At 60.4% G+C, this 230,686-nt stretch carries 200 protein-coding genes, 2 tRNA genes and 17 pseudogenes (2 of these 219 running past the window's edge); 97 read left to right on the forward strand and 122 right to left on the reverse strand.

Annotated features, from left to right (window positions below; translation table 11 throughout):
- Positions 1–943, forward strand: partial view of a DUF262 domain-containing protein gene (locus V5B59_RS12280; RefSeq protein WP_288129585.1) — the 3' portion only. The gene continues 1,046 nt to the left of window position 1, outside the view; only the last 943 of its 1,989 coding nucleotides appear in the window; its start codon lies off the left edge, out of view; its stop codon occupies positions 941–943.
- 408 nt (positions 944–1,351) lie between these two features.
- Here V5B59_RS12280 and V5B59_RS12285 read toward each other — a convergent pair whose 3' ends face one another.
- From V5B59_RS12285 to V5B59_RS12360, 16 genes and pseudogenes are all read right to left on the reverse strand, one after another.
- Complete coding sequence (locus tag V5B59_RS12285; protein WP_169069216.1) at positions 1,352–1,993, reverse strand: glutathione S-transferase family protein; 642 nt, start codon at positions 1,991–1,993, stop codon at positions 1,352–1,354.
- Positions 1,994–2,100: 107 nt separating this feature from the next.
- Positions 2,101–3,012 (reverse strand): hypothetical protein, encoded by a 912-nt coding sequence (locus V5B59_RS12290; protein WP_288129583.1) that lies wholly within the window; start codon positions 3,010–3,012, stop codon positions 2,101–2,103.
- A gap of 133 nt (positions 3,013–3,145) precedes the next feature.
- On the reverse strand, positions 3,146–4,870 hold the full coding sequence (locus V5B59_RS12295) for an ABC transporter transmembrane domain-containing protein (RefSeq protein WP_288129581.1): 1,725 nt from the start codon (positions 4,868–4,870) through the stop codon (positions 3,146–3,148).
- A gap of 95 nt (positions 4,871–4,965) precedes the next feature.
- Entirely contained in the window at positions 4,966–5,361 is a 396-nt protein-coding gene (locus V5B59_RS12300; protein ID WP_034919897.1) for an MAPEG family protein, read from the reverse strand.
- Between the two features lie 55 nt (positions 5,362–5,416).
- Positions 5,417–6,133 carry an RDD family protein gene (locus V5B59_RS12305; protein ID WP_034919899.1) on the reverse strand — a complete coding sequence of 239 codons (717 nt, stop codon included), beginning with the start codon at positions 6,131–6,133 and terminating at the stop codon, positions 5,417–5,419.
- Entirely contained in the window at positions 6,130–6,918 is a 789-nt protein-coding gene (locus V5B59_RS12310) for a BPSS1780 family membrane protein (RefSeq protein WP_034919901.1), read from the reverse strand. The genes V5B59_RS12305 and V5B59_RS12310 overlap by 4 nt, the downstream gene beginning before the upstream one ends.
- A gap of 96 nt (positions 6,919–7,014) precedes the next feature.
- Complete coding sequence (locus tag V5B59_RS12315) at positions 7,015–8,328, reverse strand: DUF58 domain-containing protein (RefSeq protein ID WP_034919903.1); 1,314 nt, start codon at positions 8,326–8,328, stop codon at positions 7,015–7,017.
- Between the two features lie 7 nt (positions 8,329–8,335).
- Positions 8,336–9,325, reverse strand: a complete 990-nt coding sequence (locus tag V5B59_RS12320; RefSeq protein ID WP_169069222.1) for an AAA family ATPase — start codon at positions 9,323–9,325, stop codon at positions 8,336–8,338.
- Positions 9,326–9,335: 10 nt separating this feature from the next.
- Complete coding sequence (locus V5B59_RS12325; protein WP_034919907.1) at positions 9,336–10,484, reverse strand: DUF4350 domain-containing protein; 1,149 nt, start codon at positions 10,482–10,484, stop codon at positions 9,336–9,338.
- The gene (locus V5B59_RS12330; protein WP_169069225.1) at positions 10,481–11,956 is read right to left on the reverse strand and encodes a hypothetical protein; all 1,476 of its coding nucleotides are present in this window, start codon (positions 11,954–11,956) and stop codon (positions 10,481–10,483) included. The genes V5B59_RS12325 and V5B59_RS12330 overlap by 4 nt, the downstream gene beginning before the upstream one ends.
- 67 nt (positions 11,957–12,023) lie before the next feature.
- Entirely contained in the window at positions 12,024–13,559 is a 1,536-nt protein-coding gene (locus tag V5B59_RS12335) for a DUF6399 domain-containing protein (protein WP_332351228.1), read from the reverse strand.
- Positions 13,560–13,719: 160 nt separating this feature from the next.
- On the reverse strand, positions 13,720–14,685 hold the full coding sequence (locus tag V5B59_RS12340; protein WP_332351921.1) for a stage II sporulation protein M: 966 nt from the start codon (positions 14,683–14,685) through the stop codon (positions 13,720–13,722).
- Positions 14,686–14,699: 14 nt separating this feature from the next.
- Positions 14,700–15,431, reverse strand: coding sequence for a S1 family peptidase (locus V5B59_RS12345; RefSeq protein WP_332351922.1), 732 nt, complete (start codon positions 15,429–15,431; stop codon positions 14,700–14,702).
- Between the two features lie 214 nt (positions 15,432–15,645).
- Complete coding sequence (locus V5B59_RS12350) at positions 15,646–16,410, reverse strand: amino acid ABC transporter ATP-binding protein (RefSeq protein ID WP_332352193.1); 765 nt, start codon at positions 16,408–16,410, stop codon at positions 15,646–15,648.
- A 20-nt stretch (positions 16,411–16,430) separates the two neighbouring features.
- Positions 16,431–17,086, reverse strand: a pseudogene (locus V5B59_RS12355) (amino acid ABC transporter permease).
- Positions 17,087–17,224: 138 nt separating this feature from the next.
- Positions 17,225–18,015 (reverse strand): annotated as a pseudogene (locus tag V5B59_RS12360) (amino acid ABC transporter substrate-binding protein).
- Between the two features lie 176 nt (positions 18,016–18,191).
- Between V5B59_RS12360 and V5B59_RS26215 the strand changes: the two are divergent.
- Both V5B59_RS26215 and V5B59_RS26220 read left to right on the forward strand, forming a co-directional pair.
- Positions 18,192–18,395 (forward strand): annotated as a pseudogene (locus V5B59_RS26215) (CoA transferase); the annotation flags it as partial.
- Positions 18,396–18,404: 9 nt separating this feature from the next.
- Positions 18,405–18,674 (forward strand): annotated as a pseudogene (locus V5B59_RS26220) (CoA transferase); the annotation flags it as partial.
- 12 nt (positions 18,675–18,686) lie between these two features.
- Here the strand turns inward: V5B59_RS26220 and V5B59_RS12370 are convergent.
- The 5 genes and pseudogenes from V5B59_RS12370 to V5B59_RS12385 all read right to left on the reverse strand — a co-directional run bounded on the left by V5B59_RS12370 (position 18,687) and on the right by V5B59_RS12385 (position 24,051).
- Positions 18,687–19,334: a hypothetical protein gene (locus V5B59_RS12370; RefSeq protein WP_332351924.1), complete on the reverse strand. Its 648-nt coding sequence runs from the start codon at positions 19,332–19,334 to the stop codon at positions 18,687–18,689.
- Positions 19,335–19,351: 17 nt separating this feature from the next.
- Positions 19,352–19,567: pseudogene (locus V5B59_RS26480) on the reverse strand (IS1634 family transposase); the annotation flags it as partial.
- 51 nt (positions 19,568–19,618) lie between these two features.
- A pseudogene (locus tag V5B59_RS12375) lies at positions 19,619–21,448 on the reverse strand (polymorphic toxin-type HINT domain-containing protein); the annotation flags it as partial.
- A gap of 458 nt (positions 21,449–21,906) precedes the next feature.
- The gene (locus V5B59_RS12380) at positions 21,907–23,016 is read right to left on the reverse strand and encodes an NF038122 family metalloprotease (protein ID WP_332351926.1); all 1,110 of its coding nucleotides are present in this window, start codon (positions 23,014–23,016) and stop codon (positions 21,907–21,909) included.
- Between the two features lie 429 nt (positions 23,017–23,445).
- The gene (locus V5B59_RS12385) at positions 23,446–24,051 is read right to left on the reverse strand and encodes a glycine-rich domain-containing protein (protein ID WP_332351927.1); all 606 of its coding nucleotides are present in this window, start codon (positions 24,049–24,051) and stop codon (positions 23,446–23,448) included.
- A gap of 612 nt (positions 24,052–24,663) precedes the next feature.
- Here V5B59_RS12385 and V5B59_RS12390 point away from each other — a divergent pair.
- Both V5B59_RS12390 and V5B59_RS12395 read left to right on the forward strand, forming a co-directional pair.
- A complete protein-coding gene (locus tag V5B59_RS12390) occupies positions 24,664–25,179 on the forward strand; it encodes a hypothetical protein (RefSeq protein ID WP_332351643.1) in 516 nt (171 codons plus the stop codon).
- An 89-nt stretch (positions 25,180–25,268) separates the two neighbouring features.
- Entirely contained in the window at positions 25,269–25,706 is a 438-nt protein-coding gene (locus V5B59_RS12395; RefSeq protein ID WP_332352194.1) for a DUF6399 domain-containing protein, read from the forward strand.
- A 12-nt stretch (positions 25,707–25,718) separates the two neighbouring features.
- Here the strand turns inward: V5B59_RS12395 and V5B59_RS12400 are convergent.
- From V5B59_RS12400 to V5B59_RS12420, 5 genes and pseudogenes are all read right to left on the reverse strand, one after another.
- Positions 25,719–26,729, reverse strand: a pseudogene (locus tag V5B59_RS12400) (ABC transporter ATP-binding protein); the annotation flags it as partial.
- Positions 26,730–26,737: 8 nt separating this feature from the next.
- Positions 26,738–28,426 (reverse strand): ABC transporter permease, encoded by a 1,689-nt coding sequence (locus V5B59_RS12405; RefSeq protein ID WP_332351928.1) that lies wholly within the window; start codon positions 28,424–28,426, stop codon positions 26,738–26,740.
- A gap of 111 nt (positions 28,427–28,537) precedes the next feature.
- A complete protein-coding gene (locus tag V5B59_RS12410) occupies positions 28,538–29,635 on the reverse strand; it encodes an ABC transporter ATP-binding protein (RefSeq protein WP_332351929.1) in 1,098 nt (365 codons plus the stop codon).
- A 14-nt stretch (positions 29,636–29,649) separates the two neighbouring features.
- Entirely contained in the window at positions 29,650–30,648 is a 999-nt protein-coding gene (locus tag V5B59_RS12415; protein ID WP_332351930.1) for an ABC transporter substrate-binding protein, read from the reverse strand.
- A 72-nt stretch (positions 30,649–30,720) separates the two neighbouring features.
- The gene (locus V5B59_RS12420; protein WP_332351931.1) at positions 30,721–30,954 is read right to left on the reverse strand and encodes a hypothetical protein; all 234 of its coding nucleotides are present in this window, start codon (positions 30,952–30,954) and stop codon (positions 30,721–30,723) included.
- 321 nt (positions 30,955–31,275) lie between these two features.
- Between V5B59_RS12420 and V5B59_RS12425 the strand changes: the two genes are divergently transcribed.
- Together V5B59_RS12425 and V5B59_RS12430 are read left to right on the forward strand one after the other, a co-directional pair.
- Positions 31,276–32,580, forward strand: a complete 1,305-nt coding sequence (locus V5B59_RS12425) for an IS701 family transposase (RefSeq protein ID WP_246149239.1) — start codon at positions 31,276–31,278, stop codon at positions 32,578–32,580.
- A 453-nt stretch (positions 32,581–33,033) separates the two neighbouring features.
- Positions 33,034–34,362: an IS4 family transposase gene (locus V5B59_RS12430; RefSeq protein ID WP_169072214.1), complete on the forward strand. Its 1,329-nt coding sequence runs from the start codon at positions 33,034–33,036 to the stop codon at positions 34,360–34,362.
- A 177-nt stretch (positions 34,363–34,539) separates the two neighbouring features.
- On the opposite strand, the gene V5B59_RS12435 is transcribed toward V5B59_RS12430, so the two are convergent.
- The 8 genes from V5B59_RS12435 to V5B59_RS12470 all read right to left on the reverse strand — a co-directional run bounded on the left by V5B59_RS12435 (position 34,540) and on the right by V5B59_RS12470 (position 44,475).
- Positions 34,540–36,417, reverse strand: a complete 1,878-nt coding sequence (locus V5B59_RS12435; RefSeq protein ID WP_332351932.1) for a serine/threonine protein kinase — start codon at positions 36,415–36,417, stop codon at positions 34,540–34,542.
- Positions 36,414–38,324, reverse strand: coding sequence for a serine/threonine-protein kinase (locus tag V5B59_RS12440; RefSeq protein WP_332351933.1), 1,911 nt, complete (start codon positions 38,322–38,324; stop codon positions 36,414–36,416). Before V5B59_RS12440 ends, V5B59_RS12435 begins: the two co-directional genes overlap by 4 nt.
- A gap of 28 nt (positions 38,325–38,352) precedes the next feature.
- On the reverse strand, positions 38,353–39,108 hold the full coding sequence (locus V5B59_RS12445) for a PspA/IM30 family protein (protein ID WP_332351934.1): 756 nt from the start codon (positions 39,106–39,108) through the stop codon (positions 38,353–38,355).
- Positions 39,109–39,221: 113 nt separating this feature from the next.
- Complete coding sequence (locus tag V5B59_RS12450; RefSeq protein WP_332351935.1) at positions 39,222–39,461, reverse strand: hypothetical protein; 240 nt, start codon at positions 39,459–39,461, stop codon at positions 39,222–39,224.
- Positions 39,462–39,813: 352 nt separating this feature from the next.
- Entirely contained in the window at positions 39,814–41,151 is a 1,338-nt protein-coding gene (gene ltrA, locus V5B59_RS12455) for a group II intron reverse transcriptase/maturase (RefSeq protein ID WP_332351545.1), read from the reverse strand.
- A 560-nt stretch (positions 41,152–41,711) separates the two neighbouring features.
- Entirely contained in the window at positions 41,712–43,145 is a 1,434-nt protein-coding gene (locus V5B59_RS12460; RefSeq protein ID WP_332351936.1) for a sensor histidine kinase, read from the reverse strand.
- Positions 43,146–43,185: 40 nt separating this feature from the next.
- Complete coding sequence (locus tag V5B59_RS12465; protein ID WP_169069266.1) at positions 43,186–43,851, reverse strand: response regulator; 666 nt, start codon at positions 43,849–43,851, stop codon at positions 43,186–43,188.
- Positions 43,852–44,307: 456 nt separating this feature from the next.
- Positions 44,308–44,475, reverse strand: a complete 168-nt coding sequence (locus V5B59_RS12470; RefSeq protein ID WP_332351937.1) for a hypothetical protein — start codon at positions 44,473–44,475, stop codon at positions 44,308–44,310.
- 252 nt (positions 44,476–44,727) lie between these two features.
- Here V5B59_RS12470 and V5B59_RS12475 point away from each other — a divergent pair, with 252 nt between their 5' ends.
- The 10 genes and pseudogenes from V5B59_RS12475 (at position 44,728) to V5B59_RS12520 (ending at position 55,729) form a co-directional block, all read left to right on the forward strand.
- The gene (locus tag V5B59_RS12475) at positions 44,728–44,997 is read left to right on the forward strand and encodes a hypothetical protein (protein ID WP_169069267.1); all 270 of its coding nucleotides are present in this window, start codon (positions 44,728–44,730) and stop codon (positions 44,995–44,997) included.
- 401 nt (positions 44,998–45,398) lie between these two features.
- On the forward strand, positions 45,399–46,166 hold the full coding sequence (locus V5B59_RS12480; RefSeq protein ID WP_169069268.1) for a hypothetical protein: 768 nt from the start codon (positions 45,399–45,401) through the stop codon (positions 46,164–46,166).
- Positions 46,147–46,275, forward strand: coding sequence for a hypothetical protein (locus V5B59_RS12485; RefSeq protein WP_256435942.1), 129 nt, complete (start codon positions 46,147–46,149; stop codon positions 46,273–46,275). The genes V5B59_RS12480 and V5B59_RS12485 overlap by 20 nt, the downstream gene beginning before the upstream one ends.
- A 12-nt stretch (positions 46,276–46,287) precedes the next feature.
- Entirely contained in the window at positions 46,288–47,226 is a 939-nt protein-coding gene (locus V5B59_RS12490) for a TAXI family TRAP transporter solute-binding subunit (RefSeq protein WP_169069269.1), read from the forward strand.
- Positions 47,227–47,318: 92 nt separating this feature from the next.
- Positions 47,319–48,713, forward strand: a complete 1,395-nt coding sequence (locus tag V5B59_RS12495) for a TIGR04222 domain-containing membrane protein (protein ID WP_169069270.1) — start codon at positions 47,319–47,321, stop codon at positions 48,711–48,713.
- A 307-nt stretch (positions 48,714–49,020) separates the two neighbouring features.
- Positions 49,021–50,904 (forward strand): sensor histidine kinase, encoded by a 1,884-nt coding sequence (locus V5B59_RS12500; protein ID WP_169069271.1) that lies wholly within the window; start codon positions 49,021–49,023, stop codon positions 50,902–50,904.
- A gap of 26 nt (positions 50,905–50,930) precedes the next feature.
- Positions 50,931–52,262, forward strand: coding sequence for a sigma-54-dependent transcriptional regulator (locus V5B59_RS12505; protein ID WP_169069272.1), 1,332 nt, complete (start codon positions 50,931–50,933; stop codon positions 52,260–52,262).
- A gap of 310 nt (positions 52,263–52,572) precedes the next feature.
- A pseudogene (locus tag V5B59_RS12510) lies at positions 52,573–52,851 on the forward strand (transposase); the annotation flags it as partial.
- A gap of 35 nt (positions 52,852–52,886) precedes the next feature.
- Positions 52,887–53,951: a PEP-CTERM sorting domain-containing protein gene (locus V5B59_RS12515; RefSeq protein WP_332351938.1), complete on the forward strand. Its 1,065-nt coding sequence runs from the start codon at positions 52,887–52,889 to the stop codon at positions 53,949–53,951.
- Between the two features lie 614 nt (positions 53,952–54,565).
- Complete coding sequence (locus tag V5B59_RS12520; protein ID WP_169069275.1) at positions 54,566–55,729, forward strand: CaiB/BaiF CoA transferase family protein; 1,164 nt, start codon at positions 54,566–54,568, stop codon at positions 55,727–55,729.
- Between the two features lie 63 nt (positions 55,730–55,792).
- Here V5B59_RS12520 and V5B59_RS12525 read toward each other — a convergent pair whose 3' ends face one another.
- Complete coding sequence (locus tag V5B59_RS12525; RefSeq protein WP_169069276.1) at positions 55,793–56,992, reverse strand: eCIS core domain-containing protein; 1,200 nt, start codon at positions 56,990–56,992, stop codon at positions 55,793–55,795.
- A gap of 847 nt (positions 56,993–57,839) precedes the next feature.
- Between V5B59_RS12525 and V5B59_RS12530 the strand changes: the two genes are divergently transcribed.
- Positions 57,840–58,436, forward strand: coding sequence for a hypothetical protein (locus V5B59_RS12530; RefSeq protein ID WP_169069277.1), 597 nt, complete (start codon positions 57,840–57,842; stop codon positions 58,434–58,436).
- Between the two features lie 142 nt (positions 58,437–58,578).
- On the opposite strand, the gene mobA is transcribed toward V5B59_RS12530, so the two are convergent.
- From mobA to V5B59_RS12555, 5 genes are read right to left on the reverse strand one after another with little or no spacing between them, the layout of a single operon-like run.
- Positions 58,579–59,190 carry a molybdenum cofactor guanylyltransferase MobA gene (gene mobA / locus V5B59_RS12535; RefSeq protein WP_169069278.1) on the reverse strand — a complete coding sequence of 204 codons (612 nt, stop codon included), beginning with the start codon at positions 59,188–59,190 and terminating at the stop codon, positions 58,579–58,581.
- On the reverse strand, positions 59,187–62,579 hold the full coding sequence (locus V5B59_RS12540; protein WP_169069325.1) for an EAL domain-containing protein: 3,393 nt from the start codon (positions 62,577–62,579) through the stop codon (positions 59,187–59,189). The genes mobA and V5B59_RS12540 overlap by 4 nt, the downstream gene beginning before the upstream one ends.
- Before the next feature lie 5 nt (positions 62,580–62,584).
- On the reverse strand, positions 62,585–63,016 hold the full coding sequence (locus V5B59_RS12545) for a response regulator (protein ID WP_169069326.1): 432 nt from the start codon (positions 63,014–63,016) through the stop codon (positions 62,585–62,587).
- A 55-nt stretch (positions 63,017–63,071) separates the two neighbouring features.
- A complete protein-coding gene (locus V5B59_RS12550) occupies positions 63,072–64,841 on the reverse strand; it encodes a sensor histidine kinase (protein WP_211203282.1) in 1,770 nt (589 codons plus the stop codon).
- Positions 64,838–65,698 (reverse strand): transporter substrate-binding domain-containing protein, encoded by an 861-nt coding sequence (locus V5B59_RS12555; RefSeq protein ID WP_169069280.1) that lies wholly within the window; start codon positions 65,696–65,698, stop codon positions 64,838–64,840. The genes V5B59_RS12550 and V5B59_RS12555 overlap by 4 nt, the downstream gene beginning before the upstream one ends.
- Positions 65,699–65,910: 212 nt before the next feature.
- Between V5B59_RS12555 and rfbF the strand changes: the two genes are divergently transcribed.
- The 13 genes and pseudogenes from rfbF to V5B59_RS26225 form a co-directional block, all read left to right on the forward strand.
- A complete protein-coding gene (rfbF, locus tag V5B59_RS12560; protein WP_169069281.1) occupies positions 65,911–66,681 on the forward strand; it encodes a glucose-1-phosphate cytidylyltransferase in 771 nt (256 codons plus the stop codon).
- Positions 66,666–67,784 (forward strand): CDP-glucose 4,6-dehydratase, encoded by a 1,119-nt coding sequence (gene rfbG, locus V5B59_RS12565; RefSeq protein ID WP_211203283.1) that lies wholly within the window; start codon positions 66,666–66,668, stop codon positions 67,782–67,784. The genes rfbF and rfbG overlap by 16 nt, the downstream gene beginning before the upstream one ends.
- Positions 67,781–69,094, forward strand: coding sequence for a lipopolysaccharide biosynthesis protein RfbH (rfbH, locus tag V5B59_RS12570; protein WP_034908743.1), 1,314 nt, complete (start codon positions 67,781–67,783; stop codon positions 69,092–69,094). The genes rfbG and rfbH overlap by 4 nt, the downstream gene beginning before the upstream one ends.
- On the forward strand, positions 69,091–70,167 hold the full coding sequence (locus V5B59_RS12575; RefSeq protein WP_308240042.1) for an NAD-dependent epimerase/dehydratase family protein: 1,077 nt from the start codon (positions 69,091–69,093) through the stop codon (positions 70,165–70,167). Before rfbH ends, V5B59_RS12575 begins: the two co-directional genes overlap by 4 nt.
- Positions 70,168–70,310: 143 nt before the next feature.
- Entirely contained in the window at positions 70,311–71,138 is an 828-nt protein-coding gene (locus V5B59_RS12580; RefSeq protein WP_034908783.1) for an ABC transporter permease, read from the forward strand.
- Complete coding sequence (locus tag V5B59_RS12585; RefSeq protein WP_308240043.1) at positions 71,128–72,363, forward strand: ABC transporter ATP-binding protein; 1,236 nt, start codon at positions 71,128–71,130, stop codon at positions 72,361–72,363. The genes V5B59_RS12580 and V5B59_RS12585 overlap by 11 nt, the downstream gene beginning before the upstream one ends.
- Before the next feature lie 18 nt (positions 72,364–72,381).
- On the forward strand, positions 72,382–73,998 hold the full coding sequence (aepX, locus tag V5B59_RS12590) for a phosphoenolpyruvate mutase (protein ID WP_169069282.1): 1,617 nt from the start codon (positions 72,382–72,384) through the stop codon (positions 73,996–73,998).
- Positions 73,999–75,147, forward strand: a complete 1,149-nt coding sequence (gene aepY / locus V5B59_RS12595; protein WP_034908746.1) for a phosphonopyruvate decarboxylase — start codon at positions 73,999–74,001, stop codon at positions 75,145–75,147.
- Complete coding sequence (locus V5B59_RS12600) at positions 75,144–76,235, forward strand: 2-aminoethylphosphonate aminotransferase (protein ID WP_034908748.1); 1,092 nt, start codon at positions 75,144–75,146, stop codon at positions 76,233–76,235. Before aepY ends, V5B59_RS12600 begins: the two co-directional genes overlap by 4 nt.
- Positions 76,232–76,981, forward strand: a complete 750-nt coding sequence (locus V5B59_RS12605; RefSeq protein ID WP_034908750.1) for an NTP transferase domain-containing protein — start codon at positions 76,232–76,234, stop codon at positions 76,979–76,981. Before V5B59_RS12600 ends, V5B59_RS12605 begins: the two co-directional genes overlap by 4 nt.
- 311 nt (positions 76,982–77,292) lie before the next feature.
- Positions 77,293–78,426: a CDP-glycerol glycerophosphotransferase family protein gene (locus V5B59_RS12610; protein ID WP_169069283.1), complete on the forward strand. Its 1,134-nt coding sequence runs from the start codon at positions 77,293–77,295 to the stop codon at positions 78,424–78,426.
- Complete coding sequence (locus tag V5B59_RS12615; protein WP_324595221.1) at positions 78,423–80,207, forward strand: class I SAM-dependent methyltransferase; 1,785 nt, start codon at positions 78,423–78,425, stop codon at positions 80,205–80,207. The genes V5B59_RS12610 and V5B59_RS12615 overlap by 4 nt, the downstream gene beginning before the upstream one ends.
- Before the next feature lie 26 nt (positions 80,208–80,233).
- Positions 80,234–80,773: pseudogene (locus tag V5B59_RS26225) on the forward strand (class I SAM-dependent methyltransferase); the annotation flags it as partial.
- Positions 80,774–80,969: 196 nt separating this feature from the next.
- On the opposite strand, the gene V5B59_RS12625 reads toward V5B59_RS26225, so the two are convergent.
- Entirely contained in the window at positions 80,970–82,184 is a 1,215-nt protein-coding gene (locus V5B59_RS12625; protein ID WP_332351424.1) for an ISAzo13 family transposase, read from the reverse strand.
- Positions 82,185–82,348: 164 nt separating this feature from the next.
- On the opposite strand from V5B59_RS12625, the gene V5B59_RS12630 reads away from it, so the two are divergent.
- Together V5B59_RS12630 and V5B59_RS12635 are read left to right on the forward strand one after the other, a co-directional pair.
- The gene (locus V5B59_RS12630) at positions 82,349–83,629 is read left to right on the forward strand and encodes a glycosyltransferase WbsX family protein (protein WP_169069287.1); all 1,281 of its coding nucleotides are present in this window, start codon (positions 82,349–82,351) and stop codon (positions 83,627–83,629) included.
- A gap of 7 nt (positions 83,630–83,636) precedes the next feature.
- Complete coding sequence (locus V5B59_RS12635; protein WP_169069288.1) at positions 83,637–84,644, forward strand: glycosyltransferase; 1,008 nt, start codon at positions 83,637–83,639, stop codon at positions 84,642–84,644.
- A gap of 127 nt (positions 84,645–84,771) precedes the next feature.
- On the opposite strand, the gene V5B59_RS12640 is transcribed toward V5B59_RS12635, so the two are convergent.
- Positions 84,772–85,128: a hypothetical protein gene (locus V5B59_RS12640; protein ID WP_034908756.1), complete on the reverse strand. Its 357-nt coding sequence runs from the start codon at positions 85,126–85,128 to the stop codon at positions 84,772–84,774.
- A gap of 5 nt (positions 85,129–85,133) precedes the next feature.
- Between V5B59_RS12640 and V5B59_RS12645 the strand changes: the two genes are divergently transcribed.
- The 7 genes from V5B59_RS12645 (at position 85,134) to V5B59_RS12675 (ending at position 91,990) form a co-directional block, all read left to right on the forward strand.
- Positions 85,134–85,724, forward strand: a complete 591-nt coding sequence (locus V5B59_RS12645; RefSeq protein ID WP_324595219.1) for a hypothetical protein — start codon at positions 85,134–85,136, stop codon at positions 85,722–85,724.
- Entirely contained in the window at positions 85,712–87,520 is a 1,809-nt protein-coding gene (locus V5B59_RS12650; RefSeq protein WP_169069289.1) for a thiamine pyrophosphate-binding protein, read from the forward strand. Before V5B59_RS12645 ends, V5B59_RS12650 begins: the two co-directional genes overlap by 13 nt.
- A gap of 59 nt (positions 87,521–87,579) precedes the next feature.
- Positions 87,580–87,843 (forward strand): type II toxin-antitoxin system Phd/YefM family antitoxin, encoded by a 264-nt coding sequence (locus tag V5B59_RS12655; protein WP_248594649.1) that lies wholly within the window; start codon positions 87,580–87,582, stop codon positions 87,841–87,843.
- On the forward strand, positions 87,840–88,121 hold the full coding sequence (locus tag V5B59_RS12660) for a type II toxin-antitoxin system VapC family toxin (RefSeq protein ID WP_169069290.1): 282 nt from the start codon (positions 87,840–87,842) through the stop codon (positions 88,119–88,121). Before V5B59_RS12655 ends, V5B59_RS12660 begins: the two co-directional genes overlap by 4 nt.
- A 209-nt stretch (positions 88,122–88,330) precedes the next feature.
- A complete protein-coding gene (locus tag V5B59_RS12665) occupies positions 88,331–89,458 on the forward strand; it encodes an N-acetylneuraminate synthase family protein (protein WP_248594650.1) in 1,128 nt (375 codons plus the stop codon).
- Positions 89,459–89,493: 35 nt separating this feature from the next.
- On the forward strand, positions 89,494–90,444 hold the full coding sequence (locus V5B59_RS12670) for a glycosyltransferase family 2 protein (RefSeq protein WP_169069291.1): 951 nt from the start codon (positions 89,494–89,496) through the stop codon (positions 90,442–90,444).
- Between the two features lie 28 nt (positions 90,445–90,472).
- Positions 90,473–91,990: a hypothetical protein gene (locus V5B59_RS12675; protein ID WP_288130316.1), complete on the forward strand. Its 1,518-nt coding sequence runs from the start codon at positions 90,473–90,475 to the stop codon at positions 91,988–91,990.
- 36 nt (positions 91,991–92,026) lie between these two features.
- Here V5B59_RS12675 and V5B59_RS12680 read toward each other — a convergent pair whose 3' ends face one another.
- The 6 genes from V5B59_RS12680 to V5B59_RS12705 form a co-directional block, all read right to left on the reverse strand.
- A complete protein-coding gene (locus tag V5B59_RS12680; RefSeq protein ID WP_169069293.1) occupies positions 92,027–93,559 on the reverse strand; it encodes a mechanosensitive ion channel family protein in 1,533 nt (510 codons plus the stop codon).
- 121 nt (positions 93,560–93,680) lie between these two features.
- Complete coding sequence (moeA, locus tag V5B59_RS12685) at positions 93,681–94,970, reverse strand: molybdopterin molybdotransferase MoeA (RefSeq protein ID WP_169069294.1); 1,290 nt, start codon at positions 94,968–94,970, stop codon at positions 93,681–93,683.
- Between the two features lie 84 nt (positions 94,971–95,054).
- Entirely contained in the window at positions 95,055–96,128 is a 1,074-nt protein-coding gene (gene moaA / locus V5B59_RS12690; RefSeq protein WP_169069295.1) for a GTP 3',8-cyclase MoaA, read from the reverse strand.
- Between the two features lie 181 nt (positions 96,129–96,309).
- Positions 96,310–98,103 (reverse strand): GspE/PulE family protein, encoded by a 1,794-nt coding sequence (locus V5B59_RS12695; protein ID WP_169069296.1) that lies wholly within the window; start codon positions 98,101–98,103, stop codon positions 96,310–96,312.
- 164 nt (positions 98,104–98,267) lie between these two features.
- Positions 98,268–101,642, reverse strand: coding sequence for an ATP-binding protein (locus tag V5B59_RS12700; RefSeq protein WP_169069297.1), 3,375 nt, complete (start codon positions 101,640–101,642; stop codon positions 98,268–98,270).
- Complete coding sequence (locus V5B59_RS12705) at positions 101,635–102,288, reverse strand: DUF4194 domain-containing protein (RefSeq protein ID WP_211203293.1); 654 nt, start codon at positions 102,286–102,288, stop codon at positions 101,635–101,637. The genes V5B59_RS12700 and V5B59_RS12705 overlap by 8 nt, the downstream gene beginning before the upstream one ends.
- 250 nt (positions 102,289–102,538) lie before the next feature.
- Between V5B59_RS12705 and V5B59_RS12710 the strand changes: the two genes are divergently transcribed.
- Both V5B59_RS12710 and V5B59_RS12715 read left to right on the forward strand, forming a co-directional pair.
- Positions 102,539–104,452 carry a pyruvate kinase gene (locus tag V5B59_RS12710; protein ID WP_332351941.1) on the forward strand — a complete coding sequence of 638 codons (1,914 nt, stop codon included), beginning with the start codon at positions 102,539–102,541 and terminating at the stop codon, positions 104,450–104,452.
- Positions 104,453–104,691: 239 nt separating this feature from the next.
- Positions 104,692–105,135, forward strand: a complete 444-nt coding sequence (locus V5B59_RS12715) for a glycine zipper 2TM domain-containing protein (protein WP_034917794.1) — start codon at positions 104,692–104,694, stop codon at positions 105,133–105,135.
- A gap of 115 nt (positions 105,136–105,250) precedes the next feature.
- On the opposite strand, the gene V5B59_RS12720 is transcribed toward V5B59_RS12715, so the two are convergent.
- The gene (locus tag V5B59_RS12720) at positions 105,251–106,090 is read right to left on the reverse strand and encodes a cytochrome C assembly family protein (RefSeq protein WP_169069300.1); all 840 of its coding nucleotides are present in this window, start codon (positions 106,088–106,090) and stop codon (positions 105,251–105,253) included.
- 30 nt (positions 106,091–106,120) lie between these two features.
- On the opposite strand from V5B59_RS12720, the gene ffh reads away from it, so the two are divergent.
- Positions 106,121–107,476 (forward strand): signal recognition particle protein, encoded by a 1,356-nt coding sequence (gene ffh, locus V5B59_RS12725; RefSeq protein WP_169069301.1) that lies wholly within the window; start codon positions 106,121–106,123, stop codon positions 107,474–107,476.
- 27 nt (positions 107,477–107,503) lie between these two features.
- On the opposite strand, the gene V5B59_RS12730 is transcribed toward ffh, so the two are convergent.
- Both V5B59_RS12730 and V5B59_RS12735 read right to left on the reverse strand, forming a co-directional pair.
- Entirely contained in the window at positions 107,504–108,106 is a 603-nt protein-coding gene (locus V5B59_RS12730; RefSeq protein WP_034913497.1) for a lytic transglycosylase domain-containing protein, read from the reverse strand.
- Positions 108,094–109,818, reverse strand: coding sequence for a proline--tRNA ligase (locus V5B59_RS12735; RefSeq protein WP_169069302.1), 1,725 nt, complete (start codon positions 109,816–109,818; stop codon positions 108,094–108,096). The genes V5B59_RS12730 and V5B59_RS12735 overlap by 13 nt, the downstream gene beginning before the upstream one ends.
- Positions 109,819–110,034: 216 nt before the next feature.
- On the opposite strand from V5B59_RS12735, the gene V5B59_RS12740 reads away from it, so the two are divergent.
- From V5B59_RS12740 to coq7, 3 genes are read left to right on the forward strand one after another with little or no spacing between them, the layout of a single operon-like run.
- Entirely contained in the window at positions 110,035–110,580 is a 546-nt protein-coding gene (locus tag V5B59_RS12740) for an RNA pyrophosphohydrolase (protein ID WP_169069303.1), read from the forward strand.
- On the forward strand, positions 110,577–111,152 hold the full coding sequence (locus V5B59_RS12745) for a CNP1-like family protein (protein ID WP_169069304.1): 576 nt from the start codon (positions 110,577–110,579) through the stop codon (positions 111,150–111,152). Before V5B59_RS12740 ends, V5B59_RS12745 begins: the two co-directional genes overlap by 4 nt.
- Positions 111,153–111,199: 47 nt before the next feature.
- A complete protein-coding gene (gene coq7 / locus V5B59_RS12750) occupies positions 111,200–111,820 on the forward strand; it encodes a 2-polyprenyl-3-methyl-6-methoxy-1,4-benzoquinone monooxygenase (RefSeq protein ID WP_034919136.1) in 621 nt (206 codons plus the stop codon).
- Here coq7 and V5B59_RS12755 read toward each other — a convergent pair.
- The 6 genes from V5B59_RS12755 to V5B59_RS12780 form a co-directional block, all read right to left on the reverse strand.
- Positions 111,817–112,236, reverse strand: a complete 420-nt coding sequence (locus tag V5B59_RS12755; RefSeq protein ID WP_034919130.1) for an OsmC family protein — start codon at positions 112,234–112,236, stop codon at positions 111,817–111,819. The genes coq7 and V5B59_RS12755 overlap by 4 nt on opposite strands.
- 620 nt (positions 112,237–112,856) lie before the next feature.
- Entirely contained in the window at positions 112,857–113,318 is a 462-nt protein-coding gene (gene dut / locus V5B59_RS12760) for a dUTP diphosphatase (protein WP_034911247.1), read from the reverse strand.
- Positions 113,315–114,511, reverse strand: coding sequence for a bifunctional phosphopantothenoylcysteine decarboxylase/phosphopantothenate--cysteine ligase CoaBC (coaBC, locus tag V5B59_RS12765; protein WP_169069305.1), 1,197 nt, complete (start codon positions 114,509–114,511; stop codon positions 113,315–113,317). The genes dut and coaBC overlap by 4 nt, the downstream gene beginning before the upstream one ends.
- Before the next feature lie 23 nt (positions 114,512–114,534).
- Positions 114,535–116,166 carry a methyl-accepting chemotaxis protein gene (locus V5B59_RS12770; RefSeq protein WP_169069306.1) on the reverse strand — a complete coding sequence of 544 codons (1,632 nt, stop codon included), beginning with the start codon at positions 116,164–116,166 and terminating at the stop codon, positions 114,535–114,537.
- Positions 116,167–116,205: 39 nt separating this feature from the next.
- Positions 116,206–116,847 carry a hypothetical protein gene (locus tag V5B59_RS12775; protein WP_034911242.1) on the reverse strand — a complete coding sequence of 214 codons (642 nt, stop codon included), beginning with the start codon at positions 116,845–116,847 and terminating at the stop codon, positions 116,206–116,208.
- Complete coding sequence (locus tag V5B59_RS12780) at positions 116,840–117,895, reverse strand: DUF3592 domain-containing protein (RefSeq protein WP_332351943.1); 1,056 nt, start codon at positions 117,893–117,895, stop codon at positions 116,840–116,842. The genes V5B59_RS12775 and V5B59_RS12780 overlap by 8 nt, the downstream gene beginning before the upstream one ends.
- Before the next feature lie 241 nt (positions 117,896–118,136).
- Here V5B59_RS12780 and V5B59_RS12785 point away from each other — a divergent pair.
- The 3 genes and pseudogenes from V5B59_RS12785 to V5B59_RS12795 form a co-directional block, all read left to right on the forward strand.
- Positions 118,137–118,592 (forward strand): annotated as a pseudogene (locus V5B59_RS12785) (UPF0758 domain-containing protein); the annotation flags it as partial.
- 435 nt (positions 118,593–119,027) lie between these two features.
- Positions 119,028–120,164 carry an AlbA family DNA-binding domain-containing protein gene (locus V5B59_RS12790; RefSeq protein WP_332351944.1) on the forward strand — a complete coding sequence of 379 codons (1,137 nt, stop codon included), beginning with the start codon at positions 119,028–119,030 and terminating at the stop codon, positions 120,162–120,164.
- A gap of 137 nt (positions 120,165–120,301) precedes the next feature.
- A pseudogene (locus tag V5B59_RS12795) lies at positions 120,302–121,620 on the forward strand (IS4 family transposase).
- 583 nt (positions 121,621–122,203) lie between these two features.
- Here V5B59_RS12795 and V5B59_RS12800 read toward each other — a convergent pair.
- The gene (locus V5B59_RS12800) at positions 122,204–123,508 is read right to left on the reverse strand and encodes an IS701 family transposase (RefSeq protein ID WP_332351419.1); all 1,305 of its coding nucleotides are present in this window, start codon (positions 123,506–123,508) and stop codon (positions 122,204–122,206) included.
- A 603-nt stretch (positions 123,509–124,111) separates the two neighbouring features.
- On the opposite strand from V5B59_RS12800, the gene V5B59_RS12805 reads away from it, so the two are divergent.
- The 9 genes and pseudogenes from V5B59_RS12805 to V5B59_RS12845 all read left to right on the forward strand — a co-directional run bounded on the left by V5B59_RS12805 (position 124,112) and on the right by V5B59_RS12845 (position 128,467).
- A complete protein-coding gene (locus V5B59_RS12805) occupies positions 124,112–124,345 on the forward strand; it encodes a hypothetical protein (RefSeq protein WP_169072177.1) in 234 nt (77 codons plus the stop codon).
- Between the two features lie 53 nt (positions 124,346–124,398).
- On the forward strand, positions 124,399–125,076 hold the full coding sequence (radC, locus tag V5B59_RS12810) for a RadC family protein (RefSeq protein ID WP_169072176.1): 678 nt from the start codon (positions 124,399–124,401) through the stop codon (positions 125,074–125,076).
- A gap of 169 nt (positions 125,077–125,245) precedes the next feature.
- Entirely contained in the window at positions 125,246–126,121 is an 876-nt protein-coding gene (locus tag V5B59_RS12815) for a hypothetical protein (RefSeq protein WP_248595123.1), read from the forward strand.
- Positions 126,025–126,561: an IS66 family transposase gene (locus V5B59_RS12820; protein ID WP_248595122.1), complete on the forward strand. Its 537-nt coding sequence runs from the start codon at positions 126,025–126,027 to the stop codon at positions 126,559–126,561. Before V5B59_RS12815 ends, V5B59_RS12820 begins: the two co-directional genes overlap by 97 nt.
- 96 nt (positions 126,562–126,657) lie before the next feature.
- Positions 126,658–126,825, forward strand: coding sequence for a DUF6399 domain-containing protein (locus tag V5B59_RS12825; protein ID WP_248594999.1), 168 nt, complete (start codon positions 126,658–126,660; stop codon positions 126,823–126,825).
- 21 nt (positions 126,826–126,846) lie between these two features.
- Positions 126,847–127,055 (forward strand): annotated as a pseudogene (locus V5B59_RS12830) (hypothetical protein); the annotation flags it as partial.
- 285 nt (positions 127,056–127,340) lie between these two features.
- Positions 127,341–127,619: a DUF2281 domain-containing protein gene (locus V5B59_RS12835; RefSeq protein WP_332351945.1), complete on the forward strand. Its 279-nt coding sequence runs from the start codon at positions 127,341–127,343 to the stop codon at positions 127,617–127,619.
- Positions 127,603–128,028 carry a putative toxin-antitoxin system toxin component, PIN family gene (locus V5B59_RS12840; RefSeq protein WP_169071455.1) on the forward strand — a complete coding sequence of 142 codons (426 nt, stop codon included), beginning with the start codon at positions 127,603–127,605 and terminating at the stop codon, positions 128,026–128,028. Before V5B59_RS12835 ends, V5B59_RS12840 begins: the two co-directional genes overlap by 17 nt.
- Positions 128,029–128,062: 34 nt before the next feature.
- Entirely contained in the window at positions 128,063–128,467 is a 405-nt protein-coding gene (locus V5B59_RS12845) for a hypothetical protein (RefSeq protein WP_248595001.1), read from the forward strand.
- Positions 128,468–128,499: 32 nt separating this feature from the next.
- Here V5B59_RS12845 and V5B59_RS12850 read toward each other — a convergent pair whose 3' ends face one another.
- The 12 genes and pseudogenes from V5B59_RS12850 to V5B59_RS12905 all read right to left on the reverse strand — a co-directional run bounded on the left by V5B59_RS12850 (position 128,500) and on the right by V5B59_RS12905 (position 139,614).
- Positions 128,500–129,393 carry a type II toxin-antitoxin system HipA family toxin gene (locus tag V5B59_RS12850; RefSeq protein WP_332351946.1) on the reverse strand — a complete coding sequence of 298 codons (894 nt, stop codon included), beginning with the start codon at positions 129,391–129,393 and terminating at the stop codon, positions 128,500–128,502.
- A gap of 3 nt (positions 129,394–129,396) precedes the next feature.
- Complete coding sequence (locus V5B59_RS12855) at positions 129,397–129,900, reverse strand: hypothetical protein (RefSeq protein ID WP_248595108.1); 504 nt, start codon at positions 129,898–129,900, stop codon at positions 129,397–129,399.
- A gap of 95 nt (positions 129,901–129,995) precedes the next feature.
- Complete coding sequence (locus tag V5B59_RS12860) at positions 129,996–130,481, reverse strand: DUF262 domain-containing protein (RefSeq protein ID WP_308240208.1); 486 nt, start codon at positions 130,479–130,481, stop codon at positions 129,996–129,998.
- Positions 130,478–131,188: an RES family NAD+ phosphorylase gene (locus tag V5B59_RS12865; protein ID WP_332351947.1), complete on the reverse strand. Its 711-nt coding sequence runs from the start codon at positions 131,186–131,188 to the stop codon at positions 130,478–130,480. Before V5B59_RS12865 ends, V5B59_RS12860 begins: the two co-directional genes overlap by 4 nt.
- Entirely contained in the window at positions 131,185–131,622 is a 438-nt protein-coding gene (locus tag V5B59_RS12870; protein ID WP_169072123.1) for an antitoxin Xre-like helix-turn-helix domain-containing protein, read from the reverse strand. Before V5B59_RS12870 ends, V5B59_RS12865 begins: the two co-directional genes overlap by 4 nt.
- Before the next feature lie 213 nt (positions 131,623–131,835).
- Entirely contained in the window at positions 131,836–132,711 is an 876-nt protein-coding gene (locus V5B59_RS12875; protein ID WP_332351948.1) for a maltoporin, read from the reverse strand.
- 70 nt (positions 132,712–132,781) lie between these two features.
- Positions 132,782–133,138 carry a carbohydrate porin gene (locus V5B59_RS12880; protein WP_332351949.1) on the reverse strand — a complete coding sequence of 119 codons (357 nt, stop codon included), beginning with the start codon at positions 133,136–133,138 and terminating at the stop codon, positions 132,782–132,784.
- A 237-nt stretch (positions 133,139–133,375) separates the two neighbouring features.
- Positions 133,376–135,140: pseudogene (locus tag V5B59_RS26485) on the reverse strand (PTS fructose-like transporter subunit IIB).
- A gap of 19 nt (positions 135,141–135,159) precedes the next feature.
- Positions 135,160–135,951 (reverse strand): 1-phosphofructokinase family hexose kinase, encoded by a 792-nt coding sequence (locus V5B59_RS12890; RefSeq protein WP_332352195.1) that lies wholly within the window; start codon positions 135,949–135,951, stop codon positions 135,160–135,162.
- A complete protein-coding gene (locus tag V5B59_RS12895) occupies positions 135,894–136,136 on the reverse strand; it encodes a hypothetical protein (RefSeq protein ID WP_332351950.1) in 243 nt (80 codons plus the stop codon). The genes V5B59_RS12890 and V5B59_RS12895 overlap by 58 nt, the downstream gene beginning before the upstream one ends.
- 136 nt (positions 136,137–136,272) lie before the next feature.
- The gene (gene ptsP / locus V5B59_RS12900; RefSeq protein ID WP_169072117.1) at positions 136,273–138,735 is read right to left on the reverse strand and encodes a phosphoenolpyruvate--protein phosphotransferase; all 2,463 of its coding nucleotides are present in this window, start codon (positions 138,733–138,735) and stop codon (positions 136,273–136,275) included.
- A gap of 90 nt (positions 138,736–138,825) precedes the next feature.
- Positions 138,826–139,614 (reverse strand): DeoR/GlpR family DNA-binding transcription regulator, encoded by a 789-nt coding sequence (locus V5B59_RS12905; protein WP_034909069.1) that lies wholly within the window; start codon positions 139,612–139,614, stop codon positions 138,826–138,828.
- Between the two features lie 555 nt (positions 139,615–140,169).
- Between V5B59_RS12905 and V5B59_RS12910 the strand changes: the two genes are divergently transcribed.
- From V5B59_RS12910 to V5B59_RS12920, 3 genes are all read left to right on the forward strand, one after another.
- Positions 140,170–143,706 carry an indolepyruvate ferredoxin oxidoreductase family protein gene (locus V5B59_RS12910; protein ID WP_169072116.1) on the forward strand — a complete coding sequence of 1,179 codons (3,537 nt, stop codon included), beginning with the start codon at positions 140,170–140,172 and terminating at the stop codon, positions 143,704–143,706.
- A gap of 40 nt (positions 143,707–143,746) precedes the next feature.
- A complete protein-coding gene (locus tag V5B59_RS12915) occupies positions 143,747–144,550 on the forward strand; it encodes a class I SAM-dependent methyltransferase (RefSeq protein ID WP_332351951.1) in 804 nt (267 codons plus the stop codon).
- An 80-nt stretch (positions 144,551–144,630) separates the two neighbouring features.
- On the forward strand, positions 144,631–145,077 hold the full coding sequence (locus tag V5B59_RS12920; protein ID WP_169072114.1) for a PhaM family polyhydroxyalkanoate granule multifunctional regulatory protein: 447 nt from the start codon (positions 144,631–144,633) through the stop codon (positions 145,075–145,077).
- 167 nt (positions 145,078–145,244) lie between these two features.
- Here the strand turns inward: V5B59_RS12920 and V5B59_RS12925 are convergent, their stop codons facing one another.
- From V5B59_RS12925 to V5B59_RS12955, 7 genes are all read right to left on the reverse strand, one after another.
- Positions 145,245–146,411 carry a CaiB/BaiF CoA transferase family protein gene (locus tag V5B59_RS12925; RefSeq protein WP_169072113.1) on the reverse strand — a complete coding sequence of 389 codons (1,167 nt, stop codon included), beginning with the start codon at positions 146,409–146,411 and terminating at the stop codon, positions 145,245–145,247.
- A 29-nt stretch (positions 146,412–146,440) separates the two neighbouring features.
- The gene (locus tag V5B59_RS12930) at positions 146,441–147,256 is read right to left on the reverse strand and encodes an ABC transporter ATP-binding protein (RefSeq protein ID WP_169072112.1); all 816 of its coding nucleotides are present in this window, start codon (positions 147,254–147,256) and stop codon (positions 146,441–146,443) included.
- A gap of 46 nt (positions 147,257–147,302) precedes the next feature.
- Positions 147,303–148,640, reverse strand: a complete 1,338-nt coding sequence (locus V5B59_RS12935; protein WP_169072111.1) for an ABC transporter substrate-binding protein — start codon at positions 148,638–148,640, stop codon at positions 147,303–147,305.
- An 81-nt stretch (positions 148,641–148,721) separates the two neighbouring features.
- Positions 148,722–149,798: a branched-chain amino acid ABC transporter permease gene (locus V5B59_RS12940; RefSeq protein ID WP_169072110.1), complete on the reverse strand. Its 1,077-nt coding sequence runs from the start codon at positions 149,796–149,798 to the stop codon at positions 148,722–148,724.
- A 137-nt stretch (positions 149,799–149,935) separates the two neighbouring features.
- Positions 149,936–150,865: a branched-chain amino acid ABC transporter permease gene (locus tag V5B59_RS12945; protein ID WP_169072109.1), complete on the reverse strand. Its 930-nt coding sequence runs from the start codon at positions 150,863–150,865 to the stop codon at positions 149,936–149,938.
- A gap of 12 nt (positions 150,866–150,877) precedes the next feature.
- Positions 150,878–151,660 carry an ABC transporter ATP-binding protein gene (locus V5B59_RS12950; RefSeq protein WP_332351952.1) on the reverse strand — a complete coding sequence of 261 codons (783 nt, stop codon included), beginning with the start codon at positions 151,658–151,660 and terminating at the stop codon, positions 150,878–150,880.
- Positions 151,657–153,618 carry an AMP-dependent synthetase/ligase gene (locus tag V5B59_RS12955; protein WP_169072108.1) on the reverse strand — a complete coding sequence of 654 codons (1,962 nt, stop codon included), beginning with the start codon at positions 153,616–153,618 and terminating at the stop codon, positions 151,657–151,659. Before V5B59_RS12955 ends, V5B59_RS12950 begins: the two co-directional genes overlap by 4 nt.
- Positions 153,619–154,094: 476 nt before the next feature.
- Between V5B59_RS12955 and V5B59_RS12960 the strand changes: the two genes are divergently transcribed.
- The 7 genes and pseudogenes from V5B59_RS12960 (at position 154,095) to V5B59_RS12990 (ending at position 162,051) form a co-directional block, all read left to right on the forward strand.
- Positions 154,095–154,415, forward strand: a complete 321-nt coding sequence (locus V5B59_RS12960) for a DUF485 domain-containing protein (RefSeq protein WP_211203543.1) — start codon at positions 154,095–154,097, stop codon at positions 154,413–154,415.
- Complete coding sequence (locus V5B59_RS12965; RefSeq protein ID WP_332351953.1) at positions 154,412–156,076, forward strand: cation acetate symporter; 1,665 nt, start codon at positions 154,412–154,414, stop codon at positions 156,074–156,076. Before V5B59_RS12960 ends, V5B59_RS12965 begins: the two co-directional genes overlap by 4 nt.
- A 160-nt stretch (positions 156,077–156,236) precedes the next feature.
- A complete protein-coding gene (locus V5B59_RS12970) occupies positions 156,237–157,607 on the forward strand; it encodes a carbonic anhydrase (RefSeq protein WP_248595106.1) in 1,371 nt (456 codons plus the stop codon).
- Positions 157,608–157,907: 300 nt separating this feature from the next.
- Entirely contained in the window at positions 157,908–159,542 is a 1,635-nt protein-coding gene (locus V5B59_RS12975; protein WP_169072106.1) for a peptide chain release factor 3, read from the forward strand.
- Positions 159,523–159,690: pseudogene (locus tag V5B59_RS12980) on the forward strand (DUF480 domain-containing protein); the annotation flags it as partial. The gene V5B59_RS12975 and the pseudogene V5B59_RS12980, both read left to right, overlap by 20 nt.
- A gap of 129 nt (positions 159,691–159,819) precedes the next feature.
- Positions 159,820–161,436, forward strand: coding sequence for an IS1634 family transposase (locus tag V5B59_RS12985; RefSeq protein WP_332351692.1), 1,617 nt, complete (start codon positions 159,820–159,822; stop codon positions 161,434–161,436).
- 57 nt (positions 161,437–161,493) lie between these two features.
- Positions 161,494–162,051 carry a YceH family protein gene (locus V5B59_RS12990; protein ID WP_372703592.1) on the forward strand — a complete coding sequence of 186 codons (558 nt, stop codon included), beginning with the start codon at positions 161,494–161,496 and terminating at the stop codon, positions 162,049–162,051.
- 7 nt (positions 162,052–162,058) lie between these two features.
- On the opposite strand, the gene V5B59_RS12995 is transcribed toward V5B59_RS12990, so the two are convergent.
- The 17 genes from V5B59_RS12995 to secG all read right to left on the reverse strand — a co-directional run bounded on the left by V5B59_RS12995 (position 162,059) and on the right by secG (position 177,914).
- Complete coding sequence (locus V5B59_RS12995) at positions 162,059–162,619, reverse strand: NUDIX domain-containing protein (protein WP_169070154.1); 561 nt, start codon at positions 162,617–162,619, stop codon at positions 162,059–162,061.
- Positions 162,620–162,818: 199 nt separating this feature from the next.
- A complete protein-coding gene (gene nuoN, locus V5B59_RS13000) occupies positions 162,819–164,291 on the reverse strand; it encodes an NADH-quinone oxidoreductase subunit NuoN (RefSeq protein ID WP_034918150.1) in 1,473 nt (490 codons plus the stop codon).
- Positions 164,292–164,318: 27 nt separating this feature from the next.
- Positions 164,319–165,803, reverse strand: coding sequence for an NADH-quinone oxidoreductase subunit M (locus tag V5B59_RS13005; protein ID WP_169070155.1), 1,485 nt, complete (start codon positions 165,801–165,803; stop codon positions 164,319–164,321).
- A 23-nt stretch (positions 165,804–165,826) separates the two neighbouring features.
- Entirely contained in the window at positions 165,827–167,914 is a 2,088-nt protein-coding gene (gene nuoL / locus V5B59_RS13010) for an NADH-quinone oxidoreductase subunit L (protein ID WP_169070156.1), read from the reverse strand.
- 1 nt (position 167,915) lies between these two features.
- On the reverse strand, positions 167,916–168,221 hold the full coding sequence (nuoK, locus tag V5B59_RS13015; RefSeq protein ID WP_015768187.1) for an NADH-quinone oxidoreductase subunit NuoK: 306 nt from the start codon (positions 168,219–168,221) through the stop codon (positions 167,916–167,918).
- 79 nt (positions 168,222–168,300) lie between these two features.
- Positions 168,301–168,903 carry an NADH-quinone oxidoreductase subunit J gene (locus tag V5B59_RS13020; RefSeq protein ID WP_034910216.1) on the reverse strand — a complete coding sequence of 201 codons (603 nt, stop codon included), beginning with the start codon at positions 168,901–168,903 and terminating at the stop codon, positions 168,301–168,303.
- A 12-nt stretch (positions 168,904–168,915) separates the two neighbouring features.
- Entirely contained in the window at positions 168,916–169,404 is a 489-nt protein-coding gene (nuoI, locus tag V5B59_RS13025) for an NADH-quinone oxidoreductase subunit NuoI (protein WP_034910218.1), read from the reverse strand.
- A 10-nt stretch (positions 169,405–169,414) separates the two neighbouring features.
- Positions 169,415–170,464 (reverse strand): NADH-quinone oxidoreductase subunit NuoH, encoded by a 1,050-nt coding sequence (gene nuoH, locus V5B59_RS13030; RefSeq protein ID WP_169070175.1) that lies wholly within the window; start codon positions 170,462–170,464, stop codon positions 169,415–169,417.
- Entirely contained in the window at positions 170,464–172,791 is a 2,328-nt protein-coding gene (nuoG, locus tag V5B59_RS13035; RefSeq protein ID WP_169070157.1) for an NADH-quinone oxidoreductase subunit NuoG, read from the reverse strand. The genes nuoH and nuoG overlap by 1 nt, the downstream gene beginning before the upstream one ends.
- An 11-nt stretch (positions 172,792–172,802) precedes the next feature.
- Positions 172,803–174,104, reverse strand: a complete 1,302-nt coding sequence (nuoF, locus tag V5B59_RS13040; protein ID WP_169070176.1) for an NADH-quinone oxidoreductase subunit NuoF — start codon at positions 174,102–174,104, stop codon at positions 172,803–172,805.
- 26 nt (positions 174,105–174,130) lie between these two features.
- Complete coding sequence (gene nuoE, locus V5B59_RS13045) at positions 174,131–174,604, reverse strand: NADH-quinone oxidoreductase subunit NuoE (protein WP_169070158.1); 474 nt, start codon at positions 174,602–174,604, stop codon at positions 174,131–174,133.
- The gene (locus V5B59_RS13050; RefSeq protein WP_034914535.1) at positions 174,604–175,857 is read right to left on the reverse strand and encodes an NADH-quinone oxidoreductase subunit D; all 1,254 of its coding nucleotides are present in this window, start codon (positions 175,855–175,857) and stop codon (positions 174,604–174,606) included. The genes nuoE and V5B59_RS13050 overlap by 1 nt, the downstream gene beginning before the upstream one ends.
- Positions 175,850–176,455: an NADH-quinone oxidoreductase subunit C gene (locus V5B59_RS13055; protein ID WP_169070159.1), complete on the reverse strand. Its 606-nt coding sequence runs from the start codon at positions 176,453–176,455 to the stop codon at positions 175,850–175,852. Before V5B59_RS13055 ends, V5B59_RS13050 begins: the two co-directional genes overlap by 8 nt.
- A gap of 23 nt (positions 176,456–176,478) precedes the next feature.
- Positions 176,479–176,955, reverse strand: coding sequence for a NuoB/complex I 20 kDa subunit family protein (locus V5B59_RS13060; protein ID WP_169070160.1), 477 nt, complete (start codon positions 176,953–176,955; stop codon positions 176,479–176,481).
- 3 nt (positions 176,956–176,958) lie between these two features.
- The gene (locus tag V5B59_RS13065) at positions 176,959–177,333 is read right to left on the reverse strand and encodes an NADH-quinone oxidoreductase subunit A (RefSeq protein ID WP_034914540.1); all 375 of its coding nucleotides are present in this window, start codon (positions 177,331–177,333) and stop codon (positions 176,959–176,961) included.
- 57 nt (positions 177,334–177,390) lie between these two features.
- Positions 177,391–177,475 (reverse strand) — tRNA-Leu (locus V5B59_RS13070).
- 67 nt (positions 177,476–177,542) lie between these two features.
- Positions 177,543–177,914, reverse strand: coding sequence for a preprotein translocase subunit SecG (gene secG / locus V5B59_RS13075; protein WP_034914542.1), 372 nt, complete (start codon positions 177,912–177,914; stop codon positions 177,543–177,545).
- Between the two features lie 116 nt (positions 177,915–178,030).
- Here secG and V5B59_RS13080 point away from each other — a divergent pair, with 116 nt between their 5' ends.
- Both V5B59_RS13080 and V5B59_RS13085 read left to right on the forward strand, forming a co-directional pair.
- Positions 178,031–179,071 (forward strand): Druantia anti-phage system protein DruA, encoded by a 1,041-nt coding sequence (locus V5B59_RS13080; RefSeq protein ID WP_332351954.1) that lies wholly within the window; start codon positions 178,031–178,033, stop codon positions 179,069–179,071.
- Positions 179,072–179,109: 38 nt separating this feature from the next.
- Positions 179,110–179,571: an ISAs1 family transposase gene (locus V5B59_RS13085; RefSeq protein ID WP_332351955.1), complete on the forward strand. Its 462-nt coding sequence runs from the start codon at positions 179,110–179,112 to the stop codon at positions 179,569–179,571.
- Positions 179,572–179,933: 362 nt separating this feature from the next.
- Here the strand turns inward: V5B59_RS13085 and V5B59_RS13090 are convergent, their stop codons facing one another.
- Positions 179,934–180,620, reverse strand: coding sequence for a PEP-CTERM sorting domain-containing protein (locus V5B59_RS13090; protein WP_332351956.1), 687 nt, complete (start codon positions 180,618–180,620; stop codon positions 179,934–179,936).
- Between the two features lie 241 nt (positions 180,621–180,861).
- Between V5B59_RS13090 and V5B59_RS13095 the strand changes: the two genes are divergently transcribed.
- The 6 genes from V5B59_RS13095 to erpA all read left to right on the forward strand — a co-directional run bounded on the left by V5B59_RS13095 (position 180,862) and on the right by erpA (position 185,293).
- Positions 180,862–181,908 carry a Druantia anti-phage system protein DruA gene (locus tag V5B59_RS13095; RefSeq protein ID WP_332351957.1) on the forward strand — a complete coding sequence of 349 codons (1,047 nt, stop codon included), beginning with the start codon at positions 180,862–180,864 and terminating at the stop codon, positions 181,906–181,908.
- A 38-nt stretch (positions 181,909–181,946) separates the two neighbouring features.
- On the forward strand, positions 181,947–182,408 hold the full coding sequence (locus V5B59_RS13100) for an ISAs1 family transposase (RefSeq protein WP_332351958.1): 462 nt from the start codon (positions 181,947–181,949) through the stop codon (positions 182,406–182,408).
- Positions 182,409–182,728: 320 nt separating this feature from the next.
- Positions 182,729–183,157, forward strand: a complete 429-nt coding sequence (rplM, locus tag V5B59_RS13105) for a 50S ribosomal protein L13 (protein WP_332351959.1) — start codon at positions 182,729–182,731, stop codon at positions 183,155–183,157.
- 9 nt (positions 183,158–183,166) lie between these two features.
- A complete protein-coding gene (gene rpsI / locus V5B59_RS13110) occupies positions 183,167–183,559 on the forward strand; it encodes a 30S ribosomal protein S9 (RefSeq protein ID WP_034917147.1) in 393 nt (130 codons plus the stop codon).
- A gap of 92 nt (positions 183,560–183,651) precedes the next feature.
- Positions 183,652–184,680, forward strand: a complete 1,029-nt coding sequence (argC, locus tag V5B59_RS13115) for an N-acetyl-gamma-glutamyl-phosphate reductase (RefSeq protein WP_169070162.1) — start codon at positions 183,652–183,654, stop codon at positions 184,678–184,680.
- 262 nt (positions 184,681–184,942) lie between these two features.
- Entirely contained in the window at positions 184,943–185,293 is a 351-nt protein-coding gene (erpA, locus tag V5B59_RS13120; protein WP_034917153.1) for an iron-sulfur cluster insertion protein ErpA, read from the forward strand.
- A gap of 79 nt (positions 185,294–185,372) precedes the next feature.
- Here the strand turns inward: erpA and V5B59_RS13125 are convergent, their stop codons facing one another.
- The gene (locus V5B59_RS13125) at positions 185,373–186,422 is read right to left on the reverse strand and encodes a COX15/CtaA family protein (RefSeq protein ID WP_169070163.1); all 1,050 of its coding nucleotides are present in this window, start codon (positions 186,420–186,422) and stop codon (positions 185,373–185,375) included.
- A 289-nt stretch (positions 186,423–186,711) separates the two neighbouring features.
- On the opposite strand from V5B59_RS13125, the gene V5B59_RS13130 reads away from it, so the two are divergent.
- The 10 genes from V5B59_RS13130 to V5B59_RS13175 all read left to right on the forward strand — a co-directional run bounded on the left by V5B59_RS13130 (position 186,712) and on the right by V5B59_RS13175 (position 196,760).
- Positions 186,712–186,861 carry a hypothetical protein gene (locus tag V5B59_RS13130; RefSeq protein WP_169070164.1) on the forward strand — a complete coding sequence of 50 codons (150 nt, stop codon included), beginning with the start codon at positions 186,712–186,714 and terminating at the stop codon, positions 186,859–186,861.
- A gap of 30 nt (positions 186,862–186,891) precedes the next feature.
- Positions 186,892–187,431, forward strand: a complete 540-nt coding sequence (locus V5B59_RS13135; RefSeq protein ID WP_169070165.1) for a cytochrome C oxidase subunit II — start codon at positions 186,892–186,894, stop codon at positions 187,429–187,431.
- Between the two features lie 16 nt (positions 187,432–187,447).
- A complete protein-coding gene (locus V5B59_RS13140; protein ID WP_169070166.1) occupies positions 187,448–189,142 on the forward strand; it encodes a cbb3-type cytochrome c oxidase subunit I in 1,695 nt (564 codons plus the stop codon).
- A gap of 131 nt (positions 189,143–189,273) precedes the next feature.
- Positions 189,274–190,164, forward strand: coding sequence for a heme o synthase (gene cyoE / locus V5B59_RS13145; RefSeq protein WP_169070167.1), 891 nt, complete (start codon positions 189,274–189,276; stop codon positions 190,162–190,164).
- A 20-nt stretch (positions 190,165–190,184) separates the two neighbouring features.
- Positions 190,185–191,066: an SCO family protein gene (locus V5B59_RS13150; RefSeq protein WP_332351961.1), complete on the forward strand. Its 882-nt coding sequence runs from the start codon at positions 190,185–190,187 to the stop codon at positions 191,064–191,066.
- 155 nt (positions 191,067–191,221) lie between these two features.
- On the forward strand, positions 191,222–192,457 hold the full coding sequence (locus V5B59_RS13155; RefSeq protein WP_169070168.1) for a tetratricopeptide repeat protein: 1,236 nt from the start codon (positions 191,222–191,224) through the stop codon (positions 192,455–192,457).
- Between the two features lie 26 nt (positions 192,458–192,483).
- Entirely contained in the window at positions 192,484–193,617 is a 1,134-nt protein-coding gene (locus tag V5B59_RS13160; protein ID WP_169070169.1) for an efflux RND transporter periplasmic adaptor subunit, read from the forward strand.
- Positions 193,618–193,626: 9 nt separating this feature from the next.
- Positions 193,627–194,346 carry an ABC transporter ATP-binding protein gene (locus tag V5B59_RS13165; RefSeq protein ID WP_169070178.1) on the forward strand — a complete coding sequence of 240 codons (720 nt, stop codon included), beginning with the start codon at positions 193,627–193,629 and terminating at the stop codon, positions 194,344–194,346.
- On the forward strand, positions 194,328–195,536 hold the full coding sequence (locus tag V5B59_RS13170) for an ABC transporter permease (RefSeq protein ID WP_169070170.1): 1,209 nt from the start codon (positions 194,328–194,330) through the stop codon (positions 195,534–195,536). Before V5B59_RS13165 ends, V5B59_RS13170 begins: the two co-directional genes overlap by 19 nt.
- An 18-nt stretch (positions 195,537–195,554) precedes the next feature.
- Positions 195,555–196,760, forward strand: a complete 1,206-nt coding sequence (locus V5B59_RS13175) for an ABC transporter permease (protein WP_211203372.1) — start codon at positions 195,555–195,557, stop codon at positions 196,758–196,760.
- Between the two features lie 55 nt (positions 196,761–196,815).
- Here V5B59_RS13175 and V5B59_RS13180 read toward each other — a convergent pair whose 3' ends face one another.
- The 6 genes and pseudogenes from V5B59_RS13180 to V5B59_RS26245 all read right to left on the reverse strand — a co-directional run bounded on the left by V5B59_RS13180 (position 196,816) and on the right by V5B59_RS26245 (position 201,193).
- Positions 196,816–198,237: an AarF/UbiB family protein gene (locus V5B59_RS13180; RefSeq protein WP_332351962.1), complete on the reverse strand. Its 1,422-nt coding sequence runs from the start codon at positions 198,235–198,237 to the stop codon at positions 196,816–196,818.
- A 233-nt stretch (positions 198,238–198,470) separates the two neighbouring features.
- Positions 198,471–198,842: a hypothetical protein gene (locus V5B59_RS13185; RefSeq protein WP_332351963.1), complete on the reverse strand. Its 372-nt coding sequence runs from the start codon at positions 198,840–198,842 to the stop codon at positions 198,471–198,473.
- 312 nt (positions 198,843–199,154) lie between these two features.
- Positions 199,155–199,358 (reverse strand): hypothetical protein, encoded by a 204-nt coding sequence (locus V5B59_RS13190; protein ID WP_034910040.1) that lies wholly within the window; start codon positions 199,356–199,358, stop codon positions 199,155–199,157.
- 56 nt (positions 199,359–199,414) lie between these two features.
- Entirely contained in the window at positions 199,415–199,897 is a 483-nt protein-coding gene (locus V5B59_RS13195; protein WP_169070173.1) for a GNAT family N-acetyltransferase, read from the reverse strand.
- Positions 199,866–200,177 (reverse strand): DUF1778 domain-containing protein, encoded by a 312-nt coding sequence (locus V5B59_RS13200; RefSeq protein ID WP_034910043.1) that lies wholly within the window; start codon positions 200,175–200,177, stop codon positions 199,866–199,868. Before V5B59_RS13200 ends, V5B59_RS13195 begins: the two co-directional genes overlap by 32 nt.
- A 546-nt stretch (positions 200,178–200,723) precedes the next feature.
- Positions 200,724–201,193 (reverse strand): annotated as a pseudogene (locus tag V5B59_RS26245) (DUF6988 family protein).
- Positions 201,194–201,302: 109 nt separating this feature from the next.
- Between V5B59_RS26245 and V5B59_RS13205 the strand changes: the two are divergent.
- Positions 201,303–202,607, forward strand: coding sequence for an IS701 family transposase (locus V5B59_RS13205; protein WP_246149239.1), 1,305 nt, complete (start codon positions 201,303–201,305; stop codon positions 202,605–202,607).
- A 1,280-nt stretch (positions 202,608–203,887) separates the two neighbouring features.
- On the opposite strand, the gene V5B59_RS13210 is transcribed toward V5B59_RS13205, so the two are convergent.
- The 4 genes from V5B59_RS13210 to V5B59_RS13225 all read right to left on the reverse strand — a co-directional run bounded on the left by V5B59_RS13210 (position 203,888) and on the right by V5B59_RS13225 (position 206,365).
- Positions 203,888–204,298, reverse strand: a complete 411-nt coding sequence (locus V5B59_RS13210; protein WP_169069142.1) for a type II toxin-antitoxin system VapC family toxin — start codon at positions 204,296–204,298, stop codon at positions 203,888–203,890.
- Complete coding sequence (locus tag V5B59_RS13215) at positions 204,298–204,537, reverse strand: AbrB/MazE/SpoVT family DNA-binding domain-containing protein (RefSeq protein ID WP_169069143.1); 240 nt, start codon at positions 204,535–204,537, stop codon at positions 204,298–204,300. Before V5B59_RS13215 ends, V5B59_RS13210 begins: the two co-directional genes overlap by 1 nt.
- A gap of 454 nt (positions 204,538–204,991) precedes the next feature.
- Positions 204,992–205,085: transfer RNA gene (locus V5B59_RS13220), tRNA-Ser, on the reverse strand.
- A complete protein-coding gene (locus tag V5B59_RS13225; RefSeq protein ID WP_169069144.1) occupies positions 205,085–206,365 on the reverse strand; it encodes an aspartate kinase in 1,281 nt (426 codons plus the stop codon). The genes V5B59_RS13220 and V5B59_RS13225 overlap by 1 nt, the downstream gene beginning before the upstream one ends.
- A gap of 241 nt (positions 206,366–206,606) precedes the next feature.
- Here V5B59_RS13225 and V5B59_RS13230 point away from each other — a divergent pair, with 241 nt between their 5' ends.
- A complete protein-coding gene (locus V5B59_RS13230; protein WP_169069145.1) occupies positions 206,607–206,912 on the forward strand; it encodes a helix-turn-helix domain-containing protein in 306 nt (101 codons plus the stop codon).
- Positions 206,913–207,019: 107 nt separating this feature from the next.
- On the opposite strand, the gene recN is transcribed toward V5B59_RS13230, so the two are convergent.
- Both recN and V5B59_RS13240 read right to left on the reverse strand, forming a co-directional pair.
- Positions 207,020–208,675 carry a DNA repair protein RecN gene (gene recN, locus V5B59_RS13235; protein ID WP_169069146.1) on the reverse strand — a complete coding sequence of 552 codons (1,656 nt, stop codon included), beginning with the start codon at positions 208,673–208,675 and terminating at the stop codon, positions 207,020–207,022.
- Between the two features lie 35 nt (positions 208,676–208,710).
- Positions 208,711–209,637, reverse strand: a complete 927-nt coding sequence (locus V5B59_RS13240; protein ID WP_169069147.1) for an NAD kinase — start codon at positions 209,635–209,637, stop codon at positions 208,711–208,713.
- 74 nt (positions 209,638–209,711) lie between these two features.
- On the opposite strand from V5B59_RS13240, the gene hrcA reads away from it, so the two are divergent.
- Positions 209,712–210,740 (forward strand): heat-inducible transcriptional repressor HrcA, encoded by a 1,029-nt coding sequence (gene hrcA / locus V5B59_RS13245; protein ID WP_169069148.1) that lies wholly within the window; start codon positions 209,712–209,714, stop codon positions 210,738–210,740.
- On the forward strand, positions 210,740–211,843 hold the full coding sequence (gene hemH, locus V5B59_RS13250; protein WP_169069149.1) for a ferrochelatase: 1,104 nt from the start codon (positions 210,740–210,742) through the stop codon (positions 211,841–211,843). Before hrcA ends, hemH begins: the two co-directional genes overlap by 1 nt.
- Before the next feature lie 4 nt (positions 211,844–211,847).
- On the opposite strand, the gene aceB is transcribed toward hemH, so the two are convergent.
- Positions 211,848–213,446, reverse strand: coding sequence for a malate synthase A (gene aceB, locus V5B59_RS13255; protein WP_169069150.1), 1,599 nt, complete (start codon positions 213,444–213,446; stop codon positions 211,848–211,850).
- 116 nt (positions 213,447–213,562) lie between these two features.
- Here aceB and V5B59_RS13260 point away from each other — a divergent pair, with 116 nt between their 5' ends.
- Entirely contained in the window at positions 213,563–214,468 is a 906-nt protein-coding gene (locus V5B59_RS13260) for a LysR family transcriptional regulator (protein WP_169069151.1), read from the forward strand.
- A 301-nt stretch (positions 214,469–214,769) separates the two neighbouring features.
- On the opposite strand, the gene V5B59_RS13265 is transcribed toward V5B59_RS13260, so the two are convergent.
- The 3 genes from V5B59_RS13265 to V5B59_RS13275 form a co-directional block, all read right to left on the reverse strand.
- On the reverse strand, positions 214,770–215,693 hold the full coding sequence (locus V5B59_RS13265) for a hypothetical protein (protein WP_332351391.1): 924 nt from the start codon (positions 215,691–215,693) through the stop codon (positions 214,770–214,772).
- Positions 215,690–216,112: a hypothetical protein gene (locus V5B59_RS13270; protein WP_034931510.1), complete on the reverse strand. Its 423-nt coding sequence runs from the start codon at positions 216,110–216,112 to the stop codon at positions 215,690–215,692. The genes V5B59_RS13265 and V5B59_RS13270 overlap by 4 nt, the downstream gene beginning before the upstream one ends.
- 616 nt (positions 216,113–216,728) lie before the next feature.
- Positions 216,729–219,662, reverse strand: a complete 2,934-nt coding sequence (locus V5B59_RS13275) for an HD domain-containing phosphohydrolase (protein WP_332351964.1) — start codon at positions 219,660–219,662, stop codon at positions 216,729–216,731.
- Positions 219,663–219,947: 285 nt separating this feature from the next.
- On the opposite strand from V5B59_RS13275, the pseudogene V5B59_RS13280 reads away from it, so the two are divergent.
- The 3 genes and pseudogenes from V5B59_RS13280 to V5B59_RS13290 form a co-directional block, all read left to right on the forward strand.
- Positions 219,948–220,060 (forward strand): annotated as a pseudogene (locus V5B59_RS13280) (IS5/IS1182 family transposase); the annotation flags it as partial.
- 183 nt (positions 220,061–220,243) lie between these two features.
- Positions 220,244–220,864, forward strand: a complete 621-nt coding sequence (locus V5B59_RS13285; RefSeq protein WP_248594637.1) for a PEP-CTERM sorting domain-containing protein — start codon at positions 220,244–220,246, stop codon at positions 220,862–220,864.
- 215 nt (positions 220,865–221,079) lie between these two features.
- Positions 221,080–221,589, forward strand: coding sequence for an adenylyltransferase/cytidyltransferase family protein (locus V5B59_RS13290; protein ID WP_169069152.1), 510 nt, complete (start codon positions 221,080–221,082; stop codon positions 221,587–221,589).
- A gap of 58 nt (positions 221,590–221,647) precedes the next feature.
- Here V5B59_RS13290 and V5B59_RS13295 read toward each other — a convergent pair whose 3' ends face one another.
- The 3 genes from V5B59_RS13295 to V5B59_RS13305 all read right to left on the reverse strand — a co-directional run bounded on the left by V5B59_RS13295 (position 221,648) and on the right by V5B59_RS13305 (position 224,307).
- A complete protein-coding gene (locus tag V5B59_RS13295; RefSeq protein WP_169069153.1) occupies positions 221,648–222,496 on the reverse strand; it encodes an HDOD domain-containing protein in 849 nt (282 codons plus the stop codon).
- A 180-nt stretch (positions 222,497–222,676) separates the two neighbouring features.
- Positions 222,677–223,060 carry a YajD family HNH nuclease gene (locus V5B59_RS13300; protein ID WP_034916172.1) on the reverse strand — a complete coding sequence of 128 codons (384 nt, stop codon included), beginning with the start codon at positions 223,058–223,060 and terminating at the stop codon, positions 222,677–222,679.
- A gap of 80 nt (positions 223,061–223,140) precedes the next feature.
- Positions 223,141–224,307, reverse strand: a complete 1,167-nt coding sequence (locus V5B59_RS13305) for an alkaline phosphatase family protein (protein WP_034916175.1) — start codon at positions 224,305–224,307, stop codon at positions 223,141–223,143.
- A 50-nt stretch (positions 224,308–224,357) separates the two neighbouring features.
- On the opposite strand from V5B59_RS13305, the gene V5B59_RS13310 reads away from it, so the two are divergent.
- From V5B59_RS13310 to V5B59_RS13320, 3 genes are all read left to right on the forward strand, one after another.
- Positions 224,358–224,609 (forward strand): hypothetical protein, encoded by a 252-nt coding sequence (locus V5B59_RS13310; RefSeq protein ID WP_034916177.1) that lies wholly within the window; start codon positions 224,358–224,360, stop codon positions 224,607–224,609.
- Positions 224,610–224,777: 168 nt separating this feature from the next.
- The gene (locus tag V5B59_RS13315; protein WP_169069154.1) at positions 224,778–225,302 is read left to right on the forward strand and encodes a hypothetical protein; all 525 of its coding nucleotides are present in this window, start codon (positions 224,778–224,780) and stop codon (positions 225,300–225,302) included.
- On the forward strand, positions 225,299–226,750 hold the full coding sequence (locus V5B59_RS13320) for a diguanylate cyclase (RefSeq protein ID WP_169069155.1): 1,452 nt from the start codon (positions 225,299–225,301) through the stop codon (positions 226,748–226,750). The genes V5B59_RS13315 and V5B59_RS13320 overlap by 4 nt, the downstream gene beginning before the upstream one ends.
- A 157-nt stretch (positions 226,751–226,907) precedes the next feature.
- Here the strand turns inward: V5B59_RS13320 and V5B59_RS13325 are convergent, their stop codons facing one another.
- From V5B59_RS13325 to V5B59_RS13355, 7 genes and pseudogenes are all read right to left on the reverse strand, one after another.
- Complete coding sequence (locus V5B59_RS13325; protein WP_034916182.1) at positions 226,908–227,282, reverse strand: hypothetical protein; 375 nt, start codon at positions 227,280–227,282, stop codon at positions 226,908–226,910.
- A 603-nt stretch (positions 227,283–227,885) separates the two neighbouring features.
- A complete protein-coding gene (locus V5B59_RS13330) occupies positions 227,886–228,353 on the reverse strand; it encodes a nuclear transport factor 2 family protein (RefSeq protein WP_169069156.1) in 468 nt (155 codons plus the stop codon).
- Positions 228,310–228,534, reverse strand: a pseudogene (locus V5B59_RS13335) (SDR family NAD(P)-dependent oxidoreductase); the annotation flags it as partial. The gene V5B59_RS13330 and the pseudogene V5B59_RS13335, both read right to left, overlap by 44 nt.
- Before the next feature lie 70 nt (positions 228,535–228,604).
- Positions 228,605–229,138: a DUF3833 domain-containing protein gene (locus V5B59_RS13340; RefSeq protein ID WP_169069157.1), complete on the reverse strand. Its 534-nt coding sequence runs from the start codon at positions 229,136–229,138 to the stop codon at positions 228,605–228,607.
- Entirely contained in the window at positions 229,135–230,364 is a 1,230-nt protein-coding gene (locus V5B59_RS13345; protein WP_034916191.1) for an MFS transporter, read from the reverse strand. The genes V5B59_RS13340 and V5B59_RS13345 overlap by 4 nt, the downstream gene beginning before the upstream one ends.
- Complete coding sequence (locus tag V5B59_RS13350) at positions 230,364–230,645, reverse strand: hypothetical protein (RefSeq protein ID WP_211203280.1); 282 nt, start codon at positions 230,643–230,645, stop codon at positions 230,364–230,366. Before V5B59_RS13350 ends, V5B59_RS13345 begins: the two co-directional genes overlap by 1 nt.
- A protein-coding gene (locus tag V5B59_RS13355; protein WP_034916193.1) for an SAM-dependent methyltransferase crosses the window boundary here: on the reverse strand, positions 230,614–230,686 show its 3' portion. Its footprint extends 1,109 nt past the window's final position; 73 of the gene's 1,182 nt are visible here — the last part of the coding sequence; its start codon lies off the right edge, out of view; the stop codon is at positions 230,614–230,616. Before V5B59_RS13355 ends, V5B59_RS13350 begins: the two co-directional genes overlap by 32 nt.

Raw genomic sequence — 230,686 nt, forward strand, 5'->3', positions numbered from 1 at the left:
GCATCATTCAAATGAAGATGACACTATTGAGAATAACCCCTGGAAGCTTCAGTACTGGCAAAAAGACGGAAAAAACGAGTATTTGAAAAATCGTGTTGACGATATCAATATTCAGCATAAACTAGTGCAGTCACTTTCGATGTTCGAGGTCTCATTTACAGCAAGGCAACGCAAGAATTATCTTTTCTATTGCTTGTTGCATCTATTCCGCCAAGGTACAGATATCAGCCCGTATTGTAATTTCGTAGCGGGGTTGGCGGACAAATTTTTCAAAGATGTGTATTTGGTGAACGACAACCTTAACGAAATTAATACTCCTAAACCCGGCAGTTTCGATAACACAATCTTTCAAAACAATCAATTTGATATAACGCCACGCAATGACATATTTAATTTTACTGCAATCTATGGAGATGGCACTGCAAAATCAAAGGGGATTCCTTTGTTCGTTTTCAACTATCTTGACTATAAACTGTGGGAAGAATATGCCAATACGCTTCGCGGCGAAAAAACAAAAGAAGGCAGTAAAGAACGAACTGACTATTTTGCAGCACTTGGATGTGGTGATTTTGGCCTGAAAGTATTCGAACAGTTTTATTTTTCAAGAACGCGCAGGAGTCTGGAGCATTACTTCCCAACTGCCAATGCAACTGGAAAGAATGGTACGCCTAATGAAGAGCAAATAAACTGCTTTGGTAACTACGCCATGATTGGTAGCGAAGCGAATAGTTCCGGTTCTAATTGGAGCCCGAAAACCAAACTTGATCATTACCTAGATGCTTCAGGAAAAATTAGGCAGGTCAGTGTGGCATCAATCAAGTTCATGATTATGATGCAAAAATGCAAAGACAATCAAAGCGCTTCTCGGGGAGCGGGGCAGGAATGGAATTTTTTTGACATAAAAGCTCATCAAGAAAAAATGCTAGACGTATTGCTTAAATAAAAGCGAACCGCTAGATCGGTTTCAATGTTCAATGGTCAATAGGTTAAAAGAATCTCTCGCGATGCAGCGGCGATACATTCGTGAGCTACTCTCCTCCTGGCGTCAGCCTGGCGCTCGCGCCCTGACCCACTACCCAGGGCCTCGCCACTCGGAACGTATACTCCAAAGCACCGTATATACTATATTGTCATGCACTTGGCAGATTTCTGGGTGGCTCACACCTCGTCTGCCCAAGCATGACCGAATGGTCCGAAAAGGATGGCGACCTACAGAAGCTCAACCGAATGAAACATAAGCCTATAAGAATCATATGGTTGATAAATTTTGGCCATATGCTGTCCGAGTGGCAAGGCCCTGGGTAGTGGGTGACTTCTGTAGTGTTGGATCATAGCCATTACTCCAGACAAATCACTCCTCGATCGGCACCGCCTGGAACGCTTCGCTCGCTTCGAGCCGCTCTGCCAGGCGTTCGAGCGCCGGGCACTCACCGCTCGGCCATTCGTGGGGCAGGACGTAACGGATGAAGCCGATTCCGGCAACGCTGCTGATGTCGGCCTGCGTCAGGCGGCCACCGAACAGAAAATCGCCGTCCAGCCGCTCTTCGAGCATCGCCAGGGCCTGACGCATCTGGCCGCGCAGGCGGTTCGTCCAGTCAGGCCATTGCAGCTCGGCCGGGCGCTTGCGCTCGTATTCGATGGCCACGGCCTTTTCCGTAGCCACCATGGCCAGGGCCATCAGTTGCTGCACCTGCCGATGTTCGCTCCCGCTGCGCGGCGTCAACGGTGTCATGCCACGTTCGGCAGCGAGTTCGTCGAGGTAGTCGAGCAGATAGGCACTTTCGTAGATTTTCTCACCGTCGGGCAGTGTCAACATCGGCACTTTGAACAGCGGATTGAGTGGACGCATGGCGTCCATCTGCCTGAACACTGACAGCGAAACATGCTCATAGGGGATCGCATAGCACTGCATGGTCACCGCAACGCGGCGCACGAAAGGTGAATCATAGAGTCCGAGAAGCTGGTGCTTCATGCTGCTTGTCATGTCCGTCATGTCTTTTTCTCCTAAAGGTTGAGGTCAAGCAAAGCCGGTTGGAACGGTGGCGACGCACGGCAGCAGCACCCTGGTCCGGATACGCCGTTCCCGGAAGGATCGGGGGTTCATCTGGAGGCTGCAGGCAAACGCTCGACTTCGAGAATACGGCCGCGGCCTTGCTCGGCAAGCAGCAGCCGGCCCGGGGCCAGCGGCAGAACGGTTTGCCCGGAGCGCAGACCGCGCAGTATGGTCTGCAACGATCCTGTTCGGTCGAGCAGCAGCAGGCGTGCCCGATGCGTGGCGTCTTCGGTGATCCACAGCCCTTCCTCGTTGCACATCAGAAAACCCGGCGCGTTGAGCTGTTCGAGGACCAGCACATCGGCACCGTCGGCCTGCCAGCGCTTGACCCAGCGTTTTCCCTTTTCGGTATAGAACAAGCGCCCATCGGGACAAACCGCGACGCCCTCACCCTCGCTGAGGCCGCTGCGCAAGACGGTCAACACCCTGGTGAGCGGGTCGAAGCGCAGCAGACGCCCATCGCCCGGTCGATCTTCGATGGCGTACAGATACCGGCCATCGCTGGCGAGACCTTCGACACTTCGCCCCTGGAATAGGGCTTCCGTTTGACCGTCATGCAGCCAAAGCACCGGCAGGTCGCCCCCTTCCTGAGCAATCGCGATGCCGTCGTGAAACGCCACCAGTCCATCGGGCTTGGAGAGCCCGACCACGGCCTGGGACAGGCTGCCACTCGCCGCACGCCTGAACAGGAGGCCACGCTCGTTGCCGAGTTCCTTGCTGATGTACAAGGCGCCATCACGGTCTTTCGCCAGGGCGCTGACCTGCGGAATGCCATCGAGGTAGACCCGGTATGTCCAGCCATCCGCTGCCGTCACCGGGTAAAAATGCTGCCAGGCAAGGAAGCCACCGAGCAGCACGACCCCCAGCGCTGCCAGCCACAGTCCCTGCGCCCTGCGTGACCACAGCGCGCTGGGAGTGTCGTTGTTGATCCTGCGGCGATCGTCGACGTCTGCTTGCATGCCTATTCCTCTCTGAGCATGAGCCCCGAAATGGATCGGGGCGAATTCTTGCCATCTTTGCACCTTGGGCACAGCAAAGCCACGCTGTTCGCCAGCTTCCCGGCAACGCTGGCGTGCGCCGCAGCGGGTCTCTTCAGGCACCAAACTGCAGCGCCGCCAGGCGAGCGTACAAGCCGCCACGCTCGACCAGCGCCGTGTGCGTGCCAACGTCGATGACCCGTCCGTGGTCGAGAACGATGATCCGGTCGGCGCGTTGCACGGTGGCCAGGCGGTGCGCAATGACGATCGTCGTCCGCCCGGCCATCGCGGCTTCGAGCGCCGCCTGCACGACGCGCTCGCTTTCGGCGTCGAGGCTGCTGGTCGCTTCGTCGAGCAGCAACAGCGGAGCGTTCTTCAAGATCGCACGTGCAATGGCGATGCGCTGGCGCTGGCCGCCAGACAGGCGGACACCGCGTTCGCCGACGAAAGTGGCGTAGCCGTCGGGCAGTCGCTGCACGAATTCATCGACGAAGGCCGCGCGTGCGGCAGCACGGGTTTCCTCGTCGGAGGCCTCGGCTTTGCCGTAACGGATGTTGTCGGCGATGCTGCCCGAGAAGATCACCGCCTCCTGTGGCACCACCGCTATGCGTGCGCGCAACTCGGTCAGGCGCGCGCACCGCAGGTCGATGCCATCGATCCGGATGACCCCCTCGCTGACGTCGTAAAAGCGCTGCAGTAACTGGAAGACGGTCGTCTTGCCGGCCCCCGACGGCCCGACCAGCGCCACCGTCTGCCCGGCATCGATGGTGAAATCGAGCCCCTGCAGCACCGGCTGCAGCGGGCGCGACGGATAGGCGAAGCGCACCTCGCTGAAGCGCACCTGCAAGCCGGCCGCCGCTGCCGGCAGGGCAACGGGCAGCGCCGGCTCGGTGATCGGCGAACGCTCGCCGAGCAGTTCCATCAACCTTTCGGTGGCCCCCGAAGCGCGCAGCAGGTCGCCCCAGACCTCGGCAAGTACGGCCACGCTGCCGGCGACAAGCATCACATAGAGCGCCGTCTGGCTCAACTGGCCGGCGCTGATCTCGCCGGCGAGCACCGCCTGAACGCCGCCGTACAGGCCGTAGAGCAGCGAAGCAAAGACGCCGATGATGACGAAGGCGGTGAGCGCCGAGCGTGTGCCGCTGCGGCGGATCGAGGTGGAAAAAGCCTGCTCGTTGGCGATAGCGAAGCGTGCCGTTTCGGCACTCTCCTGGGTATAACTCTGAACCACCGGAATGGCATTGAGGATCTCGCCGGCGATGCCACTGGTATCGGCAATGCGGTCCTGGCTGGCGCGCGAGAGTTTGCGTACGCGGCGAGCGATGAGTGCTGCCGGCAGCACCACCAGCACGATGATCCCCGCCACCGTCAGCATCAACCGCGGCGTCGTGGTGAGCAGCATGGTCAGCCCGCCGACCAGCAACACCAGGTTGCGCAGGCCCATGCTGATGCTCGAACCGACGGCGTTGTGAATCACCGTCGTGTCGGTGGTCAGCCGCGACAGCACTTCGCCGGTTTTGAGGGTCTCGAAGAACTGCGGACTCTGTTGCAGCACATGCGCGTAGACCGCCTGCCGCAAATCGGTGGTCACTCGCTCGCCGATCCAGCTCACCATGTAGAAACGTGCGGCGGTCGCCAGCCCGAGTAGCACCGCGACGAGGAACAACCAGAGGAAATGGCCGCGGATCGCCGGCAGTCGATCGTCGAGCACGTCGCCGGCCGACGCTGCGAGACCACCGTCGACCAGCAGTTTCACGGCGTAGGGCAACGCCAGCGTCGCGCTGGCGGCGAGCAGCAGGAACAGCAAGGCCAGAGCGATCTGCCCGCGGTAGCGGGCCACGTAAGGCAGCAGCGCGCGCAGCGGCCGCAGCTTGCGTGCCGGCAGCGCTCTCTGCGCGCTGCCGTCGCCTAGCGTTGTCCGGGAAGTTTCGCGATTCAGGCGAGCAGTCCGCGCAGCACGCCCCAGGCGCCGCCGAGGGCAAGGGCGCCGAAAGCGAGCATCGAGACCAGGAAGCCCTTGCCGCGTGTCTTCGGATCACGCGCATAGGCCAAGGCGTACCAGACCCGGCCCAGCAGCCAGGCGCCTCCGAGCGCCGTCGCCCAGAGGCTCGACAGGTAGAACGCGCACACCCACAGCACCGGCAGGAAAGCGACCGTGTTCTCGAGGGTGTTCATCTGGATCCGATAAGCGATCTCGAATTGCGGGTGACCACTGGTTGCCGGCGCCTGGATGCCGAACTTGATGCGGCAGCGGCCGACATAGGCCGCACAGGCGAACAACAGCAGCGCCGTGGCGAGGGTGACCAGAGCCGGTCCTGGGTAAGCATTCATGAGGTCGATCCGTATCAGGGCAGAGCAGGCAAGGACAGCAGGAAACCGGGAAGATTCAGGATAGCTGACTCCCGAGCAGGAAGTTGCCGATGCGCAGCAGGCGTCGCCGCGCTGCCTCACCGTCGAGACCGGCGCTCAGCGGCGCGGCGGCGATGGCCAGCTCGGCTGCCCGCTCGGGTGTCAGCAGCGCGGCACGCTGGCTGTACTCGATGATTGCCAGCTGTTCATCGCGCGTCAGGACAAAGGGTGGTGCTTCGCTGCCGAGCCCGCTGCCCGCACTGGCTGGACGGCGCGCAGCGCCATCGACATGCACCACCAGCGTACCGGCAGCCAGGTCGCCCAGGCGTTTACCCTCGCCATTGAGCAGGCTGGTGACGAAACCGGCGGCGTAGAGCAGCGGCAGGAAATCGACGCTGCGCAGCGTGTTGCGGATGAACGCGGCACTCCAGCCGACGGGGCGACCGTCGTCATGGACGACCGCCAGGCCGCAGGCTTTCTTGCCTGGAGTCTGGCCGTGGCGATACACCTCGAATACGATCGGATACCCCCACTCGAGCAGAAATGCGCCGAGCAACAGCAGGCCGGCGCCGAAATCGCCGATTTTCGCGGCGGCAAACACCAGCAGCAGCCAGAGCCCCAGGCGAAGCAGGAAATCGAGAAACCAGGCACGTGCCCGCGCGACCGGCCCGGCCACCCGCAGCTCGATCTCGCAGCCTTCGGGTGTGGCGATGCGGCGGAGGCTGTCCAGCGGGGCGGCAAGCGCAACGGTCATCGATGTTCGGCGAAGAACAGATCCCGGTAAGCCGCGTACAGTGAAGCGTAGAGCACCGGCAGCAGTACCAGCCAGCCGAGCAGCAGCGGCAGGCTGGCCAGCACCGCGGCAACCAGCACCAGCAGGCCATAGACCAGGAAGGGCAGCAAATTCCGTAGCGCGACGAGAATCCCGGTCCTGATCGCCTGATACGCCGACAGTTCATGAAAGAGCAACAGTGGTGGCGCCAGCCAGACCGCCATCGCCAGTGGCGCAAAGACCAGGATCATGACCAGAAAGGCAAGCACGATGGCCCACGCGGCGGTATTTCCGGCGCTGTCGTGAGCAATCGTCGCCAGTGCGGCGACACCGGTGACGGTGGCCACGATGCCGAGTACCACGGCCATCACCAGCAGCATCAGCAGGTAGAGCAGCCCCACCATCAACAGACCTCCCGGTTGGCGCGAAAAGCCGGCAAACAGGTGCTCGAAGCGGATCCCCTCGCCTTCTTCGATGGCCCGGCAACCGATACTGATGCCTCCGATGAACACCGGAATCAACAGGTTGGCGGCGACATTCAGGAAAGGGATCATGCCGACGATCAGCATCACCAGCATGAAGGCGACCGCGATGCCGATCCAGGTGCCCGGCGCCGTGCGGAACATCTCCCAGCCGCGCAACAGCCACTGATAGCCGCACCCGGCCGGCACCAGCCGGCCCTCGGGAAGAAACGTTCCGAAAGAGCTATCGCTGTAGTCATACAGCCGCGCCGAAGGTGCCTTGTATGGGTTTTCGTCGATCTGCATTGCAGCCCCTGCCGTCAAAATGATGGAAACACGTCTCGTCGCTCCAGTGACCAGACATTTCGTTGCCCCCCTGCGGCAACGAGCACGCGGCGCATACTATAACGCGCCGGCGCGCTTTCTGGCCCAGTAGTGATTAATCAGCGCCACCGGCAGTTCGCGCGCAGCGACATCGAGAATCTCGACGCCGGCGTGGCGCAACAGCGCCACCTGCCGCCGCCGCGCCTGCAGGTATTCGAGGCCGGCAGCGCGCGTCAGCGCCGCGTCGAAATCACTGACCGGTGCTTCGAGCAAGTCGTCGAGTACTGCTTCGCGCAGGCTGGCGATGCTCACCGCGTGGCGCCGCCGCAACTGTTCGACTGCCGGCAGCAAGGTATCGTCGTCCTCGTCGCGCAGGTTGGTGACCAGAATCACCAGTGCCCGTTTGCGCAGGCGCTGGCTGAGGGATGCACAGGCGCGCAGGTAATCGGGCACCTGCAGCGACGGTTGCAGGTCGTAGACCGCATTCATCATCGCCTGCAGGGTCGCCAGAGACTTGCGTGGTGGCAGCACGCGCGGCGCAGCGTGGCCAAAAGTCGCCAGTCCGACGGCGTCGCCCTGGCGCAGGGCGACCCAGGCGAGCAACAGCAAGGAGTTGAGGGTGTGGTCGAAATGCGAAAGCTCGCCATCGCGAGCACGCATCCGGCCACCGCAATCGAGCAGGAAGACGATCTGCTGGTCGCGATCATCGGCGTATGCCCGCGAGATCAAGCGACCGACACGGGAGCTGGCTTTCCAGTCGATCTGCCGCGGCGAGTCGTCCTGATGGTAGTCGCGCAACTGCTGGAATTCCATGCCCTCGCCACGTCGCCGGCGTTGCAGGATACCGATCTGCGACAGGCGGTGATCGGTCGCCAGCAGCGTGTAGTGCGCGATGCGTGCGAAATTCGGAAAGACGCGCACCACGTCCTGCAGCGCGATGCTCTCGTGCAGCAACCACAGGCGCAGCGGCGACGAGCAGCGCAGGTTGACGCCGTCGAACACCTGCCGACCGCGCTCGCTTACCGAAACCCGGTAGGCGACGCGCAGGTAGCGGTCGGCGGCGATCGTGAAGCGCAGTGGCAAGCCCTCGCTGAGGAAAGCTGCCGGGTGCCTGTCGATCAGCCAGCCGCTAGCCTGCTGCCCTGAATCGCAGCGAAGGTAGAGGCCGATGTTCTGCCAGGTTCCTACCGGCATGGCATGCGACAGATCGCGCTGCACGGTGATGCGGCCGCGACGGCGCCAGGCGCTCAGCGCGTCGGCAGCGGCCAGGCCGAACAGCGTTGCCGCAGTCGCCTGCCAGAGTGCCAGCAGGCTCGGCACGACGGCGACCGCCAGACCCAGCAACAGCCACAGCCCGGCAGCGAGCAGCAGTCTGTGGTCGGGAAGCAGCATTTGACCGTCAGGCCCGCGGCGCCGGCACGCGTTCGAGCAGCGCGCGCAGCAGATCGTCGGCGCTGAGCCCTTCGATCTCGGCCTCGGCGGCCGGCGCCACGCGGTGGCGCAGCGCCGGCAGCGCCACCGCCTTGATGTCGTCGGGCGTGGCGAAACCCCGCCCGGCCATCAGCGCCCGCGCCCGCGCTGCCCGCACCAGCGCGATCGGGCCACGCGGACCAGCGCCGCTGGCCAGCCCCGGCGTTTCACGACTGGCGCGAACAATGGCTACGGCATAAGCGACGACGCGTTCGTCGACGACGACATGCGCCGTCCATTGCTGCAGCCCGACCACCGTTGCCGGCTGGATCAGCGTGGCCACCGCCTCGACATCGAGGTCACCGCCGGTCTTCGCTCTCGTCACCTGCCGGGTCAATGCCACTTCCTCTTCTTCGCTCGGGTAATCGATGCGAATCTTGAACAGAAAACGGTCGAGCTGCGCTTCCGGCAGCGGGTAAGTGCCTTCCTGTTCGATCGGGTTCTGGGTCGCCAGGACCATGAACGGGCGCGGCAAGGGAGAGCTGTTCCCTTCCAGCGTCACCTGTTTTTCCTGCATCGCTTCGAGCAGCGCCGACTGCGTCTTGGCGGGCGCCCGGTTGATCTCGTCGGCGAGCAAGAGATGCGTAAACACCGGCCCCTGGCGAGTGACGAAATTGGCCGTGGCTGCGTCGAACAGCGTGTGACCGACGACATCGGAAGGCATCAGGTCAGGGGTGAACTGGATGCGCCGGGTCTGGCCGCCGAAGGTTCTGGCCAGGACTTTTACCAGCAGCGTCTTGCCGAGACCGGGAACGCCCTCGATGAGCACGTGTGCATCGGCCAGCAGACCGATCAGCACTTCGTCGATCACTGCCTGCTGGCCGATCACCGCCTTGGCCATTTCAGCGCGCAGCGCGCTTAGCAGTTGCCTTGCCTGTTGCAGTTTTTCTGCCGGCAGGACCGGCGCGGGGGTATTCATGGCGAGGATCTCAGAGTTCACGTTCCAGGTCGCGCAGGGTGCGCAACGCGTCGGTAAAAGCGTGCGGGGTATCGGCCCGGCCATCGAGGGCAGCGGCGATGCGCGCCGCCGGCAAACCGGAACGTGCTGCCAGAGCGATCGCCTGCGCCGCAGGCGGGCGTGCAGCGATGCCTGGCTGGCGCAGCGCGAGGCGGCTGCGAAAATGCTCGCGCGCAGGTGCCAGCAGCGCCGCCAGCGCACCCGACCGCCACAGGTAGCGAGCAATGGCCGCCAGGTGTTCACGCAGTTCACGGCGCGCCGGCGGTGCCTCCGGCTGTACCCCCCCGAAGCGCGGAATGATGCGCCATAGCCAGAGGACGAGCAACATTGCCGCAGCGATGCACGCGGCCCCGGCGTTCTCCAGCAGCCAGTCCAGCAGGCTCGGCATCTGCAGGCGCGACAGCAACAGAACCTGCGGTGGTGACGAGCGGTCATGCTCGCTGAGCAGCGTCCAGTAGAATTCGGCATGGTCCATCACGCCGATGCGCCGATTGCTCAACATCTGGTCGAGCCCGCTGGCGATCGTCAGATGCCCATGGCCGATGTGGAAATGCAGGATCTGTTCACCGCCACCATTTGCACCCTCGCCAGCCGACCAGTCCGGCTGTCGCCCGCCGGCCTCGAGTCGCGGCCCTCTGGCGTCGATCCGCAGCGGCCGGAGCATGCCAGGCAGCGTCACTTCCAGCACCTCCGGCCACTCGCGTGGCGCCTGCGGTGACGGCTCGAAGTACCGCACCCCGAGGTGGTCGAGCAGCGGATCGGCGACGTCACGATATTCGGCGACGGCGATCAGGTATCCGCCGTCCTCGACCCAGGCGAGCAGGCGACGCAGTCGCTCGGGGGGCAAGTGATGCGCGCGCTGGCGGTCGAGAAACAGCGTGCCACCGGCCGGCAGCCGGTCGAGGATGCGCGCGTCCGATTGCCGCGTCAGCTTGCCGCCCATGCGCGCGGTGAAACGTTCGAGTGCCAGGTAGGGATTGCGCCGGGCCTCGGCCTGCGGCGCTTCGCGGCGATGTTGCGGGACATATTCGAGATGGGTGACCAGCCAGCCAGCCAGCAGCGTCAGCCCGACGAGGGCGAAGAGTACGAGGAGCGAGGCCTTGTTGTGGCGGCGCGTCATGGCCGTGCCTGCGGCTTGCCGAACAGGAGATCCCAGCCTGCCAGCAGTTCCTCGACGCGCTCGACCGGGATCGACAGGCGACCATAGGCCGCCAGCCGCCAGGTCTCGACGAGCACGTTGAAACGGCGATCGAGCGCCTCGGGGACTCGCCCGGCGATGCGGCTCAGGCAGTCGTTTTCGGTGTCACCGGCGGCAAAGTCGATCTGGCGCTGATGCATCAGAGCGACCAATGCACCGCGATAGAGCAGGCTCAAGGCCTCGACGCTGTCACCCCGGTCCAGCGCCGCATGCGCTGCCGCCGCCACATCTGCCGGCAGGGACGCCGGACGCAGGTCGAGACCGAACAGGAACTCCGGTGCCGCTGGCGCCACGCGTGCGCGCGATCCGGCCTGCCGGTAGCGCAGCACCAGGAAAATGGCCGCCGCCAGACCGAGACCGGCGAAGACCCAGAGCAGGCCCCTGAGCATCTCGGAGAACCATTCGATTGCTTTGAACAAGACCTTGATCCAGTCGCCCCCAGGCTCGTCGACGGGCGAGTCCGACTGCCGCCAGCGCCAACTCCAGTCTTCCCGGTCCTGCCCGAACACCGGGTCGGTGAGCACCGCATCGATCGCCTGCCTGGCCACGCTCGGCGGTTGCGGTGCTTCTTCGGCTTGTACGGGCTTGAGCAGCGGCAGCCACACGGCCAGCACCAGGAGAACCAGCAAGGACGACGCCAGAGGAGTCGCAGACTGCCGCGCGGCGAGGCGGCGAAAAGCCAGTTCGATATCCCAGGCTTCGAGTTCGCTGCGCCGGTTCAGGTAGAGGGAAAACCCCGAAGCCACGTAAAGCGGCTCGACCACCGTTTCGGCAAGCATGAACACCAGATTACCGGCGAAATACCCGGCAGTCGAGCGATCGCCGCCAAACCACTGCCAGAGCGACAGGTCCTGGCCATCCCCCGGCACCAGCGCCAGCAGGGTGATCACGATCGAGACCAGGAGAATCGTCGACATATTGGCGCAAAAGAAGGTCAGCCAGACGGCGTGGCCCCGGCAGCGCCGCGACAACAGCCGGAAACGCGCCCGCGCGTCGGCGCCGGTCTGCCCCTCGAGCTGCCACACCGGCAGCAGCAGCGAGCGTGCCAGGCTGCAGCGGCGCAGCGTCAGGCCGGAGAGCACGCCCGGCCCGCGCAACACACGCGGCAACTCGCGCAGCAGGTCGCGCACGCGGCACTCGTCGCCAAAGACCGAACGGCTGAAGACGAACAGCAGCACCCGGTCGAACAGCGGCTTCAGCCACCACAGGACGAGTATCGCGTATTCTGGCCACGGCCACATGACCAACAGAATGACGATGCCGGCCGGCCAGTAGGTCGCAAACCAGGCACGGTAGACCGGCGCGGCCCAGTTGCGCAGCAGCGCCGGCCCGAGATCCAGCGCCTCCCAGGGGCTGCGCCGGCGCAGCCTGACGGTGATCTGCTCAAGCTGCACGGGATCGACGTCCGGCCAGCAACAGATAGGCGCTGGTGAGCAGCCAGAAAGTGCTGCGGCTTCCCACTTAAGCCGGGACAATCTCTAACTTCAATGGGTTATGCACAACCCGGTGGCGGGACTTCCTCGGTAAGGGAAGTTCCCCCATCTGGTTGAGCAGCCAATCGAAAAGATCAGGGAAAGAGGTGCTAAACAGACGTTCGGCTGCGATAGTGCCGTCACTACGTCTCACCCCATAGTTGTGGATAACCGTTAGCGCAGCCAGGCGGCATTTCGTCAGACCTCGCCCGTTATGATACAACTGGGACAAGCGGCCATTGCGCCCTTCGACGGCGGAGGAGCTGCGATGGAACTGTCGCACCATCCATTCCCCCCATTCTAGCCAGCGCTGCAACTCACTCTCGGAGAATCCCGAATGGAACGGGTCTGCTTTCCAGGCCTCTAATGCTCGCTGCCAAGCCTCCTGATACCGTTTCCGGTGAACCCTGTTTTGCGTTTTCCGCATTTGGTAGTGCCAATAGAGTACGGGCAACAGCTTGCTCGTCAGCCATTGCCGAGTCGCTTCATCCAGAGACCAGCCCAGCAGGATTTCTTCTACCCAAAGCCACCAAAAGCTGACGTGACTCGATAAGGCGCCGATCTGGGCACGGAACTTCTTCAGGGCGGAACGGGTATCCTGGATCCCTTGTTGCGCCGCCAGAGTTTCCAGGGCCTGTGCTCGCGTTTCCAGTCCTGCCACTACGCTCTCCGCCGTCGTGCGAGTATTCTCCTCCAGGGAGAAGGGATGGATTTCCTCGGCGATTCCCAGCAACTGCTTCTGGTACTCTTGCTGCGCCTGTTCCACTTGCGCGCGGGCTTCCCAGGCACAGGCCTGTTGTGCCGCCAAAGCCGCCTTTTCCTCGGTACTGGCTCCGCGCGACGGCTGATCAAGGGCCTTCTGGGCCAGTTCGCAGCACTGATCCGCCTTGGCTTTTCGACGTCCCAAGGCCGGTGACAACCAGCGACTGAGGCCATATTGCTCGTGGAACGTATCCGCGCCCGAGGTACACTCAAAGCCTGTGACCGCTAATTTGATCAGGGCCTTCGCCCGGTCACTGATGGCGTGGTTGACTTCGATACCCAGTGCTTCCAGGCGCGGGGTCACCTGGGCAAACCAGGTATCGAAACCCCGGTCCTTCTGAATCGACTCCAGCAATAGGTAGCCCGAGGACAAATCCATCAGCACCAAGATCAGAATCTCCCCAAAGAACGTCTCATCCGCGGCCACCACCGCTTGGCGTGTCCGCGTCGGTACCGAGGCTTCACACTGTTGCTGAAACAGGGGCAACAGCGCTTCCATCCGGCTGAGTTGGGTCTGCAAGGCGCTGGGAGACACCCCCACATGGGTATGAAGGCGGATCAATTGGAAGAAATCCGACAAGGCACCCGCCCCCACATGATGTTGCAGCCCGAACGTGTACAGCACAGCAAATACCAGCAATCTCAGCCATGCCTCCCCCTCTTCGGTTTCCCAAAACCCCGATTCAGGATGTCGGTTCCTACGGGCTTGCGCTTGCAGGTGGCGATGAACACTGCTTTTCGGGCGATGAATTAATTCCCCCACTGCACGCAGGCTTCGTTTTCCCTGGTCTGTAAGTGCGGCAAAAATGACGCGGCTGGTTGTCCGTATGGCTTGAGTCGTAGAGTTTTTTTGTCATAAAACTGATGATACAGGAGATGCGGCAACCAGTTCCCATCTCCTCAGCTCCCTTCATCCTCAGACTCTATCGGTAGCATGACTGTCCCGCTTTAAGTGGGAAGCCAGTGCTGCCGACCGCGATCTTGATCTCCAGCGGAACGCCACGCAGAGGCGACCAGAAAGCCTCGATGAAGGCGGCGAAGAAGGTCAGCGCCGCGGCCCCATAAAGCAGCTTCACCGCGACGCGGCCGTTCTCCTGCAAAGCCGCCAGGCGTGACCGCTGGCCTGGTGCCAGCAGCGCCATCCCGAGCTTCAGTCCGGCAGCACCGGCGAGCACCGCGCCGATCAATTCGAAAGCGCTGTGGCCGGCGACAAAGCCCCAGAAAGTCTCCCCCAGGCCGACCTGCGTCAGGTGACCGGCAATCGCCCCGATGTAGAGACCGTTGTAGAGCAGGTAGAACACCGAGCCGAGACCAAATGCGATGCCGCCGGCGAAGGCCTGGAAATCGATGCGCACATTGTTGGCAATGTAGAAAGCCCACATCGCCCACTCGCTCGACGCCGCACGCGGCCGGCCCAGATGTGCTGCCGCTGGCGAGTACATCTCCTCGATCTCGCTGACGGTATCCGGTGAGAGCAGCAGGAAAGCGGCGTCAGGCCAGACCTGAATGGCCATCAGCATCGCCAGTAGCGGCCCCAGCAGGAGCAGCATGGCGGCGACAACGACTCGCCACTCGCCGCGCACCAGCGCCGGCAAGTCAGCGGCGACGAAGCGCCGCAGCGCGCCACCCTCGGGCCTGGCGGCGCCATAGATGCGCTGGTGGACAGCCAGCACACGCCGCTGCAGATCCTCGGTCAGCGCCGCCGAGTAATTCCGGTCGCGCACCAGCGCCAGGTCATGGCACAGGCGGCGGAAGCGCTGCGGCAAGCCGACAGCGTCGATCGCCAGCACCTCCGGCGCGGCAGCGACAGGCCTCTGCGCCGACGCCAGCCAGCGGTCCCAGGCTTGCCATTCCGCCTGCCGGCGAGCGATGTATTGGCGTTCCTTCACGAGGCAGCGCGCAATCAGTGTGCAGTCAGAGTCATCAGGATGTCGGCGTACCAGGCGCAATTGAGGCCCAGCGCTTCATCGAGCTTGCGGTCGCGGCCGCCGACGTCGAGCCGTGCCGAATGGATGCCGAGCAGCAGCCACGGCAGATCGCCACGCATCGGATCCTGGCCGTAGGTACGCATGACCACCGGTGCGCCACTGCTGCCGCGGTGGGTGCGCGCATCGGTCAGGAAGTACCCTTCGCCCTTGAAGCGCAGGCCGAATGACGACGACAGCACCGCTTGCCGCACCACCGGCATGTGGTGCAGGGTGTCGTGGAAGCCGAGCGGAAAACCGACCACCAGCAGCGAGCTGCCGACCTCGACGGCGTCGACACCGCCGGGTAGATGCGCAGGGGTGAAAGCACGATAGAGCGTCGCTGCCGGCAGGGCGCTGCGGTCGATTTCGATCACCGCCACGTCGATGTCCCCAGCCGTGTCCAACCCCTGCCGCCAGAGGCTTTTTCCCCCGTTGTACAGCGGAATCGAAAACCTCGTCGACTCGGCCAGGTTGTCCGGGTCGATGTGCAACTCGATCTCGATGCGGTTGGGAAAATGCCGGCTCGGCTTGTCGAGCAGCACATGCCTGCTGGTCACCAGAAACAGCCGCTGGCCGCGCGCGAAGAAAAAACCACTCGCGTTGGTCAGTGGCCGCTGCTGTTCGAAAGTGCAGATGCGCGCGGCAGAGAGAAGAATGCTGTCAAGCATGGCACATGAAATCGTGAGTCGCATACGCGACTTTCACATTAACCCGAGCGGCACGCCTATGCACCTTCGGCGAAGCCTACTTCTTGTTCTCGCCTTGCGGACTGACCGGCGCGGCATCCTGCTTCGGAGCATCGCCGAGCACCGTTTTCAGCGGGCAGATCGAAAACGCCGGGCATTTCTTGCAACCGGCGACAATGGCGATTGGGCACAAAGTCTACAGCATGTGCTCAAGAAAGGCCTGCGTACGCGGATGCGCGGGGCTGGAAAACATTTCGGCTGGCGCGGGGGCGCGCTTCGACAATGCGCTCGCCCGCGTCCATGAACACCACGCTGCGTAACCCGACACCTCGCGGGCAAAAGCCATTTCGTGAGTGACCACGAGCATGGTCATGTGCTCGTCGGCCAGCTGGCGCATGCTGCGCAACACTTCGCCGGTGAGTTCGGGGTCGAGCGCCGAGGTCGGCTCGTCGAAGAGCATGATGTCGGGTTCCATGGCCAGCGCGCGGGCGATGGCGACGCGCTGCTTCTGCCCGCCGGAAAGGCGCGCCGGATAGCTGTCGCACTTGTCGAGCAGACCGACCTTGCGCAGCAATTCTTCGGCCTGGGGGATGATCGCGTCGCGCGCCAGACCCTTGACCGTGATCGGCGCTTCGATGATGTTCTGCAGCACGGTGAGGTGCGGAAACAGGTTGAACTGCTGGAACACCATGCCCATCTTGCGGCAAATGCGGCGCAGCTCGGCATCCGGCGCGTAGCGGCAGACGCCGGCGGCGTCGGTGCTCACCAGCGTTTCGCCGGCGATCGCGACGGCGCCGGAATCGATGGTTTCGAGGTGGTTGAGGCAGCGCAGAAAGGTGCTTTGCCCGGAACCTGACGGGCCGATCACCGCGACCACGTCGCCCTTGGCGATTTCCAGCGAGACGCCCTTCAACACCTCGACAACGCCAAAACGCTTGCGGATGTCGCGGGCCACGATCATCGGCGCGACGTTCGGGCAGCTCATTCGTCGTAGACGGCATGTCGCTTCTCCAGGTAATGGAAGCCCCAGGTGAGGACCAGCGTCATCAGCAGATAGAAGGCCGCGGCGACGACGAAGGGCATGGTCGTGAAATCGCGCTGCACGATCCCCCGCGCGGCGCGCAGCAGGTCGTTCATCGCCAGGACGTAGATCAGCGAGGTGTCCTTGACCAGGGTGATGGTCTCGTTGCTCATCGGCGGCAGAATGCGCTTGACCACCTGCGGCAGGACGATGCGGCGCATGGTCTGGCCGTAGCTCAGGCCGAGGACGCTGGCGGCCTCGTATTGCCCGCGCTCGATCGACTGGATGCCGGCGCGAAAGATCTCGGCAAAATAGGCGGCGTAATTGAGCACGAAAGGCGACGATCGCCGCCGGAAAATCGGGCAGCCGCACGCCGATCACCGGCACGAACGGCAAGGCGAAGTAGATGAACAGCATCTGCAGCATCAGCGGCGTGCCGCGCATCAGCCAGATGTAGCCATTGACCATGCCGCTCGCAAGGCGAAAGCGCGAGACGCGCACCAGCGCCAGGACCAGCCCGAGCGGCACGGACAGCAGCAAGGTCAGCAGGAAGACCTGCAGCGTCACCGCCGTGCCCCGCGAGCAGCGGGCCGAGAATTTCGATTATGTAGTCCATGCCATCCTTGTCAGCCAGGGTCAGCCGGAAGCGCACTGGCGCTTGCCGCGCAAGCTGGGAAGAGGGAGGAATCGACAGGGCGGCGCACGCCCTGTCGCCCGCCGAGCGCGACTGCCGGTCGGCAAGAAACAGGCCAACTTACTTGATGATGTCCTTGCCGAACCACTCGTGGAGATGCGGGCGGCGGAACCGTCCTTCTTCATCTCGTCCATGGTCTTCTGCAGTTTGGCGAGCAACTCGGTATCGTCCTTGCGGACACCGACGCCGTACTCCTCGGTGCCGAAATGGTCTTCGAGCACGAGGTATTCGCCGGGCTTCTTGGCCAGGTAGTAGCGGCCCACGACTTCGTCCACCACCAGCGCGTCGAGGCGGCCGGTGGAGAGGTCCATCAGCGCCGTGACGTTGTCACCGTACTTCCTGACTTCCTTGATCGATTTGGCGACGCCATCCTTCTCGACCGCTTCGACCGCGCTGCTGCCTTCCTGCAGTCCGACGACCTTGCCGGCCAGGTCAGCCTTGTTCTTGACCGGCGACTTGGCGGTGACCACGACGATCTGCCGGTTTTCCAGGTAAGGCGTGGTAAAGGCGATCTTTTCCTTGCGCTGCTCGGTGATCGTCAGACCGTTCCACAGGGCATCGACGCGCTTGCCGTTGAGTTCGGCCTCCTTGGCGTTCCAGTCGATCGGCTTGAACTCGACCTCGGCACCGAGGCGCCTGGCTGCTTCACGCGCGAGGTCGATGTCGAAACCGACCAGCTTGTTCTCCTTGTCGCGGAAACCCATCGGCGGGAAGTTGTCGTCGAGGCCGACGACGATTCTGGTGACCGCAACCGGCTGGGCCGCCGCCTGCGACTTCGGTGCCTCCTGCTTGCCACAGCCAATGAGCAGGACGCTGGTAGCCAGCGCGCCGAGCAGCAATGAAATTTTCATACGATTTACCCTGATTGAATGAACATGAAGAAACACGAGAACGCCTGTTGTCCGGCAGTCGACCGACTTTTTTTGCGCGTGGCGAGAACAAATATCGAACAGGCCGCGATTATCCCGGAAAATGAGCCCCTCAAGCCTTTTTCCCCCGCAAAACACTTTCCCGAAAGCCCATTCCCATGCGTTCTCCCCCTCTCGCCGGCCTGCGTGTACTCGACCTGACACGACTCTTGCCGGGGCCTCTGGCCAGCATGCACCTCGCCGACCTCGGCGCCGACGTGATCAAGATCGAAGATACCGGCGCCGGTGACTACGCGCGCAGCGCCGGTGCAGTGCACGGCGACATCAGCTACTTTCAGCTTGTGAACCGCAACAAGCGCAGCTTCGCCGCATGGACGGCGCTATTCGAGCGCGTCGATTGCTGCGTCACGCCGGTGCTGCGTTTCGAGGAGAGCCTGCAGAACGAACAGTTCCAGGCGCGCGGAATGATCGTCGAGGTCGCCGGCTTCAAGCAGTTCGCACCGCCGTACCAGATCAGCGAACTGCCTTTTGAAGCCCGTCTGCCACCACCTGCTGCCGGCGAGCACAGCGAGGAGATTCTGCGCGAGAACGGTTTCAGCGCCGACGAGATCGCCGGCTTGCGCGCGCAGAAGGTGATCTGAGAGGCATCCCTTTCAAGGTGTTTTGACTTTGGCGTCGCGGAGGACGCGGGCGGTGGAGAGGTGTTTGCGAACTACAGCGGCATCGACATCAGGCTTGGACTGATCCTTCTTGGGGCCGCGCTTGCAGGTGGCCACACGGCGCGGGGAGACTTGGCTGGCCAGAGGCAGGAGATACTGGGCGACGCGCTCTGGCGTGGCCTCGGACCAGAGGTGCCACTCAGGCGCGGGCAAGGCGATCAGCATGCCTGGGTAATCACGGGCGACCTGGACGAGCAGGGTCTGGGTACAGAAATGGCGATCTGCAATCCACCACTCACCTGGGCGAGCGCCCGCCACCCAAGTGGCCGCGGCCGTGCGCTCGCTCTCGTGCGCGTCCTCGCAGGCGATGATGTCCATCACCAGTCCGCTGTCGGGATCGAAAACCATCCGCGTGTGGCCCAGCAGGGCCGCTCGGCGCGCAGTGGCGCCAGACGCTTCTCGCTGGCCGGAAGGGGGTTGCCGTCCACAATCCGCCGCGATCACCGGCCGCAGACGAGTGGCGCTGCCTTGCACCAGCGCGCGCAGCATCGGCGGCGCGGTGTGATTCACCTGCGCGTACAGCGCGGCGAGTGACAGCGGCGGATCTTCCTCCAGCCAGAAGACGAGACTACGCTTTAGCAATCGGTTTTTGTTAAACAGGCGGCCAGGCCTGCCGCCGCGCTGGCGCGCCTGGAGTTCTGGAGGAAGGCGTTACGTTCGGCGACCTTCGCTTGCCACTGCGCCAGCTTGTCCTCTCGACGCCGCCCCTCGCGCACCCGCACGGTTTCGTTCCGGCGCACGATCAGGCGCTTGTCGTTGTGCTCCACCTCGCACAGAGGCGCATCGAAGAGATCCGTCTGCAGCACGCCCTCCTGGGGAAGCAATTCCCATGCCTTGGCACCACTGGTGCCGCAGTTATGTACCCACACGCCCCTCTCAGCCAGGAAGAAGGTGTTGAATCCTTCTACTTCCAGGTTGAAAACACAACCATCGTACTGGTAGAGCTTGACACTCTCGACAAGAACTTCAACGTTATGGCAGCTCTCCAGAGCATCGTCCGGTTGCAGTTCGCTCAGCGGGATCCAGCCTTTGCCCTTCACCCAGAATGGATGCTCCGCCGTGGCGACGATCGGCCCAGAAGTATAGTGGCGGCCGTCTTCGTTATGTCCATGTACCCACATCTCGTAGATCGGAACATCTTCCCGATAGATGTTCCGAATCACTTTGCGGTAGGCCATCTCGCCGGTCTTTTCGCAACGGGAGAGCACCATCTGACCCACGGAAATGTATTGGATCTCCTCGTATTCGCCGTTTTCGACGATAATTTTTGTCTCGCCATCAAAACACGCCTGCTGTATGTCAGGTCGCTCAATCACCTTGAAGCCGTCCTCCCGCATAAAGACGCGTTCAACATCGTCCAGGGCTGTGATCTTCTTTAGCAGTTCCTGGTTGAGTTTTTTGCCGGAGAACTTTTCACTCAACTCGCTCCGGAGACGTTCCAGCGGCTGCGTCGGGTGCCAGCTTTCGAACAGAGCAGCGTCATCCGTGTACTTCAAGGCCACTTTCGCGCCCGCGAGCAGATGCTCCTTGAGCATATACGCTTCCTCGACTTGCAATTTCAAGGACAGATTGGCGTCGACCATCGTGCTCAGCTTGGCCATTTCAGCCTGGAACCACCGTTCCACTTCCTTGGCGCCATTGGTGCTGCAGTTATGCACCCACACGCCCATATCAGCCAGGAAAAAGGTGTTAAATCCTTCCACTTCCATGTTGAAAACACAGCCATCGCCATGGAAGAGTTTGATCTCTTTGACAAGAACTTCATAGTTATAGCAGCTCTCCAGGGCATCACCCGCTTGCAGTTCGCTCAACGGGACCCAGCCCTTGCCCTTCACCCAGAAGGGATGCTCCGCCGTGGCCATGGTCGGTCCGGAGCTGTAGTAGTCGCCCTCTTCGTTATGTCCATGTACCCACATCTCGTAGATCGGAACCGATTCCCGATAGATGTTCCGAATCACTTTGCGGTAGGCCATCTCGCCGGTCTTTTCGCAACGGGAGAGCACCATCCGACCCTCGTCAATGTATTCGATATCCTCGTGTTCGCCGTTTTCGACGATGATTTTTGTAGCGCCTTCAAAACCCACCGCCTGCAAGTCAGTTCGCTCAATCACCTTGAGGCCGTCCTCCCGTATCACGATGCGTTCAACATCGTCCAGGGCCGTGATCTTCTTTAGCAGCTCCTGGTTGAGTCTTTTGCCGGAGAACTTTTCACTCAACTCGCTCTGGAGACGCTCCAGCGGCGTCGTCGGATGCCAGCTTTCGAACAGAGCAATGTCTTCCGGGTACTTCAAGGCCACTTTCGCGCCCGCGAGCAGATGCTCCTTGAGCATATACGCTTCCTCGACTTGCAATTTCAAGGACAGCTCGGCATCGAGCATTGTGCCCAGCTCGGCCATTTTGCCCTGGAACCACCGTTCCACTTCCTCAAGCGTCATGGAGCGCGCAGAGGGTGTGGTGAACTTGAGCAACTTGCCCACGAGGACCTCGGATTTGGCGAGGATCTCGGTGAGATTGTCGTGACCTAGATTACTGCTTCTCGCTTCCGCCGCCCGCGCCGCCATCCTCGCCAGCACCTTGTTCGCCATAGAGATGAGTAGCGGGTAAGTAATCAGCGCCGTAAGGATCTGAGTACGGTCACTGATGGCTGCGATTGTTCTAACCCAAAACCCTGCGTACTCGTCGTCTTGTTCTTTCATTCCATTTCCTCCGTGTGTTTATGAGCCTAACGAATAGCGTTTATCTGCCGCGCCGACAGCGCCCGCACCGGGGGCAGTCAATGAAAGCATGATGCTCCCTTACTTCAGCACGTACCGTGCCAACGGAGATAACTTTTCCGAGAAACGCAAGTGCTTGCTTCATTAATGTGAAAGTCGCGTATGCGACTCACGAATCTTGCCCTGAGCCTTGTCGAAGGGCTCCTCCCCCTCGCGGGGGCGAAGACGGGGTTTCGCGGAGCACTGCGCCGCGGCAGCCGGCCCGCGATGCAGCGCGGGCCGTGGGAGGGGTCGGGGGCGAGATGGGGAATTCGCGGAGCATGGTATGCTCTGCGCCCATCGAACGATTCCGGCGTACCAGCCGGAATGCGCCCTGCAGGGGAGGGAAACGGTCATGACTTTCATGATCGGGGGGGCCTGGAAAAGTCATGACCGTTAGATTATTTACCAGGCAGACAGAGGCGTCTTCTGTCGGCACCGAGTCCCACCAGGGCAATTCCGAAAAGGAAGAGTGTCCCAGGTTCCGGGACGACTTGTCGCAGATTCCAGCCAATCGCATCAAGAGCGCGGATGTCGTTGGCCGATACTGCCAGAAGCTCACCTCTTCCCGCCGTCGGGTCCATCATGCCAAGGCCCAGGTTGTCCTTCCAGTGGCTTGCCTGCCTCCCGTCGCCGAAATTCACGCCAGTCGAGAACAGGGGCCCAACCGTCGTTCCGCCGTCGAGCGAAAAATACTTGGCTCGGTTGTCTGCCGTCCAGTCGATAACGTTGCTCAGGTCGCTCAAGGCCGAATAGCGGAACAGGTCCAGGCCCGACACGTAGGTGAATTGATGGTCGGAAAACGGCCCGCGGACCGGTGGGGAGTTAATGTCGAGAACGTCGACACCGCTGATGAAGCCGAGCGCATGCCCGATTTCATGCGTTGCAACACCAACGAAATCGATTGCGCCGGCGCTGATTCCGTCGGTCGGGTCAAAATCAAAAGTGAAAGCCCCGGTGTTGAAGCGAATACTGGCGTCACAGATGGTTGCGCAGTCACCAACGACTGCGCCGGTCGGCGTGAGGCCAAGTGCCTTGGCTTCGGCGTTGGTGATGCGAATCGCCCTATTGTTGGCGTCACCGTCGTTGTCGACATAGGGTGTGGCGCTGCCCGAGCCATTCGGATTGTTCGACGTCCGATTGAGGAGCATGCCGAAGCTGCTACCAGCCGGGAGATTCGCAACCGCCGTGGCATCGTCGGCGGATGTTGCGTCGGCGGACAGGGCGACCTTGAACGAATTCACTCCGTCAAAGCTGAAAATCGATTGCGCCGAACTGGTCGAGCCGAGGATTCCGGCGCCCAAACTGGCTGATCCTACTGTCATATCCAGGATGACATTGTCGCTGAATATCGACGACCAGCGGGTGGCGGCGGCCTGAAATCCCTGTTGAACCTGGAGCGATGTGCCCACTGTGTAGGTAAAATTGAAGATCGGTCCCGCAACCCCCGGCGCTGTAGCAACCGAAAAAGCAACCCCAGAAATCAATTGATAAATCACGGTTTTTCGCATCGGTCTTCTCCCAAAAAGGAAATTGAAAAATCAGAATTGGGAGACACTCCTGTGCCTCCCGCTTAACGCATAGCCAGTCCGCACCTCTTACGAGTCCAGCTTCAGCGGACAGTACTTGCCAATTCTCCTGCTCCCCTATCTCGTCGTCCGACCGCTGGTCGGGAGATGGATAGCGGTACGCCCCGAAAGCACGTGTACAGCCAATGATCGACGCTCCCTTACTCAGCACGTACCGTGCCAGAGAAGATGACTTTTCCGAGAAACGCAAGTGCTTGCTTCATTGGATGATTCACCAGGCAGACAGAGCACAGGCGCCGGATTTCCGACACCGCTCGTCTTACAACCATCGGATCTTCGATGACGGAGGGGAGCGAACAGAAGGCGGGCCGAACCGACCTCGACTGTATACGCGGCCTCCGCCGACGGACTTCAGCCACAGTCGCAGCCGCCGCAGCCGCCGCAGCTCCCATCGCCCCCATCGCCCCCATCGTCGCTACCGTCGGAGTCGCCTCCCAAGGAGGAAATGAGCCAGGCCATAACGGCGATGACGGTGATGACGGTAATAGCGATGCCGATGAAGTTGATGGCAGCGCTGCCGATGAAGTGGAACATGGCGGCGCCGAGCACCAGGATAGTCCCGGTCAGGGCGATGGACGGGAGCGCGGCGGCTGTTCCTGTGGCCAAGGCGCCGACGAGCAGGCCACTTACCAGCAGCAACCCACGTCGACCTGGCAGAAGCGGACGTGGCAGCACCAGATGCCGGCGCAGATCGACTCGCCGAATTCGCCCCGGGTTCGCGAAGCGCTCGCGACTCGCAGGCCAGAAGACGAGCGGCGGCGGACCGAACCAGCGTTCGTAAGCGGCCAGGGTGCGCGCGTACTGCTCGCGGTAACGCCGCTTCTCGGCCTGCCCGCCGCGGGTCGGCCCATGATGCAGGGCGATGCCGAGCACTTGTGGGCAAAACTGCTGCCAGTAGTCGCGCGTATGGATGAGGTGCTGGTGCCAGACTTCGTCGACCTCCTGGCTCGGCGTCAAGGGGCCGGCGGCGAGTCAGGTCGATACCGTCTTCCGGGTTTTCGAGGGAATGGGCGGACAGCCGCTGCCAAAGGGCTATCGCCTCCACGGACCAGTCAGTAGATTCAGTCATCGTCGCTCCTTTCGTGAAGATATGTGCAGCGGCCATTTCTTGCGTGGCGTGAGCTGCCGCGGAGGGAACCCTTGTTTTGCTATTCACTGGCGTCGGACATCGGATACCAGGGCTACCCACTTAAGCCGGGACAGTGATGTTGCCGTATTCAGAGGAAGGAGGCGGTAGAAACTGGTTGCTGTATCCCTGTATCCTTCCGACCATGACAAAAAAACGCCACCACTCAAGCCATACGGGCGGCCAGCCGCGCGATTGTTGCTGGGATCGCTGCCAAGCAAAGCCTGCGCGCATTGGGGAAGGTGGTTGGCCACACGAAAAGCAGCGTCCACCGACACCTGAAGGCACAGTTTCGCAGGAACCGGCCCCCTGAATCGGGATTGTGGGAAACCGAGGCTGGAGTTGCCTGGCAGAGATTGCTGGTGTTTGCCGTGCTGTACTCGTTCGGGTTGCGGCCCCATGTGGGGGCGGATGCCTGATCGGATTTTTTCAGGCTGATCCGCATGGATACCCACGTGGGCGTATCTCCCGGAGCTTTGCGGACGCAACTCCGTCAGATGGAAGAGCTATTGCCCGCCTTCCCGCAGATCTGCGAAGCCTCTGCCCCTGCGCCGACACAAAAAGCTGTATTGGCGGCGGATGAGACTTTCTTTGGGGAGATGCTGATCCTGATCTTGATGGATTTGTCCTCCGGCTATCTGCTGCTGGAAACTCTACAGGACAACCGCAGCTTTGATACGTGGTTTGCTCAAGCGGCCCCCCGGTTGGAAGCGCGGGGGATTCAGGTGGGCCATGCGATCAGTGATCGGGCCAAGGCGCTGATCAAACTGGCGGTCGTAGGCTTTGAGTGTGCTTCGGGCGCGGATACGTTTCATGAACAATATGGCCTCAGCCGGTGGTTGTCTCCGGCTTTTGGTCGGCGCAACAGGGCATCTTGGACCCCCGTTCTGCCCTGCGGAAGTTTCGCGCCCAGATGGATGGCTTATCCAGCCACATCCGTTTTTGGTGGCTTTGGGTAGCGGAAATCCTGACCCAATGGGCAGTGGACCCAGCCACCCAGCAGTGGCTGACGGACCCCCTGTTACCCGTGCTGTATTGGCATCATCAGATGGACAAGACCCCAAACCAAGTTCACCGGAAACGTTACCGGCAGACATGGCAGAAGGCAGTGCAGGCCTGGGAAGCCAACCCATTCCACGTCGCGTTGTCCGATCGTGAGCTGCAACGCTGGCTTACTTGGGGAGAATGGATGGTGCGCCAATTCCATCGTAGTTCATCCGCCGTTGAGGGGCGCAATGGTTGCCTTTCCCAGATGTACCATAACGGGCGTGGGTGGACGGAAAGGCGTCTGAAGGCTTTGACGGTCATCCACCACTATGGGTTGAGACGCCATGACGGAACTACGGCGGCCGCACGCTTGTTTGGTACATCGTTCCCTGATCTTTTCGACTGGCTGGTCAGCCAGATGGGGGAACTTCCCATGCCTCGGAAAGCCCGCCAACGGGTCGTGCGTAACCCATTGAAATTGCAATCTGTCCCGGCTTAAGTGGGTAGCCTTTTCGCCGACCTGCGGGCCGGTTTCGTGCCGCAACTTCTGCACGCGTAGTACCTGAGCGCCAATGGCAATTTGATAATCGGCGATCTCGCCGAGGAAGGCACGGCGGCGTGCGACGCCACGCAGACCATCTTCGGAAACGAAATCCACATCCGTTGGGCGCACCGCCAGCACGGCTTCACCGGCGCCGACCAGTTCCGCCGGGGCGTCTCCCGCCACAGCCAGCGGCATCGGCACATCGCCAACCCAGATGCTGCCGCCGGAAAAACCCACGCGCAGAAAGCTCGATAGCCCGATGAAGCCGAATACGAAGCGATTGGCCGGATGGTAATAGACCTCCATCGGGCTGCCGACCTGCTGCAGCACGCCGTTTTTCATGACCAGTATGCGATCCGACAAGGCCATCGCCTCGGACTGATCGTGCGTGACGTAGAGCATGGAAAACCCCAGCCGACGCTGGATATCCTTGATCTCGAAGCGCATCTCTTCGCGAAAATGCGGATCAAGGCTGGAGAGCGGTTCGTCGAGCAGCATTACCGCCGGCTCGATGACCAGCGCACGCGCCAACGCCACGCGCTGTTTGCCGCCACCGGAAAGCTCGTCGGGGCGGGAGGCGGCGACATCGAGAAGATGGGTATGCGTCAGCGCCGCACGCACGCGGCGCTCGATTTCGGCGGCGGGCAGCTTCCTGACGCGCAAGGGGAAGGCGACGTTTTCATGAACGGACAGGTGCGGCCAGACGGCAAACGCCTGGAAGACCATACCGAAATCGCGTTTTTCCGGTGGCAGATAGTAATTGCGTTTTTTTGACGAAAGTAACCTGTCGCCGGCCTCGATTTCGCCCTCGTCAATATCCTCGAAGCCGGCCACCATGCGCAAGGTCGTGGTCTTGCCGCACCCTGACGGCCCCAGCAAGGCGACACACTCGCCAGGCGCGACTTCGAGGTCAAGACTGGAGACGGCGACCACATGGCCGAAACGCTTGCCGATCTGGCGTAGTTGGAGAGATGACATGGGGCTCCCTACTGGCTGACTTTGAAGAAGCGCTTGACCACTACTTCGGCGGTGACGATGATGATCAGCGCGATACCGGCCATGGCGGCCGAGTACACCGTTTCTCCGTCCTCGTTCAAGGTATAGATCGCGACACCGATGGTGCGACTGGTCGGGCCGTAGAGCAGCACCGAGACGGTCAGTTCGCGCAAGGCGGGTAAGAATATGAGGAAGAACGCGGCCACCATGCCGGGGCGCACGAGGGGGATGACGATATCCCGCAGTGCCTGCCACAGGGTGGCGCCAGAGGCACGCGCGGCTTCCACGAGTGAATCGTGCACCTGCTCCAGCGCCGCCGAGTTGGCCTTGAGCGAAAAAGCCATGTAACGGGCGATATAGGCCACCAGAATGATCCACAGCGTGTTGTAGATATTCACGCCGAAGCGACCGCTCCAGGCGAGGATCACGCCCAGTGCAATCACCGAGCCGGGCACCGAAAAGGGCAGCATGCCGAGGAATTCGAGCAGCCCCTTGCCACGCACCTTCATCTTGACGATCACATAGGAGATGATGACGCCGGCGAACATGGTGATCAGGGCGGCGGCCAGCCCGAGGCTGATGCTGTTCCAGATCGCGTCGCGCGTGAGGTCCCACTCGAAGAGGATGTGGCGATAGTTGTTCAGCGTCATGTTCTCGAGCGTGAAGGGCAGGCCATAGGTGTTCAAGCCGCCGACCATGAAGATGGTGACCGTGGGCAACACGATGGTGAGGCCGACATAAGCGATGCAGAAGCAGAGCAGCGGGATGCGTAGCCCGCGCAGCTTCAATTCCGCCGGACGAAAACTCTTGCCGGCGATGATCTGGTAGCGCCCGCGTGCGAGCACTTGGTGCTGCAGCCAGATGATCAACGCGGCGGTGATCACCAGTACCGTGGACAGCACCGTGCCGGTGCGGATGGCGGCGAAACTGCCACCGCTTTGATGGATCCGTTCGTAGATCAAGGTGGGAATGTTGTAGATGCCGGCTTCGCTGCCCAGTACGGCGACGGTGCCGAAATGCGCCATTGAATACAGCATGATCAGGAGCGACCCGGAAAGAATCGACGGCAGCACGAGCGGAAGGGTGATCTTGCGGGTAATGGTGAAGAGGTCGGCACCAGAGATGCGTGCCGACTCTTCCAGGGTCGGGTCCATGCGCTCCAGCGCGCCGCTGACCTGGATGAAGACGAAGGGGAAGAGATACATGGTCTCGACCGCGATGATGCCGAGGTAGGAATAGATGTTGAAGATCGGCGCATCGAAGCCCAGCTCATCCATGAAGAAGCGGTTGATGTAGCCGGCGCGGGGCGAAAGCAGCATCTTCCAGGCGAGCGCGCCAATGAATGAGGGCAGCATGAAGGGCACCAGAAACAGTAGCTTCATGCTGCCCTTGCAAGGAAGGTCGGTGCGCGTCACCAACCAGGCGAAAAAGGTGCCGACGAAGGTGCCGGTGACGGTGACGCCCGAGGCAAGAAGCAGCGAATTGAGCAGTGCTTTGTAGGTATCCGGTTCGCTCAGGACATTGACCAGATCGACGACATTCAGACCCCCATCCACCCACAGCGCATTGACAAAGATCAACAGCACCGGCACGGCGACAAAAATGACCAGAATGCCAACCGCCAGGCCAAAAAGGATCTGCGGCGTGCCAAAACGTGACACGGCTTTGCTAACGGTCATGACTTTTCCAGACACCCCCGATCATGAAATTCATGACCGTTTCCCTCTCCCCCGACCCCTCCCCCACGAGTGGGAAGGGGAGATTCGTGAGTCGCTGACGCGACTTTCACATTAAGCATGTGCTGCTCCTATTGCATTGCCTTCCGGCCAGACCTCATCGAACCATTGCAGGGTGTGAAAGCCCAGACGACAGGCTTCGCCGTCGCGAAACATCTGTCCGTCGCCCTGGGCATGGCGGCTGTCGGTCGCTGCGCGCAAAGTCATGCCACCGACCTCGATCAGATAATCGACCTGCGAGCCGAGAAAACTCGCCCGGCGCACGATACCAGGCAGGCCTTCGCCAGCGCGGCAGAGAAGCACATCGTGCGGGCGAAAACCGGCCGTGATGTGATCGCCGCCGCGCTCCGGCGGCCGGCCGACCCATTCGGTGGAACCGTCGGGCAAGCGCCAGGCGCGGGCGACTTTCCGCAGCGGAATGAAGTTCGCCACGCCGAGAAAACGGTAGAGATAGGCATCAACGGGGTGATCGAACAATTCGCTCGGCGCGCCGATTTGCCGCAGGCATCCTGTTTCGTCCATCACGGCCAGACGGTCGGAGATGGCCAGCGCGATCTCCTGGTCGTGCGTCACATAGATGACGGTAATACCCAGTCGCTGCTGGAGTTCGCGAATCTCGAAGCACATTTCCTCGCGCAGATTGGCGTCGAGGTTGTTGAGCGGTTCATCCAGCAGCAGCAGCGCAGGCTTGGAGACCAGCGCGCGCGCCAACGCGACGCGTTGCTGCTGGCCGCCGGAAAGCTGCGCGGGCAGACGTTGCTCAAGTCCGGCAAGCCCCACCTGTGCGATCGCGGCCTGCGTACGCTCCTGTCGCTCAGCAGCCGAGAATCTGGCGATTTTCAAGGGATAGGCGACGTTGTCGCGCACCGTCATGTGCGGCCAGACCGCGTAGTCCTGAAACACCATGCCAATGCCACGCCTATCGGGCGGGACATGGACGCCAGCGTCCGCGACTACCGTGTCGTCGATGACGATGCGACCCGCGTCCGGGGTGTCAAAGCCGGCCAAAAGTCGCATCAAGACCGTCTTGCCGCAACTGGAAGGCCCCAGCAGCGTGAAGCACTCGCCTGCCGCGACCGTCAGGTCAAGTCCGACCAGCACGCGGCGACTGCCATAGGACTTGGTGAGTCCCTCGATCCGAATAGCGCTCATGATGACCCCGCTGCCTAATTCTGCATGATGGCGGTGAACTTCTTGATGGTCGCTTCCTTCTCCGCCATCAACTGCTTGTAGTCAATCTTGATGGCACGCTTCAGCGCGTCGCTCACTGGGGGCAGATGGAAACGATCCGGCACCTTGACATCGGTGCGCACCGGCAGCGCGCCCTCGTTGGCGACGATCGTCTGGCCTTCCCTGGACAGCACGAAGTCGACAAATTTCCTCGCCGCCACGGTATTCTGGCTGCCCTTGAAAATGGCGATTGGACTGGGAATGACCAGCATTTCCGGCGGATAGGCCAGGGCCAGGGTGGCCCCTTTATCCATTTTGTCGAGCGTGATGTAATCCACGGCCAGGCAGGCGAGCAGGTCGCCGGAGGCGGTATCGTCAATCACCTGCCCCGAACCCTTGCCCATCCTGGCGCCGTTGGCGCGCAAGCCCTCGATGTACGGCCAGCCGAAGGTCTTGACCAACAGCGAAATGCTCATATAGGCGGTGCCGGAAAGCGCCGGATTGGCAATGCCGAAGGCACCTTTGAAGAGCGGTTTCTGGACATCGGCCCAGGTTTTCGGCGCTTCCTTGACGAGACGCGTGTTGTAGGCGATGCCCAGCGTACCCAGTCGCACCGCAGTGAAGGACCCGTCGTAATCCGGCAGTGGATTCTCCAGCGCTTTGATCTCCTTCGGCACATAGGGCTGCAATACCCCTTGCGCCTTGATCTGATAAAAGTCCGGCACTTCGCTGGTCCACAAGATATCGGCGAGGAGTTTGCCGGACTCGAGTTCAGCGGCGATCTTGGCCATCAACTTGCCGGCGCCAGCGGTGTGGTAATCCATCTTGACTTCGGGATGCTTGGCGGCAAAGGCCTTTTTTAACTCCCCGATCAGCGATTCCTTCATCGAGGTATAGACGTAGAGCTTCTCTTCTGCCTGAACGGCGAACCCCACCAGACTGGCGAGCGCGAAACAGGAAAGTTGCAACAGGCGATGGATTCGATAGCCTTTCATGGCAGGTCTCCGGTGGTTGGCTAGTGGGGTACCACGACCGTGATTGAAAACCACCTGCCTTTCAATAGCCTTTCATTGCTTGTTCAATGGCACGCTCAATGACCTTCCGAACGGACGGAAAAAGAAGCCGCTCAGCAACTGATCGCCGCATGGTCTGGCCTTTCCTTTCCGTTGGCGATGGCGTGGCACGCGCTCGCAACAGTTGCTGCCTTTCGGGCACTCGTAGACGATGACTTCGATCGGAATCTCGACGACTTCGATGTCGGTCTCCCAGACGCTGCGTTCAACCGTCGGGGCCGTTTCCACAGGCTCGCCGGCTTCGAACCGGGCAGAATCGACACCTCCTCTGCCAGAAAAAGTTCCTCCACACCGATCCCACGTCCGTGCGTGCCAACAGTGTTGCCTTGGCCTGCAATGCCGGCAGATCGTCGTCGGAGCACATACAGTAGCCAAACAATTTGGCAATTTTATTGCGCTGCACATAGTATTCGCTGGTGTGTAGTTCTACTTTGCCACATTTCTAAAATGGTTGAAATACAGGCTATTGAGCTACATATCTAATGCTCTACCACATAAGGAGTATGACGATGAAATCGCCAAATTTATTTATTTGGGATCGGGCGTGCGGTGGCCAGCTGCTGCGAGAATCTGACCAGCCATTTTCAGTCGTTCCGGGAGTGTTTCCGCAGTAAAACGCGAAGCACGGCCGAGCAAGCTGAACAGTACTTGCGGGGCCTTTTTCAAAGCCCTCGTGCGAACCTGGAACAGATGAGCGAGACGGTGGCGGAGACCGAGTATTACAGCCTCCACCACCTGTTGAGCGATGCTGCATGGGACTTTGAGAATGTGCGTCGGGAGACGGCGCGACAAGCGGACGAGTGGATCGGTGGGCCAGAGACGGGACTGTTGCTCGATGAGTCTGGGGTCCAAAAGAAGGGCGACCATTCAGCGGGCGTCGCCAGGCAGTACAACGGTCGCCTGGGTAAGGTCGAGAACTCGCAGGTTGGAGTGTATGCCGCCTTGGCACGAGGGTCGCAGGCGGCGATCATCGACTTCGAATTGTTCCTTCCAGAGCGTTGGGTTGAAGACGCCAAGCGTTGCCAGGAAGCGGGGATTCCGGAATCGGCACGGGTCTTTCGGACTAAGCCGCAGATGGCTGCCGAGATGGTCAAGCGGGCACGAGCCGCCGGGGTGCGCTTTGGCTTCATCGGTGCCGACGGCCTCTATGGCCACGCGACTTGGCTGCTGTTTGATTGGGACGATGCAGGTGAGGTATTCGCCACCGAGGTGCACAGCGACCAGCAGTTTTACTTTACCGATCCGGGAAAGGCGTGGGTACCGGCCTGGGAAGCCCGCGAATGGGCCGCGCGCCTGAAACGAAAGGAGTGGCACCCGGTGATCCTGCGCGACGGGGAGAAGGGTGAAGTGCGCGCGATGTTTGCCCATACCCGCGTGTGGATCAGTCATCCGAACAGCGCACAGGCCCGCCAATGGCATCTCCTGGCACGCCGCGATGGCAAGGAGGTGAAGTTCATGCTCTCCAACGCGGCGCCCGACACGCCACTTCGCGAGCTGGCACGCATGCAGGCACAGCGCCACTTCATCGAGCGCGCCTTCGAGAATGCGAAAGGTTGCTGTGGGATGGCCGACTACCAGGTACGCAAGTGGCGGGCTTGGTACAACCACATGGCGCTCGTCTGCGTTGCACTACTCTTTCTCGTCAAGGAGCGGCGGCAACACTCACCCTACGCCGAGTTACTGTCCTGTGCCGATGTCGTCGACATGCTCGTGGCGCAGCTCCCGGTGAAGATTCACGGTCGCGAAGACCTCGTGCGAATCATCGCCGAGCGTCATGCACGGCGACAAAGCGCCCGCGACAGCGCCTACCGAAGGCAGCCGCCAGCACCCAAAAATGCCATTAGAATCTGTTAATGTAGAAGTAGCAACGCATTAACAAGCGTCTGACCCGGGAAATATCGCTGCAAAAGGAAATCCACGTCCTCATGTTGCACGTCGAATGGATGGTTGAAGATGTCTCAGGGCACCCGATTACCCACAACTCACTTGACATAGGAGCGCGCGGCGTGGCTTGACTCCAACGCGATAGCAAACGCTGTTGCATTTCCGCTTACCCACCCCATATATGCAAACGGCAACAGTTTTCAAGCTGTTGTTAAAACGTATATGTAACTACTCAGGTCAAATTGTTATGTAAAAACAATTGGTTAGAAACATGAGAACAATGGCATAAACTTGCAACCACTTGATTCTAAATCAGTCCCATTCGTCATTATGCTATTTCAATATTCGCAACGTGTTGATTTTTAACAAGATGCAGTACCTGAGTAGTTACACGTATATTTCGTAATCTTGCGGAGGTATGGCATGGGTTGGGCAGCGGAGGAGTTCAAGGATCTGGATTTGGGGGATGCGCGGCGGACGCGGCGCTTGATCAAGCTGGTGGATGATCTGTCGGCACAACCGACCGGAAGCATCCCGGTGGCTTGCGGGGGTTGGGCGGAAACCAAAGCGGCCTACCGGCTGCTGGACAATCCCGCGACGGACTGGCGTGAAATCCTGGAGGTTCATACCCAGCAAACGATAAAGCGGATGCAGGGCCAGCCGGTTGTCTTGTGTGTTCAGGATACCACCGAAGCGGATTTTACCTCGCAGCCGGGGATTGCCGGGCTGGGACGGTTGAGCTACGACGCCCAGCATGGGATGTTTGCGCATCCGACCCTGGCGATGACGCCGAGCGGGTTGGTGTTGGGCGCGACCGACTGCTGGATGTGGGCGCGAAAGCCAAAAGGTCAGCCCGACATCAAGGAAAGTATCCGCTGGGTGGAAGGCTATACCATCGTGGCCGATCTGGCCGAGACCGTGCCTGGTAGCCGGCTGGTATACATAACGGATAGGGAAGGCGACATTCGAGCGGTGATGAACACGGCCGCCGAGCGGGACTATCCGGCGGACTACCTGATCCGGTCCAAGCATAACCGCAAGACGAGCATGGGCGACAAGCTGTGGGACCGTGTGGGCGGTGGCGAAGCGGAAGGAGAACTGGAATTCACCATGCCCGCAGCGCCAGACCGCCCGGCCCGACTGGTGCGGCAAACGCTTTACCGGGAGCGGGTCACCTTGCCCGTACGCAAGGGTGCGCCGGTCGTGACCGTGACCGCGATCCTGGCGCGAGAAGAAAACCCGCCGGTTGGGGAGGAGCCCATTGAATGGAAATTGCTGACCAATCGGACGGCGGAAACGCTCGAAGACATCGTACAACTCATTGATTGGTATCGCCGCCGCTGGCTGATAGAAATTCTTTTCCGCATTTGGAAATCAGGCTGCAAGATAGAATCCCTGCAGTTGGGCAGCATGGAGCGACTGGAACGCGCCTTGGTCATTTACCTGATTATCGCCTGGCGCATCCTGTCCTTGGTTACCTGGGGCCGGGACTGCCCCGATTTGCCCTGTGACGTGGTGTTTGATATCGAGGAATGGCAAGCCGCCTGGATCGTCGCCCATCGCTCACCACCGCCGGATGCTCCCCCGCCCCTGGGTCAGATGGTGCGGCTGATTGCCGGCTTTGGCGGCTTTCTCGGGCGAAAACACGACGGGCATCCCGGCCCCAAGGCGATCTGGGAAGGGATGCAGAAGGTCAGGGCATTTGCCATTGCCCTGGAGGCTGGCCGTGCCGCCTATTTCAATGACGGATGAGTTGTGGGTAATCGGGTGGTCTCAGGGTATGACGTACACCTATCCGAGTTCCCTGTTCCATTGCTACCAAGACCCCAGTTTCCTTAGGTGACGCAAGATTCTGGGCCGCGTCAACGACCCCGATTGGCCGCTTTGAGCGGCTCACATAATAAAAGCCCCGGCTCTGCCGGGGGATGGTTACTTCAACTTCCCGACGTCATTCTCATCGGCTAAGTCAGGGATCATAAACAGCAGCTCTTCCGGAGATAGCTCTAGGCTAGCATCAAGCTTGTTCAGCGCGACTCGTAAATCAAGAAGACACCTGTGAAGCTTTGCATGTTTTTCCTGAATTTCATAATAGCGCGCAAAGTCTGCATCTAGCTTGCTTTTTTCATCGAGTAACGTAGCCAGCAACCTTGCCTCGCCAGTTTTGCCAAGTCTTATTTGAACTTTATCGATATTTGCCTTAATGGAATTAAGACTCATACTGTCAAGAAAATTCTCATACTTTTCCAATAGCGCCACCAGATCAAAAGCAGACCAAACTAATTTAGTCAGCATGTGGGGATCGACCGTCATGGCGCTTCCCTTTGAATTTGATGATATGTTTAAATACTTTTGCACGATGTTGCCCATCATGCTTCTGAGTCCAATGTGAGAAATGTTACGAAACCGGGCCGCCATTTTTGTGATTTGCGTCATTTGACTGCTGGCCGCTTTTCGCCCGGAAGCGCCCAGAGTAATGATGGAGCGGACGCGCTGCCGGTATAGAAATATAATAAACAATTCCCCTAAAATAACAGATTTTCCTATCAGAATAAAAGTGATGGGAGAATTGGCGACTAGTATTAATATAAGCGGGAGCAGTCCCACTATAAAATAGTAATATGGCAATTGAAAATGTTTGGGAAGGCTCTCGACAATACTCAGATCAAGCGACAGATTAGCCAATTCATTGACAATGCTGTGAGCCATATTTTTACTAATATTTTTGAATAACAAGGTGGGAAGTCGTTTGAATCGTTTGGTGAGATTGATTTTTTTGGAGTCTGGAAATGCCTTCAACAAATAGGCACTTAAGGCATTCGGATTGTCGCACCTATGCAAGACAATGGCACAGACGCCTTTCTCGAAAATATCGTGGCTGAATTTTCCGCAGTTGTGGCAGAAAATTAGCCCGGGGATAAGTTCCATCTTGCAACCCCAACATTCGCTGACAGCCATTTCATTACCGACAAGCGCCCTCTCCCCTTTTTCAATATCCAACAAAAGCTCGCCACAACTTTGGTATCTCTTGTTCGAATCGGTACGCAAACATTTCAAAATTACTTTCTCCAGCCACGGCGGAACATCCTGTCGAAATGCTGAAAAGTTAGTTATTTCCTGCTTGATTTGCTGCGAAATGACGGATGAAAGTGACTCACCAGAATATGGGGGTCGTTTTGTCAGGAACTCAAAAAAAACACAGCCAAGCGAATAAATGTCCGATCTGGTATCGGATCGGCCCGTAATAAAAAGCTCCGGGGGCATATACTCCGGCGTGCCAAGTATAGTGCCGGTTTTAGTAAGGTTTGACATTGTGTTGACCCTGGAAATGCCAAAATCAACCACTTTTATGTCCTTATTTTGACTAATCAACACGTTTTGAGGTTTTATATCTCGGTGAAGAACGCTAACCTTGTGGCAGCTTTCGATAGCGGAAACAATTTTCTTTGCAACATCCAGGAAATCTGCCACTGGCATGGCACCGTAGCGATCAAGATACGCAATACCATTTCTGCTTTCAAAGTACTCCATGACGATAACGTAAAATTCCCGGAATTTGAGAAAGTCATAGACCTTGACGATGCCGGGATGGCTGAGTGAACGGATAATGCTAACCTCACGACGAAATCTTTCGAGATAGACAGGATCCTGTGACAAGAACGGATCGAGTATTTTAAGACTGACCTGAGTCGACGTTTCTGCATCAAAAGCGCGATAGACCGCCGAACTGCGCCCTTTACCCAGAAGTCCTTCAACCCAGTAGCGATTGTCGATAGTAAAACCGTGCGGGAGAGCATCGTAACTAATCATAATGCCCTTCTTGGAAGATGCGCCAGATCGGCTTTGATCCGCTTCCAGATATCGACCTCTTGCCGCAGTTCGCCGATTCCTTCACGAATAACTTCTAGCTCTGCCTCCTCTATTTGTCTATCAAAAACCAAAGCCATTCCAATGAGGCGATTGAATAGTGCCATGGCCATGGAAAAACGATTCACCAATGCCGCATAATTCTCTTCTTTGGTGAAAAGGCGCTGCATTGCACTTTCAAGATAACTAGTATCCTGATCGTTGCGCATTTTAAAATAATATTCGCGCATAAGTTTTGCCAGTTTAACATTCTGCTGTGCCAATTCAACGTGGGAAATATGATTGGCAATGGGCAACATTGTTACTACGAGTTCACGCATTTGCACTCTTACCCTGTTGCTGGTGCTTTTTGCATGTTTCTCAAAAATCCACAAACGTTCCAGCGTTTGCGAGATGAGTTTTTGCATGTCTTCATTTCTCTTTACTTTGAGAAGCGGAGAAATACTGCCAAACCACCTCATTTCCGATAATTTGCCACGTTCAAAATCCTTACTGACCAGTACTGGCTTTGGGAAAATGGCGATATAAATTTTTTTTACCCACCAACCCAATAGAAATAAAACAAACACTAGTAAAATTAATGAACCCCAAGTGGGGGAAGAGATACCCAAAGAAAAAGAAATAATAATGAAAGCCAAATATATAGTAATAATACAGGCTATTGGCAGCCTGAAAAGAAGGCTGACCACCCTGCCAAGATTTCGGGTAACGCTACCTTGGCTGACGACGTGAATACCATATTGTTGCATGGCCTTTTTAATGGTATTGACAAATACCTCATCAACATTCGCCGCAATGACGGTACCCCGCTTGCCTGGGCAGACAATGTCTTTCCCAGTATAATCCATAAAAAAACATCGCAATTTTTCAGGGTCTTGTGGCGAGTCACAGATGATGTAATAGTCACCCTCACTGTAACGCTCGGAGCCGTTATCCCCGCAGGAGAAACATACAAAAGCATCAGCAGGCATTTGCTCTCCACAGGCAAAGCATGGTCTGGTTTTAAATACGGGAATCTCGCTGGAAATTACCTTTTTTGCGTTGAGGTCGATCCTGACATCATTGGCGCTTTGATATCGTTGATATGATTTCTTTGCCAGCAACTTGAAAATTATTTGTTCGAGCCATTGAGGAATATCCTTGCGATAATTGGACAGCGCGGGAATCTGATCATTAAAATGCTTGTTAAAAATTACTGCAAGCGTATCCCCTTGAAAAGGAATTACTCCGCTTAATAACTCGAAGGCAATAATGCCGATCGCGTAAAGGTCGCTGCGCGGTTCATACGCACTGGCAGCAAAAAGTTCCGGTGCCATATATTCCGGTGAGCCAAGCGAGGTTCCAACTTGCGTCAGGTCGCTAAGGGCTGTCATTCGCGCAATACCGAAATCGAGAATTTTAATGTTCCCATCTGCGGTAATCATAATATTTTGCGGTTTAAGATCGCGGTGAATGACGCTTTTAGAATGACACAAGGAAAGCGCATCCAATAGTTGCGTGATGACCGAGACTACCGTTTGAATGGAAAGTGGCGAGTGGAGCTTGATGTAATCCTTGAGACTCATGCCATCGATGAACTCCATTACTAGGTAATTCAGATCACCCCTGACCGCAAGATCATAGATGGAAATGACATTCGGATGATGGATGGCACGGGTAATTTGAATCTCCCGTTTGAATCGTTCAAGGCTAATTTTATCTGTTTTAAGATGTGGATTTAATACTTTAATTGCGACGGTTGTGCCGGTTTTCTTATCCAATGCCTTAAAGACTTTTGAGGTCATCCCTTCGCCAATGAGTTCAATCTCGGCAAAATGAGATGTCAACGCGCTCGTCAGATCAGAATTCACAGGTTTTTGCTCGACGATGTGAGGCAATTTATTCCCAATCGGATTGATTTACATATGGCTTGTGCTCCAATTGAGAAATTTGGGATAACTTCTCATCTGGTTTAATAACTTTCTGCGCAAGTTTTTCTTTTAGCTGCTGAATAGCCTGATCACCACGATCTTTTCTTTCTAACTGAATAAATCGTGCTTCGAGGTCAGAGTTATTCGTATCGCTCATTAGCTCCATATTTTCTTCAGCCTCTGATTCGATCATAAGAATACGATTATTCAATTTGTCCATTATTTCAAACGGAGAATTATCCATGCCAGGCGAAAGCGTTTTCGAGATTTTTTGATTAGTTTCCGCTGCCTTGTATCGCGCCACAAGTAACGTATATTTTCTTTTTGCTTCATCCACTCTCTCCTTTGCAATAGATAAAGAGTGCTTAAGCTTTAAGGTGGCTTCTTTTTGTACTTCCCACGTTTTGTAAATAACGGGAATTTGATTTTCATTTTTTTCTTTTTTAAGCAAGGCTTCACGGGCAAGATTTTCTTCTTCGGCTTTTAATGCCATTATGGCTTTCCGCTCCCATTGTTGTGCATTTGCGTAAAGATCATCCATCTGCATTTTAAGGCGCTTTTCATCAGCCATGGCGGCAGCAACCGCTTTACGAAGACCAACCATTTGGGTGTTGAGATCATCAATAAACACAAAGAGTTGTTCTTCGGGCTTTTCAAGTTTTTCCAACATTAAATTGCTCTTGCCGCGTAAGATATTTAAGACACGATTGATGAATTTTTTCATAATAAAATTCCCTCCCAGAAAATATATGCGATTGGGCCTTGATCATCGTTTCGGCTCCCTGCTACGTCGCCAGCGGCATCAGAGCGTGTTAAAAAACCATTCTTGATTATGTTTCATAGTTTAATATTGAAGACCTGTCGTCGTGTGGATTCGCTGTTGATATAGGGGTTCAGGGAGTAACGGAACCCGTAGCGCATCAGGTCGGAGTCGGGATCTCCTGCGAACTGGTGGGTGATGTCCAGTAGATCGCTGCTATTCATGATGCCGTTCTCCAGGGGACAGGCAATCGAGAAGATGCGAGCGGCGAGCATCTCGCCTTGCCATGCAAGATGCCGTGAGGTGATACTACGCAAGTGCCGTGCCAGCACAGATGGCCTTCATGGAATATGTAATAAATTAATTTAATGTAATTTTTTACAATAACACAAAGCACGAGTGCCGGATTTCCGATACCGCCCGTTTTGCAGACATCGTATTTCCGACGCCCGGACGCCAACGGATCAACACTGAAGAGCGGGACCAGGAATGACCAGCATGTAGAGCGTCTCTTCTGCCCGTGCGGCGAAACCCAGCAGACTGGTGAGCGCAAAACAGGAAAGTTGAACAGGCGATGGCTTTTCATGTAGAGTAGAGGACAGGCTTTCGCCTGCCCTCCCTCATCAAACCGTGCATGCGATTTTCCCGCACACGGCTTTCCGATGCTCTTCACGCCACGGCATGCGCCGAGTTCCAGCCCGCCTTCGTAGGAACTTTGTATAGCCCGTAGCGCCCGTAGAGATGAGCACTTGGAAACCGGCGGAAACCAGTTCCTCGGTCCTTCACCTGATGACGCTTCATCAAATGGGTTCGCAACCGGTCTTCCGCGTGGTATCTGACTTTGCTCATCGCCAGACTTGAGTTTCGATAGTGGAAGTAGTTTGCCCAGCCTCGCAGGCTGCGGTTGACGTTTCCCACGATATCTCTCAAGGGGATGGGGGTCAGTTTCCGGCCCGTGAGTTCCGTCAGCCTCGCCTTGATTTTCTTCAGCGATTTGTCTGCTGGCCGGACATTCGGGTACGGTTTTCCAGTCTTGGCCCCTCGACTCATCTGAATCGTGAAACCCAGGAAGTTGAAGCTTGCTTGGGTGGCGTCCACGATGTGGGTCTTCGTCTCGTTGAGGCTGAGGTCCAGACGGTCCAGGACATGACGCACCACTTTCAGCGGTTCCTCTACCTCTTTTCGGCACAGGATGACAAAGTCGTCCGCGTAACGCACGAGATGTGCGGATAGCTTGCCCTTCAGGTGCTGCCGTTGCCATATTCGGTCGAGAATATGCAGGTAGCAGTTGGCCAAGAGCGGGGAGATCACGCCGCCCTGCGGCGTGCCTTTGCGATTGGCTTTTCCACCACCTACGGTCTTCTTCACTCCGTTGTCGTCTTCGCCGATGACCGGGGCTTTGAGCCATTGCTTGATGAGGTGCAGAATCCCCCCATCGACAACACGCTCGGCCACCACGGCCAGTAGCTTGGCATGCGGAATGCTATCGAAGTACTTTGATAGATCGGCGTCTATGACTTGAGTGTAGCCGGCCCATAACGTGTGGGCGATGTCATCCACGGCATCGTGGGCCGACCTCCTGGGCCGGAATCCGTACGAGTGCTCACAGAAGTCGGCTTCAAAGATCGGTTCGATGATGAGTTTCACCGCCATTTGTGCGACCCGATCGCGGAGCGTCGGTATCCCAAGCGGGCGCTGACTGCCATCCGCTTTGGGAATCATGACGCGCCTTACCGGCTGGGCGCGGTAGGTCTTGTCTTTCAGATCACGGGCCAGGTCCCGCAGAAACGTCTCTACCCCGATTCCGCTCTCGATGGCCTCGAAGCTGATCCCATCCATACCGGGACTGCCTCGGTTCGACCGGACAAGCCGCCAGGCATGACTGAGGATGTCTTCCCGGTAGAGCTTGTCGTAAAGCGCGTAAAAGCGATAGGCTGGTTCTTGCTTGGCCTTGGCATACAGCTTCCTCTGTAGCGTCCTGATCGTGTCCGGGGTGGTTAGCGACATGGCAATCCCTCGATCCTCCGCTCTTCGGTTGCACGAACAAAGTAGGGTCCCTTCCCTCGTCCGGGGTTATGTTGTCCCACGAACTCAGACGGTACTATGAACCCCTCCGACTCCCGCCTGCAGCCGCTGCGCTTTCGTTGCCTTATACGCAGCAGTCGGTGGTCTCCCCACCTCCGCAGACGGGCCTCCAGCACTGGGCAGTAAGTCTTCAAGAACATGCCATCCCTGCTACCCCGGGAGTCGATTGACGCCACTTCCGTTATTCCAGCGCCCATCCAACGGCCTTCCCCTTCTGACCACAGGGTCGGCTCCTCCACATAATTTACGAGGCTACTCATAGGTTCACTTGCGTTACGGCCTGCTCTCTTGCTGTTGGAAACTCACGACCCCGTGTCGCCACGGCGCCGCTTCCTCATGCTACCGGGGCGTACGGACAACTCCCCAGACGGGACTTAAACCCGCTAGACTTGCTGCTGTTACTGCGAACGGTCAGGTCTTCGGTTGTGGGCCAGTGGGGTCCCGCGACCGTGATTGAAAACCGCCCGCCTTTCAATAGCCTTTCATTGTCCTGCGGCCGGATCGGACGAAACGGGCAGGCGCACATTCACCGATAGCCCTTGTCCATCGGCACCGTCGCCCAGTTTGACCACGCCGCCGTGCGCCAGGCAAATCTGGTGCACGATGGCCAGACCCAGACCCGATCCTTCCGCTCCGCTCCGGTCGAACTGCCGGTGAAAGCGCTTGAACAGTGTCGCGCGTGCGGCGGGGGCGATGCCGGGACCCGTGTCGGTGATGGTCACCCGCGCCATTTCACCCTCGATGTCGGCGGCAATGCCGACCCGCCCGCCGTTGGGCGTGTAGCGCAGGGCGTTGTCGATCAGGTTGGAGAAAAGTTCGCGCAGCATGACTTCGTTGCCGATGACCGGCACCGCTCGGCCGGTATCCGTGTAGGTCAGGTCAATATGCTTTTCGAGCGCCAGCACGCCCAGGTCCAATGCGGTTTCGCGCAACAAGGCGGCGAGATCGAGACGGACGCCGCCATTCATCAATCCCTTCGCCGCCTCGATGCGCGATAGCGACAGCATCTGGTTGCACAGGCGCTGGGCGCTTCGCGACGCAGCGACGATGCCTTCGATGATGCGGCGCATTTCCTCAGTGTCCTTCTGGCGCAATCCGTACTGCGCCTGGGCGCCGAGCAGGGTGAGTGGCGTGCGCAACTGATGGGCGACATCGGCAGCAAAGCGCCGGCTGGTCTCCAGGAGATCGGCGAGTCGCGCCAGATGGCGGTTGATCGCCTCGATCAGCGGATGGACTTCCGTCGGCATGTCGTCAGTCGCCAGCGGCGCCAGATCCTCGGCTTCGCGCCTGGCGAGATCTTCGCTCAGGCGACGCAGAGAGCGCAAGGTCGCGGCAAGCCCCAGCCACGCGAGCGCCACGCTGAACACCGCCAAAGCGAGTTGCCGACGCAAGTCGGCATAGAACACCTGCTGTGCGAGCGCCACCCGTGCTCCTGCGTCTTCCACCAACACTACCTCCAGGAGCAAGCCAGCACCGTCCACCGCCGTCAGGTGCTTCGATCGAATGTCTATCGACGCGACGCGCACCGCCTTCCCGCGATAACGGGCGTCGGCGAATCGGATCGTACCGTCGGCATTCGGCTTCGGCTTCGGCAAGTCGTTTTCGCCAGCGAGGCTACGCCCATCCGAAGCGATCACCGCGAAGAAAACGCGCTCGCCATCCGCCCCGGCGCCTTCCCCTCCGGCACTTTCCCCCAACACCTCGCGGATGGAGCGCGGCAGATCCCCGGTCGCCGCCACCTCTCCAGATGTCGTAAGCCGCTCGCCAAGGAACATGAGTGCCATATGGAGTGAGCGGTCGTAAGCGAGATCGGCTGCTTCACGTGCGCCACGATAGGACAACACGGCGTTCGCCGCCAGAAGCAAGATGAGCGGCGGCAACAGCCAGAGCGCCACGCTGCCCTTGAGGCTCGTCATGGCTTGATCGACGGAGACTGGCCCGAGTCGCGCGGAAATATCATGGCTCGACCGACAAGGCATAGCCCAGACCGCGCAAGGTGGTGATCGCTGCGCCCGAGCCTTCGAGTTTCTTGCGCAGGCGATGGACATAGATTTCGATGCTCTCGATACGTGCTTCGGAGTCGAATTCGAACACCCGGTTGAATACCGCTTCGCGTGCCACAGGACGGCCTAGGCGCGCTGCCAGGACCTCCAAGAGCGCCAGTTCGCGCGGCGTAAGAACCAGGGGCTTGCCGGCCAGCGAGACCTCGCGGGTCAGCGTATCCAGCGTCAACTTGCCAATCTTCATCTGCGGCGTCTGCCCATTGGCGCGACGCAAGAGTGCCTTGATGCGCGCTTCGAGTTCGTCCAGTTCGAAAGGTTTGGGCAAATAGTCGTCGGCACCCAGATTGAGGCCGAGTACGCGATCATCCTTGGTTCCGCGTGCGGTCAGGACCAATACCGGTGTCGTGTCGCCACGTCCGCGCAGACGCTGCAACACATCGATCCCGTCCAGTTTGGGCAGCGACAGGTCGAGAATGACCAGGTCGTAGCGGTGGGTTGCCAGCGCAAGATCGGCTTGGTCACCACGATCGAGGTGCTCGACGACATAGCCCGAGTGGGTCAGCCAGTCGAGTAGCCATTTGGCCAGTTCGGAATGGTCTTCGACTAGGAGCAGGCGCATGGGAGATCGCTCAAATGGTCATGATTTTGCAAGACACCCCCGATGATGACAGTCATGACCGTTTCCCTCCCTTGCAGGGCGCATTCCGGCTTGCACGCCGGAATCGTTCGATGGGCGCAGAGCATGCTCTGCGAATTCCCCATCTCGCCCCCGGTCCCTCCCACGGCCCACGCTGCATCGCGGGCCGGTTGCGGCGGCGCGGAGCAATGCTCCGCGAAACCCCGCCTTCGCCCCCGCGAGGAGGGAGGGGAGCCCTTCGACAAGGCTCAGGGCTGGATTCGAGAGTCGCTCACAACTTTCATAGTAACGGGATTTCGGATTATCGTGCTTTGTGCGGCGTATTGCGATGACCTGAGTTTGGCGACAGCTCTGACGCATGCCCTGCGGTCGAAACGTGCTCTGTAGATTGATGCGCAGTAGCGGGTGCCAGCCCAGCGCCTGAATCGCCTGGAAAAGCTATTGGGCATACAAGCCTCGATCGGCGAGGACGATCACGGTCCAGCCGGGTGGTCCGACGGCACTGAAGTGTTTCAGTAAGGCCAGCCATTTGACGCCATCTCCCCGCAGTAACTGCTCGCATCCACGGCGAATGGTTCGCTCTCCCAGGCCCGTTGCTTCAGCCACTGCCTGAATTCCACCGTGCCTAGCATGAACCCCACCCTTTGGAAGACGAAAAACCGATGGAATCTCAAGTACTGTGGCGACTGAAAGACGGTCGCCAACCGTCTGCTTGTCTGAAAGCCGATGGCTGTAAAAAGATCAGTGTCGAAAGTCCGGCGACTGTGCTCTGTCGGCATGTGAAAAAATCCATAAAACCAATGCATTATAAATCAACGAAAAGCCGCTTTCGCTGGTACGGAACATGCTGAGTAAGAGGTGCCAAAGCCGATCAATGGCTTCCTCGGCAAACTGGATGAAACCGCTCAGCACACTACACCGGAAGGATTGACCATCATGACGCTCAACCAGACTCAGGAAGATCTCCTGGAAACCACTCCGCTGCTCAGTCGATTATTCGAGGTGCTCCCGATGGCACGTGCCTGCGATCTCCACCAGAGACTCCAGGCCGGACGAACCGACCGGGAAACCCGTGAACTGCTGCGAACAGCACTGTCTCTCTGCGAGCAATCGCGAAAAATGAACTGAACGACGCCCCGCTCTGCCAGGGCTATGCCGAGTACGTTCCCTGAGCACCCTTCGGAAAGCAGATCCGCAGGATGTGCTGACCGAAGCGCATCGATCACGATTGATGCGCTTCGTTCCTCAGCACATCCTGCGGGCTACGAGAAAAGCCGGCCTTGCCGCCGCTCCCACTGAATTCACGTAACAGCTGTGCAACTTCTGGCAGCCGCTTCTTTGTCGCCCTCTGGGCTTCGGAAATCCGAGGGAGGAAGAACAGGTGGCGTCGGAATTTCTGCAACCATGCGCTGACTTGATTGAAAAAACTGCACAACATCAACGGCTTGAAACTTTACAGAATACCAGCTCCGCTGGCACGGTATGTGCGTAGTAATTGGTCATCACGCTTTTGCCTAGAGGGAGGAAATATGAACCTGCCAGACGAGTTGGACCCGCGGGTCATCCGGCTGGAGAAGCTGATCAAAGGCATCGGCCTTGCCGCGGTAGCGGTAGCGGCTTCAAGCGCGGTCATTGCTGTCGGCGCGTCGGTCGTTGCGGCTTCGGCAATCGCTCTTGTCGCCCTGGCGGCCGTGAATTTCGCCGTGCCGGTGGGTGCGCGCTATCTCGCGCTGAAGAAGCAGCAAGCGCTTACCAGGCTTGCCGAGGTTTTCTCGGAAGAGACGATTCGCGAGGACGAAAGACAGGAAGCCGAGCGAATCAAGGATCTCGAACAGTCCTACAAGACCTCTCGATCCGAGATCGAAGGAGCGCAGGAGGAACTTCGTTCCCAGATGAGTTGTGCAAGTGACGAAGAGCAAACCATGCTCGAGTCGCAAATCCGGGCGCTGCAAGACGTCATCGAGAACGCCGAGGAAATGCTGCGGCAGCGCAAGGTGGACTTCTGCGAGCTGCAGCGGGTGAACAAACTCTATATCGCCTTCCATCGGTCCGCAGCAGCGATGGAAAGAACGCAGGGCGCCGAACGTAATCCAGCGGAATTTCAGCGTATCGAGACGGCGCGCGCCGGCATCAAGCAGCGTTTGCGCCAAGCGCTGGCCGGCAAGACCATTGAACAGATGAATGCGCAGATGCGGCCGAAATCCGACTTGCAACGGGTCGCGCAAATGGGCAATTCACGACCGCTTGTCTCGCCGGTCAGAATCAAGGAGGAACCGAATGTTCCGCGTCATCGCTAGCATCATCGTCATCACCTGCATCGCGCTGGTCGCGTATCTGTCTCAATCGCCAGTCGACCACCCGAACAGCAGCATGACTACCTCGCCGCCGCGCCAATTCAACGACTGAAGGAGCATTCTGATGAGACGACAAGAGCTTTTGTTCCTGGTGGCGACCCTGCTCATCTCGGCGTTCGCCGAGGCACAGATCGTGCTGGGCACCGGCGGGAGCGACGGAACGTACTTCGCCATGGCCAACGACATGATCAAGCGCTGTGGGGCCACGGTGACGATCAGCGTCAAGGAGACCGAGGGTTCGCAAGCCAATCTCCAGGGCATCATCGACAACTTGCTCACCGCCGGCATTGTCCAGTTTGATGTCATGCGCTACTACGACGACAAGGATCCGGCCATGGCTCGTGTCAAGGTCCTGTTTCCTCTCAACGAAGAAGAAATCCATCTCGTCGCCGTCAATAAGACGACCAAGGAGGACAGCTTCCTGGGGCTGTCATTCGCTCAGAAATCACTCGAGATCGAATCGCTGAAGGATCTTGCCGGCAAGACGGTCGTCGCGTGGGGAGGATCGCACCTGAGTGCCGAATATTTCCAGTACAAGCTGAAGATTCCTTTCAACCTCGTTGATCTCACCAGGGAAAAGAACCCATCGGCGGTGGCGGCGAAGATGTTGCTCGATGGACAGGCGCAAGCCCTGTTCGCGGTCGGCGGTGCGCCGCTGAAGTGGCTGCGGGATGAAAAGGTCTTCGGCAAGCAATTCAAGCTCGTTTCGATGGGTAGCGACGTGCTCGACCAGGTGAAGGGAACCTACAACGGGGCCAGGCTCAATTACCCGAACCTGGCCAATGGCCAGGTTCCGACCCTGTCGGTGCAGGCGCTTTTTGTGACGCGTGACTACCGCACGCCGGACAGAGCGACGGCTCTCGTGAAACTCAAGCAGTGCGTTATCGAGAACATCGACCATTTGCGCGACATGCCAGGCACGCATCCCAAATGGCGAGCGGTGAACCCTGGGCGACCGTTTGAGCGCTGGGCCAACTACCAAGCGCTTACCAGCAGGAAATAGTGCCGACAGAGAGCACAGCCGTACCACCACAGCGGCCACGGTACGCCACGCAAGACACGGCCGCTGCGCACACGACGACAAAAGGAGCGACGATGCCTGAATTCACTGCCTGGCCCGTGGAGGCAATAGCCCTTTGGCGGCGGCTGTCCGCCCATTCCTTCGAAAACCCGGAAGACGGTATCGACTTGACTCGCCGCCTGGCGCGCGAACAGGGTTGGACCATCGAGCGAGCGCGCGGCGCGATCGACGAGTACCGCCGCTTCTGCTTCCTCTGCTGTGTCGCCGAGGAACCCTTGACCCCGAGCCAGAAGGTCGACGAGGTCTGGCACCTGCACCTCATCCATACGCACGACTACTGGCAGCAGTTCTGCCCACAAGTGCTCGGCACGCCCCTGCATCATGGGCCGACCCGGGGTGGACAGACAGAGCAGCGGCGTTACCGGGAGCAGTACGCGCGCACCCTGGCCGCTTATGAATGTTGGTTTGGTCCGCCGCCGCTCGACTTCTGGCCTGCGAGTCGAGAGTGCATCGCGAACTCGGCGCCAATCCGGCGGGTCGATCTGCGCCGCCATCTGGTCCTGCCGCGCCCGCGTCTGCCAGGCCGACGCGGGTTACTGGCAGGGATCGGCCTGGTCCTCGGCGCTCTGACAACGGCAGCGGCTGCTCCGTTCTCATCCACGACACTGACTGCTGCGTACATTTGCTTCGTGTGGCTCGGCTTTCTGTGTCTCTCCAGCACCATCGTCGTTGGCTCCTGGCTCTGGTCCGCCAGGCTGCGCGAGACAGGTCCTGCGCAGGCGGACGATCTGGACACCTACCAGTTGGCCTACCTGGCTGGCGGACCCTCGCGCACCATCGACACCGGCGTGACGCAGTTGCTGACGCAGGACAAGGTCTGTGTGCAAGGCAATCCCTTGCGGCTATGCCTGACGACGCCAGGCTCGCCGCTACCCGCTCCGCTCGGTGACCTGGGGACGGGCATCGCCCTGGACGGGACGCGCAAGGCGGTGCTCGACAATGCGACAGCATGGATTGCGCAGATCCGGGCCAGACTGGTGTCGCGCGGCCTCGCGTTGTCCGTGTCACAGTCCTTGCATATTCGGGTGATGGGCGCCACGCCGGTCCTGGCGGTCGTTGTCTTGGGCCTGATTCTGCTTAAGTGGTGGCATGGCGGCTTCCTGGTCGTAGCAATGATGATGGTGGCTGCCATCGTGGGTCTGTATCGACTGCTTCATGACCCGATTCGCACTCGCGCCGGCGATCGTGCCCTGAGTGATGCACGGCGCCGCTTCGCGCGGCTGCAACGCGCCCCAGGCGGCGAAGAGTTGGCGCTCGCAGTGGCCCTGTGGGGCACCGCTGTCCTGGCCCACACCGCCTATGCCGACTACCTCGACGTCCAAGCGCCCAAAACCCATGACGGGGGAGGTTGCGACGGCGGTTGCGGCGGCGGTTGCGGCGGTTGCGGCGGTTGCGGCGGCGGTGGATAAGGCTGAAGGGAGGACAAGCGCATGGCAAACGAATTCCGTCAGGGGATCCCTATCCTCTTTCAAGTTGCGCAGGAGCCTGTGCCGAATCATGCTCCTTGGTTGCGTAACCGGTTCGCGTCAGGTAGGATCGGTCCTGTGGCGTTCATGATGTTGGTCTGGGGGGAGGCCGCCTGCCGGACAGGCTCGCCGACATCCCCAGCTTTCGCCTCCGCAAAAAACAATCCGCCCCGCCACAAGGGTTTGACTAGAAGCCTGCTCTTGTATCTCTGGTTTGAGTGTCCCTGGCTTGCATCCATCCGGAATCACCATGCCTGAACCCGACCAGCGTTCACTTCGTTTGCCGAAGCGGCAGCATGCACTGCTCGTCATTGGCCTGCTGGCGGCATGGCTGCTGGTCGGTCTGTTGGCCTTCAAGATCTCCGAGACGCAGGGCCTCAAGCAACTGCACGAGGCGACCAGCCACCAACTGGACCTGCTCGCCGCGGCCATCGACAACGAGGTCACGCGCCATGCCTCGATAGCGAGCGCAGTGTCCCTGAGCACGGATGTGCGAGCCTTGCTGCAGGCCCCCGCCAAAGAAAAACACCTCGTCCAGGCAGCAGCCAACCACTTTCTGGAAATGCTGAACGACCACCTCGGCGGACCCGCCATCTTCGTGCTCGGCACGACGGGACTCGTGGTCGCATCCAGTGATACGAACATCTCAGACACTCTGCTGGGTGCCGATCTCTCTGGCATGCCATTTTTTCAGGGCGCGCTGGCCGGCACGCCTGTGCGCCATTATGCGATTGACCACGTCAGCAAGGAACCCGGTTTTTTTATTGCCCTGCCGATCCTCGACGAGCAACATGACTGGCAGGTGATTGGCGTGGCCGTCGTCAAATGGAGGGTGCGCGAGGCGGAGCGACGCTTGCTGGCGCAGGAAGTACCGACGCTGATCGTCGACGCCAATGGCATCGTCCTGCTCGCTTCGCTGCCGGAGTACCGCTATGCCACCTTGCAGCGGTATCCGCGCGAAACGCTGGCGCGTATCAGCCGCGAACAATTCGCCGGGGAAGTGCTCGGGGCAACCGTGCTCGACATCGACATCCGTGCCGCTGAAGAAGGCGTTACCGTTCCTTCGGTATGGCAAGCGGGCAACGCACTCGACACCTTTGAGGGAACGAGATCCTATCTCGCGTTGAGTCGCCGTCTACCGGAAACAGCCTGGCGCATCGTCGTTTTCTCCGATCTGCGCCCGGTGACCGTACTCGCCTTGACCCACGCCACCCTCGCTGCGGCCGCTTTTGGCTGCCTGCTGCTCGGCCTGCTCTATCTTGATCAGAGTCGCCGGATGGCGCGCGGTCGGCGCAAGGCGCTGGCCATGCTGGAGAGGGCCAATCAGGAACTCGAGGGCAAGGTTGCGGCGCGAACCATCGACCTTTCGGAGGCTGTCCGGCGCCTGGAATGTGAAGTTGCGGAACGCCTGCGTGCCGAGCAGACGCTGCGCGCTGCCCAGGACGAACGCATCCACTCCGCCAAGCTGGCCGTGCTTGGGAAGATGGCGACCGGCATCGTGCACGAACTCAGCCAACTGCTCGGAGCCATCGGCACGCTGTCGACCAACGCCATCGAGTACATGCGCCGCGGCGATCAGGCAACGGCGGCGGAGAATCTTGGCATCGTCGGCCAGTTGTCGGAAACAATGGGCGACATCATCACGCCGCTGAAAACCTTCGCCCGCAAATCGCCAGCGACACCGAGTGCGGTCGATGTGGCGCAGGCCGTCGATGCGGCGCTCTTTCTGTTCGCGCAGCGCCTGGAGAACATTGAAGTCAAACTGCCGGCCACTTCCTGGATCGCCTGGTGCGATCGGAACAGCCTGCAACTGGTGCTGGTGAACCTGATCGGCAATGCCATCGACGCGATGGTCGGGCAACCGGTGCGGCGACTGAGCTTTGCCATCGCGCCGGCCGGCGAGGGGCGGCTGGCGCTCTCGGTCACCGACAGCGGCAGCGGGTTGTCGCCGCAAACGCGGGCGCATCTGTTCGAGCCCTTTTTCACCACCAAACCGGCGGGCAGCGGCCTGGGGCTGGGGCTGACCCTGTCGCGCGACATCCTGCATGATTTCGGTGGCGACCTGCTGGGCGAGCCGGCCCCCGGTGGTGGCGCACGCTTTATCGTTGTGCTGCCGGTCACCCCAAATTCCTGAACGACATCCCTTGCAAAGGCTTTGTGATGAAACCTGAGAAACCTGGACTCTCTGTCCTGCTCGTTGAAGACGACACTTATGTCCGCCGCGGTTGCCGGCAGGCCATGCAACTGGCCGGTATTCCAGTCGAGACGGTGACGACCGCGGAAGACGCCCAGCGGCGCTTACAGACCGACTGCCCCGGCGTGGTGGTCAGCGACCTGCGCCTGCCGCGCATGGACGGCATGGACCTGCTGCGCTGGGTCTATCAGCTTGACCCTGATCTGCCCGTGATCATCATCACCGGCCACGGCGAAATCACGCTGGCGGTCGAGGCGATGCGCTGCGGCGCTTACGATTTCATGGAAAAACCGTTCTCGACCAGCGTTCTGGTCGATGTGGTTCGGCGCGCACTGGAAAAACGCGCACTGGTGCTCGAAGTCGAATCGCTGCGCCGCCGACTGGACCACCGTGACGACCTGGAAGGCCGACTGATTGGCCGTTCGCCGCAAATGGCCAAGGTCCGCAAGTTGATCCTCGACGTCGCCGATGAGGCGATCAACGTGCTGATCATGGGCGAAACCGGCACCGGCAAGGAACTCGTTGCCCAATGCCTGCACGACTTCTCATCCGCCCGCCAGCAAAAATTCGTGGCGCTCAACTGCGGCGGCATGGCTGACAGTCTGCTTGACAGCGAACTCTTCGGCCACGTGTCGGGCGCCTTCACCGGCGCGCAAAGGCCGCGCACCGGCAAGTTCGAATACGTCAACGGCGGCACCCTCTTCCTCGACGAGGTTGAAACCATGTCGATGCACATGCAGATCAAGCTGCTGCGCGTCTTGGAGAACAAGGTCATCGAACGGCTCGGATCGAATGATCCGATTTCGGTCCCGTGTCGCGTCGTCGCGGCGGCGAAGGAGGATCTCAAGGGGTTGTCCAGAGAAGGGAAATTCCGTCTCGACCTCTATTTCCGCCTGAGCGGCGTGCGCATTGAACTGCCGGCGCTGCGCGAACGGCGTGAGGACATTCCCGAACTGTACGACAAATTTCTGTTACAGGCAGCCAAATGCCACAACCGGCCATTGCCGCCGCTGACTCCGGAACATCTGCGCCAACTGATGGCGATGGACTGGCCGGGCAATATCCGCGAACTGCGCAACGCGGCCAATTGCCACGTTCTGGGCATCGCTTACGAAACACTTACTACGGGCAAGGACGGTACTCCGCTGTCACTGGCCGAAGATGTGGACAACTACGAGTGCCTGCGCATCAGCATTGAATTCGCCAAGCAGGACGGCAACATTGGCCGCACTGCCGAGGCCCTGCAAGTAGCGCGCACGACGCTGCACGACAAGCTGAAGAAGTATGGCCTGATCTGAAAGCGACGCCAGCGGCTTGCGGCAACGCTCTGTGCTCAGGTCCGGAACCGCCGATCTATTTCAACGTCAGTTCGGGATAAGTTTGGGGGACGGTGAGAGCCGGTAGAAGTCCTGAAGCGGTAGTCTGGACTTGTTGGGCATGAGGCAATAGGCGACCTGATTAGTTTTACTTTGTAACATTGCTAAAATGTTTTCAATACAATCTATTGAGCCACATATCTAATCTTTTATCACATCAAAAGTATGACAATGAAAACTCCAAATTTATTTATTTGGGATCAGGCGAGCGGTGGCCAGCTGCTGCGAGAATCTGAGCATCCGTTTTCAGTCGTTCCGAGAATGTTTGGCAGTAAGACGCGAAGTATGGCCGATCATCGACTTCGAGTTGTTCCTGCCAGAGCATTGGGTAGAAAACGCCAAACATTGCCAGGAAGCCGGGATTGCGGAATCGGCACCGGTCTTTCGGAGTAAGCCACAGATGGCTGCCGAGATGGTCAAGCGGGCACGGGCCGCTGGGGTGCGCTTTGGCTTCATCGGTGCCGACGGCCTCTATGGCCACGCGACCTGGTTGCTGTTGGATTGGGACGATATCTGTTAATAATGACCAAGAATTGTGAGGAATTCATGAACAGAAGCAGTTTTCTTCGGAGCGCCCTTGTGGTCGCATCCTGCCTGCCGGCCCTGGCCGCCGCGGTACCCACCTACACGGCCATCGACTTGGGTGGAGCCACTACTGGCCTCGGCATCAACGCCAGCGGGCAGGTCACGGGCGAAACCCAACAGGTCGGTGGTAACCCTCACGCCTTTCTGTATTCCAGCGGCAGCATGACGGACCTGGGCACTCTGGGCGGGACGTCCAGTGTCGGCTTCGGCATCAACGCCAGCGGGCAGGTCACGGGCCAATATACCCAGGTCGGTAGTGACCGTCACGCCTTTCTGTATTCCGGCAGTACCATGACGGACCTGGGCACTCTGGGCGGGGCGTACAGTCTCGGCCACAGCATCAACGCCAGCGGGCAGGTCGTGGGCTGGTCCCACACAACCGATTTTACCGAGCGCGCCTTCCTGTATTCCGGCGGCACCATGACGGACCTGGGCACTCTGGGCGGGGTGGAAAGTCGCGCCACTAGCATCAACTCCGTCGGGCAAATCACGGGCTCTTCCTCCACGACCGGCGATGCTAGCCGGCACGCCTTCCTGTATTCCGGCGGCATCATGACGGACCTAGGCACTTTGGGCGGGACGTACAGTGACGGCTGGGGCATCAACGCCAGTGGACAGGTCACGGGCTTTTCCTCCACGACCGGCGAGGCTAGCTGGCACGCCTTCCTGTATTTCAGCGGCATCATGACGGACCTAGGCACTTTGGGCGGCACGTACAGTGATGGTAAAGGCATCAACGCCCTCGGGCAGGTCGTGGGCACCTCCAATATTTCCGGCGATGCTGACTACCACGCCTTCCTGTATTCTGACGGGCTAATGTACGACCTGAACGACTTACTGTCACCGGGGATTGGTACTACGCTAACTGATGCTCACGGCATCAACGATAGCGGCCAGATTGTTGCCAATGGGAATAACGGTCATGCTTACCTCCTTACTCCTGATCCAGTTCCGGAGCCTGGCAGCTTGCTACTCCTCGCCACAGCGCTTGGCAGTGTCTTCGGGCTTCGGCGCAAACAGCAGTGATACGGATAGGAATTTGAATGCCATTTTCCGAGGGTATCCGGGGCCATGGAATCTCGGTCAATCGTCGAAACGACGAGCGCATGTTCTGAAATCTCTGTCCGGGAGCCTGCTGCACGAGTTTCTCCAGGCGGATGTGCGCACTCGTCGGCTGGTGCCCGGTTACCGCGCGATCCTCTGATCGAACTCGTAGTCTGGTGCCGGTTGAAATAGGGGATCGAGTGCGCCGGGATTGGCGCCCGGCATCTCCCATAGGGGCGGTCCGCGTGCCGGCACGAGGTGCGGCGGCGAGGTCGGTTTGCCCAGATGGCTGAAGCAGTAACCATCCCCCGGCAAAGCCGGGGGCTTTCATTATGTGAGAGCCGCTCAAAGCGGCTAAAGGCGATTTCCGGCACAATCAAAATCCCGAACAACTACCGCAGCGGCTTGTTTTGCTGGCCCTGAGTCCGGCCTAACGCCATGATTCCAAAAAGCACGAGGTCGCCTGTTGTCCCGGCAGCCGACCGACTTTTTTGGAGCGTGGCAAGTACAAACCTCGAACAGGCCGCGATTATCCCGGAAAATGAGCCCCTCAAGCCTTTTTCCCCCGCAAAACACTTTCCCGAAAGCCCATTCCCATGCGTTCTCCCCCTCTCGCCGGCCTGCGTGTACTCGACCTGACACGACTCTTGCCGGGGCCTCTGGCCAGCATGCACCTCGCCGACCTCGGCGCCGACGTGATCAAGATCGAAGATACCGGCGCCGGTGACTACGCGCGCAGCGCCGGTGCGGTGCACGGCGACATCAGCTACTTTCAGCTCGTGAACCGCAACAAGCGCAGCCTCACCCTCGACCTCAAGCAGGCTGCCGGTGTCGCGGCATTCCTGCGCCTCGCAGCGACCGCCGATGTCATCCTCGAAGGCTTTCGCCCCGGCGTGGTAGACAAGCTCGGGATCGGCTACCAGGCGGTGTGCGCGATCAACCCGCGCATCGTGTACTGCGCGATCACCGGCTATGGGCAGGACGGGCCGTATCGTGACCGTGCCGGCCACGATCTCAACTACCTCGGCTATTGCGGTCTGCTCGACCAGATCGGCGTCGCTGGCGGCGCCCCGGCGGTGCCCAACTTCCAGATCGGCGACCTGCTCGGCGGCTCCTTGAGTGCGCTGGTCGGCGTCCTCGCGGCCGTCCACGATGCCCGCGGCAGTGGCCGCGGCCGCTACGTCGACGTGGCGATGACCGACGCGGTTTTCGCGCACACGATCTTTCCCTTGCTGGCGGTACTCGGGCTCGGCCAGGCCTTGCCCCGCGGCGAGGACGTGCTCTCCGGCGGCATGCCCAGCTACGGGGTCTATGCAAGCAGCGATGGCCGCTACTTGGCGGTCAGTGCGATGGAACCGAAGTTCTGGGAGATGCTGTGCACGGCCATCGACCGCCCGGACCTCAAGCCTTTCGCTTTCGCGACCGGCGCCGAAGGCCAGCGCATCCGCCACGAACTCGAAGCCGCTTTCGCAAAGCGCAGCTTCGCCGCATGGACGGCGCTGTTCGAGCGCGTCGATTGCTGCGTCACGCCGGTGCTGCGTTTCGAGGAGAGCCTGCAGAACGAACAGTTGCAGGCGCGCGGAATGATCGTCGAGGTCGCCGGCGTCAAGCAGTTCGCACCGCCCTTCAAGATCAGTGAACTGCCTTTTGCAGCCCGTCTGCCGCCACCGGGTGCCGGCGAGCACAGCGAGGAGATTCTGCGCGAGAACGGTTTCAGCGCCGACGAGATCGCCGGCTTGCGCGCGCAGAAGGTGATCTGAGAGGCATCCATTTCAAGGCAGGAGCGGAGCTTGGTCCGGTGAAATCGAGTGCGGTGACACCAATCAAGCCGGCGGCGTGCAACGCACCCGCGGAGTGCCTGTGCCCATCAACGCAGCCGCGAGTTCGTCGTAGCAGTGGGCGTTCACGTAGGCACCGCCCGGACCCGCCGCCGTCCGGTCGCGGATTTCGCCGCGCTCGGGGGGGTTGTTGCGGCCCCAAAGGATGTGCACCGACTCGTGCAGGACGACGGCCGAGCGACTGTCGTCGTCGGCGATTTCATCCCAGAAACCGGGGCAAAGAACCATACTGCCGCTGCCACGACGCGACCAGGCGAACGCCTCGCAGTTGGGCACGCGGGCGCGGGCTATCGAAGCCGGGTCACCGGCGCAGACGTACTGGATCGGCTGCGCCAGCAGTCCCGCGACCAGCGAATAACGGCGAGCAAGAATTCGTAGCTCTTCGCCGAGCGCGGTGTCGTGGTCGGGCCGCACGCGGCCGGTGAGCCGGTTCAGGAAACCGCCGCGCACTTCGGGCGGTAGCCCAAAGCGCGCTTCGAAGGCGGCCAGCGTCTCTGCCGCCGGCGGCTGCGCGCCGAGCAGCGCGGCGGCGTTGGCGGCGATCTCGGCGGCTCGGGAATCGACCGTGGCCAGCGCCAGGCGTGCGTCGTCCGGAGCGCTGTTGACCCCATCCGGGCAATTCGACCAACTGGCGACGCTGCGCAGCAGGCGCGGCAAACCCGCCGCGCGGCCCTGAACCACGTGCGCCAGCTCGTGCGCAAGCAAGGCGCGCCCCGAGTCAGTGGCCGGGCGATACTGACCGTCGGCGAACACCAGGTGCTCTCCCGCAGTGTACGCCAGCGCGTTGACGGCGCGTGCCGAGCGCGCGGCGACCGCATCCGTGTGCACCCGCACCGCGGCCAGGTCGTGGCCAAAGCGCGGCTCCATCCAGGCTCGCAGCTCACCGTCCAGCGGCGTGCCGGGCGAGCGTAGAACTTCCCCGACAGCCTCAGCAGCGGCCGGCCCAGGCAGCGCCGGTATCGCCGCGTTCGCCGCGTTCGCCGCACTCGTCGCGTCCGGAACGGCGCGGCGCAGGACGCGCTCCGCCATTCGGTCGGCTTCGCGCTCCAGTGCATCCCCAGGCTGGCTCAGCGGCAGGCCTGGCGGTAAGCGACCGGCACAGCGGGGGCAGCTGCCGCCACAGGCACAGGCCGTCCGGCGCAGCAACGGCGCGGCGAAGTCCGCGCGCCGCCCGTCTGATGGCACGAGGGATTTCCCCCGCATAGCAGGGTCGCGCCCGGCTGAACGTAAGACTGGTTGCCGCAGCATGACTTATCTCCGTAGTCGGCTATTAAGGATAGGAAATCCAACGGCGCCATGAAAAGTATATGAGCCTCCGTCAAGGGGCGTCAATCTCTAATTGGGTCCCATGAACCCCTGAAAAGTCATCCGAATCCCGCCCGGCTCAGCGCCTGTGGCACGAGTCCTCCCACGACGGGCGATGTCAACTCGTCTTGCTTCAGTCTGGACCTTTGCGCATGGCTACTTCCATCCAGCACCTACCAGGCGACGCGCTGATCGAATTCGTGCTCAGGCGCCGATTGAGCCTGGGGATCGTCCTCGCCCACGGTGGCGCCCTGCATCTCCCAGAGCGAGGGCGCACGGGCGGGCATCGGGGTAATGGTGATGCCATCTATTGGAGACGGGAACGATTGTTCACTTGCGAAGCGAATGTCCGCTGAGGGCGCAGGACGGGTCATCCGACGCTCCCAAGGCTCGATGACCGCTGTGGGTCGGTGGCAGCCAGTAGCCTACGAAATCTGAACGACCGCTTCCAGTCTGATCCGGCCATTGCGATCGGCCATTCGGCGAGTACGAGCAGCGCCTTCTCAATCGAGGGTGCTGGGAAGGTCCATCCGAGCTGGGCGAGGCAAGAAAGATCTTGTCGGAATTCTTTACACCCCCCACTCCCCAGGTCATGGCTGGGAAAGAAAACGCCATTAAATAAAAATATTCTATTGCTGGCACATCAATTGCTTTAATGACGTCAGGCCACGGCGGCCCAATTCACAACCTCTACCCATCCAAGATTCATCCTTTTGAAGGACAACTCATGAAAACCCTCAATTCAAGAACAATCATCGCCACCGCTTTCGTGACTTGCATGGGACTGGCCTCGACGGCCCAGTCTGCCGTACTGACCTTCGAGGGCATTCCTGGCGGGACTGGAATCAATTTCAGCAGTTCGGCCGAGGCCGGCTTCGACCTGGTAGTGAACGGCCTCTTCCTTGATGCTAGCGGTAACGGTGCTGGCGGCAGCGCCAACGAACTCGAAGGCCTTGCCGGCAATCCCTCTACAGGCAATCTCGATGTCAAGCGGACCGGCGGTGGAACATTCAAGTTCACCTCGATCGACGTCGAACTGGAATATCCATCGCCCGCCACCGTGACGCTGAGGGGATACCTTGGCGGAATCCTCCAGGCCACGGATATTCTGGTCGCCAGCGGCGGCTATACCACCAGTCCGGCGGTCAATCTGGCCGGCGTGATTATTGACGAAATCGTGGTGACCGGACAACGCGACTTTAACGGTGGTACGGCTTTCGACAACCTCAGACTCGAAAATGTGATCCCGCTGCCCGGAACCTTGGCCTTACTGGCGCCGTCGCTGCTCGGGCTGGCCTGTGTCCGGCGGCGTCCTCAGCAGTAAGAGCGGCGACAGACCCTTTGTCACTACTCCGCTAGCGCCGCAGCCCTGCCCCGACCCAGTCCGGGGCAGGCACCCATCGCGCAGGTAAATTGCCGGAGGCGCAGGTGCCTGGAATGATGTTCACGGCACGCCGACACGCGGACTATCCGGCACCAGACCCCTCGACGCGATCCAGTTCCTCGCGGCTGTTGATGTTCTCGAAAGCCTCGGCCTGGTCATCAAAAGCCACCTCGACCACCTGCAGCTTCGCGTGCCAGCGATCGACGCGGCGCCCACCGCTTTCCAGGTATTCGCTCAACGACGGCAGGACATCACGCCGGCACAGGCAGAATACCGGTTGCGGCTGGTCGAGGGTGCGGGCGACGGCGAGATTGGCGCCGCTCGCGGTCAGGGCCTGCAGCAGGCGAAGAACCAGATCGTCCGGCAGGAACGGTGCGTCGCAGGGAGCGGTGGCCAACAGCGAGTGCGTCGCCGCCATCAGCGCGGCGTGCACACCGGCCAGCGGACCAGCGAAACCGGGGATCTGGTCGGAAAGGACGCGGTGGCCGAAAACGGCGTAGCGATCGCCGTTCTGATTGGTGTTGATCAGCAGTTCGTCGACCTGCGGACCAAAGCGCTCGATGACCCAGGCCAGCAGCGGCCGCCCGCGCAGTTCCTGCAGTCCCTTGTCCACGCCGCCCATGCGGCGACCGCGCCCGCCCGCGAGAATGACGCCGGTGATGCGCACGGCTTCATCAGGCAGGTCTTCTCTCACGGGTGTGCGGCTGAAAAAGCCTGTCGATGAGCCGCTTGCTGCCTGCTTGCCAGCTCGGCGAACTGCGCTGCCGGCACCGGTCGACTGCAGAGAAAGCCTTGATAGGCGTGGCAACCCTGCGCCAGCAGAAAATCCCGCTGCGCCGCGGTTTCCACGCCTTCGGCGAGAACCCGGAGGTTGAGGCCGCGCGCCATGCCGATGATGGCGCTGGCAATCTGCATGTCGTCCGGGTCGTCGGGAATGTCGCGGACGAAGCTCCTGTCGATTTTCAGTTCGTCGATCGGGAAACGTTTCAGGTAGGCCAGCGACGAGTAGCCGGTACCGAAATCATCGATCGACAGGCCCAGTCCCAGCGACTTCAGGGCATGCATCATCGCCAGCGCCTGCTCCCCCTGTTCCATGATCATGCTTTCGGTCAGCTCCAGCGTCAGTTGCGCGGCCGGCAAACCGCTTTCCTGGAGGATCATCGCCACACGCGCTGGCAGTTCCGTCTGCTTCATCTGGCGAACCGACAGGTTGACCGCCATCACCAGCGCGGGCAGGCCGGCGTCGCACCAGGCGCGGGCCTGGCGGCAGGCCTGCCGCAGCACCCATTCACCGAGCGGCACGATGAGGCCGGTCTCCTCCGCCAGCGGAATGAAGCTGGCCGGTGAAACCAGGCCCTGTTCGGGGTCCCGCCAGCGTACCAGCGCTTCGCAGCCGATCAGGGCGCTGCTGGCAAGATCGATCTGGGGCTGGAAATGCAACTCGAATTGGCCCTGGTTCAGCGCCCGGCGCAGGCGGACCTCCATGGCGAGTCGCTGATTGGCCACCAGGGTCAGCGCCGGTGTGTAGAAGCTGTAGGCACTGCGGCCGGATTCCTTGGCCTGATACAAGGCCGTGTCGGCGTGCTGGATCAGCTCCGTCACCGAGGTGGCGTCATCCGGGAACAGGCTGATCCCGATGCTCGATCCGACGAACACCTCCTGGCCCACGGACAGTTTGAAAGGCTCGGCGAGCAGTTCGATCACCGATTGTGCCACGCCCGCGGCATGTTCCGGGAGGAGCACCTGTTCCAGCACCAGCAGAAACTCGTCGCCACCCAGACGCGCCAGCGTGTCTTCGTCGCGCAGGCGCATACACAGTCGTTGCGCCAGGGCGGCAAGCAATTCGTCACCGACGGGATGACCCAGACTGTCGTTGACCGTCTTGAAGCGGTCGAGATCGATATACAGGGCGGCGACACGGTAGCCGTGCCGCGCGGCGCGTTCGATCGCATGCTGCAGGCGCGATTGCGCGAGCAGGCGGTTGGGCAGATCAGTGAGCGGATCGTAATGGGCCAGATGCTCGAGGCGATCCTGCGATTTCTTGATCTGGCTGATGTCGGTGAACACGCCGACATAGTTGGCGGCTTCTCCCTGGGCATCGCGAACGCTGCTGATGGTCAGCCATTGCGGGTAGATTTCGCCATTCTTGCGCCGGTTCCAGAGTTCGCCCTGCCAGTGGCCGGTCTGGCGCAGACTCGCCCACAGCGATTGATAGAAGGCGCGCTCGTGGTGGCCGGACTTCATTAGCGAGGGATTGCGGTCCAGCACCTCGGCCTCGGCGTAACCGGTGATCTCACTGAAGGCACGATTGACGGCAACGATGCGTGGGGTCAGGTCGGTGATCAACACGCCGTCACGGGTGTTTTCGAAAACTGCTGCGGATTGCCGCAAGGAATTGCTGGCACGCACCTTTTGCACTGCCAGGCTGGTGATGCGGGCGAACTCCTCGATCAGCCCGAGTTCGGCGGAAGACGGTTCGCGCGGTGCGGCATAATAGATGCCGAAGGTTCCCAGCACGCGTCCGGTTTCATCCTTGAAGGGCAGCGACCAGCAGGCGTGCACGCCGGCACGCCGGGTCAACTCCAGATATGCCGCCCAATACGGGTGGCGGTCGATGTCGGCGACGATCACTGGCTCGCCCAGGCAGGCCGCCGTGCCGCAGGAGCCATTCCCCTCGGCGGCTTCCAGTCCGTCCACCGCCGCATTGAAGAAGGCCGGCAGGCTTGGCGCCGCAGCGTTGTACAGGCGGCCGTCGCGCGCATCGAGCAACAGGATCGAGACGCGCATCGCCGCTGCAATCGCTTCCAGGCGGCGAGCAATGTCGTGCAGGATGTCCGGCAACGGCCGATTGGCCAGGATCTGGTCGAGCACCGCGTTGCGTGCCAGTTGCACCGCCTCAGCCAGCTTCTGCTCGCTGACATCGAGCCAGGCGCCGACGACTTCCTGCGGGCGGCCCTGGGTGTCGCGCAGCAGGCGTAGTTCGTCGCGCAGCCAGATCACCTCGCCGGCGCCGTTGAAGAACCGGTAGTCATGGACATGGTGGTCTCGGGCAGACAACAGCGCGTGCCCGGCCAGCGCCGCCAGGCGATCATCGGGATAGAGATGGGAGTACCACCACTGCGGAGCCAGGGCCTCTGCCGGCGGGTACCCCAACAGGCGAGTGATGTTGTCGCTGACCCATACCAGTCGCTGCGTCCCGGCCTCGACCCGCAGACTGTAGAGGATCGTCGGGCTGGTCTCGAGCAGGTGCGAGAGACGCTGACTGGTGTCGTGCAGGCGCGCGCTTTCGCGCGCCAGCGCCGCCTGGCGCTCGACCCTTTCAATGGTGGCGACGAGTTCGTGCAGATAGCCCGCGTGCTTGGCCAGGCAATCGTCCGCCCCAAGATGCAGGGCGCTGGCGGCAACATCCTCGCTGCCCTGGCCGGTGACCAGGACAATCGGGATGGACAGGCCGCGTTCTGCGCGCAGCACATTGGTCAGTTCGAGACCGTCCATGCCGGGCAAGCGGTAGTCGATCAGCAGCACGTCCCACTCGGCCGCCTCGGCGGCGCTGCACGGCAGTTGCGACAGCGCTTCCTCGGCGTTGCCCAGCGCGCTCAGCTGGATATGGGGTGCGTGCTGGACGAGATGACGGCGCAGCAGGTCCACGTCGAAGCGGGCGTGTTCGACGTAGAGCACGCGCAGCCGGTGACTGCGGCGCCTGACGCCGTCGCGGAAGCGGGTCAGTGCGGTCGCCAGGGTGCGCGGCAGACGCTTCCGGTAGTCGTCGCGCTTGACCAGATAATCGTCGGCCCCGGCCTTGAGTGCGCGCACGGCCGCCTGCGGGTCGCCCGAGCCGGTGAGGATGACCACGGCCAGCGGCAGCTCGCGTTCGCGAACCCAGGACAGCGCCTCCAGGCCAGAGCCATCGGGCAGCGAAAGATCGGCGAGCAGCAGGTCGAACGGCGCGCCACTGGTCAGCCTGGCAACCCCCTCGCTGAGCGTCGGCGCCACCTCGATCTCGAATTCCGGCGCCGATCTGGCGAGCGCACGCCGGACCAGGTCGACGTCGCTGGCGCAGTCCTCGATGTAGAGCACCCGCATCGCACTTACCTCGGCAGTTCGTTGGTCACGCACCAGTACAGCTCGATCTGCTGGGCCACGTGCATGAACTTCTCGAAATCGACCGGTTTGACGATGTAGGAATTGGCACCAAGGTCATACGCACCATTGATGTCGCGGTCTTCTTTCGAAGTGGTCAGGATGACCACCGGGATGCGCTGCAGGCCAGGATGGATTTTCAGCTCGCGCAATACCGTAAGGCCATCGACACGCGGCAGCTTGAGGTCGAGCAGGATCACCGCCGGCTTCAACTCGCCGGCTTCCCAGCGCGGAATCCAGGCCAGTGCCTCCTCGCCGTCCCGCGCCACCAGCACGGGATTGACGAGTTTGCGGCGGGAAAAGGCACGCATGCTGAGGTCTACATCGACCGGACTGTCTTCGACGAGCAGGATCGGTGGGTGGCATGCGAAGGAGCTCATCATTTGCGCCTCGCAGAGCTGCGCAGTGGCCGCTCAAGGATCATGTCATTCTCCTTCACTTGGGCAATTGCACGTAGAAGCTTGCCCCCTGCCCCGGCACGCTTTCCGCCCAGACCCGGCCACCCATGCGTTGCATGGCTTTCTTGACCAGCGCCAGGCCGATGCCCGTACCGGGATAGTCTTCCAGTCGGTGCAGACGCTGGAAGATCTCGAATATTCGCTCATGGTACTTCATATCGAAGCCGATACCGCTGTCGCTGATCCACAGCGTCACCGTCTTTTCATCCTGGCGCGCGCCGATCTCGATGCGCGGCGCCGACCCTTCGAGACTGAACTTGAGTGCATTCTCGATCAGGTTGCGCAACACCAGTTGCAGCCCCTCAACGTCAGCGCAAACGGCCAGGGGAGGAACCGCCTGGACGACGGCGACGGCACGCGCGGTGATCTCCTCGCGGCGTTCAGCCAGCACGCCAGCCACCAGGCTCGGCAGATCCACGTGCGTTCTCTCCAGCTTGCACCGCTCCATGCGCGAGTAGGTCAGCAGATCGTCGATCAGCTCGTGCATGCGCGCAATCCCGTTGCAGATATTGGCGATGAACAGGCGCCCCTCGTCGTTCAGGCGGTCGCCGTAATCTTCCGCGAGCAGCCGGCTGTAACCCTCGATACCGCGCAGCGGTGCCTTCAGGTCGTGCGACGTGGAATAGACAAAACTCTCCAGCGACTGGTTGAGCGCAGCGAGTTCGGCAGTACGTTCAGCGACGCGCATTTCCAGCGTCGCGTTGAGTTCGCGCAAGGCTTCTTCGGCCGCCTTGAGGCGGAGCACCTGACGCTCGATCTCCCGCTCCGCGAGCTTCTGTTCGGTGATGTCGCGGGAGATGCCGAAAATGCCGATCACCCGCCCTTCGCCATCCCGCAGAGGCCCCTTGGTTGCGAGGAAAACCCTGGCGCCAACCGCGGTGTCGAGCGCCTCTTCCTGGGTCAGAATCCTTTCCTGCCGCATCACCTGCCGACCGACCTGCATGAGCATTTCCGCCTGTTCGGCCGGGAATAGATCACGGTCGTCGCGACCCAGCATCGTCTCGGCAGACTTGCCGACGAAACGACTGGCGGCCCGGTTGAACAGCAGATAACGGCCCTCGTTGTCCTTGGCGAAGATGGCGTCTTCGGTGGATTCGGCGATGGCGGCCAGCAACTCCAGGGCTTTTTGCCGTTCTTTCAGAGAGCGGCGTTCATCGCCGGTGATCTTGAGGATGATCCCGACGATCAGACACAGAGACAGGACCGATCCCAGCAGGCTGAACGTATAGGTCTGTTCGTTGTGGGCGTTCAGGGTTTCGATGTAGCGCCGTGCGGCATGATCGACCCGATCTGTCCGCCGCTCGAGATCGGCAAAGGCGATGCGCAGCGCCACCAGGCCACGCTGATCGGTCGCAGGGGCCTGCCGCCAGGCCGCCAGGCGGGCACGAAAGGCCTCGGCGCTACGCCGGAAGGCCTCGGCTTCGACGCCATCCAGGACGCCAAGCTGATCCAGCGATCGTTCGAACGAGAGCACGGACTGTTGCAACAAAGCCAGCCCGGTGTGCTGGCTGAAGGAAGAACCGGACGTTCCGGCGAGACTGATCTGCAGGAAACCTTTCGCCAGCTCGACCTGGGCTTGCCGGAGTTCCTGAACGTGCCGGGTCGCCTGCTGCAGGGCCCGGCGTTGCTCATAGTGCAGCCAGCTCAACAAGGCGATGATGCACAGCCCCAGCAGAATGGCGGCGACGATCCGGCCACCCGAGCGGCGAGGGCCATCTTGCATGGGCAGGCACATGGCGTCGTTCATTTGGGCGTCGCTCCCTGCGGCACCCGCTCGCGCTTCGGCTCCGGAGCCAGGCCCAGACGGGCCAGCAGGGCGGTGTGCTCGGGACTGTGCAAATAGGCCTGCAAGGCAACATTCCAGACTTCCCACAGGCCTTGGTCATCCGATCGGAACGCGAAAGCGGGACGCCCATAGGCTTCGGCTTCACCGGCCTGGAAACTGGTCTCGACGCTTTCGGTCTGTCCCAGCTCCGCCTGGTGTGCCATCCAGCGCACGGTGGGTTCGGACAGCAGCAAGGCATCGGCCAGTCCGGTCTCGATCGCCTGGCGGCCGGTTGGTGCATCCGGAACCACCACCAGGCGTTCGTCCGGTGCTCCCAGTTGCCGAAGAATCCGCTCTTCCACCGCGCCGGCCAGCACGGCAATGAAGACGTCGTCGCGTGCGGCCGCCTCGCGGTAGGACGAAATCCGCTTGGGATTGCCGCGGGCCACCAGCAAACCGGGATGAACCTGCAGGGTAGGTACCGAGAAGCGCACCCGTTCCTCGCGCTCTGGGGTGATGAACATGCCCGCCGCGATGACGTCGATCTGACCGGCCTCGAGTGCGTCGATCAGCTTGCCGAACTCCACTTGCCGCCATTCGATGTGCTTGATTCCCAGTTGTGCGGCGACATGGCGAACGATTTCCGGTGCTTCGCCGGTGACCTCACCGTCGGCCGTTAGAAAGGCGTAAGGTGGTTCCACCGCATAGCCGATGCGCAGGCCAGCGTCGGTGCGCGCGCGCGCCAGCGTATCGTCGTGCCAGGATAGCCACCAGAGGCCGGCAAACAGGGCAAGCAGGGCCAGGAACAAGCCGGCCAGGCGGGAACGTGTCAGCTGCATGCCTGCGCCTCCTCCCTATCAAGGCTCTCGGTGAAGTCGACATTGTAGTGCGGCTACTGCCAGAGTGACGGGGAGCATCCGTTGAGTTCCCGCTGGCACGCTGCGGTAGATCGCGTTATTCTTCGTTGCATGCCACACACACCCTACCCGCACGATCCTGTCCGCACTGGCCTGACCGGTCCGGGGTTTCTGCTGACGCAGTCCAGGCGCGGATGAAGGCAGTGATTCTTGCTGGCGGTGCGGGCACCCGGCTGGCGGAAGAAACCATCGTCCGGCCAAAACCGATGGTTGAAATCGGCGGCAAGCCCATCCTCTGGCACATCATGAAAATCTATGCCAGTCACGGGATCAACGACTTCGTGATCTGCCTGGGCTACCGCGGCTATGTCATCAAGGAGTATTTCGCGAATTACTTTCTGCACATGTCGGATGTCACCTTCGACATGGCGACCAACCGGATGGAAGTCCACCAGCGACACGCCGAGCCCTGGCGGGTCACGCTGATCGACACCGGCGATGCCACGCAGACGGGTGGGCGCCTGCGACGCGTGCGCGCGCATGTCGAAAACGAGGAACTCTTCTGCTTCACCTACGGCGATGGCGTGGGCAACATCAACATCAGCGGAGCGATCGACTTCCATCGCCGGCAGGGAGTCCGCGCGACCGTCACTGCAGTGACCCCGCCCGGTCGTTTTGGCGCACTCGAGATTGCTGGCGATCGCGTTCTTGCCTTCCGGGAAAAACCGGCGGGGGATGGCGGAGAGATCAACGGCGGATTCTTCGTTCTCCACCCCAGCGTTCTCGAACTGATCGATGGAGATTCGTGCCTGTGGGAAGCCGGGCCGGTCGAACGTCTGTCGCAGACCGGCCAGCTCGCCGTGTGGCGACATGATGGCTTCTGGCAGGGAATGGATACGCTGCGGGACAGGAATCATCTCGAAGAACTCTGGGCCTCGGGGACTGCTCCATGGAAGAACTGGTGATCCAGCCTGCCTTCTGGAAAGACCGGCGCGTCCTGCTTACCGGCCATACCGGTTTCAAGGGGAGCTGGCTTGCCATGTGGCTGCAATCCATGGGTGCCAGAGTGGTCGGTTATGCGCTGCCACCGGGTACGCAACCCAACCTGTTCGAAATCGCTGGCTTCGCCAGGCAGATGGTGTCCATTTTCGCCGACATCCGGGATTCTGAACGGCTGCGCCGGGCCTTCACCGACCACCCGCCGCAAGTCGTCTTCCATCTCGCAGCACAAGCCTGGGTCCTCCCCTCCTATGCTGACCCGGCCGAAACCTATTCCAGCAATGTCATGGGCACGGTCCATCTGCTCGAAGCCGTTCGCCAGACGCCCGGAGTACAGGCGGTCGTCGTCGTCAGCAGCGACAAGTGTTACGAAAACCGTGAAGGCGAGGCCCATCGCGAAAGCGACCCGCTCGGCGGATGCGATCCGTACAGCAGCAGCAAGGGCTGCGTCGAACTCGTCACCGCCGCGTATCGCGCTTCCTTTTTCAAGCCGGCCGACCCTGCCGGACACGGTGCCGCCGTGGCGACGGCGCGCGCAGGCAATGCCATCGGCGGTGGCGACTGGTCGCCGGACCGATTGATCCCGGACGCCATCCGCGCCTTTGTGGACCAGCGTCCGTTACCAGTGCGTCATCCCCAGGCGATCCGCCCATGGCAGCATGTCCTTGAGCCACTGGCCGGATATCTGCTGCTGGCCGAGCAACTATGCAAAAAGGGAACGGCTTTCGCCGGAGCCTGGAACTTCGGTCCGCCCGACCAACACCGCGTCGAACAGGTCATCGACAAGCTGGCCGGCCTCTGGGGGGAGGAAGCGGCCTGGGTCAGCGATCAGGCCTCTCATCCACAGGAAGCACACTGCCTCCGGCTCGACGCCTCGAAAGCGATCTCGGCGCTGCGCTGGCAGCCGCGCTGGTCGCTCGATACGACCCTGCGGATGACCGTCGACTGGTACCGCGCACACTTGAGCGGCGCAGATATCGACACCATTTCCAGACGACAAATCGACCGCTATTGCCGGGAATGTTGCCGGGAATATTCCCATGACTCAGGAAACCCGTTCGTGACATGAGCACTGACGAATTACGACGACAGATCCTCGAACTCGTCGAGCGCCATGCCTGTGAGGCGCAGTCGGCGCCGGCCTTTCGCCCCGGCATCAGCGCGATCCCGGCCGCTGGCAAGGTGATTGGCGGCAGCGAGATCCGCCACATGGTCGATGCTGCACTGGATGGCTGGCTGACCAGCGGGCGCTTCAACGACGAATTCGAACAACGGCTCGGGCGTTTCCTGAACGTTGAACACGTACTTACCACCAACTCGGGCTCCTCTGCCAACCTGCTGGCCTTCAGTGCGCTCACCGCGCCGAGCCTGGGTGACCGCGCCATCAAACCGGGCGACGAAGTCATCACGGTCGCGGCAGGCTTTCCGACTACCATCAATCCGATCCTGCAGAATGGCTGTGTGCCGGTCTTTGTCGACGTCACGCTGCCGACCTACAACATTGATGTCGGCCAGATCGAAAGCGCCATCTCCACCCGGACAAGAGCGATCATGCTCGCTCACACGCTGGGCAACCCCTTCAACCTGCGCGAGGTCTGCCGGATTGCCAAAAAGCATGGGCTCTGGCTGATCGAAGACTGCTGTGATGCGCTTGGATCAAGCCATGATGGCTACCTGGTGGGAACTTTTGGCGACATCGGGACGTTGAGCTTCTACCCCGCGCACCATATCACCATGGGCGAGGGCGGCGCAGTTTTTACGCGCAACCCGCAACTGAAGAAAATTCTCGAATCGCTGCGCGACTGGGGACGTGACTGCTATTGCGCCACCGGCTGCGACAACACCTGCGGCAAGCGCTTCGCCCAGCAGCACGGCGACCTGCCCTTCGGCTATGACCACAAGTACACCTACTCGCAGCTCGGCTACAACCTCAAGATCACTGACATGCAAGCCGCATGCGCACTCGCGCAGATGGACCAGTTATCGCACTTCATCGCCGCGAGAAAAAGGAACTATGCGTACCTGATCCAGCGCCTTGGCGATTGCTCCGAGTTCTTGGTTCTACCCGAAGCGACGCCCGACAGCGACCCGTCCTGGTTCGGTTTTCCGCTGACGCTCAAGCCGAAAGCCAGGTGCACGCGGGTAGACCTGCTCGCCTATCTTGATCAATACCGCATCGGCACACGCTTGCTCTTCGCCGGCAACGTGACCCGGCAGCCGTATATGGCCGGACGCAGCTTCCGCGTCGCAGGAACCTTGACCGAGACTGACAGGGTCATGAACGATACCTTCTGGATTGGACTGTGGCCGGGGCTGACGGAAGAAATGCTTGAATTCGTCACCAAACGGATTGGCGAATTCATGGGGGTCGGGTTGTGAATACTCCGGGGTGTTACAATGGGCATCTGCTCGTTGCAGATCTCGACGCCATCCTCGATCGTGGTGAGTCCCTATTCCGGCGCATGGCTGGCGAACGGCTGTTCGTTACTGGCGGCACAGGATTTTTCGGCCGCTGGTTGCTGGAAGCACTGACTCACGCTGACGATCGCTTGCGGTTAGGGCTGCGCATTACCGTGCTGAGTCGTTCCCCTGAAGCCTTTGCCGCCCGAGCACCGGCACTGTCCCAATACGCGGCTCTCGACTGGTGGCGCGGCGATGTACGTGACTTCGCCCTGCCCCCTGGCGGCTACCCGCTGATCATCCACGCCGCTACTGCGGCCAGCGAACAACTCAACCGCGCACGCCCGCTGAAAATGTTTGATACCATTGTCGCCGGCACCCGGCGAGTGCTCGAACTCGCCGACCAGGCAGGAACGTGCGCAATGCTGCTGACCAGTTCAGGCGCCGTTTATGGCCGCCAACCCTCGGAACTCACTCATGTCAGCGAGGACTATGGCGGCGCGCCCTGTCCACACAGCGCTGATTCGGCCTACGGCGAGGGCAAGCGCGCTGCGGAGTTTCTCGCCGCCGCCTCCAGCCTGCCGGTGAAGATTGCTCGCGGATTCGCCTTCGTCGGAGCATTCCAGCCGCTCGACGCGCATTTCGCCGCTGGTAATTTCATCGGTGATGCACTCTCTGCTGGCCCAATCGTAGTACGCGGCGACGGTACCGCGCTACGCAGCTATCTTTATGCCGGAGATCTGGTGATCTGGCTACTTAAGATTCTTCTCGATGCCCCTCCAGCGCGGCCATACAATGTTGGCTCCGATCAAGCGATCAGCATCGGCTCCCTTGCCGCCAGGGTTGCCGACATCGCCGGCGGGGTCCCTGTCAAACGGCGCTGCGAGCCTGACGGCAATCCCCCGGCACGTTACGTTCCCGACATCCAGCGCGCCCGCAACGAACTCGGCCTCGACATGTGGACCGATCTCGACACGGCACTCGAAAGGACCTTTCGTTTCGCTCAGCAGACATGCGCCACCCGATCAAGGCACGTCAGTGTGCGACAATGAAACATGTTCGAGGTGATCATCTGCCCGAAGTCAGAACAGTCGCTTCGGAGCAACACCAAAGATCCCTGCAGCCCCAGGCTGAACGCCTCAGCGCATCTTCCCACGAGGGCGAGCAAGCCGTAGCCGAACCGCTGACCGCCCACATGTCCAACACTTCTGCCCCATCAAATCCCCAGTTCGCAATCATCCGGCTCATCAGATACCATTACCTGATCGGTCAATTGGTCAAGCGCGAGGTCCTAGTCAAGTACCGTGGTTCGCTGCTCGGGGTTGGTTGGTCCTTCCTTTACCCGTTGTTACTGCTACTCGCCTTCACGATGGTCTTTGGCGGTGTCTTCGGCGGCCGCTGGAGTGAGGCAGAATCAAGCCGCGACGGCATGGAGATGGCTTTGTTCATTTACTGCGGACTGGCGGTGTTCACGCCCTTCTCTGAGGTCATCACCAGCAGCCCACGCCTGCTCATCGCCAACCAGAATTTCATCAAGAAAATCGTTTTTCCAGTCGAGATCTTGCCACTGGTCGCCGTACTGGCTGCGATGATCCACTGTGCCGTTCACCTGTTGCTGCTTGCCGGTACTGCGTTGCTCGCCGGCCACAGCAGCGCATCAATGCTGATGGCGCCCCTCGTTCTTCTGCCAGTCTGGCTATTCACGCTTGGCGCAGCCTGGTTCATCGCTGCAGCCGGTGCTTACGTCCGGGATCTGGCGCACGGCATGCCGGTACTAGCGCAGTTCCTGATGTTTATGCTGCCGGTTTTCTATCCGGCAACCGCGGCGCCAGGCGTCCTGCTCACGCTGAATAGAGTTAATCCTCTGGCGCTTGCGATTGAGGATCTGAGGAGAACGCTGCTGCAAGGAGAATCGCCAGTTTGGACGCATTGGTGCGCATCGCTGCTGGCCGGCGTAGTCGCTGCCGTCGCTGGCTACGCTTTCTTCATGCGTTGCCGAGAGGAGTTCGCTGATGTCGTCTGAACCGGTGATCTCGGTACGCGGCCTCAGCAAGACTTACCGGGTCTACGATCACCCGCTGCACGGACTGCTGTCACGTCTGAGCGGCGACCGCATCGGTCGACGCAAGGAATACCGCGCCCTTGAGGATCTCAGCTTCGACGTCGGTCACGGCGAGACTGTTGGCATCATAGGTCGCAATGGGTCGGGCAAGAGTACCCTGCTGCAACTGATCTGCGGCATCCGCAAGGCGACCGTCGGAAGCGTTCGCACCCACGGGCGTGTGTCGGCGCTGCTCGAACTCGGATCTGGCTTCCATCCGGAGTTCACCGGGCGCGAGAATGTCTTCCTGCAAGGAGCAATCGCCGGCTTCTCACGCCCCGAAATGGAGTCACGGTTCGACCATATCGTTGCCTTTGCGGACATCGGCGAGTTCATCGACCAACCGGTGAGATTGTATTCTAGCGGCATGTTCGTCCGCCTCGCCTTCGCCGTCTCGGTCGAGGTTGCGCCGGATATCCTGGTTATCGACGAGGCACTATCGGTGGGCGACATCGACTTCCAGGCCAAGTGCCTCACACGTATGCGCGAACTGATGGCCAACGGGGTAACGACCCTGTTCGTCAGTCACAGCATGCAGGCCGTCAATGCCTACTGCACCCGTGCGCTACTGCTCGAGGACGGTCGGCTACGCTTCGACGGCAGCCCGGAACAGGCGGTTGACCTACACCGAGGTCAATTCGCAATGGCGACCCGTATCGACCTGCGCAAGCCGCAGAGCGGCCGGCGTGGCTTGCGCCATTGCATCGAATTGCTCGAACTTGCTGTCAAGAACATGAGCGGCGAACCCTGCTCGAACTTTGCGATGGGCGAACAAATGCACATTCGTCTGCACTTGCGCTGCTCCGAACCGGTACCGGAGGCACGCTTTGGCGTGCTGCTGACGAATTCAGCTGACTCGCTGATTCATGACTTCGCCTCCGGTTTCGCCGACATCGTCGGCCTCGACGAGGGAAGCCATGCCTTCGAAATCATCACCGGTCCGCTGATGGTCTATCCTGGCACCTATTACCTCGGCGCATGGGGGCAGCGGGCGCTAGGTATCCCTTCTGACGATTACGTGCGTGCAGCGCTGTCGATCACCATTGTCGACCGCGGCCAAGTGGGCGGTCGCGAAGCGAAATTCGATATCATCAGCAAAGCGAATTCGGAAGTATACCTACCCTGCCGATGGCGCAAGCTCGCGTGACTCCTGGTAAACCTACTCATGAATAGAATCGACAAGGCTGCAGCCTTCCGTTCAATGCTCGAATCGCCGCGATTGGAATTCATCTGCGAGGCACACAACGGCCTCAGCGCGAAGATCGTCGAAGAGGCAGGGTTCAAGGGCATCTGGGCGAGCGGCCTGGCGATCTCGGCGCAGCTCGGCGTGCGCGACAACAACGAAGCGAGCTGGACGCAGGTGCTCGACGTCATCGAGTTCATGGCCGACGCCTCGTCGCTGCCGATCATGCTTGATGGTGATACCGGCTATGGTAACTTCAACAATGTCCAGCGCTTGGTCCGTAAGCTGGAGCAACGCGACATTGCCGCCGTCTGCCTTGAGGACAAAATCTTTCCGAAGGCCAACAGCTTCATTGACGGCAACCGCCAGCCGCTTGCCGACATCGACGAATTCTGCGGTAAGATCAAGGCTGGCAAGGATGCCCAGTTCAACGACAATTTCTCGATCGTCGCCCGTGTCGAGGCCTTCATTGCCGGATGGGGCCTCGGCGAGGCCCTGCGCCGCGCCGAGGCCTACCACGCAGCCGGTTCCGATGCGATCCTGATCCACAGCGCGCTGCGCACGCCCGACGAGATTCTCGCATTCAAGGATGCCTGGGGTGAACGGTGCCCGGTGGTCATCGTGCCAACGACCTACTACGCCACTCCGAGCGAAGTCTTCCGCGAACATGGCATCGCCCTCGTCATCTGGGCCAACCCAACCCTCCGTGCCAGCGTCCGGGCGATGCAGCAGACGGCGAGGGCGTTGTTCACCAGCGAAAGTCTGGTCGCCGTCGAAGACTCCATCGCGCCGGTGCGCGAGATTTTCCGGCTGCAAGGTGCCGCTGCCCTGCAGGAAGCCGAGGACCGTTACCTGCCGAAAGCCCGGCATGCGCCCGGGGCCGTCGTACTCGCCGCCGCGCGCGGCGCGGAACTCGGCGAACTGACCGCAAAGCTGCCGAAGACGATGCTGCGGATCGGCAACCAGCCGCTGCTCGGCCACATCGTCGCCACATTCAATGCACTCGGCATCAATCGCATCCATGTCGTGCGCGGCTACTGCAAGAAAGCGATCAATCTGCCCGGGTTGCACTACGTCGACAACGACCGCTACGCTGACAGTGGCGAGATCTATTCGCTGGCCCTCGCCCTTGCCTGCGTCGATGCCGATACACCGTTGATCGTTTGCTACGGCGACGTGCTGTTCAAGAAGTATATTGTCGAACTGCTACGCGATGTCGACGTACCGGTCGCCGTCGCTGTCGACACCAACTGGCAGGAAAGTGTCAATCGGCACCGAAAGGCTGATTACGCGCGTTGCTCGTTGCCATACTCACGCTCTGCCTACAACCGCGAAGTTCATCTGCTCGAGATTGATCCGCAACTCACAGCAGACGAGATTCACGGCGAGTGGATGGGTTTCATGAAAATCTCCGTGTCCAGCCTCCCCGAAGTCCGCGCAATTACCGAGCAAATCTTGCAACGCGATCGTCATGCCAAACTCCCGGCACTTCTGCACGAGTTGATCCTGCGTGGTCAACCGGTGCGAGCGCTCTACACGACCGGAAACTGGCTCGACATCGACAGCGTCGAGGATCTGGTCTATGCCGGAGGCTTCTAGATGATAAACGCTGCAGATTTCGTCGACGCTGCACAGCGGCGCGGCTACGGTCTTTGGGCAGGTGTCCCGTGCTCCTACCTGCAACCCTTCATCAACCATGTGATCGGTCGCGACGATGTGCGCTACGTTTCAGCGGCCAACGAGGGCGACGCCGTGGCCATCACCGCTGGAGCTGAACTGGGCGGCGTCCGGGCGATCGCCATGTTTCAGAATTCCGGCCTCGGCAATGCGCTCAGCCCGCTGACCTCGCTCAACCACGTCTTCGCCATCCCCAGCCTTCTTATCATCACGCTGCGCGGCGAGCCCGGTGGCCCCCCGGACGAACCACAGCATGCGCTTATGGGCCCAATCACCACATGCATGCTCGAGACCATGGAAATTCCCTGGGAATATTTCCCGAGCAAGGCCGGTACGATCGGAGTCTGCCTCGACCGGGTCGACGACTACTCCCGGCGGAGTTCACGACCCTACGCACTAGTCATGCGCAAGAATTCGGTCGAGGCCTGGCCGTCACCACCACTGGCACCACTCAAAGCCGTGCGGGTTTCTGGGCGAAGCGGTGGACCGCCGGCCCCGGCGCTCTTCTGCCGGCACGAATTTCTGCGTGCCATCCAGCAAAGTACCGGCCCCGACGATCTGATCATCGCCACCACCGGCTACACTGGCCGAGAACTCTACGCACTCTCTGACCGCTGCAATCAGTTTTACATGGTCGGTTCAATGGGCTGCGCTTCGAGCTTTGGTCTCGGATTGGCGATCGCACAGCCGCAGCGTCGGGTGATTGTCCTCGACGGAGATGGAGCCGCCCTGATGCGCCTCGGCGCGCTCGCCGCCGTCGGCCGCGAGGCACCGGCCCGACTGACGCACGTCGTCTTCGACAACGGCATCCACGAGTCCACAGGCGGTCAGGCGACCGCCGCGCCCGGTATCGACTTCGCTGCAATCGCTACTGCTTGCGGCTACCGCCACGCCGGGGTGGCGACGACTCCGGCCGAACTGCTGGCGCAACTCGGCACGGCAGACGGCCCGCGATTCGTTCAAGTACCGGTGCTTCCCGGCGCGCTGCCCGACCTGCCGCGCCCGCGCGTCGCGCCGGCGGAAGTCGCAGCACGCCTGCGCGCCACGCTCGCCGTAGGCGGCCGGCCATGATCCTGCTCAATCCTGGACCGGTTACACTGTCGCAACGCGTGCGCAACGCACTACTTCACGAGGACCTCTGCCATCGTGAAAGCGAGTTTGCCGAACTCAGCCTCGACCTCCGCGCCCGCATCGAACGGGTCTACCCGGAAGCGGCAGCGGACTTTACGGCGGTGCTGCTGACCGGATCGGGCACGGCTGCAGTCGAGGCGATGCTGAACAGCATCGTGCCACCGACAGCGAGATGCCTGGTGGTCGCCAACGGCGTTTATGGCGAACGAATGGCAACGATGCTGGCACGACATCGTCGCCCGCATGCGCTGATCGATTCGCCGTGGCTGTCCCCGATCCCGCTGCAACGGATCGACGAGGCTCTGGTCGCCGATCCTGGTATCGCCTTTGTCGCCTGCGTGCAGCACGAGACGACGACCGGCCGCCTCAACGACATCGACAGCCTGGGCGCGATCTGCCGCCGGCACGGCGTCAACCTGCTGCTCGACGCAGTCAGCAGCTTCGCCGCCGAGGAGCTGCGCTTCGCAGAGTGGAACCTGGTCGCTGTTGCTGCGGCGGCGAACAAGTGCCTGCACGGAATCCCCGGCACGGCCTTCGTCCTCGCCCGCCGCGACCTGCTCACCGGCTGCGCTGACCACGCCGATTCGCTCTATCTAGACCTGTACCCGCTGTTCCGCGAACAGCAGGCCGGCTGGTCGCCCTTCACTCAATCGGTACAAGGATTCTTCGCCCTGCAGGAAGCCTTGCGCGAGTTCGCCGATGCCGGCGGCCAGCCGGCGCGGCGGCATCGCTACCTGGCCATCTCGTCACGCCTACGCCGCGAACTGCCGACGCTGGGAGCCGAACTGTTGCTCGCCGAGGCCGACTATGCCTCGATGCTCACATCCTTCAGGCTACCCTTCGGCAACCGCTACGCGACAGTGCACGACGGGCTCAAACGCGCCGGTTTCACCATCTACGCCGGCCAAGGCCCGCTGGCCGCCGATGTCTTCCGCATCGCCGGCATGGGCGCCATCACAGATGCCGACGTAGACCGCCTGCTGGCTGCCTGTTGCGAACTGCTCGCCGGCCCCGAAGCGGCGCCATGATCGATACGGCGGTCATTCTCGCGGCCGGCCGCGGCACTCGGCTGGAGGCGCTCGGGACGCAGATCCCGAAGGGTTTCATCCGTCTCGGCGAGCGACCCATCGTCGAGGAATCGATTATCCGCCTGCGGCGCGCCGGCATCAGCCGCATCATCATCGTCACCGGTCACCTCGACGAGCACTACCGGGACCTAGCAGCACGCTTGGGTAGCGGCATCGAACGAGTGCACAATCCGCTGTTTTCTGAATCCGGCAGCATGCACTCGCTGTACGCCGCACGTGACCTGCTAACCGACAGCGATTTCCTGCTGCTCGAATCGGACCTGACCTTCGAGCAACGCGCGCTGTCGGCCGTGCTCGAGCATGCTGGCACCGACGTGCTGCTATGTTCCGGAACCAGCGCATCCGGTGACGAGGTATATGTCGAGGCTGACGGCAACCGCCTGGTTAATGTATCCAAGCGTCGCGCCGATCTCGGAGGGGCGGTGATCGGCGAACTGGTCGGCATCACGCGCGTGTCGGCACCGCTCTACCGGGGCATGCTGGCCAGCGCCGAAGCACATTTCCGTAATTCGCTGCGCCTCGAGTACGAGCACGCGCTGGTCGCCGCAGGTTGCGACCGCGCAGTCGACTGCCTGCTCGTAGACAATCTGCTGTGGGCCGAGATCGACGACGCCCACCAACTCGAACGTGCGGCACAGTACATCTATCCGCACATCGTTTCGCGCGAGCACGGCCTTGCGGACTAGGCCCATGGACCACTGGAAATCCGTTTGGGGCCGCCATACAACCAACACTGCAAGCTCACCACCGCAGGCGCTAATCGACCTCGATGCTGCTTTGATAAAGGCGCCGGGTGCATCGCCGAACGTGCTTGCTAGCACCGCGATAGCTTCCGCGGAACTGCGCGCGAGCATGGCTTCAGTGTCGAGATCTTCGACCAGTGCATCGATAACTACGCGTAGAACGCCTTCCACTTCAACTGCCTGCTGTGCAGGGAACCGAGCCGATGAATCGCAACCGCTACAGGAATTTCTGGAACCGTCGCCTTGAACGGACAATGGATATCGAGACTCTGCTGATCGATGACCCCGCAGGTCTAGTCAACGTACGGCCGCGGCATTTCATGAAGCGCGAAATCACCTTCTTCCACACCGACAAGGTTGAGTGGCAGACGATGCGGCCGGTCGCCGTCGAAGCCGAACGGCGTGGCTACCGCGTCGAATTCAGCGACCGCATCGATGCACCCTCAGAGATCGGCGTCTACTGCTCGCATAGCCCTTCGCCGAGGAACAGTCGCTTCTCGGCAATCATGCTGCACGACCTCGCGCAGCGGCACGATATCTGGCCGGACTATTGGCTGACCGAGCCATGGAACGAATTCGATCTCGGCTTCCTGCCGGGACCGAGTTGGGGTGAACGCTGGTACCGGTCGTCGCTGCAGCCGCAGAGTCGGCCGAGGCGCGGCGTCTTCCAACTCGGCTGGCCAAAAGCCGATTCGCTATTCAACTGTCGCGAAAACTTCCAGCGCGAGGCCGACGAACTGCGTCACCAGCTTGGGCTACGCCACGATTTCAGCATTCTCTACGCGCCGTCATGGGAAAACCACGGCAAACAGGACGATTTCGTCCGTGCGCTCAGCGATCTACCGTTCAACCTGCTGCTCAAGCAAGCCCCGTGGTCGGATCGATATCCCGAAGTACTGGCCAGCATCGCGGAAATGAATATGTTGCACCGCAACGCCAGTCCCAATGTCCACATCATCGACCCCGAAGTCGGCATCCTCCACTGCCTGGCACTCGCCGACCTGATGGTTTCAGACGAATCGAGCGTGTTGATCGAGGCACTATTGCTCGACGTCCCCGGCATCGCCGTGATGGACTGGCTGATTCCCGATACCTCACCAGCGCGAAGAGCCTGCGTGCCTTTCGACTTCGTCACCCGGATCGAGCGAGGCGCGCTGCGGGCGATGGTAACCAACATGATCGAGTGCCTACCCGAAACACGCTCAGAACTCGCCGCGGTACGCGAGCGCCACTTTTCATGCCTCGGCCAAAGCGCGGCGCGGATCATGGACGTCCTCGACGCCTGCGTCGAAGACCGACCGATCCCGCACGCGCCCCTTTCGGCAGCGCCCACTTCGCTGCCGTCGCGCATCTGGTCAAAGCTGTGCGCACTCGGCCACTGCCGATGAACGATCGCACTTACATCTTCGATTCCGAACTGCGAATCTGGAGAACACCGACGCACGACAGCATTGCTTATTCCGACGGTGACGAGGTCGAGCGCCGCCTACTGTCCATCCTGAAGCAGACTCGCGACCTGAGTTCGACCTCGGATGAGTTGCGAAAGCAGATTGTCGATTGGCCCACCGAATATCACTTCAGTCCTACTCGCGCCAACCTGCTGCGACCCTTTCGTATTGACAAATCGCAACGCATATTGGAATTGGGATGCGGGTGCGGCAACCTAACGCGCTATCTGGGAGAATCCGGGGCACATGTCACCGCGGTTGAGGGCAGCGTCGTACGTGCGAGCATCGCCGCGGAGCGGTGTCGTGACCTCGCCAATGTCATGATCGTGGCTGATAGCATCGAATTATTTACGTCAGCAGGTGGATTCGATATGGTCACGCTGATTGGCGTTCTGGAATATGCACCACTTTTTTTCGCGGGCGATAACCCAGCGTTGCAATGCCTTGCTGCCGCTCGTCATTTGTTAGCTCCAGGTGGAACAATGCTGCTCGCCATTGAAAATCAGCTTGGTCTGAAGTACTTCAACGGTTGCACAGAGGATCACACGCGCAAACTTTTCTTCGGAGTCCAGGACCAGTACAGTCCCTCTACGCCTGTAACCTTCGGGCGCACTGAACTGAAGCGTCTTGTTGAAACTGTGGGTTTTAGCCATACCCATTTCCTGTTTCCTTTCCCGGACTATAAGCTTCCCGAAATCCTGATCTCGGAAGAGGCACAGACTGCTGCTGGCCTTAGTTTGTACAACTTGCTCACCCAAAGCCATGGTCGAGATTATTCCGGGCATCGCCTGAAAACATTCGATGAGCATCTCGTCTGGCGAGCCATTGAGCGTAACGGCCTCATTGGCGACCTGGCAAATTCTTTTCTGATCGTCGCCAGCACCGACGAAACCAATGTCCTTTCTGTGTTCCATGATCCATGGCTGGCAAAAATTTATGCCGCATCGAGAAAGCCTGCGTGGGCTTCAGAAACAACCATACGCCGCAACTCATCAGGTCTGAGGGTCGGGAAATCAGGTCTTGGGATAGCCAACAGCAAGGAGATAGCTGTTGGATCATTTACTCTCTCGCACCAGCTCTCATCCGACGAGCCCTACCTACCGGGCGATCTGCTGCTGCACAAATTCCAGCGCCTGGCTCCGGATGGCGATCTTGAGAAATTTGCCAAGCTGGCTCGTCAATGGCTTGATTTTCTTCTGCAGGGTAACGCCCCTGGTGGCGTTTCCTTGAGTGATCGTCTAGTCCCGGGCCATTACCTGGACTGCATCCCTGCAAATCTGATTGTTACGGATACAGGGGTCTTGACCATGATTGATCTTGAATGGCATGTGCGCGAACCGATTCCATTGGCTTGGGTTATCCTGCGTGGCCTTGTCAACACACTTTATCAATGCACGTTTCCAGATAATTTCGGACACAGAAATTGCCAAGGAGTGATTGCCGAATTGCTCTCGCTGATGGATGTTGATGTCAAACCCGCCACGTACGAAGATGTTGCTGTACTGGAAACCGCTTTTCAAGAGGCTTGCCGTGATGACCATCTGTCCCGGGATGATTTTCGAGTTGCTCTGGCGAACGCTGTTCCGCAGCGGGCACCCGTGGAAAGAGCGTGCGAGGTTGAAATGCTTGTGGCGCGAATTGAAGCTTACGAGAATTCGCTATCCTGGCGCATTACCCGGCCGCTCCGATACCTTGCCCGCGTCTTGCTTGGGCGAAAATAGCTGATTGCCCCATGATTGATAGTCCAATGAACCGAATATTGATAAGGGCGCGTTCCCTGATATTCAAGCTCAAGACGCGCTTTCACAGTGGGTCGCTCCATCGTTACGAGTACCTGGTGGATCTGGCCGATGACTCCGCGCCCGCCAGTGTCGTGCGCTTTGTTGGACAAGACCGCAAGGTACTCGAAATCGGCGCCGGCCCCGGTTCCATCACGAGATTCCTGAGCGGAAAGAATCGGTGCCACGTGACGGCGGCCGAAGTCGACGACAGTGCCATCGAAAAACTCCGGCAGTTCTGCGATCGGGTGATCAAGTTGGATCTGAACGCGCCGAATTGGACGGACAGCTTGCAGGAAGAGGGCTTGTTCGAGGTGGTGGTTATCGCCGACGTGCTGGAGCATCTCTACGATCCATGGCAAGTACTTCAGGACGCCAAGCGCTTGCTGGCACCGGGCGGCCATCTGGTCGTCTCGCTTCCACATGCAGCGCACTGTGCGATCGTTGCCTGCCTGATCGAGGGCGATTTCGAGTATCGCGATTGGGGACTGCTGGACCGAACCCATATCCGTTTCTTTGGCATGCGCAACATACAGAACCTGTTCGATGGCGCCGGGCTCAGTATCGTGGATGCACACTTTGTCGTCAAAGCACCCGAGCAGACCGAACTCGTCGCGCATTGGAACAATCTGCCGGCGCCTCTGCGCGCGATGCTTGCACTAGGCCCGCACGCTAAGTATCTGTCCAGAAATAAGTTGTACAAGTTCAAACCGATGGCCGGATGGTGTAGTTCCATTCACCATGAAACTCGGAGCGTTCTATGTGAACTTTATCGAGTTCATCATCAGTCACGTGTATGCCTTTCGCGTAGGTGTTGGTATCCATCTCCGCCTCAATTTTTAGGCCTGCTTGTGTGGTGGTGGCAGCAATCAAATTGACGATGACCTCATGGCTGACCAGAGGCTTTCCTCGCCAATTCATACTGATGTAGCTGAACATCCGATGTTCGATCTTATTCCATTTGCTAGTTCCCGGTGGAAAATGGCAGATCGAGATGCATAGGCCGGTTTGGTCGGCCAGACGCTGTAAAGCGACCTTCCATAACCGTACTCTCGCCCCATTGCTGCCACCACCATCCGCAGTCACCAACAGTTCGGTAGCCCCGGGATAACGAATTCGTCCCATCTTTTCCCACCACCGTCGTAACGTTTCCACCGCAAACTCGGCGGTGTCATGATCGACCCCAACGCTAACCCAACCGGTGTTTGCCGTTGGATCATAGACGCCATAGGGATTCACTTTGCCTAGGGTCTTGTCGATAAAGTCATGAACGCGAACCGGTTCGGGGTTTCCTTTGGGGCGCCACTCTCGGCCTCCATTTTTGAAGTCCCCGACGAGTTCCTTTTTCTTGGTATCGACTGAAACCACAGGCTGTCCCCGTCGTTGGAAATCCTCGACTCGACCGTGAATGTAACGGAATTGAGCATCCCGGTCCGGATGGACGGTGCCTTCCTTGGTCTTTTGATTTCCCTGAAGGCTATAGCCCAACTTATCCAGCAAAACCGCTACGGTCTGACGACCAATCCGGTGGCCTTGTTGTTCAAGGGCCGCCGCCAGTTGACGGGTACTCAGACAGGTCCACCGTAAAGGATTCTCAGGGTCTCCCCGGGTGGTCGGTTCCACCAATCTTTCCAGCGCCGAGAGCAATGTCGGCTCGTGCTCGATCAGCTTCTTGCGTCCACCCCCTGCTTTTCGGACGTGTCTACGAGAACCCGCCGGGTCGTCCTGGGCATGACCGCATTTTTCCGAATACAGCGTCATTCGCGATAGCCCCGTGGCTTTAGCGACGATGCTTTGTCCGCCGTAACCGAGCGCCTCGGCTTCCGCCAACGCCCACACACGACGCCCCCGCTCATCCAAAACCGTGGACACGCGCTCGAACTTCTTACGGATCGTTTCAACTAGCTCGTCATTACTCATGACGAGATCGTCGCCTACTCGTATAAGTTGTACAAGTTATTTCTGGACAGATACTAAGGTCTATCAAGTGGTCGTAAAAGCGACGGCAGGCAGCCCCGCACTAAAGCTCACTGAACTTCCCGTCTCAACCGCCATGTAGGCGATAGTGATATTCGGAAACCAGTATGGATCCAGCAATCAGCGCAACACCCGACAGCAAACAATCAGCGGCAGCCCGCGGCATCAGGACGGTAGCGTTTTTTCTGCCGCAGTTCCACCCTATTCCAGAAAACGATGCGTGGTGGGGCAAGGGCTTTACCGAATGGACCAATGTCACCAAGGCAGCCGCGCTTTTTCCCGGCCACTACCAGCCCCATTACCCGGCCGATCTGGGTTACTACGACCTGCGCCTGACGGAGACCCGGCATGAGCAGATTGCAATGGCGCGGAGTTACGGAATCGACGCCTTCTGCTACCACTACTACTGGTTCTCAGGCAAGCGGTTGCTCAATCGACCGCTGGACGAGATGCTCGCTGATAGCGAAAGCAATATGCCCTTCTGTCTTTGCTGGGCCAACGAAAACTGGACCCGGCGCTGGGATGCAGCCGAGCATGAGATCCTCATTGCCCAAAACTATCTGCCTGACGATGATCTGAAATTCATTCGCGACCTGACACCCTACCTCAGCGATGCGCGCTATCTCAGGTTTGACGGTGTGCCCCTTCTGATCGTCTATCGTCCCCAGCAGCTTCCGGATCCTAGGAAGACTGCCTCGATCTGGCGCGACTACTGCAAAGCCAACGGTATCGGCGAAATATACTTATGTGCAGCGCTGACCCACGGTAATTTCGACTACTCGGCGTTCGGTTTCGACAGCGGCGTTGAATTTCCTCCGCACAACCTGACGGTCAGGGGACGAGATGACAGATTGGCGTTCTCGCAACCCTTCCTGGGACACGCCGTAATGTTCCATGATATTGCCGAAAGCTACCTGAAAAGGACTTACACGGCGGCCAACGTGTTCCGCTGCGTATTCCCGTCCTGGGACAATACCGCCCGGACCGGGAACCGCGCTCTGATTGTTCTGAACGGAACTCCGGCAAACTACGAGTACTGGCTGAGCGAGGCAATCCGGCGCACGGCGATGGATTTTCCGGGAAAAGAACGCCTGGTCTTCATCAATGCTTGGAACGAGTGGGCAGAAGGTTGCCACCTGGAGCCTGACCAGAAATTCGGGCGACAGTTTCTGGAAGCCACCCGATTTTCCGTGCTGGGAATCAGCCGCTGGACCGATTTTTCCGACAAGGAGATTCCGGAACAGGAGCAACCCGGCGGCTGGTCGCTCCTTGGTCATCTGACCGCGCTGGTCACCCACCATTATTTCCGTTACAAACGCCGCCTGATATTCAAGATTCACCAAATGCCCCGCATCAAGCGTATCGTGAAGTTCCTTCTGCTGCGGTAGCGCGCACATGTCCATCCCTGATGCCTCTGTCGAGCGGCGACTTTGCGCTGTGATCGTCACCTATGGCGAACGCTACAGTTTCCTCGCGCAGGTAATCGGCCAACTGGCCAGCGCGCCGGTCAGCCATATCGTCGTGGTCTTCAATGGCAACTACCATCCGGAACTGATTCCGACGTCCGTGTCCATCGTGCCGGTCGTCCTGCCGGAAAACCTCGGTAGCGCCTGGGGTTACCGCGCGGGTATTGAGACAGCACTCAAACTCGACTGCGATTATTTTCTCTTCCTAGACGACGACAACTTACCGGTATCGAACTGCATCGACAGTTTGTTCGCCGAGCATTTGCGTCTCGGAAGCGGTCCGCTTCTGGCGTTGCAAGCCTTTCGCCGGTCCCAGCCCTGGCAAAGAATCCTAGTAAGCCAAGGAGTGATGCCGATCGGTCGTCCGAATACTTTTGGTTGGTTTCATGCATTCAACGAACGACATCTGCTGAAGCGTCAACTGTTTGGCGCCAACTCGACAGGCAAGGATTCGGCGCCACCGGCCCATGGTATTTTCAGAATCGGCCTCGCCGCCTATGGCGGCTTATTCGCTACCCGGGAAACGCTTCTGCTTGGCGAGCTCCCTGATCCGCGGTACTTCTGTTATTATGACGACCTTGACTTCAGCAACCGCCTGACGCAAAGAGGTGTCACAATCTTCCTCTGTGCCGGCGCAGTCGTAGACGATCTGGAGGCCTCATGGCACGCGCAAGATTCTCGGGTGCATCCCGCGTTTTCGCCCCAGACGCCTGATCAAAAGGTTTATCTCGATCTGCGCAATGCCTTCATCTTCTATCGCTCAATGACGACAAGTCGTGTTGCGTTTTTCATTAATGGAATTGGCTTCTGGCTGGGCATTGCCTATCTGGCCCTGTTCAGGTCTGCGGATATCCGCACCACGGCCAGACGCCTTAAGCTGATTTTCCATGCCGCAAGGAAAGGTTTGCGTGGAGAATTCGCGCTATGCCCAGTGTAGCCAACTATCTCGCCAATAGCCAGCCGGGCTTGACACCCGGCATGCTTTTCTCGTTATCGGCGGTGGTTCCGTGCCATGTTCCTCAAACAACGCCTTGTGCCATCGCTGGCCTGATCCTGGCGTTCTTTCACACGAACAGGCCGCTGCCATGCTCGTGGAGGCAGACGCCCGCATCGCCGCGTTGCCGCCCATCCTCCACCGAATTCAACAAGTCGACTGTCAGGCTGAACATGGCGGTGACAGCCGACCTCAAACGCTTCCTCGCCACCTTCGACCGGAAAATGCGGGTTTGGACCGCGCCGTCGGCACACCGCGAGTAGATCTGGATCGATGCCGGCAACGCCTGGCGAGCTACCCGACGGTGCAGCCCCGGCAATGCCAATTCAAGGGCAATATCAATCCCTATCATTTCATTGAGGAATTGTTCGCGCACCTGAGTGGCAACGATATCTTCGACGAAAAAATCTCCATCTTCCAGAGGCAATTACGATGGAATATCGAATTCCAAACCCGACATTTCATGGTATGTTGCGAACATGCTGCTCTGTTCATCTTGCCCAGCGGCTTCAGCGCTTGTACCAATTCCCGGAGCCTGCTCTCTTTGTGGACCACATCAGCTTGGAAAATCCACCCTGGCGCGACAGCTTGCGACACGCCAGGATAGCCTGGTCAAGCAGTTTGCCGTTAGATCCCGACGATCCGGCGCGACGATCCGATCCCGCTTCCGTGCCGCTTCCGCTGACCGGTTTGGTCGTTCTGAACGAAATCCAGACACGACCGGATCTTTTCCCGTTGTTGCGGGTTCTCGCCGACCGCACTGAGACACCGGCACGCTTCCTGATTCTGGGCAACGCCACACCGGAACTGCTTTGGCGTGCCGCCGAGAGTCTGGCGGACCGCGTCACATTTCAGGAACTGGAGGGTTCTGGACTCGATGGACTGGTGGAAGACGCGCCTTGGCAACTGAGCGAGGAAATTACTGCGGTCCCGGTGGCCAGCCTCGATGCATGCGTGACAGACTCCAGGAGTACTGCGCCTTTGCTCATCCCCACGGCTCAGACCTGCCCATGCTTACCGTAGCCACTTACCTGGCTCAACGCCTGGCCGATCACGGCCACCGCCATGTCTTCCTCGTCACCGGTGGCGGGGCGATGTTCCTGAATGATGCACTCTGTCATCATCCCGACATCACGCCCGTATTTTTCCACCACGAACAGGCGGCAGCGATGGCCGCCGAAGCCTACGCCCGCATCGCCGGCAAGCCGGCCATCCTCAACGTCACTACCGGTCCCGGCGGAATCAACGCGATCAATGGCGTCTTCGGCGCCTGGACCGACTCGGTACCGATGCTGGTTTTCTCGGGCCAGGTCAAGCGCGCCACCTGTCTGGCGACGACGCCCGTTCGCGGCCTGCGCCAATTGGGCGACCAGGAAAGCGAAATCATCCCGATGGTGCGTGCTATCACCAAGTACGCGACGATTGTCGACTCGCCCGATGACCTCGCCTGGCATCTCGATCAGGCGCTGCACCTCGCGACTTCGGGCCGGCCCGGCCCGGTCTGGCTCGATATCCCGATCGACGTGCAGAGCGCAAAGGTGGAACCAGCCGGCATGCGTCGCTTCGTTCCTCCGCAAGAACCTGGGCACAGGGTTTCTGATGTCGAGCTGGACGCTTTGATCAAGCGGCTGGGTCAGGCCCGCCGCCCGGTCATTCTCGCCGGAACCGGCGTACGTGCGGCGCACGCGAACGAGGAGTTCGCAACGCTGATTCACCGCCTCGGCATCCCGGTGACGACGGCCTGGACCCACGATCTGATCGCCACCGACGACCCGCTGTTCTGCGGTCGCCCCGGCACCATCGGTACCCGCGCCGGCAATTTCACGGTGCAAAATGCGGACCTCTTGCTGGTCCTCGGCAGCCGCCTCAATATCCGCCAGGTGAGCTACGACTGGCCGGGTTTTGCAGCACGCGCTTTCAAGATCCAGGTCGACATCGACGCCGCCGAACTGGAAAAACCGCTGGTCCGGCCCGACCTCGCCATCTGCTGCGACCTCCGCGATTTCCTTGTGGCGCTGAACGCGCAGCTCGCCGAGAGGCCGCTGCCACGCAACCCCGAGCACGAGCACTGGCTCGCCTGGTGCCGACAACGCTTCTTTGCTTACCCGGCAGTGTTGCCAAAACACCGCGAGTTCAGGGGCCGGATCAATCCCTACCACTTCGTCGAGGCGCTTTTCGACTGCCTCGACGAAGACGACATCGTCGCCTGCGGCAACGCCAGCGCAACCATCCTCCCGTTCCAGGCCGGCGCGATCAAGCATGGTATGCGCATGTTCTCGAACTCGGGCAGCGCATCGATGGGCTACGACCTGCCGGCAGCGATCGGCGCCTACTTCGGCGCGGTCGCCAGCCGCGGCAGGCAAGGCCGCGTCGTCTGCCTCGCCGGTGACGGCAGCATCATGATGAACCTGCAGGAACTCCAGACGGTCGCCCAGCATCGCTTGCCGATCAAGATCTTCGTGCTCGACAACCACGGCTACCTGTCGATACGCAGTTCGCAAACGAACTTCTTCCGGCGCGTGGCCGGCGCAGATCCTGACTCGGGCGTTTCACTGCCCGACTTCGTCGCCATCGCCACCGCCTTTGCGATTCCGGCGTCACGCCTTGACTCGGCTGACTTCGCCAAGCGGCTTCCGGCACTCCTCGACGCACCCGGCCCGCATTTATGCCAGGTCGTGCTCGACGAGACGCAGCCGTTCGAACCCCGGATGAGTTCGCGCCAGCTTGACGATGGCAGCATCGTTTCGGCGCCGCTCGAGGACATGTACCCCTTTCTCGAACCCGCGGAATTGGCCCGTAACATGCTTTCCAATTCATGATCGCCAGCCTCCAGCCGTAACGGCTTGCCGGAATCTCAAAAATCGCCCAATATGACCCTATGATTGGTCATTGGCTGAAGAGCAACATGCGTACCGTAAGTCTCGCCGAAGCAAAAGCACATCTCAGCGAATTACTGAATACGGTGGAAGCCGGCGAAGAATTCGTCATCACCCGTCATGGTCGCGCCGTTGCCCGGGTATCGCCAGCCGAGAAAACGAAGCAGCCTCTTCCGATCAAAAAATTGGCTACGTTGCGCAAGACGACGCCCGCCTGGACCGAGCCGAGTGCGGGCATCGTGCGCCAATTGCGGGATGCCGAATGATCTATCTGGATACCAGCTTCCTCACTCCGCTGTTTCGCGAGGAGCCAGTCTCGGAGCGTATCGAGGGTTTTCTGGCTACCGTGCCCGCGGGTACGCTGGCCATCAGCCAATGGACGCGTGTCGAGTTCGCCAGTGTCATTGCTCGCGATGTACGCATGAAAACCCTGGACGCGGTAACCGCGCGTAAACTCATCGAGGCTTTTGATTCGCTCGATGATGGTCTGATTTTCGCTGCGAGAAAGCGCAAGATAAAAGCAAGGCGAGGGATTCCCGCATAGCCCGCAGCAAATCTCCCTTATAAAGAATGCCAGCAATACTCATGTAAAAGCATGGAAGCGCGCGTGGAGCGCCGTGTTCGGCCGCCCTTCGCTCGCGACTGCGGGCTGAATGTACTCCTCGCAGAAGCCCCGGCATCGCTTTGCATCGCGCCTTCTCCTTTCGTTCCATCTCTTGTGAGCGACAAACCGGCCCCGAACATGCTAGATTGATGCATCATCCCTTCACCCGCCAGACCATGAGCCATTCGCAGCAGTCGCAAGCTTCGGAGATCTTTGAAGACCTGTTCGTCCTCGAACTGGCAAACAACCACCAGGGCCGTCTTGAACGCGGATTGCGGATCGTCACCGATTTTTCGCGAATCGTCCGCTTCAACAATGTCAAGGCGGCGATCAAGCTCCAGTTCCGCGACGTCGAAGCCTTCATCCACAAGGAGTTCCGCGAGCGCACGGATATCCGCTACATCCGGCGAACGCTCGACAGCCGCCTCTCCAAGGCGGAATACGCCAAGCTCACGACAGCCATCCGGCAGGCCGGTTGCATCCCGATGGCGACGCCTTTCGACGAGGTTTCGGTGGACCTGTGCGTCAAACTGGGCGTCGAGATCATCAAGATCGCCAGTTCCGACATCAACGACTGGGTGCTGATCGAAAAGATCGCCAGCACCAAGCGTCCGGTGATCGCATCCACTGGCGGTTCGTCCCTGAAAGATGTCGACGATCTCGTCAAGTTCTTCAACCGGCGTGGAATTCCGCTGGCGATCAATCATTGCGTCTCGCTTTACCCGTCCGAGAACCACGAAATCGAGCTGAATCAGGTGGACTTCCTGCGCCGGCGTTATCCACACAATGTGATCGGCTTTTCTACACACGAACATCGGGATTGGCAGACTTCGATTGCCATTGCCTACGCCAAGGGCGCGCGTACCTTTGAACGGCATATCGACATCGCCACTGACGGCAGCCCGGTCGCGGCGTATTGCAGCCTGCCTCATCAGATCGACCAGTGGTTCAGGGCGCATCGGCGAGTCGTCGAAATGTGCGGCGCACCGGGTACCCAGAAGCGCATTCCACCCAGTCAGGAAATCGCCTATCTCAATGCCCTGGTCCGCGGGGTCTATGCCCGACGGGATCTCCGACAAGGACATGCGCTCGGCGACGAAGACGTCTACCTCGCGATTCCCTTGCAGAAAGGTCAGATCTCCTGCCGCGAACTGATGCGTGGCGAGCTGTTGCTGCGCGACGTCGCGGCGGACGGCGCGATCCTGATCGACATGATCGACAGCCCCTACGCCGACAATGAGCAGCTCAAGGCCCTCATCTATCAACGCGGACTCTGACCGGATCACGCGATGTTTCGACACGACCGGACCCAATGAAACTGATCAGCATCGTGACCGGCTGTTTCAACGAAGAGGACAACGTTGAAGAACTGTATACGCGCATCCGCGCACAACTCGAACGGCTCCCTGCTTACGACTACGAGCACATCTTCATCGATAACGCATCGACCGACGGCACCGTCCGCAAGATCAAGGCGATGGCGGCGCTGGACAGGCGCGTCAAACTGATCGTCAACACCCGCAATTTCGGCCACATTCGATCACCGATCCATGCCCTGCTGCAGGCAAGTGGCGATGCGGTGATCGCCATGGCCTCGGATCTGCAAGAGCCGCCGGAACTGATTCCCGAATTCATTGCCCAGTGGGAACAAGGCTACCGCGTCGTTGCCGGGGTAAAACCCAGCAGCCAGCACACCACGGCCATGTCCTTCATCCGACGCTTCTTCTATGCCACCATCGGACGCATCTCGGACACCCGGCTGATCCCGAATTTCACGGGCTTTGGTCTGTATGACCGGGCAGTGGTCGAAGTCATCCGCCAGATGGACGATCCGTATCCCTACTTTCGTGGCTTGATTGCCGACATCGGTTTCGAACATGCGGAAATCCCTTTCGTACAGCCCCGGCGCAGCCGCGGCATCAGCAAGAACAATTTCTATACGCTCTATGACATGGCCATCCTCGGCATCACCAGCCACTCGAAGGTGCCGATCCGTCTGGCGACCATGGCCGGATTCGCACTTTCGGCGCTCAGCCTGCTGGTGGCCATCGCCTACCTGGTCTACAAGCTGCTGAGTTGGGAGCAGTTTTCAGTCGGTATTGCGCCCGTACTGATCGGCTTCTTCTTCTTCGCCTCGGTGCAGCTTTTCTTCATCGGCATTCTCGGCGAATACATCGCCGCGATCCACACGCAGGTGTTGAAGCGGCCTTTGGTGGTTGAAAAGGAACGTGTCAATTTCGATGCCTCCCCACCCGCTCACTGAAGCACGATCGGCAGGCACGCGCGCCTCAGTGACCAGAGCGCTCCTCGCCAGCCTGCTATCACACGACAGGGTCAACTCGGTTCGTCCGCCTGATTCATTGACGATCGCGGCTCTGGCCTACCTTGCCTTGCCCAACTTCATTTTTTTTATCGGCTGGCTACGCTGGCCATTTGCCCTCATTTTTTCATTGCTGCTGGCGTACTCGTTCAGAACCGCGATTGACTGGCAACAGGTCGTCTGGCAATTGCCGTACCGCAAATCGGTATGTCTGACCATCGTTACTGCCGCTCTGGTCTGGTGTGCATTTGGCGGCGCGGGGCATTTTGTCGCCGCTTCCATCGACTGGCAGGCGCGCGACGTAGTTCTCGGGGACCTGGTTTATGGCGACTGGCCAATCTCCTATGCGATCAGGGACGGTGTCCACTACATCCTCCGCTCTGCGATCGGGTACTTCCTGCCGGCAGCGCTGTTTGCGAAAATGTTGGGGATCCAGGTGGTGGACCTCGCGCTGTATTTGTGGACCGCCCTGGGCGCAGCCCTTTTTCTGCTCAGCCTGCCGCTGCCGCAGCGACCTGGTTTGCGGCTGCTGCTCCTGTTGCTTGTGGCCGTGATGTTCAGCGGCATGGACTTGCTCGGTGCGCTCGCCTACTGGGGAGAATGGCCAGAGTTTCCCGTCCGGCTGGAATGGTGGACGAGATTCAGTTACCCATCCCTTTCAGGACAACTCTTCTGGGCACCGAATCATGCCCTGCCGATCTGGCTGGGAACCACCCTCTTCTATCGGCACTGGCGACACCCTGCATTCCCGCCGTTTGCTTTGCTTCTCTGCTCGCTGCTGGCACTGTGGACCCCTTTTGCGCTGCTTGGCCTGGCCCCTTTTTTCCTGCTCAGCGTACTGCAGTATGGCGTCTCCCAAAACCAAAAAATCCCCCTGACACCGCTGATCACCACGATCCTCGTCATGGCATTGATGGGCCGTCTCCTGACCTTGAACATCGACGAGATACCGGCCACCAGCAGTCTCCAGCAAGCGGGAACGGCAAAGGGATTTGTATTGAGCTACCTGGTGTTTGCCCTGCTGGAATTCGGCGCACTGTCGCTCGCCATGTCGCTGCGGCTGCGGCACTCCTGCGGCATCCTGTGGATCTCGGTAGCCACTCTAGGGCTACTGCCACTATTGGTTTTCGGCCCGAACAATGATCTGATGCTACGAGCTTCAGCGCCCTCGCTGGTGATGCTCTTGATCCTGACACTGACCATCTTTCAACCGGCGAACACCCCGCCTGCCCAAGGCACAAAACCATGGCTGATCGTCGCCATGCTGAGCATTGGTGCCTTTACGCCCATCCATGAATTCGGCCGCGCAGTGATGGTGCGGCGCTGGCTACCGAATTATGACCATACCCTGGTCGACCAGCAGCACGGAGTGCTTCCACCACACTACATCGGCCGCTTCGACCGGGTGGACCTGCAATGGATTCTCCGCGATCCGGCCATCATTCCAGGCCGCGCCCAGCGACAGGCAACGAAGGTCCGCGACGAGTAGTGAGTCGCTGACGCGACTTTCCCATTCACCCAATGCCTACAGCCCAAGAAAATCCTTGATCATGGCAAGAATGCCGGCTTTCGGCTGCGACGCTGCATTATCGGCGGGAGAGTTGCTGAACTGGCGGATGAAGGCGTCCATCTCGGCCTCACGGCGTGCGAGAATTTCGGCAATCGCCTCGGCGATTTCCGGGCGCGAGCGGATGACTTCTTCGACCGTGGCCTGGTCCAGCCGGTAGCAGACCACGTCGGTCTTGGCGATGATCGAGGCGCGGCGAGCCTCACCGGTCAGCACACCTTTCTCGCCGAAAGTGCCGCCGGCATGAATGGTGCGGAACAGACGCCGTGAATGGTCGGGAAAATCCATCCACACTTCGGCTTCGCCAACCGCCAGCAGGTACAGCCAGTGTGGCGCGTCACCCTGATGAAAGATCACGTCGCCGCAGGCGAACGGCGCATGCACCATGCGCTCGCTGATGGTCCGCAGTTCCTCTTCCTGCAGCCCGGCAAACAGTTCCAGCTTGCGCAGATCGAGCATGCGTCGCTCGATTTCGCGCCGGTGGAGCGACTCCCGGTAAGCATCGTTCTCCTTGGTGATATGCAGCGACTGTTCGGGCACCGCCAACTGCATGCCCGCGCGTTGCAAGGCGGCGAAGATATGAATCCGCACCGCGGAGTCGGTGGGATCATCGGGCTGCGGGTCGAGCATCCAGTAGCGCAGCGCGTAGCGCCCGTAGCCCGGGCCAAACTCCATCAGCACACAGCTTGGTCGAGGTTCCCGGGCGACGTTGGGGATTTCGGCGGAGCCGATCGTCGCCTCGATTTTCTGGATCACCAGGGTCGGCGGTGATGCATAGGTGACGTGGAACCACACCCAGCGTCGCCAGGGCCAAAGGGGAATGTCGGTGCGGCCGAATACGGTGAACTTGCCACGCATCAACTGGCTGTTGGGAACTACCACCACGTCGCCGTTGCGTGTCCGGATCGTCGTCTGCCGCCAGCGTATCTGGGCGACCCGGCCGGTGATGTCGTCGATCCGGATCCAGTCGCCGGTACGCAGCGAATTATCGACTTGCAGCGCGACACCGGAAAGAATGTTGCCGAGGGTATCCTGCATCGAGAAGGCCAGGACCGCGGTGATCACCGCCGAAGTGGTCAGCAGACTCGACGGGTCGAATCCGACAATGTGCAGTCGCCCAACAATGAAAGCGGCATAGATTATGAGGACAATGATGTCCTCGGCGATACGCACGACGACCATGCCAAAGCGCGGCAGGACAATCCGGAAGACGAAGATCGCCAGCAGGCGAAACAGCGCCATCCCCGATCCGATGACGAAGATCTCGTGCAGCATCACCGCGACGCGCGAATAGTCGAGCGCCTCGAGCAAGGCACCGAAGAGTTGCCCGACCAGGCAGAGCCCGAACACCACCACCGTCCCGCCGACCCGCCGGCGTTCCCTGGGCAGCAGACGCAGCGACAGCAGCGCGAATATCACGACGGTAGCGATGACGTACTTGGTCTCGGGCAGCCAGAAATAGGCCCAGATTCGCTGCATCACTTCTGTCATCGCTTCTCCTTCGTCCTCTCAGGCAATGGCGCCCGCGTTTTCCTGGGGCCGCTCGAGCAGTCTGCCGCTTGTGCCGCTGGCCAGATCTTTCGGTGAGCCTCGACTGCAGCCGACCCGGACCTCAGACCAGACCGTCAAAGACCTGCACGCTGACCGAATCCCCAGCGGCGACGCTGCCGCGATCCTGTTCGAGGACGATGAAGCAATTGGCATCGGACATCGAGCGCAGGATTCCCGAACCCTGCGCACCTGTCGGCCGGACGTACCATTGACCCTGCTCCTGGCTGAGGATGCCGCGCTGGTACTCGGTACGGCCAGGAGACTTCTTCAGGGCGACGCTGCATAGCGCCGGCAGCAGCGGCACGACGGGCAACGGGTCGGCGCCCATCAGCAGGTAGAGCGCGTCGCGGACGAAGGCGTAGAAAGTAACCATCACCGCCACCGGATTCCCCGGCAGACCGAACAGCCAGGCTGCAGCACCCTCCTCGCCGCTCGTCCCGGCAGCAGTGATGCGGCCGAAAGCCATCGGGCGACCCGGTTTCATGGCGATTTTCCAGAACAGGACTTCGCCGAGTTGCGCCATCAGCGGCTTGACGAAGTCGGCTTCGCCAACCGAGACACCGCCGCTGCTGATCACCACGTCAGCAGCAGCGGCCGCTTGCCGGAAGGTCGCCTCGAGCAGCGCCGGCTCGTCGCGAACGACCCCGAGATCGAGGATTTCGCAACCCATGCGGCGGAGCATGCCGAAAAGCGTGTAGCGGTTGCTGTCATAGACTTCGCCACAGCCCAGTGGCGTACCGATCGAGCACAGTTCGTCGCCGGTCGAGAAAAAGGCGACACGCAGACGGCGGTAGACGCTGATCTCGGCACAACCCAGCGAGGCGATCAGACCGAGTTCCGCCGGGCGGATCAGTCGTCCGGCAGCGAGCGCCGATTGGCCGGCGGCGAGGTCTTCGCCGGCGCGGCGGATATTCTGGCCACGGCGCTGCCCAGGCGGGATCACGACGCTGTCGCCAGCGGGCTCGACGACTTCCTGCATCACCACCACATCGCTACCGACCGGCAGCGGCGCACCGGTCATGATGCGCACGCACTCGCCCGCGGCCATGCTGCCGGCAAAAGTCTGACCGGCCAGCGCTGTCCCGGCGACGCGCAGGCGGGTCTCGCCACTGCTCGACAGGTCGGCATGACGCAGCGCGTAACCGTCCATCGCAGAATTGTCGTGCGCCGGCACATTGACCGGCGCGATCACGTCACTGGCCAGCACACGCCCCAGCGCGCTGCGCAGCGCCAGCCGCTGGTGTGTTCGCAGCGGCGTCAACTGGCTGCGAATGAAGGCGCGCGCCTGCTCGACCGAAAGCGCATCGGGATCGTAATCGCTGAGACAACTGAAACGGGCAGTGAGACACATGGCAGCTTTCGCGGGAGGAGTGGAGGGTTGTCGGATCGCCGGGCGGGTTCACGCGGCACCGCCCCGATCGGAGACTGCCGGCGATCAGCCGCCGGTCATCGACATGAAGCGTAGCACCTGCGGTGCATCCATCTGGCTGCCGAAGTCGTGGCCCTTGGCCTTGATGCCCATGCTGCCGACAATCGTCGCGCGCAGCGGGGAATCATCCGTCGGATGCGAACGCAGCAGCGGCAGCAGCGCCAGGGCATCGTTGTTACCGAGGCATGGGTACAGCTCGCCGCGAGCAGTGACGCGCACGCGATTGCAGCTGGCGCAGAAGTTGTGACTGTGCGGCGAGATGAAACCGACGCGCGTCGAGGTGCCGGGAATCCGCCAATAGCGCGCCGGTCCGCCGGTGGTTTCGGTAGACGGCAGAAGCACGAAGCGCGTCCGCAGGCGGGCCAGTGCTTCTTCACTGCCGAAGGTCTGGCGCGCGTGACCGATGTCGCCGAGCGGCATTTCCTCGATGAAGGCAATGTCGATCCCGCGTCCGACGACAAACTCGACAAGATCGATCAACTCGTCGTCATTGCTGCCACGCATCATCACCGTGTTGATCTTGAGACGCTGGAAACCGGCCGCCTGCGCCGCGTCGAGACCGCGCAGCACCTTGGCGAGATCGCCGACGCGGGTGATCTCCCGGAAACGGTCGGCACGCAGCGTGTCGAGGCTGATGTTGATGCGTTTGACACCGGCGGCACGCAAGGCCGGGGCAAAACGATCGAGCTGCGAACCATTGGTGGTGATCACCAGCTCCTGCAAACCCGGCAGGCGGGCGATCTGTTCGAGCAACCAGATGGCGTTGTGTCGAACCAGCGGCTCGCCACCGGTGACCCGTACCTTGGTCACACCGAGATCGACGAAGGCACTGGCAATACGCAGGCATTCCTCGAGCGTCAGCACCTGCGCCCGCGGCAGGAAGGTCATCTCCTCGGCCATGCAGTAGCTGCAACGAAAGTCGCAGCGGTCGGTGATCGACAGGCGAAGGTAGGTAACGTGTCGGCCATACTTGTCGACCAGCGTCCTGTCGGCATGCCGCGAGGTTGCCGGCGAAGTCGGCGGGGTAAAGCCGATCCGCGAATCGGGAACGACTTCGGGCGTCAGCGATTCATTGCGCATGGGAGAAACTCCCTCGGGCGTGCCCGTGGCGAAGGGAAGAAATGGTTCGCGGCAGATTATAGCGGAGTTCGTCGAGCGCACTGCACACTACTCACGCATGATCCAGGGCAATCCATCTTGGCGCTCTTCGACTTCCTGCCAGAGTCGCTTGATTCGTTGATGTACGGTGTTCCGCAGAGAATCAAGCATGTTCGACCGGCGGGGCGACCTTGAATACTTCGGCAAGGGTGGTCACCCCGGCAGCAACTTTCATCGCTCCCGAGATGCGCAGGGGTTTCATTCCTTCCCGGTAGGCCAGCTCGCGAATCTTGGCGATGTCCTTGTTTTCACTGATCGCCAGCTTGATATCCTGCGACAGGAGGAGGATCTCGTACAGCCCGACACGCCCGAGGTAACCGGTCATCCGGCATTCGAGACAGCCGACCGGCCGGTAGAAACGCACCGGACGATTCGATTTCCAGGGCGCGACGAGTTGATCCCACATTTTCTCCTCGACCGCGCTGGCCTGGTGCACCTGCTTGCAATGCGGGCAGAGGATGCGTACCAGGCGCTGCGCCATGACGCCGAGTACCGTCGCGCCGAGCAGATACGAGGGAACGCCGAGATCGAGCATGCGCGTGATCGCCGCCGGGGCGTCGTTGGTATGCAGGGTCGACAGCACGAGATGGCCGGTGAGGGCGGCCTGGATCGCCACCTCGGCAGTTTCCAGGTCACGGATTTCACCAACCATGATGATGTCCGGGTCCTGCCGCATGAGCGCGCGCACACCTTGCGCGAAACCGAGGTCGATCACGTTCTGCACCTGCATCTGGTTGAACGCCGGTTCGACCATCTCGATCGGATCCTCGATGGTGCACACATTGACCGCCGGGGTGGCGAGCTGCTTCAGCGTCGAATAGAGCGTCGTGGTCTTGCCGGAACCGGTCGGGCCGGTCACCAGGATGATCCCGTTCGGCCGTTCCGACATGTCCTTCCAGCGCGCCTGATCATCGTCGGTGAAGCCGAGATCAGCGAAACTGCGGACCAGGACTTCCGGGTCGAAAATCCGCATCACCAGCTTCTCGCCGAAGGCGGTGGGCAGCGTCGACAGACGCAGTTCGGCTTCCTGACCCTCAGCGGTGCGAGTCTTGATGCGGCCATCCTGTGGACGCCGCTTTTCGACCACGTCCATGCGACCGAGAATCTTGACGCGGTTGACCATCGCCGCCATGACGCTCATCGGAATCTGGTAGACCTGATGCAGGACGCCGTCGATCCGGAAACGCACGATGCCGATTTCGCGTCTGGGCTCGATATGGATGTCGCTGGCGCGCTGGTCGAAAGCATACTGCCAGAGCCAGTCGACAATGTTGACGATATGCTGGTCATTGGCATCGAACTGGCGATTGGTACGACCGAGTTCTACCAATTGTTCGAACGACGACAGGTTGCCGGTCGGGCCACCGAGTTGGGCAGCCTTCTTGACCGAGCGCGCAAGATTGTAGAACTCGACCAGATAACGCGCGACGTCGACCGGGTTGGCGATCACCCGGCGGATTTCCTTCTTGCTAATCGCCTTGATCTCCTTCTCCCAGTCCCGCAGAAAAGGCTCGGTCGTCGCCACCACGATTTCACGCGTCGTTACCTGAATCGGCAGCATCCCGAAGCGGGTTGCGTAGGCACTCGACATCACTTCGGTCACCGCAGTGAAATCGACCTTCAGGGGGTCGATGTGCTGGTACTCGAGGCCAACCCTGCGCGCCAGCCACTCGCCGAGATCTTCGAGAGTCAATGGCCGATGCGGCTCTTTCTGCGACTTCCATTTCTGATCGGCAATGATCACCAGCGGATGGGCCACCAGACGCTTGAGGCGACTCTCCTTGAGCAGGGCATCGGCGTCGGACGAGCTGACCAGGTCATCTTCAAGCAAGCTCTTAAGGACTTCCGCCAGCGTCAGGCGATGTTCATGAACGGTGTTGACGGCTGCTTGGGGCATTTGCAGTGTTCCAGGAGAATGTGCCGGTACTACAGGCGAATAGGGAATGCGAGTTCCATGGAGAATTCTACACTGCCAGCACAGGAGATCCTGGAAGGAGCACCGTCACCGTCGACACTCAAGATCTGAAGCGGGGTCGGGAAGAAAAAGGATGACTCGGGAGTTCATCCGGCCGCCCTCGCCTTCTCGGCACGGTATTCCTCGATCGACAGCTTGCGCAGCTTCGAGGTGCGCCCTTCCTCGTTATGCACGAAGCCGACGCTGGAGACGAAGGGTTCGATGATGTGAATTTTCTGCAGCGGCGTGACGATCAGGAGTTGCAGGTTGAGCTGGGCGAACAGCCGCAAGCCGTATTGCGCCGACTCGTCCGATCCACGCCCGAAGGCTTCGTCGATGACCACGAAGCGGAATGATCGCGAACGCACGGCGCCCCATTCAAGGCCGAACTGATAGGCGAGGCTCGCCGCCAGAATCGTGTAGGCGAGTTTTTCCTTCTGACCGCCCGACTTGCCTCCCGAGTCGGAATAATGCTCGTGCTCGCTATGGTCTTCGCGCCAGCGTTCGCTGGCGGCAAAGACAAACCAGTAGCGCACGTCGGTGACCTTGGCCGCCCAGCGGCGATCCTGTTCGGACAGACCCTCGCGCCCGCGCAGCCGCTCGATGATCTGCCTGACCTGCAGGAATTTGGCTTCCGAGTATTGTGCATCGTCCGAACCGGTCAAGGCCCCTTCGGTACAGGCGCGCAACTCGCTCTGGAAATCGCGGATGTCGGCGTCGGGCGTCGGCTGCGCTTCGATCGCGATGTAGCGGCCGGGATTGTAGTCGATCTGGGTCAGCGAGGTATTGATGCGTGCGATGCGCTCCTTGATCGTCTCGCGCCACATCGCCAGTTGCGCGTTGAAGTTGGCCACTTCACGGATGGTGTTCTCGTTGAGCAATTCCTTGAAACGCGCCTCGAAGCGCGGCAGGTCGTCAGCCTGCAGCTTGTCGAGCATCTTGCGGTATTCGAAAAACGCTTCGATGCTGGCATCGACCTCGGCGGTGTCGAGCTTGAACTGCTCCTTGTAGGCGACCATAGCCTGGATGATTCGGTCGCGCAGCAAATTGAGCTTACGGGATTCGGCCTCGATCCGCCCCTGCAGCCAGGCACGCGTCTCGTGTTCGCGATGCTCGCAGGACTCGACGCTGAGCGGATGCTCGCCGAGCGCTTCGTGGCGCATGCCATCGAGGCGATCGAAGTACGACGCCTGCGCCGCCATGCCCGGCTCAAGCAGTAGCGCCTGCGTCTGCTCGCGCAACGCAGCGGCGTCGCTTTGCCGCTGCTCGATTCGCGAGCGCTTGTCCCGATGTTCCTCCAGGCGGGTTTCGAGTGCCTTCAGCGCGGCGACCACTGCGTGCAAGCGCCCGCTGAGCTCTTTGAGCAGGTCCGAAGCGGATTCGAGGCAGCGCTTCTCTTCCTGCAGCCTGGCGACCTCGGTCGCCAGCGACGGCCAGTCGAGCTCATTGTAGTCGGCGTACTCGTCGAGCCTGGACAAGGCCGTCAGACGCGCTTTGAGCCCGTCCTGTTCGAGCTGGATCCTGCCGATGCGGCTGCCAAGCTCGGCGAGCCGTGCTTCGAGCGTCCTCGCCTTGGCTTCGAGCGCAGCGATCTTGGCGGCGTTGGTCCAGCCCAGCACATAGCGACTGCGGTCGTCGAGGCGGTGGCGATCGTCCTTTTCGTGCCGCTCGCCGGGAGCCTTGATCTGGCCGGCGCGCGTGATCGCCCGCAGTTCACGCCGGAATTGTTCCTGGGTGGCACAGCAGGCGACATCGAAGCGCTGCGCCAGCTCGCGCTCGAGCCAGTCGTAATACGGCGAATCGGGCTTGATCGACAGCTTGCGCGCCAGCGAATCGCGGTGCAGGTCGGGCAGTTCCTTGCGCGAACTCCGGCGTATCCGGAAATAGACCAGGCGCCCCCGGAGCTGGGTCTTGTCGACCCAGGCCGCGATTTCTGGGTAATCGTCATCGGGCACCAGCAGCGACAGGCCGAAGTTGCGCAGCAGTCGCTCGGCGGCACCTTCCCAGTCGCGTTCGTCGTCGCGCACCTGCAGCAGTTCGCCGGCAAAGGGCATCGCCTCTTCGGACAACGCGAGGGCCTTGCACAGGGCGCTGCGCATCAGGACCTGTTCGGCCGGAATGTTGCTGCGCCGGGCTTTGAGGCTGCTGATCTCGGTGCAAAGCTGGTCGTGTTCGAGCTTGCCCTGACGCAGGCTGACGCCGTGCTCGGTGAGTTCGTTCTGCAGGCCCGTCTCGCGTTCCCGAGCCTCTTCAGCCAACGATGACCAGCGCTGCCGTTGCTCGAGAAAGCTGCTTTCATCACGGCAGGGAGCTTCGCCGATCGTTCGCAGCAGTTCGGTGAAGCGTTGCGCCTTGCGCTGGCGCGCCTGGCAGTCCTGATCGATGCGGCGAATCTCGGCGGCCAGCCGTTCGAGACGATCGCCGCCGTTCTCGGCGATGTTCTGTTTGAGTTCGGCCTCCTGTGCTCGCTGCAGGTCGCGTTGCGCCTCGGTACGCTTGACCTGCGCATCCTGGCGACGCCAGTCTTCGGCGAGGCCGGTGATGCGCTTGTCGAGCAGCCCGAGCTTGAGGCTGGCGAAGTAGGCTTTGAGCGCTTCGCGGCAGGCACGCAGATCCTCGACCTGTACGCTCAGCGTGCCATGCTGCTCGCCGTTGGCGACCAGCGGCGTGAGCAGCGCCACCTGTCGTTTGGCCTTGAGGACGGCCTCATGCGCGCGATTCAAGTCGTCGAAATGGCCGATCAGCGCCGCGATCCGGGGCTCGACATCGAAAGGTTCGAGCATGTGGCTGCGAACGAAGTCGGTCAGATTACCGACCGACTTCATCGACACCGTCTGATGAAACAGATCCAGCGCCTGTTCGTTGTCGATGCCGAAACGACGCCGGAACCAGGCGCCGTACGGCGGAAAACTGTCGAACACCTCGCTGCCCGGTCGCCGCAGCCGCTTGCGCAGCGCTGCGATGTCCGAGCCAAAATGGGCAAAGTCATTGGCAATCGACAAATCGCGTTCAGCGGCGACGAAGAAACGCGCCGGTTGCCCTTGCGCGTCCTTGATCCAGAACACCTGCGCCAGCGTCACCGTCTGGTCGTAACCGGCGTTGTGAAAGACGCCGAGGATCACCGAGTAGTGGTTATGGTCGCGCAAGGCTACCGGCCGAGCCGTACCGCTGATCTCGTTGCGCTCGGATTTGTAATGGCCGAGCACGTAGGAACGCAGCGTGCGCTCGCGACTGTCGGCGCCGGCAGCCTTGTTGTAGGCGATGCGCTGCGCCGGTACCAGTAGTGTCGTCACGGCGTCGACCAGTGTCGACTTGCCTGAACCGATGTCGCCGGTCAACAGGGCGTTCCTGCCGTTCGGTTCGAGCGTCCAGATGTGGCCGTCGAAAGTGCCCCAGTTGAACACTTCAAGGCGCTGCAGCCGGAAGCCCGAGAGGGTGTCATCGGCGACGAAGTCCAGCCCGAGGCTTTGCGGCTCATTCATGATCTTCTCCTGACTGCCCGGCGAGCTGCGCGCGGTAGCTCGCCAGCCGCTGGTCGAACTCGGCGAGCCACTGCGCATCGACGAAGGCCTTGAGAATTCGCCGCACCTCGACCATCGTCGGCTGCCCGGTCTCGACCTTCAGGCGGCGCAGGAAACCGAGTTCGACCACCTTGCCGAGATGAACGTCGATCTGGTCGATCAGCCTTGCCTCGTTGCTGCCCTCGGGCAGGAACACCCGCATCAGTTCGGCGACCTCCTCGCGCGACAGCACCAGCCGGGTATCGCCGCCGCTCGCGTCGAACTCGGCCAGTTTCTTGCGCAGCAAGGCCAGCAGCAGACTGACCGGAAACGACAGCGGACGTCGTGCAACCAGACGCGGCAGCCGCGGCGTCGAAGCGTCCTCGGGATCGGGGCGCGAGCGCAGAAAAGCGTAGCCTTCGGCTTCGTCGAGGACCAGTTCAAGCTTGAGCACCGCGACATAGTCGCGCACCCGCACCTGCAGTGCCAACAATGAATTCCACAGACCGGCATCGCTCTCCTGGTAGATCACCCCCTTGAGCAGGGGAATCACCAGCGCCGACAGCTCATGTGCGGCGGCGTCGCCGGCAATACCGCCTGCCGCTGTCTCCCTTTCGTCCCTTGCCATCATCACCTCAGAAAACTCTCCCGAAACCCAGTATGCGAACCGTATCGATGAACATCTGGAAGACATCTCCACCGAGGGTATACCAGAAGTCAGCATGCTTGTTCCATCTTCCTCGCCATCGTGTCGTCCCTTACGGAACGAGGAAAGATTCTGCACGACCGTCACAATACCTTCACAGAGGCTGGTTAAGCTCAGCCGATCAGAGGAACGGGGAACGCGCCATGAATCATCAAGGCAGGACGAAACAAGCATGCCCACCATGAATGAATACAGCCGGGTGGACACAGGCCAACTCATCAGCACGCAGCTCATCGCCAGCCGCGGGCACCCGCGGGCGGAACGCCTGATCCCCAAGATCAGGGATCTGCGCGCGCGTGCCATCGCGCTCGAGCAGAGCCACCGCGACGAGATCCACAGCATCGAACCAGGTTATCAGGCCAGCGCTCGCAACCTGCTGCACTATCTGGCGCTGCGCCAGAGCGATCTGCGGCCCTTGCAGGAAGAGCTGACGGCGCTGGGGCTGACCTCACTGGGCGGCCGGGAAGCGCAAATACTGAGCTCGCTGGATGCGCTTCTGGTGGCGCTGCATGCCCTGGCTGGCCGGCCCTGGCAACCCGGCTATCCGCCGCTGTCGCAGTTGAGCATCGATGACGGAACGATCGTTCTCGATCACCACAGCCAGCTTCTGCTGGGTTCCCCGGCCGGCAAGCGCTCGGTGCGCATCATGGTGACCATGCCCAGCGAAGCGGCATCGGACTACCTGCTGGTGCGCAACCTTTTGGCTGCCGGCATGGACGTGCTGCGCATCAACTGCGCGCACGACGACGAAACGGCCTGGCTGGGCATGGTCAACAACCTGCGCAGCGCGGAAAGAGAGCTCGGACGCTCTGCCAAAATCTATGCGGACCTGGCTGGTCCAAAGTTGCGTACCGGCATGATCGGGCCGATCGAGCGTGTGCTCAAGTGTCGGCCGCGCCGCGACCTGCGCGGATCAGTGATCGAGCCAGCCCAGATCTGGCTGACGCCCAGAGATGCAGTGGAGCCCGCTCCTCCCGGCGTGGCCTTGGTCCTGCCGATCGAGCGCGGGGTGCTCGAACAGGCGATTCCGGGCGACGTGATCGAGTTCGAGGATTGCCGAGGAAAACATCGTGAGCTGATCGTGACCGAGCTTCGCAATGCCTCCCGATTGGCATCGTCAGGCAAGACCGCCTATGTCGAAGAGGGAACCCCGGCCCGCCTGGTGCGCGCTGGGAAATTCCTCGCCGAAGGATGCTTCGGCCCCCTGCCGGAGGTCGTTTCGCCGATCGAACTCGCGGTCGGCGACATCCTCATCCTGACGCGCAATGACGTTCCCGGGCGGGCTGCCGTGCGCGACGCAGACGGCCGGGTGATCGAAGCGGCACGCATTCACTGCTCGCTGGACGCCGCCTTCGCGGCAGCAAGACCTGGCGAGATCATCCACTTCGACGATGGCAAGATCGGCAGTCGGGTGCTCGCCAACGACGGAGAGGAAATCGTCCTGCAAATTGCCTACACCGGCGTGACCACGGCCAAGCTGCGGCCGGAGAAGGGAATCAATCTGCCCGACACCGAACTCTCGATCTCGGCCCTGACCGAGAAGGACCTGCACGATCTGGAATTCCTGGTGAAGCACGTGGACATGGTCGGCTTGTCGTTCGTGCGCACGCCAGAGGATATTCTGCTGCTGGAGGAGCATCTGCAGCGATTGGGCGGCCAGGCTATCGGCGTGGTGCTCAAGGTCGAGAACCGCGAGGCCTTCGAGAATCTGCCCCGGCTGCTGCTGACCGCGATGCACTCGCCGCCGCTGGGGGTGATGGTGGCACGCGGCGACCTGGCCGTGGAAGTGGGCTTCGAGCGGCTGGCCGAGGTGCAGGAGGAGATCCTCTGGCTGTGCGAGGCCGCGCACGTGCCGGTGATCTGGGCGACCCAGGTACTGGAGGGTCTGGCCAAGACCGGCGCTCCGACACGTGCGGAGGTCTCCGACGCGGTGATGAGCGGCCGGGCCGAGGCGGTGATGCTCAACAAGGGACCCTTCATCGTCGAGGCGGTGCGCTTCCTCAACGGCGTGCTGGAGCGTATGGATGCCCACCAGCACAAACAGCGCAGCAGGCTGCGCAAGTTGTCTATCTCGGCACTGGACTAGCCACAGGCATTCATCTGGCCATCGGAGAAGCCGGGTTTGCGGCCACAGCTGCTTGCGCCCGGCAATCGTCCCAATCCATTGTCTGGACCCAAGGGTTGTGTATATACTCATGAGCTACGGCGTACGGCAAAGCCGCTGGCGCAAGGCCAAGGAGGCCGTGCTCGCGGCATTCCTGCTGGATTTCGAGATCGCGCCCTTCATACCACTTCTCAACTCGCCAACCTGTCAAGGAGTCCGCCATGTTCCAGAAAATCTCGTCGTACCTGTCAGCTTTCGCCCTCGCCTTGTTCCTGACCGCCTGTGCTGCACCCGGGATGCAACCGGAGCAGATGGAAATCCGCAGCGGGGTGATCGAACAGATCACCCTGGTGCAGTTGCCGAGCAATCACCATATGGGGGTTGGTGCGATTGTCGGCGGTGTGGCCGGCCTCGGGATCGGCAGCCTGATCGGTGGCGGCACCGGTCGCGATGTGGCCATGGTGCTCGGTGCTGTCGGAGGCGCTCTCGTCGGCAACGAAGTCCAGAAAAAGTACGAGCAGCCTGTCCAGGGCCAGCAAATTATTGTCCGGGTGGCCAACGGCGTGTTGGTTTCCCTGACACAGCCGGTCAATCCGGGTCTTCGCCAGGGCCAGCGAGTGTATGTCGAAGGCAGCGGCGAGAACGCACGCGTCGTTCCACGCTAGCTAGATGAGCACTCAGTTTTCTGTTGGAAAGGGATACTCGCGAACAACGCTCAGGCGCTAGCCGCCTGACTTTCGCCACACCGGACCAGCGTCGGGTCTCGCGTACGCAGCAGCTTCAGAGTCGACCGAGCAGGACTTCGGCGACAAAGCGGCTGCCGATGTACGCCAGCAACAGCACCATGAATCCGGCCAGTGTCCAGCGTAGCGCGACACGGCCGCGCCAGCCATACACGCGACGCCCGACCAGCAGGGCGGCAAAGATTCCCCACGAGGCAAAGGCAAACAGGGTCTTGTGATCGAAAGCCATGGCCTTGCCAAAAAGAGCTTCGGAAAACATGACGCCGCTGACCAGCGCGGCCGTGAGCAGGCAGAAGGCGACGAGAATCATGCGAAACAACAGTGCTTCCATGGTCAGGATCGGCGGCAGACTGGTCAGGCTTCTGGTGACCGCCCGCTGGTGCAGCTTACGTTCGGCAAAACCCATGAACACGGCGTGCAGTGCGGACAGCGTAAATAGACTGTAGGCGAGCATTGCCGTCAGGAAATGAAGCTGAAAGCCCCAGGCATTGGCATTGGCCACTTCCCGCAGTTGAGGAAACAGTGCCGGCGCCAGGGCAGCGATCGCCGCGAGTGGCAGGACCATCGGCTGCAGTCCGTCCATACGTGAGCGAAAACTCTCCAGCCAGTAAATCAGGACGGCCAGCCAGAGCATCAGGGAGAGCGCGAAACTGAATGAGAAGCGCATGCCGCCCGCGCTGAACAGCCCTGCGTACAGGCCAATGCCCTGCACCGCCAGGGCGCCGAAGATGGCCGCGCGCTCCCAGGGCTGCATCGGCAGGGTAAGCAGTGGCTGTCTGGTTTCACGCCAGCGCGTCTGCCAGAAATGGATGCCGAGGGCGGTGTAGAGCAGCGAGGCAAGGACGTGCGGGAGAAGGTGAAGTAGAATGTCTGACATTCTTGAAGTCTACACCAAGCCGGAATTCAAATGCTCGACAACCTGACTCAACGCCTTGCCCGTGTCATGAAGACGCTGCGCGGCGAAGCGCGCCTGACGGAAACCAATATCGCCGATGCCTTGCGCGAGGTTCGCCTCGCCTTGCTCGAGGCGGACGTCGCCTTGCCCGCAATCAAGGCTCTGATCGCCGCCGTACGGGAAAAGGCGGTTGGCGAGGAAGTGATCGGCTCGCTGAGCCCGGGACAGGCACTGGTCGGTGTCGTCCATCGCGAACTCACCAGGCTGATGGGCGAGGCTCATACGGGGCTGAATCTGGCCACCCAGCCGCCGGCGATCGTCCTGATGGCCGGCCTGCAGGGCTCCGGTAAAACCACTACGGTCGGCAAGCTTGCCAAGATGTTGCGCGAGACACAAAGGAAGAAGGTCCTCGTGGTTTCCTGCGACGTCTACCGCCCAGCAGCGATCGAGCAGTTGAAAACGGTTGCCGCACAGGCGGGCGCCGATTTCTTTCCCTCGGCGACGACTGACCAGCCGGTCGATATCGCGCGCCAGGCGGTCGACTGGGCAAAGCGGCACTATCACGATGTCCTGCTCGTGGATACCGCCGGTCGCCTGGCAATCGACGAGGCGATGATGAAGGAAATCGCCGAAATTCACGCCGCCACCAGACCCATCGAAACCCTGTTCGTCGTCGATGCGATGCTCGGTCAGGATGCCATCCATACCGCGCGGGCGTTCAGCGATGCGCTACCGCTGACCGGCATCATTCTCACCAAGCTCGATGGCGACGCACGCGGCGGTGCCGCACTTTCGGTTCGGCACGTCACCGGCCAACCGATCAAGTTTGCCGGGGTCGGCGAAAAACTGACGGGACTCGAAGCCTTTCACCCGGAGCGGATGGCTTCGCGAATCCTCGGCATGGGCGACGTGCTGTCGCTGATCGAGGATGCGCAGAAGGGCATCGACGAGGAAAAGGCGCTTGATTTCGCGAAGAAGCTGAAGTCAGGCAAGGGCTTTGATCTCAACGATTTCAAGGACCAGATCGGCCAGATGCGCAAGATGGGCGGCCTGTCTTCGATGATCGAGAAACTGCCGGCGCAATTCTCGCAGGGGGCCGGTCAGCTACCGGCAGGCGGAGAGGAGAAAGCGGTCGCGAGAATTGAAGGCATCATCAATTCGATGACCCCTACCGAGCGCTGCCGGCCCGAGTTGCTCAAGGCCGCGCGCAAGCGCCGCATTGCTCTGGGTGCCGGGGTTCAGGTGCAAGAGGTCAACCGTCTGCTCAAACAGTTCGAGCAGGCACAGAAAATGATGAAGCAGTTCTCCAGAGGAGGCATGGCGCAGCTGATGCGTGGCATCAAGGGGATGTTACCGGGGATGCGATGATGCCGGGGCAACCCCTGCTCAGCAAAGTCAACGCAGAGCCAGCTTGCTCTTCGCGTAGGACCACTGGTTCTGCCAGGCCATGCGTACCATGTTCGGGTATGCGGGCTGGCCGAGACTGCCATTGTAACGGCCCAGCGCGCGGTAAAGGTCGCCGCGCTCGATGTCGAGATAGTGACGAAGAATGGTACACCCGTAACGCAGATTGGTGCGCAAGTGAAAGAGGTTGTCGTCGCCGCTTCCGACGATCTTGATCCAGAACGGCATCACCTGCATGAAACCCCGCGCACCAGCGCTTGATACCGCGTATTTCTTGAAACCGCTTTCGACATGGATCAGGCCGAGCACCAGTTGGGGATCGAGACCCGCGCGCGTTGCTTCGTAGTGCACCGAACGCAGGAATTCGAAACGTGCTTCACGGTCAGGGATGCGTTTTTCAAGCCTGCCTGACATCTCGGTCAACCAGTCGATCGCATCCATCGAGTCCTGAAAGGAACTTCTCGGCGGCGCCCGGTCCGAGACCGTTCTCGACAGTGCCGACTGCACACTCGCCGAGAGGGGTTCATACTTCTGCGCTCCGGCGTGTACAGCCAGTGACAGCAGCAGCGCGAACAGTGCCGCTACGCAGCGCACAGGCGGTCCTGCAGGAACTGGCGAATCTCGGTCATCGGCAGCAGCTGCGATTCGGCGTCGATCCGCCCCTTGTATTCGAACTTTCCTGCTGCGAGTCCGCGTTCACCGACAAGCACGCGGTGTGGAATGCCGATCAGTTCCATTTCGGCGAACATCACGCCTGGACGCTCGTCGCGGTCGTCGAGCAGAACGTCGATGCCGGCGTGCGTCAGTTCGGCGTACAAGGCGTCGGCTGCCGCCCTCACCGCATCGCTCTTGGCATAAGCCATGGGAACGATGCACACCTGGAACGGAGCGATCGCCGCCGGGAAAATGATGCCACGTTGATCATGCCCCTGCTCGATGGCCGCCCCGACGACGCGGGTCACGCCAATGCCGTAACAACCCATTTCCATGAACCGGCTCTGACCGCATTCGTCGAGGAAGCTGCATTTGAGTGCCTCGGCGTACTTGCTGCGCAACTGGAAAATATGCCCCACTTCAATGCCACGACACAGTTCGATCCTACCCCGGCCGTCCGGAGACCGGTCACCGGCGACGACATCCCGAAAATCGCCGACCAGCATCGGGTCGACCAGATCGCGAACGAAGTTGACGCCGACAAGATGGAAACCCTTTGCATTGGCGCCGCAAACGAAGTCGCTCATCACCGCCACACTGCGATCGGCGAAGACCGGTATGTTGGCTATACCGACGGGACCAATGTAGCCGGGCGGACAGCCGAGAGCGGCGATGATCTCGTCGTCGCGCGCGAAGCGGAACTCGCCGATGGTCTTCTGAGCCTTGAGTTCGTTCAGATGATGGTCTCCACGCAGCAGAATCAACGCAAGCCCAGCGAAACCTTCGGCCTTGCCATTCCATACGATGGCGATCGCCTTGACCATCCGGGTTACCGGAATATCGAGGAATGCGGCGACCTCCTCACAGGTGATACGGCCCGGTGTGGCGACCTTCTGCAGGTCGGCAGCCGCCGCAGCGCGCCCCTCCGACGGGGCCAGGGCCTCGGCCAGCTCGACGTTGGCAGCAAAATCCGAATCCGGACAATACGCCAGTGCGTCCTCGCCGGAATCCGCCAGGACGTGAAACTCGTGCGATCCGGTGCCGCCGATCGAGCCGGTGTCGGCAGCGACGGCACGGAACTTCAGTCCGAGACGAGTGAATATCCGCGTATAGGTGTCGAACATGTTGCGGTATTCGCGCTGCAGGTCATCGAAACTGCTGTGGAACGAGTACCCGTCTTTCATCAGGAATTCGCGGCCGCGCATGACACCGAAACGCGGCCGGATTTCGTCGCGAAACTTGACCTGTACCTGGTAGAAGTGCACGGGCAACTGGCGGTAGCTCTTCACCTCCTTGCGTACGACATCGGTAATCACCTCTTCGTGCGTCGGACCAATGACGAAATCGCGCTGGTGCCGATCCTTGCAGCGCAGCAGTTCGGGACCATACTTCTCCCAGCGCCCGGACTCCTGCCACAGTTCTGCTGGCTGCACTGCCGGCATCGACAACTCGATCGCCCCAGCGCCATTCATCTCTTCACGGATGATCTTCTCCACCTTGCGCAGCACGCGCAGCCCGAGTGGCATCCAGGTGTAGATCCCGCCCGCCAGCCGTTTGATCATCCCGGCGCGCAGCATCAGCTGGTGACTGATGACTTCAGCATCAGAGGGTGCTTCTTTGAGCGTTGACAGGAAAAACCTGGAAGTGCGCATGGCAATGGCTTGGACAGGAAAGAAGCCGCGATTCTACTAGACGGATGGCCAAACCGCGATGCCAATCATTGTACAAAGAGGCGGTGTTGCCGGGCAAGGTGAGCGACAGCTGCGGCAAAGTGATGGGCCGGCCTTGGCCCAAGGGCTACGCCATGCTTTGCAAGCGCAGCAAAGTATGGAAAAATACTTTAACTAATCAATTTGCAGGTTCTAGAAATGCTTGACCGTGAAGGCTATCGCCCGAACGTCGGCATCATTCTTTGTAACGCCAGGAACGAGGTCTTCTGGGGCAAGCGTATCCGAGAACATTCATGGCAGTTTCCGCAAGGTGGCATCAAGCGGGGCGAAACACCCGAACAGGCGATGTACCGGGAGTTGCATGAAGAAATCGGCTTGCTGCCCGAGCACGTGTATATTCTCGGTCGGACCAAGGACTGGTTGCGTTACGAAGTGCCGACGCACTGGGTAAGACGCGAATGGCGTGGCAGTTACCGAGGGCAAAAACAGATCTGGTTTTTGCTTCGTCTCGTTGGGCGTGACTGCGATGTTTCCCTGCGCTCCTGCGATCATCCCGAATTTGATGCCTGGCGTTGGAACACCTACTGGGTCTCGCTTGACGCGGTGATCGAGTTCAAGCGCCGGGTCTATGAGCAGGCCTTGAATGAACTCGCCCGTTTTCTCAATTCGGATCACCGTCGTGGGCGCCATGCCTCCCCGCATGGCCAGGATCCTGCGCCCGCTGAAATCGTAAACGAGGAATGAATCGTTCTTTGGAAGCGCTGCAGAAGCGCCCGCGAACCCGCCGACGCTTGTCGATCGGAATGTTTGCAGGCTGGCTTGGGGTGGTAGCTGCGGTGCTTCCTTCGGCAGGCTGGTCGGCCAGTGCTCCGCGTGATTTCGAGGAAAAGCGCGAGATACCGGGCGAGCTGCAATTGCCCGCGTTTCCGCAACCGGACAAGCTGATCCCTTTTGCGGTCAGTGCGATGACCGACAACCAGTTCATGATTGACAGCGAATCGCTGAGCATCAGCAGCGACGGCATCTTTCGCTACACTTTGGTGATCGTCAGTCCTTCCGGCGCCCAGAATGTGAGCTTCGAGGCAATCAACTGTGCGACTGCCGAACGTCGGATTTATGCCCTTGGCCGCTCGGACAGGACATGGTCAAAGGCGCGCGGCGATCAGTGGGTAAAAATCGTGGACAACTCGCTCAATCGACACCACGCCGAGCTGTATACCGATTTTTTCTGCCCTGTTGGCATCACCATTCGCAATGTTGACGAAGTCCGCGAGGCGCTGCGCCGTGGTGGCCACCCATCGATGATGCGCCGCTAGTATCGATCATTGCTGCACTTGAACCGCGACGGCAGAGGCTGCTGATGATTACCGACCGATTTGTCATCGAATTTGACAAGGCCTTGCGCACGCTTTTTGCGCCGGCACAGACCACTCGCGAAATGCCGGGGAGCAAGGCGCCGGAAGCCGAATTGTCTGACCGCGAGCGTGCCCATGCTGGCGCCCTGATGCGCATCAACCACGTCGGTGAGGTCTGCGCACAGGCACTGTACCAGGGTCAGGCACTGAGCTGCGACGATCAGACCCTTCGGCAAGCACTGGCGAAAGCGGCAGACGAGGAAACCGAACATCTGGCCTGGACCGAGCGCCGCCTGGTTGAACTCGGAGAACGCCCAAGCCTGTTGAACCCGCTCTGGTACCTTGGTGCGCTGGGTATCGGAATAGCCGCCGGCAAGCTGGGCGACCCCTGGAGCCTGGGATTTCTCGCCGAGACCGAAAGACAGGTCGAAGCACACCTGGACCATCACCTGAGCGAGTTGCCGAGCCAGGACATCCGGTCACGCGCGATCGTGACGCAGATGCGGCTCGACGAGATCGCGCACGCCGAAACCGCCGTGCGCCTTGGCGCACGTGAATTGCCGACGCCGACCATCCTGCTCATGAAACTGGCGTCGCGAACGATGACTCGTACCGCGTACTACATTTAAGCATCGACAATCTCGAAGTCGTGTGTGATCTCGGCGGTTTTGCCGAGCATGATCGAGGCAGAGCAGTACTTGTCCTTCGATAACTCGATGGCACGCGCAACCGCTTCCGGTTTCAGTTGCTTCCCACTCACGCGAAAATGGAAATGGATGCGGGTAAAGACTCTTGGCTCGGCCTCTGCACGCTCAGCCTGCAGGACGACTTCACATCCGGTCACTGCGTGACGCCCCTTCCTCAGAATCAGGACAACGTCGAACGCGCTACATCCCCCCGTTCCGGCAAGCAACAATTCCATCGGTCGCGGCGCCAGGTTCCGCCCACCGGCCTCGGGAGCCCCATCCATCACCACGGTGTGGTTGCTCCCCGTTTCAGCGACAAAAGACATCCCGTCGCCGGTCCACCTTACCTTGCATTCCATGCGTTGCTCCTTTTCCAGACGGGCATGACCAAATGACCAAGCGTCAGACCTCGACAAGCAAATCCGACCCTGTGGTCGTCGGCGACCAATGAACGGGCGCTGAACTTTCGCCGCGGACATCGATTGTAGCTGGAAGTGTTGCCGCAGAGCCCGGCAAAATTGCTGTTGCATCGCAACAATTCTACGGGAGCTGGCGCTTAAATACTGCCATTATCAGTTATGAAATATGGAATCAATGTACTAATCTAACACCAAACTATTGAACATAAATAATTTCAATTTAAAGAGACATCCAGCGAACCCGGCCGGGAAAAAAAATGGCGCAGCGCACAAAAAATACTTGAAGTTCAGCGTAGGATGATCCATAATCTCTTCAACGTAATCACTTTGCAGTTAGGCCAGTCAAGCACTTCCAGCCTGCTTCCCCTGTCTCCTCCACCCTCCTCCTTTGGTGTGGATTTAGCGCGGTTCCAACGAGCCGCGCTTTTTTTTGGCATTACCAATGCATTGGGGGCCTGGCCAGCAAGCGCCAAGAGCGGGGAAGAGCGGGGAAGAGCGGGGAAGAGCGTGCTCAGCAAGTACAGTGATACCGGGCGCCGCGCTTTTGCTGAGCACTGGGCTCAGCTATGCCCTGTGCTTCCGAAACCGCCGTCACCGCGCGGGCTGGCCGGGAATTCCTCGACGACCTTGAAATCCATCTGCAACACCGGCACCACCACCAGTTGCGCCAGGCGATCGAGCGGACAGAGCGTAAAGGCTTCCTTGCCGCGGTTCCAGGTCGAGACCATGATCTCTCCCTGATAGTCGGAGTCGATCAGTCCGACCAGGTTGCCCAAAACGATGCCATGTTTGTGGCCGAGGCCAGAGCGTGGCAGGATCATCGCGGCCAGCCCCGGATCGGCAAGATGGATTGCGATACCGGTCGGAATCAGCAGCGTTTCGCCCGGCTGGATTTCTACTGGAGTATCGATGCACGCTCGCAGGTCAAGTCCGGCCGAGCCGGGGGTGGCATAATGCGGCGGATGGTCACGCAGTCGGGAGTCGAGCAGCTTGACGTCTACCCGCAGGTCCCGGCTGGTCATTGGCGTTTCTCGAGCAGGGCGGCAATGCGGGTTACGAGCTGGCGTGCGAGCTGCAGCTTGGGTGCCGGTGCCAGCGGGTGTTGGCCGTCATCGTCAAAGAGAATCAGCTTGCTGTCGTCGCCGCCAAAGCCGTCGGCAATCAGGTTACCGACGAGCAGCGGAATTTTCTTGCTACGCCGTTTGCTTTCCGCATATTCGTGCAGGTTCTCGCTCTCGGCAGCAAAACCCACGCAGAGCGGTGGTGCGCGCAGCGCAGCGACCTCGGCAAGAATGTCCGGGTTCTGCACCAATTCGATCGACGGCGGCGTCGCCTGTTCGCCCTTTTTGATCTTTTGCGCGATGGGTCTGGCGGGACGGTAATCGGCGACTGCGGCGACTGCGATGAAGACGTCATTGCCGGCGACCTGTTGGTGCACCGCGGCGTGCATCTGCAGGGCACTGCTGACCTCGATGCGGCGGACTCCCTGCGGGCAGGACAGGCTGACCGGGCCGGAAACCAGGGTCACCTGTGCACCCGCTTCGCGGGCGGCGCGGGCAATGGCATAGCCCATTTTCCCGGTCGACAGGTTGGTAATTCCCCGTACCGGGTCGATTGCCTCGAAGGTCGGCCCCGCGGTCAGCAGCACGTGCTTGCCGGCGAGCCACTTCGGCTGAAAGTGGGCAATCATCTCGGCAAGGATGTCTTCCGCTTCGAGCATCCGCCCCAGCCCGGTCTCACCACAAGCCTGATCGCCACAGGCCGGACCGAGGATGTCCACGCCATCGGCGCGCAGGCTGGCAATGTTGCGACCAGTCGCCGGGTTTTCCCACATCTGGCGGTTCATTGCCGGAGCAACCAGAAGTCGGCAGTCGCGTGCCAGGACCAGAGTGGTCAACAGGTCATCGGCCAGTCCATTGGCCACTTTGGCGAGAAAGTCAGCCGAGGCGGGTGCGACCAGCAGCGCGTCGGCTTCCCGCGACAGGTCGATGTGAGCCATGTTGTTGGCTACTCGCGGATCCCACTGATCGGTAAACACCGGCTTGCCGGAGAGTGCCTGGAATGTGACCGGCGTGACAAAGTGCGTCGCCGCTTCGCTCATCACCACCTGCACCGAGGCGCCTTCCCTGAGCAGCAGGCGGACCAGTTCAGCTGCCTTGTAGGCCGCAATGCCACCGCTGACGCCAAGGACGATACGTTTTCCCGCGAGTTCCATAGGGCTGCTCTAGATCATGACCGTTAAATGCGAAAGAACTCGGCTGCTGCACGCAGGCGATGCGCTGTCGTGGCGAGATCGGTCGCCGTAGCGGACACCTGCGCGGCGGCCGAACTGTTCTCCTGGGATCCGGTTGCGATACTTGCGACCGCAGCGGCAATTTCGCCACTGCTTTGGCTTTGCGCGCCGAGTCCTTGGGCAATCTGCTGAATATGGCTGACCAGCATGCCGGTTTCGGCGGCAATGGCGTCCATCGTCGCCTTGGTCGCCTGGACGGAGTGAATGCTTTCGCGTGCCTTTTCCGATCCCGCACCCATTGCATCGATGGCGCTCTCGATCCCTGACTGGACCTGGGTGATCATCGCCGTGATGCGGTCGGTCGATTGGGCGGTACGTTCGGCGAGTTTTCTCACCTCGTCGGCGACGACCGCAAAGCCTCGCCCCTGTTCGCCAGCGCGGGCCGCTTCGATGGCCGCGTTCAGGGCAAGCAGATTGGTCTGGTCGGCGATCTCGCGAATCACGCCAACGATGCTGGAAATCTCACGGGAATGTTCACCGAGTGACAGCATCGAATCCGCGGTGCCTTGAACATCGCTCGCGAGGTGCTCGACCACCCGCGTCGTGCTGGTGATTTCGGCGCTGCCCTGATCGCAGCGTTCCCCAGCCTGCTGAACCTTGATCTTTGCCGCATCGGATTGTGCGGCCATCACCGAGATGCCGCTCGACATCTGTTCCACAGTGGACACCATGGCACTGACCGACGCACTCTGAACGCGCGCGCTGTCGGCGACCGTGGCGATCGTCGATGAGAGCTGCGCGGCAGAAGCGCTGACCGTCTGGGCCGCGGCACGAATTTCCCCGACTGTCCGCCGCAGGTTGCTGGTCGTGGTGTCGAGGGAACGCAGCAGGTCACCGATTTCATCGGCGCGCTCGCTGGCTTGTGCTTGCTGGTCGAGCGCACCGCTGGCGATATTGCCCAAATGCTGGCTCGCCTCCCTGATGCCCGCCAGCAGCGATTTGCCAAAGAAGTAGTTGGCGGCGGCGGCGAGCGTAGCACTCAAGACAAACACCAGCAGCAACACGCGCAGGTCGGATTGGGTGGTGGCGGCCGTGCCAGTCTCGACCTCTGTTTGTTCCCGGGTGCTCAGGGAAACCACGTCATCGATGGCCTTGCGATGTTCAGCATAGTGCGTCGCGAGTTTGTTCAGGGACGTGCGCGCCGTCGTCGCGTCACCAGACTGGACGGCAGGAACGAACTCCTTGTCGGCAATTTCAAAAAATCGCATCGCCGGCGCATGTGCATCGTTCAGGAAACGGGTCTTGATGCCTTCGGGCAATTGCTGTCCGGACCAGAACCTGTGACGCCCGTCGTAGTCCTGTCGCAGTTGCTGCAACTTGCCAATCAGTGCGGCACGTTCGTCCACCCGGTCGGGGTCGACGATCTGCAGCGCGGTGAGGTAGGATTCGATGATGTAGTTGGGTGGCGGGAGGATGTCCGCGACCAGATCCTTGTAGAGGACGATGCGATTGTAGTTCGGGCCACCGACCTTGGTCTGGTTGATCGTATGCCAGGTCCAGACGCCGAAAACCAGGAAGCCGGTAGCCAGGGCAAGGGTCACCAGCAGAAGTTGTATGCGTAGACTGAAACGAGTCATCGGGAAGACCTCCGGGGCATGATTGGCGTTGGCTGATGGTCACCGCGCCAGGTCGGCGCTCTGCCGAGCCAGAACAGAGAGCCACACCTCATCGCCACCCTGCGGTCCGGTACCGCCAACCGCCTGGCCGGACGCGTCACGCAGGGCAATACGCACAGCGCTTGTGCCCTCGTGGCTGGCGAGGCTCCAGTTCCACAGATAGTACCACTGCGACAGATCGCGCAGCCGCTTGTCCGTCGCTTGCTGCAGCCAGGCGTCGCTGACCTGCAGCTGCAGCACCTGGTCAGCATCGACATGCGCTGCAACGATGTGGGCGGCATCCAGGCCGATGCCCCGGCTGGCGACGGCCGCAAGCCATTCCTGAAATTGTCGGAGATGCTTTGCGCCGGCCCCACGGCGATTGAAGATACCCAAGCCGTTGAGCACGATCACGATGATCACCGGTGCAAGCACGCCGAGCGTACCTGCCGTCGTGCGCGCGACATCGAATCTCATCAGGGCCAGGGCGATGGCCAGGGCAGTGACCATCCAGGCCGCCAGCCCCAGCAGCACGCGGCCAGCCCGGGTCAGGAATATTCCGACAGTCATCGGCGGAAAAAGCACCTCCCGCAACACGCTGCCGACAGCATGGTAATCGACGACGCTGGTCAGCCTCGCGGGGCCCTTTGGCAGGTCAGCCATGCGGTTGCCCTGGTTCGCCTCCTGATCTTGCCCGAAGGGTCAGCCAGAGAATCCCCAGCGGCAGGCCCGTCAGCACCAGCAAGCCGAGAATGACGCAGATCCAGACGCCGGCAAGCGCGTCGCCAAGGAGGGTGGCGAGCGCTGGGTCTGCTCCCGTTTCCAGGACGGCATTGCCGGGCGCCTGCGGATCGTGAAAAACGGCCACCGTGCCGCCACCCTGCAGCTGCATTGAATACGCCTCCAGCCGCTGCTCGACCGCTGCCTTGTCGCGGTTCGGGCGCATGCCCAGGCGGATGACGTCGCCAGCATGGACGATATTGCCGACGCGATAGCGGTAATGGATCTCGGCCACCCATGCTGGGCGCCAGCCGCGCCCGACACTCACCCGGGTTTCGTTGAGGCGAATGCTGCGTAGCTGTCCTTCGGTCACGGGCCAGGCGCGCGTGGCCTCGGCCCGTTGCCACTCGGCCGACAGGGTACGATAGTCGTTCCAGTATGTCGCAGCAGTGACCGCAAGGATGCCTTCGAGAACCAGCACCACGACCGCCACACCGAGCCACCTGTTGCACCGGTCGCGCAGCGCATCGGGCGCTTGCCCCCACAGCACGCCTCGATCCCAGACAATGGCGAACCTGGCCGGAGCTGCTGTCGCCGACGTTTCCGGATCGACGCGATACTGCATGGCGGCCACCGCGATATTGGTCGGCGGCACGCTGTCGCCAACGACCTGGTCACAGCGGATGCGGATCGATTCTTTGGATTCGTTATCGTGATGCTCGACCAGGCGGACAACGAGCTCGCGGGCGGTGGTTTCCGTCTGCAGTTGAACCGGGTGACCCGGTACGGTGGCGATCACGGCGGATACTTGCCGAAGCAGCCGACGACGGAAGGCGTTGATGACCAGCAGCGGCGCCTGCAGCAGTAGCGCGGCGATTACCAGCAGGCTGATGAGGCCAGCCGGACCGGCTGGCTGCGGACTATCGAGGGCCAGCGGCAGCGCGGCCAGCAACAGTCCGCCCAGGGTAACGGCGCGGTAGAGGCGTACCATTGCCTGCCAGTGAGCAGAGGGGGTTTGCAGCAATGGATGAATGGAGAGTGTTGGTGATGAATCAGCCATCAGAGTCCAGAGCTAGATACCTCTTCGGAGTCGAGACAGTAGCCTGCCTTTGCGACTGCGTCAATCATGCGCCCTGCAAGGAAGGGAAACGGTCATGACTTCCATCATCGGGGGTGCCTGCAACAGTCATGACCGTTAGAATGCATGGCAGCACATTGCTGGGGGTAACAAGATGGCGATTAGCGACTGGCCAGAGGACGAGCGACCACGTGAACGCTTGCTCGCCCATGGTGCGGCATCCTTGTCGGATGCCGAATTGCTGGCAATTTTCCTGCGTGTCGGCGTCAAGGGAAAAAGCGCCGTCGATCTGGGGCGCGAGCTGATCGGTCGATTCTGCGGCCTGAACCGCATGTTCGCTGCCAGCCAGGCGGAGTTTTCTGCGGTGCCCGGCATGGGGCCGGCGAAGTACGCCCAATTGCAGGCAGTCCTGGAAATGGCTCGGCGCGCGCTCGGCGAGGAAATGCGCCAGGGACTCACCTTTGCCTCTCCTGGTGCCGTACGCGACTACCTGCGGCTGCATCTCGCGGGCCTGGAGCACGAGGTCTTCCTTGCCTTGTGGCTGGATGCACAGAATCGCCTGATTGTCGCTGAAGAGCTCTTCCGCGGTACGCTAACGCAGACCAGTGTCTAAGCACACGCAGGAACATTCTAAAGCACAGATCGGTAGCTCAGGCATCCCCATTCGCTTCCACGGCAGGATACAATCGAAGCGTCCTGTTCCGCTGAACAGCGCTGCGTGAGTCTCAAGAAGTGGGGGGCTGTCAGGGGCGACAGCGGCTATAGAAGGCGCTGAACTGCTCACGGTAATGCTCACGTACCCCAAGCTAGAATGAGCCATGTTCTAGGCGGCGTCTGACAGTTTCCAGGGGTGAGCAGTCAGTGACGGTAGTACAACACTGCTGGTTCGGGAGACTGTGTTTAGCGGGTTTCAGCGCTAATTGTATGTCGAAGCAACCTGATTACATTTCATGGCCCAGAGATGACGTCGAACCAAATACCTGAAATAGAACTCGCATCCTACCGATTCAAGTTAAAGCGAATTCAGCGTGATGAACTACCGCAATTGCTGGAGACACTCCTCCAGCAGGGGCGTCTTACGGAGTCGCTTGCACCTGATATTGCAGAAGCAATCGAGCGAGGAGCGAGCCGCCGGCTTACAAGCGAATTGCTCTCTAAAGTTATTGCAGCGACCAACTCCAAAAGAATATTCGATGCAGGAAGGGAAACTCTTAATCTTTGCCGTGAAGAGTGGTATAGGTTCGTCGGATTGATTGATGATGAAGATGTGGAGAAGCAATTAGTAGAAATTATCTACGACCACGTTAGCAACGGTCAAACCCCAACTCATTTTTTACGCATTCTTGATGCATTGGTCGAGCGTGGTTCTCATCGCAGTATTGAAGTGATTCAGGTCTTGATCTATGAACTCGATCCGAAATTGCAGTCCGCAAATGTCGTTTTTGACAGCGTAAAGGATCAAATAAGTGAAGAAAGTGCACCTCAAGAATTTGGAAACATTCTTTATAACCGATGGCTTCTTCAATTCCATGTTGAACGGCTGCGTGCTGCATTGGCTGCGCTAAAGGTTAGGCTAGATGCAACAGAAAACAAAGAATCGTCAATTGATCAGCAAATGCTTCCATCCGATAATACTTATGTAGACGACAAAAACAAAGGCATGAATGGCTCATGGCGACAAGCACCGGAACCCGGCGACGTTTTCGCACTCATTAAACGCGGTGAGGGGCCACATCTCGAATTTAAATCCACCCTTCGGGTAAGCTTGCCGCCTAAACAAGATACACCTCAATATGTCATCGAGGGTGAAGTTCTGAAGACTGTCTGTGGATTTCTGAATAAAGACGGTGGTGAGCTAGTTATAGGAGTAACGGATAACGGCGAATGCCTAGGAATTGAAGCAGATAAGTTCAAGAACCTCGATGAGTTTCAGAAGCACTTCTCAAACCTGATGCGGACGAAGATTGGAATACAGTTTTACGCAGCCTTCGTGTTCGGCCATGTTGTCCCGATTCAAGATAAGCATGTGTTCTACGTGAAATGTATACCTAGCGATCAGAAGGTATTCGCAAAGGTCAAGAAAAAAAAGGATGATCCTGAAGTTGAAGAATTCTTTGTCCGAACCGGCTCCCAAACAGAGAGGCTAGAAGGCACCCGATTACCCACAACTCACTTGACATAGGAGCGCGCGGCGTGGCTTGACTCCAACGCGATAGCAAACGCTGTTGCATTTCCGCTTACCCACCCCATATATGCAAACGGCAACAGTTTTCAAGCTGTTGTTAAAACGTATATTTCGTAATCTTGCGGAGGTATGGCATGGGTTGGGCAGCGGAGGAGTTCAAGGATCTGGATTTGGGGGATGCGCGGCGGACGCGGCGCTTGATCAAGCTGGTGGATGATCTGTCGGCACAACCGACCGGAAGCATCCCGGTGGCTTGCGGGGGTTGGGCGGAAACCAAAGCGGCCTACCGGCTGCTGGACAATCCCGCGACGGACTGGCGTGAAATCCTGGAGGTTCATACCCAGCAAACGATAAAGCGGATGCAGGGCCAGCCGGTTGTCTTGTGTGTTCAGGATACCACCGAAGCGGATTTTACCTCGCAGCCGGGGATTGCCGGGCTGGGACGGTTGAGCTACGACGCCCAGCATGGGATGTTTGCGCATCCGACCCTGGCGATGACGCCGAGCGGGTTGGTGTTGGGCGCGACCGACTGCTGGATGTGGGCGCGAAAGCCAAAAGGTCAGCCCGACATCAAGGAAAGTATCCGCTGGGTGGAAGGCTATACCATCGTGGCCGATCTGGCCGAGACCGTGCCTGGTAGCCGGCTGGTATACATAACGGATAGGGAAGGCGACATTCGAGCGGTGATGAACACGGCCGCCGAGCGGGACTATCCGGCGGACTACCTGATCCGGTCCAAGCATAACCGCAAGACGAGCATGGGCGACAAGCTGTGGGACCGTGTGGGCGGTGGCGAAGCGGAAGGAGAACTGGAATTCACCATGCCCGCAGCGCCAGACCGCCCGGCCCGACTGGTGCGGCAAACGCTTTACCGGGAGCGGGTCACCTTGCCCGTACGCAAGGGTGCGCCGGTCGTGACCGTGACCGCGATCCTGGCGCGAGAAGAAAACCCGCCGGTTGGGGAGGAGCCCATTGAATGGAAATTGCTGACCAATCGGACGGCGGAAACGCTCGAAGACATCGTACAACTCATTGATTGGTATCGCCGCCGCTGGCTGATAGAAATTCTTTTCCGCATTTGGAAATCAGGCTGCAAGATAGAATCCCTGCAGTTGGGCAGCATGGAGCGACTGGAACGCGCCTTGGTCATTTACCTGATTATCGCCTGGCGCATCCTGTCCTTGGTTACCTGGGGCCGGGACTGCCCCGATTTGCCCTGTGACGTGGTGTTTGATATCAAGCCGCCTGGATCGTCGCCCATCGCTCACCACCGCCGGATGCTCCCCCGCCCCTGGGTCAGATGGTGCGGCTGATTGCCGGCTTTGGCGGCTTTCTCGGGCGAAAACACGACGGGCATCCCGGCCCCAAGGCGATCTGGGAAGGGATGCAGAAGGTCAGGGCATTTGCCATTGCCCTGGAGGCTGGCCGTGCCGCCTATTTCAATGACGGATGAGTTGTGGGTAATCGGGTGGGCTAGAAGGAGGGGTGCTAGTGGACTATTGTCAGTCTAGATTCGGACGAAAATCACTCTGAACGGGGAACGACAGAGATGAAAATGCCCCCTTCCATTTCTCGCCAGTGATGGCTCAGGGTCGGAAGCAGCAGTCAGCATGGATGTATCGGCGATGCTCTGCTGTCGGCCACAAGCGGACGGTGAAGAAGCTATTCCCATAGCGGAGATCCCGTCGAAAAGTTCAACCGGTCTAATTAGACGTTATCGAAGGATTAAAGGGGCCAGGCTCGAATTAAATGCGGGAATCAAGATCCCGAACAACTACCTCAGCGGCTTGTTTTTCTGGTTCTGATCGGCGTTGGTGCATAATTCGCCATGAAAAATTAACATAAAAACAGCATGTTAGAAAAAGCAACTTTCGGAAAATATGCCAGGAACGTCAAATTTTGTCATAAATTGACGCCTCCATCGCTTTAAGCTATTGATTTTTAAAGAGAGTATTTATGCACCAACGCCGTTCTGATCCCGGCCTAACGCCATGACTCTTGGTACGGCGTTTTGCGGAAATCAACTTAGTTCTACATTAACAGATTCTAATGGCATTTTTGGGTGCTGGCGGCTGCCTTCGGTAGGCGCTGTCGCGGGCGCTTTGTCGCCGTGCATGACGCTCGGCGATGATTCGCACGAGGTCTTCGCGACCGTGAATCTTCACCGGGAGCTGCGCCACGAGCATGTCGACGACATCGGCACAGGACAGTAACTCGGCGTAGGGTGAGTGTTGCCGCCGCTCCTTGACGAGAAAGAGTAGTGCAACGCAGACGAGCGCCATGTGGTTGTACCAAGCCCGCCACTTGCGTACCTGGTAGTCGGCCATCCCACAGCAACCTTTCGCATTCTCGAAGGCGCGCTCGATGAAGTGGCGCTGTGCCTGCATGCGTGCCAGCTCGCGAAGTGGCGTGTCGGGCGCCGCGTTGGAGAGCATGAACTTCACCTCCTTGCCATCGCGGCGTGCCAGGAGATGCCATTGGCGGGCCTGTGCGCTGTTCGGATGACTGATCCACACGCGGGTATGGGCAAACATCGCGCGCACTTCACCCTTCTCCCCGTCGCGCAGGATCACCGGGTGCCACTCCTTTCGTTTCAGGCGCGCGGCCCATTCGCGGGCTTCCCAGGCCGGTACCCACGCCTTTCCCGGATCGGTAAAGTAAAACTGCTGGTCGCTGTGCACCTCGGTGGCGAATACCTCACCTGCATCGTCCCAATCAAACAGCAGCCAAGTCGCGTGGCCATAGAGGCCGTCGGCACCGATGAAGCCAAAGCGCACCCCGGCGGCTCGTGCCCGCTTGACCATCTCGGCAGCCATCTGCGGCTTAGTCCGAAAGACCCGTGCCGATTCCGGAATCCCCGCTTCCTGGCAACGCTTGGCGTCTTCAACCCAACGCTCTGGAAGGAACAATTCGAAGTCGATGATCGCCGCCTGCGACCCTCGTGCCAAGGCGGCATACACTCCAACCTGCGAGTTCTCGACCTTACCCAGGCGACCGTTGTACTGCCTGGCGACGCCCGCTGAATGGTCGCCCTTCTTTTGGACCCCAGACTCATCGAGCAACAGTCCCGTCTCTGGCCCACCGATCCACTCGTCCGCTTGTCGCGCCGTCTCCCGACGCACATTCTCAAAGTCCCATGCAGCATCGCTCAACATGTGGTGGAGGCTGTAATACTCGGTCTCCGCCACCGTCTCGCTCATCTGTTCCAGGTTCGCACGAGGGCTTTGAAAAAGGCCCCGCAAGTACTGTTCAGCTTGCTCGGCCGTGCTTCGCGTTTTACTGCGGAAACACTCCCGGAACGACTGAAAATGGCTGGTCAGATTCTCGCAGCAGCTGGCCACCGCACGCCCGATCCCAAATAAATAAATTTGGCGATTTCATCGTCATACTCCTTATGTGGTAGAGCATTAGATATGTAGCTCAATAGCCTGTATTTCAACCATTTTAGAAATGTGGCAAAGTAGAATTAGGAACGTTCAAAAAACAACCTGCGGAAATTCATTGCTGGACTGGAAAAACGGTGGGATTCCATTGATCAGCTTTCGCAAATTGTTATTGAAACGTTCCTTAGTGTGAGTAGCGAAGACAGATGAAGATGTGATTGCCACTTTTCGTTTCTATGCGACACATGGAAATCAGAAAGGCTCATATTTGGTTGTCAGTGCATTATAATGTCATGTACTCAGCAATTCCCGGCATGATTTAACCTGTTGATTTATATTTATAATTAACACACCAAATCTGTAATTTCTGACCAAGCGGCAAACTCCAGCCTTAACTTGCGGTGTTCAGGATATATGACTCTCTGCACGTCGCCTCGGCCATTGTCGGCAAAGCGGACATTCTTGTGACGACGGATGACCGGTTCAGCAAACGGTTGCGGCAGTTTGGCAGAGTCAGGGTGCTTTTCCCGATGGAAGCGGTGTCTTGTCTGGAGAAATGGTATGAAGACTGAAGCAGAAATTCGCATCGCCGGAATGCAGGCGTTGATCAGTGCCCTCGGGTTGGTTGAAGCCGAACGCTTCATGGTGGCGGTATCGCGCGATCGCTTCAACTATACCGAGTGGCGGCGTCATGGATTGCCGGGGATGTCGCTCGAACTGCTGGCACAGCAAGCAAATCGCCATACAGAAGAACTGAACGTGCAGCAGGGAAAACCGGAAGGCTGCGGCAAGTAGTTGTTGTCAAGATTATAATGCCGGAAGACGCATTCGACGGGTGAGGTGGCGAGATGGCAATTACCGATTGGCCCGAGGACGAGCGACCGCGCGAGCGCCTTTTGGCGAACGGAGCGGCGTCTCTGTCGGATGCCGAATTGCTGGCGATCTTCCTGCGTGTCGGCGTTCGCGGCAAGAGTGCCGTTGATCTGGCGCGCGAACTGATCGGGCGTTTCGGTGGCTTGACCCGCATGTTTGCCGCCAACTCGGCGGAGTTTTCGGCAGTGCCCGGCATGGGGCCCGCGAAATACGCGCAGTTGCAGGCGGTCGTCGAACTGGCACGGCGGGCGCTGGCTGAAGACATGAAACGAGGAATCACCTTTGCCTCTCCTGGTGCCGTACGCGACTACCTGCGGCTGCATCTCGCGGGCCTGGAGCACGAGGTCTTCCTTGCCTTGTGGCTGGATGCACAGAATCGCCTGATTGCCGCTGAAGAGCTCTTCCGCGGTACGCTGACGCAGACCAGTGTCTATCCGCGCGAGGTCGTCAAACAGGCGCTGCGGCACAACGCTGCGGCAGTGGTGCTGGCGCACAATCACCCCTCCGGAGTGGCCGAACCGTCACGCGCCGACGAGTTGCTGACCAGCGAACTCAAGCAGGTGCTGGCCTTGGTGGAAGTGCGAGTGCTCGATCACTTCATCGTCGCCCAGCAATCACCACCCTTGTCTTTCGCCGAACGGGGACTTTTGTAAATTCACTCAGGCCAGACGGCTAACGATCAAGGATGACTGCTTTCTCAGAGCAAAGCGGCGTGACCATTACGAGGTGCACCAGCAGCGTAAAGATTCACCCCCCCAAAAAAATCCCCCCCAGAAATAATTCGTACGTCATAATACTGCCACTCGACAACGAACCGACGCAATGCACCTCCGCAAGCACGACCTTCTGCAAATGGACGCCGAGTGGCTGAAGAAGCTGCCAGCGGAGCGATTGCCGGACGTGTCTATCCGCCTGCTGGATGACGTCAAGGAATTGCAGGATCGTCTGAATCAGAACCCGGCCAACCGCTCGCGGCCCCCGACCAGCCAGGCGCCTTGGGAGAAACCCGGCGCGGGCGAGGAAGAGGAGGAAGAGATGCCTGCGAAGAGGCCCCCGGCGAAAGTCCCGGAAGCGGCGACGGAGGCGATGGACCCAGCGAATTCGACGGAAGAAACCGTCCCGCGAGACGAGCCGCCGCCCTTACCGCTGAAGGCGTCGGACCGAAAGGCCGGCAAGCAGTCCGGCAGTCCGGGTCATGGCCGCACCCAGCAGCTCACGGTGACCGACACGTGCGAGCACCGGCCGGCGTGCTGCGCGGCTTGTGGTCTGGCGCTGGCGACGGATACCCCGTCGCAGGCCTACACGGCCTGGGATGAGGTCCCTATTGCGCCCCCCATCGACGGTCAGATCGGGTTGATCTTCCGGGTCACGCGTCACCAGATGCTCGAAGTGAGCTGCCCCTGCGGGCATACCACCCGTGCGCTGCCGTGGCGTGCGCCAGCCTACAGCCTGTGGGATCGGGTGGGACTGGGCGAATGGCGCCTGGTGGGTCCGCAGTGGGCCGGGATGATCGTTTTCCTGGCGCTGCGGATGCACCTCTCCCTGCGGCGCTTTCGCGAATTAGTGATGGCTACCGAGTCTACCGCGCTTGGGAGAACCGCCTGCGCTGCTGGGCGCACCGGATGCGCAAGCTGCGGGGACTGGCCGAATCGAGTGATGCTCGGGTGGCGGAGGTCGGAAAGGAGATGGAAGGGCTGATGAAGACCTGGATGGCCGCCATTTACGCGGCGCGAATCGACCCGCCGCCGGAAGGACTGCGGATTCGCTACGCCGCGGCCATCGAGCGGCTACGGCAACAGTGCGAGGCGCACCAGGCGGATGACCACAAGGTGCTGGGTAGCGTCGCCCGCGAATTCCTGTACGAGGGGAAGGTCATCCTGCGCCCGGTCAACGAGCCCCATCTGCCGCTGACGAACAACGCCGCCGAACAGGCGCTGCGGCACTGGGTGATTGCGCGCTACCTCAGCCACGGCACCCGCTCCGAAGAAGGATCCCGCGCCTTTGCTCTCTTGGCCAGCGTCATCGAAACCTGCCGCCGCCGCGAGGCATGCGCCTGGCGCTATCTCGGCACCGTCATCGAGGCTGCCCGCAAGGGCCTCGAACTTCCCGCGCTCCTCGCCATCCCGGTAGCTGCGTAGGGGGGTGAATCTTTACCCCGAAACGGTATCAGGAGGCTTGGCAGCGAGCACTAGAGGCCTGGAAAGCAGACCCGTTCCATTCGGAATGGTCCGAGAATGAGTTGCAGCGCTGGCTGGAATGGGGGGAATGGGGGGAATGGATGGTGCGACAGTTCGTTCCATCGCAGTTCCTCCGCCGTTGAAGGGCGCAATGGCCGCTTGTCTCAGTTGTACCATAACGGGCGAGGTCTGACGAAAAGCCGCCTGGCTGCCTGGCTGCGCTAACGGTTATCCACAACTATGGGGGGAGACGACAACAGCTACATGTACCGCATGCTCAACCTCACCACGCTCGCGCCAGACATCGTGGCGGCCATCCTGGATGAAACCTTGCCTCCTCACGTCACCGCGCATGAGCTTGCATCAGTCCACCGGTGCTGTGGGAGGAGCAACGGAAGCGGATGGGTGTAACTGGCCCTCTCGGCCAGGAGCAGGCCAACTCGGCGTCAGGATGACTCGGGAAATGGCGCAACGACTCCACTACTCGGAACGAAGCTGACCGTGATGCCTTGCATTTTTGAATTGCGTCAGCAAGATGCACCATATCGCACACCGAGGACGCAACGGGTTAAAGGGAAAGACAATGCAAGCGGCTCATGCGCGCGCGAAACAGTTCCAGGAGGGTGAGCAGTCGCCCGACAAGGACAAGAATGTGGTCAAGAAGTGGCTTGTGCCTTCCTGACCAACGTACAGCTTCAGGCGCTGGCGCGCTGAGCGCGCCGCAGCTCGGGAGGATGGTGATGAATGCTACTGTTGAACAAAGCTTGATGTCGAAGATCAGAACACTCTCGCCGCAGCAGGTGGCCGAGGTGGAAGATTTCGTGGAGTTCCTGGCTACCAAGGTCAGGAAGCGGAGAGCGCTGGATCGTCTGCTCGCCATCGCACCGGCACTCGAAGCCGCCGGCGCCGCGCCGATGAGCGAGGACGATATTGCCGCTGAGGTGGATGCGGTGCGCGCTGAGCGCCGCGTCCGGGAAGCTGGATCAACCAGCAAGGACTCGGGTGCGGATCGTTCTTGACACCAACGTGGTTCTGTCGGCGCTATTGTGGCGCGGCACTCCGCATCACTTGCTGGCTGCCATCGGCCAACGACACAGCGTCCAGATCTACAGCAGCACAGCGCTGCTTGAAGAGTTGGCTGAAGTACTCACGCGACCATCAGCAAGCAAGCGCCTGGCCTTGATCGGCAAGACGGCCCGCGAAGTGCTGGCCGATTACGTCGAGATCATCGAGCTGGTCGAACCCGCCAGCGTGCCGGGCGTGGTGGCGGGCGACATTGATGACGATCAAGTGATCGCCGCCGCTGTCTCGGCCCGCGCAGATCTGATTGCCTCGGGGGATCGCAAGCACTTGCTGCCCCTGCGCAGCCATCAAGGCATTCCCATCGTCGATGCAGCCGAGGCGCTCAGGCGCATCTCCAACCGCTGATGCGAACAATAAGTTATGTGATTTTATTGTCGGCATGTACATCGCCCGCATCCCCAACCGCAAGTCCAAACCCGCCATCCTGCTCCGTGAGTCGTATCGCGAGGGGGGTAAAGTCTGCACGCGGACCATCGCCAATCTGACGAATTGGGCACCGGAGCGGATCGTCACCATGGAACGTCTGGTGAAGGGCGAATTCGACGACTGGTCGGGGGAGATGACCAGCGGCGAGATTTTTGGGGTGCTGTGTGCCCTCAAGCAGTTGGCCGACCAGGTGGGCCTCACACGGGTGCTGGGCAGCGCTGCGGAAAGCAAGCTCAACCTGTTCCTGATTCTCGCGCGCATCGCGCGTGGCGGGTCGCGGCTATCGGCGGTGCGCTGGTCGAAACAGCACACGGTGGCCGATGTTTGGCAGTGGAAGCGTTCGATGTCTGTCGTCTGAAGCGTGAGGGGTCTTGTCCTGCAGGCAGGTGTTCAGGTGCCTGCGGAGAATAGCGGCACGCGTGCCAGGTGAGATGAGATGCGGTCGAGCGCCTGCGCGGTGTAACCGAAGTCGCCGCGTGAGGAGTGCCATGCCGTCATGATGGCTTCTCCGGCGTGTTCGATCCGGCTGGCCATTAGCGTTTCGTCGTCGCCAATCTTGCGCGCGAGGCGCAGGAACGATTCGCGAGTGGCGTCCTGCCAGCGTTTCGAGCGCGCGAGGTTGAGCGCCAATTGGTCGTCAGCCTTGTACTGAATGGTCGAAACGAGATCGTAAGCGGGCGCAAGCCTGGCGTTTTCGCCGTCAGGGTAGATCAGGCTCCAGTTCTTGAGGTGCGCATCGCCGTTGCCGGAGGCAATGACGAAAACCAGTCGCCGGATGAATTCGTCCAGTTCGGATTCTCCGGCGAGTTTGGAGACCAGGTTGGCCAGCGTTTCGTAGTTGTAGCTAGCGTATTTCTGCTCGGGGTAGAGACCCAGAATCTGCGCGAAGTCCTCGATGTGAACCCGCTTGCCCGGCGCCGGGCGGTCGAAGCGGCGGACAGCCAGAGCCGTCTGACCTCCGAATATACTGGCTTCCGATGGCAGGCCAGAAATCTCCGCAACCGGAATCAACTGAATTTCCGGGATATCGATGCCGCTGGCCTCTGCCCAGCGCATCGTTGCATGCTCGTTTTCCGGCACACCCGGAAAGCGGGCGTCCGGCAACTTGACGATCCAGTCGCCGCCGGTGCCACTGACCGTGATGGTCAGTCCGCGCCCTTCGCTTCGGGCGGAAAACTTGAGCTGCACTCCGGCCAGCGAAAAGTGCCAGTCGCTTTCGCCAGCGTGCTCTTCGGTCGCCTGAAGGGTTGCGTCGGCGGTTTCCGGCAACGCATCGTCGGCCATGATTCAGCCCTCCTCGTCGTCGACGATCAGCGACGCAATCCTCGGCCGATCGGGCTCGTCCCAGCGGGCATGGCGAGCGAAGAAGATCTCTACGCGCGGCCGCATCCACTCGGCGCGCAACTTCAGGAAAGCAGCGCTATCGCCGTCGTCGATCGCCTGTCGCGCGGCTGCGCTGATGCCATGCGACAGCAGGAGGCGGGAATCATCGATCCCGGCCAGCAGGCGGCGTATGCCCCTCTGGTGTGGCGGCTGGATGAGCCGGTTGGCTGCCGATTGCAGCGCTTCCACAGCTTCGCCGGCACGCACTGGAAAGATCTGTAACAGTGGTGATGAGTCATGGCCCGACTGGACCTGGCTCATGAGTTGCCCGGCGGCCAGCCTTTCACCGGTGACCAGGTCTCGTGGTTCGAGGCTAAACAGGACAAGGGCCAGCAGCTTGCTCGCCGCGAAGCGGAAATTGAAGCGATCGGCGACGTCGGGTATGGCCGACGGTTTTCCGCTGACCATCTCCAGCATCCCATTGACGGATCGTTCCTCACTTTCCGGGAGAATTCGCGCCAGGACCTTGCGCGTCGAAACCTTGTCTCCCTGGTGAGCGCCATTCAGCGCGACGGATCGGCACGGCGTTTGCCGATGGCAGGAGGAATCACAAAGTCCGCCGCGTCGAGGTCGACGTACAGGGCGAAGTCGTCCGAGTCCGGGTCGGCAGCGAGCAATATCCGGGCGAGGGAGACAATTCGCTGCTGACCATCGACCACCCACAAGGCATTCGGCATCTGCGGAGCAGGCAGGGTGAGCGATCCGAAACGCACTTCGCCCGCCGGCGCCGCTGCTTCCCAGAGCAGGAGCGTTCCCACCGGATAACCCCGAAAAAGGCTTTCCAGCAGGAGACTGGCATTCATGCGGTCCCATTTGAGGCCGCGCTGGAAACTGGGAATGCGAACCCGGCCGCTTGCCACCATCTCCAGCAGATCCTGGACGCTGAAAGTCCGCGCTTCCGGGCGTCTGTCGAGCAGCGCAGTCGTCGTGTGCTTGGCCGCGGTCGTCATGGCTGTGGTCGGGTTGACAGGTTGGGTCGATTGTTTCACAAGCCTCCTGTTTCCTGGCGGTCCAGTTTCTCCACCTGGGGTTGCCGGCTGCCCGCCCAGGTCAGGCGAAACGACGCGGCGCGGCGCGGATTGCCGACCAGCGCCGGCCGGAAGCAGGCGAGGTTGGTGCCGCCGGCGCGGCGCACGCTGGGGTAGATGATTCCCAGCGAGCCGGCGTCGAGCAGGCGTGCCGCGAGACCCTGCGAAGCGACATAGCTGCCGGGGTCGAGGCAGGCGGCAAAGGCCGGCGCGTCGCGCAGATCGTGGAACTCGCTGCTGAAATCCGCGAGCAGTTCCTGGTAGTTGACGCTGTCGTCGAAGCGGCCGATTTCCTGGTACTCGACCGTCTTGTGGAAAATGATCTCGGCCAGTGCCGTTTCCAGTTCGAAAGCGCAATACCAGGCGCCGCGCTCGCCGTCGTTGAAGCGGCTGCCTTCCGGGCGAGGGTAGGTGAAGGCGGCATTGACGATGCGGAAGTTCGGCACGCCGAAAACCAGTTCGTCGACGCCGATTCCCGGCAGCCCGCCGCGCTCGCCGATCAGCCTCTCGTTGGTGGCGTTGTCGAGTTCGAACAGGTCGCGCAGGTGGTCGAGGTTCTCGGCGATTGCGGTCAGCACCGAATCCTCGCGCTCGGCAAAGCGCGAAGGAATCAGCCGTACCGTATCGATCCGGCGCAAACGCGACAGGCGCGGCAGTGGCGGGTTCATATGCCGCCGCGCCGCGCTTCGAGCAGTTTGCGAACGGTCTGCATCGCCAGCAGACCGCCGCCAAGCATGAAAGCGAGCGGCGAGCGGCCGGCAAAAATCCGGTTGCTGTTCGGCAGGCTGATCCACTCGTCGGCCAGCTTGTCGCCGTAGAGAATGTGCAAGGCCTTGTAGATGCCGATCAGGTACGAGATGCGCGTGATCCGGTCGACTTCGAGCAGCCGGTCGGGGTTTTTCTTCCACTCGTAGAAGGCGCTGCTCGACAAGCCGCCGAGCAGCTCGCGTGCGTCTTCGTCGCGCAGCCGCCAGGCAGTAGCCAGATTGAAGAAGCCCTGTAGCGCCGACTTCGACAGACGCTCGCGCTCGGCGCGCGCATTGAGATCGACAAGAGCCGCCGGTTCGAAGCGGCTGGCGGGGTAGGCATAGGCAAGGTTCATCATGCAACTCCTTTCCAGGACAGTTTACACTCCGTTTGTGTAAATGCAAGGGATTCGGCCGAGTGGCCGGGTGCCCGCAAGCCGAACGACCTACCGCGAAGTACCACGGCAGCGATGTGCGTAACGACGGCCCGCTGGCGGCCGCCGACATCCGATGACAGTCGCAACCGCATTCGATCGAGATGATCCTGCCGCCGCTGGCGGTGGTGGTGCTCAGGCCTGACCGGTAGACGACCGCTCACCACCAGCCTTCGAATTGCAGGCCGATCGTCGAGCCCTGATTGCCGCTGGCGAAGATGCCGGTCGAGGCGGTCGAGGCGACGGCGGAATTGTCGAGCTGTTGGCCGCCAGCGCCGCCGCTTCGTTCCAGCGCGCGTAGGTATAGAAGAAGCGCAGTTCGGGGCGCGACCAGAAGCCGCGGGCCATCGCCAGCGTCGGCGCGATCGTCAGTTTGGTCAGGTTGCGCGTCTCGCCGGCGCTCGGTTTGACCCGGTCATGCCCGAGTTCGCCCTGGAGCTTCCAGTGCTCGGTGAGGCCGTAGGTCAGGCGGCCGCCGAGCGAGGTCCAGGTCTGGTCGCCCGCGGGTGACTCGTCCTTCTGGTATACCGCCGTCAGCATGCCGCCGAGCTTCGGCGTCAACTGCGCGTAGATGCCTTCGACGACGCGCCAGCGCTTGTCGGCAGTGGTATTGGTCAGCGGCCCGGTGCTGCCGAGCCCGGTTCCCGGCCCAACCCCGTACTGCACGGCGAACTTGTTCCAGCCGTCGCCCAGAATGTTGCTCTGGCGATGCTGCACGGTCACCGACCAGCCGGAATCGCCGCCGGTATTGACATGGCCGGATTCGGGAATCACGCTCAGGCCGAACTCGAGCTCGCCGTTCGGATTGGCCTTCAACCCGCGCACCTGGAAATCGTAGCGGTCGGCCTTGATCGGCTGGTCCTGGTTGTCCTCGCGAAAATAGGCGAGGCTGACCTTGACGCCGCCGATGGCGATGTCCTCGACGCCGCCGCCGAGACCCTGCGGGTTCCAGTAGAAGAAGTCGTTGATGTGGATGTCTTCGCGCTTGTAATAGCGCCGGCCGGCCCACACGGCGCCGCCGTTGAGAAGTGACAGCTTCTCGGCGGCACGTAGGCCTGAGCGACACGCCCCTCGGTGCCTGTTACCCGGTGTTGTAGGCCGTCGGTGTGTTCAGGCTGAACATCGTATTCGCCGTGAGCGTCGCGCCGTCGGCAAAACTCGCCAGTTGCTTGCCGACAAACAGTTCGCCGTAGACCTCGCACTCGTTGCCGAGCCGGTACTTGGCTTGCGAACCGGCCAGCTGGAAGCAGGCGGCCCGGCTGCCTTCCGAGTTGATGCCGCTCAGGGCGCGCAGATAGCCGGCGACGACGAGATCCCTGGCATCCTTCGCGAGCTTCGGGGCCAGCTCGAGCGGTATTTCCGGCGCCTCGACGCCGCCGACATCGGTATCGACGACCTTCGGGTCGCCGGCCTCGCAGCGCCGGCGGGCTGGCCGCACAGCAGAGGGCAGAAGGACGCGACAAGCGGCGTGACTGAGCTAAGGGATGTTTGCGCATGGTCAGATCCTTCCTTCCAGGAAATTCGGGCAAGAGATGCCCCCTGCCGTGCCCGGCACCGTCAGGTGGGGCCGTAAAAGCCGCGTCAGCGACTCTCTACCGTCCCGCAAGCGGCTGAGGAGTCGGAGTTCAGGGAGGCGGAGGAGGAGGCTCCCCTCGCCCGGCGTCGGGCTAGGCGGCTACGGCGCCGTATCCTCGGCCAGGGGTTTCTTGAGCACGATCAGGGCCAGCGTGGTGACCAGGGTGCCGGCGGCGATGGCGCCGACGTAGGGCAGCAACTGGCCGACGGCGTTGGGAATCGCCAGCACGAAGATGCCGCCGTGCGGCGCGTGCAGCGTGCAGCCGAAAAACATCGACAGCGCGCCGGTCGTCGCCGCGCCGGCGACACAGGCAGGAATCACGCGCAGCGGATCCTTGGCCGCGAAGGGGATCGCGCCTTCGGTGATGAACGAGATGCCGAGCACCGCGGCGGCCTTGCCGGCAATCTGTTCGTCGACCGAGAAGCGGTTCCTGGCGACGAAGGTGGCGAGCGCGATGCCCAGCGGCGGCACCATTCCGGCAGCCATGACCGCCGCCATCGGCATGAAGGTGTTGCTCGCCAGCAGGCCGACGCCGAAGGTGTAGGCCGCCTTGTTGATCGGTCCGCCCATATCCACCGCCATCATGCCGCCGAGCAGCAGGCCGAGCAGGACGGCATTGGTGCCGCTCAGGCTCTGCAGGAACTGGGTGAGCCCCTCCATGATCGCGCGCGCCGGGCTGCCGACGACATAGATCATCAGCAGACCGACGACCAGCGTAGCGAGCAGCGGAATCAGCAGCACCGGCTTCAGGCCTTCGAAATGGACCGGCAACTTGATGTGGTCGCGCAGGTAGCGGGCGACGTAGCCGGCCAGGAAGCCGGCGACGATGCCGCCCAGGAAGCCGGCCTGCAACTGGCTGGCCAGCATGCCGCCGACGAGACCCGGCGCCAGTCCGGGCCGGTCGGCGATGGAGAAGGCGATGAAACCGGCGAGCACCGGAATCATCAGCGCGAATGCCGCGCCACCGCCAATCTCCATCAGGCTGGCCGCCAGGTGCCCTTTCTCCTTGAACGCCTCGATGCCGAAGACGAAGGAGAGAGCGATCGCCAGACCGCCGGCGACGACGATCGGCAACATGTAGGAAACGCCGGTCAGCAGATGCTTGTAGGCCCCAGCCGGCTTCTCGGCCGGCGCGCCTCTGCCTGGGCGGCCGCGCGCACCGGCGCCGCGCCACTTGGCGGGGGCAGCGCGAAGGCTTCCTGCAGGACCTTGTCGGTTTCCTTCAGCGCCCGGCCGACCGAGGTTTCATACACTGCCTTGCCGGCGAAGCGGCTGGTATCGACGTGCGTGTCGGCGCCGATGATCACCACGTCGGCGGCGGCGATCTCCTCGGCGGTGAGCGTGTTCTTGGCGCCCACCGAGCCCTGCGTCTCGACCTTGATCTCGTAGCCGTGCTGGGCGGCGGCCTTCTTCAGCGCTTCGGCGGCCATGAAGGTGTGCGCGATGCCGGTCGGGCAGGCGGTGATGGCCACGATCTTTGACGTCGCCACTGGGGCGGCCGCTTGGGCCGTGGCGGCGACCGGCGGTGCCGGCCGTGTTCGGCTGGCGCTCGGCGCGGATGCCGATCAGGCCAGGGCCGGCTCGATGACCCCCGCGGATCGCGGATCGCCACGCTGGTACTGGTTTCATGGACCGCCTTGCCGGCAAAGCGGGTCATTTCGACGTGCGTGTCGGCGGCGAGGATGACCAATTCGGCGGCGGCGAGATCGGCCTCGTCGAGGATATCTTTGGCTCCGGCAGCGCCCTGGGTTTCGACGCGGATGCTGTGGCCCATCAGTGCGGCGGTCTTCTTCAGGGCCTCAGCGGCCATGTAGGTGTGGGCGATGCCGGTGGGGCATGCGGTAACTGCAATGATCCTTGCCATGTGTGTACCTCTTTCGTGATTACTCGATGCCGACGGGCGGCCTGTCAGGTCCGGCGACCTGGCGTACCGTGACTTGCGCCATGAATGACTCGATGATTGCCGGCGACGGCAGGCGTGGCCCGAGCTGGGTCAGCGCGCCGAGGGCGCTGGCGGTAGCCAGGCGCGCGCAGTCCGCCAAGTTCCAGCCGCGCAAACTGCCGGCGACGAAGCCCGCGACCATGGCGTCACCGGCGCCGACCGTGCTCTTGACCTCGACCGCCGGCGGGATGGCCCGCAGACAGTCATCGGCGGTGACGAACAATGCCCCTTCGCTGCCCATCGACACCACCACGCAACCCAGCCCGGCGGCGAGCAGCTGGCGCGCCGCGCGGATCACCGACGCCTGGTCGGGTAGCGGCGAGCCCACCAGTTCTTCCAGTTCGGCGATGTTGGGTTTGATGGCCCAGGGCCCGGCGGTGATTCCATGCCGCAGGGGGTCGCCGCTGCTGTCGAGCAGCACTCGCTTGCCTGCCGCCTTGAGCCGGCGGATCAGGTCAGGGTAGTAGGCAACAGGAACGCCGGCGGGAACGCTGCCGGAAAGCACGAAGCAGTCGTGGTCGGCGAGCAGGGCTTCGATCGTCCGCGCCAGTTCGGCGAGGTGGTCGGGAGTCGCGGCGGGGCCGGGAAAGTTGATGTCGGTGATCCCCTGCGACGTCTCGTCGATGATCTTGACATTGACGCGGGTCTTCCCAGGGACTCGCACGAAGGCGTCGGTCATCCCCTTGCTAGCAAAGAGTTGCTCGAAAACTCCCGCGTTGTCGCGCCCGAGCAGGCCGCTGACGGCAACGCGAAACCCAGGTCGGCAAGGAAGGAAGCGACGTTCACTCCCTTGCCGCCGGGGTCCGATTGCTCCCAGGCGACCCGGTTGACGCTCCCGGCCGCGAAATCGGGAATCGCCACGCTCTGGTCGATGGCCGGATTGAGGGTAAGGGTGGCGATGCCTGTCGATCGATTCATGGTCGTCTTATCCATTAATGTGAAAGTCGCGTATGCGACTCACGAATCTCCCCTCCCCCCTCGCGGGGGAGGGGCCGGGGGAGAGGGAAACGGTCATGACTTTCATGATCGGGGGTGTCTGGAAAAGTCATGGCCGTTAGAGGGCGCGCACTTCGGCGGCGCTTTGACAGGCCAGGGCGCGCTTGGCCAGGGCCTGCATGTCTGCCAGAGACTGGGCGCGCAGCCGGGACTTGATCGCCGCGATACTGGGGATGCTCATGCTCAGTTCGGCGACGCCGAGGCCGGCGAGGATCATGGCGCCCTTCGGATCACCGGCCATGCCGCCGCACACGCCGACCCATCGGCCGGCGGCCGTGGCCGCCTTGACGGTCATGTCGATCATGCGCAGCACCGCCGGGTGCAGGGCGTCAGCCTGGCGCGCCAGGCTCGGATGCCCCCGGTCCATCGCCAGCACATACTGGGTCAGGTCGTTGGTGCCGACCGAGAAGAAATCGGCGTGCACCGCGAGTTCCGGCGCCATCAGCACCGCCGAGGGCACTTCGATCATGATGCCGATATCGACGACGGCAGCGCCGAGTTCGACGCGGACCTCTTCCGCGATGGTGCGGGCGGCGCGCAACTCTTCAACGGTGGCGATCATCGGGAACATGATCTTCACCGGGCCGGTCGCGGCGGCGCGATAGATGGCGCGCAACTGCGGCCGAAAGAGGTCGGAGCGGGCGAGGCACAGACGGATGCCGCGCACGCCGAGGAAAGGGTTCTCTTCGGCGGGCAGCGACAGGTACGGCACTTCCTTGTCGCCGCCGATGTCAAGCGTGCGAATGATCAAGGGCAAACCGTTGAGCGCGCGCGTCATCGCGCTGTAGGCGATGAACTGCTCGTCTTCGCTGGGCGGTTCGGCACGTTGCAGAAAGAGGAATTCGCTGCGCAACAGGCCAATCCCCTCGGCACCGGCGGCCACCGCCTGTTCGGCTTCGGCCGCGCCACCGATGTTGGCCACCACCTCGATGCGGTAGCCGTCAGTGGTGATCGCCGGCTGATAGCAGGCCAGTCGTTCCGCTTCGCGCAGCGCCTGCCACTCGTGCTGCGCCTGGCGAGCCAGCGCCAGGTCGCCGTCACCCGGCTCCGGGTAGAGATTCCCGGTATCGCCGTCGAGAATGCACAGGCTGTCCTCGGCCTGATGCAGCACTGCCGGACCGGCGCCGACGATGGCCGGAATATCCAGCGAACGGGCAATGATCGCGGTGTGCGAGGTCGGGCCGCCACCGGCCGTGCAGATGCCAAGGATCATTGTCGGATCGAGACGCGCGGTGTCGGAGGGTGACAGATCCTCGGCCACCAGGATCACCGGGACGGCAATCGAAGCCGGCTCCTCTTCGAGCGTGTCGGCCAGCAGGCGCAGCACCCGGCGTCCGACATCCTGGAGATCGACCGCGCGTTCCTTGAGCAGCGCATCGTCGAGGGACGCCACTTCCAGTGCGCGTTCGTCGACACTCTGGCGCCACGCCCAGCCGGCGCTGTGTCCGGCCCCGATCAGCCGCTGCGTGGCATCGACCAGATCGGGGTCATCGAGGAACTCTTCATGGGCGCGGAAGATCGCCGCCCGGGCACCGCCGCTGCGCGCCTTGACTTCGTCGTGCAGTTCGCGCAATTGCAGCTTGGCTGTGGCGATCGCCTGCTGCAACCGTGTCTGCTCGTGCGCGGCATCGTTGGCGGTGACGGCGACGACGATCCTCTCGCGCCGGAAGTGACGCAGCGGCCCGATCGCCACGCCCGGCGAGGCGGCGATGCCGGCGATCGCCCGCGCCTGCAGCGTCAGCGTCGGCGCGGCAAAGCCTGCCGGCGGCGCTTCCGCCTCGTCTTCGAGGCCGTGTCGGACCGCCGCCGCCAGGGCTTCGAGCGCCGCATCCTCATCGACGCCGCGCGCCATGATGCGGATGCTGGCCTGCTTGTCGGCGCCGAGCTTCAGCAGCGAGACCAGGCTCTTGCCGTTGGCCACCTTGCTGATGTGGCGGACACGCACCTCCGACTGGAACCGTTTGGCGATATCCACGAAGGCAGTTGCCGGGCGGGCGTGCAGGCCGGCCGGGCCGGTCAGCGAGACATCGACCCATTTGGCGAAATCGTCGGCCGCATCGGCCGGCGCCCCGGTGTTGACGGATCCGCCGTCACGTGGCTGTGTCAGACGCTCGATGATGTCCGCGGGCTCACTGGTCCGCGCCAGGCGTTGCACCGTTTCCGGGTCGTCGAGCACGTCGGTGAGGTTGGCGAGCAGTTCGATATGCTCGTCGGAACGGGCGGCGATAGCGACGACCAGGTACACGGTCTCACCCTGGTTCCACTGCACGCCGTCGGGAAACTGCGTCACCGAGATGCCGGTCTGGATGATCAGTTCCCGGTCCTTGGGCAATCCGTGCGGAATGGCGATGCCGTTGCCGAGATAGGTATTGGCTACTTTCTCGCGCAGCAGCATGCTGTCGACGTAGCCAGGCTGCATATTTCCGCTGTCGACCAGGAGGCTGCCGGCAATGCGGATCGCCTCGGTCTTGTCGCGCGCCTGTGCATTGAGGCGGATGTTTCCCTGAGTCAGGTGGATCATGATCGGTTCCCTTCTGTCGCCCTGCGCCGGCACTGGCCGGAACAGGACTGTTGCGGTGGTCGGAAGCGCCTGCGCGCCATTTCCGGTGAGTTACAGGTCTTCGGCGTAAGTCAGGGTGATGGCAGCGACCCGGGCCGCCTCGACCCCCTCGCGGGCCAGCCCGCGATCGACGATCCAACGCCTCAGGCCGGCAAGCGGCAGGATCGGCGCGAACGATTGCTGACCCCACTTGGCACTGTCGCAGATGGCGCAAACGCTCTTGCTGCGGGCGATGACCGCACGCTTGATCACCGCCTCGACATGATTGGAGTTGCTCCAGCCCTGCGTCGCATCGACGCCGCCGGCGCCCATGAAGAACAGGTCAATCTTCAAGTCGGCAATCTGCGCCAGCGCGACGGGACCGACGGTACTGAGCGCGTTCTGATAAACCTCACCGCCGATCAACTGCAGGTGGTAAGGCGTGCGCCCGGCGAGTTCGGTCGCGATACTGATGCCATGCGTGACGATGTTGAGGTGGGTGACCTGCGGCAGGCCCTGGCCAATCGCCCGTGCCATTTCGCAGGCCGTCGTGCCGGCGTCGAGGTAGACCGTTTGTCCGCTCTTCAGGAGACGCGTGGCAGCACGGCCGACCTGTTGCTTCTGCGCCGACGCCAGCTCCAGGCGCCGCGCATACTCGACGTCACGATTGAGCATCACCGCGCCGCCATGGACCCGGCGCAGCAGTCCGCGGGTTTCCAGTTCGGCCAGATCGCGGCGTACGGTCATCTCCGACAACTGGAACTGCTGTGCCAGTTGCCGCGTGCGGCACTCCCCGCGCGCCGACAGTTCCGACATGATGAGCTCCAGGCGATGATCCGCAAGATGATCACGATCAGCCATGGTCTGGTCTTCTCACTGAGGCGCAAAGCTTGTAGAGAACACTTGCAAGACAGTTCAGCATGTCGAACCCTTTCTGTAATGTGAGATTGTGATGGAATATGTTTGTTCATGCCCACAAAACGAACATTAACGCACATTTTCGAACATAGCAAGGATTTTCTTTGGGGAGATCCACCGGCGCAGCGTTGCCGCCGTGAGCGTTAAGCTGCCACCCGACTTCGGCCTCGAATGCATGACGCCGATCTGCTCTTCCCGATCATCCGTGAACGCGATGAACGGAACGTGGCGCCCGCCGCTGCAGTGATGGTGTTTGTGGCTTGCAAATGATGCCTCGACTCCGTCGCTGAAAGAATTCAACCCTTTCTGCGCCTGTTTCCACTACATTTTGATTGCCATCCTAATGCGGATTTCCGCCCGCACCCGCCAGCGGTCAGATGGATTGCCGGCTTGCCGGCAGTCGGCGAGTTGCGGTATGGGATGCGCAAACGAATACGAATCGTATGCCGGACGACCCCAGGCGTTTCGGTTAACATGCAGCCACCACAGGAGAATCCCATGAGCGATCTCTCGACCACACTCGACAGCCGCTATACGGCTAATTCGGGACGCGTCTTTCTGAGCGGTACGCAAGCCCTCGTTCGCCTGCCGATGCTGCAGCGCATGCGCGACGAAGCGGCCGGGCTGAATACCGCAGGCTTTGTCTCGGGCTACCGTGGCAGCCCGCTGGGAGGACTCGATCAGGCGCTGTGGAAAGCTCGCCCGCATCTCGAGGCCCAGCGCATCGTCTTCCAGCCGGCGGTCAATGAGGATCTTGCAGCCACCGCCGTCTGGGGAACCCAGCAGCTCAATCTCTTTCCCGGCGCCAAATACGAGGGAATCTTCGCCATGTGGTACGGCAAGGGTCCGGGTGTCGACCGCTGTGGCGACGTTTTCCGGCACGCCAATGCGGCCGGCTCGGCAAAGTATGGTGGTGTCCTGGTGATCGCCGGCGACGATCATGCTGCCAAATCCTCGACGCTGCCGCACCAGACCGAACACAGCTTCAAGGCGGTGATGATGCCGGTCCTCTATCCGGCCAACGTTCAGGAATATCTCGATTACGGCCTGCACGGCTGGGCGATGAGCCGCTACTCGGGCTGCTGGGTGGTGATGAAGGCGCTGGCCGACACCGTCGAAACCTCCGCGTCGGTCTCGATTGACCCGCTGTCGACACGGATCCGGCTACCCGACGATTTCGAGATGCCGGCGAACGATCCACACGCCCTCAACATCCGCTGGCCCGATCCGCCCCTGCAGCAGGAAGCGCGCCTGCTCAACCACAAGCTGTACGCGGCGCTGGCCTATTGCCGCGCCAACCAGCTCAACCGGGTGGTCATCGATAGTGCCGACCCGGCTTCGCCTGCCCGCCTGGGAATCATCACCGCCGGCAAGGCCTACCTCGACGTCCGCCAGGCACTCGGCGAACTCGGGATCGACGACGAACTGGCAGCGCAGATCGGCATTCGCCTGTACAAGGTCGGCATGGTCTGGCCACTCGAAGCCGATGGCGTGCGCCGCTTCGCCGAGGGGCTCGAAGAAATCCTGGTCGTCGAGGAAAAACGGCAACTGCTCGAATACCAGCTCAAGGAGGAACTCTACAACTGGCGCGAAGATGTCCGGCCACGCGTCGTCGGGAAGTTCGACGAAAAAGGCGAATGGGCGCTGCTGCCCACCGGTAGCGGGCATCTGACGCATGGCGACTGGCTGCTGCCGGCGGCCGGCGAGTTGTCGGTGGCACAGGTGGCGCGGGCGCTGGCAGCGCGCATCGGGCGCTTCTTCACTTCTTCGGCAATCGAAGCTCGCCTGGCGCTGCTCGAAGCCAAGCAGAGAAGCCTCGCACAGGGGCTGCTGCCGGCGACCGGCATGGCGGCCATCCAGCGCACGCCGTACTTCTGTTCCGGTTGCCCGCACAACACCTCGACGCGCGTACCCGAAGGTTCTCGCGCCGTCGCCGGCATCGGCTGCCACTACATGGTGACCTGGATGGACCGCAATACCGCGACCTTCACGCACATGGGCGGCGAAGGCGTGACCTGGGTCGGGCAGGCGCCGTTCACCCACGAGAAGCACATTTTCGCCAACCTCGGCGATGGTACCTACTTCCACTCCGGTCTGTTGGCGATTCGCCAGGCGGTTGCCGCCGGCGTCGCCATCACCTACAAAATTCTGTATAACGACGCCGTGGCGATGACCGGTGGGCAACCGGTCGATGGCCAGTTGAGCGTCGCACAACTGAGTCGTCAACTGGCGGCGGAAGGCATCCAGCGGATCGTCATTGTCACCGACGAGCCGGAAAAATATCGACAGATCCCTGACCTCGCCCCGAATACGCCGATTCATCATCGCGATGAACTCGATGCCGTACAGCGCGAACTGCGCAATCACCCCGGCGTATCGGTCCTGATCTATGACCAGACCTGCGCCACCGAGAAACGCCGCCGGCGCAAGCGTGGCAAGCTCGCCGATCCGGCCCAGCGGGTGTTCATCAACACGGCGGTCTGTGAAGGATGCGGAGACTGTGGCGTGCAGTCCAACTGCCTGGCAGTGATTCCGGTAGAAACCGAGTTTGGCCGCAAGCGAGCGATCGATCAGTCGGCATGCAACAAGGATTTCTCGTGCATCCATGGCTTCTGTCCCAGCTTCGTCAGCGTCGAAGGCGGCAGACTGCGCCGCGGCCGGGCCATCACTGCTGCGGGAGCGGTGCTGCCGGAACCTCTGCGGCCTGACACCAGGCGCCCCTACAACATCCTGATCACCGGCGTTGGCGGCACCGGCGTCGTCACCCTCGGTGCCCTGCTGGGAATGGCCGCGCATCTCGACGGCAAGGGCGTCTCGGTGCTCGACATGACCGGCCTGGCTCAAAAATTCGGCGCCGTTTTTTCCCACCTCAGGATCGCCGACCGGCCCGAGGACATTCACGCCGCACGCATCGCGACCGGCGAAGCACATGCCGTGATCGGTGGCGACCTGGTGGTCAGCGCCGGCGCCGAGACGCTGTCGAAAGTGCTTGCCGGAAAGACCCGGGCGGTGGTCAACGTCGCCGAAACGCCAACCGCCGAGTTCACCCGCAACCCGGACTGGCAGTTCCCGCAGAAACACATGCAGGAGCAGATCAGTGAAGCGTGTGGCGAGGGCAACACCCTTTTCCTCGACACCGTAGCCATGTCGCGCCGCCTGATGGGGGATGCCCTGTACGGCAATCTGCTGCTGCTCGGCGTCGCCTGGCAGCGCGGACTGGTGCCGCTGTCGCTGGCAGCCATCGACCAGGCCATCGAACTCAATGCGGCCGCTGTCGAGCAGAACCGCCAGGCTTTTCTCTGGGGCCGACGCGCAGCGCACGACCCCGAAGCCCTGCAGAGTCTGCTCAAAGCAGCTGGCATGCCGGCAGCGCAGCGACTTTCGCAGAACCTCGACGAGTTGATCAGCCAGCGTGTCGAGACCTTGACCGCCTATCAGAATGCGCGCTACGCTGAACGTTACCGTGCTCTGGTCGAGCGCGTACGCGCCGCCGAATCTTCATTGCAGTCGACCGCGCTGAGCGAAGTCGTGGCACGCAGCTATTTCAAACTCCTGGCAGTCAAGGACGAGTACGAGGTGGCACGACTGTATTCCGACCCGGCATTCCTCCAGCAGTTGTCCGAAGAATTCGAGGGCGACTACCGCCTGCGTTTCCACCTCGCGCCACCGCTGCTCGCCAGACTCGATCCGGCGACCGGCAGAGTCCGGAAAAGCAGTTACGGGCCATGGATGATGCATGCCTTCAGGGGGTTGAGCCGGTTGAAGAGCTTGCGCGGAACGATCTTCGATCTCTTCGGGAAAACCCGGGAACGCCGGATGGAAAGGCAACTGCTTGCCGACTACGAGGCCGACATCGAACTGATGCTGGCGCGGCTCCAGGAGGAAACCCTGGCCAGTGCCATCGAACTGGCCAAAGTGCCCGAGCAGATTCGTGGTTATGGTCATGTCAAGGCTGCGTCGGTACTGCCGGCACGCGCCAGGCGGGAAACGCTGCGCGCGCAACTGCAGGCCGCGGCAAACACGCAGGCATCCTGACCCTTCCCAGAAATTTCATACCCTTCGCTGCGCAGCCACCATGAGCAAGCCGTTGCCTTTACCCCCCTCTGAACCTGGAGATCCCGCGCCAGCGATGCTCGGTCCGCAGATCCGTCAACTGGCGCTGCAGTTCGCCGCAGCACTGGCCGTTCTTTCGCTGGCCTGGCCTTACTACGGCATCCGCAACGAAGAACTGCCCTGGCCGCAGACGGCTTTCGCCATCGGCGGCATCGCTGCGCTGTTCGCCACCATCAGCCGCCAGCCCTGGTGGTGGCGACTGATGCATGCCCTCTTCGCGCCGCTGGCCTGGAGCGTTTCCCGGCTGGCGATCGACCCCGGCTGGTTCCTGCTCTTGTTCGTTCTGCTGCTGCTCGTGTATCGCGGTGCGCTGACCGGCCAGGTACCGCTCTATTTCTCCAACCGCCCAAGCGCAGCGGCCATCGCCAAACTCACTGCCGACCGGCACGATCTGCGTTTTCTCGACCTCGGCGCGGGCATCGGCAGTGTTCTGATTCCACTCGCCAGTGAGCGACCAGAAGCGCATTTCAGCGGTGTCGAGAATGCACCGGCAACCTGGCTCATTGGCCGCCTGCGCAGCGCCGGCCTCGCCAATTGCGACTGGCGCTGGGGCGACATCTGGCAAACCGATCTCTCCGGACACAACGTGGTATATGCCTTCCTGTCGCCGGCGCCGATGGCAGCACTATGGGAAAAGGTACAAAAGGAGATGCCGCCGGGGAGCCTGTTCGTCAGCAACAGTTTTCCCGTGCCCGGCGTCGCCGCCACGCGCATCATCGATGTCGATGACGCACGGCAAACCCGGCTCTACTGCTACCGAATCTGAATGAATCGACTTGCGCCGCCTCGCCGCAGACCGCAAAACTTTGCTAAGATGAATCACCCCACCACAACCGGAGCACCAAGATGTCCAATCTCGATTCTGCCACTGATCCCCTGAGCTTTGCCAAGAAGATGTGGGGTGGCATGGGCTTTTCCCTGCCGAACATGGTCACCCCTACCCTCAACGTCGAAGAAATTGAACAAAAGATCAAGGATCTCAAGGCTGTAGAAAGCTGGCTGAAAATGAATCTGTCGATGCTGCAGATGACGATTCAGGGCCTCGAAATGCAATGCGTCACCCTCAACGCGGTACGGGCGATGGGCCAGATGGCTGGCAGTTACGCTTCCGGCGCTGGCGGCGACACCAACCAGGCCGGTGGTCTGGTGACTGGCAGCGGCAATGAGGCGCTCAAGCAGGCAGCGCTGTGGCCACTGACCATGCTGCAGCAGATGCAGGAACAGATGCAAAAAGCCGCCGCCGCGGCGTCGGCACAAGTCAGCCAGGCACGCGAAGACACCCCAAAAACATAGAGCGAGGCGCTGCCGGCTAACGGTCATGACTTTGCAAGACACCCCCGATGATGAAAGTCATGACCGTTTCCCTCTCCCCCAACCCCTCCCCCGCAAGTGGGGAGGGGAGATTCGTGGGTCGCTGACGCGACTTTCACATTAACGGTCATGTTACGCCGACGGCTGCTTCAGATGATCGAAGCCTGCTGCAGTCCGCGGATTTCATCCGTACTGAAGCCTGACTCGCGCAGCACCTCTGCAGAGTGCTCGCCCGGCGACGGTGCAGCGCGTTCGACGGCGAAGACCCAGTCGGAGAGTTTCAGCGGTGGTGCGAACTGGGTCACTCCGTCCGCCTGCACGGCCATGCCGCGGGCGACGAACTGCGGGTGTGCCAGGGCCTCGGCAACGCTGAGTACTGGCGTCACGCAGCAATCGACGCGGGCAAAAAAATCCCGCCATTCCGACTGATTACGGCTGGCAAAGAGTTCTTCGAGTTCACGACGCAGCGCTGCCGCCGCCGTACCGCGCAGCCCATGCCTCGTCTTCCATTCGGGACGTGCCAGGGCATCACAGAAGAGATCCCAGAACTTTTTTTCGAGCGGTGCGACCGCCATGTAGCGCCCGTCTGCGGTGGCATAGACCCCATAACCGGCGTCACCACCGCTCAACAGATCGGCACCGCGCTGCGGCACCAACCCCTCCGCCTGCAGAGCGAAAAACGGGAAGAGGTTGTGCGCCAGCACCGCTTCACTCATCGCCACATCAACCAGGCGTCCCCGCCCGCTACGCTGTGCATCAAACAGCGCGGCGAGGATGCCCATCACCGCAGTCATCGCTCCGCCCAGCAGATCAGCGACCTGGAGATTGGGAATCGCCGGCTGACCGCCATCCACACCGATCTGATCGAGGACGCCGGCAAAACCGATGTAGTTGAGGTCGTGGCCGGCAGCCATCGCCAGCGGCCCGGTCTGGCCGTAACCGGTGATCGCGCAATACACGATCTTCGGATTGACCTCAGATAGCGCCTGATAGCCAATCCCGAGCTTGTCGCTGACCCCCGGTCGAAAGCTCTCGACAACAATGTCGGCCGCGCTCACCAGGCGCAGAAATACCGCACGCCCTTGTGGATGCTTGAGATCGAGGCGCAGGCCACGCTTGTTGCGATTGACACTGCGGTAGAAGATACTGATGCCGTCCGGACCATCGCCGAGGATGCGCGCGTAGTCACCGGCACCGTGATCCTCGATCTTGATCACGTCGGCGCCCAGGTCTGCCAGGTGCAAGGTGGCGACCGGACCGGGCAACAGGCGCGTCAGGTCGAGAACGCGCACACCGCTTAACGGTCCGCCACTCATGTGTCGTCCTCGCAAGGTTCCACAGTGACTCATGACAGCCAGCGCTTGCGGCGGCGATAATGCTTCACATCGCGAAAGCTCTTGCGCCCGACCGATGACAGCCCCAGGTAGAACTCCTTGACGTCTTCATTGGCCGCCAGATCGCTGGCAATCCCCTCCATCACCACCCTGCCATTTTCCAGGATATAACCGAAGTCGGCGTAGCGCAAAGCCATATTGGTGTTCTGCTCCGCAAGCAGGAAAGTCACGCCTTCCTTCTGGTTCAGATCCTTGACGATGGCAAATACCTCGTCGACGATCTGTGGCGCCAGCCCCATCGACGGCTCGTCGAGCAACAGCATGCGCGGATTGGCCATCAACGCCCGCCCGATCGCGCACATCTGTTGCTCACCGCCCGAGGTATAGGCGGCCTGGCTGCTGCGGCGCGTCTTGAGGCGAGGAAAATACGCGTAGACCTTGTCGAGCGTCTCGGCAATCGCCGCTTTGCCATCGCTGCGCGTGTAGGCACCGGTCAGCAGGTTTTCCTCGATGCTCAGGTGAGCAAAGCAGTGTCGTCCTTCCATCACCTGGATCACCCCGCGCCTGACCAGTTGTGCCGGGGTCAGTGCTTCGATGCGTTCGCCGCGCAAGTCGATCGTGCCTTTGGTCACTTCGCCGCGCTCACCGTGCAGCAGATTGCTCACCGCGCGCAGGGTCGTCGTCTTGCCGGCGCCGTTGCCACCAAGCAGTGCCACGATCTTCCCCTCGGGGACACTGAATGAGACGCCCTTGAGAACGAGGATCACGTGGTTGTAGATCACCTCGATGCTATTGACTCGGAGAAGGATGTCGTTGGTATCGCTCATGGCGTCTCTTCGTTGTTGGGGCTCGCCGTAGCGATTCCGCCGAAATCTATAACTTGCATTCGTCGGGCGTACGCGGCTTCAGTTTCTTTTCTTCGGCGTACTTGCCCGAGGCCAGCATCACCATCGGACGCAGAACCTTCTCATCGGCCTGGTACCAGTCGGAACTGAATTCCCACTTGCTGCCATTCCAGGTATGAACGCGCACCCACGACGATCCCATGTGATCGAGACAGGAAGTCTGCACCGGCCGCATCACGCCTGCAAAACCCATGCCGTCAAGGGTCTTCTGGTCGAGGTTGAGGTTTTCCAGACCCCAGCGGACCTGCTCGCCGCTCATCACCTTGCCCTTTCCGTAACGTTCCTGGGCCTTGCGCACCCCTTCAACGCCGAGCATCGCCGACAACAGGCCACGCATATAGAGCACCTGCCCGACCTCGTTTTTCGGCCCGGTGCCCTGCCCCTTGGCATATACCAGATCAAGCATGTCCTTGACGACCTTCGAATTGGGCTCGGCGCCATGCTGCAGCGTCAGCGCGCTATAGCCCTTGGCACCTTCAGCGACATCCTTGACGTCGGGCTCGGCCCCCGCCCACCAGATGCCCATCATCTTGTCACGCGGATAACCGGTGGCCTGCGCTTCGCGCAACGCGGTCGAGTTCATCACCCCCCAACCCCAGAGCAGCACGTAGTCCGGTTTTTGCTGCCGGATCTGCAACCAGGTGGCCTTCTGTTCGACACCGGGGTGTGCCACGGGCAGCAACTGCACCTCGAAACCATAGGTTTTGCCCAGTTCCTGCAGGACCGGGATCGGCTCCTTGCCGTATGGGCTGTCGTGGTAGACCAGCGCGATCTTCTTGCCCTTCAGCTTGGCGACACCTCCTTCCTTCTTGGCGATATGCTGGATGGCCACCTCGGCGCCGACCCAGTAAGTTCCCAGCAAGGGGAAGTTCCAGGTAAACACGGCCCCGTTCTGTGATTCGCTGCGGCCGTAGCCAGCGGTAATCAGCGGAATCTTGTCGGCCGGGGCTTTCTCGGTCAAGGCAAAGGTGACCCCGGTCGACAGCGGCTGGAATACCGTTGCGCCGCCGTTCTTGCCCTTCAAACGCTCATAGCATTCAACGCCGCGGTCAGTGGCGTAAGCCGTTTCACATTCCTCGAAGCTGATCTTGACTCCATTGATCCCACCCCTGGCATTCACCAGCTTCAGGTAGTCAACGTAACCATTGGCCCATTGACTGCCGTTGGCGGCATAAGCGCCGGTGCGGTAGACCAGGACCGGGAAAAACTGCTCCTTGACTTGCGCCAGGGCCGGCGGTGCGGTCAGCAGCGACGACAAAACGACGGCGGTTGCCGAAACCGTCAGTGCAAGCTTGCCTAGTTTCATCAGTGTCTCCTCTTGTTGTCATTGCATTGATGCGCCTGTAAGAACTCTCAAAACGCAGCGGAATTCACCCGCTGCCTATCCTCAGTGCGGAAAAGGCCAGAGCCGAAGTTTTTCCTTGCCGGTAGACCACAGGCGAGCGATGCCATGCGGTTCCTTGATCAGGAAGAAAATGATCAGTCCACCAAAGACGATCAACTCGGCATGCGACACCCCGGCAGTGGAAATGCGGATTCCGAACAGTCCGCCGAAAGCCGGCAGGAACTGATTCAGGGCGATCGGCAGAATGACAATGAAGGCTGCCCCGAAGAAACTCCCCATGATCGTACCCAGGCCGCCGATGATGACCATGAACAGCAACTGGAAGGAACGATCGACCGAGAAAGCTGCCGGTTCCCACGAAGCCAGATGGATGAAACCCCACAGGGCGCCGGCCGTGCCGACGAAAAAGGAACTGACGGCAAAAGCCGAGAGCTTGGCAAACAGCGGTCGGATGCCGATTACCTCGGCGGCGACGTCCATATCGCGAATCGCCATCCACTGCCGGCCGACGGCGCAGCGCGTCATGTTTTTCGCCAGAAGCGCGAAAACCGTCAGGAATGCCAGGCAGAACAGATACTTGTTGACCGGGGTGTCAATCTGCCAACCCATGATCTGAAGGTTGGAGACCGAAACGGAGCCTGAAGACGCATTGTCGGTAAACCAGGGAACGCGCAGAAAGACCCAGTCGGTGAAGAACTGTGCCGCCAGGGTGGCGACCGCGAGATAGAGTCCGCGTACCCGCAGGCTCGGGATACCAAAAAATATGCCCACGACGGCAGCGGTGACGCCTCCCATGAGCAAGGAAAACAGCAACGGCAGGCCTGCGATGCGTATATGAAAATTGTAGGCCGCGTAAGCTCCTACCGCCATGAAGGCCCCGGCACCGAGCGTGATCTGCCCGCAGAAACCGACCAGGATGTTGACCCCGAGCGCGGCCAGCGACAGGATCAGGAAGGGAATCAGGATCGCGCGAAACAGGTATTCGTCGACCAGCAGCGGCACCCCGATGAAGGCCACCACCAGGAGACCGAGAATCGCCCAACGGTCCTGCGCGATCGGAAAAATCTGCTGATCGGCGGCGTAGGAAGTCTTGAACTGACCATTTTCTCTGTACAGCATCTGTCTGATCTCCGATGAATGTGAAAGTCGCGTATGCGACTCACGAATCTCTCCTCCCCCCTCGCGGGGGAGGGGTCGGGGGAGAGGGAAACGGTCATGACTTTCATGATCTGGGGTGCCTGGAACAGTCATGACCGTTAGACGCGGTCGATGATCTTTTCGCCGAACAAGCCTTGCGGCCTGAACAGCAGGAAGAGCAAAGCGAGTTGGTAGGCAAACCAGATTTCGATGCCGCCACCAATCATCGGTCCGAGATAGACTTCCGAGACCTTCTCGCCGACTCCGATGATCAGCCCGCCGATGATCGCGCCGGGGATCGAGGTGAGACCGCCGAGAATCACTACCGGCAGACCACGCAGCGCCACCGTCGCCAGCGAAAACTGTACGCCCAGCTTGGAACCCCAGATCACCCCGGCGACCAGCGCCACCAGGCCGGCCACGCACCAGACGATCACCCAGATGCGATTGAGCGGGATGCCGATCGACTGGGCCGCCTGATGGTCGTCAGCGACCGCCCGCAAGGCCCGCCCGGTGGCGGTTTTCTGGAAATACAGCGCCAGCAGGCCGACCAGCAGCGCCGCGATCAAGGCTGCCACAAAATCTTCCTTGTTGATCAGCAGGCCGCCTTCAAAGGTCCCTTCAAGGATCATCACCGGTTCCTTGGGCATACCGACGTCGATCTTGTAGACGTCGGTACCGAAGACGCTTGTGCCGACGCCTTCCAGGACGTAGGCAATGCCCAGGGTCGCCATCAGCAAGGTCGCGCCCTCCTGATTCACCAGGTGACGCAGGACCAGACGCTCGATCAGCCAGGCGACGGCGAACATCAGTGCGCCGGCCAGGAAAAAGGCGATCGCATTCGCCAGCCATGCGCTGTCGATGCCCAGACTTTCCGGAATCCACGCCGAAAAACGTGCCATCGCCAGGGCCGCGAACAGCACCATGGCTCCCTGCGCGAAGTTGAACACCCCCGATGCCTTGAAGATCAGCACAAAGCCCAGTGCGACCAGCGAATACAGCATGCCGGTCATCAGTCCACCTATCAGTGTTTCGAGAAAGAAACCCATCCGATGCTCTCCTCAGTGACTGGCGCCAAGGTAGGCGCGGATGACTTCCGGGTTGGCTCTGACCGCGTCGGGGTCCCCATCGCCGATCTTCCTGCCGTAATCGAGAACCACCACCCGGTCGGAAATGTCCATGACCACCGCCATGTCGTGCTCGATGAGCACGATCGTCGTCCCGAATTGATCATTGACGTCGAGGATGAAGCGACACATGTCCTGCTTCTCTTCGACGTTCATTCCGGCCATCGGCTCGTCCAGCAGGAGAATGCTCGGCTCCATGGCCAGCGCCCGGCCAAGGTCGACGCGCTTTTGCAGACCGTAGGGCAGGCGGCCAACCGGCGTCTTGCGAATATGCTGAATCTCGAGGAAGTCGATCACTTCCTCAACCCTGGCACGGTGCAGAAGTTCCTCGCGCCGCGCCGCGCCCCACCAGAACGCCTGCTGGATCAGATTGCTGCGGATCTTGAGATTGCGCCCGGTCATCAGGTTGTCGATCACATTCATGCCCTTGAACAGGGCGATGTTCTGAAAGGTGCGTGAGATACCTGCCCTGGCCGCCTTGTAGGGGTTCATGCGGCTGAAGTGCTGGCCACGCAGGATGATCTCTCCCTCCTGGGGGCGATAGACACCGTTGATCACATTGAGCATCGAACTCTTGCCGGCACCATTCGGGCCGATGATCGCGCGGATTTCGTGTTCGCGGACGTCGAAGGAAATATCGGTCAGCGCCTTGACCCCACCGAAGGAAAGAGAGACATTTTTCAGGTCGAGGATGACCTCACCGCTCTGCCGACTCATCCGCTGGCCCTCCCGGAAATTGCGAAGGTCTTCAGATCCCGGATGACGAGATCGGCAGCCACCTTGCCTTGCCTTCCGTCCTCGAACTTCACTGCAGTTTCGATGAATTGCCGGTTTCTGCCGCTGTACAGCGCATCGATCAGTACCGCATATTTCTCGGCGACGAAGTTACGACGTACCTTGCGCGTGCGCGTCAGTTCGTCATCATCGGGATCGAGTTCCTTGTGCAGGATCAGGAAACGATGGATCTGCGAATCGGCCAAGGCCCCCTCGCCCACCAGTTCGCCATTGACCTGTTCGATACATTCCTGAATCAGTCCATAGACTTCGGGCTTGGCCGCCAGATCGGTATAGCCAGAATAAGCGATGCCACGCCGCTCCGCCCAGTTGCCGACGGCACCGATGTCGATGTTGATGAACGCGCAGACCCTCTCGCGGCGATCACCGAAGACTACGGCTTCCTTGATGTGCGGGAAGAATTTCAGCTTGTTTTCGATGTAATTCGGCGCATACATCGCGCCATTGGCCAGCTTGCCGACGTCCTTGGCGCGATCGATGATCTTGAGATGGCCGTCGTCGTCGAAGATTCCCGCGTCGCCGGTCATGAAATAGCCCTCGGCGTTGATCGCCTCGGCGGTCGCCTCGGGGCGCTTGTAGTACTCCTTGAGCAGCATTGGACCCTTGACCAGGATCTCGCCGTTGTCGGCAATCTTCACCTCGACGCCTGGCGCCGGCTTGCCGACGCTGTCGAACTTGATCTGGCCATCAGGCTGCAGGCAGACGTAGGCGCAGGTTTCGGTCTGGCCATAGAGCTGCTTCAGATTGATGCCGATCGATCGATAGAAACGGAACAGGTCGGGGCCGATCGCCGCTCCGGCGGTATATGCGACGCGGATGCGACTCATGCCGAGCACGTTCTTCAGCGGCCCGAAAACGCAGACCTTGCCCAAGGCATAGAGCAGACGGTCGGCGAGCGAGACCTTCCGTCCGTCGAGAATCTCGGCACCGCTACGCCGGGCTACCGCCATGAAGAAGTGAAACATTTTCTGCTTGATGACGCTTGCGTCCTCCATGCGGATCATCACCTGCGTCAGCAGGTTTTCGAAGACGCGCGGTGGCGCAAAGTAATAGGTCGGTCCGATCTCGCGCAGGTCGGTCATCACCGTCTCGGCGGACTCCGGGCAGTTGATCGTGAAGCCGGCGACCATTGCCTGGGCAAAGGAAAAGAGATGGTCGCCGACCCAGGCCATCGGCAGATACGAGAGGATGTCCTCATCTGCAGTCAGACGATCGAAATCCGCCCCTCCTTGCGCCGCGCTGATGAAGGAGTGATGGGTCAGACGCACCCCCTTGGGCTTGCCGGTCGTCCCCGAGGTATACAGCATGACACTCACGTCATCGGTGGAGCCTGCAGCGACCTCGGTGCTCAGCAGATCCGGGTGATTGCGGTTGTGAATCCGCCCCATTGCCATCAACTCACGGATGTCGTGGATAAACGACTGCGTATAGTGGCGCATGCCGCGCGGATCGTCATAAAGGACATGCTCGAGTTGCGGCAGTTGATCCTGGATCTCGAGCAACTTGTCGACCTGCTCCTGATCCTCGACGAAGACAAAACGGATTTCCGCATCGAGCAGGACAAACAGCATTTCGCTGGCGACCGCGTCCTGGTAAAGCGGCAGGGGTACACCGCCAAGACACTGCACGGCAGTCATCATCATGTACATGCGCGGCCGGTTTTCGCCGACGATGGCCAGATTCTCGCCACGTCGAAAACCCATTTCCGCAAGACCGCAGGCCAGCGCGCAAACCTCCTCGGCGACATCGCTCCAGGTCCAGCACTGCCAGATCCCCAGATCCTTCTCGCGCATCGCCGGTTTGCTGCCACGCATTTGCGCATGCTGAATCAGCAAGCGCGGAAAGGTATCCAGCGCTTGCGAAGAAGCCATTTTCGGCATCTCGTCTCCTCCGGTGCATTGCACGTCAGAATGCTGACGGCCAGCCCTTGTCTTTATGCTGCCGATTCTAGTCCCTTTTCGCCGATAGTCATTGTGCAGTGCCGCATCACCCCCCGGCTTAATGTGAAAGTCGCGTATGCGACTCACGAATCTCCCCTCCCCCTCGCGGGGGAGGGGTCGGGGGAGAGGGAAACGGTCATGACTTTCATGATCGGGGGTGCCTGGAAAAGTCATGACCGTTAGCCGCATTTCGTGCCAGCGTGTGTATCCAGGCCTTGCACAGGCTTCCGTGAGACGGCTGCCTGTCCGTTCATTCGGCCGTCTTCGGTAAAAGACGTCAAGACTTCCAGACCAGCGGAATTGAACAAGCCATTGATATGGGTTAGTATTCCGCGCGGCGAGGGGAAGGACTGTTCAATACCTGGTCAATGCGCTGCAGAATAAACCGCTTCAACAAAACAAAATTGGAGGAAGACATGAGTAGTGTTATGTACGAACGAATGCGGGTCAATCCCAAATTCCAGAAACTGGTTAGCGAGCGGGGGCGCTTCGCATGGACCCTGTCGGCCATTGTGCTGATCCTTTTCTACGGATTCTTCATGCTGGTCGCCTTCAACCCGGGGCTGCTGGGTCAGAAGATTGCCGAGGGATCGATGTGGCCAATCGGCTATACCGTCGAGCTTTGCCTGTTCATCTTTTTCTGGCTGCTGACCTTCGTGTATGTTCGCCGCGCCAACGGCGAGTTTGATGATCTGACTTCCGAAATGATCAAGGAAGCCCAGAAGGAGAAGCTATGATGCAGCGACTGACCACGGCACTTGCCCTGCTCGTCCTTTCTGGCCTGGCTGCTGCCGGCCCGGCGATGGACGCAGCCGGCGCCAAACAGGCGACCAACTGGCACGCGATCATCATGTTCCTGATCTTCGTCGCGATGACCATGGGGATCACCTATTGGGCGGCCGGCCGCACCAAGTCCACTGCCGACTTCTATACCGCCGGTGGCGGCATCACCGGTTTCCAGAACGGACTGGCGATCGCCGGCGACTATATGTCGGCGGCAACGCTGCTCGGTCTCACGGCGATGACCTACACCCAGGGTTACGACGGCTACATCTACATGCTGGCGTTCTTCGCCGGCTGGCCGATCATCCTCTTCCTGATGGCCGAACGGCTGCGCAACCTGGGCCGCTTCACCTTTGCCGACATCACCTCGTATCGGCTCGACCAGGGCAAGGTGCGCACCATGGCCGCGCTCTCTTCGCTGGTCGTGGTGGTCTTCTACCTGATCGCCCAGATGGTCGGTGCCGGCCAGTTGATCAAGCTGCTCTTCGGCCTCGACTACAACATCGCGATCTTCGTCGTCGGCATCCTGATGATGGTCTACGTCACCCTCGGCGGTATGGTGGCGACGACCTGGGTACAGATCATCAAGGCCTGCATGCTGCTCTTCGGTGGCACGCTGACGCTGATCCTGGCCTACAGCCAGTTCGGCTTTTCACTGACGGAACTGCTGCAGAAGGCCGAAGCGGTCCACAAGCTCGGACCCAAGCTGATGGCACCGGGAAGCCTGCTCGCCGATCCGATTACCGCCATCTCGCTCGGTCTCGGCCTGATGTTCGGCACTGCCGGCCTGCCGCACATCCTGATGCGCTTCTTCACCGTCGGCAACGCCAAGGAAGCCCGGAAATCGGTGCTCTACGCTTCCGGCTTCGTCGGTTTCTTCTTCAACGTCATCTTCCTGATGGGTCTGTGTGCGGTCCTCATCGTCGGTCAGAATCCAGAGTTCTTCGAGGGCGGAACCGTCGGTGGCAAGCTGATCGGCGGCGGCAACATGGTCGCCATGCACCTGGCCAAGGCCGTCGGCGGCAACATGCTGCTCGGCTTCCTGGCGGCGGTGGCTTTTGCGACCATCCTGGCGGTCGTTTCCGGTCTGGCGCTCGCCGGGGCATCGGCCATTTCGCATGACATCTATGCGCGCGTGATCCGCAAGGGACAGGCGACCGAGAAGGAAGAGATTCGCGTGTCGCGTTTCGCGACCATCGGTCTCGGCATGCTGGCCATCGTTCTCGGCATCCTGTTCGAGAAGATGAACATCGCCTTCATGGTCGGTCTGGCCTTCGGCGTCGCGGCGGCGGCCAACTTCCCGGTACTGATCCTGTCGATGTACTGGAAAGGCCTGACGACTCGCGGCGCGCTGTGGGGCGGTTACGGCGGCGTCATTTCCGCGGTGCTGTTCGTCCTCTTCTCGAAGTCGGTGTGGGTTGACGTGCTGGGCAACAAGGCTGCCTTGTTCCCCTACACACAGCCGGCACTGTTCGCGATGCCGATCGCCTTCATCTTTGCCTACATCTTCTCCAAGAGCGACACCGGTCCCCGCTCCAAGCTGGAGAAAGAGGCATTCGAAGACCAGTACGTGCGCGCACAGACGGGTTTCGGCGCTTCCGGCGCCAGCCACTAAGCAGTCTGTATTGCAGAAAACCCTGGCGGAGCAGGAACCCGCCAGGGTTTTTTATTTGTACGCAAGCGACTCCTGCCGCCAGTCGATCATCCCGCCTCAAGTTTCGCGACGATATTCCGTGAACCAGAGGATGAGCAGAACGAACGACGGGAGTCCCTTCATGCATCCAGACCTCAGAATTCTTGCCACCTGTTGCGTGGCCATCATGCCGGCGATTGCGTCGGCAGCCTGGCAAGTGATTTCCGCCGAACCGGGCAAACGCGTCGAGGTCGACCGCAGCAGTATCCGAAAGGAGGAGAACGGGAAGACCGTTGCACTGGGGCGCATCATTCTCGAAAAGCCGATCATCGATCCCAAGACCTCTTCGTCGTACCGGATCGTACAGGCCCTCAGCCGCTACGACTGTACCTTGCGTAGCTACAGCACGCTGAAGCGCAGCTATTTCAAAGAGGAAGGAGAGCTGCTGCGGGAAGAAGACGTCAAGGTACAGGTCGAAATGCCGATACGTTCAGGAATGCTCGACGACAAGCTGCTGCGGGAAGTCTGCCGACCGAAACCGGGTCCTGACACCGCCCTGGCAGCCAGCCGCACCGCCGACAAGGTCAACGAAGCGAGCGGTGAACTGCGCAAAGCCAACGAGGCGCTGGTTCAGAAGGAAGTCCGGCGCGCCAACCTGCAAACCCTGGCGGCCGAGAAAGCCGTGCCCGAGGCCAAACCGGCAACTCTGACCCGACTGCCTATGCGCGCCGTCAGCGCGGCGCCGGTGGTGCTGGCCACTGCTGCGCCAGAGCACCAGCGCATTGTGAGAGCGCGGCCTGCTGCCAGCGACGAGCCCCCCCATACCCCCTCACATGCGCATGTCCACTGGGCTTACGAGGGTGAGGGCGGCCCCGAAAACTGGGGCAAGCTGAAGCCAGAATATGTCACCTGCGATACCGGCAAGCGGCAATCCCCGATCGATATTCGTGACGGTTTCCGGGTCGATCTCGAAGCGATTGAATTCAGCTATCGGCAGTCAGCTTTTCGCGTCGTCGACAACGGCCACACCATCCAGGTCGAGGTGGACGGCAGCAGCATCCGCCTGCTCGGCAAGACCTACGATCTGATCCAGTTCCACTTTCACCGCCCCTCCGAGGAGCGCGTCAACGGCAGATCCTTCGACATGGTGGCACACCTGGTGCACAAGTCGGTGGACGGCAGGATCGCCGTCCTCGCTGTGCTGCTCGAGAAAGGCATGGAAAATCCAGTGGTCCAGACGGTGTGGAACAATCTGCCGCTGGAGAAGAACGAATACGTGACTCCGCCCGGGTTGGCTATCGACGTCGCGCAGTTGCTACCTGAGGACCGTAGCTACTATACCTACATGGGTTCGTTGACCACGCCACCGTGCTCCGAAGGCGTGCTCTGGCTGGTCCTCAAGCAGCCGCAACAGATCTCGCCCGAGCAGTTCGCGCTTTTCACCCGCCTGTACCGGCACAACGCCCGGCCAGTGCAGGCAGGCTTCGGCCGGATGATCAAGGAGTCGCGTTGAAGCTGGCGTCTTGCCGTCGTGTTACCATCCCTGGCTGCCCACACGTTCAAGGTTCAAGGATCCAGGGAGACTGACGCATGCACACGGGAATCGATTCGATGAAGGACGCCAACGTGATGTCCAGTCCGCCGTCGAGCACATTGCCGGCTTGACCCGCTCTTTCGATTGACGACGGGAGTGGAGAGTTGGAGAGTTCCAGCCGGCTCCGAGTCTTGCTATAGTCTACATTTTTACCGCCAACGGGTCCGTTCTTGCTTCCCCACCGGCGGCTTTTGTTTTATTGCCGCCGAAAGCTTCCTGATGAGTACCACCCTGAGCGAATCCCGGAATGAAAGTCGGTTCCCTCCCGAGATCCTGCGCGACGTCGCCAAACGCCGCACTTTTGCCATCATCTCACACCCCGACGCGGGCAAGACGACACTGACCGAGAAGCTGCTGCTGTTCGGCGGCGCCATTCAGCTCGCCGGCACCGTCAAGGGCCGCAAGAGTGCTCGCCATGCCACCTCGGACTGGATGGAGGTCGAGAAGCAGCGTGGCATTTCAGTGACCAGTTCGGTGATGCAGTTCGAGTATCAGCAGCACACCATCAATCTGCTCGACACGCCTGGCCACGAGGATTTTTCCGAAGACACCTACCGTGTCCTGACCGCGGTCGATGCGGCGGTGATGGTCATCGACGCCGCCAAGGGTGTCGAAGCACAAACCATCAAGCTGCTCAACGTCTGCCGCATGCGCAGCACGCCGATCATCACTTTCGTCAACAAGTTCGACCGCGAGGTGCGCGAACCCTTCGACCTGCTCGAGGAAATCGAAGCGGTGCTCGGCATCGAATGCGCACCAATCACCTGGCCGATCGGCATGGGCAAGACCTTTCGCGGCGTCTATCACCTGTTGAACGACCGTCTGCTGCACTTTGCCGCTGGCGAGGAACGCCGTAGTGAATCGGAGCGACTCGAAGGTCTCGACAACCCGCTACTTGACGCACAGTTTCCGGCCGAGGTGGGCAAGCTGCGCGAGGACATCGATCTGATTCAGAGCGCCAGCAGCCCATTCGATCTGGTCGGTTTTCTCGCTGGGCGACAGTCACCGATATTTTTCGGTTCGGCAATCAACAACTTCGGGGTACAGGAAATCCTGCAGGCGCTGCTTGACTGGGCACCACCGCCACAGGAACGCGACGGCGGCAAGCGTCTGGTAAAACCGGGAGAGGCGACTTTCAGCGGCTTTGTTTTCAAGATTCAGGCCAATATGGACCCCAAGCACCGCGACCGGATCGCTTTCTTCCGCGTCTGCTCCGGCCGCTACACACCTGGGATGAAGGTCAAACACATTCGCCTCGATCGCGAGATGAAGCTGGCCAATGTGCTGACTTTCATGGCCAATGAGCGGCTGCTGATGGAAGACGCTGTTGCCGGCGACATCATTGGCATCCACAACCACGGCAACCTGCATATCGGTGATTGCCTGAGCGAAGGCGAAACCTTGAGCTTCAAGGGGATTCCCTATTTCTCGCCGGAACTCTTCCGCGCAGCACGGCTGCGCGACCCACTGAAAAGCAAGCAGTTGCTGAAGGGCCTGCAGGAACTTGGTGAAGAGGGAGCGATCCAGGTCTTCGAGAACCTCGCCAGCGGCGCGCTATTGCTGGGCGCCGTCGGCAACCTGCAATTCGAGGTCGTCGCGCAGCGGCTTCAAACCGAGTACAAGGTCGACGCCATTTTCGAATCGGCCGACATTTACACGGCGCGCTGGCTGACTTTTCCCGATGACGCAACAAGACGCAATTTCGAGCGCGAACAGCTTCACCGCATGGCCAGGGATGTCGATGGCAATCCGGTCTATCTCGCGAGCACTCGCTACAATCTCGAGGTGACGAGCGAGAAATGGGCGCGTGTGGGCTTCCACTCCTCGCGCGAGCATGGGCAGTTGTTCGCCTGAGTCCACCGAAGCATCAACCGAAACGAGACGACCATTGTCCGAATCCCTGAAATTCCTGAATTTTCTCGAGGCCCGCATCCTCGGCGTACTGATCGAAAAGGAAAAGACGACGCCTGACAGCTATCCGCTGACGCTGAACAGTCTGACGGACCTTCCCGGAGCCCTTGAGGTAAGTCGTTGATTCATGGCAAGAAACCAGAAAATCGGCAAAAATGTAGGCATGTAAATATAATAATAGCTATTTACAAACAATGTGCTATTGGCTATTATTGTCGGCATGTACATCGCCCGCGTCCCCAACCGAAAGTCCAGGCCGGCCATCCTGCTTCGCGAGTCCTATCGCGAGGGAGGCAAAGTCTGCACACGAACCATCGCCAATCTGACGAACTGGGCACCGGAACGAATCGTCGCCATGGAACGTCTGGTGAAGGGCGAATTCGACGACTGGTCGGGAGAGATGACCAGCGGCGAGATTTTTGGGGTGCTGTTTGCCCTCAAGCAGTTGGCCGACCAGGTGGGCCTCACGCGGGTGCTGGGCAGCGCTGCGGAAAGCAAGCTCAACCTGTTCCTGATTCTCGCGCGTATCGCGCATGGTGGCTCGCGGTTGTCGGCGGTACGCTGGGCGAAACAGCACACGGTGGCCGATGTGTTGGCGGTGGAGGCGTTCGATGAGGACGACCTCTATGCCGCGCTGGACTGGCTGGCGAGCCAGCAGGAACGCATCGAGCGGGAGCTTTACCAGGCCTATGTCAAGGCGCAGGGCCAACCGCCCGTGCTGGTGCTTTACGACGTCACTTCGAGCTACTTTGAAGGGGAATGCAACGAGCTGGGGCAATATGGTTACAACCGCGACGGCAAGCGCGGCAAGCCGCAAATCGTCATCGGTTTGTTGACCGCGGAGGACGGGGAGCCTCTGGCCGTGCGGGTCTTCGAAGGGAATACCGCGGACCCGACGACGGTGGCCAGCCAGATCACGATCCTGAAGGAACAATTCGGCATTGCCGAGGTGGTGATGGTCGGCGATCGGGGAATGATCAAGGCCAAGGGGAAAGCCGCGCTGTCGGTACAGGGCTTCCGTTATATCACGGCGTTGACGGACGCGCAGATACGCACCTTCCTCAAGGAGGGGGTGCTGCAGACGGATCTCTTCGATGCGCATCTGTGCGAGGTGGAGCACAACGATAAACGCCTGATCGTGCGCCGCAACGAGACTGTGCGGGTGCGCGAGGAGCGTCGGCGGGAGGACAAGCTGGCGCAGTTGCAAGCGAAGGTCGCCGAACGTAATGCCTTCGTCAAGGACTCCAAGCGCGCCAGCGCGGCAGCAGGCCTGGCCGCCTTGCAGCGCTGGACCAAGAGCCACAAGCTCAGCGCGTTTGTCACCCTGACGCTGAAAGAACGCGTCATTGTCTGTACCATCGACGAGGAGGCCAAAGAGCAAGACGCTCTGCTCGACGGCTGCTATCTGCTGGAAACCAATGTGCCGCTCACCTTGATGGACGCGAAGACGGTCGATGCGCGTTATCGCGATCTGCAAAAAGTCGAGCGCAACTTCCGCACCGTGAAAACCACCTTTCTGGAAATTCGCCCGATCTTCCTGCGCAAGGCCGAGCGGACCAAGGCGCATGTCTTCGTGGCGATGCTGGCCTTAAAAATCACGCGGCGGTTTGAAGCGGCTCTGCGGCAGACCTTCGGCAGCACCGAAGACGACCCCGCCGCCATCACCCCGGACGACGCCCTGGTGGCCCTCGGACGATTGACCTATCTCTACACCACCGACCGCAACGGTCAGCGTCACACGCATCTGCCACGCCCGGACGATCAACAGGCCAAAATCCTCAGCGCCATCGGTCTGTCCTTCCCGCTCAAGGCCAAAGCCGACAAGCTCGCCGCGTAGGCAGGCGCCGCTTTTGCGGCATCGGCTATTTTTTTAACAAAAACCGATAGTTACAGCATAACTGCGCTTGCTGGCTGGGGGAAGATCCGTCTGACCCTGGGCTGCAACCAGAAATCCGCCCGCGAGCCAGTGATCAGCGCCCCGGAAAGCGAGGTGCAGGCGGCTCTCGAAGAACTGCGCGGCCGCGTTCTGGTGCTCGAAACCTATGGCGCATCGGGTCGTGTCCTGCGTTATGCACAGAATTTCGGCAAGGTGTACGGCGTGCCGCCAGCGAGCGTGGCGCTGCTCGCGATGCTGGCGCTGCGTGGCCCGCAGACGGTCAGCGAGTTGCGCGCCAACAGCGAGCGACTGTACCGCTTCGACGATAGTTCCTCGGTCGAGGCTTACCTGGAGGAACTGGCTGAGCGCAGCAGCGGCGCTCTGGTCATCCGGCTGCCCAAGCAGGCCGGTTCCCGCGAACATCGCTGGGCACACCTGCTCTGCGGCGCAGTCGCCCTGCCGTCTGAAGAGCCAACTCGTGAGACAAGCGGCGAGCGGAGAGAACTCGAAGAACGGGTGACTCGCCTGGAGGTGCAGGTTGCCGAACTGCAGGCTGCTCTCAAGGATCTCCTCTAACGACAAATCACCAGCCGCCTACGAGTGCCTTTTCCGCCCAAAACAGCCCGGTGATGGTCTTGGCGTCAGTGATGGCGCCGCTGCGCACCGCTGCCAGCGCTTCATCCAGCGGCAGGCTGAGTAGATCCATGAACTCGCCACTATCGAGGGTCTGGTCCGCTTCACGCTGCAGACCGCGGGCAAGAAAAATCTCGATTCGCTCATCCGAATAGCCGACGCAGGGGTGCATCACACCGAGGTAGCGCCATTTTGCCGCGCGATAGCCGGTCTCTTCGAGCAACTCACGACTAGCGGTAGTGAGAATGTCTTCGCCAGGATCAATTTTGCCAGCCGGCAGTTCAAGGAAAGAACGGCTGAGGGGATAGCGATACTGGCGTACGAAGAGGAGTTCGCCATCATCGAGTTCGGCGATGATCGCCACTGCCCCCTGGTGTCGCACGTATTCCCGCAAACACTCCCTGCCGTCCGGCAGTAAAACCCGGTCACGACGCAGATCGAGCAACTTGCCGTGGAAGATCTGTGTGCTCTCGAGTGGCTCCTCGTAGAGGTGTGGATATTCTTCTTCCATTGCTTTCCTTCCGTAAATGCCAACGGTCATGACTCATGGAACCACTTCGATGGAGAGAAGTCATGACCGTTTCCCTCACCCCCGGCTCCTCTCCCGCATCCGGACAAGGGGAGGTTCTTGAGTCGCGGACGCGACTTTCATGGTAATGAAAACGCCCCGGCTGGCGGGGCGTTCCGGTCAACGAGGCAGTATGATACCGTTAGAGCGAGCGCAACAGGGCAAAAGCGCAAAGCGACATCAGCGCCTGCGGAAAGATCCCGAGCAGGGCAACCGCCAGGCCATTGGCCGACATCAGCACCTTCACGTCGAGTGGCGCTGCGATCGGGGTGGGGTTGGTCGGCTGATCAAAGTACATGATTTTGACGACGCGCAGGTAGTAGAAACAACCAATCAGCGAGAAGAAGATCGCAACGATGGCCAGCCACAGGTAGCCCGCAGCAACCACCGCCTGCAGCACCGAGAACTTGGCAAAAAAGCCGACGAAGAACGGTACGCCCGCCATCGAGAACATCATCATCATCATCATTGCTGCAAACCATGGGCTACGCTTGTTGAGACCCTTGAAGTCGTCGATCTCATCCGATTCGAAACCGGCACGCGCCAACAACAGGATCATGCCGAAGGTCCCGGCACTGGTCAGCACATAGGTGATGACATAAAACATCGACGAACTGTAGGCATTGAGTGCAAAACGCGCGTCGCCGCCAACCACGCCGGTGACCATCCCGAGCAGCATGAAACCCATGTGTGAGATTGCCGAATAGGCCAGCATCCGCTTCAGGTTGGTCTGCGCGATGGCGGCAATGTTGCCTATGCCCATTGACAGCACCGAAAGCAGAATCAGCATCGTCTGCCAGTCCTGGGAGAGGACGATCAGCCCGTTGACCAGCAGGCGAATGACCATCGCAAATGCCGCCAGTTTTGGTGCGGTGGCAATGAACAAGGTGACCGCTGTCGGTGCGCCATGATACACGTCCGGAATCCACATGTGAAAGGGCACCACGCCCAGCTTGAAGGCAATGCCAGAGACCAGGAAGACCACACCGAATACCAGGATCGTCCCGTCTGCCTGTCCGCTGTACAGGCGCTCGGCGACGGCCGTGATTTCCAGGGTACCGGTCGCGCCGTAGATCATCGACATGCCGTACAGGAGGAGACCGGAAGCCAGCGCGCCCAGGACAAAATACTTCATCGCCGCCTCGGTGGCCGGAATCGAGTCACGATTCATGGCCACCATCGCGTACAGGGAGAGCGACAGCAATTCCAGACCGATATAGACGGTGACAAAATGGTTTGCCGAAATCATCACCATCATGCCCAGCGTGGCAAAAAGCGCCAGGGCGTAATACTCGCCCTTGGCCATCTGCTCGCGCTCGAGGATATAGCCTCGGGAATAGAACAGCACCACCATCACCGTCAGATACAGCAACAGCTTCAACAGGTCGGCCATCAGATCACCGACGTACATATTGCTGAAGGTGTAGCTGATTTCACCCGAACTCGTCGAAAAGGTGATCACCGCCGCACCGATCAGGGTCAACTGGGTGGCGACGAAAGTCGCCGTGCGCTTCCTGTCCTTGGCCAGAAGATCGAACAGGAGGATCAGGCAAGCCATCAGCAAGATGAAGATCTCCGCAGTTGCAATGCGAAGGTCCGGCGTCAGGAACTGCATTTCGGCAAGAGTCATAGCGGCTACCAATTATTGGATCTTGCTGAGGGCGACGTGACGCAGCAGCTCATTGACCGAGCTGTGCATGACTTCAGTAAAGGGTTGGGGATAGAGACCCATGCCCAGCGCGCCAATGGCGAAGAGGACGAAGATGAAAAACTCGCGTGCATTGATGTCGGTGAGTTCGGCGACGTGGTGATTGGCCACGGCACCAAACACCACGCGCTTGTACATCCACAGCGTATAGGCGGCGCCGACAATCATCGTCGAGGCAGCGGCGAAAGCCACCCAGAAATGGTGATCGACGGCAGCGAGGATGACCATGAACTCGCCAACAAAGCCCGAGGTGGCCGGCAGACCGGCGTTGGCCATCGCAAAAAGCATGAAGAATGCGGCAAACTTGGGCATCTTGTTGACCACACCGCCGTAATCCGCGATCTGTCGCGAATGCGCCCGATCGTACATGACACCGATCGAGAAGAACATCGCACCCGACACAAAACCGTGCGAGATCATCTGCACCAGTGCGCCTTCGATACCCAGGGCGCTGAAGATGAAGAAACCAAGGGTCACGAAACCCATGTGTGCGATCGAGGAATACGCGACGAGTTTCTTCATGTCCTCCTGAGCAAGAGCAACGAAGCCGATGTAGATGATGGCGATCAACGATAGCGCAATGACCAGTCCGCCGAGAGCATGTGAAGCATCCGGGGTGATCGGCAGCGAGAAACGGAGAAAACCATACGCGCCGAGTTTCAGGGCGATCGCCGCCAGCACGATCGATCCACCCGTCGGCGCCTCGACGTGCGCGTCGGGCAACCACGTGTGCACCGGCCACATCGGTACCTTGACCGCAAACGCCACCAGGAAGGCCAGGAACAGCCAGGTCTGCGCGGTCATGCCGATCGGCAACTGGTGCCAGTCGAGAATCGAGAAACTGCCGCCGGATGCGATGAACAGGTACAGCAGCGCGATCAGGAAGAGCAGCGAACCGAAGAGGGTAAAGAGGAAGAACTTGAATGCCGCGTACACCCGTTTCGGGCCACCCCAGATGCCGATGATCAGGTACAGAGGGATCAGCGAGGCTTCGAAGAACACGTAGAACAGCAGGCCATCGAGTGCCGAAAAGATGCCGTTCAATAAACCGGACATGATCAGGAAACCCGCGTTGTACTGCGCCACCTTGTTGTCGATGACCTGCCAGCCGGCGAGGACGACAGTCACCGTGATGAAGCTGTTGAGGATGACAAAAAGCATCGAGATCCCGTCAACACCAAGATGGTAGTTCACATTGAAACGCGGAATCCAGGTCTTGAGTTCGACGAACTGCATCGCCGGCGTGTGCATGTCAAAACCGGTATACAGCGGAATCGTCACCAACAGGCCTGCGAGAGCACCCATTAGCGACAGCATCCGGGCCAGCGGTGCATTGCGATCGGAGCCCGTCGCCAGGACAATCAAACCGGCGAGGATCGGAATCCAGATGGCAAGAGAGAGAAGCGGCGTGCCTGACATATCGTTCCCAGTCTTTCTCTAGCTCAGGCGCGCGTGACCCACAGGGTCATCAAGATGAACACGCCGATAATCATCGTAAAAGCGTAGTGGTAAATGTGACCCGTCTGGAACAGACGTAGCAGGGTCGCAAACCAGCCTACGAGGCGTACAGAACCATTGACGATGATGCCGTCGATCAGGCCAGCGTCGCCACCCTTCCAGAGGCCTCGGCCGAGAAGGCGTGCGCCACCGGCAAAGATCACGTCGTTGAACTTGTCAAAGTAATACTTGTTGTCAAGCAGGGTGTACAGAAATCCACAACGGTCCTTGATGGTTTCCGGAATGTCCGGGCGCTTCATGTACAGAAACCAGGCCAGCGCCACGCCGAGGAAAGCCAGCCAGAAAACCAGCGTGGTGACCGCGTGTGTCGCCATGGCGAAAGCGCCGTGGAAGTGATGCGCAAGCTCCTCTACGACCGGATGCGCCTCGACATCGACAAAAATTGCGCTCTTGAAGTAGTCGCCAAAAAGCATCGGCTCGATCGCGATGTAGCCGATGACCACCGATGGGATCGCCAGCAGGATCAGGGGCAAGGTCACCACCCAGGGTGTCTCGTGCGGCTTCTGACCCGGGGCAAGGCCATGGTGTTCGGCATGCGCGTCATCCGCCGGATGGGCGTGATCGGCATCTGCCAAATGATCGTCGTGGGCCGCATGATGAGCTGCTTTGCCGTGCGTGGCATGATCCTCATGTGCTGCCTTGCCAAAGCGCTCCTGGCCATGAAAGACCAGGAAATACATGCGGAAAGAGTAGAAAGCGGTGACGAAAACCCCGGCCAGGACGCAAAAATGGGCAAAACCGGCGCCGGGGATGTGTGCCAGGGCAACCGCTTCGATGATCGAGTCCTTGGAGTAGAAACCGGCAAAAAAGGGCGTTCCGATCAGCGCCAGAGAGCCGATCAAAGAGGTAATCCAGGTGATCGGCATATACTTGCGCAGGCCACCCATATTGCGGATGTCCTGATCGTGGTGCATGCCGATGATCACCGAACCAGCAGCGAGGAACAACAGTGCCTTGAAGAAGGCGTGCGTCATCAGGTGGAAGATCGCCACCGAATAGGCCGAGGCGCCAAGGGCGACGGTCATGTAGCCGAGCTGGGACAGCGTCGAATAGGCGACGACGCGTTTGATGTCATTCTGGATGATGCCGAGGAAGCCCATGAACAGTGCCGTGACCGAACCGATGACGATGACAAAGGAGAGTGCCGTATCGGAAAGCTCGAACAGTGGCGACATGCGCGCAACCATGAAGATGCCCGCAGTCACCATCGTCGCGGCATGGATCAGCGCGGAGATCGGTGTCGGGCCCTCCATCGAGTCGGGCAGCCAGACATGCAGTGGAACCTGCGCCGATTTGCCCATCGCACCAATGAACAACAGGATGCAGATCGCCGTCATCAACGCGACACCCTCGCCTTCGCCAAACAATACGATGCTGGTATGGGAGGCCACTTCCGGCGCCTTGGCAAAAACGGCAGCGTAATCGAGCGTACCAAAGTGGGCAAGCACCAGACCAATGCCCAGGATGAAGCCGAAGTCACCGACACGGTTGACCAGGAACGCTTTCAGGTTGGCGAAGATCGCCGTCGGCCGGGTATACCAGAAACCGATCAGCAGATAGGAAACCAGACCGACGGCCTCCCAGCCAAAGAAGAGTTGCATGAAGTTGTTGCTCATCACGAGCATCAACATCGAGAACGTAAATAGGGCAATGTAGCTGAAGAAACGATTGTAGCCAGGATCGTCCTGCATGTAGCCGATGGTGTAGATATGCACCATCAGCGAAACGAAGGTGACGACCAGCATCATGGTGACCGTCAGTTGATCGATCAGGAATCCTACTTCGAAACGATAGTCGCCAGACGTCAGCCACTGGTACACCGGGCCGTTGTAGGTATTGCCGGCCATCACGTCCTTGAAGATCACGTACGATGCGATGCAGGCGATCGCCACCCCGCCAGTGGTCACGGTGTGCGCCACCCAGCGCGGGAGCACGCGGCAGAACAAGCCGGCAATGATGGCACCAAGCAACGGTGCCAGAGGAACCAGCAGGTAGAGCTTTTGCATTTCCATGTCAACCCTTCAGGCTGTCCAGATCATCCACGTGGATGGTCTTGAGATTGCGGAACAGCACCACGAGAATCGCCAGCCCGATTGCCGACTCGGCTGCGGCGACGGTCAGGATGAAGAACACGAAGACCTGTCCGGCAAGATCCTGCAAGTAGTGGGAAAAAGCGATGAAATTCATGTTCACTGCCAGCAGCATCAACTCGATCGACATCAATATGATGATCAGGTTCTTGCGGTTGAGGAAGATGCCGACGACGCTGATCGCGAACAGGATCGCGCCCAGGATCAAAAAATGGGACAGTGTAAGCAAGGTGCCTCCCTGATTCCTTCTGCATGGGGTGGAAGGTTTCGCCACCCCTCTTATTGTCAGTCTTGGTGCTGCCGTCTGTTCAGTCGCGCTTCTCGGCAGGCATCTGCAGTACGCGCACACGATCCCTGGCTTTCACGAAAACCTGCCGTGATGCATCGACCGACTTGTTCTTGCGCTTCTCGCGCTGTGTCAGCGCCACCGCCGCGACAATCCCGACGAGCAGAATGACCGAGGCCAGTTCGAAGGGATACATGTATTCGGTGAACATCAGCCGCCCGACGGACTGGACGTTGCTGGTATCAGCGCCTGCCTGCGCGACGTTGCTCTCGAACAGCCCGAGGTAATTGCCCCCCAGAACCAACGCCATTTCAGCGACCATCAGCAAGGCAATGATCGCTCCCAGCGGCAGGTAACTCCAGAATCCTTCACGCAGGCGGTCGAGGTTGATGTCGAGCATCATGACCACAAACAGGAAGAGCACCATCACTGCGCCGACATAGACCAGCACCAGGGCGATTGCCAGAAACTCGGCCTGCAACAGCATCCACACGCCACTCGCGGAAAAGAACGCGAGCACCAGATAGAGCGCGGCGTGCACCGGATTGCGTGCAGTGATCACGCGCAGCCCGGCAAACACCAGAATCGCCGAGAGAAAGTAAAAAACGAAGGTCTTGAATTCCATCGCGTCGGCCTGTCAGCGGTATTTCGAGTCGAGTTCGCGGTCTTCGGCGATCTGCGCTTCGTAGCGGTCACCATTGGCCAGCAACATCGGCTTGGTGTAGTAGAGGTCGCCCCGTGTCTCCCCGTGGTACTCGAAGATCCGTGTCTCGACGATGGCATCGACCGGACAGGCCTCTTCGCAAAAGCCGCAGAAAATGCACTTCGTCAGGTCAATGTCGTAACGGGTGGTCCGCCGCGAACCATCCTCACGCTGCTCCGACTCGATGGTAATGGCCATCGCCGGACAAACCGCCTCGCACAACTTGCACGCAATGCACCGCTCCTCACCGTTCGGATAGCGTCGCAGCGCGTGCAGGCCGCGGAAGCGGAAGCTCTGTGGTGTCTTTTCTTCGGGGTACTGCACGGTGATCTTGCGGGCAAACATGTAGCGCCCGGTCACTGACAAGCCCTTCAACAGTTCCTTGAGCAGGAGGCTGTTGAAAATTTCCTTCATTGAACCCATGACTAGCCTCTCACTTCCAGATGTTCAAGGGCGACATCATCCAGGTGCCGACCACAACCAGCCATATCAGGCACAGCGGGATGAACACTTTCCAGCCCAGACGCATGATCTGGTCGTAGCGATAGCGAGGGAAGGTAGCGCGAACCCAGAGGAAGACGAACAGAACCGCCGAGATTTTCAGGAATAGCCACAGAATCCCATCCGGCAGGAAGCCCACCGGCGACAGCCAGCCGCCGAGAAACAGGATTGCGGTCAGCGTTGACACCAGGATCATGTTGGCATATTCGGCAAGGAAGAACACCGCAAAAGCCATTCCCGAATATTCAACGTGGAAGCCAACGATCTCGGATTCGCCTTCCGCCAGATCGAATGGCGCACGGTTGGTTTCGGCGACGACCGAGGTCAGATAAACAACAAACATCGGCAGCAGCGGCAACCAGTTCCACGACAGGAATCCCAGCCCCCGATCAACGAAGTAGCCCCGCCCCTGGCCGTTCACAATGTCGCCAAGGTTGAGGCTGTTCGAAACCATCAACACCACCACCAGCGCCAGCCCCATGGCAACTTCGTACGAAATCATCTGGGCTGCGGAGCGCATGCCCCCGAGAAAGGCATATTTCGAATTCGAAGCCCAGCCCGAAAGAATGATTCCATAGACGCCGATCGAGGTGATTGACATGATGTAGAGCAGGCTGGCGTTGACGTTCGCCAGGACCAGCGTGTCGTTGAACGGAACCACCGCCCAGGCGGCCAGCGCCGGCGCAAAGGCGAACATCGGCGCGAGCAGAAAGACGCTCTTGTCCGATCCGGTCGGGATGACCACTTCCTTCAACAACAGCTTCAGGCCGTCGGCGATCGGCTGAATCAGCCCCCAGGGACCGACACGGTTCGGGCCGATACGCACCTGCATCCAGCCGATGACCTTGCGTTCCCAGAAAGTCAGATAGGCAACGCAGAGCAGCAATGGCGCGATGATCAGAACGATCTTGAGCAGAACCCAGATCAGCGGAAATACCGACCCGAAAATCCCTTGCAACAATCCCTGCAGCGCATCGATCATCATGCACGCTCCACGTTGATCGCACCGAACATTTCACCCAGCGCTGCCGTCGTCACATGCGCTGCAGAGATGCGAACACAGCCCGCAGGTACCGTTTCGTCGGCCCTGGCGGTGAGAACAGCCTCGCAGCTCCCCTGGCTGATACGTACCGGAGCCCCGTCGGTGACGACCAGCCTCGCCAGCGTTGCCGCATTCATGCGCGCCGTCGGAGCCACCGCATCACGCGTCTTCTGGAGTGACGGAGCGCGACGAGCAATCGGGTCGGCAAAATAGATCGGCACATCGGCAATGCGCTGCAACTCGCCAGTCGTCTCCGTCAGTGACAGGGAAACGCCGCTGACGCCGTTGTCCAGGCCGGCAACGAATGCGGCTCCTGCGGGAACCATTTCGTCTCGCACATGCTCACTCGAATTCTGGTCGAAACCGGGTAGTGCCAGCAGATTGCCCAGTACGCGCAGCACTTTCCAGCCGGGGCGCGCATCGCCCAGGGGGCGAACGACACCGGTGAAACTCTGGATACGGCCTTCGGTGTTTACGAAGGACCCCGAAGTCTCGGTAAAGGGCGTGATCGGCAGCAGGACGTCGGCGTAGTCCCTTGCCGCGCCGTCGCTGAATGGCGTCAACATCACGACCAGTGCGGCGTCCTTGAGTGCGGCCATGGCCTGTTGCGGGTCGTGACAATCGAGTTCTGGTTCAAGGCCGAGCAGGATATAGGCCTTGCGGGGTTGAGCGAACATTTCGTAAGCGTTGAGCGCTGTCGGCAAAGCCTTCGCGACATACCCACCAACGCTATTGGCGGCCTCTCCGATGAAGCCACAGGTGGCACCTGTCAGCCGTGCGAGTTCGACGGCCAGGGCGTGCAGTTGCGCTGCCTGTGGATGTTGCTCGGCTGCATTGCCAAGGAAAACCGCCCGCTTCTCGCCTTCGAGCAGGCTCCTGGCGATCGCCTGGCTGGTCGCACCAGGGTCGACCGACTCGAGTCCGGCTGGCACCAGCTCGCCTTTCAATTGTGCCGCCGCCTTGACAATCATAGCCATTGCCAGCGGCAGTTCAGCGGGAGAAACGGTCAGCTGCGCGTGCAAATTGATCAGCGAATCGTCGCCACTGGACGAAAGCAGGCTGACCTTGCCCCATTTCTTGGCCAACTGACGCAAACGCTGAGCGAATAGAGGATGGTCCTTGCGCAGGAAGCTGCCCACCACCAATGCTGCGTCGAGATCCTTGATTTCGGAGAGCTTGAGACCGAGCCAGGGAATGCCACCAAGCTTGCCATCGGCCGAAAAGTCACGACGCCGCGGACGAAAGTCGACGCTGCCCGATCCGAGAGCACGCGTCAGCTTCTGCAGCAGGTAGAGTTCTTCGAGCGTCGCCTGCGGCGAGGCCAGCGCTGCCAGCGCTGCTGCGCCGCTATTGCCGACGACATCCTTGAGGGCATGCGAAACGTAATCGAGGGCGACATTCCAATCGACTTCGCGCAGCGCCCCATCGACACGAATCATCGGCTTGCCGAGCCTGGCCGGAGAATTCAGCGCTTCGTAGGAAAAGCGTTCCTTGTCGGAAATCCAGCACTCATTGACGTCTTCGTTGTCACGCGGCAGAACGCGCATCACGACGTTGTTCTTGACCTGCACGGTCAGGTTGGCGCCAATGCTGTCGTGCGGACTGATCGACCGGCGCCGCGACAACTCCCAGCTCCGTGCCGAGTAGCGAAAAGGCCGGGAGGTCAGAGCACCCACCGGGCACAGGTCGATCATGTTTCCGGAAAGTTCCGAATCGACCGAGCGACCAACAAAAGTCGTGATCTCCGAGTGCATGTTGCGACTGGCCATGCCGAGTTCCATCACGCCGGCAATTTCCTGCCCGAAGCGAACGCAGCGAGTGCAATGAATGCAGCGTGCCATTTCCTGCATCGAGATCAGAGGACCGACATCCTTGTGGAAAACGACCCGTTTGTCTTCCTGAAAACGCGATGCGCCGCCGCCGTAACCGACCGCCAGGTCCTGGAGTTGGCACTCACCACCCTGGTCGCAGATCGGGCAATCCAGCGGGTGATTGATCAGCAGGAACTCCATCACGCCTTTCTGCGCCTTGACCGCCAGTTCGGAATGAGTGAACACCTTCATGCCGTTGGTGACCGGTGTCGCGCAGGCAGGCAGGGGCTTCGGCGCCTTCTCTACCTGCACCAGACACATCCGGCAATTGGCAGCGATCGAGAGCTTCTTGTGATAGCAGAAATGCGGGATATAGGCCCCCAACTGCTGTGCAGCATCCATGATGGTACTGCCATCAGGCACCTGTGCCATCTTGCCGTCGATTTCGATTTCCATCGTCTCGTACCCTAAACCGTTGCCATAAAGAAGCCACTGCCGGCACGCTGCACATCAACGGGCACGAGGCACTTCTTGTGTTCGATGTGGTACGAGAACTCGTCGCGATAATGTTTGATAAAGCTCTGTACCGGCATCGATGCGGCATCGCCAAGCGCGCAAATGGTGCGGCCCATGATGTTGGTGGTCACACTCTCGAGCAGTTCGAGATCATCGGGACGACCCTTGCCGCTCTCTATTCGATGCACCACCTTGTAAAGCCAGCTGGTTCCTTCACGGCATGGCGTGCACTGGCCACAGGATTCCTCGTAGTAGAAGAACGAGAGCCGCTCGAGCGCCTTCACCATGCAGGTCGTCTCGTCCATGACGATGACCGCGCCCGAGCCCAGCATCGAGCCCGCCTTGCTGATACCATCGTAGTCCATGGTGGCATTCATCATCATCGCCGCGGGAACGACCGGCGCCGAGGAACCACCCGGAATACAGGCCTTCAATTTCCGACCACCACGCATGCCGCCAGCCATTTCGAGCAGCGTGGCGAACGGTGTCCCAAGGGGAATTTCGTAGTTCCCTGGCCGGTTTACGTGACCCGAAACCGAGAATAGCTTGGTCCCGCCGTTATTCGGCTTACCGGCTTCGAGATAGGCCTCGCCGCCAAGATTCATGATGTAAGGGATCGAGGCAAAGGTTTCGGTATTGTTGATCGTGGTCGGTTTACCATAAAGGCCGAATGAGGCAGGGAAAGGCGGCTTGAAGCGCGGCTGCCCCTTCTTGCCTTCGATCGATTCGAGCAGCGCAGTTTCTTCGCCGCAGATATAGGCACCGTAACCGTGATGCGCGAAGAGTTCAAAATTGAAACCCGAGCCCAGTAGGTCGGAGCCGAGAAAGCCAGCGGCTCGAGCTTCATCGAGGGCTTCCTCGAAGCGCTCGTAGAGTTCCCAGACTTCGCCATGGATGTAGTTGTAACCCCGTGCGGCGCCCATCGCGTAGCCGGCAATGACCATCCCCTCGATTACCGAATGCGGGTTGTAGCGCAGGATGTCGCGATCCTTGAAAGTACCGGGTTCGCCTTCATCGGAATTGCATACCACGTACTTATCCCCGGGAAAGGAACGTGGCATGAAACTCCATTTGAGGCCGGTCGGAAATCCGGCGCCGCCGCGACCCCGCAGAACCGACTTCTTGACCTCGTTGATGACCTCGCCCTGGGGCATCTTTTCTTCGAGAACTCGCCGTAGCGCCGAATAACCGCCACGCTTGACGTAATCCGCCAGGCGCCAGGCCTTGTCGCCGTCCAGACCGACGCTGAGCATTGGGTTGAGTGCACCGAGAATCGCCATTACTTGAGCTCCGCCAGCAGTTTGTCGATTTGCTCGGGATTCATCCAGCTGCACATGCGACGGTTATTGACGATCATCACCGGCGCGTCGCCACAGGCACCCATGCACTCACTCTCCTTGAGCGTGATCAGTCCGTCGGGAGTCGTCTCGTTGTAGCCGATTCCCAATTTTTTCTGCAGGTATTCGCCGGCATCGACTCCGCCGGTGAGCATGCATGGCAAGTTGGTACACACCGACACCTTATACTTGCCAACCGGCTTGAGGTCGTACATGTTGTAGAAGGTCGCCACCTCGTAGGCGGCGATCGGCGGCATGCCAAGGTAGTTGGCAACAGCCTCGATGGCTTCGCTGGAGAGCCAGCCCAGCTGTTCCTGCGCGATGGCGAGCGCCGCCATGACCGCTGACTGTTTCTGGTCAGCCGGGTACTTGGCAATTTCGCGATCAATTCTCTTGAGGGATTCTGAAGTCAACATCAGCGGTCAATCTCGCCAAAAACAACGTCCTGGGAACCAATGATCGTCACCACGTCGGCCAGCATATGGCCGCGCACCATCTCATCCATTGCCGACAGGTGCACATAACCCGGAGGACGGATCTTCAAGCGATAGGGCTTGTTGGCACCGTCGGAAATCACGTAGATGCCGAACTCTCCCTTGGGGTGCTCGACCGCTGAATAGACTTCACCCTCCGGCACATGCATGCCTTCGGTACAGAGCTTGAAGTGGTGGATCAATTCTTCCATATTGGACTTCATCGCTTCGCGATCCGGCGGCGCAACCTTGTGATTGTCGGACATCACCGGACCCGGGTTCTGCCGTAACCAGTCGATACACTGTTTGACGATGCGGTTGGACTGGCGCATTTCTTCCATGCGGACCAGATAGCGATCGTAGGAATCACCGGTGACGCCTACCGGGATGTCGAAATCCATCCGGTCATAGACTTCGTAGGGCTGTTTCTTGCGCAGATCCCAGGCAATACCGGACCCACGCAACATCGGCCCGGTAAAGCCGCGCTGCAGCGCCCGCTCCGGTGAAACGATGCCGACATTCACCAGACGCTGTTTCCAGATGCGGTTATCCGTGAGCAGCGTTTCGTACTCGTCGAGCAACTTCGGAAAGCGACTCACGAAATCGTCGAGAAAGTCCAGCAGGGAGCCGCTGCGCACCTCGTTGAAGGGCTTGATCTGGGCGGCGCTCTTCCACTTCGACTCCTGATACTGTGCCATGCGATCAGGCAGGTCGCGGTAAACACCGCCCGGCCGATAGTAGGCGGCATGCATGCGTGCGCCCGAAACCGCCTCGTAGGCATCAATCAGGTCTTCACGCTCCCGGAAGGCATAAAGCACCATGGTCATTGCACCGACGTCGAGGCCGTGACAGCCGACCCAGAGCAGATGATTGAGGATACGGGTGATCTCGTCGAACATTACCCGGATGTATTGGGCACGGATCGGCACCTCGACATTCAACAGCCTTTCGATCGCCATGCAGTAGGCATGCTCGTTACACATCATCGACATGTAGTCGAGGCGATCCATGTAGGGCACCGACTGGATCCAGGTCTTGTTCTCGGCAAGCTTTTCGGTAGCGCGGTGGAGCAAGCCAATATGCGGATCGGCACGCATCACCACTTCACCGTCCAACTCAAGCACCATCCGCAGAACACCGTGCGCCGCCGGATGCTGCGGCCCGAAATTCAGGGTAAAGTTGCGCAGTTCAGGCATTGTCGACGTTCCCGTAGGTCGCTTCGCGAACGATCCGCGGCGTGATCTCGCGCGGCTCGATGGTCACCGGCTGATAGATGACCCGCTGCTGCTCCGGGTCGTAGCGCATTTCGACATAGCCTGAAATCGGGAAATCCTTGCGGAACGGATGTCCGATAAAGCCATAGTCGGTGAGGATGCGGCGCAAATCTTCGTGCCCTGGGAAAACAATTCCAAACAGGTCGAAAGCCTCGCGCTCAAACCAGTTGACACTGTTCCAGACCGAGGTAACCGAAGGCAGAGAGGGGAAATCGTCATCGGGCGCAAAGCAGCGAACGCGCAGCCGCCAGTTCCTGCTGATCGACAAGAGCTGACTGACCGCAGCGAAACGCCGCCCCTCTCGCTGCACGTTGCCATAGACCGAATAGTCGACGCCACAGAGGTCGATCAATTCTTCGAAACACAGTTCCGGCTCGTCGTGAAGAGTCTGCATCACCACCAGGTAGTCGGCGGCATCGACCTCGATGGTCACTTCACCGAGCGCCACCTTCAGGGATTTGACTCGATCACCGAGATGTTTCTGCAAATTCTGGCTAAGCGCTTCCAGCGTGGCGGACATGGCTCACTCTCGGTTGGTTGTTTTCAGCGGGCGATGGTACTGGTCCGACGAATCTTGTTCTGTAACTGAATCAGGCCGTAGATCAACGCCTCGGCAGTCGGAGGGCAACCCGGAACGTAGATGTCGACAGGAACGATCCGATCGCAACCGCGTACCACGGAGTACGCGTAATGATAGTAACCGCCACCATTGGCGCAGGAACCCATCGAAACCACCCAGCGCGGCTCGGCCATCTGATCGTAAACTTTGCGCATCGCTGGCGCCATTTTGTTGGTCAGAGTCCCGGCAACGACCATCACATCGGACTGCCGAGGGCTGGGGCGAAAAACGATTCCAAAACGGTCCAGATCATAGCGCGAGCAACCGGCATGAATCATCTCGATGGCGCAGCAGGCGAGCCCGAAGCTCATCGGCCAAATCGAACCGGTTCGAACGTAATTGATCAGCTTGTCGGCCGTGGTGGTGACGAAGCCTTCCTGAAGAATGCCTTCAATGCCCATCACTCACTCCCAATCCAGCGCGCCTTTGGCCCAGGCGTAGATGTAACCCACGACGAGGATGGCGATGAAGACCAGCATCTCGATGAAACCGAACCACCGGACCGAATCGGTCTGCGTGATTTCCTTGAAGATCGTCGCCCAGGGCAACAGAAAGGCCACTTCAAGGTCGAAAAGGATGAAGATGATGGCGATCAGGTAATAACGCACGTCGAACTTCATGCGTGCATCTTCGAAAGCCTCGAAGCCACACTCGTAAGGAGAGAGCTTTTCGCTGTCCGGGCGATGCGGCGCGACCACCAGGCCAGTCACGACGGGCGCAATACCAAAGGCAATGCCAATCAGTATGAAGACAAATACCGGGAAATAGCTTTCCAGCATGATCCGCCCCACAAGTGCTCATTTCAGACTTCAGCCACCCGACCGGATGGCTTCTCCTGGTGCCGACGATGAGACTCGAACTCATACGACCTAAGTCACTACCCCCTCAAGATAGCGTGTATACCAATTTCACCACGTCGGCACTACCACGGACAGCGGACGAGTCAACCGAGGAATCCTGCATCTCTCGCCGCCACCTTGAAACCAGATTACTTGGGAATATCCTTGGCCTTCGAATCGGGACCCGCCAGACCTGTTCCCTGCTCAACGCCACTCGCAGGCGGCGCTGAAACAGGCCTGGAGTTTACCGCATCCTGCATCACACTGCCAGTCGTTTTTGGTTTGCTCGATGCCAGATAGGCAAGCGACATGCTGGTCAAAAAAAACACCGTCGCCAGAACGGCAGTAGCGCGACTCAGGAAGTTGGCGGAACCGGTGGCGCCGAACAGGCTTCCGGAAGCACCGCTACCAAAAGCAGCGCCCATGTCGGCGCCTTTTCCGTGCTGAACCAGAACCAGGCCGATCACGCCGATCGCCGCCAGAATGTGCACCGCCAGCACCACAGAAAAAAGATAGTCCATATCACCTCTTGTTCGACCCAGCGCCGGACAGTCGCAGGCTGGAGCACGCCGAAAAAACCTGTGGAGTATAGCCAGTTTGAACCGTTCTGGTCAATTGCCCCGGAAGGAATGAAGGAATGGTAGAACGAAGCGAGGAGGAGCGCTATCAAGAGCAGATGGCGCGCCACCACTACCTTGGTGCGCTGGCGAAGATTGGTGAAACGGTGTGGTACGTGGCGACGTGGCGTGAACAGTGGGTGGCGCAACTGAGTATTTCAGCGGCTGCCCTGAAATGTGGTGTACGTGACCGGTGGATCGGCTGGGACTTTCGCTCGCAGTATGGGCGGCTCAAGCTGATCGCCAACAATAGTCGCTTTTTGATTCTTCCCGAGTGGCATTGGCCAAATGTCGGCTCACGAGTGCTCTCGCTGACTGAACGCCGGGTCGTCGCGGACTGGCAGGCACGCTTTGGTCATCCGTTGCTGTTGCTGGAGACCTTTGTCGATCCCAGGCAGTTTCATGGGGGCGTTTATCGTGCGGCCAACTGGATTGAACTGGGGCTGACGCAAGGGTATCGACGGACCCGGGAAGGTTACAGCGCCGAAGCCGAGGCCCCCAAACGCGTCTTTGTTCGTCCCCTATGCCGCACGCCCCAAGTGCAATTGACCCACCCTGACCGGGCACACCTTCAACTCACAGGAGCCGCCAAGATCATGCTCAACGCCGACCAGATGCGCCAGTTGCCGCAGTGTTTTACGAGGATTCCCGATCCCCGCCGTGCGCAAGGACGCCGCCATCGCCTGCCCGTGGTGCTGGGCATTGCGGCCGGTGCGACGCTGTGCGGCATGCGCGGCTACAAGGCCATCTCGAACTGGGCCGATGCCTTGGGACAGAAAGCGCGCGAACGATTTGGCTGTCGGCGCGAGAAGGGACAGTACCTGGTCCCCAGCGAGTCCGTCATTCGCGACTGCCTGGTTCGTATTGAACCGGATGCGATGGATGGCGCACTCAACACCTGGAACCAGGCCTGGGGGACGCAAGACGAGGCGCTGGCGCTGGACGGAAAGACGATGAAAAAGGCCATCGACGAGACAGGAGAGCAGGCGCACATCCTGAGCGTGGTCGGGCATGACTCGAAGACCTGTTACGCCCAAAAAAAGTCGGCACCTTACCGGTAGCAGGAAGTGACGAGCAAAAGCGGACCAACGAAATCGGCATGGCGATCCCCTTGCTCAAAACCTGCGACCTGGCCGGCAAGGACATCACGGCGGATGCTCTGCTGACCCAACGCGCGCTGGCTACCTATCTGGTCGAGCAGCAGGCGCACTACCATTTCACCGGAAAAGGTAACCAGCCCACGCTGGAACGTGATATCGCTTTGCTGTTTGAGAAGCGCCAAAAACCAGACTTCGTCGAGATCACACCTCCCGATCACGGTCGCATAGAGACGCGGAGCATTTGGTGCAGCACCGCACTCAATGCCTACATCCCCTTCCCCCACGTCGCTCAGGTCTTTCTGATCGAGCGGGAAATCATCGAGAAAAAAACCGGTCAGTACGCGCGTGAGATCGCACTGGGGATTACCAGTCGCACGCCGCAAGAAGCCTCTCCGCAACGCGTACTGGCCACCAACCGAGGGCACTGGAGTGTCGAGAGCGTTCACTACATCATCGACTGAAACTACGACGAGGACCGTTCCCGAATCCGGACCGGCTTCGGCCCGGAAAACGTCACTCGCCTCCGACGCTTCGCCGTCGGCATCCTCAAGTCCTTCCAGAAACCTTCGCAATCCATTGCCGAAATGATGCGTTTGCTTTCCTTCCGGACCCGCCTCGTCTTCGACTCCTTGCGTATGACGAAAAACTCACTCACCGGATCGAGAGCTTCTTGAGAACAAATTACCGTGGAGAGATTGTTTTACCCTATTGACAGGGGCCGGCTAATGGGTGACCCCGTTTGCGTGACCCGTCACTCAACGGGTCAGGCCAGCAGCGTCCGGGTGCCATCCTCACCCGGACGCTCGCCGAGCCAAATGAACGCTTACGCGGCGTGCTGCCGCTGCCTCACGAAACCCAGACCAGCGACGCCACCGATGAGCAGTAGCCAGGTCGACGGCTCGGGCACAAGCGACAGGTGCAGCGGACCGCGCTTGGCTGTCAAGGGCGTAGGGCCATCGAGCGTCAGCTCGACAAACACGTCAAAGAAACTGTCAATCCTGAACCTATTCGCTTGTCCGCTATCTGGCACGATCGACGAAAAACCGGTAGATAACACCGCAGGATCCAGCGTCACCATCAAGGTGTGTCCGAGCGCGGGGCCGCTCAGTGAAAGCGCGAGCAGTTTGGTCGACCAGATGCCGAGTTCGGTCGGGGATGTGCGCCCGATGACTTCTTCCTCGAGTGTGCCGGACAGGTTCACCGGCCCGATCGGAACACCTGCCAAGGTAGTCAAAGTGCCGATGTACGACGCGTTTGCGACGATGTCCTGGCCTGATGGGCCGAAGGTCGACGACACGAGCGACGTCAGCGTGATCGTCCCTGGCACGACACAGGCGCCTGCCAAAGGAAAGCAGCCAACGCCGAACGAAGCTGCGTACGGAACGTCGAGGACCGGCAAAGTTGGCGTCGAGGAAATGACGGATGCGCGCGCTGAAGTGATACCAGCAAGCAAAGTAATGATGCCGGCTGCCAGCGCGGCAAGAAATCGTCGATGCGGACCAAATACCATAATGTTCTCCTAGCCGTTAACGAGGTCTCGAGGCATCGAGATCCTGCTCGCGACTCTAACATGCCGTCTCGCCGGCGTGCAATCTGCACGATGATGCAGGCCACGGTGAATTTGTCCATTGAGGGATGATTCCCGAAATCAGGGAGTTAGGGGGGGATGCTGAACAAGACCGAAGATTCTTGGTATAACGCAGAAGATGGACTGGGGGAAATTCACAAGCGAAGCGCTCTCGGAGGTGCAAGTGCGCCCGGTAGAACGAAGCGAGGAGGAGCGCTATCAAGAGCAGATGGCGCGCCACCACTACCTTGGTGCGCTGGCGAAGATTGGTGAAACGGTGTGGTACGTGGCGACGTGGCGTGAACAGTGGGTGGCGCAACTGAGTATTTCAGCGGCTGCCCTGAAATGTGGTGTACGTGACCGGTGGATCGGCTGGGACTTTCGCTCGCAGTATGGGCGGCTCAAGCTGATCGCCAACAATAGTCGCTTTTTGATTCTTCCCGAGTGGCATTGGCCAAATGTCGGCTCACGAGTGCTCTCGCTGACTGAACGCCGGGTCGTCGCGGACTGGCAGGCACGCTTTGGTCATCCGTTGCTGTTGCTGGAGACCTTTGTCGATCCCAGGCAGTTTCATGGGGGCGTTTATCGTGCGGCCAACTGGATTGAACTGGGGCTGACGCAAGGGTATCGACGGACCCGGGAAGGTTACAGCGCCGAAGCCGAGGCCCCCAAACGCGTCTTTGTTCGTCCCCTATGCCGCACGCCCCAAGTGCAATTGACCCACCCTGACCGGGCACACCTTCAACTCACAGGAGCCGCCAAGATCATGCTCAACGCCGACCAGATGCGCCAGTTGCCGCAGTGTTTTACGAGGATTCCCGATCCCCGCCGTGCGCAAGGACGCCGCCATCGCCTGCCCGTGGTGCTGGGCATTGCGGCCGGTGCGACGCTGTGCGGCATGCGCGGCTACAAGGCCATCTCGAACTGGGCCGATGCCTTGGGACAGAAAGCGCGCGAACGATTTGGCTGTCGGCGCGAGAAGGGACAGTACCTGGTCCCCAGCGAGTCCGTCATTCGCGACTGCCTGGTTCGTATTGAACCGGATGCGATGGATGGCGCACTCAACACCTGGAACCAGGCCTGGGGGACGCAAGACGAGGCGCTGGCGCTGGACGGAAAGACGATGAAAAAGGCCATCGACGAGACAGGAGAGCAGGCGCACATCCTGAGCGTGGTCGGGCATGACTCGAAGACCTGTTACGCCCAAAAAAAGTCGGCACCTTACCGGTAGCAGGAAGCGACGAGCAAAAGCGGACCAACGAAATCGGCATGGCGATCCCCTTGCTCAAAACCTGCGACCTGGCCGGCAAGGACATCACGGCGGATGCTCTGCTGACCCAACGCGCGCTGGCTACCTATCTGGTCGAGCAGCAGGCGCACTACCATTTCACCGGAAAAGGTAACCAGCCCACGCTGGAACGTGATATCGCTTTGCTGTTTGAGAAGCGCCAAAAACCAGACTTCGTCGAGATCACACCTCTCGATCACGGTCGCATAGAGACGCGGAGCATTTGGTGCAGCACCGCACTCAATGCCTACATCCCCTTCCCCCACGTCGCTCAGGTCTTTCTGATCGAGCGGGAAATCATCGAGAAAAAAACCGGTCAGTACGCGCGTGAGATCGCACTGGGGATTACCAGTCGCACGCCGCAAGAAGCCTCTCCGCAACGCGTACTGGCCACCAACCGAGGGCACTGGAGTGTCGAGAGCGTTCACTACATCATCGACTGAAACTACGACGAGGACCGTTCCCGAATCCGGACCGGCTTCGGCCCGGAAAACGTCACTCGCCTCCGACGCTTCGCCGTCGGCATCCTCAAGTCCTTCCAGAAACCTTCGCAATCCATTGCCGAAATGATGCGTTTGCTTTCCTTCCGGACCCGCCTCGTCTTCGACTCCTTGCGTATGACGAAAAACTCACTCACCGGATCGAGAGCTTCTTGAGAACAAATTTACCGTGGGAATGGGCGAAACAGCAATTGACACCAGTCGCTGACTTGCAATACCATGTCGGGCTTTCCGTTATCAGGCAAAAAAGGACGGCGTTCTTGATGAAGACTTTCTCTGCCAAACCGCACGAAGTGTCACGCGAATGGCTTCTGGTTGATGCCACCGACAAGGTGCTGGGTCGCCTTGCGACCGAAATTGCTCGCCGCCTGCGTGGAAAGCACAAACCCGAATTCACTCCGCATGTGGATACCGGTGACTACATTGTCGTCACCAATGTCGAGAAGTTGCGCGTCACTGGCAACAAGGCTGATGACAAGAAATACTATCGCCACTCGGGCCACCCGGGGGGAATCTACGAAACGAACTTCACCAAGATGCAGCAGCGTTTCCCGGGGCGCGTCCTTGAACAGGCCGTGAAGGGCATGCTCCCCAAGGGACCGCTCGGTTACGCAATGCTCAAGAAAATGAAGTGCTACGCCGGCGCAACGCATCCGCACGCTGCCCAGCAGCCAAAAGTTCTGGAACTCTAAGGGGTCACAATGGCTGAAAATTACTTCTATGGCACGGGACGGAGAAAGTGCGCCGTCGCGCGCGTCTTCATGAAGCCCGGCAGCGGCAAGTTCGTCGTCAATGGCAAACCGGTCGATGAATTCTTCTCTCGAGTTACGGGGCGCATGATTGTTCGGCAGCCACTGCAATTGGTCGAGCAGACGACAGGCTTTGACATTCTCGTCAACGTCGCCGGTGGCGGCGAGTCCGGCCAGGCTGGCGCGGTTCGGCATGGCATTACGCGGGCACTGATTGCCTACGACCTGTCGCTCAAACCGGCGCTTTCCAAAGCAGGTTTCGTCACTCGTGACGCTCGTGAAGTTGAGCGCAAAAAAGTTGGTTTTCACAAGGCCCGCCGGCGCAAGCAGTTCTCCAAGCGCTGATCGCATCCCTTGCACAGCGAGAGCCGCCTTTGGGCGGCTTTTGTATTTTCTGGGGCTGGGAGCTATCATTGCCGGCTCTCGTGGAGACTCTTATGATCAAGGTTGGAATCGTCGGAGGCACTGGCTACACCGGCGTCGAATTATTGCGGCTGCTGGCGCAGCATCCAGAAGTGCAACTCGTTGCCATCACCTCTCGTGGAGATGCTGGAACGGCAGTCTCGAGCATGTTCCCGAGCTTACGCCGACGACTGAGCTTGCAGTTTGAAGATCCGGCCAGAGCCAATCTACAGGACTGTGATGTGGTCTTCTTCGCCACACCCAACGGCGTGGCCATGCAGCAGGCACCGGCACTGCTCGACGCCGGGGTGCGCGTGATCGACCTCGCCGCTGATTTCCGCATCAGAAATGTCGCCGAGTGGAGCCAGTGGTACGGGATGCAGCACAGCAGCCCGGAATGGGTCGCCGATGCAGTCTATGGACTACCGGAGTACGACCGGGCCGACATCCGCAACGCTCGTCTGCTAGCCAATCCAGGCTGTTACCCAACGGCGGTGCAATTGGGTTTCCTGCCGCTGCTCGAAGCCGGTGTGGTCGAACTGGATCATCTGGTCGCAGACGCCAAATCGGGCGTCTCCGGGGCCGGACGCAAGGCCGAGATTCCAACCCTCTTCTCGGAAGCTGCCGACAATTTCAAGGCCTATGCCGTCCCCGGTCACCGACATCTGCCGGAGATTCGGCAGGGCCTGTCGAGAATGGCTGGCAGCCCGGTCGGATTGACCTTTGTTCCTCACCTGACTCCCTTGATCCGTGGCATTCACGCCACCCTCTACGCGCGCATCAAGGATGAGGCCGACTTTCAGGCAATCTTTGACACGCGTTACCAGGACGAGCCTTTTGTCGATGTCCTGCCGCCGGGCTCACATCCCGATACACGCTCGGTGCGGGCCGCAAACATCTGTCGTATCGCGGTGCATCGCCCACAAGAGGGGAATGTTCTGGTTGTGCTCTCGGTAATCGACAACCTCGTCAAAGGCGCCGCAGGCCAGGCGGTGCAAAACATGAACATCATGTTCGGCCTGCCCGAAACCACAGGGCTCTGGCAACTGGCGGTGTTTCCCTGAACCTGAACCGGTCCGCAAGGTGCAAGCACAAAAATGTTATGATCAGGGGCATCGACATGGATGCGATCGGAGTCCTGGAACCTCTGGAACCTCTGGAACTCCTCGCAAGCAGACCTGTCTGATTTGACGTTGAAGAGCGTCATGCTGCTTGACAAGCGCCTGTCCGATCAGGCAGGCATCAGAACCGTAGCACACAAACTGGCCACAACTGACCGATCCTGGCTCGAATCGGCGCAGATATCAGATTTTGGAGAATAATGTAATGAATGTAGCGACAGACATGCCGATGCCCTTTGTTTTTACCGACAGCGCGGCTGGCAAGGTGAAAGAGTTGATCGAAGAAGAAGGCAACCCGGATCTGAAACTGCGGGTGTTTGTAACCGGCGGCGGGTGTTCGGGTTTCCAGTATGGGTTCACCTTTGACGAGGTGGCCAACGACGACGATACCGCGCTGCAAAAGAACGGCGTCACTTTGCTGGTCGACCCGATGAGCTATCAGTATCTGGTCGGCGCCGAAATCGACTACACGGAAGGGCTGGAAGGTTCGCAGTTTGTAATCAAGAACCCGAACGCCTCTTCGACCTGCGGTTGCGGTTCCTCGTTCTCGGTGTAGCTCGCTGACAGGCAGCGAGAGGACTGCCAACAACAGCGCGGTCGCCCGGACATTCCTCAGACGCAGGCCTGGCTCGGAGTCAGGCTGAGTCGCCCGGCAAGCGCGCCGCCCGAAGTTCGTGGTTCAACCACAGCAGCAAGCCGAGGACGACCATCGCCCCGCCTTGATGCGCAGCCCCCAAGCCCACCGGAACCGCCAGCAGCAGGGTGGCGATGCCCAGCGCGATCTGGATGAACACCCCTCCCAACAACAGCGTTGCCGCCAGGCGAGCCGAAGCGGAAACGGCCGCATTCCTGATCTTCCACCAGAACCAGGGCACCAGAAAGGCCAGCAGCCAGGCGCCCAGGCGATGGTCAAACTGGACCAGCGCCATGTTGTTGAAGAAATTCAAATACCAGGGATCGATGAGAAAGCTTTCCGGCGGCAGCACGTGCCCGTTCATCAGTGGAAAGCTGTTGTAGGCCTTGCCGGCGCGAATGCCGGCGACAAAGCCGCCGCTGATGACCATATAGCCGACCAGGATCGTCAACCAGAAACCGGTCCGCTGCAGCCCTTGTAGCGCAACATCACGACTGACCCGGCTACGCTCGGTGAGCAGACCCAGCGCCACCCAGAACATCGACAGAAAAATCAGGAAAGCCAGCGACAAATGCGCGGTCAGTCGATAGTGACTGACGCGCGGGTCGTCGACCAGGCCGCTCTTGACCATGTACCAGCCCATCGCTCCCTGCAGGCCCCCGAGCACGAAGATCCCCAGCAGCTTCGGGATCAGCGGCGGTGCAATCCTGCCTCGCAACCAGAAGTAGAGGAACGGCAGCAGGAAGACCATCCCGATCAGACGTCCGAGAACGCGGTGCCAGTACTCCCAATAGAAAATGCTCTTGAACTCTTCGAGCTTCATCTGGTGGTTGACCTGCTGATATTCCGGGGTCTTCTTGTATTTCTCGAAGGCCTCATCCCATTCGGTCGGATTGAGCGGTGGGATGATGCCGACAATCGGCTGCCACTCGACGATCGACAGGCCGGAATGGGTCAGACGCGTGACGCCACCGACCACCAGAATGGCGAAAACCATGGCACTGCAAATCAGCAGCCAGAGCGCAACTTGTCGGCGAGCAACTTGATCCATGACCGATCACCGGGTAAAAAGCGAAGCCACGGATTATATGCCCTTTGCGATGCTCTCCCATCCTTCCGGCGGCCTGCGACCCTGGGTCGCAGCCGCAACCCTGCGATGCCCATGCCTGCTGGCTTTGCCGACCAGCATCGGGTTTCCCGGTTCTTGACCTGAATCAAATCAATGGCAGCTCGGCTGCAGGTATCCTTTGCCCAATTGTGCCCGGAAGGCCCAAGAAATTCGTCCTAATCCGCAACTTACCAGCCGCCACAAGCGCAAATCATTGATGGAGGATACAAACATGGCCGTCAACAACGATGATGACGTTCCGTTCATGCAGAAGCTGCTGGACAACCACTTCCTGCTGCTGTTTCTCGGCGTGGCGTCACCAGGTCTGCTCTACATCCTGTGGGGCATCATCGACATCATGAATACGCCGCTCGCCAAGTAAGCCAATCAGTCACTTCAGGGAGAGTCAATTATGAGTGCAATTCTGCCGCCGTCGGATCGGCTCTGGTGGAAGCAACCCATCGACAAGGTCGAATGGGCATGGATCGCGATCGCTTTCGTCTGGGGGATGATCATGTTCGCGATGATGATTTACTGGCATGTTTACGGCAAGCAGAACTTGTCCAATGAAGCCTATAAAACCACCCCCGAGATGTTCGCCGCCAAGGCCGAGAAGTTCATCGCCGAAAACACCGTCCGTACCGAAACCGATCAGAACATCCCCGTGGTCAAGGTACCCGCTGGCGGTGACGGTTACCTGATCGCCCGGCTGTGGGCATGGTATCCGATCCTTGAACTGGAGAAGGGGCAGACCTACAAGATCCACCTCTCGTCAATGGATTACAACCATGGCTTCTCGCTGCAGCCCGTCAATATCAACATCCAGGTCATCCCGGGCTACGAGCACGTCGTCAAGATGACGCCGACCAAGGAAGGCACTTACGCCATCGTCTGCAACGAATACTGCGGCATCGGTCACCATTCGATGCTCGGCCGTATCTACGTGAAATAAGGGAGGAACAAACAAGATGGCAACGACCTACCGTACCTGTCCCGTCTCCGGACTGCAATTCGAGGACCAGGCCGAGAAACTGATGCGCTGGAACGCCGTCGCCGGCGTCCTCTGGCTGCTCGTCGGTGGCATCACCGCCCTGCTGGTCATCCTCACCCGCTGGCCGGCGATCAAGCTGCTGCCGGCCGACCAGTTCTACCTGATTCTCACTGCCCACGGCATCGACATGCTGATCCTGTGGATCCTGTTCTTCGAAATGGCCGTTCTCTACTTTGCCTCATCGACGCTGCTGCGCTGCCGGCTGGCAACGCCGAAGATCGCCTGGCTCGGTTTCTGGCTGATGGTCGTCGGCGGCATCATGGCCAACGTCGCCATCTTCCAGGGCGAGTCGAGCGTGATGTTCACCTCTTATGTGCCGATGCAGGCCGCCCCCCACTTCTACCTGGGGATCATCCTGGTCGCTGTCGGCGCGCTCCTCGGCGTCGCCGTCTTCTTCGGCACACTGGTCGTCGCCAAGAAGGACAAGACCTATCAGGGCTCACTGCCGCTGGTGACTTTCGGTGCGCTCACCGCAGCGATCATCGCCACCTTCACGATTCTCGCTGGCGCCGGCATCCTGCTGCCGACCTTCCTGTGGTCGGTCGGACTGATCAAGGAAATCGACGCGCAGCTGTATCGCATGGTGTGGTGGGGTCTGGGACACTCATCGCAGCAGATCAACGTCGCTGCGCACGTTTCCGTCTGGTACCTGACCGCCGCCGTGATCTTCGGAGCCAAGCCCTTGTCCGAGAAGGTGTCGCGCTTCGCCTTCCTGCTCTACATCCTGTTCCTGCAGCTCGCCAGCGCACACCACCTGCTCTCCGACCCCGGCATGAGCGCCGAATGGAAGGTGCTCAATACCTCTTACTTCATGTACTTTGCGGTGATGGCATCGATGATCCACGGCTTTACGGTTCCTGGAGCGATCGAAGCGGCACAGCGGCGCAAAGGTTACACCAACGGCCTGTTCGAATGGCTGCGCAAAGCGCCCTGGGGCAACCCGGTGTTCTCCGGCATGTTCATCTCGCTGGTCAGCTTCGGTTTTCTCGGCGGCATCTCGGGGGTCGTGCTCGGTACCGAGCAGATCAACATGCTGATGCACAACACCTTCTATGTTCCGGGCCACTTCCATACCACGGTGGTGACCGGCACGACGCTGGCATTCATGTCGATCACCTATCTGCTGGTGCCGGTCCTGTTCCGGCGCGAAATGATCCTGCCGAAGCTTTGCCAGATCCAGCCTTACCTGTTCGGCATCAGCATGTCGGTACTCGGACTGGTGATGATGGGCGCCGGAACGCTCGGCGTCTCCCGCCGGCACTGGGACATGGCTTTCTCGGGCGCACCGTTCCAGTATGAATGGCCGGGTGCCGCCTACCTGATGATGGGTCTGACCGGGATCTTCGGCGTCATCGCCGTGATTGGCGGTGGGCTGTGGATCCTGCTCGTCGTCGGTTCGCTGCTGTTCGGCAAGAAACTCGACGGCGGCAAGGTATCCGACCGGCCGACGCCGATCCCGGGTAACACCCAGGCCGCTTCGGCGGTGGCACACGGTAGCGACCACGTCCCGGTTCCGGGCACCGTCGTCCTGGCGCTGCTGCTGTTCGTCTGCTTCGTCCTTTACTACTTCGTCAACTGGAAGTACCTTTCCGAAGTCTGGTTGCTCAGCTGATCTGGCACCTCCCCCACACCATCGGCGTGGGGGCCTGCCTCAATCGGTCCTGGTCACCACAGGCCCGATTCAAGCAGGTCCACCGCACAGGCCACCCGATCATCACCTTGACCGCTACCCTATCGACACCCATGCCATCCATCCGCGCATCGAACAGCACCTTTCCCATCCGCGCCATTCTCGGCGTGTTCAAGCTGCGCATCGGTGTCGTCATCACCTTCACCGCCCTTGCCGGTCTGGCGGTCAGCTCCGGCCCCAGCCTGAGTCTGCTGCAGCTACTCGTGCTGACCCTGTCGGTACTGCTTTCCTCGGCCAGCGCCGGTGCCTTCAACCAGTATTACGAACACGACAGCGACCTGCTGATGTCGCGAACCAGCAAGCGACCCTTCGTCACCGGTGAACTTCGGCACGAACCGGTCTGGTTGCTGGTCATCGCCGCCCTGATGACGCTGTCGGTCGGCGCCGCCTGGATCGCCCTGAATGCCTGGTCGGCGCTGTTTGTCTTCCTCGGCGCTTTCTTCTACGCCATCGTTTACACGGTTTGGCTAAAACGGCGTACCTGGCTGAACATCGTCTTCGGCGGGCTGGCCGGGAGTTGGGCGGTGCTCGCCGGCGCCACCGCCGCCAATCCGCAGCTCGGCGTCGTCCCGCTGGCGCTGGCACTGGTTCTCTTTCTATGGACGCCACCGCATTTCTGGAGTCTGGCGATTGCTTTTCGGGACGACTATGCCGCCGCCGGCGTGCCGATGCTGCCAGTCGTCGTCGGCGATCAGCAAGCGGCGAACACGATTTTCCTCAGCACTCTGGCGCTGGTCGCAGCCAGCCTGTTGCCACTGCTCTTCGGCCTCGGCGCGATCTATGGTGTCGGCGCCATCGTTGGCGGCTTCCTGTTCATTCAGAAGGCCTGGCGACTGACTCGCGACCCCTGCCGCAAGTCGGCGATGATCTGCTTTCACGCCTCGCTGATCCAGCTGACACTAGTACTGCTCGGGGCCATCCTCGACGCGCAGTCCGGTTTCTGATTCGTCCATTGCCCATTCCGGTGAATAGTCGCTTCTCTCACGCGCTACTTGCATCCATCTTCCTGCTCGCTGCGCCACCGCTCGTCGCCGACGACGCAGCGGCAGGGAAACCCAAACTCACCGCTCGCCCACAGGGAGTCAACAGCGGCCTGGTACTGACGGCCCTCGACGAAAAAGCTGCTTTCGAATTCTCGCAAAGCGCCATCGGCAAAGCGGTCGGAGACTTCGTACTCCTCGATCGCCAGGGCCAGCCGGTCGAACTGTCGCGTTACCGAGGCAAGCCGCTGCTGGTCAACTTCATCTACACCGCCTGCTTCCAGGTCTGCCCGACGACCACCCGCAACCTGCAGAAAGCCGTCGAGAATACGGTCAGCGTCATGGGTGCCGATCGCTTCAACATGATCAGCATCGGTTTCAATCAGCCGTTCGACTCGCCGGCCGCGTTGAAGGACTTCGCCAGACAATACGGCATCCGTCTGCCCAACTGGGAATTCCTGAGCCCTGCCCCGGCGATCGTCAGCGATCTGACACGCAATTTCGGTTTCAGCTTTGTCGCGACTGCGGCTGGCTTCGATCACCTCAACCAGGTGACCATGGTCGATGCCGACGGGATGATCGTCCGCCAGGTCTATGGCGAAAAGTTTACTGCCGAGGACATCGCCGAACCACTCAAGATTCTGATCACACGCTCGGCGATCCCACCGGAAGTCGGCACTCTCAATGAACTCATGCAGCGCGTCAGAATCATCTGCTCGATCTACGATCCCGTGACCGGCAGATATCGGACCAACTACTCCTTGTATTTCCAGATTGCCGGCTTCATCACCTTTGTCGGCTTCATGATCTATCTGTCGATCAATTTCTGGAAGAACCGGCGCCGCCATGAAGAAAAAACGTCCTGAATAGCCGTGCTTCGCGCAACGGCGCTTCTGGATGGACAAGCCGTTATAGCGCACATCCTCCGAATCAGCAGAGGGCAGAATTTTGGTTTGCACGCACTTCTTGTTAGAATCGGCCGCTCAAGTGACGCCCAACCACGGCAAGGCAAACCATAAGCATGCGCTCGAACTCTCCCAAGCCTTTACGGGCGCCCTTTCCTGCCGTGATGGCCGGCCTCCTGTTGGCCTGCTGGATCGCCCCAGCCATTGCAGACGAGATCTCGGATGCGCGGCGTCTATTGAAACAGGGGCAATCGGCTGAGGCCCTCGCAAAGCTTGATGCCTACATTGCGAGCAGGCCGAAAGAGGCGCAAGGGCGATTCCTCAAAGGATTGATCCTGATGGAAATGGGCCGTCCGAGCGAAGCCTTGATCGTGTTCAGCAAGCTCAACGAGGACTATCCGGAACTGCCGGAGCCCTACAACAACCTGGCTGTTCTGTATGCCCAGGAGCAGCAGTTGGACAAGGCTCGTACCGCACTCGAGATGGCCATCAGGACGGATCCGGGATATGCCATCGCCCGCGAGAACCTGGGTGACGTTTACGCCCGGCTCGCCAGCGAATCGTATGGTCAGGCACTGCAGCTCGACCCGGCAAGCAAATTGACACAGTCCAAGCTGTCCAGACTGCGTGAACTCAACCTCAGCGCTTCTGGCAGCGATGCTGGCAGGCAGGGCGAGGAACTGCGACCAGTCCCCAAGTCGACCAGAAAGACCGGCGCCGCGCCGACCAGGGGGTCTGCTGCGCCACCGCCCGCCGCAAGCACTGCTGCAACCAGGCCCGTGCCAAAGGTGACGCCGCTTGCTGCTGCGGAAACCCTGCCAGACAAACCGGTACAGAAACCTGCGATGACCGCAGTTGAGGCTTCCGGCAATCCATTGACCGCTGTCGCCATGGATCAGACCGCCTTGAGCCAGGATCCGGAACGAGGGATCGCTGCCGGTGGCTGGGATCTGGCCTTCAGCCCATACACGGTCCATTACAATCCAGACAAGGATCACAAACCGGTGGTCATGCTGGGACTCAACAAGGCTCTGGAAGGGCGCTGGTTTGCCGGTGGGGTCGCGTTTGCCAACTCCTTCGGGCAGCCAAGCGCCTACGTCTACGCCGGGCAGCGTTACGTCAACCCCTTCGGCTTCGAAAACTGGTACCTGCAGTGGACAGCAGGTCTCCTGTACGGTTATGTCGGTGAGTATGAAGACAAGGTACCGATGAACTACAAGGGCTTCTCGCCGGGATTCGTGCCCAGCATAGGCTACCGGTTCAACAAGTACCTCTACGGTGAACTCGACATCCTGGGCGCTGCGGCGCTGATGTTCACCGTGGTCGCCCCGCTGCCGAAGGACTGGCCCTGAGCCACCGCCGACGCTACGCCGTTAGCATGCTTCTGGTATCGCTGCTGATTGCCGCCGGCGTCTGGTGGGCAAGCCGCCCGAAACCGGTCGCCGTGGTGCTGAAAGAGATCGAACGTGGCCTGGTCGAATCGACGATCGCCAATACCCGTGCCGGGACGGTTGAAGCCTGTCAGCGCACCCGCTTATCCACGATTACCGGTGGCCGCATCGAGGTCCTGGCAGTCAAGGAGGGAGATCGCGTCAGCAAGGGGCAACTGCTGATGAAGCTCTGGAACGACGACCAGCAGGCGCAAAGCGCATTGGCCATCGCACAGACCACCACTGCCCGCCACCACATCAGCGAGGCCTGCGCCGTGGCTGCCAATGCCGAACGCGAAGCCGAACGGCAGTCGGCGCTGCGCGCCAAAGGTTTTGTCTCGACCGCCAGAGAGGACAGCGCGCGTAGTGAGGCGATCGCCCGGCGTGCCGGCTGCGAGGCCGCCCGCGCCGACCTCGCACAGGCCGAGGCGAAGGTCCGCCTGACGCGCGTCGAGCAGGGACGAACGGTACTCTATGCGCCGTTTGCCGGCACCATCGCCAAGATTGTCGGCGAAGTCGGCGAATACTCGACGCCGTCGCCGCCCGGCGTGCCGACGCCGCCGGCGATTGACCTGATCGACGACTCGTGCCTGTACGTCAAGGCCCCGATGGACGAGGTCGATGCACCCAGGATCAGCGCCGGACAGCCGGTCCGCATCAGCCTCGACGCACTGCCGCGGCAATCCTTTCCGGGCAGGGTCAGGCGCGTCGCGCCATACGTATCGGCGGTCGAGAAGCAGGCGCGCACCGTCGATATCGAGGCCACCCTCGATGACCCGAGCGCACCGGGCCGACTCCTGGTCGGCTATAGCGCCGATGTCGAAGTGATTCTGGCGGTTCGCGAGCAGACCGTTCGCGTTCCCACCCCGGCGCTGCTCGAAGGCGGTCGCGTGCTGGTCGCAGGCGCTGACGGTAGCCTCGAAGAACGCCGGGTGAAGACCGGCCTCGCAAACTGGGAATATACAGAGGTTCTCGAAGGCCTGACCACCGGCGAACGCGTGGTCACTTCGCTCGAACGTGCGGGCGTCAAGGCCGGAGCGCATTATTCGGTCGAGTCCCGGCCAGCGGCGGCCGGCAAGTAATTGATGAGCATGGCGCTGATCGAACTCTCCGGAATCGAGCGAGTCTTTCGCCTCGGTGATAGCGAAGTGCACGCCTTGCGCCATCTCGACGTCTGCATCGCAGCCGGCGAGTACGTGGCGGTGATGGGTCCATCCGGCTCGGGCAAATCAACGCTGCTCAACCTGATCGGCCTGCTCGACCGCCCGAATGCCGGCACTTACCGTCTTGAGGGCTGCGACGTCACCACCCTCTCCGCCGAAGAACAGGCACACCTGCGCAGCGAACGCATCGGCTTCGTCTTTCAGAGCTTTCATCTGGTGCCACGCCTGACCGCCGCTGAAAACATCGCGCTGCCGATGACGCTGGCGGGCGTTGCACCCCTCCGGCGCGCCGAGCGTGTCGCCCGCGCACTCCGGGACTATGGCCTTGAGCAGCGCGCCAACCATCGTCCGGATCAGCTTTCGGGTGGGCAGCGCCAGCGCGTCGCGATTGCCCGCGCAACGATCATGCAGCCGGCGCTGATCCTCGCCGACGAGCCGACCGGCAACCTCGATCGCAGCACCGGCGAAGAAGTGATGCGTCTGCTCGAAGGACTCAACGACCAGGGTGTCACGCTGATTGTCGTCACCCACGATGGCAGCCTCGGTGCGCGTGCGCGGCGCCAGTTGTTGATGGCGGACGGCGCCCTGGAACATGATCGATGGCGCAGCCCCCAGGGTTTGACTGACGTATGCGTACTCCCGACCTGATTCGTTTCGCCCGCGACGCGGCTACCGGCAACCCGCTGCGCACCTTTTTCCTGGTGCTGGCGATGGCCATCGGAGTCGCTGCCGTGGTGCTGCTGACGGCGCTCGGCGATGGCGCACGCCGCTATGTGTTGAACCAGTTTTCCTCGATCGGCAGCAACCTGGTCATCGTTCTGCCTGGCCGCTCGCAAACCGGCGGCTTCAACCCCGGTAACGCCATCACCAGCACGCCGCGCGACCTGACCATCGACGATGCGCAGGCGCTGCAGCGCGCCAGCGCCGTGCACCGCGTCGCGCCGCTGGCGGTTGGCACTTCCGAGATCAGCGTCGGCGGCAAGTTGCGCGAAGTCATGCTTGCCGGGACCACCGCCGAATTCATCGAGGTACGCCGCCTGGCGCTCGCGCAGGGGCGTTTCCTGCCGCAGGGCGACTGGCGGCGAGGCGCTTCCGAAGCCGTCATCGGCGCCAAGATCCGCGATGAAATGTTCGCTCGTGACGAGGCGCTCGGCCAGTTGGTACGCATCGGTGACCGGCGTTTTCGCATCGTCGGCGTCCTCGCATCGACTGGCCAGGGGCTGGGAATGAATACCGACGAGTTGGTCATCGTGCCGGTATCGCTGGCGCAGGCGATGTTCAATAGCAATACCTTATTCCGCATCCTCGTCGAGGCCAGCAGCCGGGACAGCATCGACCTGGCCAAGGCCCAGTTGAGCGAAATCATCCGACTCCGCCACGAGGGCGAACAGGACGTCACGATCATCACCCAGGACGCCGTCCTCGCCACCTTTGACCGTCTGCTCGGAACCATGACCATTGCCGTTGCCGGCATCGCAGCGATCAGCCTGGCCGTCGCCGGCATTCTGGTGATGAACGTGATGCTCGTCTCGGTCACCCAGCGCACCGCGGAAATCGGCTTGCTCAAAGCGCTCGGCGCTACCGGCGCGACGATCCGCAATGCCTTTCTGACCGAGGCGGCGATGTTATCGGTGGCGGGCGCCCTGCTCGGCTTCGTGTTCGGACAGGCCGGCGCGGCGATCATCCGCCAGATGTATCCCGAATTTCCAGCGTTTCCACCGGACTGGGCGGTGCTGGCCGGACTCGGCACCGCGCTTGGCACCGGCATCCTGTTTGGCGTGTTACCGGCGCGGCGGGCGGCGCGGCTCGATCCCGTGCAGTCGCTGTCGAAACGCTGAGCTGCTGAGCAGGATGCGATGATTCGCCCCGGCGACGGACTGCAACTTGCCTTGCGTGCCATTACTGCGCACCGCCTGCGCAGCTTTCTGACGCTCCTCGGAATCGCCGTCGGGATTGCCGCCGTCATCCTGCTGACCTCGATCGGCGAAGGGATCCATCGTTTTGTCCTGGCCGAGTTCACGCAGTTCGGCACCAATGTGATCAGCGTCGCACCAGGCAAGGTCAAGACCTCCGGCCCGGCGCCAACCGGCATCCCGACCTCGGTGCGGCCGCTGACGCTGGAGGATGCCCGCGCCCTAGGACGTCTGCCGCATATCACCGGCATGACCGCAACCGTGTGGGGCAACACCGAGGTCAATGCCAACGGCCGCCTGCGCCGCAGCACCATCAACGGGGTCAGCGCCGAGATGCTCAAGGTGTACCACATCCAGGTCAGCAGCGGCCAGTTCCTGCCGGCCGAGGATGCCGACAATGCGCGCGCTTTCATCGTTCTCGGTGCAAAGCTCAAGGAAGAATTGTTCGGCACTGGCAATCCCCTGGGTGCGCGGGTGCGCGTTGGCGGCCTGACCTTTCGTGTCATCGGCGTTCTGGAAGCCAAGGGGCAGTTTCTCGGCATTGATCTCGATGACGCCGCCTACATCCCGACGGCTCGCGCTCTCGAACTCTACAATCGCGATGGGCTGATGAAAATCGATCTGTCGTACGAAGAAGGGCTAGCGGCCGCCACTGTCAGCGCGCTGGTCAAGGCAACACTGAAGGCACGTCACGGACGCGAGGATTTCACCATCACGACGCAGGAAGACATGTTGCAGACGCTGTCGAACATCCTCGACGTCCTGACCCTGGCGGTTGGCGCTCTGGGCAGCATTTCGCTGCTCGTCGGCGGTGTCGGCATCGTCACCATCATGACCATCGCGGTCTCTGAACGCACCGGCGAAATCGGCCTGCTGGTCGCTCTCGGCGCACCCCGCCGCACCATCCTCGGCCTGTTTCTCGGCGAAGCCGTCGCGCTATCGGCGCTCGGCGGGCTGCTCGGCGGCTTCCTCGGGGTCGGGGTCGCGCAGTTGCTGCACCTGCTGCTGCCGGCGCTGCCGGTGCACACGCCACTCAGTTTCGTCGTCCTCGCCGAGAGCACCGCGATCGCGATTGGCCTGCTCGCCGGCGTGTTGCCCGCCAGGCGCGCGGCACGGCTGGACGCCGTCGACGCTCTGCGCGCCGAATGAAAGCAGCGGCGGCAAACCTCAGAGGATTCCCGTGCTCCTGGCGTCGCCCGACCTGCTATTCATCGTTACCCACCCAAAAGCGCAGTGCGGTCGCCGGCAGTTCGGCCCAAAGACCAAACAGGTCGGCATTCGAAAGATGGGCGCCCACGCGGCCACGCGAGTCGGCCCAGACCCAGGGGCGCCACGCCAAACCCTTGAAAAACCGCATCGCCCCCTCGCGGATCAGGACGCCATCCATGTTCATCTGCGGCGAGACGTCGGGAAGAACGCCCGATAAGGTCAGCAACGCCTTGCGGAAGAGAATGACTTCCTCGGGAAAACGCACGGCCGACGTCGATGCCAGGGTATCCATCAAAGACGTCATCCAGCCGAATCCGGGAAAGTTGCCACAACGCACCTGCCGAATCGACTCCTTGACGGCGGCTTGCACCCGAGCGTCGTCGACTGGCTGACCCAGCACGGCGATCGCCGCGCAGATGCGTCTGTCGTTCAGCGTGACAGCGCCCAGAACCAGTTGCACGACCGCCTCGCATTGCCGTTTCGAGAGTCGCGTGGTGAGTGCCCAATCGATGATGGCCAGCCGCCCGTCCGGAGTGGCCATCAGGTTTCCGGCGTGCGGGTCGGCATGGAAAACTGCCCCTGCCTCCTGGCAAGCCCAGAAGGGCTGGGCCAGGAGGGCCCTGATGATCCGTTCGGCACGCTGTCGCATTTCCGTCGCAGGCAAGTCCTGCCGGGTCACCTTGCAGCCATCGACTCTTTCCATGGCCGTGACGGAAGGCGTCGAAAACGGGAACAGACGGGGAATGAAGATGTCGGGCGAGCATGCGTAGAAATCAGCTGCCTGGCTCAAATGGGTCTGCTCCCGGTCCAGGCAAACTTCATTGGCAAGAAGGCGGGCCACCGTTTCCAGCGTATTGTGGTAGTCGAATACCGGCAGGCCATAGTGTGCGCAGCGTTCTTCGAGAAAGCCCCCGAGCGCGGGCCAGATGGCGAGTTCCTCATTCAACCGGTCCTGTACCCCAGGCCGCAGAATCTTCAAGACACCCCGTTGTGGCAGTGTGCCTCCTGCCTGCCGCCAGAGGAAAGGCAGGACGACGGCGACACTGGCCTCGGCAATTGCCTTCCGCCCTATCTGCAAACCCGCGATCTGGCCTAGCTCGCGCTCCAGCAGCGGACGGATTGCCACCAGCGAATCCGTGGGCACCAGCGTTTCGAGTTCCTGCAAACGTAGGCGCAGATCGAGGGACAGGCGCCGGTCATGGGCCACGACCTGCCCCAGTTTGTGCAGGGTCGGACAGAGACGGAACAGGGCGAGCATTCGCCGGGCACGACTGACATTACTCGGCAGTCCGAGTTGTGCGGCAAATATGGCTTGCTGGCGGATCGGTGAAAGCCGTTCGAGGAAATACAGCAAGCCGTCCGCCAGCAGGGGGCGATATCCGGCATAAGTCGGCGGCACCAGTTCTGTTAGGCGCAACAACATTTCCAGCAAACCGTTGTCGACATGAGGGTGGCGGATCATGGTGCCAACAGGCTAGCGTACTGGCGAAACAGGAGGGAAGTGGCCACTGGAGGGATTGTTTCCGGTCACGAAAGCAGGAAAGCCACCCTGAGAGTGGCCTGACTGCCGGATTCCTTGGATGTGCGTAGTTTACTACCGAACCACTCGAGATTGTGGCCAATGGGCCAATGAGCTTGACACCTATCAGTTTAAGTTGGCACCCAAAACGGAGGCAGCGGCGATCCAGTTTCGACGAGTCGGTAGAGCTTTCTCAAACCGCGGGTGAACCACGAGAGACAGCTACGGAGCATTTTCCGGACGCTCCAGTGATCATCCGAGGTCTGCTCCTGTGCTTTCATTTCCAAGGGGGTTGGGCGCTCCAGTTGATCTTTCCAGCCGACGCGGACGCACCAGTGCAAGGCCAGGGCCATGATGAGGAGCATCTTATCCAGGCGTTTCGCCTGTTCCAGGTGGCTTTCGGCCAACTCGAAGCCGCGCGATTTGAGGTCGGAGAACATGGGTTCAATGCCCCAGCGCAACCCGTAGTCGAGTACGCGCGCTCGCGTAGGCGGACAATCCATGGCGATGATCCTTGGTTCCGGGTGGCCAGGCTCATGCAAAATGCCGATTGCGGTTGGTACGCCTTCCGCAAACAGCGTGACTTGAGGCAGGTAGCGTTCGCGGCACCTTGCGGCCAATTCGCCTGTGGTGGTCAGTTCGCCTTGGCCAGTATCCACGGAGAAGTTGCTTTTGAGCCTCCCAACCCCGCGCGCGGGCCAGGCGCTCTCAAAGAAACACGGAGTAGGCCCGCCGCCGGCCCTTGCGCCTACCTGTTACTTGCTGCACATGGTTAGTGGCAGTGCCGATATGACCGACCTAGCATTGGTGTGAGCTCACGCGAGCCCGTTTTTGAGGATGGTCCGGGAATCGTCGGCGACCATGGTGAGCGCTGCGATGCGCATCCCGTTTTCGGGTAGGTGGTCTTCGAACACCAGTCCAAATTTCTTATCCTGCAAGGCGGCAGCCCACTCAGCAGACAGGCGCTCGCGAAGGCGAGGATCGCTGACTTGGGCGATCAGGTCGTGAATGGCGGACAACGGGTTCTCCCTATTCTTGTTGTGTTACGGCGGATCGCCGTCAATCGGTCACCAACTCACCCCATCACCTTTGCCGACAAGAACAACAGCAGTGGATTGTCTGGAGATGCTACGAAGCCGAAGCGTTGATAGTAGCCCGAAGCCTGCTCATCGATGGCATCAACGAACAGACCGATGCCGCCACCCTCAGTGTAGATTCGTTGCGCCCGAGTAAGGGTATCTACCAACAGCAATTCGCCGAGACCCGTGCCCTGATATTGCCGATCAACGGCCAGACGCCCCAAGCGCACACCAGGAATTCGACGCGGCAGTTTCTTACGCCAAGCCTCAGGCAGATGGTGGTTTTCGAGTTCGGCAAGCGTGAGCGCGTAGTACCCGCAGATACGATCTGGCGCTTCCTCTCGGGTGGCTACGAAGGTCTTCGACAGCCCCTTCTCCTGATGCTGGCGGGCAACTTGCCGCAGCCAGTCGTTTAGCTCCTGGCGACCACAGTCGAAACCTTGCCGTTTATGGCTTCCAGTTAAAGGACGTACCTGCATCGTCTCCCCTGGCTTCTTGATAGCGCTCGATAGCAGCCTGCAGCGTAGCGTTGGGCTTGGGTGGGTTCTCCATCAGTTCGAGCAGCCAATTCCAGTCGCGAGGGGACAGGCGGATGAGTTCTTCACGCTCGATCACAGCCTGTGCCTCCTTCAGCGCCGACTGCACCAAAAACTGATTGACCGTGGCACCAGTCAGTTCTGCCGCACGGCAAAGCGTTTCGTAAACCTCGTGGGGGACGCGAGCACCGATGCGGTCTTGCTTGGCAATGGTCGTTCCCATTTCATCTCCTGCATTCAAGTGAAGTGCCAGTGTATCACTGTCGCCAAAATGACGCCAATCCCTGATTTGACACGCTACCTTGTCGTAGGGGTGGCGTGCTATGAGGTGTGAAGATGAAGATTGAAGCGGCGTGGCCTAGCCAACACCTGCCATCGCTGGCCGTATGTGCGCCAGGTACAGGGTTCCTCCTCCTGGAGAGACTACGGCAAAGACAGGGAAAGGTCGATCTGTTGTGATGTACTGGGAATCAGCGATCGAGACCTTCACGGAGATCGGGGAAGGCCCATTGTTGCGAGCCACGATTCGGTGGCCATCACCTTCCTTCTCTGATTCGATGGAAAACGGATAATTCTGGCTGTGATCGGCCAGGGAATTCGGACTGCAAACCAAGACGGCAAGGGCAAGAAGGACACGCCTCAACACGGCACACTCTGAAGTTCCTGTATGCAGCGATGATACCCCATCGCCAGTAACGGTGCTCTGTCCCTCTGCTATTCTGTGGTTCTACCCCATCAGCATCAACAGACTGGCCGCCCGAGAGACAACTTAACTGGAGCCTGAGGGCAAAAACTCTGGCAAACAATCAACGAACGTAGGTTGGATACCGCTCATCTCCTTGGCAAGAGTAGGGTTGCCAGACAAAATTGCCAGCATCATCCCGCTCATCGTGAGGAGACCGTTCGAATTCCGTATGACTTGGATCAATAGAGGCAAGGGGTAACCCTCGGTCTGGCGTCTTAAGGGGTGTATTCCCCCATGTACGAAAGAGTTTAACGCCTTCAACGACACGTCCTTAAATTCATTTAGCATCTGCGTAGCAGCAGGTGGCGCCTTCCCTTCAATGGCGCCAAGCATCTCCGATAGCATTGGAAGCCTACTGGCCGCTTCTCCGCAGCAGATGCGAGCGCTGTATGCAATTTTTCTACAACCACATCTGGTGCAGCGTACAGGAGCCAGACTGATCGTGTCAGTGCCTCGTACTGAAGGCGCATGAGGCTAATTCTACTTTGCCACATTTCTAAAATGGTTGAAATACAGGCTATTGAGCTACATATCTAATGCTCTACCACATAAGGAGTATGACGATGAAATCGCCAAATTTATTTATTTGGGATCGGGCGTGCGGTGGCCAGCTGCTGCGAGAATCTGACCAGCCATTTTCAGTCGTTCCGGGAGTGTTTCCGCAGTAAAACGCGAAGCACGGCCGAGCAAGCTGAACAGTACTTGCGGGGCCTTTTTCAAAGCCCTCGTGCGAACCTGGAACAGATGAGCGAGACGGTGGCGGAGACCGAGTATTACAGCCTCCACCACCTGTTGAGCGATGCTGCATGGGACTTTGAGAATGTGCGTCGGGAGACGGCGCGACAAGCGGACGAGTGGATCGGTGGGCCAGAGACGGGACTGTTGCTCGATGAGTCTGGGGTCCAAAAGAAGGGCGACCATTCAGCGGGCGTCGCCAGGCAGTACAACGGTCGCCTGGGTAAGGTCGAGAACTCGCAGGTTGGAGTGTATGCCGCCTTGGCACGAGGGTCGCAGGCGGCGATCATCGACTTCGAATTGTTCCTTCCAGAGCGTTGGGTTGAAGACGCCAAGCGTTGCCAGGAAGCGGGGATTCCGGAATCGGCACGGGTCTTTCGGACTAAGCCGCAGATGGCTGCCGAGATGGTCAAGCGGGCACGAGCCGCCGGGGTGCGCTTTGGCTTCATCGGTGCCGACGGCCTCTATGGCCACGCGACTTGGCTGCTGTTTGATTGGGACGATGCAGGTGAGGTATTCGCCACCGAGGTGCACAGCGACCAGCAGTTTTACTTTACCGATCCGGGAAAGGCGTGGGTACCGGCCTGGGAAGCCCGCGAATGGGCCGCGCGCCTGAAACGAAAGGAGTGGCACCCGGTGATCCTGCGCGACGGGGAGAAGGGTGAAGTGCGCGCGATGTTTGCCCATACCCGCGTGTGGATCAGTCATCCGAACAGCGCACAGGCCCGCCAATGGCATCTCCTGGCACGCCGCGATGGCAAGGAGGTGAAGTTCATGCTCTCCAACGCGGCGCCCGACACGCCACTTCGCGAGCTGGCACGCATGCAGGCACAGCGCCACTTCATCGAGCGCGCCTTCGAGAATGCGAAAGGTTGCTGTGGGATGGCCGACTACCAGGTACGCAAGTGGCGGGCTTGGTACAACCACATGGCGCTCGTCTGCGTTGCACTACTCTTTCTCGTCAAGGAGCGGCGGCAACACTCACCCTACGCCGAGTTACTGTCCTGTGCCGATGTCGTCGACATGCTCGTGGCGCAGCTCCCGGTGAAGATTCACGGTCGCGAAGACCTCGTGCGAATCATCGCCGAGCGTCATGCACGGCGACAAAGCGCCCGCGACAGCGCCTACCGAAGGCAGCCGCCAGCACCCAAAAATGCCATTAGAATCTGTTAATGTAGAACTAATGGCTGGCGTAGGCAGTCCTTCGTAGAGGAGTGCCCTTAGACCTCGGGCGTGCTCCAGAGAAACAGTGCACGCGAGAAAGCTGGCGGATATCCGCTCAGACGCATCGTATGTCTCATACTTCTCAGGATCGAGAAGGCTGATGATCGCCTCGTCCAGGGTATCGGAACGGTGAAGGATGGCATCCAAGCTCTTAACGTTGTGGCGAGTAGGCATAGAAAAGGAGTTCTGACACAGCGAGTTACCACAATAACATCATAGATGTTCGTCTGTCCCTCTTGTCAAAAACCACATGGTTTGTGTTGGCGTAGCTCACAAAACCAAAGCATACGCCATCGCGAAACCCGCCAAGACCACTCAAAAACTCAAGCAAAAACAACTACTTGAAAAAACCGTACTAAATTTCCGAAGTCAGGAGGTTTCGAGAAAAACGCCCCTTAAGACGCCAGAATTCGTCAGAAATGACATTTGTGGGGGTAGGCGAGGTCAGGAGGTTTAAACGAAAAACCCCGCAAACACTGCCTCGCCGCCTCCTCAAGAGTCGATGAGCCTGAGTTAAGGTAGACCTCTGCCATGTCCTTATCACCAAATTCCATAAGACCCCCTGGAAAGCAAATAGATAAGGTGTGACCGACGGCGTTGGTGCATAAATACTCTCTTTAAAAATCAATAGCTTAAAGCGATGGAGGCGTCAATTTATGACAAAATTTGACGTTCCTGGCATATTTTCCGAAAGTTGCTTTTTCTAACATGCTGTTTTTATGTTAATTTTTCATGGCGAATTATGCACCAACGCCGTGACCGACCCAACTTCAGCGCTAGAACAATTACTCGCCTGCGTTCGCCTGGTTTCCTTAAGCGACTATACATCGCGGTACCAAGCAGATCGGCATTTGCAGATCTGAGGCGCTGGTACGCTACTCGCGTTTCCAGTGTAGTATCCAACCACTTCCCATCGTCATTGAGAGAGACCAGCGTGTCATTCACGAGGACTTCAACGGCAACCTGTGGGTTGTCTTGGAAAAGCCACCATAAGCGGTCTTGGGTAAGTTCTCCGACATTCCGAGACGGCATTTCCTCATGGATTAGCTGTTGAAATGTCGGAAGACTTCTTCACAACCGCTTAGATGTTTTTCCGCCAAGTGCTGTTAAATCGATCAGGCTTTAGCGTGGTTTGTGCACCAGAGGCGTTCGACCCGCAATTCTTTCCTTCTGGCACGCCCGGAAACAGATCCAGGCCGCCCCGGTTGTACTCGGGCCACCCCGTGCTCTTACACGGGCACCTCCGGTGCGATCAATATTACGCTGGGAAAGTACGAGGCGTAGCGTCGTGTGTCCCTGGTCAGAACGGGATAGCCCGACACAGCCGCGTGCGCCCCGATAAAGAAATCGCCAAGGACATTGATCTTGGTGCCCCCTTGTCGCCGATAACGTACAAACGCTTTGCCGGCGAGAAACAGTGCTGGGCGCGGTGTCTCAATCATGACTAGGCCGAGGTCATCGAGGGCTTGATCCAGGGCTTCCACCGTCGAGAAGGTCAGCGAAAGTTCGGAGTAGATGATCGGGTTGATTGCCAGCCGATGAATCTTCGACTGGGCACGCAATTGATGAGTCGACCAGTCGGCCCATTCTGGATCGTCCTCCAGAACGTCGACCAGCACGTTGGTGTCGACCAACAGCATCAGCCCTCGCCGCGCAGCAGAGCCATCAAGTCGTCGGTTCGCCACTTTACGTCAGCCTTGCCCCGAGCTACATCGAAACGGTCGGGCTGACGGCTCGAACAGGCGCCAACCTTGTGGATCACCACATCGCCATCGCGATTGACGGCGAAGTCCACAGTGCAGCCCGGTGCCAGATTGAGGGCATCGCGAATCTGCTTGGGGATAGTGACTTGTCCTTTGCTGGTGAGTGTCGTCGACATGGCAAATCTCCGGTGTATTACACATGAGCGAATTGTAATACCTTTGCGGGGTGGCGGCAATCCAAGTGGCTCTTTTTGCCAGTCACCGTGCTTTCCTGATCGAACGGCGCGTCCCGCGCGCCCTCATCGACCAGCGGAAGGGGCGAACGATGGGCGGGCACCACGCAGACCGCCCCACGACGATATACCGGAGCGCCTGAGCGGCCTCGATCGTCTCCTCCAGGCCGAGTGCAACCTCTCACCAACCAGACATTTCGCGATGGCGTACATCACGAAACCAAAGCACGCGCCAACGCGAAACCCGCCCAAGCCCATCGAAAAGTCACTTCAAAACAACCACTTGAAAAAACCGTACTAAATTTTCGAAGTCAGGAGGTTTAAACGAAAAACCCCGCAGAACATGGCGCTCAGCAGGGTGTTCGTAAAAGCCTCAGACAGTTTGCGTCTGGTGTCCTGGCGGAGACGAAGGGATTTGAACCCTTGATGCAGGTTTATGCCCGCATGCTCCCTTAGCAGGGGAGTGCCTTCGACCTCTCGGCCACGTCTCCTAGGAAGGCGTGATAATATCGGTTTCCCCACGGCCGGTCAAACTCAACTTCGACTTCGGAGGTTTTTCCAGGCCGAAAGCCTTGTGCAGGATGCGTACCGCAAGTTCTAGGTATCTTTCTTCGATGACCACCGAGATCTTGATTTCGGATGTCGAGATCATCTGCAGATTGATATTTTCCTTGGCCAGCGCGCCGAACATCTTGCTCGCGACGCCCGGATGGGAGCGCATGCCGACGCCGACAGCGGAGACCTTGCAGGTGGTATTGTCACCGGAGATGTCGCGTGCGCCGATTTTTTCCTTGACGGTTTCCAGAACGGAGAGTGCCTTGCTGTAGTCCGTACGGTTGACAGTGAAGGAAAAGTCGGTGGTGCCGTCACGGCCGATGTTCTGAATGATCATGTCGACGTCGATGTTCGCATCGGCGATTGGCCCGAGGATCTGGTAAGCGATGCCAGGGCGATCCGGAACGCCCTGTACGGTCAGTTTGGCTTCATCGCGATTGAAAGCAATCCCGGAGATGATCGGTTGTTCCATATTCCCTTTTTCCTCAACAGTGATCAGCGTACCCTCCCCTTCTTCCTCGAAGCTGGAAAGAACACGGAGTTTGACTTTGTACTTGCCGGCAAACTCGACCGAGCGGATCTGGAGCACCTTGGACCCCAGGCTGGCCATTTCCAGCATTTCTTCGAAGGTGATGGTGTCGAGTTTGCGCGCTTCGGGCACGACGCGCGGGTCGGTGGTGTAGACGCCGTCGACGTCGGTGTAGATTTGGCACTCGTCCGCTTTCATCGCTGCAGCCAGCGCTACGGCTGAGGTATCCGATCCTCCCCGGCCGAGAGTGGTGATGTTGCCGTCCTCATCGGCACCCTGAAAGCCAGCCACGACGACGACGTGTCCGTCGGCCAGCGACTTGCGAATCCGGTGCTGGTCGATTTTCAGAATTCGCGCCTTGGTGAAGGTGCTGTCGGTCAATACCCCGACCTGGAAACCGGTAAAGCTCTTTGCCTTGAGCCCTTCGGCATGCATGGCCATGGCCAGCAAGCCGATGGTCACCTGTTCGCCGGTTGATGCGATCACGTCGAGTTCGCGCGGATCCGGTGTAGGCGAAATTTCTCTGGCCAGTCCGATCAGCCGGTTGGTCTCTCCGGCCATGGCCGAGGGAACCAGGATAATGTCGTGCCCTTGTGCCCGCCAGCGAGCGACTCGCCTCGCGACGTTCTTGATGCGATCCGTCGATGCAACCGACGTGCCGCCGAACTTCTGAACGATCAGTGCCATCCCAAATCCAGTTGAAAAACACAAAAACCGGCATTCTAATGCAAGTCTTGTCATTGCAGCAAAAGGCTGGAGCCTCCGATATGCCGATCATCATTAGGCGTATGTTCTATTGAAATGCCACTTGCAATTCTTGGCGAATCGCTTATAGTGCGTCGTGTATTACCAAAGTCATATTGTGTGAAGGTTGGCAGGAAGTCGAATTTCTGCTGGTTCACTTGGCGTAATTGAAGAAAGGACAGTCATGAGCACCGTCAAAGTTGTTGAGCGGGTCGATCCTCGCGAAATTCGTCGCAGGCTTGGTTTGAATCAGCAGCAGTTCTGGTCCAAGATCGGCGTGACGCAGAGCGGCGGTTCGCGCTATGAAAGCGGCCGCAACATGCCCAAGCCGGTGCGTGAGTTACTGCGGCTCGTGCATGTCGAGCAGATCGACATTCAGCGCCTCAAACGTGAAGACTTCGAGGTTCTCGAATACGTCAAGGCGGAAGACCCGGAACTCTTCAAGACGCTCAAGAAGGCTGCCAAGAGCAAGCTCAAGAAGCCTGCCTGAAGCTTCGATTCACGAAGACCAGGGGGTTGCGGCAGATTGCTGAAAGTGACCGATGCATCCGCTTGCTGCGGCCGCCCCTGACGGACGGACAGCAGTTTCACTGCTGCTCACGATCGCCTCAGCATTTCCCTGGCATGTCGACGAGTGATCGCCGTAATGTCGATGCCGCCGAGCATGCGGGCGATTTCCTCGACCCGTGCATCTCCCTCGAGAGTGGCAACCTGGCTGCGAACCTCCCCTGCACGGCTCTTCTTGCTGACCTGCCATTGCCAGTTGGCGCGTGCGGCAACCTGTGGCAGGTGCGTCACACAGAGGACCTGTCGTTCGCCTCCCAACTCGCGCAACAAACGGCCGACCACTTCGGCAACCCCACCGCCGATTCCGACATCGACCTCGTCGAAGATCAGGGTCGGTACACTTGCTGCCTGACTGGTCACCACCTGGATGGCGAGGCTGATACGCGAGAGTTCGCCTCCTGAAGCCACCTTGGCCAGCGGCCGCGGTTCACTACCGGCCAGACCGGCGATACGAAACTCGACCTGTTCAAGCCCGCTGGCATTACCCCCTTCGACCGGCAGCAAACCAAGCTCGAAGCGGCCCCCAGCAAGCGCCAACTGCTGCATGACCTGGCTGACCTCGCGGCCGAGCGCCTCGGCTGCGCTGGCGCGTTTGCCGGATAAGCGCTGTGCAAGCTGTTCATATTGCGCGCGGGCGGCAGCGGCGCGCGCCGCGAGGCTTGCAAGATCGGCAGCTTCCCCGAGGACGCTCAATCGCTCCTGCCAGCGCGCCAGCAGCCCTGGCAAGTCATCGGGAGCACAGCGGAATTTGCGCGCACATCCGAGAACCGCTTCGATGCGCTGTTCGACTTCCACCAGACGCTGTGGATCCAGCTCGACACGGTTGGTGTAACGATGCAGGGCGGAGATCGCTTCGCTGAGTTCAGCTTGCACCGATTGCAGCAGGACGGCGACTTCGGAAAGCGCCGGATCGTACTCCGAAAGCCCATCCAGGCGATTGGCTACGGCAGCCACCTGGGCCTCACAAGCTGCGTCTCCCTCGGTCAAGACCTGCAAGGAGAACTGTGCTCCTTCGACCAGGCTGGCTGCGTGGCCCAAGCGCTTGTGCTCTTCGTTCAGCAGCAGCCATTCTTCGGTCGAGAAGCCGAGTGTTTGCAGTTCGCGAACTTGCCAGTCGAGTTGCTCGCGTTCGACCGCCAAGGCCTCGATGCCGCTGCTGGCGTGATCGAACAGTGCTTTGGCTGCGCGCCAGTTGCGCCAGGCGGCAGCCACTTCCGCCAGCAAGGGCTCGAGCCGGGCATGCGAATCGAGCAATGCGCGCTGCGCTTCGCTGCGTAACAGAGACTGATGCGCATGCTGGCCGTGAATGTCGACCAGCGATTCGGCCACCTCCCGCAACTGTTGTACGGTGACCGGCGAACCATTCAGATAGGCACGCGAACGACCGTTGGCATCCAGCACGCGACGCAGCAGCAAGACACCCTGCGTATCCAGATCATGCTCCTGTAGCCAGGCGGCAGCTGCCGGCGAAGCCGCGAGGTCGAACTCGGCATTTACCTCCGCGCGCTCGCACCCGGCGCGAATGAGGCCCGTATCGGCGCGCTCACCCAGCGCGAATGCCAGGGCGTCAACGAGAATCGACTTGCCGGCGCCGGTTTCTCCGGTCAGCGCGCCAAATCCTTGCTGGAACTCGAGTTCCAGCCGGTCGACCAGCACGAAGTCGCGAATTGTCAAACGACAGAGCATATGTAGGTCGTCAATCTGGTCGTCACGGCAATGGACTAATGTTCCTTGGGCCGCTCGCTCCAGTGCAGCTTTTGACGGAGCATGGCAAAGTAGCTGTAACCCGGCGGATGCAGCAGACAGATCGAATATTCGGAGCGACGAATACGTACGGAATCCTCGTTCCGGAGATCAACCGTCACCTGGCCATCGAAGTGGGCACGCGAATCGGTGGCGTGCACGATCCGGATCTCGATTTCGTTCCGGTCACCCACCAGGATTGGCCGGTTGGTCAGTGCGTGTGGGCAGAGCGGAACCAGGGCGATGGCGGAAACCTGCGGATGCAGGATCGGGCCATTGGCCGAGAGTGCGTAGGCCGTCGAGCCGGTGGAGGTGGCGACGATCAGGCCGTCCGAGCGCAGGTGGTAAATGAACTCGCCGTCGATGAACAGCTCGAATTCGATCATCCGACCAATCGCGCCCTTGTCCACCACCACATCGTTCAACGCCAGGTTGGAAACGACACTGCGCTCGCCACGCACGACCTCGGCATCGAGCAGCATGCGTGTTTCCGGAACGAACTTGCCGTCCAGGAGGTCGTCCATGCAGGTCAGCATGTCGCTACGTGCAATGTCGGTCATGAAGCCGAGACGCCCCTGGTTTACGCCGACCAGGGGCACCCGATAACGGGCCAGTTGGCGTGCGGCATTGAGCATGGTACCGTCGCCACCGACGACTATGGCGATGTCGGCATGGGCACCGAGCCACGTGAAATTGCCGCTCGCCCAACTCCCGAGTTCCAGATGCGAGATGACGTTGCAGGCGGTCTCTTCCTCGATCAGTACGGTCATGCCGCGTTCGTGCAGGTATTTGGCCAGCAAGCGAATCGACTCGGCAATCTCCGGACTGTGGTACTTTCCGACCAGCGCGATCGTCCGGGGTGGCTGCACACAATCAGCCGAAGCTTGAGGAAAGGCGTTGTTCATGGGCGAATTAAACCACAATTCAGGCTGCTGCCGCGGCACCCCGTGAGTGAAGGATTTTTTGTAGAATCGGACCCATGCTAGACGACCGTGCCAAAACACTCCTCAAGACCCTGATCGAACGCTATATTGCCGAAGGGCAGCCGGTCGGCTCGCGCGCCCTGTCCAGGTACTCGTGCCTGGACCTGTCTGCAGCCACAGTGCGCAATGTGATGGCCGACCTGGAAGAGATTGGTCTGATTGCCAGTCCGCACACTTCCGCCGGACGCGTGCCCACGTCACGCGGCTACCGCTTTTTTGTCGATAGCCTGCTGACCGTCAAACCCCTCGAAAAGGACAAACTCGACGCCATCGAGGGACAGCTTCTCCCCTCGCAGCCCACACAATTGATCAGCAAGGCTTCGCACTTGTTGTCCGGGCTGACCCATTTTGCAGGCATCGTCCTGGCGCCGCGCCGTCGGACGCCGAAGATCCGTCAGATAGAGTTCATCAGTCTGTCAGATAAGCGCATTCTGCTGATCCTGGTCACTTCCGACGGCGACGTGCAGAATCGCCTGCTCTTCCCTGGGCGATCCTATACACCATCCGAACTGGTGACCGCGACCAACTATCTCAATCAGCATTTTGCCGGCCAGGATTTCGAGCACATCAGTCGCCGTCTCCAGGAAGATCTGCAGAAACTGCGCGGGGATCTGCAGACGCTGATGGCCGCGGCGCTGACGGCCGGCGACGAGGTGATGCGTGGGCCGGACAGCCGCTATGTCATTTCCGGCGAGCGCAATCTGCTCGAAGTCGAGGAGTTCTCGTCGAACATGAAGCGGTTGCGCGAATTGTTCGACCTCTTCGAGCAGCGGACCTCGCTGATGCAGTTGCTCGAGCTCTCGAAGCGTGCCGACGGCGTGCAAATCTTCATTGGCGGCGAATCGGGACTGGCCCCTCTGGATGAGTGCAGCGTGGTCACCGCCCCTTATGCCGTGGACGGCGAAGTGGTCGGCTCGGTGGGCGTCATCGGCCCAACCCGCATGGCCTACGAGCGGGTCATTCCGATCGTCGAAATTACCGCCCGACTGCTCTCTTCGGCGCTGACCTATCAGGCCAGATACTGATGCCACCTTATCTTCCGGAGCCGGCCTACCGCCACGATAACTCCGCAGGCAGCGCCGTCCTGCTGATCAACCTGGGGACACCGGCAGCGCCGACGGCTGCGGCGGTGCGCCGCTACCTCAAGGAGTTTCTCTCCGACCCGCGCGTCGTCGAGATCCCGCGCGCCGCCTGGTGGCTGATTCTCAACGGCATCATTCTCAACATTCGACCGCGCCGGTCGGCGGAAAAGTATGCGGCGGTGTGGACTGCCGAAGGCTCGCCACTGCGCGTGCATGTCGAACGACAGGCCAAGTTGCTGCGTGGCTTTCTTGGGCAGGCCGGGCATCGGGTGCTCGTCGACTTCGCCATGCGTTATGGTGAGCCGTCGATTCCGGCAACACTCTCGCGTCTCAAGGCCGAGGGCTGCACGCGCATATTGTTGCTGCCACTCTATCCACAGTATTCGGCAAGCACGACGGCCAGCACCTTCGATGCGCTTGGCGCCTGGCTGCAGCGCGTGCGCAATCAGCCGGAAGTACGCATGGTCAGGAGTTTCGCTGATCACCCCGGCTACATTGCTGCGCTGGCAGCGAGTGTTCGCGAGCACTGGTTCAGCCATGCCCGGCCGGACCGATCGTATCGCCTGGTCATGAGCTTTCATGGCTTGCCGCGCTACACGCTGGACAAGGGCGACCCCTACCACTGCGAGTGCCACAAGACCGGCCGTCTGCTTGCCGAGGCACTGGGTCTCGGCCAGGAACAATACCAGGTCTGTTTTCAGTCGCGTTTCGGCCGTGCCGAATGGCTGCAGCCGTATACCGCGGCAACACTCCAGGCACTGGCAACACAGGGCGTGCAGCGGGTCGATGTGATCTGCCCGGGCTTCCCGGCAGATTGTCTGGAAACGCTCGAAGAAATCGCCATCGAAGGCAAGCGCGAATTCATGCGGGCCGGCGGCAGGGAATTTCACTATCTTTCCTGCCTCAACGAGCGTGACGACTGGATTCACGCACTCGCCGACCTGGCCGCCAGTCACCTGCAGGGCTGGCCGACCCGCACATCGCCGGATCCGGCCAGCCGTGAACTCAGAGCCTTGCGCGCGCGCGCCCTGGGAGCCTCGTCCTGAGGGTCTATTCCATTGCTTCGTACAGCGGCAGGGTCAGGAACTCCGGGTATTCCGGTGTCAGCGACATCTTGTCGAAAATGACTGCTGCCTGATCGTAGGTGGCAGTATCTTCTCCCTGAGCGCTGACCGTGGCTTTCACCTTGAGCAGTTCTTCGGCGATCATGCCACGCACCATCTCGGCGGTGACCTTGCGGCCGTCATCGAGGACGCCTTTGGGCGAAACCACCCATTGCCAGACCTGCGAACGCGAGATCTCGGCCGTGGCGGCGTCTTCCATCAGGTTGTGGATCGGCACGCAGCCGTTGCCGGCGAGCCAGCTGCCGAGGTAGTGAATGCCGACGTTGATGTTGTTGCGCACACCGGCTTCGGTGATGGGTTGTGAAGGCTGGAAGTTGAGGAAATCCGCCGCGGTGAAGGTCTCGTCGCGCTGCTTTTCCCACTGGTTCGGGCGGTCGCCGAGCACCTTCTGAAACTCCTCGGCAGCGATCGCCACCAACCCTGGGTGGGCCACCCAACCGCCATCGAAGCCGTCATTGGCGTCGCGGGTCTTGTCGTGACGGATGCCTGCCAGCGCCTTTTCGTTGGCCACCGGATCGTTCTTGATCGGAATCAGTGCACTCATGCCGCCCATCGCCGGCGCGCCTCGCTTGTGGCAGATCTTGACCAGTTGCAGCGCGTAGCTGCGCATGAAGGGAACCTCCATGGTGATTGCTCCACGATTGGCGAGGCAGAAGTCCGGGTTCTTCTTGAACTTTTTGATGCACGAGAAAATGTAGTCCCAGCGTCCGGCGTTGAGGCCGGCAGAGTGCTCGCGCAGTTCGTAGAGGATTTCCTCCATCTCGAAGGTGGCAAGGATGGTCTCGACCAGCACGGTGGCCTTGATGGTGCCGCGCGGCAGGCCGATGTGCTCCTGCGCCAGGATGAAGATGTCGTTCCACAGGCGCGCTTCGAGATGCGATTCCATCTTTGGCAGATAGAAGAAGGGGCCAGCGCCACGCGCGATCTGCTCTCTGGCGTTGTGAAAAAAGACGAGTCCGAAGTCGAAGATGCCGCCGGAAACGCGCTGACCATCGACGGTGACGTGTTTTTCGTCGAGGTGCCAGCCGCGCGGACGAATCTGCAGAGTGGCGATGGTGTCGTTGAGTGCATATTCCTTGCCGGCTTCGTTGGTGAACGACAACTGGCGCCGAATGGCTTTGTAGAGGTTGACCTGGCCCTGGATCTGGTTGTCCCACTTCGGACTGTTCGAGTCCTCGAAGTCGCTCATGTACGAATCGGCGCCCGAGTTGTAGGCGTTGATGATCATCTTGGCTTCGACCGGGCCGGTGATTTCGGTGCGGCGGCGCTCGAGCGCCTTCGGCAGCGGTGCAATTTTCCAGTCGCCGTCGCGGATGGATTGGGTTTCCGGCAGAAAGTCGGGCATCTCGCCAGCGTCGATCCGTTCCTGGCGAGCAACGCGTGCCTGCAGCAGTTCCTGGCGGCGACCCTCGAAAGAGCGGTGCAGTTTGGTGACCAGAGCCAGCGCCTCGGGGGTGAGAATGGTTTCGTAACCGGGTTGGATCGGTGCGTTGATTTGCATGCCGGCGGGCAGATCGAGACTCATACGATGACTCCTTTCGATGGGTGATAAGCAATGCAGCGATTCTATTGGATGCTGCAATGAAAGATAAGAGCGATTAGAATCAAATTATCTTTTACTTCTGGTATCGAATCGGCGAGATGGATCATATCAAGCAAATCGAGGCCTTCGTTAACGCAGCGACACGTGGCAGTCTCTCGGCAGCAGCACAACTTGAAGGGATCACGCCGGCAGTGATCGGGCGCCGGCTCGATGCTCTGGAGGCGCGCCTTGGCGTCAAGCTGCTGCTGCGCACGACGCGAAAGCTGTCGCTGACCTTCGAAGGGCAGGCTTTCCTCGAAGACTGTCAGCGCATCCTCAACGACCTGGCGAATGCCGAAGCGGCAGTTTCACTCGGCGGCATTCGTGCCAGCGGTCACCTCAAGGTGTCGGCGCCGGCCGGTTTTGGGCGCCGGCATGTGGCGCCTCAGGTGGCCGTTTTCATGCAGGCCAATCCACAGGTCAGCGTGCGGCTCGATCTCACCGATCGGATTGTCGATCTGCTCAATGAGGGCGTCGACTGTGCGGTACGCATCGGCGAAATGGCCGATTCGAGCCTGGCGAGCAGCAAACTTGGTGAAATGCGCCGCGTCGTCGTCGCCAGCCCGGCCTACCTGGCGGAACACGGGGCACCCCGTACGCCGGCCGAACTGACCGCACACAACTGTCTGTCGCTTGGCCAACAGCGTGGCTGGGTGCTGCGCCAGAACGTGGAAGGGGAGGTGGCTAACCACAAGGTATCGGGCACTTTCGAGTGCAACGATGGTGCGGTGTTACACGCCTGGGCACTGGCCGGAAAGGGATTGGCCTGGCGATCGATGTGGGAAGTGGGTGATGATTTGCAGAGTGGCCGGCTCGTTTCCCTGCTCGACGAGCATGCGGCTCCCAGCGTCGGTATCTACGCCGTATTTCCGCAACGCCGGCATTTGCCATTGCGGGTTCGGTTGTTCATCGATCAGCTCAAGACGACTTTTGGTGATCCGCAGTACTGGGGACTTGGCCACTGAACTCTGGTCTGACGCGAAGCCAAACCGCAGCCACTCGGCGCGCCGGATCACTCCACATTGCTGGCGGCCTTCCTGGCAGCACGCAGCAGCGCTTTTCTGGCCTTTTCAGCCCGGATGTGCGCGATCGCCTGAGCCTTGTTGCACTCCTTGCAATAGGAATGCAGGCCATCCGAACTTCGTGAGCTTTTGTGAAATTCCAGGACGGATTTTTCTTGCTTGCACTTGACACAGATTTTCGTATTCATGGGAGGAAGGGGATAAAGGGGGTGCGAACGAAAGTGTTGGACGGGGAGTCTCGGTTTTAAGCCGCTCTGCGTAGAGGCTCCGCCCAGCGCTTTTCCCAATAGGTTTCCCACAGCTGGTTATGTCGCATGACACGCAGGTTGATCATGGCTTGAGCCATGTCCGCACGCCACCAAGCCCCTGGGCGCTTGAGGCGGGCCTGCACGAGGTAGCGATGAGAACTCTCGACCTCGCCAGAGCCGACGGGCAGATTCAGCGCAAGTGCGCGGGGGTAGTCCAACTGGTCGAGTCGGTTGGAGAAATAGCGCCAGGCGACGCGCACCGGAGCCTGCGGGTCATCGACCGATGCAGGTTCGAGGTGCAGTTTCATCTCTGCAACCACCTCGCGGGCCTGTCCCAGCAGGAATCGCGCCTTCTGGGAGGCCACCCAATCCTGGGCAGAATCCGGCGCGCAGACCTTGCTGGCTGGGGTCAGATATTCGCAGACGTGGAACAAGTCGACCAGGAAGGTCCCCTGAGTACCGAACAGTTCCTCGATTTGGCTGCTTATCCAAGCCGCCCCGTCGCCAACACAGTGAACCTGGGTCTTGGGGCCAAATCCCAGCGCATCGACCAGCCGCTTCAGGATGGCCCCCGCTTCCCGGGGACCCTCCATCGTCACGCCGGCCTTGGGAACGGCCTCGCCCTGCCGCTGTGCGATACAGACCTTCGCTTCTCGCCAGTGCGTGCGCTTCCCCTTGCGGGCGTCCGCAGCGCCCTCCACGGTCTCGACAAGGGGCACCATTCCGCCGTCCGTCTCCACAATCAGCCTCTTCGCGGTGTTCGATGGGCCCGCCACCGGCAGGCAATCTGCCTCCGTTAATTCACAGGCCACCCGTTCGGTGAGCGTCCGGGGCGCACTGACCGCCAAGTCAACACCGTAGTGCTCCTTGATTTTTGCCGCAACCTGTCCAAAGGGAAGGTCGGCGCCCAAGTCCGTCACGGCGCGCTCCAGTGGCAGAGAATGGCTCCGGCAACGGACACCGGCAGCTTCTGAAAAAGGACGAAGCAGCCGGTTTGTTTCTTTGTGGAGAAAGCATTCCTCCTCCACCATGACCGAGCCGTATGTCGTATACCAGAGAACTTTTTTTTCGCGTGTACCACGACCGGCTCAGCGGCCCGCACCTCGGCTGTCACCGCCTCAGCAACCTGCTCGGCCCATCCCGTCAGAATCTCCTGGCCCGTCCCGCGGAGAATTTCTATCACGCGGCGCTCGGCTTCATCGGCCCGACGCAGATCCCCTTCGGCGTTCTCCACCAACTCCAGCATCTCTAGCACTTTCGCCAGTATCTTTGGATTAGCCTCCAAACGGGCCACCAAGTCTCTGGAATCGCAAGGTTCGATGTGGGAAATCTTAGGCATGGCTTCTCTCCGTGGATGGGTTCCCTACTCTATCGCAACTCTCCGCTAATTTCCTTACGTTTGCTCACGTCGCTGACAATTATCAGAGCGGGACTCGCCCAACACTTTCGTTCGCACCCGGATAAAGGGAGTCCAGAAAGATTAGGGTGTGCATGTGGCTACAATAAGTTGAATTAATGGACTCCTATGTGACCAATGGCACGTTTTATCTCACATGGGTGCGCTCCCTGCCCCTCGAAGCCCGCGCCGAGAGCCCCAATCCGGCGCCCAGAAACCCCTCGCAGGCAAGCATAAATAGTATTCTCATCAATACGATGGCAGTATAATAAGGGAGCTCTACGGAGGGGTTGCCGAAGCTTTCCGGGCCACCGACCAGAGCAAACGAGAAGGCTCAGCCTAGCCAGCACGACATAAGCAAAGACTATGTCTTTATATAAACACCGCTAATTAAATAGCCACTTGGGCGGCAGATTCTTTGCGCTGCCGGGAGTGGTTCACCGTAGCGGTAAAAAATTCTGACAGTCTGTGGCGAATGCTGCGGTCGACGATGTCACACCCGGTCGCGCTCGCTGATCCGGGAGGGAGGGAGCTGCACCAGAGCGGATCGAGTGCCGAGTCAGACTGCGGGTGGCGGGCGAAGCGTCGTGGCGAGCAAGCGCTCGACGTCTATCGCGTCGACCTGCTCCGGCTGCATGAATTCTCGGGCATAGTCGAGATGGACGCCGGCGCGCAGGAAGAGTGCGAACAAATCCGGATCGATGTGCTGCTCCTGTTGCATCCGGGACATGATGGCCAGCGCTTCCGACAGCGTCTTGCCCTTCTTGTAGGGCCGGTCTACCGCCGTCAATGCTTCGAAAATGTCGGCGATGGCCATCATCCTCGCCAGCGGGCTCATTTGCTCGCGCCTGAGTTGCCGCGGGTAGCCGCTGCCATCCATTTTCTCGTGGTGAGCTCCGGCGATTTCCGGCACTTGCCGGAGGTGCCTCGGGAAAGGCAGTTGCGAAAGCATGACCAGCGTCTGCACGATATGCTCGTTGATCTTGTAGCGCTCCTCTGCCGACAAGGTGCCGCGCGCGACAGAGAGGTTGTAGAGTTCGCCTCGGTTGTACAGCAGCGCCGGAACCGGCATGCGAAATCCCCAACGGTTGTTCTCCGGCATGCGATCCTGCGGCCGCCTTGCAAAAACGTGCTCCGGCTTGTCGGCGAGCAGTGCTTCGACAACGGGCAGTTTCGGGCAAGGGGTGCGCGCCTTGCGCAGTTTCTCTTCCCGGGAAATGCCGATGCGGTCATCGAGCGTGCGCAGCCAGGTCCGTGTGGCGATCGAGCGCAGGCGATCGATGCTTTCCGGAGCCATGAATTCACCCCCTTCGTTGCAACTGGCAACGAAGGCAAAATCGTCGTCGAGCCGCTGCAGCTCGGCGGCGACGCGGCGGTGTACCGATTCTGCGTCCGTACCTGCGACAATGGCCTGCAGGCCGCTGATTTCCGCGTCACGTTTGAGCACTTCAAAGCGCATCCGTATTTCGTGGATGCGGTCATGAATGGCTTCGAGCTTGGTGGCCTTGTCCACCACGTATTCGGGCGTCGTCACCTTGCCGCAGTCATGCAGCCAGGCGGCCACATGTAACGCTTCCCAGTCATCCTCGGTCAACTGGAAATCCTGATAGGGACCGCTGCTGGCAGCGCACGCCGCGCGGGCGAGCATCTTGGTCAGTTCCGGAACGCGTGCGCAGTGACCGCCGGTATATGGACTCTTGGCATCAATCGCCGTGGCCAGCAACTGGATGAAGGCTTCGAACAAATCCTTCTGAGCCTTGATCAATGCCTTGCTTTCGAGCGACACCGCTGCCGTACCGGAAAGGGCTTTGACGAAGCTCAGGCGGCTGCTATCCGTTGCCGTATCGCAGAGCAGGATCATCGCGCCGACCAGTTCGCTCTTGCGGTTGCAGAGCGGGACGGCAATGGCGTGGCTCGCCTCGGCCAGGTTTGCAGTCGCCGGCCCCAGGCAGGCAATATCTTCGGGCTGCAGCCGGTTGGCACGAGCGACGCCGTCGGTCAGGGCAGCGCCGAGTAGCGGGCCGGCGCGCGCTACGTCTAGCGAAGGCAATTCGCCAGCCAGTGCCGAACCGGTATCGTCGAGTGCCGCGGCCGGATTGAGCTGACCGTCCTCGGCCAGGTAAAGCACGCCAGCCCGTGCCCCGGATGCCGAGAGCGTATCGGAGAGCAGGCGCGGCAGCAGTCGGTCGAAGTTCTGCTCGGCGGCAACAGTCTCGCTGATGTCCAGAAAGCGGTGGATGGTTCTCTTCATCCCGTCCATGGTCAACACCAGCTCGGTGACTTCCTTGATCGAAGACTCCAGGGCAATCGGCCGGGAAAATTCGAAATGGCGGATCGCCTCGGCTTCGCTGGCCAGACGGCGCAACGAACGCGAAATGCTCTGCGCAAGCAGCCAGGTGAGCGGAATCGTCAGCAGCAGAACGAGCAAGGTGGCCGATGCCGAATGCTGTATCACTCGCAGGGCACCGGCCATCAGCTCGCTTTCGGGAATGGCGGTGACGAGGTAGAGCGGCGGCACCCCTTCGAGCAGGAGGCGGTTAACCGAGACTCTCCACGTGTTGCCGCTGACCGTGACGCCAAGGATCTGCGCTTCCTCGTCCTGCATCTTCCTGACGACGGGCAGGAGCGGTACCAGTGCCGGCACGCCCAATTCGTCGATTCTTGCCAGCGACGGTTTGCCATCGCTGGCCGGCGAGGCCAGCACCATCCGCGAGGCCTCCTCGTAAGCCAGTACATGGCCCTGTGAATCGACGAGAACCATCACGCTGCCCGGCGTGACCTTTTGCCTGGCCAGGTTCTCTCCAAGGGTATCGAGCAGGATGTCTGCGCCGACCACGGAGCGTCCACCGCCGGCGCGGCTGGCCAGCGTCGTGCCGACCCGCCGGCTCGAGAAAAACAGGTACGGGGCGGTCTTGACCTGCGTCCGAGAGGCCAGTCCTTGCTTATACCAGATCCGGTCCCGCGGATCATAGGCCGCAGCGTAGTCCGGACGGTCGTCGTCGCGCAGAGTCTGCAGTGCCGAATCGAGATAGATGAATCGACCCTGCCGCTGCCCCCCCAGCTGTTCGATGCTCTGCACCACGTAGCTCGCGCCGGCCGGCGCTCGTGCGGCTTCGCTGACGCTGCCATGGCCGATCCGTCCAAGCAGGAAGAAGTCGCCATTTTCGTAGCCGATATAGAGCGAAGACAGGGCCGGCGAACTGTCGAGCGCCTGCCGAATGAACTCCAGGCTGTCGAGACGCTCCCTGAGCGAGGTCGCACGGGTCACCCGCTGCAGGCTCAACAGGCGGGCGGCCACCTCCGCCGGTTCGATGATGCGCCGCATCTCCAGCAGTGCCGCACGGCTGATGCGTGCCGTCAGGTCGGCGGCGGACTCTTCCAGCAGATTGCTGCTGAGCTGGTAGCCAATTCCCCCGAGAACACCGCCAACGAGAAGAATCAGCGCCAGAAACAGTGTCGAGATATGGATGTGCAGTGGGTAGCGATAACGCATGTGCCTGGCCTCGTAGCAGCATCTTCCGGATAGCAAACGATACCGAAAAAGCATGGCTTCGTGCGCGGAATACAGCCACCCTGAAAAAGATGGAGATCTATAGAAAGTATCGGAGATTATTTACATCGCGGCTTGCATGTTTTCCCTTGCGCCCTCCGTTGTGCGCAGTATAATTATTTAAGCCATTGTTAAAAATCATATTACCTGAAGTCTTCAGGGTGTTGGTGTAGTATATTGACATGAGCCTCCGGGGTTCCGGGTTTGGCGGCAAGCAGAGGGTGCGAGATGGCCATGCGGGTGAAGGCGGCACGGGCGAGGTGGGGCTCAAACAGCGGTATCGGGTGACGAACTGTTCGAAGTACGACCGAGCGCTGGTCAGCCGCGGCAATCTGACGATCTGATCTGGCCGTAGACGAAACGACCAAGGACATCATCGGCATGGAAGTGACCACCGCCGACCGGGGCGACAGCCTGTACTCCCGGACTTTCGAGCGGCAAGTCACCGAAGGTCACATCCGGGCCGCGAACATCATCTAATTAAGGATGGTTTTTTTAACACGCTCAAATCAAGGAGAAGCCAAATGAAACCAATAAAAATGTTGGCTATGAAGAGCAGGGTGATTTGTGGGGTGGCGGCCTTGTTGCTGCTCTTGAGCACGTCTGCGATGGCCGGCTTTATCGACTTCGAAGGCGATACGCTAGGCCCCAAAGCCAACGGATTTACTTCGGTTGGCGACGCGGGAGTGCACTTCTTCGACACGATCGGGACGGACTTGCGGGTCCATCCCGACCAGACCGTGGTGAGCCAGAATCTTCAGGCGCCTATTGACGACGCAAGCCGGATCAAGATCGTCTTCGACACGGATAAGAGTTCACTCAACTTGTTTTTCGGCAACGATGATGCTTGCTGCTCAGCCCCCGGTGATCGAGCCTGGCTGGAAGTGTTCAGCGGCGTCACTTCTGTTGGTCTCGCGAGCGTGGTCATGAACCGCAACGACCTGACCGACCAGTCGATCGGCATTTCGACTGCCAGTTTCGACAGCGCGCTGTTCTGGTACGGGAAGGCGGACGGAACACCGATCGGTCTGCTCGAGGCGATAGACAATATTTCGTTCACTGACGCGGTTCCCGAACCCGCCTCTCTTGCGCTCCTTAGCCTTGGTCTGGCAGGACTCGGATTCAGCCGCCGCAAACAAGCGTAATCACACCACTCATACAGACCCCGCTGCAGCGGGGTCTGTTTATTCTGCCGCTGCACGGCTGCGCATCGCATACACGGGATCGTACGTCCGCAGTGCCGCGTTCATCTGCTGCCAAACGCTCTTTCGATTAGAATCTGTTAATGTAGAAGTAATCATATCGGTGCTGCGCGCGAATTTGGAAAGCCTGTACGATGAGCGCCTTTGTGGAGTCACCCATGCCCGATCCAACGCCTAGACCATCGATCAAAGCGCCTGCTTTCGAAAGCAAGATCGTTTCCCCCGGCGAACTCGCTGCGCGCATTACCGGCGCACCGCGTCCGCTGGTGTTCACCAACGGCTGCTTCGACCTGCTGCACCGCGGCCATGTCAACCTCCTCGCCGAAGCCCGCGCACTCGGCGCGGCGCTGATCGTTGCGCTGAACTCCGATGCTTCGGTCAAACGACTTGGCAAAGGCGACGACCGTCCGGTCAATCCCCTGCGCGATCGTCTGGCGGTCATTGCCGCTCTCGAATCCGTCACGCTGGTAACCTGGTTTGAGGAAGATACGCCCTTGCAGCGCATTCTCGATTGCCGGCCCGACATCCTCGTCAAGGGTGGCGACTGGCCGGTCGAGAGAATCGTCGGCAATGAAGAAGTGAGCGGCTGGGGTGGGCGTGTACTGTCCTTGCCGTTCATTCACCAGACATCGACCACCGGTCTGCTCGCAATGATCCGGCGGCTGTAGCGCGCTGCGCGGGCAGTCATCGAGCGAGCGGCTGCTCGGGAAGCGCCTTTCGGCGAGATCAGGTACTGAGTGCGCTCTTCAGCGAGGCCAGATCTTCTGTGGACTCGGCAAGCACAGCCTTGAGTGCCTCGGCGTCGAACAACTCCGACAACCTGGCGGGGTCAAGGGGCTCGCAAAACAGGCTGTCCCGCCATCCATGCTGCACATTGGCCAGCTTGTTGGCGACGAACAGCACGTCCCCCAGCGTTTTCAGGGTGACTATCGTACGATCCTGTTCGTGCTCCTGCACCACCACCAGCAATTCCTCCGGCATCCCCATCGCCGCCAGCAATGCGTGTCCGATACTGTCATGCCATTGCACCAGCAACTCATGCAGTTCAGCGGGTTCGTCGACCAGGGCAGGGAAATTCACGGCCCGCGAGAGCAGATAGAAAACACCCAGGTCATGCACCAGGCCGGCGAACATCGCTTCGTCGGGACTGACCTTGGTCAGCCGGCGCGCCAGGACGCGTGACAGTGCGGCAACCTGCATGGTGTGTTCCCACAGGCGCTTCGACAGCACTTCGAATGGTGCCATCTTCTTCGAACTCAGCAGTTGTTCCATGGCCACGGCAAAGGAAACGCTGCGCACGACCTCCATGCCGACCCGGGCAATCGCGCTATTGACGTCGACGATGGCCCTTCCGGATGGGTTCATCGCCACCGAATTGGCCAGACGGATGATCTTGGTGCTCATCAAGGGCTCGGCGCTGATCAGCCTCCCCAGATGTTCGATGGTCAGATCGGGTTTCCTGAGCGCGGTACGCACCTGAAAGGTGATATCGAGGAAAGTCGGAAAAGAAACGACCTCGCCGGACAGGTCGCGGGCGATGTCCTCGAGGATGCGGAAGCAGTCTTCATTGCGCACTCTGTCTTGCTCCCACATACGATGCACAGCGGTGGCCGAGCGTGATTTGCCAGAAATATTGCCAGGCGGCACGGTGCCGGCCGGCAGGGAATCGAATTTTGCCTGAAAACAGCGCGCAAGGGTACGCCAGCTCGCCGAACCGGCAACCGGCACTCGTCCGGGCAGCCTGGCAGCGCAGGGTCAGCGGCCTTTCAGGAGATCCTTGAGATTCGCGAACGGTTGCGCTGTCGCCGGCGCCTTGGCGGTCGTGCCAAGCGAAGTGATTCCGGCTTGGCGTGCCGCTGCGGCGTCGAGTTCCCTGGCGTGTTCGTTATCGTGGCAATAGAGGCATAACAGCTCCCAGTTGCTGCCATCGCCGGGGTTGTTATCGTGATTGTGGTCGCGGTGGTGAACGGTGAGTTCGCGCAGATTCTGTTGCGTGAACTCACGGGCGCAGCGACCACAGATCCACGGGTAGATTTTCAGAGCCTGTTCACGATAGCCCGCCTCGCGGCCAAGGCGGTTGCGGATGGCGTCGGCGATCAGACGATCGGTGTGTGCGGTTTTGGCAGGGTCGTTGGCCATTGCTAAACTCCTTGTGGAATGTATACGCTATACGTGGGGCAAGCCGCTGCTCCTGGCAGTCAACAAGTCATGAATGACCGTTAGGCCAGCAGCGCGATCAGCGGAACGCGCATTTCGCTGCTACTGATGCCGCCATGTACGCCGAGCATTGCAAAATGCTTTTCTCCCGGCAGCCAGTCCTTGATCGTCCAGTTGTCCTTCATCACCAGGGTGTAGTCGCCGATCCGGGATGCGAGGCGCGGATGGTGGGGTGGAGGACCGAACCAGCCGCCTGCGATCAGCCGGTCGCTGGCGTAGAGGTGGGCAGCGCGGGCAAGATGGCGGCGCACATAGTCTTCGAAAGCTGGCCGATCAGCCGCGGCGACGTAGCAATAGGCGACCCGGCGCTCACCGCACAAGGGCCGGAGCAGCAGTGCGGCGAGCTGTGGATGGTCGTCGAGACTGATGACTCGGCGGGGGGGAGAATCAATGAAACCATGGTCGGCGGTGAGCAGCACCCAGGTATTGCTGCCGCGCAGCTTGCGCAGCAACTCACCGAACAGGGTGTCAACTGCGCTCAGCGTCTGTTGTGCCTGGCGGCTGTCGGTGCCGTAATGATGCGAACAGCTGTCGAGGTCGGGGTAGTATGCATAGACATAGCGCGAGCGGGTCGTTTCCTGCAGCAGTTCGCCCAGACAGGCAAACATCTCGGCGACCGAGCTGTAGGCAAGCGTCTGCGCCGCACGCGAGTGCCAGGCGTTGAAGGCGCTGCCGACGATGCTCTGTGGCGCCACCACCCAGGACTCGCGATCCAGCCTCTGAAACAGCGACGGATGCTCGAACAGGCGCGACGGCAGAGCGGCCGGCGACAGCCGGGGCGGCCCCAGTCGGGGTGTCAGCGGCAGGATTGCCAGGGTCTGGTCGATCTCGTCCAGATGCATATGCCAACCGGTGAGACCGTGCTGCGCCGGCGCGAGGCCGGTCATGAAGGTGGTGATGGCGCTGGCAGTGGTCGACGGAAAAACCGAAGTCATGCTGCCGAGCAGGTGGTGTTGCAGATGTGGGCTGCTGGCGTGTCTGGCCAGCGTCCGTTGCCCCAGCCCATCGATGACCAGCAGTACGATATGCCGCGCCCGGCCCAGTTGCGCCGCCGACAACGCAGGCAGCGGTGGATATGGACTGCTGGTGCTGCCGCAGGCCGTGGCGATGCTCTGCACCAGATTGACGATGCTGCCGCCAGCGTAGTCGGGAAGGTGAGTCGAACTCATGATGCGGCCATTCTACGCCAAGTGCCAGCGCTGGGTGTTGCCGCAAGTGCGTGGCAGCGGACACGCCACCATCCGGCGCCAACGACTTTGTCGCCAAGCCGATCAACTGGCCGATCTTCGGCCATCGGGCGCGCTACGTCTGGCGTTCGGCGCTGGCGGCACGCCAGTTACGCGCACCCGATTTCCTCGCGAGCGTTGCGGCGACGATTGCCGAAACTGGCATCAATACCGAGCAACTCGAGCTGGAACTGACCGAAAACATTCTGATGGAGCCCGAGTCGCGACAAGTGCAGGGGCTGTAAGGCGGGATGCCCGAAGCTGCAGGGCTATCTTCTCAGCCAGCTGCTGCCACCCGATGCGATGCAAATGCTCCTGCGCGACGGCAGCATCAGTCTGCCATCGAAACAAGACACGAAGTGCGCTACAGTCCCTGTCGACGGTCCGGACAAGACCAACATTGCGAGGCAACAATGAGGAATCACCACAGAACCACGCAGAGCTCCGAGTATCTGCGTTTTGCCGTCAAGCACATGACTCAGCAACAGGCGCCTCTTCACCCAGCGAGCCATGCCGTCTGGTACCAGGATGTAGCGGGCATCAACCCGCATCTGCAGGCGGAAGTCGATGAGTTGCTGCAGCGCAGCCGGCGGCTGGACGACGCGGACGTCTACGCCCTCTATGACCGCTACACAGCGGAATTCGGCACGGCAACCGCCCTGCGCATCGGCGAAAGCGTCGGCCACCTCATGGATCAGGTTTCCGAATCAGCCGCGCAAATGGGCCACGAGGTCTCGCGCTTCGGCGATTCGCTCGAGGACTGGAGCGATACCCTGAGCGAGCCCGAGTCTGCTGGCGGCGAAGCCGCCAAAGCGGACTTCGTCAACCGGGCAGACCGCGCGCTCTACCTGGCCAAGACGCAGGGGCGCAACCAGGTCATCCTCGCCCCGCGTCCGCAGCCTGCAAACAGCAGACAGACCGGGCCCCAGTTACGATGAACGACGACGAGTTGATCCGCACCCTCGCCGAGGATCACGTAATCCCGATGACAGGACTGCTGTCGCTGTTGATGCCCGCGAGCGCGGGTGTCGGTTTCGGCCTCAAAGGCCTGGATGGTCGTTACCGGCTGGCCAACCGGGAGATGGAACGACTGCTCGGCCAGGGTCCGACGCGTCTGCTTGGGCGATCGGAGAGCGATGTCCTGCCGACTCACCTGCTGGCACAGCTCGCCCGTTGCGACCAGCGCATCCTCGACGGTGCGCCGGCAGCGTACGAGGAAGTCGAGATACCCGTCGACGGCAGGATCAGCCGTTGCCGGTGGATCAACCTGTCAGTCTTCGGCACCGACCACAAGCTACAGTCGATTGCCTCGATCGTCCATGAGACGCTCCCATCGCCGGAGATCCCGTCCATGCAGCAGACACTCGATCGCCTGCGCCAGGAGAATCAGGAACTGCAGCGAACGGTCGTCGAACTCGAACAGGTGGCCAGCACCGACAAACTCACCGGCGCGTGGAACCGGCGGCGGCTCGAGGAATGCGTTCGCAGCGAGATGGACCGCCTGAACCGATACGAACAGCCGCTGAGCCTGCTGCTTGTCGACATCGATCACTTCAAGGCGATCAATGACCAGCATGGTCATGGCGTCGGCGACCAGATCCTGCAGGCCGTGACCTCAATGCTGCAGAGCCGCCTGCGGGGAACGGACGCCCTCGCGCGCTGGGGCGGTGAGGAGTTCGTCGTCGTTTGCCCGAACACCGGCCGGTCTACGGCGGCGCTGCTTGCCGAACGCTTGCGTGGGCAGATCGCGAGTGCCGCTTTTCCGTTGATCGGGCAGCTTACCGTCAGCATCGGCGCAGCCGAATGCAGCCCCGGTGAAACCTGGGAAGAGTGGTTCCAACGCGCCGACGAGGCGCTCTATCGGGCAAAGACCGGTGGCCGCAACCAGGTCCAGCTCGCACCGGAAGCGGTCCGGCCCGCGGACACCCAGGGATACGTGGTCGCCAACTTCGTTCAGCTCGTTTGGCAGTCGGCGTACGAATGCGGCAACGAACTCGTCGATCGCGGTCATCGCCAGCTTTTCGCCGACGCCAACGAGCTTTTGGCGGCTATTCTCGGACAATACGAGGCGCGGCGTTTGGACCTGATTGTCGAAACGCTCACGACTGATGTTGCCCAGCACTTTGCCGACGAGGAATCTGTCATTCTCGCCGCCGGCTATCCCGGCGCCGCCGAGCACGCCGTCCTGCATCGTGAACTTGTGGCGCAGGCGCGTCGCCTGCTCGACGACTATCGGACCGGCAAACAGGGGGTCGGCGACGTGTTCCAGTTTCTTGCCTATGATGTCGTCACCCGACACATGCTGGGTGAGGACCGCAAGTTCTTCCCTTACCTGCGCGCCCATGTCGCCGCGCCCGCCGGGAACCGCGAAGAGCCATCGCCGTGAGATCGGTGCGGGCCGGCGAGCCGCCGACACACGGCGGCTCGCGAGGAACCGGCGCGACCTGCCGGACACGACCCGGTTTGCGCCGACGCCGTGCCAGGATGAAGACGTGAGCCGCGCCGGCAGAACCACATGTCGGGCGCGCGGAAACTCCCGGCGCCTACTTGCTCACCGCTTCCTTCGTCTTTTCGGCGGCTTCCTTGGTGGCGTCCGCCGCCTTGACGACCATCTCCTTGCCAGCCTCCTTGGTCGCCGCAACGACCTCCTTGGTCTTGTCCTTGATGTCCGCACCGGCGCTTGCGGCACTTTCCTTGGCGGCAGCACCGGCATCCTTGACGGCCTCCTTGGTCGCGTCGGCGGCGGCACCGACAGCCGCCCCGGCTTTCTTGGCGGCATCCTCCGCTTTCTGCGCAGACTCCTTGGCGAGCCGCGCGGCCTCGGTCTTGGCGGCCTCGGTCTTGGGCTCGTCCTTCTGACCACAGGCGGCGACAGCCACGGCAAGCAAGGCGGAAACAATGAGCAGGGGGGTCTTCATGATTTCTATCTCCAGTTCGAGAAGGGGATGGGTTGATGGGAAAGATGACAGGTTGCCGAAGAACTTTGCGAGAACGCAGATCGGGGAATCCGTCGCGACTCGCCAGCCGCCGGACGACCGTCCGGGCGAAGCACCCCAATCACAGCACATTCGCCTGCGCGAGTAAACCCGGCCGGCGACAACCGGCTGCGATAACACGCCGGCAGGAATGGCGCCGGCACCGTCATCGGGCCTTGCCAGACCGTCGCAACGAACAACGAGCAGCGCCGAAGGGATCCGTATGAGCAGCAGGGAGTACGCGGGCCTGGATCAACGACGCCGGTTTGGCCGACATGTTTGCCGCCGAAGCCGACGGCCTGATCGCTCTGACGGGTCTTCCCCCGTAGCTGTTTAAGTGCTTGAAAACATTAGTACCGTTACATGCCTACAAATGAGCTAAGTGCTTGAAATTATTAGAGCGAGGGGGGAAGATCCGTCTGACAGTCTGTTCGGCGCCGCACGTAAGCGCCTAGCCGTTCATCCAGGGGCAGGAACTTCCACCCGTCGTAAAGGCTGTCCACAAACATCTTGGGCCAGCATCCGATTCGCAGCTCTACCACCCTTTCAGGCTGCCAGAGCCCTCCGCAAGCCCCGCATCAAGGTTCCGAGCACGGGCAGTTTCATGTACAGTTCCTCGCCGGTATCCCAGTAATCGCGGTGGTAGCAGACTTTGCCCTGGTCATCGAACTGCAGGTGCGATACGCCACGCATGACTTGCACCTCGCCCTTGCCCCATAGGCGGACACGGTAGAAGAACTCCCAGACCAGCATCGCGCCGTTTTCAGCAACCACCTGCTCGGTGATGACGAAGCGCGGCTCGGCGACCTGCCGAAACATATGTTCGAAGATGCGCTGGAGGGCTGCGACACCACGCACCTCGTTGAACGGATCCTTGAACCAGGCGTCGCGACTGTAGAACTCGGGAAGGCGGGCCACACTTTCGAGCGACAGCTCATGATAGAAACAAACGAGTTCGTCTACGTTCACCTCAGCCTCCGGTAATGCGGCGAAGCAGTGGGAAATACCAGCCATAGGGCAGCAGCGACAGACATTTCAGCACCCGCGTGAAACGTTTTGGATAATGAATCTCGAACTTGCCCATCCTGAAGCCGTCGAGCGTCGCCACTGCGGCCTGCTCTGGCGTCAGTAGCGCCGGCATCCGGAAGTCGTTCCTGGCGGTCAGCGGCGTCGCGACGAAGCCCGTGTTGATCACCGGATCGACGCCACCCAACGCGCCACGCAAGCTCTGACGCGTTGGCCACGCCAGCCATGAATGGTTGGGTTCATCGCTTGACGAAGGTCAACGTGACTTCGCCAAGGTTGAAGCCCCACTTGCGCATGGACGAGCGATTGAGCATCACCCGGTCGTCCATCAGGAACATCCAGTCGTCAAAATCAACATGATAGGTCTTGCCATCAACCGGCAGCGCCAGTACATAGCGCCATCGCAGCGCATTTCCGGCCACTTCGCCGACCGCCTCGCCGATGACGTCGTCGGCGCGCCCCAGAAAACTGCCATCGGCCTGCCGGGTCAGTGTCCACACCCGGCGCGAGGTGCTGCCGTCCGACCATTTGAAATTCTCGTCAAGCACGCCGACATCACCCTCCCACTTGGCTTCGATCACCACGTGGAAGCGCTTTTTCACTTCGCCGGAGCGTCCTTGGAAAATTCCCCAGGCGTCGAGGGTGCCATTCAGATAGGTTTTTAGGTCGAGAGCGGGTTGCTCGGCACGGTATTGCTCGACCCCGTTCGAGGCGCAGCCCGCTACGCCGAGCGCAAGCGGGCTCAGGAAGGCTGCAGCCAGCAAGAGTTTCATGTCAGATTCTCCAGAGAGTGACGCCAGCGCCAGAGCAGCGCGCCCGCCAGCGCCTTGAAAGCCAGCGGCAGGAGGGCATAGGCAAGAGTCAGCGCAGCCAGCCCCTGCGCGCCACCGCCACCCGGCACATAACCAAGCAGGGAAAGTAGCGGGAGAGCGAGTCCGGCGGCGAGCGCGAGGTTGAGTTTGGCCACCAGATTCCAGACTCCGAAACAGGCGCCGGCCTGTCCCTGGCGGTCGCCGAGGTCGGCGGCAATCGCTGCTGGTAGCGCGAGATCGGCTCCCAGCGCCAGTCCGGAAGCGAGGCAGATGGCGGCAAAAGCCCAGAGATCACCAGGGCCGAGCAGGCTTGCCCCGGCAAAGGCGACGATGGACAGCCCCATCGCGCCCAGCCAGACGATGACCCGGCCAAAACGGGCCGAGAGTTGCACCCACAGCGGCAGCGACGCGGCGCCGGCGACGAAGTACAGAGCCAGCAAGGGACCACTCTCCGTTTCGAGTTGCAGAACGTCGGCGACAAAAAACAGGAACAGGGTCGCCGGTAGCGCAGCGGCGATGCCGTTGGCGACAAAGACACCAAGCAGGCGGCGGAAGGTTGAATCGCCGAGAACTTGCCGAAGGCTGGGCCACAAGGGGGGGCTGATGGCTGGCACTTGCCGCCCGGCACCAACCCGGCTGAAGGTAGCCGCCGCGGCGAACAGCAGTAGCGGTGGCAGCACCCAGCTCAATCGGGAGATTCCTTCGTTCAGGTTTGCCGCCAGGAACGCTGGCAAGGCTGCCGCCAGCACCACACCGATCAGCCCGAAGCCTTCGCGGGCCGCGGTCAAGCGCGTGCGCAGTCCGGAATCGACACCGACATCCGCGCCCCATGCCTGGTAGGCGACCGAGGCGGCCGAGAAACCGACATAGGTCAGGGCCAGCGACCCCAGCAACCAGACACCGGCATGTTCCGCTGGCGGATTGAGTAACGCGACGAAGCCGATGGCGAAAGGCGGCAAAGCCAGCGCCACCATCGTCGGGCGCGCCACCCGGTCGGCGAGCCAGCCCAGCCAGGGGTCGATGCCGGCATCGAACAGGCGCGCACCGAGCAGGATGGCGCCGAGCAGCGCCAGTTCCATGCCGGCCGCTTCCGCATAGAAACGCGGCACGTGCACGTAGATCGGCAGTGCCGCAAAAGCCAGCGGCAGACCGAGCAGGCCGTAGGCGAGGATACGTTCGGTGCCCATCAGCTCAGGAAAGCGGCCGCTTGAGCAAGGCCGCTCGCAACTCGGGGGCGCTTGTACGTCAGTTTCAAGGCCAGCGGCGGGCGCACGGGATCTTCGCCGGCGGCCCACAGGGTCGCCTCGTAGATGAGGAAGCCAAAGCGGCGGAACTCGCCACTACCCCAGCGCTTGAAGCCGGCGGTCAGGATTTCCGGGCCGCTGCTCGCCAGTCCGGCCAGCGGCCAGGCGGCGAGCGCGAGCAATAAACGGCGCCTAGCGATACGTGAGTTCGAAATGGAAGACATCGATGTTTCCGGCCAGGAAGCCGGCCTCGCAATAGCAAAGG

Source organism: Candidatus Accumulibacter contiguus, assembly GCF_036625285.1.
Lineage (GTDB): Bacteria > Pseudomonadota > Gammaproteobacteria > Burkholderiales > Rhodocyclaceae > Accumulibacter > Accumulibacter contiguus.

Excerpts from the sequence above, each read along its gene's own strand:
- V5B59_RS13185 (WP_332351963.1), bottom strand. The coding sequence starts at position 198,842 with ATGGATTGTCCGCCTACGCGAGCGCGCGTACTCGACTACGGGTTGCGC.
- aepX (WP_169069282.1), top strand. The coding sequence starts at position 72,382 with ATGAATAGAATCGACAAGGCTGCAGCCTTCCGTTCAATGCTCGAATCG.
- moeA (WP_169069294.1), bottom strand. The coding sequence starts at position 94,970 with ATGTGTCTCACTGCCCGTTTCAGTTGTCTCAGCGATTACGATCCCGAT.
- V5B59_RS13230 (WP_169069145.1), top strand. The coding sequence starts at position 206,607 with ATGAGCACCGTCAAAGTTGTTGAGCGGGTCGATCCTCGCGAAATTCGT.
- rfbG (WP_211203283.1), top strand. The coding sequence starts at position 66,666 with ATGGAAGAACTGGTGATCCAGCCTGCCTTCTGGAAAGACCGGCGCGTC.
- V5B59_RS12920 (WP_169072114.1), top strand. The coding sequence starts at position 144,631 with ATGTCCAATCTCGATTCTGCCACTGATCCCCTGAGCTTTGCCAAGAAG.
- V5B59_RS13260 (WP_169069151.1), top strand. The coding sequence starts at position 213,563 with ATGGATCATATCAAGCAAATCGAGGCCTTCGTTAACGCAGCGACACGT.
- moaA (WP_169069295.1), bottom strand. The coding sequence starts at position 96,128 with ATGCGCAATGAATCGCTGACGCCCGAAGTCGTTCCCGATTCGCGGATC.
- V5B59_RS12550 (WP_211203282.1), bottom strand. The coding sequence starts at position 64,841 with ATGAACGACGCCATGTGCCTGCCCATGCAAGATGGCCCTCGCCGCTCG.
- V5B59_RS13020 (WP_034910216.1), bottom strand. The coding sequence starts at position 168,903 with ATGGAATTCAAGACCTTCGTTTTTTACTTTCTCTCGGCGATTCTGGTG.
- V5B59_RS12500 (WP_169069271.1), top strand. The coding sequence starts at position 49,021 with ATGCCTGAACCCGACCAGCGTTCACTTCGTTTGCCGAAGCGGCAGCAT.
- nuoF (WP_169070176.1), bottom strand. The coding sequence starts at position 174,104 with ATGCTCAGCGTCGGTCTGGACGGCGACAAGGCCTGGCGCCTGGCGGAT.
- V5B59_RS12670 (WP_169069291.1), top strand. The coding sequence starts at position 89,494 with ATGAAACTGATCAGCATCGTGACCGGCTGTTTCAACGAAGAGGACAAC.
- V5B59_RS12910 (WP_169072116.1), top strand. The coding sequence starts at position 140,170 with ATGAGCGATCTCTCGACCACACTCGACAGCCGCTATACGGCTAATTCG.
- V5B59_RS13050 (WP_034914535.1), bottom strand. The coding sequence starts at position 175,857 with ATGCCTGAACTGCGCAACTTTACCCTGAATTTCGGGCCGCAGCATCCG.
- V5B59_RS12715 (WP_034917794.1), top strand. The coding sequence starts at position 104,692 with ATGTTCCAGAAAATCTCGTCGTACCTGTCAGCTTTCGCCCTCGCCTTG.
- V5B59_RS13175 (WP_211203372.1), top strand. The coding sequence starts at position 195,555 with ATGATTCGCCCCGGCGACGGACTGCAACTTGCCTTGCGTGCCATTACT.
- V5B59_RS12975 (WP_169072106.1), top strand. The coding sequence starts at position 157,908 with ATGAGTACCACCCTGAGCGAATCCCGGAATGAAAGTCGGTTCCCTCCC.
- nuoL (WP_169070156.1), bottom strand. The coding sequence starts at position 167,914 with ATGGAAATGCAAAAGCTCTACCTGCTGGTTCCTCTGGCACCGTTGCTT.
- V5B59_RS12545 (WP_169069326.1), bottom strand. The coding sequence starts at position 63,016 with ATGAGCTCCTTCGCATGCCACCCACCGATCCTGCTCGTCGAAGACAGT.
- nuoG (WP_169070157.1), bottom strand. The coding sequence starts at position 172,791 with ATGGAAATCGAAATCGACGGCAAGATGGCACAGGTGCCTGATGGCAGT.
- V5B59_RS12710 (WP_332351941.1), top strand. The coding sequence starts at position 102,539 with ATGCCCACCATGAATGAATACAGCCGGGTGGACACAGGCCAACTCATC.
- V5B59_RS12995 (WP_169070154.1), bottom strand. The coding sequence starts at position 162,619 with ATGGAAGAAGAATATCCACACCTCTACGAGGAGCCACTCGAGAGCACA.
- V5B59_RS12635 (WP_169069288.1), top strand. The coding sequence starts at position 83,637 with ATGTCCATCCCTGATGCCTCTGTCGAGCGGCGACTTTGCGCTGTGATC.
- V5B59_RS12915 (WP_332351951.1), top strand. The coding sequence starts at position 143,747 with ATGAGCAAGCCGTTGCCTTTACCCCCCTCTGAACCTGGAGATCCCGCG.
- V5B59_RS13305 (WP_034916175.1), bottom strand. The coding sequence starts at position 224,307 with ATGAGTTCGACTCACCTTCCCGACTACGCTGGCGGCAGCATCGTCAAT.
- V5B59_RS13330 (WP_169069156.1), bottom strand. The coding sequence starts at position 228,353 with ATGGCTGGTATTTCCCACTGCTTCGCCGCATTACCGGAGGCTGAGGTG.
- V5B59_RS13345 (WP_034916191.1), bottom strand. The coding sequence starts at position 230,364 with ATGGGCACCGAACGTATCCTCGCCTACGGCCTGCTCGGTCTGCCGCTG.
- V5B59_RS12630 (WP_169069287.1), top strand. The coding sequence starts at position 82,349 with ATGGATCCAGCAATCAGCGCAACACCCGACAGCAAACAATCAGCGGCA.
- V5B59_RS12720 (WP_169069300.1), bottom strand. The coding sequence starts at position 106,090 with ATGTCAGACATTCTACTTCACCTTCTCCCGCACGTCCTTGCCTCGCTG.
- V5B59_RS13285 (WP_248594637.1), top strand. The coding sequence starts at position 220,244 with ATGAAACCAATAAAAATGTTGGCTATGAAGAGCAGGGTGATTTGTGGG.
- V5B59_RS12350 (WP_332352193.1), bottom strand. The coding sequence starts at position 16,410 with ATGATCGTGGCCCGCGACATCCGCAAGCGTTTTGGCGTTGTCGAGGTG.
- V5B59_RS13005 (WP_169070155.1), bottom strand. The coding sequence starts at position 165,803 with ATGTCAGGCACGCCGCTTCTCTCTCTTGCCATCTGGATTCCGATCCTC.
- nuoI (WP_034910218.1), bottom strand. The coding sequence starts at position 169,404 with ATGGGTTCAATGAAGGAAATTTTCAACAGCCTCCTGCTCAAGGAACTG.
- V5B59_RS12960 (WP_211203543.1), top strand. The coding sequence starts at position 154,095 with ATGAGTAGTGTTATGTACGAACGAATGCGGGTCAATCCCAAATTCCAG.
- V5B59_RS12390 (WP_332351643.1), top strand. The coding sequence starts at position 24,664 with ATGGATACCCACGTGGGCGTATCTCCCGGAGCTTTGCGGACGCAACTC.
- V5B59_RS12815 (WP_248595123.1), top strand. The coding sequence starts at position 125,246 with ATGCACCTCCGCAAGCACGACCTTCTGCAAATGGACGCCGAGTGGCTG.
- V5B59_RS13130 (WP_169070164.1), top strand. The coding sequence starts at position 186,712 with ATGGCCGTCAACAACGATGATGACGTTCCGTTCATGCAGAAGCTGCTG.
- V5B59_RS12495 (WP_169069270.1), top strand. The coding sequence starts at position 47,319 with ATGCCTGAATTCACTGCCTGGCCCGTGGAGGCAATAGCCCTTTGGCGG.
- ptsP (WP_169072117.1), bottom strand. The coding sequence starts at position 138,735 with ATGATCCACCTGACTCAGGGAAACATCCGCCTCAATGCACAGGCGCGC.
- V5B59_RS12515 (WP_332351938.1), top strand. The coding sequence starts at position 52,887 with ATGAACAGAAGCAGTTTTCTTCGGAGCGCCCTTGTGGTCGCATCCTGC.
- V5B59_RS12970 (WP_248595106.1), top strand. The coding sequence starts at position 156,237 with ATGCATCCAGACCTCAGAATTCTTGCCACCTGTTGCGTGGCCATCATG.
- V5B59_RS13065 (WP_034914540.1), bottom strand. The coding sequence starts at position 177,333 with ATGCTGGAAAGCTATTTCCCGGTATTTGTCTTCATACTGATTGGCATT.
- V5B59_RS12605 (WP_034908750.1), top strand. The coding sequence starts at position 76,232 with ATGATCGATACGGCGGTCATTCTCGCGGCCGGCCGCGGCACTCGGCTG.
- V5B59_RS12895 (WP_332351950.1), bottom strand. The coding sequence starts at position 136,136 with ATGAATCGATCGACAGGCATCGCCACCCTTACCCTCAATCCGGCCATC.
- V5B59_RS12325 (WP_034919907.1), bottom strand. The coding sequence starts at position 10,484 with ATGACGCGCCGCCACAACAAGGCCTCGCTCCTCGTACTCTTCGCCCTC.
- nuoH (WP_169070175.1), bottom strand. The coding sequence starts at position 170,464 with ATGATCGATGCGCTGCAGGGATTGTTGCAAGGGATTTTCGGGTCGGTA.
- V5B59_RS12650 (WP_169069289.1), top strand. The coding sequence starts at position 85,712 with ATGCTTACCGTAGCCACTTACCTGGCTCAACGCCTGGCCGATCACGGC.
- dut (WP_034911247.1), bottom strand. The coding sequence starts at position 113,318 with ATGACCAGCCGGGACCTGCGGGTAGACGTCAAGCTGCTCGACTCCCGA.
- V5B59_RS12945 (WP_169072109.1), bottom strand. The coding sequence starts at position 150,865 with ATGGGTTTCTTTCTCGAAACACTGATAGGTGGACTGATGACCGGCATG.
- V5B59_RS13290 (WP_169069152.1), top strand. The coding sequence starts at position 221,080 with ATGCCCGATCCAACGCCTAGACCATCGATCAAAGCGCCTGCTTTCGAA.
- V5B59_RS12825 (WP_248594999.1), top strand. The coding sequence starts at position 126,658 with ATGAGTTGCAGCGCTGGCTGGAATGGGGGGAATGGGGGGAATGGATGG.
- ltrA (WP_332351545.1), bottom strand. The coding sequence starts at position 41,151 with ATGTCGCTAACCACCCCGGACACGATCAGGACGCTACAGAGGAAGCTG.
- V5B59_RS12850 (WP_332351946.1), bottom strand. The coding sequence starts at position 129,393 with ATGGCCGACGATGCGTTGCCGGAAACCGCCGACGCAACCCTTCAGGCG.
- coaBC (WP_169069305.1), bottom strand. The coding sequence starts at position 114,511 with ATGGAACTCGCGGGAAAACGTATCGTCCTTGGCGTCAGCGGTGGCATT.
- aceB (WP_169069150.1), bottom strand. The coding sequence starts at position 213,446 with ATGAGTCTCGATCTGCCCGCCGGCATGCAAATCAACGCACCGATCCAA.
- V5B59_RS12395 (WP_332352194.1), top strand. The coding sequence starts at position 25,269 with ATGGACAAGACCCCAAACCAAGTTCACCGGAAACGTTACCGGCAGACA.
- hrcA (WP_169069148.1), top strand. The coding sequence starts at position 209,712 with ATGCTAGACGACCGTGCCAAAACACTCCTCAAGACCCTGATCGAACGC.
- V5B59_RS12285 (WP_169069216.1), bottom strand. The coding sequence starts at position 1,993 with ATGACGGACATGACAAGCAGCATGAAGCACCAGCTTCTCGGACTCTAT.
- V5B59_RS12580 (WP_034908783.1), top strand. The coding sequence starts at position 70,311 with ATGTCCAACACTTCTGCCCCATCAAATCCCCAGTTCGCAATCATCCGG.
- V5B59_RS12600 (WP_034908748.1), top strand. The coding sequence starts at position 75,144 with ATGATCCTGCTCAATCCTGGACCGGTTACACTGTCGCAACGCGTGCGC.
- V5B59_RS13080 (WP_332351954.1), top strand. The coding sequence starts at position 178,031 with ATGGTAGAACGAAGCGAGGAGGAGCGCTATCAAGAGCAGATGGCGCGC.
- V5B59_RS12665 (WP_248594650.1), top strand. The coding sequence starts at position 88,331 with ATGCATCATCCCTTCACCCGCCAGACCATGAGCCATTCGCAGCAGTCG.
- V5B59_RS12735 (WP_169069302.1), bottom strand. The coding sequence starts at position 109,818 with ATGCGCACTTCCAGGTTTTTCCTGTCAACGCTCAAAGAAGCACCCTCT.
- argC (WP_169070162.1), top strand. The coding sequence starts at position 183,652 with ATGATCAAGGTTGGAATCGTCGGAGGCACTGGCTACACCGGCGTCGAA.
- V5B59_RS12925 (WP_169072113.1), bottom strand. The coding sequence starts at position 146,411 with ATGAGTGGCGGACCGTTAAGCGGTGTGCGCGTTCTCGACCTGACGCGC.
- V5B59_RS12505 (WP_169069272.1), top strand. The coding sequence starts at position 50,931 with ATGAAACCTGAGAAACCTGGACTCTCTGTCCTGCTCGTTGAAGACGAC.
- V5B59_RS12985 (WP_332351692.1), top strand. The coding sequence starts at position 159,820 with ATGTACATCGCCCGCGTCCCCAACCGAAAGTCCAGGCCGGCCATCCTG.
- V5B59_RS12930 (WP_169072112.1), bottom strand. The coding sequence starts at position 147,256 with ATGAGCGATACCAACGACATCCTTCTCCGAGTCAATAGCATCGAGGTG.
- V5B59_RS13300 (WP_034916172.1), bottom strand. The coding sequence starts at position 223,060 with ATGGCCAACGACCCTGCCAAAACCGCACACACCGATCGTCTGATCGCC.
- V5B59_RS13240 (WP_169069147.1), bottom strand. The coding sequence starts at position 209,637 with ATGAACAACGCCTTTCCTCAAGCTTCGGCTGATTGTGTGCAGCCACCC.
- V5B59_RS12290 (WP_288129583.1), bottom strand. The coding sequence starts at position 3,012 with ATGCAAGCAGACGTCGACGATCGCCGCAGGATCAACAACGACACTCCC.
- V5B59_RS12615 (WP_324595221.1), top strand. The coding sequence starts at position 78,423 with ATGAACGATCGCACTTACATCTTCGATTCCGAACTGCGAATCTGGAGA.
- V5B59_RS12310 (WP_034919901.1), bottom strand. The coding sequence starts at position 6,918 with ATGCAGATCGACGAAAACCCATACAAGGCACCTTCGGCGCGGCTGTAT.
- rfbH (WP_034908743.1), top strand. The coding sequence starts at position 67,781 with ATGAGCACTGACGAATTACGACGACAGATCCTCGAACTCGTCGAGCGC.
- V5B59_RS12485 (WP_256435942.1), top strand. The coding sequence starts at position 46,147 with ATGTTCCGCGTCATCGCTAGCATCATCGTCATCACCTGCATCGCGCTG.
- V5B59_RS12430 (WP_169072214.1), top strand. The coding sequence starts at position 33,034 with ATGGGTTGGGCAGCGGAGGAGTTCAAGGATCTGGATTTGGGGGATGCG.
- V5B59_RS12410 (WP_332351929.1), bottom strand. The coding sequence starts at position 29,635 with ATGAGCGCTATTCGGATCGAGGGACTCACCAAGTCCTATGGCAGTCGC.
- V5B59_RS13165 (WP_169070178.1), top strand. The coding sequence starts at position 193,627 with ATGGCGCTGATCGAACTCTCCGGAATCGAGCGAGTCTTTCGCCTCGGT.
- V5B59_RS13160 (WP_169070169.1), top strand. The coding sequence starts at position 192,484 with ATGCTTCTGGTATCGCTGCTGATTGCCGCCGGCGTCTGGTGGGCAAGC.
- V5B59_RS13155 (WP_169070168.1), top strand. The coding sequence starts at position 191,222 with ATGCGCTCGAACTCTCCCAAGCCTTTACGGGCGCCCTTTCCTGCCGTG.
- V5B59_RS13125 (WP_169070163.1), bottom strand. The coding sequence starts at position 186,422 with ATGGATCAAGTTGCTCGCCGACAAGTTGCGCTCTGGCTGCTGATTTGC.
- V5B59_RS13055 (WP_169070159.1), bottom strand. The coding sequence starts at position 176,455 with ATGTCCGCCACGCTGGAAGCGCTTAGCCAGAATTTGCAGAAACATCTC.
- rplM (WP_332351959.1), top strand. The coding sequence starts at position 182,729 with ATGAAGACTTTCTCTGCCAAACCGCACGAAGTGTCACGCGAATGGCTT.
- V5B59_RS12315 (WP_034919903.1), bottom strand. The coding sequence starts at position 8,328 with ATGCTGCTTCCCGACCACAGACTGCTGCTCGCTGCCGGGCTGTGGCTG.
- V5B59_RS12585 (WP_308240043.1), top strand. The coding sequence starts at position 71,128 with ATGTCGTCTGAACCGGTGATCTCGGTACGCGGCCTCAGCAAGACTTAC.
- V5B59_RS13315 (WP_169069154.1), top strand. The coding sequence starts at position 224,778 with ATGAGGAATCACCACAGAACCACGCAGAGCTCCGAGTATCTGCGTTTT.
- recN (WP_169069146.1), bottom strand. The coding sequence starts at position 208,675 with ATGCTCTGTCGTTTGACAATTCGCGACTTCGTGCTGGTCGACCGGCTG.
- radC (WP_169072176.1), top strand. The coding sequence starts at position 124,399 with ATGGCAATTACCGATTGGCCCGAGGACGAGCGACCGCGCGAGCGCCTT.
- V5B59_RS13060 (WP_169070160.1), bottom strand. The coding sequence starts at position 176,955 with ATGGGCATTGAAGGCATTCTTCAGGAAGGCTTCGTCACCACCACGGCC.
- rpsI (WP_034917147.1), top strand. The coding sequence starts at position 183,167 with ATGGCTGAAAATTACTTCTATGGCACGGGACGGAGAAAGTGCGCCGTC.
- V5B59_RS12700 (WP_169069297.1), bottom strand. The coding sequence starts at position 101,642 with ATGAATGAGCCGCAAAGCCTCGGGCTGGACTTCGTCGCCGATGACACC.
- erpA (WP_034917153.1), top strand. The coding sequence starts at position 184,943 with ATGAATGTAGCGACAGACATGCCGATGCCCTTTGTTTTTACCGACAGC.
- V5B59_RS12490 (WP_169069269.1), top strand. The coding sequence starts at position 46,288 with ATGAGACGACAAGAGCTTTTGTTCCTGGTGGCGACCCTGCTCATCTCG.
- V5B59_RS12555 (WP_169069280.1), bottom strand. The coding sequence starts at position 65,698 with ATGCAGCTGACACGTTCCCGCCTGGCCGGCTTGTTCCTGGCCCTGCTT.
- ffh (WP_169069301.1), top strand. The coding sequence starts at position 106,121 with ATGCTCGACAACCTGACTCAACGCCTTGCCCGTGTCATGAAGACGCTG.
- V5B59_RS13170 (WP_169070170.1), top strand. The coding sequence starts at position 194,328 with ATGCGTACTCCCGACCTGATTCGTTTCGCCCGCGACGCGGCTACCGGC.
- V5B59_RS13085 (WP_332351955.1), top strand. The coding sequence starts at position 179,110 with ATGGCGATCCCCTTGCTCAAAACCTGCGACCTGGCCGGCAAGGACATC.
- V5B59_RS13325 (WP_034916182.1), bottom strand. The coding sequence starts at position 227,282 with ATGAAGACCCCCCTGCTCATTGTTTCCGCCTTGCTTGCCGTGGCTGTC.
- V5B59_RS13320 (WP_169069155.1), top strand. The coding sequence starts at position 225,299 with ATGAACGACGACGAGTTGATCCGCACCCTCGCCGAGGATCACGTAATC.
- V5B59_RS12405 (WP_332351928.1), bottom strand. The coding sequence starts at position 28,426 with ATGACCGTTAGCAAAGCCGTGTCACGTTTTGGCACGCCGCAGATCCTT.
- V5B59_RS12660 (WP_169069290.1), top strand. The coding sequence starts at position 87,840 with ATGATCTATCTGGATACCAGCTTCCTCACTCCGCTGTTTCGCGAGGAG.
- V5B59_RS12415 (WP_332351930.1), bottom strand. The coding sequence starts at position 30,648 with ATGAAAGGCTATCGAATCCATCGCCTGTTGCAACTTTCCTGTTTCGCG.
- V5B59_RS12755 (WP_034919130.1), bottom strand. The coding sequence starts at position 112,236 with ATGGAATGCAAGGTAAGGTGGACCGGCGACGGGATGTCTTTTGTCGCT.
- rfbF (WP_169069281.1), top strand. The coding sequence starts at position 65,911 with ATGAAGGCAGTGATTCTTGCTGGCGGTGCGGGCACCCGGCTGGCGGAA.
- V5B59_RS12645 (WP_324595219.1), top strand. The coding sequence starts at position 85,134 with ATGGAATATCGAATTCCAAACCCGACATTTCATGGTATGTTGCGAACA.
- V5B59_RS12705 (WP_211203293.1), bottom strand. The coding sequence starts at position 102,288 with ATGGCAAGGGACGAAAGGGAGACAGCGGCAGGCGGTATTGCCGGCGAC.
- V5B59_RS12905 (WP_034909069.1), bottom strand. The coding sequence starts at position 139,614 with ATGGCTGATCGTGATCATCTTGCGGATCATCGCCTGGAGCTCATCATG.
- V5B59_RS12955 (WP_169072108.1), bottom strand. The coding sequence starts at position 153,618 with ATGCCGAAAATGGCTTCTTCGCAAGCGCTGGATACCTTTCCGCGCTTG.
- V5B59_RS12770 (WP_169069306.1), bottom strand. The coding sequence starts at position 116,166 with ATGACTCGTTTCAGTCTACGCATACAACTTCTGCTGGTGACCCTTGCC.
- nuoE (WP_169070158.1), bottom strand. The coding sequence starts at position 174,604 with ATGTTGACTTCAGAATCCCTCAAGAGAATTGATCGCGAAATTGCCAAG.
- V5B59_RS12965 (WP_332351953.1), top strand. The coding sequence starts at position 154,412 with ATGATGCAGCGACTGACCACGGCACTTGCCCTGCTCGTCCTTTCTGGC.
- V5B59_RS12300 (WP_034919897.1), bottom strand. The coding sequence starts at position 5,361 with ATGAATGCTTACCCAGGACCGGCTCTGGTCACCCTCGCCACGGCGCTG.
- V5B59_RS12775 (WP_034911242.1), bottom strand. The coding sequence starts at position 116,847 with ATGGCTGACCTGCCAAAGGGCCCCGCGAGGCTGACCAGCGTCGTCGAT.
- V5B59_RS13270 (WP_034931510.1), bottom strand. The coding sequence starts at position 216,112 with ATGCCTAAGATTTCCCACATCGAACCTTGCGATTCCAGAGACTTGGTG.
- V5B59_RS13195 (WP_169070173.1), bottom strand. The coding sequence starts at position 199,897 with ATGCAGGTACGTCCTTTAACTGGAAGCCATAAACGGCAAGGTTTCGAC.
- V5B59_RS12540 (WP_169069325.1), bottom strand. The coding sequence starts at position 62,579 with ATGCGGGTGCTCTACATCGAGGACTGCGCCAGCGACGTCGACCTGGTC.
- V5B59_RS13275 (WP_332351964.1), bottom strand. The coding sequence starts at position 219,662 with ATGCGTTATCGCTACCCACTGCACATCCATATCTCGACACTGTTTCTG.
- V5B59_RS12855 (WP_248595108.1), bottom strand. The coding sequence starts at position 129,900 with ATGGTCAGCGGAAAACCGTCGGCCATACCCGACGTCGCCGATCGCTTC.
- V5B59_RS12445 (WP_332351934.1), bottom strand. The coding sequence starts at position 39,108 with ATGAAAAAATTCATCAATCGTGTCTTAAATATCTTACGCGGCAAGAGC.
- V5B59_RS12845 (WP_248595001.1), top strand. The coding sequence starts at position 128,063 with ATGTACATCGCCCGCATCCCCAACCGCAAGTCCAAACCCGCCATCCTG.
- V5B59_RS12655 (WP_248594649.1), top strand. The coding sequence starts at position 87,580 with ATGATTGGTCATTGGCTGAAGAGCAACATGCGTACCGTAAGTCTCGCC.
- aepY (WP_034908746.1), top strand. The coding sequence starts at position 73,999 with ATGATAAACGCTGCAGATTTCGTCGACGCTGCACAGCGGCGCGGCTAC.
- V5B59_RS13225 (WP_169069144.1), bottom strand. The coding sequence starts at position 206,365 with ATGGCACTGATCGTTCAGAAGTTCGGCGGCACGTCGGTTGCATCGACG.
- V5B59_RS12380 (WP_332351926.1), bottom strand. The coding sequence starts at position 23,016 with ATGCGAAAAACCGTGATTTATCAATTGATTTCTGGGGTTGCTTTTTCG.
- V5B59_RS12745 (WP_169069304.1), top strand. The coding sequence starts at position 110,577 with ATGAATCGTTCTTTGGAAGCGCTGCAGAAGCGCCCGCGAACCCGCCGA.
- V5B59_RS12950 (WP_332351952.1), bottom strand. The coding sequence starts at position 151,660 with ATGAGTCGGCAGAGCGGTGAGGTCATCCTCGACCTGAAAAATGTCTCT.
- V5B59_RS12320 (WP_169069222.1), bottom strand. The coding sequence starts at position 9,325 with ATGAATACCCCCGCGCCGGTCCTGCCGGCAGAAAAACTGCAACAGGCA.
- V5B59_RS13350 (WP_211203280.1), bottom strand. The coding sequence starts at position 230,645 with ATGTCTTCCATTTCGAACTCACGTATCGCTAGGCGCCGTTTATTGCTC.
- V5B59_RS12435 (WP_332351932.1), bottom strand. The coding sequence starts at position 36,417 with ATGATTAGTTACGATGCTCTCCCGCACGGTTTTACTATCGACAATCGC.
- V5B59_RS13100 (WP_332351958.1), top strand. The coding sequence starts at position 181,947 with ATGGCGATCCCCTTGCTCAAAACCTGCGACCTGGCCGGCAAGGACATC.
- V5B59_RS12305 (WP_034919899.1), bottom strand. The coding sequence starts at position 6,133 with ATGACCGTTGCGCTTGCCGCCCCGCTGGACAGCCTCCGCCGCATCGCC.
- V5B59_RS13140 (WP_169070166.1), top strand. The coding sequence starts at position 187,448 with ATGGCAACGACCTACCGTACCTGTCCCGTCTCCGGACTGCAATTCGAG.
- V5B59_RS12680 (WP_169069293.1), bottom strand. The coding sequence starts at position 93,559 with ATGACAGAAGTGATGCAGCGAATCTGGGCCTATTTCTGGCTGCCCGAG.
- V5B59_RS12835 (WP_332351945.1), top strand. The coding sequence starts at position 127,341 with ATGAATGCTACTGTTGAACAAAGCTTGATGTCGAAGATCAGAACACTC.
- nuoN (WP_034918150.1), bottom strand. The coding sequence starts at position 164,291 with ATGCAGTTCCTGACGCCGGACCTTCGCATTGCAACTGCGGAGATCTTC.
- V5B59_RS12695 (WP_169069296.1), bottom strand. The coding sequence starts at position 98,103 with ATGCCCCAAGCAGCCGTCAACACCGTTCATGAACATCGCCTGACGCTG.
- V5B59_RS12740 (WP_169069303.1), top strand. The coding sequence starts at position 110,035 with ATGCTTGACCGTGAAGGCTATCGCCCGAACGTCGGCATCATTCTTTGT.
- V5B59_RS12805 (WP_169072177.1), top strand. The coding sequence starts at position 124,112 with ATGAAGACTGAAGCAGAAATTCGCATCGCCGGAATGCAGGCGTTGATC.
- V5B59_RS12520 (WP_169069275.1), top strand. The coding sequence starts at position 54,566 with ATGCGTTCTCCCCCTCTCGCCGGCCTGCGTGTACTCGACCTGACACGA.
- cyoE (WP_169070167.1), top strand. The coding sequence starts at position 189,274 with ATGCCATCCATCCGCGCATCGAACAGCACCTTTCCCATCCGCGCCATT.
- V5B59_RS12530 (WP_169069277.1), top strand. The coding sequence starts at position 57,840 with ATGAAAACCCTCAATTCAAGAACAATCATCGCCACCGCTTTCGTGACT.
- V5B59_RS12480 (WP_169069268.1), top strand. The coding sequence starts at position 45,399 with ATGAACCTGCCAGACGAGTTGGACCCGCGGGTCATCCGGCTGGAGAAG.
- hemH (WP_169069149.1), top strand. The coding sequence starts at position 210,740 with ATGCCACCTTATCTTCCGGAGCCGGCCTACCGCCACGATAACTCCGCA.
- V5B59_RS12610 (WP_169069283.1), top strand. The coding sequence starts at position 77,293 with ATGGATATCGAGACTCTGCTGATCGATGACCCCGCAGGTCTAGTCAAC.
- V5B59_RS13340 (WP_169069157.1), bottom strand. The coding sequence starts at position 229,138 with ATGAAACTCTTGCTGGCTGCAGCCTTCCTGAGCCCGCTTGCGCTCGGC.
- V5B59_RS13090 (WP_332351956.1), bottom strand. The coding sequence starts at position 180,620 with ATGGTATTTGGTCCGCATCGACGATTTCTTGCCGCGCTGGCAGCCGGC.
- V5B59_RS12625 (WP_332351424.1), bottom strand. The coding sequence starts at position 82,184 with ATGAGTAATGACGAGCTAGTTGAAACGATCCGTAAGAAGTTCGAGCGC.
- V5B59_RS13200 (WP_034910043.1), bottom strand. The coding sequence starts at position 200,177 with ATGGGAACGACCATTGCCAAGCAAGACCGCATCGGTGCTCGCGTCCCC.
- V5B59_RS13215 (WP_169069143.1), bottom strand. The coding sequence starts at position 204,537 with ATGTCGACGACACTCACCAGCAAAGGACAAGTCACTATCCCCAAGCAG.
- V5B59_RS13210 (WP_169069142.1), bottom strand. The coding sequence starts at position 204,298 with ATGCTGTTGGTCGACACCAACGTGCTGGTCGACGTTCTGGAGGACGAT.
- V5B59_RS12865 (WP_332351947.1), bottom strand. The coding sequence starts at position 131,188 with ATGAACCCGCCACTGCCGCGCCTGTCGCGTTTGCGCCGGATCGATACG.
- V5B59_RS12780 (WP_332351943.1), bottom strand. The coding sequence starts at position 117,895 with ATGGTACGCCTCTACCGCGCCGTTACCCTGGGCGGACTGTTGCTGGCC.
- V5B59_RS12460 (WP_332351936.1), bottom strand. The coding sequence starts at position 43,145 with ATGACGAGCCTCAAGGGCAGCGTGGCGCTCTGGCTGTTGCCGCCGCTC.
- V5B59_RS12940 (WP_169072110.1), bottom strand. The coding sequence starts at position 149,798 with ATGCTGTACAGAGAAAATGGTCAGTTCAAGACTTCCTACGCCGCCGAT.
- secG (WP_034914542.1), bottom strand. The coding sequence starts at position 177,914 with ATGGACTATCTTTTTTCTGTGGTGCTGGCGGTGCACATTCTGGCGGCG.
- V5B59_RS13135 (WP_169070165.1), top strand. The coding sequence starts at position 186,892 with ATGAGTGCAATTCTGCCGCCGTCGGATCGGCTCTGGTGGAAGCAACCC.
- V5B59_RS12935 (WP_169072111.1), bottom strand. The coding sequence starts at position 148,640 with ATGAAACTAGGCAAGCTTGCACTGACGGTTTCGGCAACCGCCGTCGTT.
- V5B59_RS12345 (WP_332351922.1), bottom strand. The coding sequence starts at position 15,431 with ATGCTTGACAGCATTCTTCTCTCTGCCGCGCGCATCTGCACTTTCGAA.
- V5B59_RS12465 (WP_169069266.1), bottom strand. The coding sequence starts at position 43,851 with ATGCGCCTGCTCCTAGTCGAAGACCATTCCGAACTGGCCAAATGGCTA.
- V5B59_RS12870 (WP_169072123.1), bottom strand. The coding sequence starts at position 131,622 with ATGAACCTTGCCTATGCCTACCCCGCCAGCCGCTTCGAACCGGCGGCT.